Source organism: Nonomuraea fuscirosea, from assembly GCF_035917475.1.
In the GTDB taxonomy this organism is placed as follows: Bacteria; Actinomycetota; Actinomycetes; order Streptosporangiales; family Streptosporangiaceae; genus Nonomuraea; species Nonomuraea fuscirosea.
The window spans coordinates 8,831,863-9,059,726 of the sequence record NZ_CP109074.1 but is presented as its reverse complement, the minus strand read 5'-3'; the positions used below and the strand labels follow the sequence as shown (position 1 = coordinate 9,059,726).

General features: G+C 71.4%; 209 protein-coding genes and 2 pseudogenes (2 of these 211 only partly in view). 128 read left to right on the top strand and 83 right to left on the bottom strand.

The features are described 5' to 3' along the window. Positions 1-938 carry the beginning of an AAA family ATPase gene (locus tag OIE67_RS41170; protein WP_326630696.1) on the bottom strand. It extends 1,936 nt beyond the left edge of the window, so the window shows 938 of its 2,874 coding nt (coding positions 1-938); its start codon is at positions 936-938; the stop codon falls past the left edge of the window. 315 nt (positions 939-1,253) lie between these two features. On the opposite strand from OIE67_RS41170, the gene OIE67_RS41165 reads away from it, so the two are divergent. The 6 genes from OIE67_RS41165 (at position 1,254) to OIE67_RS41140 (ending at position 11,442) form a co-directional block, all read left to right on the top strand. Next, positions 1,254-3,551 carry a TOMM precursor leader peptide-binding protein gene (locus tag OIE67_RS41165; protein WP_326630694.1) on the top strand — a complete coding sequence of 766 codons (2,298 nt, stop codon included), beginning with the start codon at positions 1,254-1,256 and terminating at the stop codon, positions 3,549-3,551. Between the two features lie 41 nt (positions 3,552-3,592). After that, complete coding sequence (locus OIE67_RS41160) at positions 3,593-4,918, top strand: SagB/ThcOx family dehydrogenase (RefSeq protein WP_326630692.1); 1,326 nt, start codon at positions 3,593-3,595, stop codon at positions 4,916-4,918. A gap of 4 nt (positions 4,919-4,922) precedes the next feature. Further along, positions 4,923-5,735: an HlyD family efflux transporter periplasmic adaptor subunit gene (locus tag OIE67_RS41155; protein WP_106236392.1), complete on the top strand. Its 813-nt coding sequence runs from the start codon at positions 4,923-4,925 to the stop codon at positions 5,733-5,735. A gap of 10 nt (positions 5,736-5,745) precedes the next feature. Then, the gene (locus OIE67_RS41150) at positions 5,746-8,001 is read left to right on the top strand and encodes an NHLP family bacteriocin export ABC transporter peptidase/permease/ATPase subunit (RefSeq protein WP_326630689.1); all 2,256 of its coding nucleotides are present in this window, start codon (positions 5,746-5,748) and stop codon (positions 7,999-8,001) included. Beyond that, positions 7,998-10,931, top strand: a complete 2,934-nt coding sequence (locus OIE67_RS41145) for an NHLP bacteriocin export ABC transporter permease/ATPase subunit (protein WP_326630687.1) — start codon at positions 7,998-8,000, stop codon at positions 10,929-10,931. Before OIE67_RS41150 ends, OIE67_RS41145 begins: the two co-directional genes overlap by 4 nt. Before the next feature lie 166 nt (positions 10,932-11,097). After that, positions 11,098-11,442 (top strand): YciI family protein, encoded by a 345-nt coding sequence (locus OIE67_RS41140; RefSeq protein ID WP_326630686.1) that lies wholly within the window; start codon positions 11,098-11,100, stop codon positions 11,440-11,442. Between the two features lie 133 nt (positions 11,443-11,575). Here OIE67_RS41140 and OIE67_RS41135 read toward each other — a convergent pair whose 3' ends face one another. From OIE67_RS41135 to OIE67_RS41125, 3 genes are read right to left on the bottom strand one after another with little or no spacing between them, the layout of a single operon-like run. After that, on the bottom strand, positions 11,576-11,761 hold the full coding sequence (locus OIE67_RS41135; protein ID WP_106236399.1) for a hypothetical protein: 186 nt from the start codon (positions 11,759-11,761) through the stop codon (positions 11,576-11,578). Continuing rightward, the gene (locus OIE67_RS41130; RefSeq protein ID WP_106236401.1) at positions 11,758-12,639 is read right to left on the bottom strand and encodes a class I SAM-dependent methyltransferase; all 882 of its coding nucleotides are present in this window, start codon (positions 12,637-12,639) and stop codon (positions 11,758-11,760) included. Before OIE67_RS41130 ends, OIE67_RS41135 begins: the two co-directional genes overlap by 4 nt. Then, positions 12,636-13,964 carry a cytochrome P450 gene (locus OIE67_RS41125; RefSeq protein WP_326630683.1) on the bottom strand — a complete coding sequence of 443 codons (1,329 nt, stop codon included), beginning with the start codon at positions 13,962-13,964 and terminating at the stop codon, positions 12,636-12,638. The genes OIE67_RS41130 and OIE67_RS41125 overlap by 4 nt, the downstream gene beginning before the upstream one ends. Positions 13,965-14,269: 305 nt before the next feature. Here OIE67_RS41125 and OIE67_RS41120 point away from each other — a divergent pair, with 305 nt between their 5' ends. The 3 genes from OIE67_RS41120 to OIE67_RS41110 are packed head-to-tail and all read left to right on the top strand — an operon-like array spanning position 14,270 to position 16,485. Then, the gene (locus OIE67_RS41120) at positions 14,270-14,644 is read left to right on the top strand and encodes a hypothetical protein (RefSeq protein WP_106236403.1); all 375 of its coding nucleotides are present in this window, start codon (positions 14,270-14,272) and stop codon (positions 14,642-14,644) included. A 48-nt stretch (positions 14,645-14,692) separates the two neighbouring features. Beyond that, positions 14,693-15,634 (top strand): ABC transporter ATP-binding protein, encoded by a 942-nt coding sequence (locus OIE67_RS41115; protein WP_326630680.1) that lies wholly within the window; start codon positions 14,693-14,695, stop codon positions 15,632-15,634. Beyond that, complete coding sequence (locus tag OIE67_RS41110; RefSeq protein WP_106236406.1) at positions 15,631-16,485, top strand: ABC transporter permease; 855 nt, start codon at positions 15,631-15,633, stop codon at positions 16,483-16,485. Before OIE67_RS41115 ends, OIE67_RS41110 begins: the two co-directional genes overlap by 4 nt. On the opposite strand, the gene OIE67_RS41105 is transcribed toward OIE67_RS41110, so the two are convergent. Beyond that, a complete protein-coding gene (locus OIE67_RS41105; protein WP_326630676.1) occupies positions 16,478-17,665 on the bottom strand; it encodes a cytochrome P450 in 1,188 nt (395 codons plus the stop codon). The genes OIE67_RS41110 and OIE67_RS41105 overlap by 8 nt on opposite strands. A gap of 51 nt (positions 17,666-17,716) precedes the next feature. Between OIE67_RS41105 and OIE67_RS41100 the strand changes: the two genes are divergently transcribed. The 4 genes from OIE67_RS41100 to OIE67_RS41085 are packed head-to-tail and all read left to right on the top strand — an operon-like array spanning position 17,717 to position 21,318. After that, positions 17,717-18,970, top strand: a complete 1,254-nt coding sequence (locus tag OIE67_RS41100) for a flavin monoamine oxidase family protein (protein ID WP_326630674.1) — start codon at positions 17,717-17,719, stop codon at positions 18,968-18,970. Further along, positions 18,967-19,902: a Rieske 2Fe-2S domain-containing protein gene (locus tag OIE67_RS41095; protein ID WP_326630671.1), complete on the top strand. Its 936-nt coding sequence runs from the start codon at positions 18,967-18,969 to the stop codon at positions 19,900-19,902. Before OIE67_RS41100 ends, OIE67_RS41095 begins: the two co-directional genes overlap by 4 nt. After that, entirely contained in the window at positions 19,899-20,699 is an 801-nt protein-coding gene (locus OIE67_RS41090; protein ID WP_326630669.1) for an alpha/beta fold hydrolase, read from the top strand. Before OIE67_RS41095 ends, OIE67_RS41090 begins: the two co-directional genes overlap by 4 nt. Next, positions 20,686-21,318 (top strand): VOC family protein, encoded by a 633-nt coding sequence (locus tag OIE67_RS41085; protein WP_326630667.1) that lies wholly within the window; start codon positions 20,686-20,688, stop codon positions 21,316-21,318. Before OIE67_RS41090 ends, OIE67_RS41085 begins: the two co-directional genes overlap by 14 nt. On the opposite strand, the gene OIE67_RS41080 is transcribed toward OIE67_RS41085, so the two are convergent. Next, entirely contained in the window at positions 21,301-21,462 is a 162-nt protein-coding gene (locus OIE67_RS41080) for a hypothetical protein (RefSeq protein WP_181307158.1), read from the bottom strand. The genes OIE67_RS41085 and OIE67_RS41080 overlap by 18 nt on opposite strands. 291 nt (positions 21,463-21,753) lie before the next feature. Here OIE67_RS41080 and OIE67_RS41075 point away from each other — a divergent pair, with 291 nt between their 5' ends. Both OIE67_RS41075 and OIE67_RS41070 read left to right on the top strand, forming a co-directional pair. Next, complete coding sequence (locus tag OIE67_RS41075) at positions 21,754-22,296, top strand: hypothetical protein (protein WP_326630664.1); 543 nt, start codon at positions 21,754-21,756, stop codon at positions 22,294-22,296. A 568-nt stretch (positions 22,297-22,864) separates the two neighbouring features. Beyond that, positions 22,865-23,251: a hypothetical protein gene (locus OIE67_RS41070; protein ID WP_326630662.1), complete on the top strand. Its 387-nt coding sequence runs from the start codon at positions 22,865-22,867 to the stop codon at positions 23,249-23,251. A gap of 44 nt (positions 23,252-23,295) precedes the next feature. Here OIE67_RS41070 and OIE67_RS41065 read toward each other — a convergent pair whose 3' ends face one another. Further along, positions 23,296-23,754, bottom strand: coding sequence for a MarR family winged helix-turn-helix transcriptional regulator (locus OIE67_RS41065; RefSeq protein ID WP_326630660.1), 459 nt, complete (start codon positions 23,752-23,754; stop codon positions 23,296-23,298). Between the two features lie 102 nt (positions 23,755-23,856). Here OIE67_RS41065 and OIE67_RS41060 point away from each other — a divergent pair, with 102 nt between their 5' ends. Continuing rightward, complete coding sequence (locus OIE67_RS41060; RefSeq protein ID WP_326630659.1) at positions 23,857-24,036, top strand: hypothetical protein; 180 nt, start codon at positions 23,857-23,859, stop codon at positions 24,034-24,036. A gap of 182 nt (positions 24,037-24,218) precedes the next feature. Here the strand turns inward: OIE67_RS41060 and OIE67_RS41055 are convergent, their stop codons facing one another. From OIE67_RS41055 to OIE67_RS41045, 3 genes are read right to left on the bottom strand one after another with little or no spacing between them, the layout of a single operon-like run. Then, complete coding sequence (locus OIE67_RS41055) at positions 24,219-25,142, bottom strand: carbohydrate ABC transporter permease (RefSeq protein WP_326630657.1); 924 nt, start codon at positions 25,140-25,142, stop codon at positions 24,219-24,221. After that, positions 25,139-26,173 (bottom strand): ABC transporter permease, encoded by a 1,035-nt coding sequence (locus OIE67_RS41050; protein ID WP_407674775.1) that lies wholly within the window; start codon positions 26,171-26,173, stop codon positions 25,139-25,141. Before OIE67_RS41050 ends, OIE67_RS41055 begins: the two co-directional genes overlap by 4 nt. Next, positions 26,170-27,810, bottom strand: a complete 1,641-nt coding sequence (locus OIE67_RS41045) for an extracellular solute-binding protein (RefSeq protein WP_326630655.1) — start codon at positions 27,808-27,810, stop codon at positions 26,170-26,172. Before OIE67_RS41045 ends, OIE67_RS41050 begins: the two co-directional genes overlap by 4 nt. Before the next feature lie 171 nt (positions 27,811-27,981). Here OIE67_RS41045 and OIE67_RS41040 point away from each other — a divergent pair, with 171 nt between their 5' ends. The 15 genes from OIE67_RS41040 (at position 27,982) to OIE67_RS40970 (ending at position 40,763) form a co-directional block, all read left to right on the top strand. Further along, positions 27,982-29,193: an ROK family transcriptional regulator gene (locus tag OIE67_RS41040; RefSeq protein WP_326630653.1), complete on the top strand. Its 1,212-nt coding sequence runs from the start codon at positions 27,982-27,984 to the stop codon at positions 29,191-29,193. Between the two features lie 98 nt (positions 29,194-29,291). Continuing rightward, entirely contained in the window at positions 29,292-32,078 is a 2,787-nt protein-coding gene (locus OIE67_RS41035) for a glycoside hydrolase family 3 C-terminal domain-containing protein (RefSeq protein WP_326630651.1), read from the top strand. Then, on the top strand, positions 32,075-33,079 hold the full coding sequence (locus OIE67_RS41030; protein ID WP_326630650.1) for a LacI family DNA-binding transcriptional regulator: 1,005 nt from the start codon (positions 32,075-32,077) through the stop codon (positions 33,077-33,079). Before OIE67_RS41035 ends, OIE67_RS41030 begins: the two co-directional genes overlap by 4 nt. 150 nt (positions 33,080-33,229) lie before the next feature. After that, the gene (gvpJ, locus tag OIE67_RS41025; RefSeq protein WP_106236439.1) at positions 33,230-33,697 is read left to right on the top strand and encodes a gas vesicle protein GvpJ; all 468 of its coding nucleotides are present in this window, start codon (positions 33,230-33,232) and stop codon (positions 33,695-33,697) included. A gap of 5 nt (positions 33,698-33,702) precedes the next feature. Further along, positions 33,703-34,506: a GvpL/GvpF family gas vesicle protein gene (locus OIE67_RS41020; protein ID WP_326630646.1), complete on the top strand. Its 804-nt coding sequence runs from the start codon at positions 33,703-33,705 to the stop codon at positions 34,504-34,506. Between the two features lie 12 nt (positions 34,507-34,518). Continuing rightward, complete coding sequence (locus OIE67_RS41015) at positions 34,519-34,746, top strand: gas vesicle protein GvpG (RefSeq protein WP_326630644.1); 228 nt, start codon at positions 34,519-34,521, stop codon at positions 34,744-34,746. A gap of 4 nt (positions 34,747-34,750) precedes the next feature. Then, the gene (locus tag OIE67_RS41010) at positions 34,751-35,218 is read left to right on the top strand and encodes a gas vesicle protein GvpO (protein WP_326630642.1); all 468 of its coding nucleotides are present in this window, start codon (positions 34,751-34,753) and stop codon (positions 35,216-35,218) included. 1 nt (position 35,219) lies between these two features. Beyond that, positions 35,220-35,564 carry a gas vesicle protein GvpJ gene (gene gvpJ / locus OIE67_RS41005; protein ID WP_326630640.1) on the top strand — a complete coding sequence of 115 codons (345 nt, stop codon included), beginning with the start codon at positions 35,220-35,222 and terminating at the stop codon, positions 35,562-35,564. Continuing rightward, a complete protein-coding gene (locus OIE67_RS41000; protein ID WP_326630638.1) occupies positions 35,557-36,420 on the top strand; it encodes a GvpL/GvpF family gas vesicle protein in 864 nt (287 codons plus the stop codon). Before gvpJ (OIE67_RS41005) ends, OIE67_RS41000 begins: the two co-directional genes overlap by 8 nt. A gap of 83 nt (positions 36,421-36,503) precedes the next feature. After that, positions 36,504-36,698, top strand: a complete 195-nt coding sequence (locus OIE67_RS40995; RefSeq protein WP_326630635.1) for a gas vesicle protein — start codon at positions 36,504-36,506, stop codon at positions 36,696-36,698. Positions 36,699-36,704: 6 nt separating this feature from the next. Further along, complete coding sequence (locus OIE67_RS40990; protein WP_326630633.1) at positions 36,705-36,989, top strand: gas vesicle protein K; 285 nt, start codon at positions 36,705-36,707, stop codon at positions 36,987-36,989. A gap of 74 nt (positions 36,990-37,063) precedes the next feature. Continuing rightward, a complete protein-coding gene (locus tag OIE67_RS40985; RefSeq protein WP_326630631.1) occupies positions 37,064-37,663 on the top strand; it encodes an RNA polymerase sigma factor in 600 nt (199 codons plus the stop codon). Next, positions 37,653-38,642, top strand: coding sequence for a CU044_5270 family protein (locus tag OIE67_RS40980; protein ID WP_326630629.1), 990 nt, complete (start codon positions 37,653-37,655; stop codon positions 38,640-38,642). The genes OIE67_RS40985 and OIE67_RS40980 overlap by 11 nt, the downstream gene beginning before the upstream one ends. A 44-nt stretch (positions 38,643-38,686) precedes the next feature. Next, positions 38,687-39,601, top strand: coding sequence for an RNA polymerase sigma factor SigJ (gene sigJ, locus OIE67_RS40975; RefSeq protein WP_326630627.1), 915 nt, complete (start codon positions 38,687-38,689; stop codon positions 39,599-39,601). Between the two features lie 76 nt (positions 39,602-39,677). Then, positions 39,678-40,763, top strand: coding sequence for an NAD(P)/FAD-dependent oxidoreductase (locus OIE67_RS40970; protein ID WP_326630625.1), 1,086 nt, complete (start codon positions 39,678-39,680; stop codon positions 40,761-40,763). Between the two features lie 158 nt (positions 40,764-40,921). Here the strand turns inward: OIE67_RS40970 and OIE67_RS40965 are convergent, their stop codons facing one another. The 3 genes from OIE67_RS40965 to OIE67_RS40955 all read right to left on the bottom strand — a co-directional run bounded on the left by OIE67_RS40965 (position 40,922) and on the right by OIE67_RS40955 (position 42,404). Continuing rightward, on the bottom strand, positions 40,922-41,446 hold the full coding sequence (locus OIE67_RS40965; protein ID WP_326630623.1) for an NUDIX hydrolase: 525 nt from the start codon (positions 41,444-41,446) through the stop codon (positions 40,922-40,924). Between the two features lie 107 nt (positions 41,447-41,553). Beyond that, a complete protein-coding gene (locus tag OIE67_RS40960; protein WP_326630621.1) occupies positions 41,554-42,105 on the bottom strand; it encodes a GNAT family N-acetyltransferase in 552 nt (183 codons plus the stop codon). A 5-nt stretch (positions 42,106-42,110) separates the two neighbouring features. Then, positions 42,111-42,404 carry a hypothetical protein gene (locus OIE67_RS40955; RefSeq protein ID WP_326630619.1) on the bottom strand — a complete coding sequence of 98 codons (294 nt, stop codon included), beginning with the start codon at positions 42,402-42,404 and terminating at the stop codon, positions 42,111-42,113. Between the two features lie 131 nt (positions 42,405-42,535). On the opposite strand from OIE67_RS40955, the gene OIE67_RS40950 reads away from it, so the two are divergent. Both OIE67_RS40950 and OIE67_RS40945 read left to right on the top strand, forming a co-directional pair. Further along, positions 42,536-42,844, top strand: a complete 309-nt coding sequence (locus OIE67_RS40950; RefSeq protein ID WP_326630617.1) for a hypothetical protein — start codon at positions 42,536-42,538, stop codon at positions 42,842-42,844. After that, complete coding sequence (locus tag OIE67_RS40945; RefSeq protein WP_326630615.1) at positions 42,844-43,950, top strand: bifunctional WXG100 family type VII secretion target/C40 family peptidase; 1,107 nt, start codon at positions 42,844-42,846, stop codon at positions 43,948-43,950. Before OIE67_RS40950 ends, OIE67_RS40945 begins: the two co-directional genes overlap by 1 nt. A 152-nt stretch (positions 43,951-44,102) precedes the next feature. On the opposite strand, the gene OIE67_RS40940 is transcribed toward OIE67_RS40945, so the two are convergent. From OIE67_RS40940 to OIE67_RS40930, 3 genes are all read right to left on the bottom strand, one after another. Beyond that, the gene (locus OIE67_RS40940; protein WP_326630613.1) at positions 44,103-45,473 is read right to left on the bottom strand and encodes a hypothetical protein; all 1,371 of its coding nucleotides are present in this window, start codon (positions 45,471-45,473) and stop codon (positions 44,103-44,105) included. A 169-nt stretch (positions 45,474-45,642) separates the two neighbouring features. Next, positions 45,643-47,388, bottom strand: a complete 1,746-nt coding sequence (locus tag OIE67_RS40935; RefSeq protein ID WP_326630610.1) for an acetyl/propionyl/methylcrotonyl-CoA carboxylase subunit alpha — start codon at positions 47,386-47,388, stop codon at positions 45,643-45,645. 23 nt (positions 47,389-47,411) lie between these two features. After that, positions 47,412-48,131, bottom strand: a complete 720-nt coding sequence (locus OIE67_RS40930) for an SDR family NAD(P)-dependent oxidoreductase (protein WP_326630608.1) — start codon at positions 48,129-48,131, stop codon at positions 47,412-47,414. Between the two features lie 130 nt (positions 48,132-48,261). Between OIE67_RS40930 and OIE67_RS40925 the strand changes: the two genes are divergently transcribed. The 4 genes from OIE67_RS40925 (at position 48,262) to OIE67_RS40910 (ending at position 54,775) form a co-directional block, all read left to right on the top strand. After that, positions 48,262-48,534 (top strand): WXG100 family type VII secretion target, encoded by a 273-nt coding sequence (locus tag OIE67_RS40925; RefSeq protein ID WP_165960088.1) that lies wholly within the window; start codon positions 48,262-48,264, stop codon positions 48,532-48,534. 234 nt (positions 48,535-48,768) lie between these two features. Beyond that, a complete protein-coding gene (locus OIE67_RS40920; RefSeq protein ID WP_326630603.1) occupies positions 48,769-51,165 on the top strand; it encodes a serine/threonine protein kinase in 2,397 nt (798 codons plus the stop codon). 32 nt (positions 51,166-51,197) lie between these two features. Beyond that, positions 51,198-52,346 carry a S8 family serine peptidase gene (locus OIE67_RS40915; RefSeq protein WP_326630601.1) on the top strand — a complete coding sequence of 383 codons (1,149 nt, stop codon included), beginning with the start codon at positions 51,198-51,200 and terminating at the stop codon, positions 52,344-52,346. A 110-nt stretch (positions 52,347-52,456) separates the two neighbouring features. Continuing rightward, on the top strand, positions 52,457-54,775 hold the full coding sequence (locus OIE67_RS40910; protein WP_326630599.1) for a serine/threonine protein kinase: 2,319 nt from the start codon (positions 52,457-52,459) through the stop codon (positions 54,773-54,775). A 133-nt stretch (positions 54,776-54,908) separates the two neighbouring features. Here OIE67_RS40910 and OIE67_RS40905 read toward each other — a convergent pair whose 3' ends face one another. From OIE67_RS40905 to OIE67_RS40890, 4 genes are read right to left on the bottom strand one after another with little or no spacing between them, the layout of a single operon-like run. Further along, positions 54,909-55,295: a YbaB/EbfC family nucleoid-associated protein gene (locus OIE67_RS40905; RefSeq protein ID WP_326630597.1), complete on the bottom strand. Its 387-nt coding sequence runs from the start codon at positions 55,293-55,295 to the stop codon at positions 54,909-54,911. Between the two features lie 3 nt (positions 55,296-55,298). After that, positions 55,299-55,685, bottom strand: coding sequence for a YbaB/EbfC family nucleoid-associated protein (locus tag OIE67_RS40900; protein WP_326630596.1), 387 nt, complete (start codon positions 55,683-55,685; stop codon positions 55,299-55,301). Further along, positions 55,682-56,524, bottom strand: coding sequence for a hypothetical protein (locus OIE67_RS40895; protein WP_326630593.1), 843 nt, complete (start codon positions 56,522-56,524; stop codon positions 55,682-55,684). The genes OIE67_RS40900 and OIE67_RS40895 overlap by 4 nt, the downstream gene beginning before the upstream one ends. Beyond that, a complete protein-coding gene (locus tag OIE67_RS40890) occupies positions 56,524-56,967 on the bottom strand; it encodes a hypothetical protein (RefSeq protein ID WP_326630591.1) in 444 nt (147 codons plus the stop codon). The genes OIE67_RS40895 and OIE67_RS40890 overlap by 1 nt, the downstream gene beginning before the upstream one ends. Before the next feature lie 43 nt (positions 56,968-57,010). On the opposite strand from OIE67_RS40890, the gene OIE67_RS40885 reads away from it, so the two are divergent. Beyond that, complete coding sequence (locus OIE67_RS40885) at positions 57,011-57,208, top strand: hypothetical protein (RefSeq protein WP_326630589.1); 198 nt, start codon at positions 57,011-57,013, stop codon at positions 57,206-57,208. Positions 57,209-57,308: 100 nt separating this feature from the next. Here OIE67_RS40885 and OIE67_RS40880 read toward each other — a convergent pair whose 3' ends face one another. From OIE67_RS40880 to eccCa, 3 genes are read right to left on the bottom strand one after another with little or no spacing between them, the layout of a single operon-like run. Further along, positions 57,309-58,433, bottom strand: a complete 1,125-nt coding sequence (locus OIE67_RS40880) for a transglycosylase SLT domain-containing protein (protein WP_326630587.1) — start codon at positions 58,431-58,433, stop codon at positions 57,309-57,311. Next, a complete protein-coding gene (locus OIE67_RS40875; RefSeq protein WP_146178083.1) occupies positions 58,430-58,738 on the bottom strand; it encodes a hypothetical protein in 309 nt (102 codons plus the stop codon). Before OIE67_RS40875 ends, OIE67_RS40880 begins: the two co-directional genes overlap by 4 nt. A 52-nt stretch (positions 58,739-58,790) precedes the next feature. After that, positions 58,791-62,771 (bottom strand): type VII secretion protein EccCa, encoded by a 3,981-nt coding sequence (gene eccCa / locus OIE67_RS40870; protein ID WP_326630584.1) that lies wholly within the window; start codon positions 62,769-62,771, stop codon positions 58,791-58,793. A gap of 148 nt (positions 62,772-62,919) precedes the next feature. Between eccCa and eccD the strand changes: the two genes are divergently transcribed. From eccD to OIE67_RS40830, 8 genes are all read left to right on the top strand, one after another. Continuing rightward, positions 62,920-64,380, top strand: coding sequence for a type VII secretion integral membrane protein EccD (gene eccD / locus OIE67_RS40865; RefSeq protein WP_326630582.1), 1,461 nt, complete (start codon positions 62,920-62,922; stop codon positions 64,378-64,380). Between the two features lie 9 nt (positions 64,381-64,389). Further along, the gene (locus OIE67_RS40860; protein WP_106236486.1) at positions 64,390-64,833 is read left to right on the top strand and encodes a hypothetical protein; all 444 of its coding nucleotides are present in this window, start codon (positions 64,390-64,392) and stop codon (positions 64,831-64,833) included. Between the two features lie 230 nt (positions 64,834-65,063). Further along, positions 65,064-65,402, top strand: coding sequence for a WXG100 family type VII secretion target (locus tag OIE67_RS40855; protein WP_326630579.1), 339 nt, complete (start codon positions 65,064-65,066; stop codon positions 65,400-65,402). A gap of 20 nt (positions 65,403-65,422) precedes the next feature. Continuing rightward, positions 65,423-65,731, top strand: a complete 309-nt coding sequence (locus tag OIE67_RS40850; protein ID WP_146178084.1) for a WXG100 family type VII secretion target — start codon at positions 65,423-65,425, stop codon at positions 65,729-65,731. Between the two features lie 69 nt (positions 65,732-65,800). Beyond that, positions 65,801-66,169: a hypothetical protein gene (locus OIE67_RS40845; protein ID WP_326630575.1), complete on the top strand. Its 369-nt coding sequence runs from the start codon at positions 65,801-65,803 to the stop codon at positions 66,167-66,169. Beyond that, the gene (locus OIE67_RS40840; protein WP_326630573.1) at positions 66,169-67,488 is read left to right on the top strand and encodes a WXG100 family type VII secretion target; all 1,320 of its coding nucleotides are present in this window, start codon (positions 66,169-66,171) and stop codon (positions 67,486-67,488) included. The genes OIE67_RS40845 and OIE67_RS40840 overlap by 1 nt, the downstream gene beginning before the upstream one ends. Beyond that, a complete protein-coding gene (locus tag OIE67_RS40835; protein ID WP_326630572.1) occupies positions 67,485-68,552 on the top strand; it encodes a hypothetical protein in 1,068 nt (355 codons plus the stop codon). The genes OIE67_RS40840 and OIE67_RS40835 overlap by 4 nt, the downstream gene beginning before the upstream one ends. Next, positions 68,549-69,310: a WXG100 family type VII secretion target gene (locus OIE67_RS40830; RefSeq protein ID WP_326630570.1), complete on the top strand. Its 762-nt coding sequence runs from the start codon at positions 68,549-68,551 to the stop codon at positions 69,308-69,310. Before OIE67_RS40835 ends, OIE67_RS40830 begins: the two co-directional genes overlap by 4 nt. A gap of 76 nt (positions 69,311-69,386) precedes the next feature. Here OIE67_RS40830 and eccB read toward each other — a convergent pair whose 3' ends face one another. Next, entirely contained in the window at positions 69,387-70,820 is a 1,434-nt protein-coding gene (gene eccB, locus OIE67_RS40825) for a type VII secretion protein EccB (protein ID WP_326630568.1), read from the bottom strand. 93 nt (positions 70,821-70,913) lie between these two features. Between eccB and OIE67_RS40820 the strand changes: the two genes are divergently transcribed. Both OIE67_RS40820 and OIE67_RS40815 read left to right on the top strand, forming a co-directional pair. Then, positions 70,914-71,297, top strand: a complete 384-nt coding sequence (locus OIE67_RS40820; protein ID WP_106236498.1) for a hypothetical protein — start codon at positions 70,914-70,916, stop codon at positions 71,295-71,297. Between the two features lie 5 nt (positions 71,298-71,302). Beyond that, positions 71,303-72,697 carry a hypothetical protein gene (locus OIE67_RS40815; protein WP_326630565.1) on the top strand — a complete coding sequence of 465 codons (1,395 nt, stop codon included), beginning with the start codon at positions 71,303-71,305 and terminating at the stop codon, positions 72,695-72,697. A 98-nt stretch (positions 72,698-72,795) separates the two neighbouring features. Here OIE67_RS40815 and OIE67_RS40810 read toward each other — a convergent pair whose 3' ends face one another. Next, entirely contained in the window at positions 72,796-74,361 is a 1,566-nt protein-coding gene (locus OIE67_RS40810) for an alpha/beta hydrolase family protein (RefSeq protein WP_326630564.1), read from the bottom strand. Between the two features lie 79 nt (positions 74,362-74,440). Here OIE67_RS40810 and OIE67_RS40805 point away from each other — a divergent pair, with 79 nt between their 5' ends. Then, positions 74,441-75,004, top strand: coding sequence for an ArsR/SmtB family transcription factor (locus OIE67_RS40805; protein ID WP_326630562.1), 564 nt, complete (start codon positions 74,441-74,443; stop codon positions 75,002-75,004). Positions 75,005-75,006: 2 nt separating this feature from the next. On the opposite strand, the gene OIE67_RS40800 is transcribed toward OIE67_RS40805, so the two are convergent. Continuing rightward, positions 75,007-79,836, bottom strand: coding sequence for an FtsK/SpoIIIE domain-containing protein (locus tag OIE67_RS40800; protein ID WP_326630559.1), 4,830 nt, complete (start codon positions 79,834-79,836; stop codon positions 75,007-75,009). Positions 79,837-80,186: 350 nt separating this feature from the next. On the opposite strand from OIE67_RS40800, the gene OIE67_RS40795 reads away from it, so the two are divergent. The 12 genes from OIE67_RS40795 to OIE67_RS40740 all read left to right on the top strand — a co-directional run bounded on the left by OIE67_RS40795 (position 80,187) and on the right by OIE67_RS40740 (position 90,555). Beyond that, positions 80,187-80,852, top strand: coding sequence for a hypothetical protein (locus OIE67_RS40795; protein WP_106236508.1), 666 nt, complete (start codon positions 80,187-80,189; stop codon positions 80,850-80,852). 1 nt (position 80,853) lies between these two features. After that, positions 80,854-81,570: a hypothetical protein gene (locus OIE67_RS40790; RefSeq protein WP_326630556.1), complete on the top strand. Its 717-nt coding sequence runs from the start codon at positions 80,854-80,856 to the stop codon at positions 81,568-81,570. Then, positions 81,567-82,862 (top strand): CpaF family protein, encoded by a 1,296-nt coding sequence (locus tag OIE67_RS40785; protein ID WP_245955676.1) that lies wholly within the window; start codon positions 81,567-81,569, stop codon positions 82,860-82,862. The genes OIE67_RS40790 and OIE67_RS40785 overlap by 4 nt, the downstream gene beginning before the upstream one ends. Before the next feature lie 45 nt (positions 82,863-82,907). Next, entirely contained in the window at positions 82,908-83,759 is an 852-nt protein-coding gene (locus OIE67_RS40780) for a type II secretion system F family protein (protein ID WP_326630553.1), read from the top strand. Then, positions 83,752-84,672, top strand: a complete 921-nt coding sequence (locus OIE67_RS40775; protein WP_326645637.1) for a type II secretion system protein — start codon at positions 83,752-83,754, stop codon at positions 84,670-84,672. The genes OIE67_RS40780 and OIE67_RS40775 overlap by 8 nt, the downstream gene beginning before the upstream one ends. Continuing rightward, entirely contained in the window at positions 84,672-84,908 is a 237-nt protein-coding gene (locus OIE67_RS40770; protein WP_106236513.1) for a hypothetical protein, read from the top strand. Before OIE67_RS40775 ends, OIE67_RS40770 begins: the two co-directional genes overlap by 1 nt. After that, positions 84,905-85,366: a TadE/TadG family type IV pilus assembly protein gene (locus OIE67_RS40765; RefSeq protein ID WP_326630551.1), complete on the top strand. Its 462-nt coding sequence runs from the start codon at positions 84,905-84,907 to the stop codon at positions 85,364-85,366. The genes OIE67_RS40770 and OIE67_RS40765 overlap by 4 nt, the downstream gene beginning before the upstream one ends. Then, positions 85,363-85,749 carry a TadE/TadG family type IV pilus assembly protein gene (locus OIE67_RS40760; protein ID WP_106236515.1) on the top strand — a complete coding sequence of 129 codons (387 nt, stop codon included), beginning with the start codon at positions 85,363-85,365 and terminating at the stop codon, positions 85,747-85,749. The genes OIE67_RS40765 and OIE67_RS40760 overlap by 4 nt, the downstream gene beginning before the upstream one ends. Then, on the top strand, positions 85,746-86,162 hold the full coding sequence (locus OIE67_RS40755; protein WP_245955678.1) for a TadE/TadG family type IV pilus assembly protein: 417 nt from the start codon (positions 85,746-85,748) through the stop codon (positions 86,160-86,162). Before OIE67_RS40760 ends, OIE67_RS40755 begins: the two co-directional genes overlap by 4 nt. Before the next feature lie 69 nt (positions 86,163-86,231). Continuing rightward, complete coding sequence (locus OIE67_RS40750) at positions 86,232-88,976, top strand: BTAD domain-containing putative transcriptional regulator (protein ID WP_326630548.1); 2,745 nt, start codon at positions 86,232-86,234, stop codon at positions 88,974-88,976. Further along, positions 88,973-89,620, top strand: coding sequence for a hypothetical protein (locus tag OIE67_RS40745; RefSeq protein WP_326630547.1), 648 nt, complete (start codon positions 88,973-88,975; stop codon positions 89,618-89,620). The genes OIE67_RS40750 and OIE67_RS40745 overlap by 4 nt, the downstream gene beginning before the upstream one ends. Next, a complete protein-coding gene (locus tag OIE67_RS40740; RefSeq protein WP_245955680.1) occupies positions 89,617-90,555 on the top strand; it encodes a hypothetical protein in 939 nt (312 codons plus the stop codon). The genes OIE67_RS40745 and OIE67_RS40740 overlap by 4 nt, the downstream gene beginning before the upstream one ends. Here the strand turns inward: OIE67_RS40740 and OIE67_RS40735 are convergent. From OIE67_RS40735 to OIE67_RS40705, 7 genes are all read right to left on the bottom strand, one after another. Then, positions 90,552-90,983, bottom strand: coding sequence for a MarR family winged helix-turn-helix transcriptional regulator (locus OIE67_RS40735; RefSeq protein WP_106236519.1), 432 nt, complete (start codon positions 90,981-90,983; stop codon positions 90,552-90,554). The genes OIE67_RS40740 and OIE67_RS40735 overlap by 4 nt on opposite strands. 212 nt (positions 90,984-91,195) lie before the next feature. After that, entirely contained in the window at positions 91,196-92,125 is a 930-nt protein-coding gene (locus OIE67_RS40730) for an RpnC/YadD family protein (protein WP_326630543.1), read from the bottom strand. A gap of 31 nt (positions 92,126-92,156) precedes the next feature. After that, positions 92,157-92,669, bottom strand: coding sequence for a methylated-DNA--[protein]-cysteine S-methyltransferase (locus OIE67_RS40725; protein WP_326630541.1), 513 nt, complete (start codon positions 92,667-92,669; stop codon positions 92,157-92,159). Continuing rightward, complete coding sequence (locus OIE67_RS40720) at positions 92,666-94,186, bottom strand: AlkA N-terminal domain-containing protein (protein WP_326630538.1); 1,521 nt, start codon at positions 94,184-94,186, stop codon at positions 92,666-92,668. The genes OIE67_RS40725 and OIE67_RS40720 overlap by 4 nt, the downstream gene beginning before the upstream one ends. Before the next feature lie 180 nt (positions 94,187-94,366). After that, positions 94,367-95,308 carry an NYN domain-containing protein gene (locus OIE67_RS40715; protein WP_043620860.1) on the bottom strand — a complete coding sequence of 314 codons (942 nt, stop codon included), beginning with the start codon at positions 95,306-95,308 and terminating at the stop codon, positions 94,367-94,369. 107 nt (positions 95,309-95,415) lie between these two features. Beyond that, positions 95,416-95,616 (bottom strand): acyl-CoA carboxylase subunit epsilon, encoded by a 201-nt coding sequence (locus OIE67_RS40710; protein WP_106236528.1) that lies wholly within the window; start codon positions 95,614-95,616, stop codon positions 95,416-95,418. Continuing rightward, positions 95,613-97,199, bottom strand: coding sequence for an acyl-CoA carboxylase subunit beta (locus OIE67_RS40705; RefSeq protein ID WP_106236529.1), 1,587 nt, complete (start codon positions 97,197-97,199; stop codon positions 95,613-95,615). Before OIE67_RS40705 ends, OIE67_RS40710 begins: the two co-directional genes overlap by 4 nt. A gap of 36 nt (positions 97,200-97,235) precedes the next feature. Here OIE67_RS40705 and OIE67_RS40700 point away from each other — a divergent pair, with 36 nt between their 5' ends. The 3 genes from OIE67_RS40700 (at position 97,236) to OIE67_RS40690 (ending at position 102,278) form a co-directional block, all read left to right on the top strand. Then, the gene (locus OIE67_RS40700; protein ID WP_326630531.1) at positions 97,236-98,006 is read left to right on the top strand and encodes an ABC transporter ATP-binding protein; all 771 of its coding nucleotides are present in this window, start codon (positions 97,236-97,238) and stop codon (positions 98,004-98,006) included. A gap of 25 nt (positions 98,007-98,031) precedes the next feature. Further along, complete coding sequence (locus tag OIE67_RS40695; RefSeq protein ID WP_326630530.1) at positions 98,032-99,588, top strand: hypothetical protein; 1,557 nt, start codon at positions 98,032-98,034, stop codon at positions 99,586-99,588. Between the two features lie 68 nt (positions 99,589-99,656). Beyond that, on the top strand, positions 99,657-102,278 hold the full coding sequence (locus OIE67_RS40690) for a phosphoenolpyruvate carboxylase (protein WP_106236534.1): 2,622 nt from the start codon (positions 99,657-99,659) through the stop codon (positions 102,276-102,278). 46 nt (positions 102,279-102,324) lie between these two features. Here the strand turns inward: OIE67_RS40690 and OIE67_RS40685 are convergent, their stop codons facing one another. Next, positions 102,325-103,407 carry an epoxide hydrolase family protein gene (locus OIE67_RS40685; RefSeq protein ID WP_326630527.1) on the bottom strand — a complete coding sequence of 361 codons (1,083 nt, stop codon included), beginning with the start codon at positions 103,405-103,407 and terminating at the stop codon, positions 102,325-102,327. A gap of 83 nt (positions 103,408-103,490) precedes the next feature. After that, positions 103,491-104,360, bottom strand: coding sequence for a formate dehydrogenase accessory sulfurtransferase FdhD (gene fdhD, locus OIE67_RS40680; protein ID WP_326630525.1), 870 nt, complete (start codon positions 104,358-104,360; stop codon positions 103,491-103,493). Positions 104,361-104,421: 61 nt separating this feature from the next. Between fdhD and OIE67_RS40675 the strand changes: the two genes are divergently transcribed. The 7 genes from OIE67_RS40675 to bfr all read left to right on the top strand — a co-directional run bounded on the left by OIE67_RS40675 (position 104,422) and on the right by bfr (position 109,504). Next, positions 104,422-105,246, top strand: a complete 825-nt coding sequence (locus tag OIE67_RS40675; RefSeq protein WP_326630522.1) for a biotin--[acetyl-CoA-carboxylase] ligase — start codon at positions 104,422-104,424, stop codon at positions 105,244-105,246. Between the two features lie 127 nt (positions 105,247-105,373). Next, a complete protein-coding gene (locus tag OIE67_RS40670) occupies positions 105,374-105,886 on the top strand; it encodes a PH domain-containing protein (RefSeq protein WP_106236540.1) in 513 nt (170 codons plus the stop codon). An 81-nt stretch (positions 105,887-105,967) separates the two neighbouring features. After that, positions 105,968-106,978, top strand: a complete 1,011-nt coding sequence (locus OIE67_RS40665) for an adenylate/guanylate cyclase domain-containing protein (RefSeq protein WP_326630519.1) — start codon at positions 105,968-105,970, stop codon at positions 106,976-106,978. 15 nt (positions 106,979-106,993) lie between these two features. Beyond that, complete coding sequence (locus OIE67_RS40660) at positions 106,994-108,079, top strand: S-(hydroxymethyl)mycothiol dehydrogenase (RefSeq protein ID WP_106236541.1); 1,086 nt, start codon at positions 106,994-106,996, stop codon at positions 108,077-108,079. Next, a complete protein-coding gene (locus OIE67_RS40655) occupies positions 108,079-108,699 on the top strand; it encodes an MBL fold metallo-hydrolase (RefSeq protein WP_326630516.1) in 621 nt (206 codons plus the stop codon). Before OIE67_RS40660 ends, OIE67_RS40655 begins: the two co-directional genes overlap by 1 nt. A gap of 115 nt (positions 108,700-108,814) precedes the next feature. Continuing rightward, positions 108,815-108,991 (top strand): (2Fe-2S)-binding protein, encoded by a 177-nt coding sequence (locus tag OIE67_RS40650; protein ID WP_103960892.1) that lies wholly within the window; start codon positions 108,815-108,817, stop codon positions 108,989-108,991. Positions 108,992-109,018: 27 nt separating this feature from the next. Beyond that, positions 109,019-109,504, top strand: a complete 486-nt coding sequence (gene bfr / locus OIE67_RS40645) for a bacterioferritin (RefSeq protein ID WP_106236544.1) — start codon at positions 109,019-109,021, stop codon at positions 109,502-109,504. Between the two features lie 81 nt (positions 109,505-109,585). Here the strand turns inward: bfr and OIE67_RS40640 are convergent, their stop codons facing one another. After that, the gene (locus tag OIE67_RS40640; RefSeq protein WP_326630511.1) at positions 109,586-110,314 is read right to left on the bottom strand and encodes a GNAT family N-acetyltransferase; all 729 of its coding nucleotides are present in this window, start codon (positions 110,312-110,314) and stop codon (positions 109,586-109,588) included. Between the two features lie 228 nt (positions 110,315-110,542). On the opposite strand from OIE67_RS40640, the gene OIE67_RS40635 reads away from it, so the two are divergent. Both OIE67_RS40635 and OIE67_RS40630 read left to right on the top strand, forming a co-directional pair. Continuing rightward, complete coding sequence (locus OIE67_RS40635) at positions 110,543-111,211, top strand: response regulator transcription factor (protein WP_043620820.1); 669 nt, start codon at positions 110,543-110,545, stop codon at positions 111,209-111,211. Continuing rightward, on the top strand, positions 111,212-112,489 hold the full coding sequence (locus tag OIE67_RS40630) for an ATP-binding protein (RefSeq protein WP_106236548.1): 1,278 nt from the start codon (positions 111,212-111,214) through the stop codon (positions 112,487-112,489). Between the two features lie 10 nt (positions 112,490-112,499). On the opposite strand, the gene OIE67_RS40625 is transcribed toward OIE67_RS40630, so the two are convergent. After that, positions 112,500-112,982 carry a GtrA family protein gene (locus OIE67_RS40625; protein WP_326630495.1) on the bottom strand — a complete coding sequence of 161 codons (483 nt, stop codon included), beginning with the start codon at positions 112,980-112,982 and terminating at the stop codon, positions 112,500-112,502. A 292-nt stretch (positions 112,983-113,274) separates the two neighbouring features. Here OIE67_RS40625 and OIE67_RS40620 point away from each other — a divergent pair, with 292 nt between their 5' ends. The 3 genes from OIE67_RS40620 to OIE67_RS40610 all read left to right on the top strand — a co-directional run bounded on the left by OIE67_RS40620 (position 113,275) and on the right by OIE67_RS40610 (position 115,956). After that, on the top strand, positions 113,275-114,423 hold the full coding sequence (locus OIE67_RS40620; RefSeq protein WP_326630493.1) for a 5-(carboxyamino)imidazole ribonucleotide synthase: 1,149 nt from the start codon (positions 113,275-113,277) through the stop codon (positions 114,421-114,423). A gap of 82 nt (positions 114,424-114,505) precedes the next feature. Continuing rightward, the gene (purE, locus tag OIE67_RS40615) at positions 114,506-114,982 is read left to right on the top strand and encodes a 5-(carboxyamino)imidazole ribonucleotide mutase (RefSeq protein WP_326645635.1); all 477 of its coding nucleotides are present in this window, start codon (positions 114,506-114,508) and stop codon (positions 114,980-114,982) included. A gap of 86 nt (positions 114,983-115,068) precedes the next feature. Continuing rightward, entirely contained in the window at positions 115,069-115,956 is an 888-nt protein-coding gene (locus OIE67_RS40610) for a GNAT family N-acetyltransferase (protein WP_326630491.1), read from the top strand. A 19-nt stretch (positions 115,957-115,975) separates the two neighbouring features. Here the strand turns inward: OIE67_RS40610 and OIE67_RS40605 are convergent, their stop codons facing one another. Beyond that, the gene (locus tag OIE67_RS40605) at positions 115,976-117,289 is read right to left on the bottom strand and encodes a UDP-glucose dehydrogenase family protein (RefSeq protein WP_106236555.1); all 1,314 of its coding nucleotides are present in this window, start codon (positions 117,287-117,289) and stop codon (positions 115,976-115,978) included. Positions 117,290-117,421: 132 nt separating this feature from the next. Between OIE67_RS40605 and OIE67_RS40600 the strand changes: the two genes are divergently transcribed. Next, on the top strand, positions 117,422-118,585 hold the full coding sequence (locus tag OIE67_RS40600; RefSeq protein WP_326630488.1) for an acyl-CoA dehydrogenase family protein: 1,164 nt from the start codon (positions 117,422-117,424) through the stop codon (positions 118,583-118,585). A 193-nt stretch (positions 118,586-118,778) separates the two neighbouring features. Here OIE67_RS40600 and OIE67_RS40595 read toward each other — a convergent pair whose 3' ends face one another. Beyond that, the gene (locus tag OIE67_RS40595; protein ID WP_326630487.1) at positions 118,779-119,432 is read right to left on the bottom strand and encodes a helix-turn-helix transcriptional regulator; all 654 of its coding nucleotides are present in this window, start codon (positions 119,430-119,432) and stop codon (positions 118,779-118,781) included. A gap of 312 nt (positions 119,433-119,744) precedes the next feature. Between OIE67_RS40595 and OIE67_RS40590 the strand changes: the two genes are divergently transcribed. Continuing rightward, complete coding sequence (locus OIE67_RS40590) at positions 119,745-120,872, top strand: peptidoglycan-binding domain-containing protein (protein WP_326630485.1); 1,128 nt, start codon at positions 119,745-119,747, stop codon at positions 120,870-120,872. 126 nt (positions 120,873-120,998) lie between these two features. Here the strand turns inward: OIE67_RS40590 and OIE67_RS40585 are convergent, their stop codons facing one another. The 3 genes from OIE67_RS40585 to OIE67_RS40575 all read right to left on the bottom strand — a co-directional run bounded on the left by OIE67_RS40585 (position 120,999) and on the right by OIE67_RS40575 (position 125,111). Beyond that, complete coding sequence (locus tag OIE67_RS40585; protein ID WP_326630483.1) at positions 120,999-121,658, bottom strand: hypothetical protein; 660 nt, start codon at positions 121,656-121,658, stop codon at positions 120,999-121,001. A 78-nt stretch (positions 121,659-121,736) separates the two neighbouring features. After that, the gene (locus OIE67_RS40580; protein WP_326630481.1) at positions 121,737-123,908 is read right to left on the bottom strand and encodes a tetratricopeptide repeat protein; all 2,172 of its coding nucleotides are present in this window, start codon (positions 123,906-123,908) and stop codon (positions 121,737-121,739) included. Between the two features lie 123 nt (positions 123,909-124,031). Next, the gene (locus OIE67_RS40575) at positions 124,032-125,111 is read right to left on the bottom strand and encodes a hypothetical protein (RefSeq protein WP_326630479.1); all 1,080 of its coding nucleotides are present in this window, start codon (positions 125,109-125,111) and stop codon (positions 124,032-124,034) included. 232 nt (positions 125,112-125,343) lie between these two features. Between OIE67_RS40575 and OIE67_RS55660 the strand changes: the two are divergent. After that, positions 125,344-125,463 (top strand): annotated as a pseudogene (locus tag OIE67_RS55660) (IS5/IS1182 family transposase); the annotation flags it as partial. Here the strand turns inward: OIE67_RS55660 and OIE67_RS40570 are convergent. The 5 genes from OIE67_RS40570 to OIE67_RS40550 form a co-directional block, all read right to left on the bottom strand. Further along, positions 125,444-126,172: an endonuclease/exonuclease/phosphatase family protein gene (locus OIE67_RS40570; RefSeq protein ID WP_407674925.1), complete on the bottom strand. Its 729-nt coding sequence runs from the start codon at positions 126,170-126,172 to the stop codon at positions 125,444-125,446. The pseudogene OIE67_RS55660 and the gene OIE67_RS40570 sit on opposite strands and share 20 nt — an antisense overlap. 212 nt (positions 126,173-126,384) lie before the next feature. Continuing rightward, positions 126,385-127,179 (bottom strand): DUF4240 domain-containing protein, encoded by a 795-nt coding sequence (locus tag OIE67_RS40565; RefSeq protein WP_326630474.1) that lies wholly within the window; start codon positions 127,177-127,179, stop codon positions 126,385-126,387. An 83-nt stretch (positions 127,180-127,262) separates the two neighbouring features. Then, positions 127,263-127,925 (bottom strand): hypothetical protein, encoded by a 663-nt coding sequence (locus OIE67_RS40560; protein ID WP_326630472.1) that lies wholly within the window; start codon positions 127,923-127,925, stop codon positions 127,263-127,265. Between the two features lie 156 nt (positions 127,926-128,081). Further along, on the bottom strand, positions 128,082-128,804 hold the full coding sequence (locus OIE67_RS40555) for a MerR family transcriptional regulator (protein ID WP_326630471.1): 723 nt from the start codon (positions 128,802-128,804) through the stop codon (positions 128,082-128,084). Positions 128,805-128,853: 49 nt separating this feature from the next. Beyond that, the gene (locus OIE67_RS40550; RefSeq protein WP_326630468.1) at positions 128,854-130,278 is read right to left on the bottom strand and encodes a serine hydrolase domain-containing protein; all 1,425 of its coding nucleotides are present in this window, start codon (positions 130,276-130,278) and stop codon (positions 128,854-128,856) included. A 107-nt stretch (positions 130,279-130,385) separates the two neighbouring features. Between OIE67_RS40550 and OIE67_RS40545 the strand changes: the two genes are divergently transcribed. Further along, on the top strand, positions 130,386-130,754 hold the full coding sequence (locus tag OIE67_RS40545; protein ID WP_146178089.1) for a hypothetical protein: 369 nt from the start codon (positions 130,386-130,388) through the stop codon (positions 130,752-130,754). An 86-nt stretch (positions 130,755-130,840) separates the two neighbouring features. Here OIE67_RS40545 and OIE67_RS40540 read toward each other — a convergent pair whose 3' ends face one another. Next, a complete protein-coding gene (locus OIE67_RS40540) occupies positions 130,841-131,647 on the bottom strand; it encodes an NmrA family NAD(P)-binding protein (protein WP_326630466.1) in 807 nt (268 codons plus the stop codon). Between the two features lie 93 nt (positions 131,648-131,740). Here OIE67_RS40540 and OIE67_RS40535 point away from each other — a divergent pair, with 93 nt between their 5' ends. Both OIE67_RS40535 and OIE67_RS40530 read left to right on the top strand, forming a co-directional pair. Further along, entirely contained in the window at positions 131,741-132,160 is a 420-nt protein-coding gene (locus tag OIE67_RS40535; protein WP_326630464.1) for a VOC family protein, read from the top strand. Between the two features lie 89 nt (positions 132,161-132,249). Further along, on the top strand, positions 132,250-135,561 hold the full coding sequence (locus tag OIE67_RS40530) for a hypothetical protein (RefSeq protein ID WP_326630461.1): 3,312 nt from the start codon (positions 132,250-132,252) through the stop codon (positions 135,559-135,561). Positions 135,562-135,618: 57 nt separating this feature from the next. Here OIE67_RS40530 and OIE67_RS40525 read toward each other — a convergent pair whose 3' ends face one another. After that, complete coding sequence (locus OIE67_RS40525) at positions 135,619-135,807, bottom strand: hypothetical protein (protein WP_326630459.1); 189 nt, start codon at positions 135,805-135,807, stop codon at positions 135,619-135,621. Between the two features lie 188 nt (positions 135,808-135,995). On the opposite strand from OIE67_RS40525, the gene OIE67_RS40520 reads away from it, so the two are divergent. Next, positions 135,996-136,820, top strand: a complete 825-nt coding sequence (locus OIE67_RS40520; RefSeq protein ID WP_326630457.1) for a hypothetical protein — start codon at positions 135,996-135,998, stop codon at positions 136,818-136,820. 91 nt (positions 136,821-136,911) lie between these two features. Here the strand turns inward: OIE67_RS40520 and OIE67_RS40515 are convergent, their stop codons facing one another. Continuing rightward, the gene (locus OIE67_RS40515) at positions 136,912-138,063 is read right to left on the bottom strand and encodes an RNA-guided endonuclease InsQ/TnpB family protein (RefSeq protein WP_326645634.1); all 1,152 of its coding nucleotides are present in this window, start codon (positions 138,061-138,063) and stop codon (positions 136,912-136,914) included. A 37-nt stretch (positions 138,064-138,100) separates the two neighbouring features. On the opposite strand from OIE67_RS40515, the gene OIE67_RS40510 reads away from it, so the two are divergent. Further along, positions 138,101-138,250 (top strand): Arc family DNA-binding protein, encoded by a 150-nt coding sequence (locus OIE67_RS40510; protein WP_326630455.1) that lies wholly within the window; start codon positions 138,101-138,103, stop codon positions 138,248-138,250. A 115-nt stretch (positions 138,251-138,365) separates the two neighbouring features. Here OIE67_RS40510 and OIE67_RS40505 read toward each other — a convergent pair whose 3' ends face one another. From OIE67_RS40505 to OIE67_RS40490, 4 genes are all read right to left on the bottom strand, one after another. Beyond that, positions 138,366-139,094 carry a DUF4097 family beta strand repeat-containing protein gene (locus OIE67_RS40505; RefSeq protein WP_326630453.1) on the bottom strand — a complete coding sequence of 243 codons (729 nt, stop codon included), beginning with the start codon at positions 139,092-139,094 and terminating at the stop codon, positions 138,366-138,368. Between the two features lie 176 nt (positions 139,095-139,270). Continuing rightward, a complete protein-coding gene (locus tag OIE67_RS40500; RefSeq protein ID WP_326630452.1) occupies positions 139,271-140,110 on the bottom strand; it encodes an LLM class flavin-dependent oxidoreductase in 840 nt (279 codons plus the stop codon). A 211-nt stretch (positions 140,111-140,321) separates the two neighbouring features. Continuing rightward, entirely contained in the window at positions 140,322-140,663 is a 342-nt protein-coding gene (locus OIE67_RS40495; RefSeq protein ID WP_326630450.1) for an STAS domain-containing protein, read from the bottom strand. 34 nt (positions 140,664-140,697) lie between these two features. After that, positions 140,698-142,137 carry an LCP family protein gene (locus OIE67_RS40490; protein ID WP_326630448.1) on the bottom strand — a complete coding sequence of 480 codons (1,440 nt, stop codon included), beginning with the start codon at positions 142,135-142,137 and terminating at the stop codon, positions 140,698-140,700. 82 nt (positions 142,138-142,219) lie between these two features. On the opposite strand from OIE67_RS40490, the gene OIE67_RS40485 reads away from it, so the two are divergent. Beyond that, positions 142,220-143,278 (top strand): glycosyltransferase family 2 protein, encoded by a 1,059-nt coding sequence (locus OIE67_RS40485; protein WP_106236590.1) that lies wholly within the window; start codon positions 142,220-142,222, stop codon positions 143,276-143,278. Positions 143,279-143,309: 31 nt separating this feature from the next. Here OIE67_RS40485 and OIE67_RS40480 read toward each other — a convergent pair whose 3' ends face one another. Both OIE67_RS40480 and OIE67_RS40475 read right to left on the bottom strand, forming a co-directional pair. Continuing rightward, the gene (locus tag OIE67_RS40480) at positions 143,310-145,049 is read right to left on the bottom strand and encodes a CDP-glycerol glycerophosphotransferase family protein (protein WP_326630446.1); all 1,740 of its coding nucleotides are present in this window, start codon (positions 145,047-145,049) and stop codon (positions 143,310-143,312) included. Positions 145,050-145,075: 26 nt separating this feature from the next. Continuing rightward, entirely contained in the window at positions 145,076-146,380 is a 1,305-nt protein-coding gene (locus tag OIE67_RS40475) for an IspD/TarI family cytidylyltransferase (protein WP_326630444.1), read from the bottom strand. A gap of 112 nt (positions 146,381-146,492) precedes the next feature. Here OIE67_RS40475 and OIE67_RS40470 point away from each other — a divergent pair, with 112 nt between their 5' ends. From OIE67_RS40470 to OIE67_RS40445, 6 genes are all read left to right on the top strand, one after another. Further along, on the top strand, positions 146,493-147,911 hold the full coding sequence (locus OIE67_RS40470) for a CDP-alcohol phosphatidyltransferase family protein (protein ID WP_326630443.1): 1,419 nt from the start codon (positions 146,493-146,495) through the stop codon (positions 147,909-147,911). Positions 147,912-147,922: 11 nt separating this feature from the next. Then, positions 147,923-148,531 (top strand): DUF5941 domain-containing protein, encoded by a 609-nt coding sequence (locus tag OIE67_RS40465; RefSeq protein ID WP_326630442.1) that lies wholly within the window; start codon positions 147,923-147,925, stop codon positions 148,529-148,531. 101 nt (positions 148,532-148,632) lie between these two features. Beyond that, positions 148,633-149,367: a phosphocholine cytidylyltransferase family protein gene (locus tag OIE67_RS40460; RefSeq protein ID WP_326630440.1), complete on the top strand. Its 735-nt coding sequence runs from the start codon at positions 148,633-148,635 to the stop codon at positions 149,365-149,367. 28 nt (positions 149,368-149,395) lie between these two features. Next, a complete protein-coding gene (locus tag OIE67_RS40455; protein WP_326645630.1) occupies positions 149,396-150,436 on the top strand; it encodes an iron-containing alcohol dehydrogenase family protein in 1,041 nt (346 codons plus the stop codon). Next, complete coding sequence (locus OIE67_RS40450) at positions 150,414-151,181, top strand: CDP-alcohol phosphatidyltransferase family protein (protein ID WP_106237049.1); 768 nt, start codon at positions 150,414-150,416, stop codon at positions 151,179-151,181. The genes OIE67_RS40455 and OIE67_RS40450 overlap by 23 nt, the downstream gene beginning before the upstream one ends. A 183-nt stretch (positions 151,182-151,364) precedes the next feature. After that, on the top strand, positions 151,365-152,249 hold the full coding sequence (locus tag OIE67_RS40445; RefSeq protein ID WP_106236604.1) for a glycosyltransferase family 2 protein: 885 nt from the start codon (positions 151,365-151,367) through the stop codon (positions 152,247-152,249). A 58-nt stretch (positions 152,250-152,307) separates the two neighbouring features. Here the strand turns inward: OIE67_RS40445 and OIE67_RS40440 are convergent, their stop codons facing one another. From OIE67_RS40440 to OIE67_RS40420, 5 genes are all read right to left on the bottom strand, one after another. Then, positions 152,308-153,021 (bottom strand): acetoacetate decarboxylase family protein, encoded by a 714-nt coding sequence (locus OIE67_RS40440; RefSeq protein WP_326630439.1) that lies wholly within the window; start codon positions 153,019-153,021, stop codon positions 152,308-152,310. A gap of 96 nt (positions 153,022-153,117) precedes the next feature. Further along, positions 153,118-154,080 (bottom strand): glycosyltransferase, encoded by a 963-nt coding sequence (locus OIE67_RS40435; protein WP_326630438.1) that lies wholly within the window; start codon positions 154,078-154,080, stop codon positions 153,118-153,120. A gap of 56 nt (positions 154,081-154,136) precedes the next feature. Then, positions 154,137-155,300 (bottom strand): acyltransferase family protein, encoded by a 1,164-nt coding sequence (locus tag OIE67_RS40430; protein ID WP_326630437.1) that lies wholly within the window; start codon positions 155,298-155,300, stop codon positions 154,137-154,139. Between the two features lie 328 nt (positions 155,301-155,628). Continuing rightward, complete coding sequence (locus tag OIE67_RS40425; protein ID WP_326630435.1) at positions 155,629-157,281, bottom strand: LCP family protein; 1,653 nt, start codon at positions 157,279-157,281, stop codon at positions 155,629-155,631. Positions 157,282-157,492: 211 nt separating this feature from the next. Continuing rightward, entirely contained in the window at positions 157,493-158,923 is a 1,431-nt protein-coding gene (locus tag OIE67_RS40420; RefSeq protein ID WP_326630433.1) for a hypothetical protein, read from the bottom strand. Positions 158,924-159,125: 202 nt separating this feature from the next. On the opposite strand from OIE67_RS40420, the gene OIE67_RS40415 reads away from it, so the two are divergent. The 3 genes from OIE67_RS40415 to OIE67_RS40405 all read left to right on the top strand — a co-directional run bounded on the left by OIE67_RS40415 (position 159,126) and on the right by OIE67_RS40405 (position 163,287). Further along, complete coding sequence (locus tag OIE67_RS40415; RefSeq protein WP_326630431.1) at positions 159,126-161,198, top strand: hypothetical protein; 2,073 nt, start codon at positions 159,126-159,128, stop codon at positions 161,196-161,198. 95 nt (positions 161,199-161,293) lie between these two features. After that, on the top strand, positions 161,294-162,223 hold the full coding sequence (locus OIE67_RS40410) for a glycosyltransferase family 2 protein (protein WP_326630429.1): 930 nt from the start codon (positions 161,294-161,296) through the stop codon (positions 162,221-162,223). Between the two features lie 2 nt (positions 162,224-162,225). Then, on the top strand, positions 162,226-163,287 hold the full coding sequence (locus tag OIE67_RS40405; protein WP_326630427.1) for a glycosyltransferase family 4 protein: 1,062 nt from the start codon (positions 162,226-162,228) through the stop codon (positions 163,285-163,287). Here OIE67_RS40405 and OIE67_RS40400 read toward each other — a convergent pair. The 3 genes from OIE67_RS40400 to OIE67_RS40390 form a co-directional block, all read right to left on the bottom strand. After that, positions 163,188-164,147: a lysylphosphatidylglycerol synthase transmembrane domain-containing protein gene (locus OIE67_RS40400; RefSeq protein WP_326630425.1), complete on the bottom strand. Its 960-nt coding sequence runs from the start codon at positions 164,145-164,147 to the stop codon at positions 163,188-163,190. The genes OIE67_RS40405 and OIE67_RS40400 overlap by 100 nt on opposite strands. Positions 164,148-164,156: 9 nt before the next feature. After that, positions 164,157-165,233: a hypothetical protein gene (locus OIE67_RS40395; RefSeq protein WP_326630423.1), complete on the bottom strand. Its 1,077-nt coding sequence runs from the start codon at positions 165,231-165,233 to the stop codon at positions 164,157-164,159. 167 nt (positions 165,234-165,400) lie between these two features. Next, a complete protein-coding gene (locus OIE67_RS40390; RefSeq protein WP_326630422.1) occupies positions 165,401-166,480 on the bottom strand; it encodes an SPFH domain-containing protein in 1,080 nt (359 codons plus the stop codon). Positions 166,481-166,573: 93 nt separating this feature from the next. Between OIE67_RS40390 and OIE67_RS40385 the strand changes: the two genes are divergently transcribed. The 7 genes from OIE67_RS40385 to OIE67_RS40355 all read left to right on the top strand — a co-directional run bounded on the left by OIE67_RS40385 (position 166,574) and on the right by OIE67_RS40355 (position 176,298). Continuing rightward, a complete protein-coding gene (locus OIE67_RS40385; RefSeq protein WP_106236625.1) occupies positions 166,574-167,401 on the top strand; it encodes a class I SAM-dependent methyltransferase in 828 nt (275 codons plus the stop codon). Continuing rightward, a complete protein-coding gene (locus tag OIE67_RS40380) occupies positions 167,398-168,309 on the top strand; it encodes a lysylphosphatidylglycerol synthase transmembrane domain-containing protein (protein ID WP_326630418.1) in 912 nt (303 codons plus the stop codon). The genes OIE67_RS40385 and OIE67_RS40380 overlap by 4 nt, the downstream gene beginning before the upstream one ends. Positions 168,310-168,402: 93 nt before the next feature. Continuing rightward, positions 168,403-169,518 (top strand): glycosyltransferase family 4 protein, encoded by a 1,116-nt coding sequence (locus OIE67_RS40375; RefSeq protein ID WP_326630416.1) that lies wholly within the window; start codon positions 168,403-168,405, stop codon positions 169,516-169,518. 32 nt (positions 169,519-169,550) lie between these two features. Next, on the top strand, positions 169,551-170,630 hold the full coding sequence (manB, locus tag OIE67_RS40370) for a mannose-1-phosphate guanylyltransferase (protein ID WP_435876009.1): 1,080 nt from the start codon (positions 169,551-169,553) through the stop codon (positions 170,628-170,630). A 126-nt stretch (positions 170,631-170,756) separates the two neighbouring features. Then, positions 170,757-171,653: a DNA-3-methyladenine glycosylase family protein gene (locus OIE67_RS40365; protein WP_326630414.1), complete on the top strand. Its 897-nt coding sequence runs from the start codon at positions 170,757-170,759 to the stop codon at positions 171,651-171,653. Positions 171,654-171,788: 135 nt separating this feature from the next. Further along, positions 171,789-174,467, top strand: a complete 2,679-nt coding sequence (locus OIE67_RS40360) for a bifunctional FO biosynthesis protein CofGH (RefSeq protein WP_326630413.1) — start codon at positions 171,789-171,791, stop codon at positions 174,465-174,467. Positions 174,468-174,549: 82 nt separating this feature from the next. Beyond that, the gene (locus tag OIE67_RS40355; protein WP_326630411.1) at positions 174,550-176,298 is read left to right on the top strand and encodes a substrate-binding and VWA domain-containing protein; all 1,749 of its coding nucleotides are present in this window, start codon (positions 174,550-174,552) and stop codon (positions 176,296-176,298) included. Positions 176,299-176,374: 76 nt separating this feature from the next. On the opposite strand, the gene OIE67_RS40350 is transcribed toward OIE67_RS40355, so the two are convergent. From OIE67_RS40350 to cofD, 3 genes are all read right to left on the bottom strand, one after another. Continuing rightward, a complete protein-coding gene (locus OIE67_RS40350; protein WP_326630409.1) occupies positions 176,375-177,112 on the bottom strand; it encodes a lytic polysaccharide monooxygenase in 738 nt (245 codons plus the stop codon). 91 nt (positions 177,113-177,203) lie between these two features. After that, positions 177,204-178,589, bottom strand: a complete 1,386-nt coding sequence (locus tag OIE67_RS40345) for a coenzyme F420-0:L-glutamate ligase (RefSeq protein ID WP_326630407.1) — start codon at positions 178,587-178,589, stop codon at positions 177,204-177,206. Then, positions 178,586-179,524, bottom strand: a complete 939-nt coding sequence (cofD, locus tag OIE67_RS40340; protein WP_326630405.1) for a 2-phospho-L-lactate transferase — start codon at positions 179,522-179,524, stop codon at positions 178,586-178,588. Before cofD ends, OIE67_RS40345 begins: the two co-directional genes overlap by 4 nt. A 181-nt stretch (positions 179,525-179,705) precedes the next feature. Here cofD and OIE67_RS40335 point away from each other — a divergent pair, with 181 nt between their 5' ends. From OIE67_RS40335 to OIE67_RS40315, 5 genes and pseudogenes are all read left to right on the top strand, one after another. Beyond that, positions 179,706-181,781, top strand: coding sequence for a hypothetical protein (locus OIE67_RS40335; protein WP_326630403.1), 2,076 nt, complete (start codon positions 179,706-179,708; stop codon positions 181,779-181,781). A gap of 318 nt (positions 181,782-182,099) precedes the next feature. Further along, on the top strand, positions 182,100-182,360 hold the full coding sequence (locus OIE67_RS40330) for a WhiB family transcriptional regulator (RefSeq protein ID WP_020546325.1): 261 nt from the start codon (positions 182,100-182,102) through the stop codon (positions 182,358-182,360). A gap of 150 nt (positions 182,361-182,510) precedes the next feature. Then, a pseudogene (locus OIE67_RS40325) lies at positions 182,511-183,326 on the top strand (glycosyltransferase); the annotation flags it as partial. 198 nt (positions 183,327-183,524) lie between these two features. Then, positions 183,525-185,492 carry a hypothetical protein gene (locus tag OIE67_RS40320; protein ID WP_326645829.1) on the top strand — a complete coding sequence of 656 codons (1,968 nt, stop codon included), beginning with the start codon at positions 183,525-183,527 and terminating at the stop codon, positions 185,490-185,492. 53 nt (positions 185,493-185,545) lie between these two features. After that, a complete protein-coding gene (locus tag OIE67_RS40315) occupies positions 185,546-186,850 on the top strand; it encodes a DUF5719 family protein (protein WP_326630396.1) in 1,305 nt (434 codons plus the stop codon). Positions 186,851-186,951: 101 nt separating this feature from the next. On the opposite strand, the gene OIE67_RS40310 is transcribed toward OIE67_RS40315, so the two are convergent. Then, on the bottom strand, positions 186,952-187,392 hold the full coding sequence (locus OIE67_RS40310) for a metallopeptidase family protein (protein ID WP_326630394.1): 441 nt from the start codon (positions 187,390-187,392) through the stop codon (positions 186,952-186,954). A 275-nt stretch (positions 187,393-187,667) separates the two neighbouring features. Here OIE67_RS40310 and OIE67_RS40305 point away from each other — a divergent pair, with 275 nt between their 5' ends. The 5 genes from OIE67_RS40305 to OIE67_RS40285 are packed head-to-tail and all read left to right on the top strand — an operon-like array spanning position 187,668 to position 191,686. Further along, complete coding sequence (locus tag OIE67_RS40305; protein ID WP_106236645.1) at positions 187,668-188,036, top strand: DUF3499 domain-containing protein; 369 nt, start codon at positions 187,668-187,670, stop codon at positions 188,034-188,036. Between the two features lie 43 nt (positions 188,037-188,079). Further along, on the top strand, positions 188,080-189,429 hold the full coding sequence (locus OIE67_RS40300) for a phosphomannomutase/phosphoglucomutase (protein WP_326630390.1): 1,350 nt from the start codon (positions 188,080-188,082) through the stop codon (positions 189,427-189,429). Then, positions 189,426-189,593, top strand: coding sequence for a Trm112 family protein (locus OIE67_RS40295; protein WP_106236648.1), 168 nt, complete (start codon positions 189,426-189,428; stop codon positions 189,591-189,593). The genes OIE67_RS40300 and OIE67_RS40295 overlap by 4 nt, the downstream gene beginning before the upstream one ends. Next, entirely contained in the window at positions 189,590-190,696 is a 1,107-nt protein-coding gene (locus OIE67_RS40290; protein ID WP_326630385.1) for an SIS domain-containing protein, read from the top strand. The genes OIE67_RS40295 and OIE67_RS40290 overlap by 4 nt, the downstream gene beginning before the upstream one ends. A gap of 51 nt (positions 190,697-190,747) precedes the next feature. After that, positions 190,748-191,686: a cation diffusion facilitator family transporter gene (locus OIE67_RS40285; RefSeq protein WP_326630383.1), complete on the top strand. Its 939-nt coding sequence runs from the start codon at positions 190,748-190,750 to the stop codon at positions 191,684-191,686. A 115-nt stretch (positions 191,687-191,801) separates the two neighbouring features. Here the strand turns inward: OIE67_RS40285 and OIE67_RS40280 are convergent, their stop codons facing one another. Beyond that, positions 191,802-192,134, bottom strand: coding sequence for a MerR family DNA-binding transcriptional regulator (locus OIE67_RS40280; RefSeq protein ID WP_106236653.1), 333 nt, complete (start codon positions 192,132-192,134; stop codon positions 191,802-191,804). Between the two features lie 101 nt (positions 192,135-192,235). Here OIE67_RS40280 and ahcY point away from each other — a divergent pair, with 101 nt between their 5' ends. Together ahcY and OIE67_RS40270 are read left to right on the top strand one after the other, a co-directional pair. Further along, a complete protein-coding gene (ahcY, locus tag OIE67_RS40275; protein WP_326630380.1) occupies positions 192,236-193,663 on the top strand; it encodes an adenosylhomocysteinase in 1,428 nt (475 codons plus the stop codon). A 186-nt stretch (positions 193,664-193,849) separates the two neighbouring features. Next, positions 193,850-195,085 carry an adenosylhomocysteinase gene (locus OIE67_RS40270; protein ID WP_326630378.1) on the top strand — a complete coding sequence of 412 codons (1,236 nt, stop codon included), beginning with the start codon at positions 193,850-193,852 and terminating at the stop codon, positions 195,083-195,085. A 115-nt stretch (positions 195,086-195,200) separates the two neighbouring features. On the opposite strand, the gene OIE67_RS40265 is transcribed toward OIE67_RS40270, so the two are convergent. Both OIE67_RS40265 and OIE67_RS40260 read right to left on the bottom strand, forming a co-directional pair. Next, positions 195,201-195,626 carry a peptidase inhibitor family I36 protein gene (locus tag OIE67_RS40265; RefSeq protein ID WP_326630375.1) on the bottom strand — a complete coding sequence of 142 codons (426 nt, stop codon included), beginning with the start codon at positions 195,624-195,626 and terminating at the stop codon, positions 195,201-195,203. A gap of 153 nt (positions 195,627-195,779) precedes the next feature. Further along, positions 195,780-196,415, bottom strand: coding sequence for a DUF305 domain-containing protein (locus OIE67_RS40260; protein ID WP_326630373.1), 636 nt, complete (start codon positions 196,413-196,415; stop codon positions 195,780-195,782). A gap of 165 nt (positions 196,416-196,580) precedes the next feature. On the opposite strand from OIE67_RS40260, the gene OIE67_RS40255 reads away from it, so the two are divergent. Together OIE67_RS40255 and OIE67_RS40250 are read left to right on the top strand one after the other, a co-directional pair. Beyond that, positions 196,581-197,978, top strand: coding sequence for an LVIVD repeat-containing protein (locus OIE67_RS40255; RefSeq protein ID WP_326630371.1), 1,398 nt, complete (start codon positions 196,581-196,583; stop codon positions 197,976-197,978). A gap of 108 nt (positions 197,979-198,086) precedes the next feature. After that, positions 198,087-199,487 carry an LVIVD repeat-containing protein gene (locus OIE67_RS40250; RefSeq protein ID WP_326630369.1) on the top strand — a complete coding sequence of 467 codons (1,401 nt, stop codon included), beginning with the start codon at positions 198,087-198,089 and terminating at the stop codon, positions 199,485-199,487. Positions 199,488-199,517: 30 nt separating this feature from the next. Here OIE67_RS40250 and OIE67_RS40245 read toward each other — a convergent pair whose 3' ends face one another. Continuing rightward, entirely contained in the window at positions 199,518-200,489 is a 972-nt protein-coding gene (locus tag OIE67_RS40245; protein ID WP_326630367.1) for an RDD family protein, read from the bottom strand. A 51-nt stretch (positions 200,490-200,540) separates the two neighbouring features. On the opposite strand from OIE67_RS40245, the gene OIE67_RS40240 reads away from it, so the two are divergent. Further along, positions 200,541-201,533, top strand: coding sequence for a stage II sporulation protein M (locus tag OIE67_RS40240; protein WP_106236668.1), 993 nt, complete (start codon positions 200,541-200,543; stop codon positions 201,531-201,533). Between the two features lie 108 nt (positions 201,534-201,641). On the opposite strand, the gene OIE67_RS40235 is transcribed toward OIE67_RS40240, so the two are convergent. The 5 genes from OIE67_RS40235 to OIE67_RS40215 all read right to left on the bottom strand — a co-directional run bounded on the left by OIE67_RS40235 (position 201,642) and on the right by OIE67_RS40215 (position 207,443). After that, positions 201,642-203,012: a DUF58 domain-containing protein gene (locus OIE67_RS40235; protein WP_326630364.1), complete on the bottom strand. Its 1,371-nt coding sequence runs from the start codon at positions 203,010-203,012 to the stop codon at positions 201,642-201,644. A 142-nt stretch (positions 203,013-203,154) separates the two neighbouring features. Then, the gene (locus OIE67_RS40230; protein WP_106236671.1) at positions 203,155-204,135 is read right to left on the bottom strand and encodes an AAA family ATPase; all 981 of its coding nucleotides are present in this window, start codon (positions 204,133-204,135) and stop codon (positions 203,155-203,157) included. Then, positions 204,125-205,360, bottom strand: coding sequence for a DUF4350 domain-containing protein (locus OIE67_RS40225; protein WP_326630361.1), 1,236 nt, complete (start codon positions 205,358-205,360; stop codon positions 204,125-204,127). Before OIE67_RS40225 ends, OIE67_RS40230 begins: the two co-directional genes overlap by 11 nt. Next, the gene (locus tag OIE67_RS40220; RefSeq protein WP_326630359.1) at positions 205,357-206,124 is read right to left on the bottom strand and encodes a DUF4129 domain-containing protein; all 768 of its coding nucleotides are present in this window, start codon (positions 206,122-206,124) and stop codon (positions 205,357-205,359) included. The genes OIE67_RS40225 and OIE67_RS40220 overlap by 4 nt, the downstream gene beginning before the upstream one ends. Further along, complete coding sequence (locus OIE67_RS40215; protein WP_326630357.1) at positions 206,121-207,443, bottom strand: glycerophosphoryl diester phosphodiesterase membrane domain-containing protein; 1,323 nt, start codon at positions 207,441-207,443, stop codon at positions 206,121-206,123. The genes OIE67_RS40220 and OIE67_RS40215 overlap by 4 nt, the downstream gene beginning before the upstream one ends. Before the next feature lie 269 nt (positions 207,444-207,712). On the opposite strand from OIE67_RS40215, the gene mtrA reads away from it, so the two are divergent. The 6 genes from mtrA to OIE67_RS40185 all read left to right on the top strand — a co-directional run bounded on the left by mtrA (position 207,713) and on the right by OIE67_RS40185 (position 215,000). After that, positions 207,713-208,390, top strand: a complete 678-nt coding sequence (gene mtrA, locus OIE67_RS40210; RefSeq protein ID WP_106236674.1) for an MtrAB system response regulator MtrA — start codon at positions 207,713-207,715, stop codon at positions 208,388-208,390. An 18-nt stretch (positions 208,391-208,408) separates the two neighbouring features. Continuing rightward, positions 208,409-210,187, top strand: coding sequence for an MtrAB system histidine kinase MtrB (gene mtrB / locus OIE67_RS40205; protein WP_326630354.1), 1,779 nt, complete (start codon positions 208,409-208,411; stop codon positions 210,185-210,187). Continuing rightward, positions 210,174-211,907 (top strand): LpqB family beta-propeller domain-containing protein, encoded by a 1,734-nt coding sequence (locus tag OIE67_RS40200; RefSeq protein WP_326630352.1) that lies wholly within the window; start codon positions 210,174-210,176, stop codon positions 211,905-211,907. The genes mtrB and OIE67_RS40200 overlap by 14 nt, the downstream gene beginning before the upstream one ends. Positions 211,908-212,026: 119 nt before the next feature. Then, on the top strand, positions 212,027-212,824 hold the full coding sequence (locus OIE67_RS40195) for a ComF family protein (RefSeq protein ID WP_326630350.1): 798 nt from the start codon (positions 212,027-212,029) through the stop codon (positions 212,822-212,824). A gap of 604 nt (positions 212,825-213,428) precedes the next feature. Further along, the gene (hpf, locus tag OIE67_RS40190; RefSeq protein WP_326630348.1) at positions 213,429-214,097 is read left to right on the top strand and encodes a ribosome hibernation-promoting factor, HPF/YfiA family; all 669 of its coding nucleotides are present in this window, start codon (positions 213,429-213,431) and stop codon (positions 214,095-214,097) included. Positions 214,098-214,301: 204 nt separating this feature from the next. After that, positions 214,302-215,000 carry a response regulator transcription factor gene (locus OIE67_RS40185; protein ID WP_326630345.1) on the top strand — a complete coding sequence of 233 codons (699 nt, stop codon included), beginning with the start codon at positions 214,302-214,304 and terminating at the stop codon, positions 214,998-215,000. A gap of 535 nt (positions 215,001-215,535) precedes the next feature. Here the strand turns inward: OIE67_RS40185 and OIE67_RS40180 are convergent. Next, a complete protein-coding gene (locus OIE67_RS40180; RefSeq protein ID WP_326630344.1) occupies positions 215,536-216,786 on the bottom strand; it encodes a winged helix-turn-helix domain-containing protein in 1,251 nt (416 codons plus the stop codon). Positions 216,787-217,629: 843 nt separating this feature from the next. After that, the gene (locus tag OIE67_RS40175) at positions 217,630-217,890 is read right to left on the bottom strand and encodes an HGxxPAAW family protein (RefSeq protein ID WP_106236683.1); all 261 of its coding nucleotides are present in this window, start codon (positions 217,888-217,890) and stop codon (positions 217,630-217,632) included. A 223-nt stretch (positions 217,891-218,113) separates the two neighbouring features. Between OIE67_RS40175 and secA the strand changes: the two genes are divergently transcribed. Continuing rightward, the gene (gene secA / locus OIE67_RS40170) at positions 218,114-220,903 is read left to right on the top strand and encodes a preprotein translocase subunit SecA (RefSeq protein WP_326630341.1); all 2,790 of its coding nucleotides are present in this window, start codon (positions 218,114-218,116) and stop codon (positions 220,901-220,903) included. 71 nt (positions 220,904-220,974) lie between these two features. On the opposite strand, the gene OIE67_RS40165 is transcribed toward secA, so the two are convergent. From OIE67_RS40165 to OIE67_RS40150, 4 genes are all read right to left on the bottom strand, one after another. After that, positions 220,975-221,403: an Rv3235 family protein gene (locus OIE67_RS40165; protein ID WP_326630340.1), complete on the bottom strand. Its 429-nt coding sequence runs from the start codon at positions 221,401-221,403 to the stop codon at positions 220,975-220,977. A gap of 222 nt (positions 221,404-221,625) precedes the next feature. Then, positions 221,626-222,933 (bottom strand): PTS transporter subunit EIIC, encoded by a 1,308-nt coding sequence (locus OIE67_RS40160; protein ID WP_326630338.1) that lies wholly within the window; start codon positions 222,931-222,933, stop codon positions 221,626-221,628. A 142-nt stretch (positions 222,934-223,075) separates the two neighbouring features. Beyond that, positions 223,076-224,389 carry a PTS transporter subunit EIIC gene (locus tag OIE67_RS40155; protein ID WP_326630336.1) on the bottom strand — a complete coding sequence of 438 codons (1,314 nt, stop codon included), beginning with the start codon at positions 224,387-224,389 and terminating at the stop codon, positions 223,076-223,078. Between the two features lie 135 nt (positions 224,390-224,524). Then, positions 224,525-225,265: a GntR family transcriptional regulator gene (locus OIE67_RS40150; RefSeq protein ID WP_106236687.1), complete on the bottom strand. Its 741-nt coding sequence runs from the start codon at positions 225,263-225,265 to the stop codon at positions 224,525-224,527. A 123-nt stretch (positions 225,266-225,388) separates the two neighbouring features. Here OIE67_RS40150 and OIE67_RS40145 point away from each other — a divergent pair, with 123 nt between their 5' ends. The 5 genes from OIE67_RS40145 to ptsP form a co-directional block, all read left to right on the top strand. After that, positions 225,389-226,423, top strand: a complete 1,035-nt coding sequence (locus tag OIE67_RS40145) for an SIS domain-containing protein (RefSeq protein ID WP_106236689.1) — start codon at positions 225,389-225,391, stop codon at positions 226,421-226,423. Positions 226,424-226,461: 38 nt separating this feature from the next. Further along, positions 226,462-226,698: a PTS glucose/sucrose transporter subunit IIB gene (locus OIE67_RS40140; protein ID WP_326630334.1), complete on the top strand. Its 237-nt coding sequence runs from the start codon at positions 226,462-226,464 to the stop codon at positions 226,696-226,698. Positions 226,699-226,708: 10 nt separating this feature from the next. Beyond that, on the top strand, positions 226,709-227,155 hold the full coding sequence (locus OIE67_RS40135; RefSeq protein ID WP_326630332.1) for a PTS sugar transporter subunit IIA: 447 nt from the start codon (positions 226,709-226,711) through the stop codon (positions 227,153-227,155). Positions 227,156-227,313: 158 nt separating this feature from the next. Continuing rightward, positions 227,314-227,574, top strand: a complete 261-nt coding sequence (locus OIE67_RS40130) for an HPr family phosphocarrier protein (protein WP_106236693.1) — start codon at positions 227,314-227,316, stop codon at positions 227,572-227,574. Continuing rightward, on the top strand, positions 227,571-227,864 hold the 5' end (the start) of the coding sequence (gene ptsP, locus OIE67_RS40125; protein WP_326630329.1) for a phosphoenolpyruvate--protein phosphotransferase. Its footprint extends 1,386 nt past the window's final position; the window shows 294 of its 1,680 coding nt (coding positions 1-294); it begins with the start codon at positions 227,571-227,573; the stop codon falls past the right edge of the window. Before OIE67_RS40130 ends, ptsP begins: the two co-directional genes overlap by 4 nt.

Here is a 227,864-nt window from a genome sequence, read left to right as displayed (position 1 = left end):
GCGGCCACCCGCGCCGCGTCCTGACCGTGCCCGGCGAGCATGGCGGCCAGCTCCAGGCCGTCGTCGGGCGCCACCACGGCCAGGGCGCGGAGCAGGTCCACGCCGGCCGCGTCGGCGCCGGAGTCGCTGTCGGTCAGCCAGCCGAGCGCGGTCTCCGTCATCGCCGCCGCGCCCGCCTCCAGCACCCGGGGCAGCTCGTCGCGGGTCGCGCTCACGCCGGTCCTGGCCAGCCGGGTGGCCAACTCGTGCAGCAGCGCGGGGTTGCCCCGGGTGAGCTGGTGGCAGGCGAGCGCCACCTCGGCGTCGACCTGCTGCTCGGCGGTGCCGAGCTGGCAGGCGAGCAGCCGCCGCGCGGCCAGGTGGGGCAGCGGCGCGGGCCGCAGCAGCCGCATGTACGGCAGCGCCGCCAGGTCCCTGGCGAGGTCGTTCCCCCCGGACTCGCCGGGGTCGGCACTGGTGAGGATCATCGCGATGGGCAGGCCGTCGAGCCGCCTGGCGATGTAGGAGCACCATTCTGAGGACTGCTGATCGGCATGGTGCACGTCGTCGACGGCGATGATCAGCGGCTGGTCGCCGGTGAAGCTGCGGGTGGCGCGGTAGAGCCCGTGCAGCACGTCGGGGGTGACGGCGTCCTTCCGCTCCTCGTCCAGCGTCAGGCCGGTGGGCGGCGCGCGGCCGGCCGCCATGAGCGGCTCGAACAGCTGCCGGATGACGCCGAAGGGGTGCTCGCGCTCGGCGGGGTGGCCGCGGGCCATGAGCAGCACCGCGCCCGTCTCGGCCAGGGTCGACAGCGCCGCGTTGAGCAGCGTGGTGCGGCCCATCCCGCGCGCGCCCTGGATCAGCAGCACGGACGGACTCGACCCGCGAATCCTGGACAGCACTTCCCGTACAGCGGCTAGTTCTACGTCACGGTGTAGCAGCGTCTGCCCGGAAGACATCGCTACTCCAAAAGCTTGGCCCCCTGGACTGTCACAAGGATCATCCCGCCATGGACAGGTCGCCTGTCAATAGCTGACGGACAAATCGGACAATTATGACGACACGATGTCAGATCTCACATCGGCCCCGCGACCGGGTGAATGCGCATTCCCGGCCCCTCGTATACGTATTCCACCGCCCCCGTACGGCTGAATGCGTACGCCGGAATTACGTCTTTACACGGCAGCGGGCCCGATGCAACTCTGCGATCAAAGAAAGCACGAATGACAGCGGCAATGACAGCAGCAAGATGAGGACCCAATACGGGGAGCGCCATGGACCGCCCACGTCTCAAGGCACACTTCACCGCTCAGGTGATCGACGGGTCGAAAGTTTTCCTGCTGGCCGACGGCCAGCACTATCGAGTGCAGGCCGCGGGGGCCGGCAGGCTCCTGCCCTATTTGGACGGGCGGCACACGGTCGCCGAGATCGCCGCGACGCTCAGCGGCGAGCTGCCACTCACCCAGACGCTCACCGCTCTGCGCAAGTTCGCCGCGTTCGGGGTGCTCGCCGAGGGGCGGCCGGACTGGCCGGAGGGCACGCTGGCCTTCTGGGACGCGCAGGGGATCGATCCCGTCCGGGCGCACGCCGCGCTGGAACGCGCCGAATTCACCGTGGTCGCCTGCGGGGACGCCGACGCCGGGCCGGTCGAGGCCGTGCTGCGCGAGCACGGGCTGCGCATCCGTACGAGGACCGTCGAGGACGAGGCCGCGGGTCCGGGGGGCGAGCTGTCGGTCGTCGTCACCGGCGACTACCTCGATCCCGCGCTGGAGCGGCTCAACACCGCCTACCTGGCCGCCGAGCACCCGTGGGCGCTGGTGAAGCCGTCCGGGATCACGCTGTGGGTGGGCCCGGTGCTGCGGCCTGGCCGTACCGGCTGCTGGGCCTGCCTGGCGCAGCGGCTGGCCGGGAACCGGCAGGTCGAGCGGTATCTGGCGGGCAAGCGCGGAGGCGGCATGCCCTACCATCCGGCCCGCGAGTCCGTGCCCGCCGGCCCCTCGGTCGCGGGCGGGCTGCTGGCGGTGGAGCTGGCCAGGATCGCGGTCGCCCGCGACGGCGGCACGAACCCGCCCGCCCGCCTCGAAGGCAGCATGACCACGGTCGACCTGCGCTCGCTGGCCACCATGGAGCACACCGTCATCCGGCTGCCGCAGTGCCGGGCCTGCGGGGATCCGGCGCTGATCAGCGAGCGCAGCCCCAAGGTGATGCTGTCGGCGCGCGACGCCAGGCACGTCACCGACGGCGGCTACCGGATCGAGCCGCCCGCGCGCACGTACGCGAGGTTGGAGAAGCACATCAGCCCGCTCATCGGCGCGGTGACCAGGCTGCACACGTTCGCAGAAGAGGACAACGGCGTCACCTACAGCTTCACCGCCGGACACAACTTCGCCATGATCGGCGACAACATGGACCTGCTGCGGCGCAACCTGCGCGGGCAGAGCGGCGGCAAGGGCCGCACCGAGGTCCAGGCCAGGGTGAGCGCCCTGTGCGAGGCCATCGAGCGCTACTCCGGCGTGTGGCGCGGCGAGGAGCCGGTGACCGAGGCCGCCTACGCCGACCTCGACCCGGCCGTGGCCGTGCATCCGGAGAGCCTGCTGCACTTCTCCGACGGTCAGTACGCCGGCCGCGAGGAGTGGAACAAGGACCCGGCGCACCGCCTGCACCTGGTGCCCGAGCGCTTCCGCACCGACCTGCCCGTCGACTGGTCGCCGGCCTGGTCGCTGACCGAGGGGCGCGAGCGGCTGGTGCCCTCGGGCTACGCCTGGTACGGCCACCCCGACCTGGAGCGGCACTTCTACTGCGTGGGCGACTCCAACGGCAACGCCTCGGGCAACTCCGTCGAGGAGGCCGTGCTGCAGGGCTTCTGCGAGCTGGTGGAGCGGGACGCGGTGGCGCTGTGGTGGTACAACCGGGCCAGGCGGCCGGCCTTCGACCTCGACTCGCTGCGCGACCCGTACGTGGACACCGTGCGCGAGTTCTACCAGGGCATGGACCGCGACATCTGGCTGCTCGACATCACCACCGACCTCGGCATCCCGGCGTTCGTGGGGGTGTCGCACCGCAAGGGACATCCGGTCGAGGACGTCATCGTCGGCTTCGGCGCGCACCTGGACCCGCGCATCGCCGCCATCAGGACGCTGACCGAGGTCAACCAGTTCCTGCCCTCGGTGGAACGGCGGGACGAGCAGGGCAACACCCTCTACCTGGACGACGACGTGGCCACGCTCGCCTGGTGGAAGGAGACCAGGCTGGCCGAGCAGCCGTGGCTGGTGCCCGACCCCGCGCAGAGCCCGCGAACGCTCGGCGACTACGCGCTCTCGGGCGGCGAGGACCTGGCCGCGGACGTCGAGACGTGCGTGAACAGGGCCGCCGCGGCCGGGGTCGAGGTCGTGGTGCTCGACCAGAGCCGGCCCGACCTGGAACTGAGCGTCGTCCGGGTGATCGCGCCCGGCATGCGCCACTTCTGGCGGCGGCTCGGCCCCGGCCGGCTCTACGACGTGCCGGTCTCGCTCGGCTGGATCCCGCGGCCGAAGGCGGAGGACGAGCTCAACCCCGTCAGCGTCTTCTTCTGACGGTCCCGGGGGCCGTGCGGTGAACGAGAGAGGAACCCGGCGTGAGTGAGACGAAACGGCGGCTGCGGCGTGAGGCGAGTCTGACCGAGGCGGACGGCGAGGTGCGCATCTCCTCGCCCGCCGGTTCGCTGGGGCTGCGCAACCCGCCGGAACAGCTGGTGGCCGCCCTGCGCGTGCTGGCGGCCGGCGATGTGACGGAGACGGCGCTGGCGGCCACGGTGGGCGAGGCCGGGCTGCTGCGCTGGAACCTGCTGCTGCGCCGCCTGGCCAAAGGCGGCCTGCTGGAGTACGGCACGCCCCTGGCCCGGCTGCGCCCGATCGGCGCCGGCCCGGTCGAGCCGGGCCCGCTGCCCGCCGCCGGCGCGCGGATCAGGTTGTCCAGGTTCGCCGTGGTGACGGCGGAGGACGGCGTGCTGAGCGTGCGCGGCCCGCGCAGCCCCGCCGTGGTGGAGCTGGCGCCGGAGGCGGCCGGTCTGCTGGGCCGGATGGCCGATTGGACCACCCCGGCCGAGCTGGGCGCCGACGAGGTGCTGCGCTTCCTGGCCGCCGCCGGGGCGCTGGCCACCGACACCGAGGACGGTGACCTGACGCTGGCTCAGTGGCAGCCCCGTGACCTGTGGCTGCACGCGCACAGCAGGGGGTCACGGATCGCCGGCCGTTACGGCGGGACGTACCCGTTCAAGGAACGTTTCGAGCCCCTGCCCGAGACCCCCGCCCCCTTCGGCGGCAAGCGGATCGAGCTGACCGCCCCAGATCTGGAGACGCCGGGGCCGGGCCTGACCGAGACGCTGGAGCGCCGCCGCTCCGTACGCGAGCACGACCAGGACGCCCCGATCACCCTCGACCAGCTCGGCGAGCTGCTCTACCGGTCGATGCGGCAGCGGGCGGCCTTCGACTCGCCGGACGGCCAGCGGCTGGCCGACCGGCCCTATCCCTCGGGCGGGTCGGTGCACGAGCTGGAGGTCTACCCCCTGGTCGTCTCCTGCCAGGGCCTCGATCCCGGGCTGTGGCACTACGACACCGCCGGGCACGCGCTGGAGCTGGTGTCGGAGCCGTCCCCGGCGGTGCAGGCGCTGGTGCAGCGGGCCAGGGCGGCGGCGCTGCTCGCGCAGGATCCGCAGGTGCTGCTGATCGTCACCGCCCGCTTCGGCCGGGTGATGTGGAAGTACGAGACGATCGCGTACTCGCTGGTGCTCAAGCACGTCGGCGTGCTCTACCAGACGATCTACCTGGTCGGCACCGCGATGAACCTGGCCGTGTGCGGGCTCGGCGGCGGCGACGCCGACGACTTCGCGCTCGCCAGCGGCCTCGACTACCTGAGCGAGGGCAGCGTGGGCGAGCTGGTCCTCGGCAGCAGGCGGGGATAGGGCGATGAAGTTCCGGTTCAAGGCGCTGCAGCGGATGCGCGAGCCAGACGAGCTCGACTCGCCGACGCTGCTGGCCTCGCCGCGCGGCTGGATCGCCACGTTCGTGGTGCTGATCATCGTGGCGGCGGCGTCCGTCTGGTTCTTCGCGGGGCGGCTGCCGGTGACGGTGCCCGCGGCGGGGCTGCTCACCCATCCCGCGGGCACCGCCAGGCTGCAGAGCCCGTACGGCGGCACGGTCCGCTCGATGCTGGTCCGCCCCGACGAGGCCGTGCAGAGGGGCCAGGAGGTGGCCGTGATCACCGTGGACAGCGGGCGGGACCGGACGGTGCACAGCCCGTTCACCGGCCGGGTGGTCGCCTTCTCCGCGGTGGACGGGCACGTGGTCGGCCAGGGGGAGGAACTGCTGCTCATCGAGCGCACGGACACCCCCGACGACCGGCTGGTGGCGATGCTGTTCGTGCCGGTGGACCGGGCGATGGGCGTGGTGCCGGGCAAACCCGTGGACCTGTCGGTCTCCTCGGCCCCGCCCGGCGCGTTCGGGCTGCTGCGCGGCCGGGTGCACTCCGTCAGCTCCTATCCGGTCATGCTGGAGCACGCGGCCGACCTGGTGGGCGGCCTGGAGGCGGCCCGCGGTTACCTCAAGGGCGTCCCGGCCAGGCTCGTCATCGTCGACCTCGAACGCGACCCCGCCACGCCGTCCGGCTACGCCTGGTCCACCCAGAACGGGCCGCCGGCCCGCCTGCAGTCGCAGGTGTCGGTGGCCGGCGCGATCGGCCTGGGCAGCCAGACTCTGTTCGACCTGCTGCTCGGGCGCTGAAGGGGGAGATGTGACGACCACGAGCGCTCCCGCGCAGGCGAGCCCGCCGGCCCCGCCACCGTCACCGCCACGACCTGCCAGGCGGTGGCGGTGGCGGCGGCGCACGCCGACGGTGATCCAGATGGAGGCGGTGGAGTGCGGGGCCGCCTCGCTGGCGATGATCCTCGCGTACTACGGCAAGTTCGTCCCCCTGGAGGAGCTCCGCTCGGCCTGCGGCGTCTCCCGTGACGGCGCCAAGGCCTCCAGCGTGATCGCCGCCGCCCGCCGCTACGGGCTGATCGCCAGGGGCTTCCAGATGGAGGCGGAGGACCTGCGCTCCCTGACCGGGCCGGCCATCGTGTTCTGGGCGTTCCAGCACTTCATGGTCCTCGAAGGGGTGCGCAGCCGGTTCGGCAGGAAGGCCGTGGCGGTCAACGACCCGGCCGGCGGCCCGCGCATGATCGACTGGGACGACTTCGACTCGGGCTTCACCGGCGTGGTGCTGACCTTCGAGCCGGGGCCCGGCTTCCGGCCAGGCGGGCGGCCCACCCGGGTCGGGCAGGCGCTGCTGACCCGCCGCATGCCGTCGGGGCGGGCGCTGCCGCTGGTGCTGCTGGCCAGCCTGCTGCTGGTCGTCCCCGGCATCATCGGGCCCGCGTTCAGCCGGGTGTTCATCGACCGGGTGCTGACCGGGCGCGATCCCGGTTACCTGCTGCCGCTGCTGTTCGGCGTCGGCTTCACGGCTCTCGCGGTGTTCGTGCTGACCTCGGTGCAGCGGCACTACCTGCTGCGCATGGAGATCAGGCTCGGGCTGGTCAGCTCGGCCCGCTTCTTCCGGCACCTGCTGCGACTACCCGTGGAGTTCTACCTCCAGCGCCGGCCCGCCGAGGTGGCCAAGCGGGTGCAGGCCAACGACACCGTCGCCGAGATCCTCTCCCGCGACCTGGCCATCACCCTGGTCAACCTGGTCCTGGTGCTGTTCTACGGCATCGTCCTGATCCGCTACGACCTGCTGCTCGGCCTGGTCGGGGTGGGAATGGCGCTGGTCAACATCCTGGTGCTGCGGCAGGTGTCCAGGGCGCGCACGGACGCCGTGGCCGCGCTCCGCGCCGACCTGGGCAACCTCACCTCGACCACGTTCAACACGCTGCAGCTCATCGAGACCGTCAAGGCCACCGGCGCGGAGCCCGCCGCGTTCCAGCGCTGGTCGGGCTTCCTGGCCAAGGCGGTCACCGCCAAGCAGCGGCTGGGCGTGGCCACGGCCACGCTGACCGTCGTGCCGCCGCTGCTGGCCGGGGTCAACAGCGGGCTCATCCTGCTGATCGGCGGCCTGCGGGTGGTGGACGGCGTGATCAGCGTGGGCATGCTGGTGGCCTTCCAGACCCTGCTCACCTCGCTGTCCAGGCCGGTCACCCAGCTCACGAACCTGGGCGGGCAGCTCCAGGACATCTCCGCCGACGTCTGCCGCCTGTACGACGTCGAGAAGTACCCCGTGGCCACCACCTTCGAGCGGCGCGAGCCCGTACGGGAGCGGGAGGAGGGCCGCCTGGACGGGCGGCTGGAGTTCGACCGGGTGACGTTCGGCTACAACGCGCTGGCCACGCCCGTGATCAAGGACCTGTCGTTCACGCTGGTGCCGGGACGCAGGGTGGCGATCGTCGGCAACTCCGGCAGCGGCAAGTCGACCGCGGGCAAGCTGGCCGCGGGCCTCTACGTGCCGACCTCCGGCCGGGTGCTGCTCGACGGCCTGCCCAGGGAGGACCTGCCCAGGGAGGTGGTGGCCGCGTCGGTCGCGTACGTGGACCAGGACATCACCCTGTTCGAGGGCACCGTGCGCGACAACCTCACCCTGTGGAGCGACGACGTGCCGGACGAGGTGGTCGTCTCCGCGCTGCGTGACGCCGCCCTGTTCGACCTGATCGCCACCAGGCCGGGCGGTCTCAACAGCGGCGTGCTGGAGGGCGGGCGCAACTTCAGCGGCGGCCAGCGGCAGCGGCTGGAGCTGGCCAGGGCCCTGTCGCTGCGGCCGACCCTGCTGATCCTGGACGAGGCGACCAGCGCGCTGGACCCGGAAACGGAGCGGACCATCGCCGACCACCTGCGCAGACGCGGCTGCGGCTGCCTCATCATCGCCCACCGGCTGTCCACCGTGCGCGACGCCGACGAGATCATCGTCCTCGACCGGGGCGAGGTGGTCGAGCGCGGCCGGCACGCCGAGCTGCTGGCGCTGGACGGGCACTACGCGGAGCTGCTCAGGAGCTCGCGCAGGAACGGGGAGGCGGGATGACGACGCCGCTGCTCTCGTCGTTCTCGCCGTTCTTCACCGACGCGGCCACCCCGGTGGACTACTCCGCCGACAACCTGTTCGTCCTGTCGGGCGTGCGCGAGGTGCTGCTGGTCGAGCGGGGCGAGGTCGACCTGTTCGCCGTGCGCCTGGAGAACGGGCGTCCCGTGGGCCGCTGGAACTACCTGTGCCGGGTCCGCGAAGGCACCCTGCTGCCCGGCGCGCCGCGCGGCCCGCGGCACGGCATCGTGGGCCGTCCCGTGCCCGGCTCGGTCGTCTCGCGCGTCCCGCTGGCCAGGCTGCGCGAGCTGGCCGGCACCGGGCGCTCGGCCACCATGTCCACCGCCGACTACGGGCTGGCCGTCAAGCAGCTCGTCCGCGGCCTGGAAGCGGGCATGGTGTCGCTGGCCACGGCGCTGCGCGACGGGCTGCCCCCGCGCGAGTTCGTTCCCCTGGCCTCCGACACGGTCACCGTGCTCGGTCAGCACCGCGCGGCCAGGTCGGTGGACGGCGTGCGCTGGCTCAGCGTCGAGGAGGGCGCGGTCGAGATGCCCGACGGCGTGGCCGGCGTGCTGACCGCGGGCGCCGAGCTGTCGGTGACTGAACGGGACTGGGTGGTCGCCACCACCCCCACCCGGCTGCGCTCCAAGTCCACCTGGCAGCTGCTGGCGGACGAGACGCTCTGGAGCCGCTGGGTCGAGCACGCCATCCGCTTCCTCTACACCGTGGACCGCCGGGTCGAACGGCAGCGGGCCCGCGAGCTGCGCTCGCTGGAGCGCAGGAAGGAGCAGGAGTCGGCCACCACCGTAGCGGCCCGGCGCAGCTTCGACACGCTCGTGCGCGACACCGAGGCCAAAGTGCGCCTGGCCGACGTCACCGCCGACCCGCCGGCCCTGGCCGCGGCCCGGCTGGTGGCCTCGCATGGCGGCTTCACCGTCACCGCGCCGCCGCCGGGGAGCAACAGGGAGGTCGATCCGCTGCAGGCGATCGCCCTGGCCTCGGGGGTGCGGACCAGGTCCGTCCGGCTCGACGACGGCTGGTGGAAACGGGACATCGGCCCCATGGTGGGCTACCTGCGCGACGACGAGACCCCCGTGGCGCTGCTGCCGATCGGCTCGCGGTACGTGCTCGCCCAGCCGGGCCAGAGCCGGGTCACCCCCGTCACCAGGGCGGTGGCGGCCACGCTGTCCAACAAGGCCGAGGTGCTCTACGAGCCGCTGCCGCGCGAGGTGCGCACGGTGGCCGGGCTGCTGCGCTTCGGGCTGGCGCGCAACGGCCACGACCTGTGGGTGCTCGCCTCGCTCGGCACGATCGTGGCCGTCATCGGCCTGCTCGTGCCCGCGATGACCGGGCTGGTGCTGGGCACGTTCGTGGCGCGGGCCGAGCGCGACCTCATCGTGCAGGGCGCCGCGCTGGTGATCGGCGGCGCCTTCGTGGCCGGCGCGCTGTCGATCGTCCAGAACGTGGCGGCGCTGCGCATCGAGGGCCGCGCGTCCGCGCGGGTGCAGGCCGGCGCGTGGACCCGGCTGCTGTCGTTACCCGTCACCTTCTTCGGCCGATACTCCACCGGCGAGCTGGGCACGACCGTGCTGGGCGTGAGCGCGGCCCAGGAACTGCTCTCCGGCGTGATGACCACGGCCACGCTCGGCCTGTTCGGCGGCCTGGCCAACCTCGCCCTCGTCTACGTCTACGACGTCCGCCTCGCGCTGCTCGCGACCCTGCTGGTGCTGGCCGGCGTGCTGGTGTGCGCGGTCGCCGGCTTCTTCGAGGTACGCCTCCAGCGCCGCCTGTACGAGCAGGAGCAGCGGCTGTCGTCCCGGGTCTTCCAGCTCCTGTCGGCGGTGCCCAAGCTGCGCGTGGCCGCCGCCGAGGACCAGGCGTTCGCCGTGTGGACCCGCGACTTCACCAGGACCAGGGCCACCTCGGCCAAGGCCAGGCGGCTGCAGAACCTGGTCACCACGTTCAACGCGGGCTTCCCGCTCGTCTGCTCGTGCGTGATCTTCGCCGTGGCGGCCGGGCCGATGCGCGGGGAGCTGCCGATCGCCGCGTTCCTCGCCTTCTTCACCGCCTTCAGCCTGCTCATCGCCTCGGTGCTGCAGTTCACCGGCGCGGCCATCACCGCCATGAGCATCGTGCCGATGCTGGAGAAGCTGGCGCCCGTCCTGGAGGTCGAGCCGGAGGACGACGCGGGCAAGGCCGACCCCGGCGACCTGTCGGGCCGCATCACGTTGTCCAAGGTCTCCTTCCGCTACGGCGCGGACGGCCCCAGGGCGCTGAGCGAGATCGACCTGTCGATCGAGCCGGGCGAGTTCGTCGCGATCGTGGGGCCGACCGGCAGCGGCAAGTCCACGGTCCTGCGCCTGCTGCTCGGCTTCGAGCAGCCCGACTCGGGCAGCGTCATGTACGACGGCCAGGACCTGGGCGAGCTCGACCTCGGCGCGGTGCGCCGGCAGTGCGGGGTGGTGCTGCAGAACGGCGCCCTGCTGGCCGGCGACATCAGGCAGAACATCGTCGGCAGCACCAGCCACACCATCGACGACGCCTGGGAGGCCGCCGCGATGGCCGGCATCGACGGCGACATCACCGCCATGCCGATGGGCATGCACACCGTCCTGTCCGAGGGCACCCACACGCTCTCCGGCGGGCAGCGGCAGCGCATCATGATCGCCAGAGCGCTGGTCTCACGCCCGCGCATCGTCTTCTTCGACGAGGCCACCAGCGCCCTGGACAACCCGGCGCAGAACGTCATCGCCGAGAGCACCCGCAGGCTGAACGCCACCCGCGTCGTCATCGCCCACCGGCTGTCCACCATCAGGGACGCCGACAAGATCCTCGTGCTCGACGGCGGGCGCGTCGTCCAGCAGGGCACCTATGACGAGCTGCTGGGCGACGAGCAGGGCCTGTTCGCGCGCCTGGCCCGGCGGCAGATCTGACGGCCCGCGTGAACGGCGAGATGGACGGCCGGTCGCCGTTCCTGCGAGGTGATGAGGCCGAGTTGCGGCGCTGCGACGTGGAAGGATGTCACGATAGTGCCGACCGGAGCTCTGCCCGCTCCCCGACGATCCCGAGGGCAGGGTCTCCCAGGAAGGTAGGCGACTGATGGACTTCGTGCTGCTGATCCACGGCGACGAGATGCTCTGGGACGCCTTCAGCGAGAGCGAACGCACGCGCATGGCCGAGGCGCACCGCCAGTTCGGCACGGCGATGGTGATGGCGGGCGTCAAGGTCAAATACGGCGCGGGGCTGACCAGGTCCCGCGAGGGCAAGCTGGTCAGGCCGGACGGGCCGGCCGTGGCCGGGCCCTACGCGGTCGGGCGCGAGCAGATCGGCGGCATCTGGATCATCGAGGTCAAGTCGGCGGAGGAGGCCGAGGCGTGGGCGCGCAAGATGCCGTACGCGCCCGGCGACATCGTCGAGGTCCGCCCCTGCGACCCGACCGCCTGACGAGCCTGGGGCCGTCCTGAGCGTCGTTCCGAGTGGTGGTGCCGGGTTGTGCTGAGCGGGGCCGTCCTGAGCGGCCTGGGGCCGTCCGGAGCCCTCTCGGTGCTCCGGACGGCGCCTCCCTGCCGATGGCCGCTCAGTAGCTGGGCCGGCGGCTGAGCACGATGCCCACGGCCAGGAAGAGCAGGCCGGCCACGCCGTACACGATGGCCAGGGACGTCGCGGGCGGCTGCTGGCTGGCGTTGACCACCGCCAGGCCGAGTCCGACGATCCCGCTGATGTAGCAGAAGATCGCCACGAAGATCTTCCAGAACGGACTCATTGCGCATTCCTCCAGAACCTTGCGGGTTTCTCCGGAACTGTCTCCGGTACTGAGGGGGCCGGGCCGCCGTGCGGCGCGGTCCCTGCGGCGGCGAAGCCGAGGAGCATGACCCAGGCGTCCGGGTCGGCCAGGAAGCGCCGCCAGCGGTCGGCCGCCAGGGCCAGCTCGCCCATCGAGAGCGCCCCCGAGGCCACCAGCGGCACCAGGCGCTCAGGCCCCAGGTGCGGGGCGAAGGCGGCCGTGGGATGGGTGTCGTTCGTGGCGGCGAACGGGCGCAGCACCACGTCGGTGAAGCCCTCCCGCCGCAGCAGCCGGGTGAGCTTCCTGCCGATCTGACGGTCCCCGCCGGCGCCGCGCTGCGCCTGGGCCATCGTGGCGTGCACGGAGGCCAGCTCGGGGTACATCGGATCGGCCAGGCCCCACAGCATGCTGTCGACCTCGACGGCGACGAGGGTGCCGCCGGGCCGAAGCACTCGCATCGCCTCGGCCAGCATCGGGGCGGGGTCGGTGAGGTGCTGCAGTACGTACCGCAGCAGTACGCCGCCGACGCTTCCCGTACGTAGCGGCAGCCGGGCGCCGTCGGCGGCCACGAGCGGCGCGCCGCAGCCGCCCGCGTGGCGGAGCAGCCCCGCGTCCACGTCCAGCGCGATGACGTCCAGGCCCGGCTCGGCGGCGCGCAGCCTGCGGGTGACCGCGCCCGAGCCGGCGCCCAGCTCCAGCAGCGGCCCGGCGCGGGTCAGGCCGAGGTCGCGCATGATGCGCAGCTCCTCCTCGAAGGAGAGCGCCGCCTGCGCTTCGAGGCGGGCCAGCTCGCCGTCCACGCCGCCCCAGGTGGTGTTGGCGACGTCGTACGAGCCCGCCGCGGCCGCCGCGCTCACCGGGGCCTCGGAACCATCATCAGGCCGTGCCTGGGCCGCAGCGTGACCAGGGCCTCCGGCTCGACGGGGAATTCGGGGACCAGCTCCATGCGCAGGTCACGCAGCAGGACGGCGAGCACGAGCGTGGCCTCGACCAGGGCGAAGTGCCGTCCCAGGCAGATGCGCGGGCCGCCGCCGAAGGGCAGGTACTGGTGACTGAGGTGCCGCGCCGCCGCCTCGGGGTCGAACCGCTCCGGCCGGTAGGCGGCGGGGTCGTCCCAGTAGCGCGGGTCGCGGTGCAGCACCCACGGGCTGACGCAGACCAGCGATCCGGCCGGGATGTCGTAGCCGTCGATCACGTCGGCCGCCACGCTGCGCCGCGAGATGAGCCAGACCGGCGGGTAGAGCCGCATCGCCTCCTGCACGGCCTGCCTGCACCTGCGCAGCGCCGGCAGGTCGGCGGCGGTCGGCGCCCGCCCGCCCAGCACCTCGTCGATCTCCGCGCGGACCGCGGCGGCCGCCTCGGGGTGGCGGTCGAGCAGGTAGAGCGTCCAGGTCAGGGATTTGGCGGTGGTCTCGTGCCCGGCCATGACGATGGTCAGCACCTGATCCCGCAACTCGACGTCGGCGATGCCGCCCGGCCCGGTGACCGGACAGGTCCCGGGCGGGACATCGGGTTCGGCGGCGGGTGCGGTCTCGGGGTGGGGGTGGCCTTCGGCGAGCAGGGCGCTGAGCAGGTCGTCGCCCGCGCCGCCCGCGCGGCGGGCCGCGATGATCAGATGGGTCACCTGGTCGAGGAACGTCCGCGCCCGCTGGAAGCCCAGGTAGCGCGCGGCCGTGTCGGCCGGGTCGGGGTCGTCGCTGGGTACGTAGTGCCCGATGAACCGGTTGACCGCGTCCACCGCCCGGCCGAACCCCTCGCCCGCGCCGCCGATGTCGGTGCCGAGCATGGCCTTCACGATCACGGTCAGGGTGAGCGAGGTCAGGTCGTGGTCTACCCGTACCGACGCGGCGCCCCGCCACTGCGCCGCCAGGTGCTCCGCGGCCGCCACGATGACCTGGTCGAACCGGTCGACCTCGGCGGGCCTGAAGGCCGGCGCGCACCTGCGCCGCTGCGCCGCCCACTCGGCGCCGTTGCTGGTCAGCAGGCCGTTGCCGAGCAGCGGGCGCAGCATGTCGTCGTCCGGCGTGCGGTCCTTGGTGTAGTTGGAGCCGTTCTCCTTGAGTACGTACCTGGCCAGATCCGGCCGGTTGAGCATGTAGACCGGCTCCCCGTCGGCGTCGTGGCGGGTGACGTCCCCGTGGGCCGCCATCGCGGTGACGAACTCCAGCGGCGCGTCCCGCATGGCTCTCAAGCTCTGGGTCCCCGCCGGTCCAGGCGGCACCCGGGGGGATACGTACGTCCCGGACATGAGCACTCCCGATGGCTTACGTAAACGAATATTCGGATACGCATTTCCGGCCGCTGAATACGTATATGTAATTCGTACGGTTCCGGTCCGCGCATTTGCAGCGTACCTTTTGAACTGGGGCCTCTCAATACTTAATCAATGGCTCCCGAAATTAAGTCTGGGCACCCGGAAATAGGCGTGCAAGACTCCGTTCGAGACGGCGCACCGGCGCCGATGGGGAAAAGCTCCAGGAGGACGCAATGGCCCTGAATCCCAGAGAGCGGACTGAATTCGTCAACGCCTACACGCGAGTACTGATCACCGCGTGGTCGAGCGAGGAGTTCTCGGCCAAGCTCGACAGCAACCCGCGTGAGGCGCTGGCGGAATCCGGCCTCGAGGTTCCCGCGGGCGCCCAGATCAACGTCGTGCGCAACGTTCCCGACAACGCCCACGACTCCAACCTCGACGTCCAGGTCTCCCTGTGGGAGCGCGGGCTGGAGACGGGGACGTACGAGTTCCACATCCCCGAGACGCCGCAGATCGACATGGCCGAGCTGAGCGAGGGCGACCTCGACTCGATCGCGGCCGGCGTCGACATCAACTGCTGCTGCTGCCCGTGCTGCTGCTGCACCTGACCTGAGCCGCCACAGAGGTCTTCGCACGCCCGAGAGGAAGAGGAGATCATGTCCGACGATCAGGCGAACCCGATCCGGGTACGGGGGCTGCGCAAGCAGTACGGCTCCAGTCACACCCTGCGAGGTGTGGACCTGGACGTCCGGCCAGGAGAGGTGTTCGCCTTACTCGGCCCCAACGGCGCCGGCAAGACGACGACGGTCGAGATCCTCGAGGGCGTGCGCAGGCGTACAGGTGGAGAGGTCCAGGTCCTCGGCCGTGACCCGGCCGAGGACTCACCCCGGTGGCGCGCCAGGCTCGGCATCGTGCCGCAGACCACCGGCGCGTACACCGACCTGACCGTACGCGAGGTGGTCGAGCACTTCGCCTCCTTCTACCCGGCGCCGCTGCCCGCCGACCAGGTGATCGGCATGGTGGGGCTGGGCAAGCAGGAACGCAAGCAGGCCCAGACGCTGTCGGGCGGCCAGCTGCGCCGCCTCGACGTGGCCGTGGGCGTCGTCGGCGACCCCGACCTGATCTTCCTGGACGAGCCCACCACCGGGCTCGACCCGGAGGCGCGGGCGGAGGCGTGGGACCTGGTGCGCTACTTCGCCGACCAGGGCAAGACGACCGTGCTGACCACCCACTACCTCGACGAGGTGGAGGCGCTGGCGCAGCGGGCCGCCGTCATCGTCGCGGGCGCCATCGTGGAGACCGGCGCCGTCAGTGAGCTCGGCGGACGGCGCGAGGTGCCCGCCACGGTCAGCTTCACCGCGACCGGCGGCCTGAGCGCGGCCGGCCTGCCGGAGCTGCCTCCGGACACGACCGTGGACGTGCGCACGGACGACGTCATCACGCTGCGCACCCACGGGCCCACGCGGGCCCTGGCCGCGCTGCTGCCGTGGGCGGCCGAGGCCGGCGTCGGCGAGCTGCGGGACCTGCGGGTCCACCGGCCCACGCTGGAGGACGTCTATCTCAAGCTGATCCGCGAGAACCAGGGGGAACTGTCATGACCAGCTCGGACGCGGTGGTCGCGGGACAGAGCCGCGCGGTCGCGTACGGCGGGGGCTCGGGACTGTGGCGGGCGTCGGTCGCGCGCTCGTCGGTGGAGCTGAAGTCGTTCTTCCGCAACCGGCAGTCGCTGTTCTTCACGCTGCTGCTGCCGATCGTGCTGCTGCTGGTGCTCGGCTCGATCTTCTCCGGTACGGTCCCCGGCACCCACACCGACTTCAAGCAGATGTTCGTGGCCGGGATCATCGCCTGCGGCATCATGAGCGTCAGCTTCAACGGCCTGGCGATCAACATCGCGATCGAGCGGGACAACGGCATGATCCGCCGCCTGGCCTCCTCGCCGATGCCGAAGACCGCGTACTTCGTCGGCAAGATCGTCCGGGTGGTCGTGACCGGCGTCCTGGAGGCCGCGATCCTGCTGGTCGTCGGGGTGGCGCTGTTCCACCTGCCGATGCCGTCGGACCCCGGCCACTGGATCACGTTCTCGTGGGTGCTGCTGCTCGGCGCCGCGTCCTGCTCGCTGCTGGCGGTGGCGTTCAGCGCGGTCATCCCGAACGCCAGGTCGGCGGCGGCGATCGTGACGCTGCCGTTCCTGGTGCTGCAGTTCATCTCGGGGGTGTTCTTCCCCTACAGCGAGCTGCCCGCCTGGATGCAGACGATCGCGGCGTTCTTTCCGCTGAAGTGGATGACGCAGGGGCTGCGCTCGGTGTTCCTGCCCGCGGACTTCGCCGTGGTGGAGCCCGCGCACGCGTGGGAGCTGGGCAGGACCGCGGTCGTGCTGGGCTCGTGGTGCGCCGCGGCGCTGCTGCTGAGTCTGCTGACCTTCCGCTGGCGCGGCGCGAACGTCAGGTAGTGAGGGTGAAGCCGGTCAGCCGCCTCGGCACCATGCTCGGCGCCCACACGGGCGGGTCGCCGTCGGGACGCAGCTCCGGATACCTGGTCAGCAGGCCGCCGAGCAGCACCGCGCCGGCGTGCCTGACCAGCGGGGCGCCGAGGCAGAGATGGGTGCCCGCGCCGAAGGCGAGGTGCGGGTTGGGCGAGCGCAGCACCATCAGCTCGTCGGGTTCGGCGAACACCGCCGGGTCGCGGTTGGCCGCTCCGACCAGGGCCAGCACCCTGGCCCCCGCCGGGATCACCCCGCCGTCCAGCCGCACTTCCTCGGTGGTCACCCTGGCCGTGAACGGGATCGGCGACTCCAGGCGCAGCAGCTCGTCCACGGCCGACATGGCCGCCTCGTGGCTCTCGCGTACCTGCTCGGCGGTGTCCTTCCTGGGCAGCAGCCAGTGCAGCGCGTTGCCCACCATCTCGGCCAGCGGCTTCCATCCGCCGACGACGGTGAGCGCGGCGATCCCGAGCATCTCCGTCCTGGTCAGCCGCTCGTCGGCGGCCAGCCTCCCGAACGGCGACCCACCCGCCGCTGTTCGGACGGCTTCGGCCGCCGCGTCGGCGCGGTCGCCGAGGAAGCGGGTCAGCTCGCCCATCGCGGCCCGGCCCGCCGCGGCGGCCTGCGGCCCAGCCAGCGGGTCGAGGTTGACCGACACCCGCGCGGACAGCTCGGCGAAGGCGGCGCGGTCGGCGGCCGGCAGCCCGAACAGCTCGGCCAGCACGCCGGTGGCCAGCGGCTCGCCGATGTCGGCCGTGGCCTCTATCCGCTCGCGCCCGGCTAGGGCGTCCAGCACGTGCTCGATCTCGGCGGCGATGCCGCCGGAGATCCCGCGGATCGCGGCCGGCCCCATCAGCAGCGCCCCGGGCGACCGTAAACGCTGGTGCTCGGGCGGATCGGTGGTGAGCATCGACGGCGGCAGCTCGTCGTCCCTGACCCGCTCGCGCTGCCCCAGCGCCGCCGAGAAGCGCGGGTCGCGCAGCGCCAGCGCGCAGTCGGCGTGCGTGGTCAGCAGCCACATGCGCGAGGTGACGTCGAAGTGGACCGGATCGTGCTCGCGCAGCCACCGGTACGCCGGATACGGATCCAGCCGCCCGCGAGGAGAGAACGGGTGGGCCAGGTGGGCGGGCAACGTACGGGGTGCCGTCATCGCATCTCCTCGTGATCAAGCCGACGACAACCTACTACAGAGGAGCGGCCGGTGGCAGAGCTCGATGTGGTCGTGATCGGTGCGGGCGTCAGCGGCCTGGCCGCCGCCGCGAAGCTGGCGGGCGCCGGCCTCGCGGTCGAGGTGATGGAGGCCAGGCAGCGGATCGGCGGCCGGATCCACACCGACGAGGAGTCCGGGCTGGAGCTCGGCGCGCAGGTCGTGCACGGCGACCGGAACCCGATCGGCGCGCTGCCAGGCATGCCCGCCCTGGTGCCGCTGCCCCGCTACGCCGCCAGAGTGCTGCTGGACGGCGCGCCGCACCCGCTGTCCGCACTGCGCCCGCCCCCGCCGCTGCTGGAGGAGCGGCTGGTGGCGGGTGCCACGTCGCGGCCTTCCGCAGGTGCGGCGGGGCGGCATTCCGCGGGTGTGAGCGGGGACGTGCCGGTGGCGCAGTGGCTGAAGGAGCAGACGGCGGGCTCTCCCGCCGCGCTGGAGCCGGCCGCCGAGTGGTTCAGGCAGAACTGGGCCGCCGGCCCCGAGGCGCTGAGCGCGCTCGGCGTGGCCGTGGCCCGCCGCGCCGACGCCGTGGGACGAGGCGAGTTCGCCCTGCCCGGCGGCTTCGGCACGCTGCCCGAGCGGCTGGCGGACGGCCTGCGGGTACGCCTCGGCGACCCGGTCGTCCGCCTGACCTGGTCGCCCGGCCGGGTACGCGCGGTCACCGCCGCCGGCCACGTCGCGGACGCGGTCGCGGCCGTGGTCACGGTGCCGCCGCCGGTCGTCGCCGACGGCAGGCTCGCGATCAACGACCTGCCGGTACGCAAGCAGGCGGCGGCCCACGAGCTGCGTCCTGGCGACGCCTGGTGCGCCCTGATCACCTACCCGGAGCCCGCACCCGAGTCCGTCGTGGTCTTCGACCCGGAAGGACGGCTCGGTTTCGTCACCGCCACGGCCGGACGCCGCGAGGTGGTGGTCATGGCGAAGGCCGAGGCGGCCGGCCGGGCCAGAGCCGCCTGGCGGGACAACGCTCTGCTGCGGCAGTTGGCCGGGGCGCTGCCCTGGACCAGGGGAGTGGAGCCGGAGTCGGCGCGGGTGGCCGACTGGGGGGCCGATCCGTGGGCGGGCGGCGCGTACACGTACCCGGGGGTGGGGGCGCTGTGGGCGCCCGCGGCCTGGGCCGAGCCGATGGGCGGGACGTTGTTCTTCGCCGGCGAGGCCACGACCGGCCTGGCCGGGCCGCCCATGGCGCACATGGCGATGGCCGGCGGGGAACGCGCGGCCACTGAGCTGATCGGAGCACTGAGGTGATCGGACAGACCACGACAGAAGGCCCGCCGGGCGACGGAGACCCGCACGGCGGCTGGTTCCTGCTCGCGCTCGACGACGAACTCGCTCCCGGCCTCACGCCGCTCAGGCTGGGCGGCGTGAACCTGATCGCGGTGCGCGACGACGACGGCGTCCGCGTGTTCGAGGCCACCTGCCCGCACCGGGGCGCCCATCTCGGCTACGGCGGCAAGCTGGACGGGCAGTGCGTCGTCTGCCCCTTCCACGGCAAGCGGATCGCGCTCGGCGACCGGTCCCGCCGCTGGTCGGTGGGCGAGGTGCGGACGCTGCACGCCGGGGCGGCGCTGTTCGCCCGGCTGTCCGGCGACCCGGGCGACGACCGGGGCTTCGAGCAGGCGATCAAACAGGCGGCGGAGGAGCTGACGTTCGTCGCGGCGGTGAACCAGCGGGTCGCGGTCCCGGCCGAGTACGTGGTCGAGAACGCCTTCGACGCCGAGCACTTCAGCACCGTCCACCTGGTGCCGGCGGTGCGGGGCATGCGGGTCAGCATGGGGGAGCACGACGAGCTGGTCATCGAGGGGGAGTTCAGGACCAAGGCGCCGCCGTGGGAGAAGGAGCGGCGGCTGAACTTCGCCTCCCGGTTCGTGGCCCGCGCCTACAGCCCGCACCTGGTGCTGACCGAGCTGGGCACGGCGGCGGCGCCGTACACGATCATCACGGGAGCAGTGCCGGACGGGACGGGCAGCGTGGGGCGGGTGGTCATCGGCGTCCGGCCGGATCAGAAGGAGTCGCTGCCCGCGCTCGTGCACGGCGCCCGCTACGCCTTCGACCAGGACCGGGTGGTCTGGGACCACCTGGACGTGCGCGCGCCGCAGCGCTACGACGCGGCCGACACGTCCGTGATCGCCTTCCGCCGCTTCTGCGCCGGTTTCGCCCCGGCGGGGGTGACGTCGTGAGCCTGCATGTGCGGACGCACGGGGACGGCCCCGCGGTGCTGTGGATCCACGGCTACACGATGGACTCCTCGGTCTGGGAGCCGCTGTGGGGGCTGCTGCCCGGCTGGCGGCACGTCGGCGTGGACCTGCCGGGCCACGGCCGGTCGCGGCCGCTGCGGCCGGGCACGTCGCTGCCCGCGCTGGCGGCGGAGCTGGCGGAGCTGGCCCGCGCCGAGCGGGCCACGCTGGTGGTGGCCGAGTCGATCGGCTCCATGATCGCCCTGCAACTGGTCATCGACCATCCCGGCGACGTGCGCGGGCTGGTCGTCGGCTCGCCGACCATCGCCGGCGCCCCCGCCGAGCCGGGCACCGCGGGGCGTTACCGCACGCTGGCCGGGCTGGCCAGGATGGGCGTGGACGGCGAGCGGCTGGCCGACGTGTGGATGGCGGCCCCGCCGGACATCTTCCGCGGCACCGAGCGCCATCCCGAGCTGCGCGCCAGGCTGCGCGCGATCGTGGCCAGGCACTCGTGGCGCGAGCTGCGTGACGGCTCCATGTACGGCCTGAGCAAGCACGTCCACACGGTGGACGATCTGCGTGGCATCCGGGCGCGCACCCTGGTCGTGGTGGGCGAGGAGGACATGCCGGGCTTCCGGGCGAGCGCGGAGCTGCTGCGCGGCTCCGTTCCCGGTTGCGGCGTGATCACCGTGCCCGACGCCGGGCACCTGTGCATGATCGAACGCCCCGCCGTCGTGGCGCCCGTCATCGGCGGCCACCTGCGGGCGGCGACGAGGGAGGTGCAGCATGCCGATTCATGAGCACTACCGGCCGGGCACGCCGTGCTGGGTGGACTACGGGGCGCTGGATCCGGTGGGCGCGCGGGCGTTCTACGGGGAGCTGTTCGGCTGGACGTTCCGCGAGGAGGGCGGTTACGCCTTCATCGAGCTCGGCGGCCGGGTGGTGGGCGGCTTCGGGCGGGTGCCCCCCGGGCTGCCGGCCTCGTGGAACACCTACCTGGCGACGCCGGACGCGCAGGCGGCGGCCGCGGAGGTCAAGGAGAGAGGCGGGAGCGTGCTCCTCGGCCCGGTCCCCGCCGGCCGGGACGGGCGGCTGCTGTTCGCGCTGGACGCCTGCGGGGCGCCCTTCGGCCTGTGGGAGGGGCACAGGCCGGCCGGGATCGTGCTGGTGGGCGAGCCGGGCACCTGGTGCGGCCACGAGCTGTGGACGTACGACGCGGCCTTCTACCCCGAGCTGCACGAGGCCGAGGTCATGCCGCCGCCGGAGGGGATGAGCCCGTGCTGGCTGACGTTCTTCGCCACCGCCGACCGCGTGGCGACGGCCGCGCGGGCCGTCGAACTGGGCGCCACGATCGCCTCGGGTCGCGACCACGCGACGATCGTGCACGACCCCTGGGGCGCGCTACTGGCGCTGACGTGAACGAGCGGTGATGACGAAGAACGCTGCCACGAGGATGGCCCCGACGATGGCGACCACCGAGCCCACCGTTTGCCCGATCAGGAAGGCCACGACGACCGCGGCCGCGTAGACCAGGGGGACGACCAGCCGGAGGTTCAATCCCATGAGCGCTCCTTAGAAGAGAGAACGGACCTCGATTCCAGCATCGGCTCGCCCAGCGCCCGAGGTCCAGCGGGACGGCCGTAATTACGCATCGGATCGCCGCGAATTACGCATCGCGGCATCTGGCCATACGCATCGGACCCCGCCACTACGTCGTCGGCGACAATCGCGGATGAGCGTCCGCGGCGACGTCCACGACAGCGCCGCTTGCAGCCGCCCGCCCGAAGCGTCCACCGAAGCCCTCCGCCCGAAATGTCCGCCCGAAGCCGTCCGCCCGACCATGGAGACGTCCTGATGAAGTCACGCCTGTTGATCCCGCTGGCCTGCCTCCTGCTGCTGCTCGCCTCGGCCCCCGCCTCGGCCGCCTCCTCCGCCGGTGAGCCCTTATCCCAGGCCGAGGCGATGCGCAGGCTCTCCTTCATGATCGGCGCCTGGGCCGGAACCGGCTGGACCATCCTGCCCTCGGGCGCCCGCCAGGAGTTCCTGCAGACGGAGTGGATCCGCTACCAGGCGGGTGACCTGGTCATCTCCGTCGAGGGACAGGGGCGGGACAAGGCCGATCCGCGCACGATCGTGGACAGCGCGCTCGCCGTGATCAACTACAACGACGTCACGGGGAAGTACCGCTGGGAGGCGTTCTCCCGGGGCTTCGTCACCACCGTCGAGCCGGTCGTCGGCGACCACCGGTTCGAGTGGAGCCTCCAGACGCCCACGTTCACCACCCGCTACACGCTGACGTTCACCGACACGGCCTGGCACGAGATCGGCGAGACCTCGGTCGACGGCGGGCAGAGCTGGCGGCAGAACTTCCAGATGGACCTGCGCCGCCTCTACTGATTCCGAAAAGCGGTCATCTACCTACCAAGGCGGAGAAAAGTTCAACTCTGAGTAGTTGAACGATCTCAATCGGTAATCTGTTCGGCATGTCGCCGACATTAGAACATGAGTACCTCATCGAACTCGTCCGTAACCGCCCGTCCCTGGTCACAACCTTGCTGGCCGAAGTGGGCGTTGCGGTGCCGGCCTTCGACCGGGCCCGGCTGGGCACCTCCGACTTCACCAACTGCCGGCCCACCGAATACCGGGCGGACTCCGTTGTCCTCCTGGATCGAGAGGACAAACCGGTGCGAGCGGTGGTGCTGGAAGTCCAACGACGATACGACAAAAGGAAAACCTGGTCCTGGCCCGTCTATCTGAGCACCTTGCGGGCGATCGAGGAGTGCCCGGTGGTGCTTCTGGTCTTCTGTCAGGACGACAAGACCGCGGAGGACTGCGCCGAGCCGATCGACATGGGGCATCCGGACTGGGTGTTGCGGCCGATCGTCGCGGGGCCTCGCCATATCCTAGAGTCACCGACATCGAACAGGCCTGCGACGACGCCGAGCTCACCGCGCTGTCCACCATCATGTACGGCGACCCCGAGACCCCGGAGGGCATCGAGGTCCTCCGTACCTTCTTCGAGGCCGCGGCTCTGCGGCCGAAGGGCCGGCCGAGTTATGCTCAACTCGTATTCGCGCTGCTACCCAAGTTCGACCTCGCTCAATTCGGCAAGGAGATCGGCATGGACGTGACCATCGAAGACGCCATGGTCCACCCTTTCGTCCGCGAGCTTGTCGAATACGGCGAGGCGAAGGGTGAGGCCAAGGCTGTCCTCATGATCCTGGACGGGCGGAACATCCAGGCCCCGTTCGAAGCGCGGCGTCGGATCCTCGCCTGCACGGACCAGGAAACTCTGAAGACCTGGATCGAAAGGGCGCTCGTCGCCACCAGTGGCGACGAACTGTTCGACTGACCCGCGGGCATAGGGCGGGTATGGCGACGTCTCGCCGTACCCGCTCACCTGTCGTCGGGGCTGTGGGCCGCCTTGATCAGGCGGGTCAGCGCGGCGTGCAGGTCCTGCAGTTCTTCGAGGTCCATGCCGAGGCGGGAGACGATGGCCGGCGGGATCTTCTCGGCCTGCGCCCGCAGCTCGCGCCCGGCCGGGGTGAGGGACACGACGAGCGAGCGCTCGTCGTGGCTGTTGCGCTCGCGGTTGACGTAGCCGAGCGCCTGGAGGCGTTTGAGCAGCGGGGACATGGTGCCGGGGTCGAGCTGGAGCAGCTCGCCCAGCTCTTTGACCGAGAGCGGCTCGTGCTGCCAGAGCGCGAGCATCGCCAGGTATTGCGGGTGGGTCAGGCCCATGGGCTGCAGCAGCGGCCGGTAGAGCGCGATCACGCTGCGGGAGGCGATGCTGAGGGCGAAGCACACCTGCCGGTCCAGCGCGAGGAGATCTGTCGTCTCCGTCACAGGCTCCATGCGATGGCACCTCCGGGGGCATCTGGTAAATTACTTTGTGTACTAACTAATAGTCCACAAACATTCTGTACGCAAACCTTCGGCCCCTGAAGGGACGTCCCCGTGTTTCACCGCAAGCCGATCGAGGAACGCATCGCCGAACGCCAGGCCAAGCTCCCTCCGCTGAAGGAGGGCAAGCACTTCGAGCACGGTCCGGCCAAGTTCGTGTTCGTCTCGTTGCTGGTGATCGTGGTGCTGGTCCACTTCGGCGGCCTGGCGCTCGTGATGCACTTCTACTCCTGAGCGCGGCCGATCCCGGACGGCGGGAGCGGTCAGTGCCCTTGGACGTGGCCACGGTCCGGGCGGTGAACGAGCTCATCGGGTAACAGCTCTCGGACGTACTCGGCGAAGTCCCGCATCCAGTCATCCATGCGCTCATCCTGTCCAGATCCGCTCTCGTACGGAACAGCCGGCGGACGCGGCGCTCACCCCTTGACGGCGCCCACGATCACGCCCTTGGTGAAGTGACGCTGCACGAACGGATAGATGATCAGGGCCGGGATGACCGCCACCACCACGATGGCCATCTTGATCGCCAGGGTCGGCGGGGCGTCGCCGGTCACGCCGGCCGTGGCCGCGGGCAGCGGGTTGGAGTCGACCACGTACTGCCGCAGGATCAGGGCGAGCGGCCACTTCCTGGTGTCGTCGATGTAGAGCATCGCGTTGAACCACGCGTTCCAGTACCCGACCGCGTAGAACATCGCCACCACGGCCGTCACCGCCTTCGACATGGGCAGCACGATCCGGAACAGGATCCGGAACTCCCCGGCCCCGTCGATGCGCGCGCTGTCCAGGATCTCCCCGGGGATGCTCATGAAGAACGAGCGCAGCACCACCACGTTGAACGCCGACACGGCCGTCGGCAGGATCAGCGACCAGTAGCTGTCCTTCAGCCCCAGCCCGCTCACCATCAGGTACACGGGGATGATGCCGGGGATGAAGACGAACATCAGCAGCACGCAGAACAGCAGCGGCCGGTGCAGGAACGAGCCGGGCCGCGACAGCGAGTACGCGCCCAGGATGCTCACCCCGGCGCTGACCAGCGTCCCGGCCACGGTCACGCCGGTGCTGACCATGACCGCGTGGCTGACCACCGTGTCGGAGAAGATCTGCCGGTACGCCTCGAACGTGATCCCGTCGGGCACCAGCACGAGCCCGCCCGCCCTGGTCACCGTGGCGGTGGAGCTCAGGCTGGTCAGCACGATCGTGTAGAGCGGGCCCAGCACGGCCACGACGATGATGGTCACCAGCGTGCCCTTGCCGACTTGGCCGACCGGCGACGGACGCTCCTCCCAGGGCGCCAGCCCGGCCGGCCGGCGGGTGCGGGGCCTGCTCGTCAGTGCCGTCATGATTTCGAATACACCCCTCGCTCGCCGAACGCGTGCGCCACCCGGTTGGCCGCCACGATGAGCAGCAGCCCCACCAGACCCTTGAACAGGCCGGCCGCGGCCCCGTAGCCGAGGTCGCCGGTCCGGATCCCCGACCAGTACACGAACGTGTCGAACACCTCGGACGCCTCGCTGCCCACGGCGCTGCGCTGCAGCATGAACTGCTCGAACCCGACGTTCAGCGCGTCGCCCAGCCGCAGGATCAGCAGCAGCACGATCACCGGGCGCAGGCCGGGCAGCGTGATGTGCCACATGCGCCGCCAGCGGCGGGCCCCGTCCACGGCGGCGGCCTCGTACAGGTTGGGGTCGATGGTGCTGAGCGCGGCCAGGAAGATGATCGCGCCCCAGCCGGCGTCCTTCCAGATGGTCTGGGAGGTGATCAGCAGGATGAACGTGTCGGAGTTCGTCATCCAGTCCACGGCCTCGCGGCCGTTCTCCCGCAGGATCTGCGCCAGCAGGCCCGCCCCGCCGAACATCTGCTGGAAGATGGCCACGACCAGCACCCAGGAGAAGAAGAACGGCATGTAGACCACGCCCTGCACGAACGCCCGCAGCTTCGCCGAGGCGAGGCTGTTGAGCAGCAGCGCCAGCATGATCGGCAGCGGGAAGTAGAAGACGAGCTGGAAGGCGGTGATCGACAGGGTGTTGGTGATCGCGCGCAGGAACTGCGGGTCCTCGAAGAGCAGCGCGAAGTTCGTGAAGCCGATGACCGGGCTGCCGAGGATGCCGTCGGTGTACGGGTTGTAGTCCTGGAAGGCGATCACGTTGCCGAGCGCGGGGACCCACCAGAAGGCGAGCACCACGAGCAGCATCGGCAGGTTCATCACCAGCAGCGGCCAGTCCCTGCGCAGCTTGACCCGCCACGTGGGCCTGGGCGGCGGGGGAGCGGGGCGCGTGCCGCTTCTGGCGGGCGGCCGGGTCGTCACCGTGCCCATGGCGGCGCCGTCCTGGAGACGTGCTGCGGCGTCGTCGCGTACGTCACGGGGGCTCACAGCCGCCCGTTGTCGCGGGCGACCTTCATGTAGAACTCGCGCGCCTCGTTGCCGCCGCCGTCCTGCCACTCCTTGAGGATCTTGGGCCACTCGGAGACGGGCCGCTTGCCGCGGTAGATCTCCTGCAGCTTGTCCTCGGTCGGGACCGTCAGCCCGGCCATCTTGGACGGGCGTTCCACCCGGATGCCGACGAACGGGTCGTCCTCCAGGATCGCCGCCGCCTTGGTCGACCAGTCCCACAGGCCCTGGACCAGGCCCTCGTACTGGCTCATCGCGTTGGCGTTGGGGCGGCCCGACAGGAACAGGTACGTGGGCGCGACCTCCTTGCGCCCGAGCGCGGTCTGCTTCACCTTGCCGCCCTCGACCGTGTAGTGCTTGCCCTCGACGCCGTTGGTGACCAGCTCGTACTCCTGGGTGCCGAACGGCCCCGACGCCCAGTTCGACAGGGCGAGCAGCTCGCGGGTGCGGGCGTCGCCGAGCCCCTTCTTGATGAAGACGAACATGCTGGCGGGCTCGTTGCGCCACATGATCGGCTTGCCGCCCGCGTGCGCCGGATAGGGATCGACGATCATCTGCCTGAAGCCGGGGTTGTCGGCCCCGAAGCGGCCCATGTTCTCGTGCCAGGAGCCGAGGCCGTCCCGGTAGACGATCATCTCGCCGTTGCCGAAGATGGCCTTGTTGTCGGCGTCCTTGTTGGCCACCACGTCCGGATGGATGTAGCCGGCCTCGAAGAGCTTGGTCGCGAACTCGATGGCGGCGGCCCACTCGGGGGTCTCGTACTTGTACTCGAGCGTGCCGTCGCTCTTCTTGCGCCACTCGCGCGGCGCGCCGAAGGCCCGCTGGAGCTCCTGGTCCATGCCGCCGCCGTAGGCCCAGCGCTTCTTCCTGGGGTCGGTGAGCTCCTTGCCGAGCGTGACGAGGTCGTCCGCGCTCTTGGGGTGCTCCAGGCCGAGCTCGCGCAGGATGTCGTCGCGGACGAACGTGGCGAAGGGGAACGGGTCGTTCTGCCACGGGATGCCCTGGAGCACGCCGCCGAAGACGCCGTACTGCCAGGCGGCGGTGTCGTAGTTGGCCAGCAGCGGGAACTCCTTGGCCTTGTCCCCGGCCAGATAGGGGGACAGGTCGGCGAAGAGCTTGTTGGCGGCCTCGGTGAAGTGGCCGATCTTGATCAGCTCCCACTCGGGGATCATCACCATCTCCGGCACGTCGCCGCTGGCCAGGACGGTGCTGAGCTTCTGCCCGTAGGTGTTGCCGTCGGAGATGTTGAAGCGGACCGTGCCGCCGAGCCGCTCGTTGACGGTGTCGTAGTAGGAGTTGTTGCCGAGTCCCGGCGGCACCGTGCCCCACAGCGGCGTCATCGCGGTCACCTCCTTGCCGCTGGTGAGCGGCTTGGTGGTGACGGCCCGCACCATCTCGGCGGGGCGGGTCAGGAAGCCGGGCTGGACGAACTCGCTGCCCGGCAGGTCCGGCTTGAGCCCGGGGATCTCGAACGGCGTCCTCGTGGGCACCAGGCTCTTGAGCTTGTCGGCCGCCACGGCCGTGCCCTTCGACACTTCCTTCTTCTCGGCGCAGCCCGCCACGAGGACGCTCGCGCCTACCAGGCCGAGAAAGCCCCGTCGGGTTGTTGAGTTCTGCATGGCTCTGCCCCTGTCCCTGTCGGGATGGCCGCTCTAAATTAGTTGGTATTCCGACCAAACAAATTAGTAGACTGGGACCGCACCCACAAGTGAGCACGATGGTCACAGGTTGGTGAAGGGAGCCGGCGATGCGGCATGCTGGGGTCACCTCCTGGCGGGAACGGGGCTGATTTGATCACTTCTACGACCGGGCCTCAGCCGGCCGACTTCGCCGACGTACGGGCCACCAACCTCGCGGTCGTGCTGCGCTTCGTCCGCGAGCACGCGCCCTGCTCGCGCGCCGACATCGCGGCCTCCACCGGGCTGAACAAGGCGACGGTGTCGAGCCTGGTCGCGGACCTCATCGATCGCCGGCTCGTCCGCGAGACCGGCCTGACGGAGAACCGCGTCGGCCGGCCGGCCACGATGCTCGTCCTCGACGGCTCGCCCTACGCGGCCATCGGCGTCGAGATCAACGTCGACACCGTGTCGGCCGTGGCCGTCGACCTGGCCGGCGAGCGGCTGCTGACCTGGCGGCGCTCGTTCTCGGCCGGCGACTCGGTCAACCAGGGCGTGGCGGCCGTCGGGGCGGTCGTCAGGCGCGTGGTCGGGCGCATGGCCAAGGAGGAGCGCCAGGTGCTCGGCCTGGCCGTGGCCGTTCCCGGGCTGGTCGACGTGCAGGGCACCGTACGCATCGCGCCCGGCCTCGGCTGGCGCGACGCCGACCTCGGCGGCGACCTGGCCAAGGCGCTGCGCGACCCCGGCTTCCCCATCCAGGTCGACAACGACGCCAACCTCGCGGCCCTGGCCGAGCAGCGCTTCGGCGCCCACGCCGGCGCCTCCGACCTGGTCTACCTCACCGGCGAGCTCGGCGTCGGCGCGGGCGTCATCCTCGACGGGCGGCTGCGCAAGGGCGGGCGCGGCTTCAGCGGCGAGATCGGCCACGTCCAGCTCGACCCCGAAGGCCCCCGCTGCCACTGCGGCCGGCGCGGCTGCCTGGAGGCCATGGCCGGGATCGCCGCCGTGCTGCGCAGGGACCTGTCGCCGGCCGAGACCCAGGTCGAGATCGAGGAGGTCGTGCGCCTGGCCCGCGCGGGCGACGCCGGCACCCTGGCCACGCTCGACTCCGTCGGCCGCCATCTGGGCCAGGGCGTGTCTCTGCTGGCCAGCCTGCTCAACCCCGAGGTGGTGATTCTCGGCGGCTACTACGTGCCGCTGGCGCCGTGGCTGCTGCCCGCCGTCCGCGACGAGCTGGCCGGCCGGGTCATCGCCGAGGAGGCCGGCGGGTGCCAGGTCGTGGCCTCGACGCTGGGGCACGACGCGGCGGCGCTCGGGGGCGCGGCCCGCGTGCTCGACTCCGTCGATTCGGGAAGATTGCCCGGGGGATTGTCGCGAATCCCTTGACCTTGGTCACGGCTGCGTGCACCCTTCAGTCAACCCACCGAAATGCCCGCGTAACTTCCCCAGGCCGGTCGTCGAAGCGCTTCGACACTCTCAGAGGGATGATCATGCAACAACCCCCCTTCCGTGACCCGGCGGTACCCCTTTCCGACCGGATCGACGACGTCCTGCGCAGGCTGACCCTTGAGGAGAAGGTGGGCCTGCTGCACCAGTACCAGGCGCCGGTGGAGCGGCTGGGCATCGGCGCGTTCCGCACGGGCACCGAGGCGCTGCACGGCCTGGCCTGGCTGGGCCCCGCCACCGTGTTCCCGCAGGCCGTCGGCCTGGCCTCCACCTGGGACCGCGACCTGGTCCGCCGGGTCGGCGAGGCGACGGGGGACGAGGTGCTCGCCTTCCACCACAAGGACCCCGCGGGCGCCGGGCTCAACGTGTGGGCGCCCGTGGTCAACCCGCTGCGCGACCCCCGGTGGGGGCGGAACGAGGAGGGCTACTCCGAGGATCCGTGGCTGACCTCCGTGCTGGCCGCCGCGTACGCCCGCGGGCTCTGCGGGCTCGACAGGCATCGTGGGAGCGCTCCCGGAATCCTCAGGACGGCCCCCACGCTCAAGCACTTCCTCGGCTACAACAACGAGACCGACCGGTGCACGACCTCCAGCAACCTGCCGCCGCGGGTGCTGCACGAGTACGAGCTGCCCGCCTTCCGCGCGCCCATCGAGGAGGGTGTGGCGGTGGCCGTGATGCCGTCGTACAACCTGGTCAACGGGCGGCCCGCGCACCTCAGCCCGCTGATCCGGCAGGTGCTGCGAGCCTGGGCGCCGGACGACCTGCTGGTGGTCAGCGACGCGTACGCGCCGGGCAACCTCATCGCGCCGCAGGCTTACCACGACACGCTGCCCGAGGCGTACGCGCACGCGGTCAAGGCCGGGCTCGACAGCTTCACCCAGGACGACGACCGCGCCGAGGCCACGCTCGGCCACCTGCGCGCGGCCCTGGCCCAGGGGCTGCTGGCCGAGGCGGACGTGGACGCCGCCGTGCGGCACGCGCTGTCGATCCGGTTCCGGCTGGGCGAGTTCGACCCGGCGACGCCGTACGACGACGTCAACGACAACGTGGTCAACTGCCCCGAGCACCAGGCGCTGGCCAGGGAGGCGGCGCGGCGCTCGTTCGTGCTGCTGGCGAACGACGGGCTGCTGCCGCTGCGCGACGTGACCAGGATCGCCGTGATCGGCCAGCTCGGCGACGCGCTCATGGAGGACTGGTACAGCGGCACCCTGCCCTACGCCGTCACCGCTCGCGCCGGGCTGGCCGAGCGGTGCGAGACCGTGTTCTGCGAGGCCGTGGACCGGGTGACGCTGACCGCCGAGTCCGGCCCCATCGCCGCCGACCCGGCCGGCGGGCCGCTCGGCGTGGGCGAGCGGGCCGGGCTGTTCGACCTGTTCGACTGGGGCGGGGGCGCGTACGCGCTGCGCTCGGTCACCACCGGCCGGTTCGTGTCCGTGGACGGCGTGACGCTGGTGAACGACCAGCCGGGCCCGAACGGGTGGGAGGTGCGCCAGACGTTCCGGATGGAGGAGCGCCCGCGCGGCACGCTCGCCCTGCGCCACATCTCGACCGGCTGTTACGTCGGCGCCGCGGACGACGGCGTGCTGTGCCTGGTGGACGACGCCGACCAGGCCGTCTGGCTGGCCATGGACGTGGTCAGGAGCGGCACGGAAGAGGCCGCCGGGCTGGCCGGTCAGGCGGACGTCGCGGTCGTGGTGGCCGGCGATCATCCGCTGGTCAACGGGCGCGAGACCGAGGACCGCATGACGCTGGCCCTGGCGCCCGCCCAGGACGCCGTGGTGCGGGCCGTGCGCGCGGCGAACCCGCGTACCGTGCTGGTCCTCACCAGCGGCTACCCGCTCACCTGGACCGCGCGCGACCTGCCCGCGGTGCTGTGGTCGGCGCACGGCGGCCAGGAGTACGGCCACGCCCTGGCCGAGGTGCTGTTCGGCGACGCCGACCCGGAGGGCCGCCTGACCCAGACCTGGTACCGCTCGGAGCGGGAGCTGCCCGACCTGCTCGACTACGACATCATCGCCTCCGACGCCACCTACCAGTACTTCCGCGGCGTTCCCCTGCACCCGTTCGGCCACGGCCTGAGCTACACCACCTTCGACTACGCCGGCCTGCGCGTCCGCCTGGCGGAGGACGTCCTGGAGGCCGAGGCCACGGTGACGAACACGGGCCCGCGCGCCGGCGTCGAGGTCGTGCAGTTCTACACCCACCAGCAGCGCTCCCGCGTCAAGCAGCCGCTGCGCCGCCTGCGCGGGTTCGAGAAGGTGCGCCTTGAGCCGGGCGAGAGCCGTACGGTGACGCTCCGGCTGCCCGTCGCCGAGCTGGCCTTCTGGGACGTCACCAGGAGCAGGTTCGTCGTGGAGCACGCGCCGCACCAGCTCATGGTCGGCCGCAGCGCCACCGACCTGCGCCTGAGCGCCCGCTTCGAGGTCGCGGGCGAGAGCGTCCCGCCGCAGCGGGGGCCGCTGCGCGCGTCCTGCCACGACGAGTACGACGCGATCACCTTCGTGGACGAGACCAGGGTGGACGGCGACGCCGTGCGCTCGGACGCCGAGGGCGCCTGGATCCTGTTCCGGCAGGTGGACCTGACCGGCCGGACGCGCTGCGTGGCGCGGGCGGGCAGCACCGAGGGCGGCGTGATCACCCTGCGCCGCGGCGATCCCCTCTACGGGCCGCCGCTGGCCACGTTCCCGGTGCCCAGGACCGCCCGGTACGGTTACCACTCCGTCGAGGCCTGGCTCGAAGACGCCGGCGGGGTGCAGGATCTCTACGTGGTCTTCGAGAACGAGGGCGTGACGCTGGCCGGGATCGACTTCGGAGCCGGGGCTTGAGCGGCCGCACGGTGACGATCGCGCAGGTCGCCAAGCACGCGGGGGTGGCCGTCAGCACGGTGTCGTACGTGCTCAGCGGCAAGCGGACGATCTCGGCCGACACCAGGCGGCGGGTGCTCGACAGCATCAGCACGCTCGGCTACCACCCCAACGCCGGCGCCCGCGCGCTGGCCAGCAAGCGCTCCAACGTGATCGCGCTGGTGCTGCCGCTGCGCGCGGGCATGCACGTGCCCGTGCTGATGCGCTTCGCCAGCGCCGTCGTGACGGCCGCGCGCCGGTTCGACCACGACGTGCTGCTGCTGACCGCCGACGAGGGGCCGGAGGGCATCCGGCGGGTGGCGGCCAGCGCGCTGGTGGACGCCCTGGTGCTCATGGACGTGGAGCTGGACGACCGTCGGGTGCCGCTGCTGCGCGAGCTGACCGAGCCGAGCGTGCTCATCGGCTTCCCCGCCGAGCCGGCCGGGCTCACCTGCGTGGACCTCGACTTCGCCGCGGCGGGGGCGCGCTGCGTGGAGCACCTGGCCGAGCGCGGGCACGAGGAGATCGCGCTGCTCGGGGCGCCGTCGGTGGTCTACGACCGGGGCACCGGCTTCGCCACCCGGACGCGCGAGGGCTTCGCGCGGGCGCTGGACGCCCACGGGCTCAAGGGCGTGACGCTGCCCTGCGAGGAGACGTTCGACGAGGTGTACGAGACCGTCCGCGACCTGCTCCTCGACCGTCCCGGCCTGTCCGGTCTCGTCGTGCACAACGAGGCGGCGGTGAGCCACGTGCTGGCGGCGCTGCGCCAGCTCGACCGGCGGGTGCCGCACGACGTGGCCGTGGTGGCGATCTGTCCCGACGACGTCGCCGAACGGGCCGGTCCGCCGCTCACCTCGGTGCTGATCCCGGCGGAGGAGGTGGGCAGGGAGGCGGTCCGCCTGGTCATGGACAAGCTGGAGGGCCGTGCGGTGCCCGAGTCGACCCTGCTGACGCCGCTGCTCGCCGTCCGCGCCAGCACCTGACCCGTCCAGGGCCCGCTGCGGCAAACACCCCTTCGCCTCAAAAGTACGGAAGGTAATCGTCTGTACGCGCAGCGTACGTCAAATCTGCCTGGTTTGTGGTTCCCTGTCGTATTTCACGGGCAGGCTGGCGGAGGCGAGGGGGAGATTCCTATGAGTACGTCTGTGCAACCGGCGTCAGCCGGCGCGGGGGGCGGCGGCGGACCGTCAGGCCTCGCCGACGTGATCGACACGATCCTCGACAAGGGCCTCGTGATCGACGCCTACGTCAGGGTGTCGCTCGTCGGCATCGAGATCCTGACCATCGACGCCCGCGTCGTCGTGGCCAGCGTCGACACCTACCTGCGCTTCGCCGAGGCCGCCAACCGGCTCGACATGACCAAGAGCGAGAAGGGCCTGCCCGACGTCATCGCGGACGCCAAGGGCGTGCCGAGCCAGGACAAGGCCAAGGACATGATCCAGGGCGTCGTGGAGGAGGCCGGCGACTCGCTCGGCGAGCTCACCGGCAAGCAGCGCGATCCCGCGGCCGAGGCGGCCGAGTCCGAGACCGAGGTCGAGGTGGACCGCGCACACCAGGGCCCGCCGAAGAGGAAGTTCCGGCCCAAGCGAGAGGAAGGCTGAGCGCCATGGGACGTCCGACGAAGGTCTCCGGAGCCTCCGCGCCCGACCAGGCCGCCGCCCAGAGCCAGACCCTCGGCTCGTACGTGTACGGCATCGTCCGCGCGAACGCGAAACTGCCCTCCGGCCAGCGCGGACTGGGCGACCCCGCGGGCGAGGTCAGGCTGATCCAGCACGGCGAGATCGCGGCTTTGGTCAGCGACGTCCGGCTGGACGAGCCGCTCGGCCGGCCCGACGACTTCTACGCGCACGAGAGGCTGCTGGACGCGCTGGCCGCCAAGGGCCCCGTGTTGCCGTTCCGCTTCGGCGCCGTCCTGGCCAGCGTCGACGCCGTCGAGGAGGAGCTGCTCGGGCCGCACCACGACGACTTCCTCGGCGCGCTCAACGAGGTCGAGGGTCACGCCGAGTACGTCGTCAAGGGCCGCTACGACGAGGGGACCGTGCTGACCGAGATCCTCGCCGAGAGCCCGGAGGCGCAGGCGCTGCGCGAGGCCATCCGCGGCAAGCCGGAGGACGCGACCAGGAACGAGCGGATCAGGCTCGGCGAGATCATCAACGCCTCGATCGAGGCCAAGCGCGAGATGGACACCAACCTGCTCGCCGACGCCCTGACCGGCCTGTTCACCCAGGCGGTCATCCGCGACCCCTCGCACGAACAGGACGCCGTGCACCTGGCCCTGCTGAGCAGGACCGACGAGCAGGAACGACTGGAGCAGGCGCTGCGGGAATTCGGCCAGCGCTGGGAGGGCCGGGTCACCCTGCGGCTGCTCGGCCCGATGGCGCCCTACGACTTCGTCGTCGCGCAGGCGTGAGGAGCATGAGCGATGGGCCTGATAAGCGGCATCTTCACCTGGCCGCTGACACTGCCGGTCCGGGGGCTGATCCGGCTCGCGGAGCTCATTCAGGAGCAGGTCGAACGGGAGACGCGCAACCCCGCGACCGTGCGCAGGAAGCTGGAGGAGATCGAGGCGATGCGCGCCGCCGGCGAGATCTCCGAGGAGGACGAGCGCCAGGCGGTCGAGCAGGTGCTGCGCATGGCGACCCGGAGGTGAAGCGATGACGATCAGGCGTCCCGCCGCGGAGCAGCCGCGCGTACGCCGCCGGTTCCGCACCGACGCCCCGTCCCGGTCGCAGGACCAGCCGTCCGAGCAGCCACCCGGTCGGCCGTCCGAGCAGTCACCTGGCCGGCCGTCTGGGCGACCGCCTGAGCAGCCGTCCGAACGATCGCCGGAGCCGGAACGGGGGCGGTCCGGGGGTGAGCTGACCGCCGTGACGGCGGGCGGCGTCGGCCAGCGCCAGATCGCCGAGCTGACCACGAAACACGTCGAGGGCGTCACCTCGGTCGCGCCCGCCGACGGCGGCTGGGTGATCGACGTCGAGGTGGTCGAGGATCGCCGGATCCCCTCATCGGGCGACATCCTCGCCCTCTACCAGGTGCAGATCGACAAGGAGGGCAGCCTGTTGTCCTATCGCAGGATCCGGAGATACAAGCGGTCCAACGCCGAGTACAGCGAGGCGTACTGACATGGACAGAGCATCGTCGTCCGGCGCCGTGGCCCGGCCCGCGTACGGCTCGTTGGGGTCAGGCGGCGGCCGTGAGCCCGCCAACCTCGGCGACATCCTGGAGCGGGTGCTCGACCGGGGAGTCGTGATCGCCGGGGACATCCGGGTGAACCTGCTCGACATCGAGCTGCTCACGATCAAGCTGCGGCTGCTGATCGCCTCCGTGGACACCGCCAAGGAGCTGGGCATCGACTGGTGGAAGCACGACCCGTTCCTGTCGGGGCGGGACCGTCAGCTGGTGGAGGAGAACCGCCGCCTGCGCCGCCGCGTGGCCGCACTCGAACGCCCGGGAGACCTCGATGACTGACGCGGGCTCGGGCTCGGGCGCGGGCGCGGGCGCGGGCGGGGGCGGGGGCGAGGGCTTCGCGGTAGGCGGGGGCTTCGCGGAGGGAGAGGGCTTCGCGGCAGGTGAGGGCGAGGGGACCTATCTCTACGCGGTGGCCCGCGACCCGCTGCCCGCTCCGGCCGGCGTGGCGGGCGCCCCCGTGCGCACGATCGCCCACGCCGGCCTGGTGGCCTACGTGAGCACGGTGCCGCTGGAGCGGTTCGGGGAGGAGCCGCTGCGCCGGTCGCTGGAGGACATGGACTGGCTGGCGGAGACCGCCCGGGCCCACCACCTCGTGGTCGACACCGTGGCGGCGCTCACGACGACCGCGCCGGTCCGGCTCGTCACCGTGTACGCGGACGACGCCCAGGTCGCCGACCTGCTGGAACGGCGCGAGAACGACTTCCTGCGCCTGCTGGAGCACGTCACCGGCCGCAGGGAGTGGGGCGTCAAGGCGTACGCCGTCCAGCCCGCCGAGCAGGAGCACCCGCAGCAGAGCGCCGAGGCGCACGCGGGTCGGCCCGGCACCGCGTACCTGCAGCGCCGCCGGACCAGCCTGCGCGGGCGGGAGCAGGCGCGCAGGCAGGCGCTCCAGCGGGCCGACCACATCCACCGCGCGCTGGCCGCCGTCGCCGCCGCCGGGCTGCGCCACCGCGCCCAGGACCCGCGCCTGTCCGGCCGGGACGACCCGATGCTGCTGAACGGCGCGTACCTGGTGGACGAGGAGCGCGACGCCGAGTTCGCCGACCTGGTCGCCACATCTGGCGGGGACGGCGTGGAGCTCAGGATGACCGGACCGTGGGCGCCGTACTCGTTCACGGTCATGGAGGCGACATGAGACGGGCCAGGACCGGGACGTGAGACGGGTAAGGGTGCGGACGTGAGACGGGCGGTCATGACGGCGGCGTGCGGGGAGGCGACGTGAGACGGGACGTGGTGGCGGAGGAGCGGCTGCCGCCGGAGCGCGTGGCGCTCGTGGACCTGCTGGACCGGCTGCTGGCCGGCGGCGTCGTGGTGACCGGCGACCTGGTGCTGTCCATCGCCGACATCGACCTCGTCCACATCTCGCTGCGCGCCCTGATCGCGTCCGTGGACGAGCTCGAAGGGAGCTGGTGAGCGGCCGTGGAGACGCCCCGCTGGCGCGTCGCCGCCGACCCTGAGACGGTCGAGCGCGACCTGAGCCGCCTCGTCCTCACCCTGGTCGAGCTGATACGCCAGCTCGTGGAGCGCCAGTGCGTCCGCCGCATGGAGCAGGGCAGCCTGACGGACGAGCAGATCGAGGTGCTCGGCGTCACCCTGATGCGCCTGGAAGAGGCGATGACCGACCTCTGCGCCCGCTTCGAGCTCACCCCGCAGGACCTCAACCTCGACCTCGGCCCCCTCGGTACGCTCCTGCCCGCGGACTGATCCCGTCCCGCGTGAACCCTGTCGCCCGCTCCGGGTGAAGGAAGGTGACAGGAACCGAGGAACGGAGTTCGAGCTTGACGCCGGACACAGAGCTGAGCGACGCGGAGGTGATCAGGCGTGCCAGGAGCGATCCCGGGTTCTTCTCGACGTTGTTCGACCGGCACGCCCCCGCCCTGCACCAGTACGTGACGCGGCGGCTGGGCGACTCCTTGGCCGACGACGTGGTGGCGGAGACGTTCCTGGCCGCGTTCCGCCGGCTCGCGCACTACGACACCGCCCACCGCGACGCCCGCCCCTGGCTGTACGGCATCGCCGCCAACATCGTCGGCAAGCACCGGCGGGCCGAGGTCAGGGCGTACCGCGCGCTGGCCAGGACCGGTGTGGACGAGGTCGCCGAGAGCTACGCCGACCGGGTGGAGGCGCGGGTGTCGGCGGGTGCCGCGCAGCGGGAGCTGGCGAGCGCGCTGGCCGCGCTGTCGCCGCGGGACCGCGAGGTGCTGCTGATGGTCGCCTGGGCCGACTTCAGCTACGAGGAGGTGGCCGGCGCGCTGGGGATCCCGGTCGGCACCGTACGTTCACGCCTGCACCGAGCCAGGAAGAAGACCAGGGCGGCGCTGGGCGGCGTCGACCCGAGCGCCGTCGTGACGGAGGAGGAGCCCGGCCGTGGACGATGACCTGAAGCTGCTGAAGAGACTGCGCGCCGACGCCCCTGAGCCGGCCGGCGAGCGCCTGGACGCGCTGCGCGCCCGATCCCTCGATCGGCGCCGCGCCCCCAGGAGAGCGCGCGGGTCGTGGCTGGCGCCGTCCGCGCTGGTGCTCGCCACGGCCGCCGCCGCGGGGATCGTGGTGCTCAACCGGGTCGACCAGCCGCCCGCGCCGCGGATCGCCACCACACAGGTGACGACGACGCCGATCGGCGAGCCGCGCGTCGTGCTGCTGCGGGCCGCCTCGGTGGCCGAGCGGCGCGAGCCGGCCGCCACGCCGAGGGACGACCAGTGGCTGTACCGGCAGGCCGTGGTCAGGCAGCCCGGCGCCACCGAGCGCGACACGCAGGAGTACTGGACCCGCTACGACGGCGGGCAGCAGGCCACCCGGCACAACCACGGCCCGCTCGACCTGCGCACGGTCGAGCCGGATCCGGACGACGACGACCTGTCGCCCAAGCAGTACGCGGCGAAGCTGGCGGCCCTGCCCACCGATCCGGTCAAGCTGCTGGCCCACGTCAAGGGCGACGCCCACTGGCGGACCAAGCCCGTGCGGGAGGCCGGGCAGGAGCCGCCGGACGCGCGGGCGTTCCGGGTGCTCACGCTCTACCTCGGGCAGCCGGCCGCCGTGACTCCCGAGCTGGCCGCGGCCATCTTCCGGGCGCTGGCCAGGATCCCCGGCGTGCGGATCGACCAGGGCGTGCCGGACGCGATGGGGCGCCCGGGCCTCGGCCTGGCCTACGACCCCGGTCAGCGCCGCGCCGACGGCCGGCTCGTCGAACGGTCGTACACCGTGCTCGACCCCGAGACCTTCCAGTACCTCGGCCTGCGGGTGGAGAACCTGGAGGACGACGTCATCCACGGCTCTCTGGTCGCCGCCAAGGGCACGTTCTACGCGACCGCCGAACTCACCACCGGAGTCGTCGACAAACCGGGCCAACTCCCCTGAACCCGGAGGGCTGCCCCGGCAGACCCCCGCCTAGCATCGGACGGATGGAGGCGGACGGGCAGGCCGGGGCGCGGGGGTTCGAGGCGCGGGAGGGCGAGGTCCGGGAGTTCGAGGCGCAGCGGGCGCGGCTCTTCGCGCTGGCCTACCGGCTGCTCGGGTCGGCCGCCGAGGCCGAGGACATGGTTCAGGAGACCTACCTGCGCTGGCGGAACGCGGGGCCGGTCGAGGTGCCGGCCGCCTGGCTGGCCAGGGTCGTCACCAACCTCTGTCTCACCCGGCTCGCCTCGGCCCGCGTACGGCGCGAGAGCTACGCGGGCCCCTGGCTGCCCGAGCCCGTCTACACCGGCGACGGCGCCCTCGGCCCGCTGGAGACGGTCGAGCAGCGCGAGTCCGTGTCCATGGGCCTGCTCGTCCTGCTGGAACGGCTCAACCCGATGGAACGGGCGGTGTTCGTGCTGCGGGAGGCGTTCGGGTACGGGCACGCGGAGGTCGCCGGGATCCTCGGCATCGAGGAGGCGCACTCACGCCAGCTGCACCGGCGCGCCCGCGCGCACGTCGGGCAGCCGCGCAAACGCTTCGACGGCGACCGCGAGCAGCATCTGCGGATCGTCAGGAGCTTCTTCGCCGCGACCGTGAACGGCGACGTCGAGGCCCTGGAACGGATGCTCGCCGACGACGTGGTGGCCTGGGCGGACGGAGGCGGCGACACCGCCGCGCGCCGGCCCGTGCGCGGCCGGGCGAGGGTGGCCCGTTACCTGAGCGGGCTCAGCAGGCGCCCGGAGGCCGGCTACGTGACGTCCGCCTTCGCGGAGATCAACGGCGAGCCGGCGGTGCTCATCCGCGAGCCCGGCGGGCTGCTCGCGATCGTGGCCGTGGAGATCGCGGACGGCCGCGTCACCGCCGTCCGCACGATCGTGAACCCGGCCAAGCTCGCCTACGCCGCCGCCCAGCTCATGTGACCCACGTCATGGGCTGGGGCTGTCACGGACGGCCCGCGTGCTCGGTTCAAGTGGGGACTTCGACACGGGAGGAACCATGAAGGACCGCATCGTGGTGCTGGGCGCCGGCTACGCGGGGCTGGCGGCGGCCAAGCGCGCCGCCCGCCGGCTGCGCCGCACCGGAGCGCGGGTGACGCTGGTCAACGCGACGGACCGGTTCGTCGAGCGGGTACGCCTGCACCAGCTCGCGGCCGGGCAGCGGCTGCCCGATCTGCCGCTGGCCGGGCTGCTTTCGGGCACCGGGATCGAGCTGGTGGTGGCCAGGGTCGTCGGGATCGATCCGGTGGCCAGGACGGTCGGCCTGGACGCGCCGCCGTACACGGTGGGCTACGACCTGCTGGTCTACGCCCTCGGCAGCGGCTCGGACGTGGCAGCCGTGCCGGGGGCGCGTGAGCACGCGTACCCGCTGGCCACCGGCGACGAGGCGGCGCTGCTGCGGGCCCGCCTCGCCTCGGAGAAGGGTCCGGTGACCGTGGTCGGCGGCGGCCTGACCGGCATCGAGGCGGCGGCGGAGTTCGCCGCCGCGGGCCTGCGCGCCGAGCTGCTGTCCGCCGGCCTGGTCGGGCCCGGGCTGTCCGCCCGGGGTCGCCGCCACGTGCACCGGGCCCTGGCCCGCATGGGCGTCTCCGTACGCGAGCACACGCGGGTCACCGGCGTCGGGCCCGCAAGCGTGCTGCTGGCGGACGGGGACGAACTACGCGCGGGGACCGTGGTGTGGGCGGCCGGCTTCCGAGTCCCCGGCCTGGCCTCCGCCGCCGGCCTGACCACGGACGAGCACGGCCGCATGCTGGTGGACCGCACCCTGCGGTCGGTCTCGCACCCGGACGTCTTCGGCATCGGCGACGCGGCCGCCGCCGGGTACGCGACCAGGATGGCCTGCCAGACGGGACTGCCCATGGGCGTCTGCACGGGCCGGGCGGTCGCCGACCTGCTGACCGGCCGCGAACCACGCCCGGCCAGATTCCGCTACGTCTGGCAGAACATCAGCCTGGGCCGCCACGACGGCGTCACCCAGTTCACCCGAGCGGACGACAGCCCGGTGGACGCCATCATGACGGGCGCCACCTCCGCCGCCTTCAAGGAAACCATCACCCGAGGCACCGTCTGGACCATCCGCCACTGACTCCGCCCTCACCCGGCCCAGCCGGTCGCGGCCGGGCCTAGCCGTCCTTCAGCAGGTGCCATGGCCGGATGGCCGTCGTGGCGGGCGGGTCGCCGCCGGGCCTGGGTGCGTCCTGAGGTATGCGTCGTCCGGCCTGGCCACGTGCTGGCCATGCACTGTCAGGCGTGATCGTCGTTCAGGAGGTGCCACGGCAGGGTGATCGGTGTGGTGGGCGGGTCGCCGGCGACGATGCGGCGTACCAGCGGGCCCAGACCCGCCGGCACGACCTGCTCGCCGCCGGGAGCCGGCCCGGACAGGTCGCCCAGGGTCCACCAGTGGAAGCGGTCGGTCGACTCCCGTTCCTCCTGGTCCATGCCCGAGGTGTCCACCTGCAGCCCGTCCACGCGGAGGGCGAAGAAGGAGTCGCGGGAGAAGAACCGCCGGCCGCCGGTGGTCCACGGGCCCTCGCTGGTCGCCACCATCGGCCCGAGCGCGTCGGGGGAGACGACGTGTCCCAGTTCCTCCCGCAGCTCCCTGGCGGCGGCCTGCCGCGCGCTCTCCCCGGGATCGAGGCCCCCGCCCGGCGTGAACCACGCGTACGGCGGATCCTCCACCTGCAACAGCCGGCCCCGGTAGAGCAGCAGCCGATCGGCGCCGTCGATCAGCAGCACGCGCGCCGACTCCCGGAGGATCACCTCTCTCATCTGGTCACCCCGCACCTGATCGCCCCGCACCTGATCGCCCCGCGCCTGATGGCCCCGCGCCTGATCGCCCCGCGCCTGGTCACCTCGCTCAACGTCGTCGCCTCGGCTCACGTGGCCATATTCGTCATTTCCGTCATCTCCGTCGTGATGGCCCAGCGCTCGTGGTCCCGCCACGCCCCGTCGATGAACTGGAACCTGGGCGAGTAGCCCTCCCGCTTGAAGCCGACCCGCTCGATCAGGCTCAGGCTGGCCGTGTTCGACGGCTGGATGTTGGCCTCCAGCCGGTGCAGCTCCATCTCGCCGAAGGCGTACCCGACGAGCAGCCGCAGCCCCTCGGTCAGGTAGCCGCGGCCGGTCGTGGAGGCGTAGGCGGAGTAGCCGATGGTGGCGCTCTGGTGGGTGCCGCGGATGATGTTGTTCACGTTGACCCGGCCGACGATCGCGCCGGTGTCGCCCCGGCAGATGAGGAAACCCTCGTGCAGCGGGCCGTCGAACCTGGACAGGTACCCCTCGAAGTCCTCGTACGTGACGATCGGCGGGCCCGGCATCCACCTCGCCAGCATCTCGGCACTCTCCTGGTGCAGCACCGACAGCTCGTCGAAGTCCGCCAGGCAGATGTACCGGATCGCCACCCGGCCCCCTTGCGCAAGATAGATCACGTCAGTCATTCTCCCGGCCAGTCGGGGCACCGCCAGGCCGGCCCCGGACCTGCGCCGTACTCGACGAGGAACGGCACCGCGTGCGGCAGCGGCGCCCCCCAGACCCGCCCGCCCAGCCCGCAGAGCACGCCGAGCCCGGTGGTCAGGCTGGCGACGTGCCCGACCACGGCGATCGTCCCGCCGGGATGCGCCGCGACCAGCGACGTCAGTGCGGCGCTGGGTTGCGCGCCCGCGGTGCCGGTGACGACGTTCTCGGACTCGGCGTGGCGCAGGCAGTGGAGCCGAACGTGATCGTTCACCGCGATTCCCCTCCGATCCCCCGTACCAGCAAACGTCATTATCTTCTGTGACAGGTGCGACAGTAGGGGTGTTCGGGGCAAGATGGTCAGCGCAGGCGATGTCCCGACGATCTTCAGGGGGTAGGGGTCGGATGACAGCCCTCGACATCCATTTCCAGGCACTCGAAGACTGCGCGAAGACCGCGCGTGAGGTGGCGGGCCAGCTCCAGTACACGGCGACCAAGGTCGAGTCGGCGGGTTCCGGGCTCCTGGGCGGCGCGTCCATCTTCGGCAAGCTCGCCGGAGCCGCCGGCCTGGCCTCCGCGGTCAACGACGTCGAGACGATGGTCGGCGACGAGTTCGAAGCCGCCCGCGACAAGATCGGCGCCGTCGCGAAGGCGCTCGGCGCGGTGGAAGGGAACGTCCGCGCCGCCAACAAGGCCAACGGGGCGGCGGCGTAGTGGGCGCCGGCCTGGCCGAGAAGATCGCCGCCTTACCGATGAGCTGGCAGCTCGTCCCGATCGTGCAGACCATCGAGGGCACCAGCCCCGCGGACATCCGCGACATCGCCAAGCGCTGGCGCAAGGCCGCGGGCAAGGCGAGCGACCAGTCCGGCCGGCTGAACCGGGCGGTCGGCGACGTCGACAACGCCTGGAAGGGGCAGTCCGCCGACGCGTTCGTGGGATACATGGGCAAGTACCGCAAGGCGGGCATGGCGCTGCACGACGCGGTCGACAGCGCCGCCGCCTCCCTCGACCAGGCGGCCCAGGCCCTGGAGACGGCCAAGACCAAGGTGACCACGCTCTGCAACGAGCTGCTCACGTTCAAGGCGGGACAGGCCGACCCCGACAGCGACGCCGCGCAACAGGCGCTCGTGAAGAAGGTCCTGGAGGCCGTGCCCAAGGCCACGGAGTTGGAGAACACGGCGAGCAAGGCCCTGTCCACCGCCATGACGGAGATCAGCAATCAGCTGAAGGAACGGACGCCGACGTTCCGCTCCATCGACAGCCCTGGCGACGAGCCGTGGCGGCCGTCGAACGGCAACATCATCGACTGGAAGCCGGTCCCCATCCCGAAGACGACACCGACGTCCTTCCAGGGCGGGAACGGCGGCAACGGCGTCACCCCGGCCGCGTACACACCCGGCGGCGGGTCCGGCGGCACCGGCTCGGGTGGAGCAGGGGGCGTGCCGGAGCCCCTGACGTTCGCGCCGGGGACCGGGACGGGCGCGCGCATCATCCAGGCCGCGCGGCAGCACATCGGCAAGCCGTACGTGTGGGGCGCCAACGGCCCGAACGCCTTCGACTGCAGCGGGCTCGTCTACTACACGCTCAACCAGGCCGGCATCAAGATCGACGACACCACGGCCGCCGGATACCAGGCGAGCGGCAAGCCGGTGTCGTCGCCGCAGCCGGGCGACATCGTCTTCTTCGGCCATCCGGCCAGCCACGTGGGCGTCTACATCGGCGACGGTCAGATGATCCACGCGCCGCGTCCGGGGGCCGACGTCACGGTGGCTCCGGTGTCGGCCATCGGCCGCTCCATCAGTTACCGCCGCTTCACCTGACCGCTCCTTCGGACGCGGACGCCGCCGGCGGTGTGGCCGGCTGACCGTGTCCCTCCGCGAGCGAGCCCGGGAAAACGGAAGCCCCGGACCGTGATCACGGTCCGGGGCCTCTCGTCGTCCGTCGGGGTGCGGCCCCGCGGTGTCGTCAGGGTTTACCAGTCGCCGCCGCCGAAGTCGCCACCGCCGAAGTCGCCGCCGCCGCCGAAGTCGCCCCAGCCGCCGCCGCCGTCGCCGCCGCCGAAGTCGCCGCCGCCGCCGTCGGAGTAACCCTCGGCGTAGCCGGCGCCGTAGCCGCCGAAGCCGAAGCCGCCGCCGAGCATGCTGCCCATCATGGTGCCGATGAACATGCCGGTCATGATGTCGCCGAAGCCGCCGTAGTAGCCGTAGGCGTACGGCTGGTAGGCGGGGCCGGCGTCGTAGTAGGGCCGGCGCTGGCCGTCGACCATGACCTCGCGCATCTGCGGGTCGAAGCCGCGCTCCACGGCCTCGGCGTCCATCTTGCAGGCGGGCACGTCGCGGACGGCGCCACCGGGCGGGGCCCAGCGGATGTCGCGGACGGACGGGCCGTGCTGCGGGTTGAAGAAGCAGGGGGCGCGGCGCTCGGGCACCGGCTCCTTGTTGACCTTGGCCTTCACCACGGCGAGCGCGTAGCGGCCGTCCTCAAGGGTCTGCGTGACCTCGCGGACCTGGTCGGCCCGCTCGACGGCGGCCAGTTGCGTCTTGGCCTTCTCGTAGGAGTCGAGCGCCGTCTGCCACTCGTCGATGTGGCCGCCGCCCTGACCGGTGAGCGTCACGTCGGTGTCGAGAGCGGTGATCTCCTCGCCGAGCTTGGTGACGTCCTCCTCCACGGTCTGCTTGACCGCGGCCAGGTCCTTGGCGTCCTGGATGGCCTTTTTCTTCTTCTTGTTGCTGGAGTAGAGGAAGTAACCGCCACCGCCGACCACGATCAGCCCGCCCAGAACGGCGAGCGCGGCGGTGCCGCCGGCCCCCGGGTCGGCCTGGCTGCCGGAGTCGAGGGCGGAGCGGTCGCCCTTGACGGCCATGTCCACGCGGTTGGCGAAGTCCTTCATGCCGGCGGTCAGGTCACCCGCGTTGGCGGTGGTGGACAGCCGGGCCAGCTGGCCCGCGAGGCCCTGCCGGCGGATGGAGCTGGACGCGGCGTAGAGCGTCGTGCCGTCGAGGACCGCGTAGGTCGAGGACGGCGCGCTCTCCGCCTTCATGGCGGAGTTGAGGCCGGTCATGAAGCCGGCGATGCTGGAGTCGTCGACCGTGCCGTCGGGCAGCGCCACAGCGTAGATCTTGCTGCTCGCCCCCTCGAGCGCGTCACGGATCTCACTCTGCTGGTCGGACGTCAGTGACGAGCCGGACTCCACGTAGAGCGGGTCCTTCTTCCAATGGGAGACCACCGTTCCAGGATCCGGTGGCGCCGCCGCGTTGGCGGCAGGGGACAGCGCAAGAACGACGATCAGACCGGCGATCAGAGCCGCGATCGCGGCCCCTGCTCGGCGCAGCGAATGGGTCATTGGCAGCAAGCCTCCTTCGCCCTTGAGGACGAACGGGCGGTCGGCAAAGTTCCTCAATGCGCACGCTACCTGTCCGGAGACTCGCAGGTGCGCATCGTGACCGAAGCGCAGTCACCGGTTCGGCTGCGTTCCGGTCGGGCGCGGGTCAAGGACACTTCGCTGGAGCCGCTCACGTGTCCTTGATCTCGCAGATGGTGGCGCCGGCGGTGACCGTCTGGCCCGCCGCCGCCGTCAGCCCGGTGATCGTGCCCGACTTGTGCGCCGTCAGCGGCTGCTCCATCTTCATGGCCTCCAGGACGACGACCGTGTCGCCCTCGCTCACCGCGTCGCCGTCGGAGGCGACGACCTTCACGATGGTGCCCTGCATGGGGCTGACGAGCGTGTCGCCGCCGGCGGCGGCCTTCTTCGCCGTGCCGCTCCCGCGCCTGGGCGCCTTGTTCGGGGCGGGCGCGGGGGCGGCGCCGCCCAGACCCGCGGGCAGGACGACCTCCAGGCGCTTGCCGCCGACCTCGACCGTCACCGTCTCACGGGGGGCGGTCTCCGCCGAGGCGATCTCCCCTTCGTACGGCGGCACCGGGTTGTCCCACTCCGTCTCGATCCACCGCGTGTGCACCGAGAACGGCGACGACGTGAACGCGGGGTCGGACACGACGGCCCGGTGGAACGGCAGCACGGTCGGCATCCCTGCGATCTCGAACTCCGCCAGCGCCCGCCGCGAGCGCTCCAGCGCCTCCTGCCGGGTCCGCCCGGTCACGACGAGCTTGGCCACCAGCGAGTCGAACGTCCCCGGCACCGTCATCCCGGCCTCGTAGCCGGAGTCGAGCCTGACCCCGGGTCCGGACGGCGGGCGCAGCGTCGTCAGCGTGCCGGGGGCGGGCAGGAAGTTCCGTCCGGCGTCCTCGGCGTTGATCCGGAACTCGATCGAGTGCCCGCGCACCACCGGGTCGTCGTAGCCGAGCGGCTCGCCATCGGCGATCCTGAACATCTCGCGGACGAGGTCGATGCCCGAGACCTCCTCGGTGACCGGGTGCTCGACCTGCAGCCTGGTGTTGACCTCCAGGAACGAGATCGTCCCGTCCTGACCGACGAGGAACTCGCACGTGCCGGCCCCGACGTAGCCGGCCTCCTTGAGGATGGCCTTGGAGCTGGAGCGCAGGATCTCGACCTGCTCCTCGCTGAGGAACGGCGCCGGGGCCTCCTCCACCAGCTTCTGGTGGCGGCGCTGCAGCGAGCAGTCGCGGGTGCTGACGACGACCACGTGGCCGTCGCGGTCGGCCAGGCACTGGGTCTCGACGTGGCGGGGCCGGTCGAGGTAGCGCTCGACGAAGCACTCGCCGCGCCCGAACGCGGCGACCGCCTCGCGCACGGCCGACTCGTACAGCTCGGCGACCTCCTCCAGCCGGCGCGCCACCTTGATGCCGCGCCCGCCGCCGCCGTACGCCGCCTTGATCGCGATCGGCAGCCCGTGCTCCTCCGCGAACGCCACCACCTCGGCCACGTCCGCCACCGGGTCCTTGGTGCCCGCGACCAGCGGCGCGCCGACCTTCTGCGCGATGTGCCTGGCCCGCACCTTGTCGCCGAGCGCCGCGATGGCGGCGGGCGGCGGACCTATCCAGATCAGGCCCGCGTCGATGACGGCCGCGGCGAAGGAGGCGTTCTCGGCCAGGAAGCCATATCCGGGGTGCACGGCGTCCGCCCCCGAGCGGCGGGCGACGTCGAGCAGCTTGCCGATGTCGAGGTAGGTCTCAGCGGGCGACTGGCCGCCCAGCGCGTACGCCTCGTCGGCGACCTTGGCGTGCAGGGCGTCGAGGTCCTGGTCGGCGTAGACCGCCACGCTGCCGATCCCGGCGTCCTTGCACGCACGGGCCACCCGCACCGCGATCTCGCCGCGGTTGGCGATCAGAACCTTCCGCACCGGCCTTCCTTCCTGTCATGGGTTCAGCGGCCCAGATAGGCGCCGCCGTTGACGTGCAACACCTGCCCGGTGACGTGCCTGGCTCCCGCGGAGGCCAGGAACAGAACGGTATCGGCCACGTCAGCGGGACTGCCAGGGCGGCCGTTGCGCGTGTTCTCGACGCGGGTCCTGATGCCCTCCTCGGTGAGGCGGCCGCGGAAGAACTCGGTGTCGAGGACGAGCCCGGGGGAGACGACGTTGGCGGTGATGCCCCTGGGGCCGAATTCGGCGGCCAGGTCGGCGGTCCAGGACTCCAGGGCGGCCTTGGCGGCGCCGTACGAGCCGGAGCCCGTGCCCCTGGCGGCGATCGAGCCGAGCGAGACGATCCGGCCGCCGTCGTTCAGGCGCGGGGACAGGGCGGTCGTCACCAGGACGGCGGACATGAGGTTGGCGTTGAGGTTGGCCCACCAGCTCTCGGCCACGTCGATCAGCTCTTCCGGCTGCGTGCGGCCCAGGTTGGTGTTGCCGCCGGCGTTGTTGACCAGCACGTCCACCCGTTCGGGCAGGTGGGGCAGCGCCTCGCGCACCTCGGCGGCGCTCGCGGCGTCGAACGCGACGAACTCGGCCCGCAGCTTGCGGGCGGCCTCGGCCAGCACGGCCTCGCGGCGGCCGGTGATCGTGACGCGGTCGCCGAGCGCGACGAACGCCTCGGCTATCGCGTATCCGATGCCGGTTCCGCCGCCGGTCACCACAACCTCGCGCATGAAACCGACAGCTCCCGAATGCGATCCGAACATTCCTCGGGTAGACCATAGCCGCTCGGCATATCTCCGGCGACGGCCGGTGCCCCTTCCTTAGGGTGAGTGCGCTTTCACAGGTTCCCAGGAGGTATGCATGAGCCAGAGCATGCTCGGCGGCGACCCCGCGGAAATGCAGCAGATGTCGACCCAGTTCACGCAGCAGTCGGAGGCGGTCCGCACCACGATGACCGCGCTCGACCGCGAGGCCGCCAAGGTGGGCACGGCGTGGACGGGGCCGGGAGCGCAGCGCTTCCAGCAGGCGTGGCAGAACTACCGGACGGCGTTCCAGCGGATGACCGAGGAGCTGCAGGAGGCTTCGCGGGTCATCGGGACCTACCGGCAGAACATCGAGTCCGCCACGAAATGATCACCGAGAGGGGCCCTGGCGAGGGAGCTGGGGCTTCTTTCCGTTGTGGGCGGGTTTCCGTGGTGAGCGCGGCCTTCCCGTACGGGGAGGAGGGGCGCGGGGCCGTTCCGGCCGATGACAGCCTCGGGGCGCATTGACGGTGGCTGTCAGAGAGGCCGACCGAAACCTCTGATGCGTATGTGACGTATTTGGTTAAATGTCTCTGTTCATGACGCCCATCCGGAGAGGACTGTCATGGCGGAGAAGGACTCCTCCACGCCCGAGCGCATAGGTGGCCGCACGATCGTCGGCCACCTGGGCGAGGGGCCGCGAGGCCCGGTCCATCTGGCACGTGAGTCCGAGGGCGCTCCCCAGGTCGTGATCAAGACGATGGCCGCCGATCCCGGGTTCGTGGACCGGCTGAAGGCCGTCACCCGGGTGTCCGGCCCGCAGATGGCCCGCACACTGGACGCCGGCGTCGAGGGCGGCGTCGCGTACGTGGTCAGGGAGCACGTCGAAGGCCGTTCACTGACCGCCGCCGTCGCGGCCGACGGCCCGCTGACCGGCGACGTGCTGGAGCGGGTGGCCATCGGCACGCTGACCGCGCTGACCACCGTCCACGCGGCCGGGTTCGCGCACCGGGGGCTGACCCCGTCGAACGTGATCCTCACCGGCGACGGGCTCCGCGTCACCGACCCCGAACTCGGCGATCCGGCCGGCGAACTCGGCTACCGGGCGCCGGAGCAGTTCGGCGGGCAGCAGTACGGGCCGTACGCCGACGTCTTCGCCTGGGCCGCGACCGTGGTCTTCGCCGCCACGGGATCCGCGCCGTTCCGGGCCGACGCGGCCGCCGTGCTGAACGAGGAACCGCGGGTCGGCGCGTTGCCTGAGCCGCTGCGTCAGGTGGTGCTCGCCGCGCTCGCCAAGGACCCGGCGGGGCGGCCCACGGCGTACACGGCGCTGGAGCGACTCCGCGCCGCCGCCGGCGCCCCCACCCCCGGCCCGGCCGAGACCCCCGCCGCCCCCGCCGCCCTCGGAGCTCCCGGAGTCGCAGGTGGCACGGTGGCCGGAGGCGCCGCAGGTGGTGCGGTGGCCGGAGCCGCCGCACAGCCGGCGGCCGCGGTGGTGCCGACCCTGCTGCCGATCCAGCTGAACATCGCGGGCCTCCAGACACCCCAGATGCCCCCTCCCCAGACCGCCCACCCCGCACCGCCACCCCATCCCGCACCGCCACCCCAGGCCGGGCCGCCACCCCAGGCCGGCCCGCCACCCCAGGCCGGGCCGCCGACCCAGGCAGTGCCCACGCCATCCGAGGCCGGGCCGCTGCCCCAGTCCGTCCCGATGCCGCCCCCGCCCGCTCCGCCCGGCCCGATGGGTCCGCCCCAGATGGGCCCGCCTCCGATGGGCGCGGGTCCGGCGGGCCCTGGCCCGCTGAACCCGATGGGACAGGACTCGGGTCCGATGGGTCCGGGGCCGGTCGGGCAGGGGCCGGTTGGTTCTGGGCCGGTGGGGCAATCCCCGATGGGGCCTGGGGAGGCTGGTTGGGCTGGGCCTGGGCCGGTCGGCGGGTCTGGGCCGGTGCCAAGTGGGGCCGGGGAGCCGGTGCCCACGTTGATGTATCAGACCTGGGGACCCCCGCCGGGACCCGGGCGGCCGGAGCCGGCCAACGGGTGGACGCCTCCGAGCGCGCCCCCACAGGACGACGGCCGGCAGCAGAAGCCGTTCCCCATCGGGCTGGTGGCGGGCGTGACCGCCGTCGTGCTCATGGCGGGTCTCGGGTTGTGGGGCGCGAGCCAGTACTCGGGCAAGGTGACGTTCGCGCCGATCGCCGCCACCGGCGGCGGGACGGCCACGGGTGAGTCGTCGGCGGAGGCGGTCCCGAATGCCGTGACGACCGTGCCCACGCAGCCCCAAGGCGAGGTGACCGCCCCCTGGGCGACCACGCCCGGCCAGGGGGACGACGAGGTCGGCCCGATGGTGCTGCCGACCGAGGGCCCCACGGGCACGGCGAGCGTCCCGGTGCTGACGACGGTGCCGACCCCCGCCCCGCTCCCGACCAGTTCGGTGGCGATCCCCACGAGCAGGCCCACGGTGACGAAGACGGCCAAGGCGCCGGCGACGCCCACCAGGAGGCCGGTCAAGAAGACGCCGACCAGGCAGGCCAGGCCGACGGCCACGGTGACGAAGACGGCGCGTCCGACGGCCAAGCCGACGCCGACCGCCACGCCCAAGCCGACCAGGACCACCCAGGCGCCCAAGCCGACCCCGACGAAGACCACCAAGCCGCCGGAGCCGAAGCCGACCAAGACGACCGCGGCCCCGGTGAAGAACCCGTACACCGCGGCCCAGGTCTGCGGCGGCGGTTTCGTGGTCCAGCGGTCGAGCCCGTTCTCGGGCGGCACGACGTACCAGCTGTGGAACAACAGCACGTCGCAGAACTGCGTGGTCACCATCAAGTCGGGCGCGAACGTCGGCAAGGAGACCCCGGTCAGCGCGACGCTTGAGGTGCAGGGCGGCGGCAGCAAGACCGATTCCGGGTCCTTCAAGTGGTACGCGGGCCCGGTGAAGCTGTCGGCGGCGGGGAAGTGCGTGCGGTATTCGGGCAGCGCCGGTTCCGGCAGCACGAGCGCGGGATGGGCTAATTGCGGGTGATTCCCAACCCCGGCAGAGGCCGCCTGAGGCGCGTGATCGTCCGCGCCCTCCTGGCGACCGTTCTCGCCCTGCACGCCCTCGCGGCCCCGGCCGCGGCGGCGGCGCCCGAGGAGTGCAATCCGAAGAAGGGCACGCTGAAGCTGCCTGCCGCCGAGCCGTGGGCGCAGAAGCGGCTGGACATCAAGAACGCCTGGCGGCTGACCAGAGGAGCGGGGGTGCGGATCGCGGTCGTCGACAGCGGTGTCGACTACCGCCATCCCCAGCTGCCGATCGCCAAGATCATCGATGAGACGCACACCGGGCACACCGACTGCGTGGGCCACGGCACGGCCGTCTCGGGCATCATCGGCGCCCGCTACGTGGCCGGCGTCTCCTTCCACGGTGTCGCGCCGGAGGCCACGATCGTGGTGGTCAAGCAGAGCAACAAGAGCGAAGGCGACATCAACAAGCTCATCAGCGCCATCGACGACGCGGTCTCGGCCAAGCCCAAGGTGATCAACATCTCCGTGAAGGCCGCCGACCATCCCCGGCTCAAGGCCGCCGTCCAGCGGGCGCTGGCGGCGGACGTCGTCGTGGTCGCCGCCGCGGGCAACGTCGACGGCCCGGAGGACGAGGACGTGCCCGCCTATCCGGCGGCGTACGAGGGTGTGCTCGCCGTGGGCGCGGCCACCCCGGACGGCCGCAGGGCCGACTCCTCCAACGCCGCCACCCCGGTCGGCGTGCTCGGCCCCGGCACCGACATCACCGCGCCCTGGCCGGGCGGGACCTTCATGCGCGGTCTGGAGGGCACGAGCTTCGCGGCGCCGTACGTGGCGGGCACCGCCGCCCTGGTGCGGGCCCGCTTCCCCCAGCTCGACCAGGAGCAGGTACGGCGGCGCATCATCGCCACCGCCGACGGCGCGGCCGGGGCGGGCACCGGGGCGGGCATGGTCAACCCGCTGCTCGCGCTGACCGCCGTGCTGCCGTACGAGCGGGGCGGCATGCCCGTGGTGGCCGAGCCGCCGGCGAGCGCGCTGCCGGCCGACGCCGTGGCCAAGATCCCGCCGCGGGACGAGAACGCCGTCGGCATCGCCATGGCCGTGGGCGCCGGCGTGATGCTGGCGATCATGCTCACCGCCGCGTTCGCGCTGCTCATTCCGCAGGCGCGGCGCAGAAGGTGGCGTCCCGGCCGCATGGCTTAAAAGTTGCAATTGGGTGAAATGTCAATCTGCACGTCAAATCCCCTGATGCGGAAGTGACGGATGCGATTGAATGTCGCGTTGAAGATCGTGGATTGACTGGAGGGACGGAAATGCACCCCTTGCGGCCGGGCGATCCCGAGAAGCTGGGCGCGTACGACCTCTTAGGACGCCTGGCCGACGGCCCGCGTGGCGTGGCCTTCCTCGGCAAGGAGTCCGACGGCGAGGAGGCCGGCACCGCGCCGCTCCGGGTGATCAAACTGCTGCCGCCCGCCCCGAGCCTCGGCGGCGGCGACGACATCGCCCGGCTCTCGGGAACGCAGCGCGTGTCGAGCTCGTACGTCGCCAGAGTCCTGGACGCGGGCAGGCACGGCGAGCAGCTCTACGTGGTACGCGAGCACATCCAGGGCCACAGCCTCGCCGAGGTCGTGACCCACGACGGCCCACTCGACGCCGACGCCCTCGAACGCGTGTCCGTGGGCGTGCTGACCGCCCTCACGGCGGTGCACCTGGCCGGCATCACGCATCGCGGGCTGACCCCGCACAACGTCATCATGGGCCCCGACGGGCCCCGCGTGACCGACATCGACCTCGGTGAGCCGGTCGGCGAGGTGAGCTACCGCGCCCCCGAGCAGATCAACGGCCTGGGTTACGGCCCGTACGCCGACGTGTTCTCCTGGGCCGCCATCATGGTGTTCGCCGCGACGGGGAAGCCGCCGTTCGGCCCCGACGAGGAGTCGGTGCTGACCGGCGAGCCCGACGTGGGCGAGGTCGGCGTCCTCGCCGAGCCGCTGCGCCAGGTGGCGCTGTCGGCCCTGGGCAAGGACGTGGGCTCGCGCCCCACCACGTACGTGGCGCTCCTGCGCGTGCTCGGCGACAAGCGCGGCGTCACCGGCGGCCCCAAGGCCCCGCCGCTGCAGCCCGGCATCGCCGCCGCTCCCGGGACGCCGGTCGGCGCGGCTTCCGGTCCGCAGGGCCCCTTCAACGCTCCCAACGCCTTCAACGCGCCCGGCGCTCCCGGCACGCCGGCGCCCGGCGCCTTCGGCGCACCAGGCGCGCCCGGCGTTCCAGGGGCGTTCAACGGCCCCGGTGCTCCCGGCGCCGCAGACGCGCCGATCGAGGGTGTGCCCGTGCCGAGCCTGCCCCCCATGACCGGGCAGCCCATGCCGGGCCAGCCGCCGATGGGCGGGCCGTCGGGGCCGCCGCAGCAGCCGTGGGGGCCGCCGTCCCTGCCGCAGGGCCAGCTGGACGGCCCGGGCCCGATGGCCGGCGTGCCGATCGCGCCCGCGGGCCCCGGCGCTGAGCCGCCGCCCGAGCAGCAGCGCCCGACGGCGGTCCTCGGCCAGACGGTGCCCTCCCGCCCGCCGCGCAGGTTCCCGCTGGGCCTGGCCGCCGCGGTCGGCGCGCTCGCGCTGCTGTCCGGATTGGGACTGTGGGGCGCGGGCCAGTACGCCTCGACGCACCGCTTCGAGGTCGTGGCGGCGGCGAACCCGTCGCCCGTGGGCACCGTGGAGGCCGGCGGCAAGGGCGGCGAGGCCCCGTCGTCGGACCAGGGTGAGGGTCAGGGCCCGGGTCAGCCGCAGGGACAGACGCAGACCCAGCCCGACCCCGGGCAGACCCAGGCCGAGGTGACCGTGCCGTGGGGCGTGACACAGAGCGCCGACCCCGGCAACGACGTCGGCCCGATGGTGCTGCCGAACGACTGGACCTCCCAGTCGCCCGCGACGCCCGAGCTCAGCACGGTGCCGACGCCGCTGCCCATCACCACCCAGCCCGTCGCGCCGCCCAGGGTGACCGTGCAGCCGCCCTTGGCCCAGCCCACGGTGACCGTGACGGCGAGCACCCCGTCCACGCCGACGCCCTCGAACGAGATCCCGCCCCAGACGACCGAGACTCCGACGCCCACCCCGTCCGAGTCCGGGACTCCGGTGCCGACCGTCACCGTGACGATCACGCCCACCCCGACGGTGACCGAGACCGCGATCCCGGTCCCGACCTCCACCGCCACCGCGGCGCCGACCCTCACGTGGCTCCCCACGACGGCTCCCACGAGCAAGCCCAAGCCGACGGCGACGCGGACCGCGCCGCGCCCCTCGCTCACCGCCAGGCCGGCTCGCAACCCGCACTCGCCGGCCGGGGTCTGCGGGTCGGGGTTCGTGGTGAAGGGCGCGAAGGAGTTCCAGGGCGGCCAGGTCGTCCTGCTCGTCCACCAGGCGAGCGGTGAGGGCTGCGTGGTCACGATGAAGCGCGAGGACGTGGGCCGGAAGGCCAACATGAGCGCCGCGATCTCGGTGCAGAACGGCGGCAACAAGAGGGACAACGGTTCGTACGAGTACTACGCGGGACCGGTCAAGCTGCCCGCCAAGGGCAAGTGCGTCCGGTACTCCGGCAGCGTCGGCAACGCCGGCACCGCCGGCTCGGCCTGCCTCTGACCCCTCCGGAGCACTCCGGCACGTGAAAAACCCCCTCCGGGCAGGTCCCGGAGGGGGTTTCGCGTCAGAGGGCTCCGACCGGTGTCACATAGCGCGAGCCGTCCCTGACCGCGCTCAGGGACGGAGACCGTTCTCAGGGACGCGGAGCGTTCATCAGCTCGTCCCTGGCGTCCGTGGCGGCCCGCTCGGCCATGACGACGGCCGCGGTGATCTCGTCGGCCAGGCGGCGCGCGTCCAGGCGCTTGCGGCTCAGCGGGTGGATCTCCAGCGCGACCAGGGTGCCGAGCGCGTCGGTCCTGGCCACGATGCGGCCCTCGTCGGCCCGCCCGACGAACTGCCGCGCGCTCCACTCGGCCGCCCGCTCCTCGGCCCGCCGGGCGGAGGCCACGACGGCGTCCAGCCGTTCCATCAACTCCCGCATCTCGCGCGACCCGGGCGTCTCCGACGTTCCGGGCGTCCCGGTCGTTCCGGCAGTCTCGCGATTCCCCCGCGGCCCGGGCATCTCAGGCATGAAGGGCATGGCTCATCCTTCCCGCAGCACGCGTTCGATGTGGGGCGCGAGCGGATCGCCGCCCGGCAGGGACGGGTCCCGTCCGGACAGCCCCTCGGTCAGCTCCGTCAGCCGCTCGCCCATCGCCCCCTTGGCCGCGCCGATGGCCTGCTTGACGGCCTCGGCCAGCTCGACGTGGTCGAGGTCGCGCAGCCGGCGCGCGTCGATGCTCAGGCCGAGCAGCCCGCCGGTTCCCGAGACGCGGGCGCGGACGACCTCGCGGGCGTCGGCGCCTTCCATGCGTTCGCGGGCCAGCTCGTCCAGCGCGCCGCCGAGCGCGGCGGTCCAGGCGGTGACCTCGCGGACGAGGCCGGCCAGATCGCCCTCCCTGCCCTGCAGGAACGCGTCGATCTCGGTCACGACTGCTCCTCCATCGGCACCCAGCGGTCCTGGTGCTGGATCTGCGGCGAGATGTTGAGCTCGCGCGGGCCCTGCTCGGGCTTGCCGGAGTTGTAGAAGGCGCCCAGCAGGTCGTTGAGCCGCAGCTCCAGCTTGTTCAGCTCGCCTTCGTTGGTGACGTAGATGTCGGCGAACTGCTTGAGCAGGTTGCCGAGCGCGCCGGCCCAGATGCCGAGGTAGCTCAGCAGGGCCGCCCGGCCGACGGGGTGCGCGCTCATGCCGGCCAACGCCTTGAAGACGGGCGCTGAGCCGGCGTACAGGCCGAGCACGGACAGGTCGTACTCGGCGACCTCCTTGAACTGCGTCTGCATCGCGCCGCTCATGTCGTCGCTGACCTTGCCGAGCTGGCTGAACAGGCCGTTGACGTTGAACCTGACGTACTGCTGGAGGATCTCCGCCGCGTCGCCCTTCCAGTTGGGGGCGATGTCGTCGAAGTAACCGCGCCACAGGTTCGACCGGTCGCCCTCCAGCGAGCCGCTCATCTCCTTCCAGGTGTCGCGCCTGCTGGAGAAGAGGAACGGGTTGCCCACGTTGAGCGTGGCGGCCACGTCCAGGGCGAGCGCGGCCACGCCGAGCCCGGACAGCAGCATCGCCTGGCGGGTGGGCTGGCGGGCGACGTTCAGCTGACTGATCAGGCGGCGGTAGAAGCCCGGGTCGGGGCGGGCGCCGGCCGGCGTCACCTGGACGGTCCGCGCGACGTTGCCGCTGCGGTCGGCGATGTGGAGCTGCTGCGTGCCCGCGGGAGGGGTGTTCTGGCCGGGTACGACGAGCTGCGGCGGCTGGTTGGAGGGGGTCGACATCAGGAGCCTCCACCCGGCCGCTCGGCGTTGCGGTAGTTGTTGGCCGCCATGGCGATCTTGCCGCTGTCGGTCTGGAGGAGGTTGTGCAGGATGCCCGCGCTGTCCTTCCAGGAGTCGGAGATGCGGTTGAAGCGGTTGACGAACATCAGCCCGACCAGGGGAACGCCGGCCAGGGGAGCCAGGTCCATGCCTTCGAAGCGAGGCGTGTACTCCTTGACCTGGTTCACGCCCTGGGCGGCGCCGCTGATGGAGCCGGCGAACTTGTCGATGGACCCGGCGACGGCCTCGTAACCGCCCTTCGTGCCGTCGCCCTTCTGGCTGGGGGCCGGCTTGGACGGGGCGGGCCGGGACGGGGAGGGGGAGGCGCTGGGCCGCAGTGCCGGCGGCAGGCACGCCGGTGGCGGGCACTTCGGCACGTGCGGGCACGGGCTGACGACGGTCACGGTCGGCGCGGGTACGGGCGACTGCGACGGCCCAGGCGACTGCGTGGGAGCCGGAGTGGGCGTCGGGCCCGGTGTGTGGCTGGGCGTCGGGCTCGTCGTCGGGCTGGACGTCGGCGTCGGGCTGGACGAAGGCGCGGGCGAGGAGGGCCCTCCGGTCGGAGTGGAACCGGGGGTGGGCGTCGGCGTGTTCGGCGAGACGCCGGCCGTCGGAGAGGCGCTGGGGGACGGGGTCGACACGTGATCAACGTAGCACCGGAAATAACCCGAAAAATGGCTATAAGGCCAGGTTAGAGCCCCATTAAGCTACGTTTCACGCACTTGTCATGCGCTGTTTTCCTGGGTCAGTACGGCTTGTATCCGCCGCCGCTCTCCATCGACTTGATGCCCGGATGGCCGTCCAGGTTCCCGTACCGGCTGTAGGTGTAGAGCACGCCGGCGATGATGTTGTCCACCGGCTCCCGGATCTTGTCGTACCCGGGCAGATGGTGCCGGTCGAACGTCGGCGGGATGGTCTGCATCAGACCCTGGGACGGCACGCCGTTCCGGGCGTTGATGTCCGTGAGGTTGATGGCGTTGGGCTTGCCGCCCGACTCGTGGAAGATGATCGTCCAGATGCGCTCGATGTCCTTGGGGTCGTTCGGGTCGAGGTCGCTCACGTCCAGGCCGCGCTTCTTCATGATCGCGGCCATGTCGGGTGAGCGGATGACGGTGAGCGCCTGCTTGATCCACTCGACGACCTGGGGCTTGGGCGCGGGGGTGTTGCCGTACGACGAGGGCGCGCCGGCGCCGCCGCCCGCCGCGCCTCCGCCGCCACCGTCGAGGCCGCCACCGGGGCCGCCGGGGTTGCCCGACGAGGCGAGCGTGGTCTTGGGGTCGTAACTCCCGATCTTGCGCCAGTCGACCTTCTTCTCACCCGGCTCGAAGTCCGCGCCACCGGCCGCGCGGATGCCCTTGAAGAAGCCGAACCCGTCGCCGAGCTGCCCGTCGAGGGCGTTCTTGGCCGTGGTGAGCGCCTTCTGGGCCCTGGTCACCTGGTTGCCGGCCTCGGTGACGGGATCGGCGTCGAACTGACCGCGTACGTGCGCGTCGATCTGCTCCTGCGTGGCGTCGGAGTGCTTGCCCTTGAAGGCGCTCTCGGCCGTCTGCGCGGCCTGGTGCATCCCGTTGATGGTGTTGTATGCGCTTTCGAGGGTGGACGCGGCCGTGTCGAGCGCCTTGGCGCAGGAGTCGAGGGCGCCGTCCAGCTGGCTGCCCGCCTTGGGGTAGGCCGCCATGTAGCCGGCGAAGGCCCGCGCCGAGTCGCCCTGCCAGGCCTTGCCCACCTCGGTGACGTACTTGGGCAGCCGGTTCGTCGAGATGGAGGCGTGGTCGCCGGCCGCCCGCAGACTTGCCGCGATGGCGCGGATGGCCGCCGGGTCGCCGTGGACCTTCTCCCTGAGCGCGGCGAGCTGCGAGGCGACGCTCATGCGCCGGAGGCTCCCGCGGCGCCGCGGAAGTTCGCGGCCACCTGGCCGAGCGCCTCCTCGACGCCCTGCATCCGGTTGCGCCCCCAGCCGTACTCGTCCTTGACCGAGCCCCAGACGTCGTCGATCTTCTTGGCCAGGGCGCTCGCGCCTTCGAGCTTGCCGAAGATCTCGGCGCTGGTGGCGCCCTTCGGCGCCTTGCTCTTACCGTCCGTGAACGCGTCCTCGAAGTCGAGCATGTTCCTGACCTTGTACGCCTCCTGGCGGCACTCCTCGATCGCCTGGACGTGCACATCGACAAAGCTCATGGAACTCCCTGACCGGCCGAGAAAACGAGTGCGACGGAGCATAGTGGACGGCTCACGCCGACTCCAGGTAAGCGGTCTGGATCAGCCGGGCGCCGAAGCGGCGGTCGGCGTAGAAGCCGCGGCCGACCGGCAGCGGCTGCGGCCGCACGTTGCCGAAGAGCTGGCCCTCTTCCCGGTTGCCCGACATGATCAGCGCCGGGCTGGCCATCTCCTTCATCCGCTGCACGGCCTGGTCGTACATGGCGCGGCTGGCGCCGCCGCTCTGCCGGGCCAGGATGAGGTGCAGGCCGATGTCGCGGGCCTGCGGCACCAGGTCGGCCAGCGGCGCCAGCGGGTTGTTGGAGGTCGCCACCAGGTCGTAGTCGTCCACGACGATGTACAGGTCGGCGCCCTGCCACCAGCTGCGCGCCCGCAACTGCTCCGGCGTCAGGTCGGCCGGCGGCAGGCGCTTCAGCAGCGCCGAGCGGGCGTCCTGGATCAGCTCGGTGGCCGCGGTGCTGGAGGCCGCGTAGCCGATGCGGTGGTCGGTCACCGCCGTGTCGAGCAGGGAGCGCCGGTAGTCGATCACGATCATCATGGCCTCGCGGGCCGTGTTCCTGGCGACCACGCCCTCCATGATCAGCTTGATCACGTTGGACTTGCCGCACTCGGTGTCGCCGAACACGATGAAGTGCGGGTCGGTGTCGAAGTCGAGCGCCACCGGCGACAGCGTGTCCTCGTCGATGCCGATCGCGATCTTGCCCCGGCCCGTCTGCTCCGGCCCCGGCAGCGCGGAGACGGGCAGCAGCGCCGGCAGCAGCCGCACGGGCGGGGCCGCGGGGCCCTGCCACGACTGCCTGACGTGCTCCACCAGGGAGCGGGTCGCGTCCGCCACGTCGTCGGCGCCCGTCTTGCCGTCCACGCGCGGCAGCGCGGCGAGGAAGTGGAAGCCGTCCCTGGTCAGGCCGCGCCCCGGCACGCCCTCCGGCACGGCCAGCTGCGCCTTCCTGTTGACCTCGGACTCGTAGGAGTCGCCCAGCTTGAACTCGATCCTGGTGCCGAACAGGTCCCTGATTCCGGACCGGAACTCCGACCACTTGTTGGTCGAGGCCACCACGTGGATGCCGTAACCGAGGCCGCGCGCCGCCAGGTCGGTGATCACCGTCTCCAGGCTCTCGAACTCCTGCCTGATCGTCAGCCACCCGTCCACGACCAGGAACACGTCACCCCAGCCGTCGCTCTGGAAGGTGCCGTCGGCGGCCATACGCCGGTAGGTGGCGATCGAGTCGATGCCGTGCGCCGCGAAGCTCTGCTCCCGCTGCCGCAGCAGCGCGCTCACCTCGGCCACGGTCCTGCGCACCCGGTCGGTGTCGAGCCGGGTGGCCACGCCGCCCACGTGCGGCAGCCCGTCCAGCGCCGCCAGGCCGCCGCCGCCGAAGTCGAGGCAGTAGAACTGCACCTCACGCGGCGTGTGGGTGAGCGCCATGCTGGTGACGATCGTGCGCAGCGCGTTGCTCTTGCCGCTCTGCGGCCCGCCCGCCACGCCGATGTGGCCCGCCGCTCCGGACAGATCCAGCCAGTACGGATCCCGCCGCTGCTCGAACGGCTTGTCGATGATCCCGATGACCGCGTGCAGCCGCCCGCGCCCGTCCCAGCCCGGCGTGGACAGGCCCAGCTCGGGAGTGGCCGACAGCGGCGGCAGCAGGTGCGCCAGCGTGGGCGGATCGCCGAGCGGGGGCAGCCAGATGCGGTGCGCGGAGGGGCCGTGGCCGGCCAGCCGGCGGACCACGATGTCGAGCAGGCTGTCCTGCGAACCGCGCTCGTCCACCTCGGCGGCGCGGCTCTCCTTGGGCTGCTGCTTGGCCACGGGGACGGGGATGTAGGTGGAGCCGTACTCGACGACCTGGCGCATGATGGTGCCGCCGTCGTCGATGCTGGGGCGGCGGGACTCGGACTGGTAGGTGCCCGACACGTACGCGGCCTTGAACCGCGTCATGCCGGTGGTCTCGAACTTGAGGTAGCCGTTGCCCGGCGCGGACGGCAGCTCGTACGCGTCCGCCACCCCCAGCACCACCCGGCTCTCCATGGCCGAGAACGTGCGCAGGCCGATCCGGTAGGACAGGTGGGTGTCCAGGCCGCGCAGCCGCCCCTCCTCCAGGCGCTGGGAGGCCAGCAGCAGGTGGACGCCGAGCGAGCGGCCGAGCCGGCCGATCATCACGAACAGGTCGATGAACTCCGGCTTGGCCGACAGCAGCTCGCTGAACTCGTCCAGCACCACGAAGAGCGTCGGCATCGGCGCCAGCTCGGCCCCCTGCTCCCTGGCCCGCTCGTAGTCGCGCAGCGAGGCGTAGTTGCCCGCGGCGCGCAGCTGCTCCTGCCGGCGCACCATCTCGCCGTGCAGGGCGTCGTACATGCGGTCGACCAGCGGGAGCTCGTCCTCCAGGTTGGTGATGACGGCCGAGACGTGGGAGAGCGAGTCGAGGCCGAGGAAGGTCGCGCCACCCTTGAAGTCGACCAGGACGAAGTTCAGGATCTCCGAGGAGTGCGTCAGGGCCAGACCGAGCACGAGCGTGCGCAGCAGCTCGCTCTTGCCGGAGCCGGTGGCTCCGATCACCAGCCCGTGCGGACCCATGCCGCCCTGCGCGGACTCCTTGATGTCGAGCTCCACGAGACGCCCGTCGGCGCCGATCCCGATCGGCACCCGCAGCCGGTTGCGCCCGGCGCGGGGCCGCCAGACGACTGAGGGGTCGAGGTGGGCGGGGTCGCCGACGCCGAGCAGGTCGGTCAGCGTGGTGTTGACCGCCAGCACGTCCTCGGCCTCGCCGCCGGTGGCGGCGGAGGCGCGCAGCGGGGCGAGCTGCCTGGCCATGCCCTCCGCGCGCATGTAGTCGAGCCCGTCGGGGTCGCCGAAGCGGGTCTTGTGCTCCTTGCCCGTGTGGTCGATCTTCACCATGTGGAAGCCGTCCGGCCAGACGTCCAGCCGCAGCGTGCTGTTCTCCTCCACGTCGGGGGTCGAGCCGGACAGGTCGATCACGGTCACGCCCTGGATGGCGTCCGCGCCGAGCTGGGAGTCCTGCGACACGTAGCCGCCGTCCACGATCAGCACGTGGTACGGCAGCGAGTCGGCGGCCGCCCCCGGGCGGAAGCGGGCGCGTTCCTTGAGCTCGTCGCCGACCAGCCGGTCCAGCTCGCTCAGGTTGTCGGTCATCAGCCGCACCTGGCCGGCCGCGTCGGTCTCCTCGGGGTGCAGCGCGTGCGGGAGCCACTTGATCCACTCCCAGTGCGGCATCCACTCGGCGTTGGCGCACACCATGATCCGCATGTCGTCCGGCGAGTGGAACGCGGTCAGCTGGGCGACCATGGCCCGCACCAGGTCCCGCATCGCCGTCGGGTCGCCGGACAGCCTGATCCGCGCGAACGAGCCGAGCGCCACCGCCACGGGCAGCTTGGCCACCGTCGAGTGCGCCCTGATGAACCGGCGCAGCGCTCCCGCCGACAGCGCGTCCAGGTCCTCCACGGGCTTGGAGTCCGGCGGGATGATCTGGACGGCCAGCTTCTGCACGCCGGTGCCGAGCCGTACGGTGGCGAAGTCCTCGTCGCGGGGGCGGCGCTCCCACAGGCGCGGGCTCATCGCCACCCACCACAGCCCGTCCGGCTCGGGGTTGCTCCACTCCAGTGCCTCGCGCTGCTGCTTGGCCGCGCGCCTGGCCCGCTTGCGCACCTGGTCCAGGTAGCGGAAGTAGTCGCGGCGAGCGCCGTTGAGCTTGTACTTGCGCTCGCCGGACTGGCGGCCGACCTGGCCCAGCGTCATGCCGACCATGGACAGCGCGAACAGGCCGCTGGACACGTACATGATCGGGTTGGAGTTGCCGAACGAGGTGAACATCAGGGCCATCGCGGCCGCGCCCGCCAGCATCGGCAGGTAGGTCAGCACGAGGACGAAGCCCTGCCCCTGGACCTCGGGGATCTCAGGAGGGGATTCGAGCAGGATCTCGCCCCGCGGCGGCTTGGGGCCGGGGCGGCGCTCGGGGCGGCGGACGACGACGATGCTCATCGAGACGTTCTTACCAGAAGAGACCAGATATGTTCTGTGTTGTCCGTGAGCGTTGCTGTGGACGGAGAGTTAAGAGTTGGGTCACATCGTTCAGGGACCTCCGCCCGGTCGGCCCCCGATGCCGGGACCTCCCCACGGTCCGCCTCCCGTGCAGGGACCACCGCAGATCTACAACGGGCGGATGGGTCCGCCGCCGCCGCAGGGGCCCTTCCAGCAGGGCGCCCTGCCGCAGGTGCCCATGCCGCTGCCGACGCAGTGCCATGTGACCGTGGTCGGTCCGCGGCGCAAGGCCGACCTGGCGCTGCCCGCCGACATCCCCCTCCCGAACGTGCTGCCCAGCCTGCTGCGCGCGCTGGGCGAGGTGGGCGGCGACGCCGCCTCGGCTCCCGGATGGACGCTGCAGCGGCTCGGCGGGGCCCCGATGGACCTGGGGCAGAGCCTCAGCACGCTGGGCGTGCTGGACGGCGAGATCCTCTACCTCAGGCCGCGTGAGGCCGTCCTGCCGCCCGCCCTGTACGACGACGTGGCCGACGTGGTCGCCACCGGCGTGCGCGGCGGACGCGGCGTGTGGTCGCCCAAGCACACCAGGATCGTCGGCGCGAGCGGCGCCATGGGCCTGCTGATGCTGGGCTCGATCGGGCTGGCGGTGTCGGGCATGCCCGGCTTGACCGTCACGATCGTGGCCGGGCTGCTGGCGCTGCTGCTCATCGTCACCGGCACGCTGCTGTCGCGCGCGGTCGGCGACTCGATGGCCGGGGCGCTGATCGGGCACGCGGCGCTGCCGTACGGGTTCGTGGCGGGCCTGTTCGCGCCCGGCGCGGCGGCCGGGTTCGGGGCGCCGCACCTGCTGGCCGCACTGGCCTGCACGGCGCTGGTGGCGGCCGTCAGCGGGGCGCTGATCTCCGACGGCGTGCCCGGCTTCCTCGGCACGGCCGGCGTCGCCACGGTCGGTGGCATCTGCGCCGCGGTGGTCATGATCTGGGCGGTGCCCCCCGCCGGGGTCGCGGCGCTGGCCATGGCGCTGCTGCTGGCCTTCAGTCCGCTGGTGCCGACGCTGTCGTTCAAGCTGGCCAAGGTGCCGCTGCCGGCGATGCCGACCACGGCCGAGGAACTGCGCGGCGACAACCAGCGGCTCGACGCTCCCGTGATCCAGGAGCGCACCAGGGTCGCGCAGGGCTACGCCACGGGCATGATCGCCACCCTCGCGCTCTCGGCCCTGGCCACGCAGGCGCTGCTGGTGCTCGACGACGACTGGGTGTCGGACGTCATGACGGTGTCGCTGTCGCTCACGCTGATCATGCGGGCCCGCGTCTTCCGCGGGCTGGGGCAGCGGCTCTGGCTCCTCGGCACGGGCCTGGCCGGGTTCGCCATGCTGGCGCTGTCGCTGGGGGGCGAGGGCGGGATCGTGGGGTCGCTGGCCGTGGCGATCGGGGTGCTGTGGTTGTCGCTGATGACCGTGGGGGTGGGCGTCTGGCTGGCGACGGGCAAGCCCTCGCCGTTCTGGGGCCGCGCCGGCGACATCCTGGACGTGGCGTTGATCGTCCAGCTCTTCCCGCTCGCCCTGGGAGTGCTGGAGCTGTACACCTGGGTGCGCGGACTGTCGGGATAGGGGAGTGACATGCAGGAGTTCGGAGATTTCGGCAACATCGACGTCGACAAGCTGCTCAGGGAGATGGACCGCGAGGTCGGCCGCCTGGACGACTTCCAGCGCGACATCGGCAAGTGCGTCGGCCGGGCCGAGGACGAGAACGGCTTCGTCACCGTCGAGTACGGCACCGACGGCGTACGGGAGCTGGAGCTGCACCCGAAGGCGATGCGGCTGTCCTCGGGCGAACTGGCCGAGCTGATCAAGGACGTGCTCCGCGAGGCGACCCAGGACTTCCAGGACCGGATGTACACCCTGGCGAACGACGCCTTCGGCGAGGCGGACAACCCGCTGAAGCAGATGAAGGACCCCGACGCCGCGCTGGCCAGGATCAAGCAGGCCGAGGCGGTCTACGACCGCGCGTTCGAGGACGTGATGAAGGACTTCGACAAGATCCGCCGCCGGATGGATCTCTAACGCGGCCCGGCAACTGTTCTGGCGGCCGCGATGTCAGAGCACATTGAGCCGCTGACCTGGTGATTTGTCCGGAAGTCACCATGTCGCGATGGATCCGTAATGTGAGTTTGCTGGGAAAAATGGGGTCAATGGTGACTACGATGCCATTTGATGTTGTTCGCGGGGGGTAGTCGGTTTCCTTGCGGGACCGCCCGCCCTAGCAGACGAAGCCATCTCGACTTGGAGGTCCAGTGGCACTGTACGGGGCAAGCCCGACTCAGCTGACGAACGCGGCAGGCTACTGCGAGGAGACCGCGCAGTACATCGAGGGCATGCGGCAGCGGGTGCAGGCGATCAAGACCCAGCTGACGACGCAGGGGTGGAAGGGCGGGGCTTCCCAGAAGTTCAGCGGCGCGCTCGACCAGTGGGACCTGGAGTTCAAGGCCGTCATCAAGAGCCTTGAGGACATCTACGACCGCCTGAACATCGGCGCCGGGGTCTACAAGAACGCCGCCGACGAGAACATGGACCTGGCCGGCCGGGCCACCAGCGCCGGCGCCGGTCGCGTCGACTCCCTCATCAACCGCTGACCTGGACGGAGCACAACGCCATGGGTATGCCCGCAGAGGACTACACGTTCGTCCGGTTCGGCTCGATGGACGAGGCCTACGAGGACCTCAAGAAAGTCATCACCGAGCTCGACCGGGTCACCGACCAGCTGTACGCCGACATCAAGAAGGAGCTCGGGCCGAGCTGGCAGGGTGACGCCCAGCAGTACTTCGACAAGAAGCGCGAAGAGTGGAACACCCACGAGAAGGCCATGGGTGAGCAGCTCTTCCAGGCGGCCTCCTCGGTCAACATCGCCAACGGCAATTACCAGGCCGCTGAGCGCCGCAACATCAGCATCTGGTCTGACTGACCCAACACCTTCACCCTCTCGGCCATCGCCGCCGCGCGATGGCCGAGAGCACTGTTGCCGGGGAAAGACATGAGCGAAAACGCGCCGGAGATGAAAGTCGACCCCAACCTGTTCGACGCGCGGGAGAACTCGCCGTCGAGCATGCGGGTGATCGCGCAGGAGCTGAAGAGCACCTACAACGCCCTGAACGGGAAGAGTGAGCGCCCGAACGGCAACGTCCACCAGATCCACCGAGGCGGCGAGGTGTCCACCGCCCAGTTCGGCCAGTGGAACGACGCCACCCGCCTGGCCGCCGTCCTCGGCTCGGACAACGCGGGCAGGAAGTTCGTCGAGGTGTACGAGAAGTTCATCAAGGCGTTCGAAGAGGTGGCCGACGCGGTCGATGCCAGCGCGCAGAACCACGACGCGGCACGCCGGACGAACGAGGGTGAGGCCTGATGGGTGATCACGGGTCGGTCTGGCTGGCCCAGGGCGGTGCCGCCCCGTCGGGGGAGTACCCCACGCAGGACAAGAGCCAGATCAAGCAGTGGCTCGACGGCGCCGACCCGTTCCTCCTCGACAGCGAGGGGCAGACGTACCTCAACGCCAGCAGCAAGGTCCAGCAGGCGTACACGGCTCTGGAGACGCACGCCCCGAAGATCGCCGCGATCTGGAAGGGCCCCGACGCCAACAAGGCCAAGGAGGCGCTGGAGCTGCTGCACGCCACCGGCAAGGAGCTGTCGGACGCGCTGCAGAAGATGGGCTCGCAGCTGTCCACGTACGCCCAGCACCTCACGCTCGCGCAGGCCAAGGTCAACGAGGAGCAGAAGGTCCCGGCGGGCACGGAGGACGCGGACACCGTCAAGAAGATCATGGAGGACATCCATGCTCGGCGGACGATGCACGAGCTCAACGAGAAGATCGTCGAGGTCTACAACGCGGCTCCGAAGTACCTGAACTACAACCTGCCGACGGTCAGCATCCCCGGCGGCCCGCCGACCACGACGAACCCGAATTATCCGAGCGGCTCGCCGTACACGACCACCGGCTCCGGCTACGACGGATCGGGCGGCGGCAACTACGGCGGCTCGGGCGGATCCGGCGGATCAGGCGGTTCCGGATCCGGCGGCTCCGGATCGGGCGGCGGCTCCAACCCGGGCGGCTCCGACCCCGGTGGGACGAACCCGGGCGGCACCAACCCCGGCGGGACGAACCCCGGTGGCTCCGACCCCGGCGGGTCCGACCCGGGCAACTCCGACCCCGGCGGGCCCGGCCAGGGCACGCCGGCGGACCCCGGCCAGACGCAGCCCCCCACCACCACGAACCCCGGCGACGGCACGGTGCCCGCGGTCATCGGTGACCGGGACACCACCACGACCACCGGCGGCCCCACTTCCACCGACCCGCGCCAGACGGACATGGCGAGCTACCGGCCCCCGGTGGTCCCGACCACTCCGACCCTGCCGACGACCATGACGCCGCCGCCCACCACGCTGACCCCGACGCCCGGCTACGGCATGCCGGCGCCCGTGGGCGGCACTCCGGGCATCCCGTCGGTCATCGGCTCTCCCGGGGTCGGCGGCGCCCACCCCGCCCTGGCCGGGCCGGGCTCCGTCCGCGCCGGCGGCGTCGGGCCGGGCGGCATGCCGATGATGCCGTTCATGGGCGGCGCCGGAGGCGGCGGGGAGTACAGCGACCTGGAGCGCAACACGTACATGCCGGAGGACTCCAGCAACTGGACCTCCGGCCATGAGACGACGGATCCGGTGATCGGATGACGAACAACGGCGCCAGCCCCTACGGCGACCTCGGCAACCTCGGGATGCCCGGCATGGGGCAGGGCGTCTCGTTCCAGAAGGGCGAGCTCGACCGGGCCGGCGGGAAGATCGACGGCCACGTCGAGTACTTCAGCAGCCTGAGCGAGAAGGCCGACGCCCTGCGCGTGCCTTCGCCGCACTTCAGCGTGCTCGGCATGGGCGTGCAGAGCGCCCACGAGAAGGCGATCCAGAACCAGCGCGACGTGCTGAAGCGGGCCCACGACTCGCTGGCCTCCTGGAAGTCGGCGCTCAAGGCGGCCGACGAGAACTACAAGGCCGCGGACGACGGGAGCGGCAACCAGTACCCGCCCGGCGGGCCCGGCGGCAAGTTCCCCGGGGGCATCAACCCGGCCGGGCTGAACCCGGGCGGCCTCAACCCGGGCGACCTGCCCAACGGGGGCGGCCTCGACCTGCCCAAGCCACCGGGCAGCGACCTTCCCGGCGGCGACCTCCCCGGCCCTCCCGGCGGCGATCTTCCCGGCGGGAACCTGCCCGGCGGCGACCTGCCGGGGTCCGACCTGCCCGGTGGGAACACCCCGGGCGGGCCGGGCTCGAACCTGCCCGGCACCGACATCCCCCAGCCCGAGGTGCCGAAGACCGACCCGGCGGACATGAAGGTCCCCGACATCGGCGCGGCGCTCAACGACCCGTCGAAGACCGACCTGTCGCAGTTCCAGCCGCAGAACCCGTCGCTCACCGGCAACCTGCCGCCGGGCACGGACCCCTCGGCACTGGGCAACCGCACGGCCGTGCCGAACACGTACGGCGGGCCGGGCGGCGGCGTCAGCGCCGGAACCGGCGGAGGGCTCGGCGCGAACGGCCTGCCGGGCGGCGGCGCTGCGGGACTGCGCGGCGCCGGCCCCGCTGGCGGCGCGCCGATGATGCCCATGATGCCGATGAGCGGCGGCGCGGGCGGCCAGGAGGGCCGCGACCGCGAGAAGACCATCGGCCTGTCGGAGGACGAGGGTCTCTGGATGGGCGATGAGGACATCGCGCCGCAGGTGATCGGCCAGGAGGAAGTGTGAGCGCCGGCAAGGAGATGTTCGACGCGGCGACGACGATGTCGGCCGGCGCCGCCCTCATGATCCTGCGGCCCTGGGCGTTCTACGTCGCGGCCACCATCGCCACCCTGCGCAGCCATCCCGAGGGCATGCGCGACTCGGCCACCAACTGGCGCTCCGCCGACAAGAACGGCGTGACCACCGAGCTCGACAACCTCGTGGGCGAGCTGAACAAGCTCAAGAAGGAGCTGAAGGACCAGGGCAAGTGGGAAGGGGGCGCCTTCGAGACGTTCGAGGAGGTCCACGGCAACTTCCTCAAGTCGGTCGAGCAGCTCAAGAACGCGCGCAACGACGCCGGTGACGCCGTCGACTCGAACGCGAACTTCCACTCGCAGGTCGCGGTGGTCGCTCTCGCCATCGCCATCGCCATGGCGGCCTGGGGCCTGTTCGTCTTCGCCGCACGATGGCTGCCCGCCTACAACGCGGTCGTGCTCGGCATCGACGCCGCGCTGGGCAAGGCCATGCTCCAGGGCGCCAAGAAGATCCTGACGAACAACATCAAGGCGGCCCTGATCCTCACCGGCGTCATCTTCGGCGTCATCACCCTCAGCGAGATGACGGCCAAGTCGTTCCCCACGGTCAAGGCCATGCCGAACGAGATGTCGGCGCTGACCGGCAAGGGGAAGACCCCGGACGACATGCGCCAGCCGTTCACCAACGACGGGCTGGAATACGACAAGAAGACCGGGCAGCTCATGCCCAAGACCAACCTGGAGATCTGACCGGTCCCGCTGATCCCGGCCCCGCTACGCCCGGCCCCGCCGGCGTGCCACCGCGCGCCGGCTTCGCGGCCGGGCGTCACTGTGACTGCTGCTGCTGGAGCGGCATGGTGTCCGGCACCGGCGTCCCGGCCGCTGCCGGGTCCAGCGAGGGACCGTCGGGGATCAGCCGCAGCAGGTGGGCGGGCACCGGCGCCACGTCCGTGGCTTCGTAGCCCAGCTTGCCGAGGACGTCGGCGGAGGCCAGCCGGAACCTCCTGCCCTGATCCGTGATCAGCGAGTACTGGTGCACCGCCGACAGCTGCCCGTCGCCCGGCAGGGTCCCGGCCAGCACGGCGGTGCCGGGCGGCAGCAGGACCTGGTCGACCTTGTCGGGGCCGGCGCTGGCCGGCGGCGTCGGGATGCGGATCTTGCTGCCGGTGGACAGGACCGCGCTGGTCGAGCCCTTGAGGGTGTTGCCGTAGACGGCGCAGAGCGGGGCCGTCACGCCGGGCGCGCGGAAGCGCGGCATCGTCTTGGGCAGGCCCGGGTTCTGCAGGGTGCGCGCCGACGCCTTGGTCGCGTTGGCGCTCGCGGCGTCGATGGCCGTCTCGCGGACCGGGCTCTTGCCGTACGCGGTCTTGCTGGCCGGGTCCTGGAGCAGCAGTATCGCCTGCGTGTGGCTGATCGGGGCCAGGCCGTCGGGCAGCAGCACGTACCAGCGGTCGGGCGCGCCCGCCATGGAGGCCACCTTGTAGACGTGCCCGGCCCTGGCCGCCGCGCCGCCGGGTCCGCGGGTCTTCTTGCCGCGCTGCGGGATCACCGGAGGGGCGAAGTCGGTGCCGACGGGGATGGCGTTGACCCAGGAGGCGGGCACGCGGCGCGGCGTCTGGTCGGTGAGGCGGTCCACGTTCCGCACGCGCATGCGCTGGTTGGCCCAGAGCACCCAGTTCTGCTGCCCGTCGCTGACGACCAGGGCCTCGCCGCCCACGGGCGTCCCGCCGACGTCGATCCCGGCCACGAGCGTGACGTACGCCTTGCGCACGTTGGCGGCGTCGGCGCCCTCGACCACGCACGCCGACCACGGCGCCTTGACCAGCCGGGCCGGCTTGGGCAGCGAGTCGGGCGCGCCCATGATGCCGACCTTGTGCCCCCGGGTGTAGCCGGCCAGCGACTCGGCCGACACCGTCCTGACCTTGATGTCCTGGCTGTCGAGCAGCAGCCGGGCCGAGACGTAGTTCGCGACCGGCTGCAGCGTGCCGCTCTTCTGGTTGTAGACGTAGGAGGCGCCGGTCTCCTCCTCCAGCAGCAACTGGCCGGGGTCCGTCAGCTTGGTGGCGTTGCCGGGCTTGAGCAGGCCCCAGATCCCGAACGCGGCCATGATCAGCACCGCGATGATGATCCCCGCGAATGTGGCGACGTTGTGCCGCCGCATCGGGGACTCGGGCAGATCCGGCTCACCCTGCAGCAGGGCGAGTCCCAGGCGCTGCGTCATGAAGCGATGCGCCTGATAAAGATCCTTTTGGTTCTGCATATTTGCATATGTTACGCATGTTGACTATGGGTCTTCTGTACGGCAAAGAAACGATCCACTAAGCTCCTTGATCGAGTGCCAAGGGGGAGTCTCATGGGAACGGAACCACCTAAGGACTGGCCGGGGCTCGTCGCCGACCGGGACGGTGTCACGTACGACGCGAAGAAGATCGAGAACATCGCCGGAGCGCTGCGCGAGGCCTTGAAGCCCATCGACATGATGGGCGTCGGCACCCGGCCGGGCTCTCTCCAGGACCTCAGCATGGTGAGCTACACGCTGACGGCGCTGCGTGAGCAGCTGCAGACCGTCAAGGGTTGGGCCGGCGGCGAGTTCGGCTCCCAGCTGGAGAACAGCCACACCGAGATACAGAAGATGTATCAAGAGGTGCTGACCAGCCTCAACACCGCGATAGCCCTCGTGGAGGCGGGAGCAGGCACCTACAAGGTGACGAACGCCGCCAACCAGGGCGGGAGCTGATCGGCGTGGGCAAGACCAAGCACCAGGTGCACATGCTGAAGAGCATGTGCCTCGACTGGAGCGTCAAGACGGACGCCTACAACGTCGAGCAGGTCGTGACCCTCATCAGGGGCCTCGACCCCACCAAGGGCATCCCCAAGGCGGCGACCGCCTACGAGAACGCGCACAAGGCCATCGGCACCGCCAGGGAGGCCGTCAAGGACCAGGCCGTCGAGCTGGCCAAGGTCTGGGAGGGCAAGTCCTCGGTCGAGGCGCAGACGGCGCTCGGCATCCTGTACGTCACCATGGGCAAGCTGGCCGAGGCGATGTCCCCCCTCAAGAACTCCCTGGACGGTCTCGGAAAGGTGGTGCAGGCGCACCAGGCCTTCATCGACGACGGCCACAAGGGCATCCTGGACACCTGGCACAACCAGAGCATCGGCACCTGGAACGACAGCATCCCCGACGTGTGGAGCACCTACAAGGGCTACTACCGCAACCCCAGCGGCGGCGTCGGTGACGACAACGTCGAGAACGAGGCCGACCACAGCTGGGGGTCGCAGAACGACCTGGCGGGCGAACACCTGCAGACGCTCAGCACGGACCTCCAGGCGGTCTTCGACGTGATGCCGAACTCGGTGGAGTCCACGCTTCCCGACATCAAGCCCCCGGACCCGTGGAACGGCCAGCCGCCGCCGGTGAAGTACCCCAACGGCACGCCAACGCCGCTCAACACCGCCTCCAACCTGCCCCCGTACGGGCCCCCGTACGGACCGGGCCAGAACGTGCCCGGCCCCGGCGACTTCCCCGGCGGTCCCGGCGGCACGCCGAACCTGCCCGGCACCGGTGACCCGTCGCTGCCCGGCGGTCCCGGCGGTTCCGGCGGCGGTCCCGGCGCCGACGACCCGTCGCGTCCCGGCCTGCCCGGCACCCCCGGCGTCCCCGGCGCGCCGGACGGGAACGTGCCGCCGGGGCAGACGCCCACCACCACCGACCCGAACGGCGCCGTGAACCCCCCGGGCACCGTGCCGAACCCCAAGACCAACCTCCAGGACTTCCAGCCCACCGCCAACACGAACCAGCCCTTCGGCACGAACCCGCCCTACGGCCAGCACGTCCCCACCACGACGACCCCCGGCTACAACAGCCCCGGCACGCCGTCGTACGGGCCGGGCACGACCGGCGGCACCTTCGGCGGGGTGGGCGGCGTCGGCGGTGCGATGGGCCCTGGCGCGGCGGGAGCCGCCCGCGGGGCCTCGGGCTCGGGCGCCGGCATGCCGTTCATGCCGATGGGCGGGATGGGCGCCGGCGCGGGCGGGGGCGGCGAGTCCCAGGACCGCGAGTCCAGCACCTGGCTGCACGAGGATGACGACGTCTGGGGCGGCGACGCCGACTCGGTGGTCAACGGCCGCATCGGCTGACCCGCGCCGTGACGGGCGCCGTTCACGGGAGGAGACGCCCGTCGGCACGGCGCCCACGGCGGGGACAGCGCCGTTGACAGCCCTCAGTACAGCGCCGTTCACGGGAGCAACAGCCCCCAGTACAGCGCCCAGGGCACGAAGAGCGCGCCGCCCGCGACGACCAGTCCCAGCCGGACCCGCTCGCCGCGGGTCGCGGCGCGCCGCCACCGTGCGGTGGTGAGCGCGGTCGCCACCACGGTCGCGACCGCGACCGCCTGCAGCGCCAGCCAGACGACGGGCCGGCCGGCCAGCAGGGGCCCCGGCTCGGACAGCTTGCCGCCGGTCATGATCACGTAGAACAGGTACGAGAACCCGCCGATCACCGCCGTCAGCCCGCCCGCGCTGACCAGCCGTGCCGCCTTGACCGGCGGCACCCCGTGCCGCCCCCTGATCCGCCGGACCAGCGCCACCAGGGGATAGCCGCAGAAGGCCACCAGGAAGATCACCAGCGCCACGAGCTGCGCGCCCGCCGACTCCCACCACGCGGTGGGCGGCACCGCCACGGTCCGGCTCGCCTGCTCGGGCGCGGGCCCGGACACCTGCGCCTCGGGCGCGCGTCCTGAGACGGCCTGCCCCACCCAGGTCCCGACCAGCTCGGGATAGCCGGGCGCGAGCTCGGGCAGCCGGGTGACGCCGCCGTCGGGGGTCAGGTGCGCGGCGTGATCGGCGCCGGGGAAGAACCGGAACGTGTACCGGCGGTTCCCGCCCGCCTCAAGGGCCTCGGCGAAGATGGGCGGAGTCTCCTCAGGGGGCGTGAGCAGGTCGTGCACGCCCCAAATGGCCAGCACGGGCTGGCGCAGCCGCCCGATGACCGGCGCCGGGTCGAAGTAGGGCTGGGGGAACATCCCGCCGTCCGCGATCACCCGGTACAGGTTGTGCTCGGCCCGGTCCACCAGCGACCCGCTCACGCCCGCCTTGCGCAGCCCGGCCGCCACGGCCCAGGTCTGCTGGCGCAGCGGGCTGAGGCCGTTGGCGCCGACGAGGATGACGAACGCGACGTCACGGGAACGGGCGGCGGCGATCGGGACCACCCATCCGCCCTCACTGAGCCCCCACAGGCCGACCTTGCCCGGATCCACGCCGGGCTGACGCCGCAGCATCTCCATCGCGCCCAGCGCGTCGTCGGCGAGTTGCTGGTACGAACGCTCGAACAGCGAATAACCCTCCGAACGCTTGTCGTAGACGAGCACGGACATGCCCTGCCGCGCGAAGGCCACCGCCTCACCGAGCAGCTTCTCCCGTGGGGTTCCGGTCCCGGCACCGTGCACCAGCACCACCCCCGGCCGTCCCTTCGCGGCGCCGGCCCGGCTGATCACGCTCCCGTGCAGCTTCAGGCCCGCGCCGCCGCGAAAGCTCACCTCGGTCGAGGTCAGATCCGCCGGTACGGCCGGCGGCTCGGCGACGGCGGCCCGGGTCGCGCCGGGCCAGGCGGCCGCCGTTTCGGCAGTGCCGGCCTGTGTAGCGCCTGGCCAGGCGGCGAGTGTCTCGGCGGAGGTGGCCCGGGTCGCGCCGGGCCAGGCGGCCGAGGTCTCGGCGGCGGCGCGGGTCGCGCCTGGCCAGGCGGACGTGGCGAAGACGGTCGATGCGGTTAACACGGCGCTCAGGGCCGCGACGGTTCTTCTCATACCGCCGAGACTAGTCTGCAGAGAGTTGTCGGCAAAGGAAGGTCTGCAGATATCGTTCGTGAGGACTAGCCTGATCCTCATGAAGGATGAGGAGCCGTACCTGCTCGACGACCCCGAGCGGCTCAAGGCGCTGGCCCACCCGATGCGCCGCCGCATGCTGACCCACCTCAACGTGCACGGCCCCGCCACCTCCACCACCCTCGGCGAGCTGCTCGGCGCGAAGACCGGGACCACCAGCTACCACCTGCGCCAGCTGGAGAAGTACGGCTTCATCGAGGAGATCCCCGAGCGCTCCACGGGCCGCGAACGCTGGTGGCGCCGGGCCCAGACCCCCAGGGACATGCGCCTGCCCACCCCCGACCAGGTGGCGCCCGAGGACCAGGCCGTGCTGGAGGAGTTCCACCGGGTCGGCTACGAGGAGGACCGCGTCCTGTTCGACCGCTTCCCCGCCGCCTACCGGGCCGACCCCGCCTGGGCGCGCGGCTCGCGCGGGCTGGCCCGCCTGACGAAACGGGAGCTCGACGCGTTCTACGAGGAGTACATCGCGCTGCTCATGCGTTACCACCGCCCGGCCGAGGAGGCCCCGCCGGACGCCCGCCCCGTCTACGTCCGATTCTTCACCCTGCCCGCGGACGACGACTGAGGTCAGGCGGTGTCCGGCAGTGCGGCCTGGATCGGCGTGAGGTTGCCCGTCGTCACCAGGAACCCGCGCCCGGCCGGCCCGCCGGTCGTGCCGCGTGGCAGCCGGATGTTGAACAGGTCGCCGTCGGTCTGTCCCTGCACCGCCAGGAGCACTCCCGTACGCGCCTTGCGCGCCTCCGCCACGAACCCCCGGTAGGCCACGGCCAGGTCGCCCGTCGTGCCCGCGACGAGCAGGCCGTGGTCGCCGTCGCGGCCGGTCCTGAGCACCTCCTCCAGGGCGGTGCCGAGCGGGCCGTCGGCGTTGACCAGCTCGGCGTCGTCCACCAGCACGACGTAGTGGCGCTGCTCGGCCAGGATCTCCAGCAGGTCGGTGGCCTCGCCGTTCAGCACGGCCAGCGCTCCTTCGAGGTCGCGCAGCGGGCTGCGCCTGGGGGCGACGGCGACGACCGGCGTGCCCTGCGAGATCAGCCGGCGGGCGGCCGTCATGAGCACCGACGAGCGGCCGGAGCGCGACGGCCCGGCGATCACGGCGGCGGGCCCCTGGGCCATCAGGTCGATCCCGAGCGGCGCGAGCGCGTCGCCGCCCGCGCCGAGCAGCGCCCACAGCGGCGAGGGCGCGCTGAACCCCGGCTCCAGCGCCAGCGCCTGCGCCGCGGTGATCCGCATCGGCAACGCGTCCACCCGCAACGGCGGCTCCCCGCCCCACCGCCACGCACTCCTCCCGGGCACCACGGCGTGCGCCGGACCACCGGCCCGGCCGGACAGGCCCGCGGCGGGGTCGGCGGGGCCGGACGCGGCGACGGTGCCGGATGCGGCGACGGTGCCGGTCGGGGTGGTGGTGCCGGACGAGGCGGGGTCGACGAAGCCGGACGAAGCGGCGCCGGACGGGTCGGCGGCGGCCCGGGCCAGAGCCTGCAGGGCGGCGACCTGGGCCGGGCCGGCCGGATCGGCGGCCAGCAGGGCGATCTGGTGCTCCACGATGCCGTGCTCGCCCATCGACAGCGCCCGCCCCGTCGGCATGACCGAGGGCAGCCCCTTGAGCGGGAAGCCGGCCAAGCCGTAGTCGGCGTTGTCCGACAGCCGCAGCAGCAGCCGGTCGTCGAACACCGTGGACACCTGCCCGAGCAGCCCCGACCGGTCGGCGCTGACCACCGCCCTGAACCCGACCGCCGGCCCCTCACGCAGCAGCTGGAGCAGCGCCTCGATCAGCCGTCCGTAGTCGTAGCCCTCGAAGGCGGCCACGAAGCCCTCCCACCGGTCGAGCATGAACACCAGCCACGGCAGCCGGTGCCCCGCCTGCCGGTACTCGGCCAGCGAGGCGTGCCCGGCCTCGGCCAGGAGTTGCTGGCGGCGGCCCACCTCGACCCGCAGCCGCGTCAGCAGCCGTTCCACCCGGTCGAGCTGGTCGCGCGTCACGACCGCGCCGCAGTGGGGCATGGCGACCAGGGGCAGCAGCGCGCCGGAGCCGCAGTCCACGGCGTGCAGGTGCACGTCCTCGGGCGAGGCGTGCCGGGCGATGGAGCCGGCGATCGTACGCAGCGCCGTGGACCTGCCGCTGCGCGCGGCGCCGGCGATGAGCAGGTGCCCGCCGTGGGCCACGTCGAGCGCCAGCCGCTGCCGGTCCTGCGCCCACGGCCGGTCGGTGCTGCCGAACGGGATCGGCGCCACCTCCTCGCCCCCCGGCCGGCCGCCCGGCCGACCGGCGGCCTGACCGGCCGCCCAGCCTGCGCCCAGGTCAGCGGTCCGGTCGGCGGGCTGGTCGTGAGGCAGGTCCGCGGGCAGGTCGAGGACGAGGTGGGTGGGCAGCGGGTCCAGCCACGGACTCGGCTGAGCGGGCACGCCGGCCAGGCTCGCGGCCTCGATGAGGGCGTCGGCGACGAGCGTGAGGTCGGTGGTGGTCGACTCCTCCTCGACCGGCCGCGGTGGCGGCGGCAACGGCTTCCCGAGGGCGCGCCACTCCACGTCCAGCACCCGTAGGCTCCCGCCCCCCGGCCGGGGATCGCCGGGCCCGGCAGGCGGCGCGGGGGAGCGCCCGCCGACCCGCGCCGTCTGCACGGCCACCGCCGCGCCCACCCCTGAGCGCACGTAGCAGCGCCCGGGGGTGTTCTTGGAGATGTGCGCGGCGTCCGGCGTGTCGATGACGTCGGCCGACTCGGCCGGCTCGGTCACCCGCAACGCGATCCGCAGCGAGGTGTTGGCCTGGATGTCGGCCGTCACCACGCCGGCGGGCCGCTGGGTGGCCAGGATGAGGTGGATGCCCAGCGACCGCCCCCTGCGCGCGATGTCCACGAGCCCGGTCACGAAGTCCGGCAGCTCGGCCACCAGCGCGGCGAACTCGTCGATGATCAGCACCAGCCGGGGCATCCCTGGCCCCTCGTAGTCGTCGATGTCCTTGGCGCCGGCCGACAGCAGCAGCCGCTCCCTGCGCCGCAGCTCGGCCGCCAGCGAGTCGAGGGCCCGCTGCGTCAGGTGCCCGTCCAGGTCGCTCACCATGCCGACCGTGTGCGGCAGGCGTACGCACTCCTTGAAGGCCGCGCCGCCCTTGTAGTCGATCAGCACGAACGTGAGCTGGTCGGGCCGGTTGGCCACCGCCAGCGAGCAGATCAGCGTCTGCAGCAGCTCCGACTTGCCCGCACCGGTGGTGCCGGCGATCAGACCGTGCGGGCCGTCGAGCTTGAGGTCCACGGTGAAGGGCCCGTCGGGGCCGACCCCGATCAGCGCCTCGGTGCTGCCGTGCTTCCGCCACTGGGCGGCCAGCTCCTTGCCGGACGGGACGGGCATGCCCATGAGGTCGAGCAAGCGGGCCGCGTCGGGCAGGTTGCCGCCGGGGTCGTCGCGGCTCACGTCGCGGATCGGGGCCAGCGCCCTGGCCAGGCGGTCGCACCAGGTGACGGAGACGAGATCGGCGAGCAGCGGGCCGATCACGTCGAGGCCGCCGCCGCGCAGCCGGACGAGGCCGTCGGCGCCGCAGGCGGCCACCGTCTGGCACTCCTCGGGCAGCAGGCGCTGGTCGTCGTCGATGGCGAGGGTGTAGACGCCCGAGCGCGGGCCCTGGCGCAGCACCTGCGGCATGCTGGGCAGCCCGCGCAGCACCTGGGCGCCGTCGAGGACCACCAGCACGTCGTACGGGCGCACGTCGTAGGAGGAGAACGTGGGCTTCTCAGGACCGCCGAGGTCGTCCCAGCCGGTGGGGATCTTGCCCAGCTCGGGGATGGCGGTGTTCTGGCGCTCGTCGATGAGCGCGGCCAGCTCGGCGACCCGGCGCGCGGCCGAGTCCGGGTCGGCGCCCACGAGCACCACGCACTCCTCGCCCGCGCGCGGCGCGCAGTGCGGCAGCCAGCGCAGCCAGCCCCAGCGGCGTTCGGCGTCGGGGTGCGCGGAGACCACCACGATGGCCAGGTCGCGCGGGCTGTGCAGGGTCGCGGCCTGGGCGATGAGCCAGCTCGCCAGGCTGGTCGCGGCGGAGCGCGGCCCGGTCACGCCGGCCACCCCCAGCCGCCGCATGGGCAGCGCGACGGGCACCGACCGGCAGCTCGGCGGGTCGATGGGCCCGCCCTGTTCCTCCGACAGCTGCAGGTCGGCCGGCAGGTCGGCCAGCCCGACCCGCAGCCTGAGCGCGTCGGGGTCGTGGATCCTGCGCTCCCACAGCCGCCGGCGCGGCCCGGTGGCGGTCAGCAGCACCTGGGCGGGGTCGGGCGCGTCGGCCCTGCGGGTGGCCTCGTCGGCCACCCTGGCCCGCTCGACCGCCGCGTCGTACGCCTCGACCTGCTCCCGCCACTCCTTGACGGCCTTCTTGTGCTGCTTCTTGCCGTGGCGGCGGTCGCTCCACCACTGGCCGATCATGATCACGGGCGTCATGAGGGCGACGAGCAGGTAGTACCACTGCTTGAGCGCGAACGCCAGGGTCAGCCCGAGCACGGCCGGCAGGCACGCCGCCAGCAGTTGCAGGCGCATGCCCTCGTTCCTCGACGGCTCCTTGGGCCGGACGAACGCGCGCTCGGGCTCGGGCCTGCGCAGCCGGGGCGGGCGGTTGTAGGCGACGCCGCCCTCGCCGCGCGGGGCCAGGTGCGCGTCCTTCGGCTCGATCGAGGTCAGCACGAACACCGAGGAGCCGCAGGTCAGCACGGCCTGGTCGGGCCACTCGACCGGCTCGGTGAGCGGGCGGCCGTCGAGCTCGGGCGTCTCTCCGTAGCCGGCCGCGAACTCGGCCGCCGCGCGTTCGGCCGTCCGCGCGGTGAGCTCGGCGACCTCGTCGGCCCAGCGTCCCTTGAGCTTGAGCCTGGGGGCCTCGCCCGGCGGCAGCCAGGCCCGCTCGACGGTGATCGCGTCGGGCGTCACCCGTACGGTGACCGCCTCGGGGGCCAGCGCGGGGTCACCGGCGGCGATGGCGCACATCGGGTCGGAGCCGATCACGTGCACGCCGAGCCCGAGCCGGTGCACGGCCCCGGCGGCGGGCCCGCCGACGACCCGTACCTCGGCCACCCCGCCGGGCTCCGCGACGAGGGTCGCGCGGGCGAGGTGAGGGTCGAGCGTGACCTTGTCGCCGTCGCGCAGCACGGCGGCGACCGGCGCTCCCGGGTCGAGCGGGCGGCCGTCGCGCCACAGGGCGGGCGGCCCCATGTCGGAGCGCTCGGGCCGGCGCGGCGGGGGCACGTAGGCCCCGCCCTGCGCCATCCCGTACGGCGCCCGGTTCTTGGGCAGGCGGACCACCGTCGCCAGCGGTGCCTGATCGCCCAGCGCCGCACTCAGCTCCGCCACCGTGGCGCCGTCGTCGCCGTCGATGACGACGTCACGGTCGCCCTGCCCGCCGATGACGGTGAGCATGATCCGCATGGGGCCGTCTCCTCGGTCGACTTCGGGCGCCAAATTAGCGTCCGGAACGTGGTCTGGCGCGCCGGTTGACGGCAATGGCATGGGGAATCGCCGCCGGAGCGGATTTATCGCTCGATGTCGGCACTTGAGGCGAAATTTGTGTGAACGGAGTGACCTATGTGGTTGATGGGGTGACTAGCCGGATAAAACGGTATTCGTCAACTCGATAGAAACAATAGGCATCGATGAATTCGGCTTGACATCATGTCACCTGCGAAACGAGCATGGGTCCGCGAATTCCGCCTACACCGCCGTGGTGATCCCCACATAATGGCGTGAATTCCGCAATTCACCCCGGGAGCCCCCCACCCATGAGGACCAGTGAAAAGCCTGCCGCCAACGCGGCGGGGTTGTCCGGCCCGGCCTCGCGCAAGCTCCCCGTTCCACCCAGGGAACGCAAGCCGGCGCTGGCCGCGCTGGCCGTCCTGCTCATCCTCGGCGGCGCGCTGGCCACGACCCTGCTCGTCCTGCGCAGCGGCGACCGCGTCTCCGCCATCCGCGTCACGCAGCAGATCGGCGCCGGCCAGAAGTTCACCCCGCAGGCGATCGAGGAAGTGAAGATCGCCGACACGGGCGTCGCCTTCGTCTCGTGGACGCAGCGCGACAAGGTGCTCGACAGCTTCGCGGCCGTCACCCTCCTGCCCGGCACTCTGCTGACCAACCAGATGGGCGTGCGCGCCAGCAGCGAACTCGGACAGGGAAAAGCCACCGTCGGGCTGGCCCTGAAACCCGGGCAAATGCCGGCCGGAGTGCAGGCGGGCGACCGCGTACAGGTGATATTCGTACCGGCTCGGTCGAGTCAGGGAGAAAGCCGCGTGCTCGCCGCGAGCGCACTCGTCTTCAGCGTCGGCGACAGGTCGAGAACGGGAAATTCCGGCCAGATCACCGTGGTCGTGGAAGCGCCCGCCGCGCCCGAGATCGTGGCCGCCGCCTCCGCCGGCGAGGTCGCCGTGGCCGAGCTTCCGGGGGCACGCTGACGTGGCGCTGATCGTACTGGCGGCCGACAAGGGCGCGCCGGGGGTGACCACCGCCGCCACGGCCCTGGCGGCGGTGTGGCCGCGGCCCGTGCTGCTGGCCGAATGCGACCCCGCCGGCGGCGATCTGGCCTACCGGCTGCCCGCCGCCGACGGAGGCGTGCTCAACCCCGGCAAGGGGCTGCTCACGCTGGGCGCGACCGCCCGCCGCGGGCTTGAGGCGGCGCAGATCCACCAGCACACCCAGAAGATCATCGGTGGCCTCGACGTGCTCGTCGGGCTCACCCACGGCGAGCAGGCGGCCGGGCTCGCCTGGATGTGGGGCGCGCTCGGCCGGGCGCTGGCCGCCGTCCCCGACGCCGACGTGATCGCCGACTGCGGCCGGCTCGGCGCGCATCCGCAGCTCGGCGACCTGATGGCCGAGTCCGAGCAGGTCGTGCTGCTCACCAGGGCCACCCTCGACCACGTGGCCCACCTGCGCGAGCGGCTGCAGGTCAGCAAGGCGCACGGCGTCGTCGTGATCGCCGACCCGCGCAACTACCGGGGCTCGATCGAGGACGTACGCAGGATCGTCGGCCACAGCGTGCAGTTCGTGCACGGCCTGGCCTACGACCCCAAGGGCGCCGAGCTGCTGCGCGGCCAGTGGGGCGGCCGCCTGGACCGCTCGCTGCTCATCCGTACGGCACGAGACCTGGCGGGCAGGCTGGTGAGCCACCGATGATCGACCACTCCCTCGTCAAGCGCTTCCGCCAGGAGGTCGGCGACCGGCTGGCCCACCAGCGCCGGCTCGACCAGGCCAACGGCCTGCCCCCGATGAGCGGCGAGGACGAGCGCCAGTTCGCCCGCGCGCTGATCTCCCAGGTGCTGGAGGAGCACGCCCGCGGCGAGATCGGCCTCGGCCGCACCCCGCCCACCGTCGAGGAGGAGGAGGCGCTCGCGGCCGGCATCCACGCGGCGCTGTTCGGCGTGGGGCGGCTGCAGCCGCTGCTCGACGACACCCAGGTCGAGAACATCGACATCAACGGCTGCGACAAGGTGTTCGTCAGCTATGCCGACGGCCAGGAGCTGACCCACGACCCGGTCGCCGACTCCGACGACGAGCTGATCGAGCTGATCCAGATCCTGGCGGCCTACTCCGGGCTGTCGAGCAGGCCGTTCGACACCGCCAACCCCCAGCTCGACCTGCGCCTGCCCGACGGCTCCCGGCTGAGCGCGGTCATGGACGTGACGGTCAGGCCGGCCGTGTCGATCCGGCGGGCCCGCCTGGGCAAGGTCTTCATGTCCGACCTCGTGGGCAACGGCACGATCGGCCCCGACGTGGGGCGCTTCCTGTCGGCCGCCGTCGCCGCCCGCAAGAACCTCATGATCGCCGGGTCCACCAACGCCGGCAAGACCACCCTGCTGCGCGCCCTGGCCAACGAGATCCAGCCCGGCGAACGCCTCATCACCGTCGAACGCGCCCTCGAACTGGGCCTCGACCAGTTCCCCGAGCTCCATCCCAACGTGGTCGCCTTCGAGCAGCGCCTGCCCAACTCCGAGGGCCAGGGCGAGATCTCCATGGCCGAGCTCGTCCGGCGCTCGCTGCGGATGAACCCCAGCCGGGTCATCGTCGGCGAGGTGCTCGGCGACGAGATCGTCACCATGCTCAACGCGATGACCCAGGGCAACGACGGCTCCCTGTCGACCATCCACGCCAACTCCAGCATGGAGGTCTTCAACCGCATCTCCACCTACGCGCTGCAGGCCCGCGAGCGGCTGCCCATCGACGCCACCCACATGCTCATCGCCGGCGCCATCGACTTCGTCGTCTTCATCGAGAAGCGCAACGACTACCACCTCGGCGGCAAGCTGCGCCGCTACGTCTCCAGCATCCGCGAGGTCAACGGCTGCGACGGCCGCGTGCTGTCCAGCGAGGTCTTCGCGCCGGGCCCCGACGGCTGCGCCGTCCCGCACGCCCCGCTCTCCTGCCTGGAAGAGCTCGCCGCCCACGGCTACAACCCCGGGGGCTGGTGAGCCATGTCCACCGCCACGGGCCTTCCTCCTGGAGGTCGATGACGTATGCCGTTCACGTTCGACCCGCTCGCGCTGCTGGCGGGGGCGGCCGCCGGCGGCGGCCTGTTCCTGTTCTGCCTCGCCCTGTACGGCCTGCGCCCTCGCCCGTCCAGACCCAAGCGCCACCTGGTCAAGGTGCTGACCACCCGCGCCGCCGTGGCGGCGGTGGCCGCCACCCTGGTCCTGGTCGTCACCGGCTGGCCGGTCGTCGCGGTGGGCACGGTGCTGCTCGTGTTCGCCTGGCGCGGCCTGGCCGGCGGCGCGGCGGAGGAGCGTATCGCCATGCAGCGCCTGGAGGGCCTGGCCGCCTGGACGGAGTCGCTGCGCGACACGATCGCCGGCGCGGCCGGCCTCGAACAGGCCATCCCGTCGTCCATCAGGGCCGCCGCCCCCACGTTGCGGCCCCACCTGCGCGCCATGATCGACCGGCTGCACACCAGGATGGCGCTGCCCGAGGCGCTCGGCCGCTTCGCCGACGAGCTCGACGACCCCTCGGCCGACCTCGTGGTGGCCGCGCTCATCCTCAACTCCAGGCTGCGCGGCCCCGGCCTGCGCGACGTGCTGGGCGCGCTGGCCGTCTCGGCCCGCGAGGAGCTCGACATGCGCCGCCGCGTCGAGGCCGAGCGCCGAGCCACCCGGCGCAGCGTGCAGATCGTGGTGATCACCGCGCTGGCCTTCGCCGGGATCCTCGTCGTGTTCAACCCCTCCTACGTCGCCGAGTACGAGGGCGTGCTGGGCCAGGCGGTCCTGGTCGTCGTGGCCGGGCTGTTCGGCGCGGGGTTCGCCTGGATGCGGCGGCTGGCCAGGTTCGACAAGCCCACGCGGCTGCTCATGGGAGGAGGTGGTGGCGATGGTTGAGGGCGCGCTGGCCGGAGCGGTGGCCGGGCTCGGCCTGTTCGTGCTGCTCCGGGCGCTCTTCCCGGCCCGTCCCGGGCTGGTGGCGCGGCTGCTCGCGCTCGACGCCGTACGCGAGGACTCGGGCGCGCCGCGCATCCAGCTCGTGCTGCCCGACGAGGAGGTCAGCGCGTTCCGCCGCGGCCTCGGCACCCGCCTGGCCCGCCTGTACGGCGCCCGCGGCTGGGAGGTCAGTTCGGCCAAGGCGGACCTGGCCCTGCTCGGCCGCTCGTTCGAGGCGTTCCTGGCGACCAAGGTGCTGCTGGCGGCCGGCGGCCTGCTCGTCTTCCCGCTGCTGCTCGCCTGGCTGCTGCTCATGGAGTGGGGCGCCTCCCCGACCATCCCGTTCTGGGCCGCGATCGTGGCCGCGGCCGTCTTCTTCTTCCTGCCCGACCTGCAGATCAAGCGGGACGCGGCGGCCAAGCGGCGCGACTTCCGCCACGTCGTCGGGGCCTTCCTCGACCTCGTCTCCATGAACCTGGCCGGCGGGCGCGGCGTCCCCGAGGCGCTGATGATGGCCGTCTCGGTCAGCGGCGAGCAGCCCAACTGGGCGATGGGCCGCATCCGTGACGCGCTCGGCGGCGCCAGGATCGTCGGCATCACCCCGTGGCAGGCGCTCGGCCAGCTCGGCGAGGAGATCAACGTCGACGAGCTGCGCGACCTGTCCGCCGCGCTCGGCCTGGTCGCGGACGACGGCGCGAAAGTACGCGCCTCGCTGACCGCCAGGGCCGCCACGCTGCGCCGGCGCGAGCTGGCGGAGATCGAGGGCCGGGCCGGCGAGCGTTCCCAGTCGATGCTCGTCGCCCAGCTCCTGCTGTGCGCCGGCTTCGTGATCTTTCTCAGTTATCCCGCCGCTATGAAGATGTTGGGGGTCTGATGAACCATCCCTGGATCGTGTATTTCACCGCGTTCATGGGCGACCGTCTCCACCGCGCCAGGACCGCGCCCACCCGGGGCGCCTCCGCCGTCGAATGGGTGATCATCACCGCGATCATCGCCGGGGTCGCGCTCGGCCTGGCCACGTTGATCGCCAACCTGGTCAAGGATCAGCAGGCGCAGATCCAGGAGAACTTCGGCGAAGGCGGTGGCGGCGGCGGTGGCGGCGAGCCGTGATCGTCCGGCCTCGGGACGGGCGCGGCGTGCGGGCCCGGCCGGCACGGGACGAGCGCGGCGTGACGGTGATCGAGCTGGCCCTGCTCATGCCGGTCATCCTCGCGACCGCGCTGCTCATCGTGCAGGTCGCGCTCTGGTTCCACGCCCGCGAGGTCGCCGAGGCGGCGGCCCAGGAGGGCGCCAGGGTGGCCAGGTCGGCCCCGTTCGACTCCGGCGCGTGGGAGGGCGCGGCCACCGGGAAGGCCACCGAGATCGTCCGGACGATCGGTCCCCGGCTGCTGCGCGACGCCACGGCGACGACCTCGGAGAAGGAGCCGGACGAGCGCTTCGTCACGGTGACCGGCAGCGCCGTCCAGGTGATCCCGCTGCTGCCCGACCTCGCGTTCACGATCACCGCCACCGCGGGCGGCCCCGTCGAGTGCTTTCGGCCCGACGACGGCGGACAGGACTGCGGATGAACGAGCGCGGCTCGATGGCGGTGGAGACGGTCATGCTGGCCCCGGTCTTCCTGCTCTTCCTCATGTTCCTGGCCGGCGCCGGCGTGGTGGTGGAGTCGCAGGGCCGGGTCAACGGCGCCGCCCGCGACGCCGCCCGCGCCGCCTCCGTGCAGCGCACCCAGGACGAGGCCGAGGGCGCCGCCGAGACCATCACCACCGACGTGCTCAAGGGCCGCTGCCAGTCCTCGGACGTCTCTCTCGACGAGTCCGAGTGGGAGCAGGGCGGCCAGGTGCACGCCGAGGTGACGTGCGAGCTGGACCTGGGCTTCCTCGGCTTCGGCGGCACCCAGCGGCTGACGGGGACGGCCGTGGTGCCGCTGGAGCAGTTCAGGAGGATCGAGTGAGGTCCGGCGAACGCGGCTCCATGTCGGTGTTCACCGTGCTGTTCTCCGTCGTGGTGTTCCTGCTGGCCGGGCTGCTGGTGGACGGCGGCTCGGCGATCAACGCCCGGCTGCGCGCCGCCGACGTGGCCGAGCAGGCCGCGCGGGCCGGCGCCGACGAGCTCGACGTCGACCACCTCCGGCAGACCGGGCAGACCCGGCTGCTCGGCGAGGACCAGGTGTGCGCCAGGGCCGACGAGATCGTCGCGGCCGTGGGCGGCGACGACGTGAGCCAGGGCGAGTGCTCCGTCGGCCAGGGCCAGGCGCAGGTGACGGTCACCGTCAAGGTCCGGTGGGAGGCGTTCTTCCTCAGCGCCGTCGGCCTGTCCGGCTCCGAGATGACCGGCGAGGCCACGGCCGCGCCGGAAGCGAGATAGACCGAATCCCGCCACTCGATGGATGCGGGACACATGAGCCACGACGCTTGACCGGAGAAGGGAGAGGCGATGCCGACGCGAGAGCCCGCGCGTTCCCACGGACGTCACGTCCCCGTGCGCGTCCCGGCCCGGCGCCGTGCCGGTGACGTGCTCGCCGGCCTCGGGGCGCTGGTCGTGCTGGTGGCGCTCGTGGGCGGCGTCCCGTACGCGCTGCTGACCTTCGTCGGGCCGCCGATCGCGCCTGAGCTGCTCGACATCGACGTGCTGAGCAGCAACGTCGGCCCGAGCACGATCATCGCCGTCCTGGTGCTGCTGGTGTGGCTGGCCTGGTTCCAGCTGTTCGTGTGCGTGCTGGTCGAGGTGTACGCGGGCGTCCGCCGGGTCGGCATGCCCGCCCGCGTGCCGCTGTCCGGCGGCACGCAGTTCCTCGCCAACAAGCTCGTGTCGGCCGTGCTGCTGCTGTTCACGGCGGGGGCCATGGTGGTGCCGCTGGCCAAGCTGGCGCCCACGCCCGCGGCTCCGCCGGTGACGGCGGTCGCGTACTCGGCGCCGCTGGTCGAGCAGACGCTGGAGACGCACAAGACCAAGAAGGTGTACGTGGTGCAGCCGCCGCACGGCCGGCACCACGAGAGCCTGTGGGAGATCGCGGAGAAGTGCCTGGGAGACGGCCGCCGCTATCCCGAGATCTACCGGCTCAATCAGGCGAAGGAGCAGCCGGACGGGAGCCGCCTGCGCATGGCGGACCTGATCAGGCCCGGCTGGGTGCTCGACATGCCGGACGACGCGAGAAACGTGCACATCGTCCCCTCCGGCCAGCCACGCGACCAGACCCTGCGCGAGCACCCCGGCAAGGCGCAGGCCGAGTCCAGGCCCGACACGACCGAGCGCGAGACCCAGGACCGGGCCGAGGGCAAGCATCGCCAGCAGGACCAGCGGGAGGACCGCAAGGAGACCGGCCGCCAGGGGAGCACGCAGACCGAGCGCCAGGACGATCACGGCCCGCAGACCGTCATGAGGGAGAGCCAGAACGGCGACCTGACCGACTACCTGGCCGCCGCCTCGCTGGCCGCCGCCGGGCTCCTGCTCGTGCTGGCCAGGCGGCGGCGCGAGCAGCTCTGGCGGCGCGTGTTCGGCCGCAGGATCGTCCGCCCCCGCGACGACGCCGCGCAGGCCGAGGTCGCGCTGCGGCTCGGCGGCGACGCGCCGGGCGCCCGCGTCCTCGACGTCGGGCTGCGCGTGCTCGGCGCCGAGCTGGCCGCCCAGCGCCGCACCCCGCCCACCGTGTACGGGGCCCACCTGTCGGCCCGCACGCTCGACCTGTGGATCCATCCGGCCGACGACGACCCGCCGGCCCCGTGGACGGCGGCCGACGGCGGCCAGGTCTGGCGGCTGCCCGCGCACGAGGGCCGCCTGCTGCCGGAGGGCAGGCCGGGACAGGGCGGCGCGCCGTACCCCGGGCTGGTCTCCATCGGCACCGACGACGGCGGCCGGGTGCTGATCGACCTGGAGGCCGCGCAGGGCCTGATCAACGTGCGCGGCGCGCACACCACCGCGGCGCTGGCCGCACTCGCCGTCGAGCTGGCCACCAACCGCTGGTCCGACCGCATGCGCATCACGCTCGTCGGCTTCGGCGAAGAGCTGACCGCCATCGCGCCCGGCCGGATCAGGGTCGTCGGCAGCCTGGCCGAGGTGCTGCCCGAGCTGGAGGCGAGCGCCGCCCCGCGGATGGAGGTGCTGACCGGCCGCATCACCGGCAGCCCGCGCGGCGCCCACTACCTGCTGTCCGCGGTCGCCCCCACCCATGAGGAGGCCCGCCGCCTGGCGCTGCTGGCCCGCAGGGACACCGCTGGCTACGTGCTGGCGGGCGAGGTCCCGCACGCCACCTGGACCCTGGAGATAGACGAGGACGGCAAGGCCAGGCTGGCCGAGCTGGGCTTCGAGGTGGAGGCCCAGCTCCTGCCCCGCCGCCACTACCGCGCGCTGATCGACCTGTTCCGCACGGCCGACCGCCTCGACGGCGAGGTCATGCCCGACCCGGAGCCGCTGGAAGGGCTGCACCCGCCCGCCGTCGAGATCAGGATCCTTGGCCCCGTAGAGATCACCGGCCTGCCGCCGCTGGAGGAGGGCCGGATGGCGCTGGCGACCGAGCTGCTGGTGTACCTGGCGACCCACGTCGGCGGCGTGCATCCCGTGGTGCTCGGCGGCGTGCTGTGGCCGCGCGGCGTCCAGGACATGGTCAGGGACGCCACCATCGCCAGGGTCGCCCAATGGCTGGGCCCGGAACACCTGCTCACCGACGAGGCGGGCCGGCTGCGGCTGGGGCCCGACGTACGGACGGACTGGATGTTGTTCCGCGAGCTCGTCCGCCGCTCCCACGGCGACCCCACGGCCAGGGCCGTGCTGCTGGAGAAGGCGCTCGGCCTCGTCCGCGGCCCGCTGCTGGCCGGTCGCAGGTCCGGCGGATACACCTGGCTGGCGGCCGACGACCTGGAGTACGACGTGAGCGCCGCCGTGGCCGACGCCGCGCACCAGCTCTGCGAGATCCGGATCGCGGCCGGCCAGCCGGACGCCGCGGTCGCGGCCGTGCGCGCGGCGCTGCTGCTGGCGGCCGACGACGAGGGCCTCTGGCGCGACCTGCTGCGGGCCACCCACGCCACCGAGGACGTCGTCCGGCTGCGGGCCGTCGTCGAGGGGCTGACCAGGCGGGCGGCCTCGCATCTCTACGGGGGCGGGATGGCCCCCGAGACCGAGGCGTTGATCGAGGAACTGCTGCCTTCGTGGCGCGTCCATGTGGTGAGGGAGTCGTCGGCATGAGACGTACGGCGATCGTGCCGGTCCTGGCACTGAACCTGCTGCTGGTGGCCGGCTGCGGGCCGGCCGAGCGGCCGTACCAGCCGGGGGAGGGCGCCGCGCCCCCATCCCCGCCCCCATCCGCGCCCGCCTCCGCGCCCGCCACCGGCGCGCCGGAACCCGCGGCGAGCGAGACCCCGGGAGCGGGCACGGTCTCGATCGGCGGCGGCAAGCTCAAGGTCACCATCGACTGGCCCGCCAAGCGGGATCCGCTGATCCAGCTCATGGCCGACTACCACCTCGCCACCAGGAAGGCGATCGTCTCCGGAAACGATCGATACCTACAGGATCTGGATCTCGAACTCACCGGGGCCCGCGAGGCGTACGACTGGGTGACTCAGTACACCGAACAGGACAAGAGCATGAAAGGCACGTCCCGCCTCTACAACCTGCGTGTCGCCGTGAAGCTGGACAAGGGCGCACAGGTCAACGCCTGTGTGGACGATCGGGGCGCGCGCATGATCCACACGCGTACCGGCAAGGCGGTCGTGCCCCAGCCCGACTGGATCCGCCGGCCCCACCTCCATGCCATCCTCGTCCACCGCGGCGACGACGGTGTCTGGCGGATCAGGACATTTCGCTACAGCTATAAGGGGTGCCCCGTATGAAGGTCCTGATCGCGATGGTCGCCGCGGGCACGATGATGCTCAGCGCGCCCCCGGAACAGCCGAGCGGTGAGACCTTCATCGACAAGGACAAGACGAAGGGGATCGTGCTCGTCCACTCCAAGGTCATCGTCTCCGGCAACGGGGCGCGGGGCGGCAAGTCCGACGGTTACGTGCTCAAACGCCCCTGCTGGTACGAGCCCGGCGCGGACGCGAGCGACATGCTCAAGACGCAGGAGAGCCTGCGGGCGTACTGGTTCCGGTTCACCAAGAACCCGACCGAGGAGAAGTTCCAGGCGTTCCTCAAGCAGTTCCAGGACAAGATCGGCAAGGAGGGGCGCTGGTGGGGGCCGGCGTACGACGCCTCCGACCCCAAGGGTCAGGCCTGCTTCTCCGCCCTCGACCCCTTCGTCTTCGTGCCGCCAGGCACCACGCCGCCGTCCGGCATCACCCTCCAGGAACTGGCCGAGATCGCCAGAGCCGCGCTGACCGTCCCCGAGCCCACCGTCAAGCTCAACCCCGACGCCAAGAGCTACGTGAACCTGCCGACCTGGGTCTGGCTCGACGGCATCGGCGAGACCCGCCGGTCGGTGACCGCGGCCATCCCCGGCATCATGAGCGTGACCGTGACGGCCACGCTGGAGGACGTCAAGATCGACCCCGGCACCACGAAGGACCGGGCCGAGGTGCACGAGGAGGGCTGCGGGGCGGCGGGCAAGCCGTACGTCAAGGGCGGCACGTTCGCGTGCGGGGTGCGTTACCTGCGCTCCTCCATCGACCAGCCGCGCGAGCAGTACACGCTGACCGTCACGACGGTGTGGCCGGTGACGGTCGAGGGCAACGTGGTCCCGTTCCAGTTCGCCCCGGTGCAGCTGGACACGACCAGGGACGTCCCGGTAGGCGAGATCCAGAGCAACGTCACCCCACCGGCCGGCTAGGTGAGGACGGAGGCGAGCGGGGCCAGCTCCGGCTGCTCCGCCGCCTCGGCCAGCACCTCTTTCAGCACGGCGTCGTGCGTCGGCCCGGCCAGCGCCAGCAGCTCCCGCCCGGCCGGCGTGACCTCCGAGTAGATCCCCCGCCGATCGTCCCGGCACAGGTAACGGCGCAGCAGCCCCCGGTTCTCCAGCCGCGTCACCAGCCGCGTGGTGGCGCTCTGGCTCAGCACCACGGCCCGGGCGAGCTGCTGCATGCGCATGTGCCACCCGTCCTGCCGGGCCAGCACGTCGAGCACGGTGTACTCGCTCACGCTCAGCTCGTGCTCCCGCTGCAGCGCCTTCTCCAGCCGCTCCTCGATCTTCCCGTGCAGCGCCGCGAGAGTGCGCCAGCCCTGGGCGCGCGCTTCGACGGCATCATCGGCAATGGCCATGTCGCAGACTCCGTCCCCTCGTGGTTCTGCCCTCGCCTAGTGGGCGTCCGCAAATAATGCCCACGCCCACTAACGTCGTCTGCCGCTCAGTCTATGCCTCCCACCCGCCCCGCCCCCGCGCCCATCGACCTTCGGCATGGGGCAGGACTCTCATGCACCCACGACAAGGCCGGCACGACAGAACGTCGCACCGGCCGTCTATGGCAGAGAGGTCAGCCGAGCACCTCGTCGATGTTGGTGGCGGTGAGTGCCCTGTCGAGCCAGGTGTCCAGGGTTGTCGTGTCGGTGCAGGCGAGGATGCGTTCGCGGCCTTCGTCGGTGACGGGGATGCCTCGCCTGTCGAGGATCTTGAGAATCGACGCCGCCTCTCCTTCCGCTCGGCCTTCCGCTCGGCCCACCGCTCGGCCTTCCGCTCGGCCCACCGCCTCGCCCTTTTCCTGGCCGCGCTCTACCCACTCGCGGACGAACGGGAGGTGCATGAGGTCGTCGGCGGTTACGGCCATTTTCAGCTCCTTGCATAGGTTTATGGCAACTGACCTGGGGAGCAGCATGAGTACAAGCTCAGAATAGCTTGGCCGCCCGTTCGGGTGCTGAGCGATGGCCTCGGCGAACGTCCGGAGGACCTTGACCTGCTCCGGAGAGTCGCCGTTGCCGTGCACGATGGCCGACAGGGCCGTGAGTTCGGGTTCGGCGATGGCTTGCGTGATGTCGGTGACGGCGGGCACATCGCCGGGCCCGATGACGAGCGGCGTGAGTACCCAGCCCGGATGCCCCAGGTCGATCGGCTTCGCGCAAATGCGCGCGGTGTTCGCATTCGGGCTGAACACCAGGAGCAGCACCGGGCACTTCTCCCGTGCTCGAAGCGTCGCCAGGTAGACCGGCCAGGACCAGCTCTTGTCCGGATCGGGCTTTCGCTGGACCTCGAGGACGACCGCCCGCACCGCCTTTCCGCTCTTCCTCAGGGTGACGACCGAGTCGCTTTGGTATTCGGTGGGCACGCATTGGGTGAAGTCGGTGTTGCCCAGCAGTGCCTCGTCGAAGGGCGGAACGCCGACATTGAGTTCGGTCAGTAAGGTTGTAACGAAGGATGGCTTATTGCGAACGAGTTCGATGAGGTACTCGTGTTCGAGCTTTGGTGACATGCCGAACACATTACCGAACGCTGTCGTGCGATTACTTTGAGTTGACCATTCCTCCGGATTCGTGGGTAAGGAGCCACTCTTTTACCGGTACGCCGTAGTAATAGCCGCCGTAGCCCCCGCCGCTGGGCAGGACGCGGTGGCACGGGACGAAGGGGGCGATCAGGTTCTGGGAGCAGGCTGAGCCCGCCGCTCTGGCGGCCGTTCTCGGCAGGCCGGCTCGTTCGGCCAGTTCGCCGTACGAGACCGTCGTGCCCGGCTTGACCTCGCGCAACGCCGTGTGGAGCCGCCGGCGGGTCGGCGTGCCGGGCTGCGAGACCGGGACGGCGTCCAGGGCGGTCAGGTCTCCGGCCAGGTACGCGCGGACGGCCTCCGAGGCGGGCCCGAGGTCGTCCACGACCTCCAGCCCCTCCGCTCGGAGGTCCGGGGTGAGGCGGATGAACAACTGCGAGGGGTCGGCGGTGAAGCCGGCCGCGACCAGCACACCCTCGCGGGACAGCAGCGCCAGCGGCCCCACCGGCGTCGGTACGAGCTGGGCATCGATCATGAGGAGCTCCAGAGGTGCAGGGCGGCGTACGCCCGCCACGGGCGCCACCGTTCGATGTGGTCGTGCGGGATGCCCAGGGCGGCCATGCGCTTGATCAGCACCAGGTCGCCCGTGGGCCACGCGTCGGGGTCGCGCAGCGCGCGGAGCGCGATGTAGCCGGCCGTCCACGGGCCGATGCCGTGGACCTCCAGCAGCCCGGCCACCGTCTCCGCCGGGTCCTGGCCGCCGTCGAGGTCGATCCGGCCCTCGGTCAGGTGGGTGGCCAGCTCCTTGAGCGTGGCGATCCTGCGGTTGGTCAGGCCGAGCCCGGTCAGGTCGGTCTCCGCGAGGTGGGCGGGGGCGGGGAAGAGCCCGCCGGGTGCGGCGGCGCGGGCGACGATGCGGCCGAGCAGCGTACGGGCTCCGGCCACCGAGATCTGCTGGCCGACGACCGCGCGCACGGCCAGTTCGAACCCGTCGAACGCCCCCGGCACCCGCAGCCCCGGCCGCGCCGCGACCAGCGGGGCGAGCGAGGTCTGGCCGAGCACCTCCGAGATCGCCTCGGGGTCGGCGTCCAGGTCGAGCAGCCGGCGGCAGCGGGCCACGACGCGGGCGAGCTGCCTGGTGTCCTCGACGGCCACGTCCAGGGCGATGTGGTCCGGTCGTGGGCTGAGGGTGATCGTCCCGCCTGGTACGGCTCTGGTGTACGACGTCGGCTCCGCCACCTCCAGCCCGGGAATCGCCCGGGAGGCCAGGAATCCGAACACCTCGTCCACGTCGTACGGTTCCCGCCGGTTCAGCCGCAGCCGGAGGGTGACGGGCGACCCCGCCGGCAGGGCTTGATCCGGGGTGCCGAGCTGCTCCGTGGCGGTCCCAGGAAGGCCCTCGGAGGTGCGGGTGGGCGAGGGAAGGCGCTCACCCGCCGCGGCGTTGACGCGTGGTGCGGGGATGCTTCTGGTCGAGCGGGGGCCGGCCGTGGCGCGCAGTTCGCTGGGCGTGAAGCCGTACGTCTCCCGCATCGTCGCGTTGAACTGCCGTACGCTGCCGAACCCCGCCGCGAACGCCACCTCCGTCACCGGCAGCGCCGTCTCGGTCAGGAGCTGCTTGGCCAGCAGCAGCCGCTTCGTGCGCGCCACCGCCAGGGGCCCGACGCCCAGCTCGGCCACGAACAGCCGGTGCAGGTGGCGTTCGGTGATGTGCAGCCGCCTGGCCAGCCCGGCGATGCCCTGCTCGTCGGCGTCGCCGTCGTCGATGAGGCGCAGCGCCCGCCCGATGAGGTCGCCGCGCAGGTCCCAGCCGGGGTCGCCGGGCGACAGCTCGGGGCGGCAGCGCTTGCACGGGCGGAACCCGGCCGCCTCGGCGGAGGCCGCGTGCCGGTAGAAGCGCACGTTACGGGAGGCCGGCGTACGGGCGGGGCAGATCGGGCGGCAGTAGATACGGGTCGTCGTCACCGCGGTGTAGAAACGACCGTCGAACCGGGAGTCCCTGGCGGAGACGGCCCGGTAACAGGAGTCGAAGTCGAGCTCTGTGGGCGGCATGTCTCCGACAGTATGCGCTTCCCGGAGGGACCGACTGGCGGAAATCGGACGTCACCGCCCAGGGCTTCCAGGCCCCCTGAACGACAGCCGGCTCAGGGCCGGTCGGGCCCTGGCCGTGCGCCGCGGGTCACGACTGTGGTCCGTGCGTCGCGGGTCAGGACCCGGGTCGTGCGCCGGGGGTCACTTCGACGAGACCCCCACCCCCAGGTCGAACTCCCGGTAGACCCGCGCCCAGAACCCGTCCCGCAGCCACACCCGAGCCTCAGGGTAGGGCCGCAGCGAATGCCCCAGCTCCTTCTCGGCCTCGATCAGCAGCTCGGTGTCGATGACGGTCGGCAGGATCGGGCCGGGCAGCAGGTCGCGGATGTTGTCGCGGCCGCGGGTGAGGATCCACTTCTGCGCCACGTGCTCGCCCACGTCTTCGACACGGGGCCGGCTGGGCCCGAGCTTGGCGACCTGGCCGGGCTTGGCGTGCGGTTTGACGGGCGCGCGGCCGGCGAAGACCTGCGCGGGCGACGGGGCGGCGGCGGGTGGGGTGACGGGGACGGGTTGCGGAGCACGGCTGAAAAAGGGCCTTAGGAAATCAGCGGTGATCACTTCGACGGTGTCGGACTCCCACACGAGGCGTTCCGCCTGGTTCGTGCCGTAAGGAGGTTCGACGCCCCAAAGGTGGATGCGCACACCGTACGCCTGCGCCGCCTCGACCGCCGGGACCATGTCCTCATCGCCCGCCAGCAGGATCGTGTCGGTCACCGCGTGGTGCCTGGCCAGCGCCTCCAGGTCGCTCCGGATCTGCGCGTCCACGCCTTTCTGCTGGCCGCGGGCGTTCAGGTTGCCGAGGCGCACCTTGACCCAGGGAAGCTGGGCGATCACCCGCTGGTCGACGGTCGGCACACGGTCACGGGCGGCGTCATACCAATAGATCCGCAGAAGTTCGCCAGATATACGTTCCTCTGCATGTTTCTGTAGACTCTGGATGAGCTCATCGGCGGCCACCCGATATTCCTTGCGTTCCTTCGCACCGAGCAGCACTTCACCCGCCGCCGCGTAGAGATAACCGACATCCACTAGGACGGCGTACTTGGCTGCCACAGGATGCGGCATGAGGTCTGGGATGGCCATGTCGTCCTCCAGGCCGCGGTGTTAGTTGATCGGCTGACTATATACGCCTACTTTCTCTAGATAGTCCCAACTCCCGGGGAACTTGACACCCGATTCGCAGGATCTATCTAGGGTAGAGCGCTCATCCGCCATGCCGACTTCCCTGGCACGACAGGCTTACGCATACCTCTAGCCGGGTTTCGCCACGTATGTCTTCGGGGGGCGGGAGGGGGTTCGGGCGCGGCGGGCCTCGTCGCCAGCACGGCGGTCAGCGCGGCGATCTCCTCGGGCGTGGCGTCGCCGCGGACAATACGCAGATGTGCCGTCACAGCGGGATGTTCCCATGCTTCTTGGGGGGCAGCGTGGCCCGCTTGTTCCGCAGCGCGCGCAGCGCCCTGACCACCTGGGGCCGGGTCTCGGACGGCCGGATCACCGCGTCCACGTAGCCGCGCTCCGCCGCGATGTACGGATTCGCCAGCGTGTCCTCGTACTCGGTCACGAGCCTGGCCCGCTCGGCGTCGGGTTCCTCGGAGGCGGCCAGTTCGCGCCGGTAGAGGATGTTGACCGCGCCCTGCGCGCCCATGACCGCGATCTGCGCGGTGGGCCAGGCCAGGTTGACGTCCGCGCCGAGGTGCTTGGAGCCCATGACGTCGTACGCGCCCCCGTACGCCTTACGGGTGATCACAGTGATCAACGGGACGGTGGCCTCGGCGTACGCGTAAAGGATCTTGGCCCCGCGGCGGATGATTCCGTTCCATTCCTGATCGGTGCCCGGCAGGAAACCCGGAACATCGACAAAAGTCAGGATCGGAATATTAAACGCATCACATGTTCGAATAAATCTGGCAGCCTTCTCGGATGCGTTGATATCCAGACATCCGGCGAAATGCATGGGCTGGTTGGCCACGACCCCCACCGGCTGGCCGTCCACCCGGCCGTACCCGACCACGATGTTCGGCGCGAACAGGGCGTGGACCTCCAGGAACTCCCCGTCGTCCAGCACGTGCTCGATCACCTGGTGCATGTCGTACGGCTGGTTGGCCGAGTCGGGGATCACCTCGTCGAGCTCGGGATCCGGCTCCAGGTCGGCGGCGGCCTCGAAGACCGGCGCCTCGTCCAGGTTGTTCGACGGCAGGTACGACAGCAGCGCCTTGACGTACTCCAGCGCGTCCGACTCGTCGGAAGCCTGGTAGTGGGCCACGCCCGACTTGGTGTTGTGCGCGTGCGCGCCGCCGAGCTCCTCGAACGTGACCTCCTCGCCGGTCACCGTCTTGATCACGTCGGGGCCCGTGATGAACATGTGGGACGTCTGGTCCACCATCACCACGAAGTCGGTCAGTGCGGGAGAGTAGACGTGGCCGCCGGCCGCGGCGCCCATGATGAGCGAGATCTGCGGGATGACGCCCGAGGCGTGCACGTTGCGCTTGAAGATCTCCGCGTACAGGCCGAGCGCGACCACGCCCTCCTGGATGCGGGCGCCGCCGCCCTCGTTGATGCCGATGATCGGGCAGCCGGTCTTGATCGCCAGGTCGAGCACTTTGACGATCTTCTCGCCGTACACCTCGCCGAGCGAGCCGCCGAACACCGTGACGTCCTGGGAGAAGACGCACACCTGCCGGCCGTCGATCGTGCCGTGCCCGGTGATGACGCCGTCGCCGTACGGCCGCCGCCGTTCGAGCCCGAACATCGTCGATCGGTGCCTGGCGAACGCGTCGAACTCCACGAACGAGCCTTCGTCCAGCAGCGCCAGCACCCGTTCCCTGGCCGTCATCTTGCCCCGGGCGTGCTGCTTGTCCACCGCGGCCGCCGAGCCCGCGTGCACGGCCTCGTCGACTCTCCGTTCGAGGTCGGCGATCTTCCCCGCGGTGGTGTGGATATCCGGTTCTTCTGGCATCGCCTCGGCAGCGCTCATGCGCGCAAGGCTAGTCCCTCCTCCTAGAGTGGATCCATGACGGATGCCGTTCGCACCCATGGGCTGTTCAAGCGCTACGGGCAGCAGATCGCCGTCGCGGAGGTGGACCTCGTCGTCCCCGCGGGAAGTTTCGCCGGTCTGGTCGGCCCCAACGGCGCGGGGAAGACGACCACGCTCAGCATGATCACCGGCCTGCTCCGGCCCGACGGAGGCACGGCCGAGGTCGACGGCCTGCACGTGTGGCGCGACCAGGTCGAGGTCAAGGCGCGCATCGGCGTGCTGCCCGAGGGGCTGCGGCTGTTCGAGCGGCTGTCGGGCCGCGAGTTACTGCTCTACAACGGCAGGCTGCGCGGCATCCCCAAGGCCGAGGTCGAGCAGCGCGCGGGCGAACTGCTGGCCGTGATGGACCTGACCGCCGCCGCCGACAAGCTCGTCATCGACTACTCCACCGGCATGCGCAAGAAGATCGGCCTGGCCGCCGCGCTGCTGCACAACCCGTCCGTGCTCTTCCTCGACGAGCCGTTCGAGGGCGTCGACCCCGTCAGCGCCAACACGCTGACGGAGGTGCTGCGGCGCTTCACCGCCTCCGGCTCCACCGTCATCTTCTCCAGCCACATCATGGACCTGGTCGAGCGGCTGTGCGACTGGGTGTCGGTGATGAGCGCCGGACAGATCGTGGCGCAGGGCCCGTTAGCGGACGTACGCGGCGGGCGCACCCTCAACCAGGCGTTCCTTGAGCTGGTCGGCGGCTCGTCCCAGGACGGTGAGACGGGCCTGACCTGGCTCGGCGCCAAGCCGCGGGCATGAGCGGCCGGCGAAGGGAGGCGGTCCGATGAACACGGTGGCGCTCTTCGCGCGGCTCAAGCTGCGCCTGCTGGCCGGCAACCTGCGCGGAGACCTCCAGCGCAAGCTCGGCTTCATCTTCACCCTCGTGGCCGCGACCTGCCTGGCCGCGGTCGGCTTCTTCCTCATGAGCCTGCTGCGCTTCGCGCCGCCCGACGTCGCCTCCGAACTGGCCGTCCTCGCCTTCTCCGTCTTCCTCATCGGCTGGATGACCGTGCCGCTGCTGGTGTTCGGCCTGGACGACACGCTCGACCCGGCGAAGCTGGCGCTGTTCCCGCTGCGCACGGGCCGGCTGGCCGTCGGCATGTTCACCGCGTCCGTCACCGGCGTGTGGCCGGCGGCCATGTTGATCGTCACGTTCGGCGCCCTGGTCGGGCTGGCGTCGAGCGCCGGGGGATGGCTGCTCGGGGTGCCGGCCGTGCTCGTGCAGTTCGCGCTCTGCGTGGTGGCTTCGCGGCTGATCACCACCTCGCTGTCCAGCGCGCTGCGCACCCGGCGCGGCCGTGACGTGCTGGCCGTGGCCGCGCTGCTCGTCGTGGTGCTCACCCAGCTGCCCAACCTGGTGCTGAACTCCGGCTTCGGCGATCCGGCGGCCCTGCTGCACCGGATGACGGACGTGCTGCGGTGGACCCCGCCGGGCATGCTGGCCCACGCCATAGCCGACGGCGGCCCGGCGGGGCTGGCCGAGATCGTGTTCGTGGCGCTGCTCGTGGCCGTGCTCGCCTGGCTGTGGATCAAGGCGCTGAACCGGGCGCTGGTCACGCCCGACGTCTCGACCCAGGCCGCCTCCGTGCGCAGGGAGCGGGGCCTGGCCGACCGGTTCCTGCCAGACGGGCCGCTGGCGGCGGTGGTGACCAAGGAGCTGAAGTACATCAGGCGCGAACCCCGTTCCCGCGTGGGCTGGTTCAGCGCCGCCGTGGTCACGCTCGTGCTGGCGTTCTCGATGCGGAACCTGGGCGTCGGAGCCGGCCTGCCCATCCTGCTGACGTCCGCGGGTGCGCTCATGATCGCGTTGCAGTCGGGCAACGCGTTCGGCATCGACGGCCGCTCCCTGTGGATGAACGCCGTCGCCTTCGGCAGCGAGCGCGGCCTGATCACCGACCTGGCCGGCCGTCACCTGGCCAACGCGATGATCGCCGTGCCGCTGCTGACCGTGGTCGGCGTGGCGGCCGGGCTGCTCACCGGCAGCCCCGGTTCGATCTTGCCGGCCGTGCTGGCCGGATGGGGCGCGCTCGGGATCGGGCTCGGGGTCGGCTCCGTGACGAGCGTGGTGCTCCCGTACACCGTGCCCGAGCGGATGAACGCCTTCACCGGCGCCGCGCCCGGCCAGGGCGGCGTGGCCGCCGCCTCCTCGCTGGGCGCCACGGCGGGCATCGCGCTGCTGATCCTGCCGTTCGTGGTGCCGCTGCTGTTCGGGTTGTACTGGGTGTGCGTGGCGGCGCCGTTCTACGGTCTGCTGGTCGAGACGCTGGGCCGCCGCCTGGCCGCCAAGATCGGCTTTCCCCGTACGCCCGAGCTGCTCATGGCCATCTCCAAGCCCACCTGACCAGTGGTCTAGTCCAATACCTGAGACCGGTCTACGGCGTCCCGAACCGACTGGATACCCTTCGAAACATGATTGACCAGGGGCTCGAGCGTCGCAGTGTCGCCGTAACCGAGATGCCGGACGAGCTACGCCACGATGTGCGGCTGCTCGGCAAACTGCTCGGCCAGGTGCTGGCCGAGCAGGGCGGAGACGACCTGCTGGCCGACGTCGAACGACTGCGCAAGGCCGTCATCGCCGCGCGCAGGGGTGAGATCTCGGCCGACGTGATCACCGAAATGGTCGCCGGATGGGAGATCGAGCGGGCCGTGGCCGTGGCCCGCGCGTTCACGTGCTACTTCCACCTGGCCAACCTCGCCGAGGAGCACTACCGCATCCGCACGCTGCGCGAGCGGGACGCCGAGGGCAGGGTGCAGCGCGAGTCGCTCGCGCACGCCGTGCACGAGCTGGGCCACGAGCGCGTCGGCGAGTTGCTGGCGGGCCTGGAGCTGCATCCGGTGCTCACGGCGCATCCCACGGAGGCGCGCAGGCGCGCCGTCGTCACCGCCATCCAGCGGATCAGCGGCCAGCTGACCGAGTACAACACCCCCGGCCGCGGGGCCTCCGAACGCGCCGAGAACAAGCGGCGCATGCTGGAGGAGATCGACCTGCTGTGGCGCACGGCCCAGCTCCGCTCGACCAAGCTGGACCCGCTCGACGAGGTTCGCACGGCGATGGCCGCCTTCGACGAGACGCTGTTCCGCATGGTGCCGCAGGTCTACCGCGCGCTGGACGCCGCACTCGACGAGGGCACCGGCACCCGGCCGCCGCTGGCCAGGCCCTTCATCCGCTACGGGAGCTGGATCGGCGGCGACCGCGACGGCAACCCCAACGTCACCTCCAAGGTCACCCGCGAGACGATCCAGATCCAGTCCGAGCATGTGCTGACCGCCCTGGAGACGGCCTGCACCCGCATCGCCCGCACGCTCACCGCCTCCGCCCAGTTCGCGCCCTGCTCGCCCGAGCTGACCGCGGCGCTGGCGGCGGCCGTCGACGCCCATCCCGACGTGGTCTCCGAGCTGGCCACCCGCTCGCCGCGCGAGCCGCACCGGCAGTGGCTGCTGTTCGTGGCCGCGCGCATCGCCGCCACCCGCCGCCGCGATCTCGACCTGGCCTACCGCTCGCCGGCCGAGCTGCTGGCCGAGCTGCGGCTGGCCCAGGAGTCGCTGTCCGCGTCCGCGCCGCGGCAGGCGTACGGGGAGCTGCAGCACCTCATGTGGCAGGTGGAGACGTTCGGCTTCCACCTGGCCGAGCTGGAGGTGCGCCAGCACTCTCAGGTGCACGCGGCCGCCCTGGAGGAGCTGCGGGCCGGCGGCGAGCTGTCCGAGCGCACCGAGGAGGTCCTGGCCACGATCCGGGTGATCGGCTGGATCCAGGAGCGCTTCGGCGTCACGGCCTGCTCCCGCTACGTGGTCTCCTTCACCCGCTCAGCCGACGACATCGCGGCCGTCTACGAGCTGGCTCGCCGCGCCCTCGGCGAGCGGGCCCCGACACTCGACGTGGTGCCACTCTTCGAGTCGGGTCAGGACCTGGCCAATTCGCCGGACGTGCTGACCGGCATGCTCGACATCCCGGAGATCCAGCGGCGCCTGGCCGACACCGACCGGCGCATGGAGATCATGCTCGGCTACTCCGACTCGGCCAAGGAACTCGGCCCGGCGGCGGCCACGCTGCGGCTGTACGAGGCGCAGGAGGCGCTGACCGCCTGGGCCGCCGAGCACGACGTCAAGCTGCGTATGTTCCACGGCAGGGGCGGCGCCCTGGGGCGGGGCGGCGGCCCGGCCAACCGCGCGGTGCTGGCCCAGGCCCCCGGCTCGGTCGCCGGCCGGTTCAAGGTGACCGAGCAGGGCGAGGTCATCTTCGCCCGCTACGGTCACATCGCCATCGCCCGCAGGCACCTGGAGCAGGTGGCCAACGCCGTCCTGCTGGCCTCCTCGCCCACGGTCGGCGCCCGCACCGCGACGGCGGCGGAGCGCTTCCGCGGCCTGGCCGAGCGGGTGGCCGGGGCCTCGGAGGAGGCGTACCGGGCGCTGACCGAGGCGCCGGGCTTTCCCGAGTGGTTCGGCCTGGTCAGCCCGCTGGAGGAGATCGGCACGCTGCGGCTCGGCTCCCGCCCGGCCCGGCGCGGCCTGGGCGCGCCCCGCTCCCTCGACGACCTGCGGGCCATCCCCTGGGTCTTCGCCTGGGCCCAGACCCGGGTCAACCTGCCCGGCTGGTACGGCCTCGGCACCGGCCTGGCCTCGGTCGGCTCGCTGGAGGAGCTGCGGGCGGCGTACGCGGAGTGGCCGCTGTTCAACGTGATGCTGGACAACGCGGAGATGTCGCTGGCCAAGACCGACCGCTCGATCGCCAAGCGCTATCTGGCCCTCGGGGGCAGGGAGGACTTCGCCCGCCAGGTGCTGGAGGAGTACGACCGCACCCGTGACCTGGTGCTCAGGGTCACCGGCCACACGCGGCTGCTGGAGAACCGCAAGGTCCTGTCGCGGGCCGTCCAGCTCCGCGACCCGTACGTGGACGCGCTCTCCCACCTCCAGCTGCGGGCCCTGCGCGCGCTGCGTACCGAGGACCTGTCGGAGCGGGAGCGCGACCGCATGTCCACGCTCCTGCTCCTGTCGGTCAACGGGGTGGCGGCGGGGTTGCAGAACACCGGCTGACCCCGCCGGGCGGGCGGCCCATGGCGCCCGCCGCCATGGGCCGCGATCAGCGCACACCGGCGAAGAAGGCGATGACGTTCGAGGTCAGCGCCTCGGTGGCGGTGTGCGCGGTGTAGTGGCCGTGGGCCGGGGCCGGCAGGGTCGTCCAGGAGACGATGTTCGCGTGGTCGCGCTCGGCGAAGCGGCGGATCGACTTGAAGTCGCCTTCGCCCATGGCCAGCGCGGTCGGCACCGTCGTGGGCTCCTTCGGCTGCTCGGCCTTGGCGTTCTCCCAGTACAGCCGCAGCGCCGAGCCGGCCGTGCCGGTGAACCAGTGGATGGCCGCGTTGAGCAGCACGAAGTCGTCGTCGAGGTCCTCGTCGAACAGCTGGGCCAGCCAGCCCACGAGCCCGGCGGGCGAGTCGGCGATGGCGTGCGCGAGCGTCTGCGGCTGCTGCGACTGAAGCACGTTGAAGCCGCCCTTCTCCTTCCAGAACCAGTCGAGCACGGCCAGCCCCGCCTGGTCCTCCTCGCTCAGGTCCGCGAACTCGGCCGGGTCGCCCGACGGGAACGAGAACAGCTGGGTGACGTGCACGCCGACGACGTGCTCCGCGTCGATCCTGCCCAGCTCGGGGGAGATCATCGAGCCGGCGTCGTTGCCTGCCGCGCCGTAGCGCTCGTAGCCGAGCCGCGCCATCAGCTCGGCCCACGCCCTGGCGATGCGCTGGTTGTTCCAGCCCAGCTCCCGCGTCGGCCCGGAGAAGCCGTAGCCGGGCAGCGACGGGATGACCAGGTGGAAGTGGCGGGACAGCGGCTCGACGGCGTTGAGGTATTCGGCGATCGAGCCGGGCCAGCCGTGGGTGAGGATCAGCGGGAGCGCGTCGGGGTTGTCGGAGCGGACGTGGATGAAGTGGATGTTCTGCCCGTCGACCTCGGTGGTGAACTGCGGGAAGGCGTTGAGCCTGGCCTCCTGCGCCCGCCAGTCGAACCCGTCGCGCCAGTGGCCGACCAGGCGCCTGACCCGCTCGACGGCCACGCCCTGGTCGGCGCCGGGGATCTCGTCGGTGAAGCGGGTGAGCGCGAGGCGGGCCTGGAGGTCGTCCAGCTCGGACTGCGGGATGTCGACGCGGAAGGGGGTGATGGCGCTCATGCGGAGCCTCCGGAAGTTGTGGATCGGAACGCTTTGTTCTGTTTCCAGAATAGCAGAACGGAATGCTTTATTCCACATTTTTCTCAGACGGAGACGCGCTCGGCGCCCGCGTACACGTTGCAGCGCTCGCCCCGCAGGAAGCCCACCAGCGTGACCCCGAACTCCCTGGCCAACTCCACCGCCAGCGACGACGGCGCCGACACCGCGCACACCACCGGCAGCCCCGCCGCCAGCGCCTTCTGCATGATCTCGTAGCTGGTCCGCCCGCTCACCATGAGCACGTGCTCGGCCAGCGGCAGCCGCCCGTCCAGCGCCGCCCAGCCGGCCAGCTTGTCGACCGCGTTGTGCCGGCCCACGTCCTCGCGCACCGCCACCAGCGTCCCCGAGGGGGAGAACAGCCCCGCCGCGTGCAGCCCGCCCGTCTTGCCGAACACCCCCTGGGCCGCGCGCAACGCCGGCGGCAGCCCGTACAGCAGGTCGGGGGAGAGCTTGAGCAGCCCTCTCGGCACGGGGGCGCACCGCTCGCGCAAGGAGTCCAGGCTCGCCGAGCCGCAGACGCCGCACGCGCTGGAGGTGAGGAAGTGACGGTCGAGCGCGGGCAGGTCGGGCACGGGCACGTGCAGGCGTACCGTCACCACGTTGTAGCGCGACTCCGGCGGCAGATCCGCGTCGGCGCAGTAGCCGATCGCGGCGATGTCGCCGGCCCGCACCAGGCCCTCGCCGTGCAGGAACCCCGCCGCCAGCTCGAAGTCGTGCCCCGGCGTGCGCATGGTGATCGCCACGGTCCTGCCCGCGCCGCCGGGCCCGGTCAGCCGGATCTCCAGCGGCTCCTCCGTGGCCAGGTCGTCGCGGCGGTCCCGGGCGGACAGGCCGGACAGCTGTCTCACCCGGACCCGGCTGGTCGGCCCCGGCCGCGCCGCCGCCCCGCCCCCGGGGACGTCACGCTCGCTCATCCGTCCATCTTGCCTGGTCGGCGTCGTCATGAGGGGTCACGCCATCCGCGAAGATGGGAGGATGCCCGACTCGCGATACTCCGACCTCGACCGTCCGCCGCTCTCACAGGCGTCGCTCAACCGGGCCCTGGTCCGGCCCGGCTCGTTGTGGACCGGCGTCACCGTGGTCGAGAGCACCGGCTCCACCAACGCCGACCTGGCCCAGGCCGCCAGGAGCGGAGCGCCCGCCGGCACGGTGCTGGTGGCGGAGGCGCAGCGGTCGGGCCGGGGCCGCCTGGGCCGCGCCTGGTCGGCGCCGCCCCGCTCGGGCCTGACCTTCTCCGTGCTGCTCAGACCGCAGGTGCCGGTCGCCGCGCAGAGCTGGCTCTCCCTCCTGTACGGCGTCTCCGCGGCCTCGGCGATCCGCCGCCTGGCCGAGGTGGACGTCGGCCTCAAGTGGCCCAACGACCTGCTGATCGGCGAGCGCAAGCTGGCCGGCATCCTGGCCGAGCGGGCCGACGACGCCGTCGTCATCGGCATGGGGCTCAACGTGACGCTCAAGACGAGTGAGCTCCCGGTCGCGACCGCCACGTCACTGGGCATCGAGCAGGCGGCCTGCCTCGACCGCGACCCGCTGCTGCGGGCGGTGCTGAGAGAGCTGGAGAGCCACTACCGCGAGTGGACGGAGGCCGGCGGCGACGCGGACGCGTCCGGGCTCCGCCCCGCCTACCTGGCCTCCAGCGCCACGATCGGGCGGCTGATCAGGGTGGAGCTGCCGGGGGACCGGTCGCTGACCGGGCTCGCGACCGGGATCGACGGCTCCGGGCACCTCCAGGTCGAGGTGGACGGCGAGCGCCACACGCTGAGCGCCGGCGACGTGGTCCACGTCCGTCCGGCCGACCTGTAGCCGTCCACGCCGACGACCTGAAGCTGTCCACGCCGACGACCTGAAGCTGTCCATGCCGGACGCCGGGAGTCGTCCGGTTGTGTCGTCGGCATAGCAGGCGGGCCGGGTTGGTGGCACGATTTGGGCCATGACCATTCCCGACCACCATCTGACGCAGGGTGAGCGGCGCGTCCGATCCTTCCACCCCCACTGGAAGCGACTGATCGTCCCCTTCATCGCGCTGGTCCTCATCGCCCTCGCCTCCGGTGCGGCGCTCTACTTCATCCCCGGCGACTTCGAGTACGCCTTCTACGCCAGGATCGCCGTCGTCGTCGTCGGGCTCATCCTGCTCACGATCTGGTCGTTCGTCCCCTACCTGAGGTGGAAGAACACCGGCTACGTGCTCACCACCCACCGCTTCACGATCAGCACGGGCGTGCTCAACAAGTCGACCGACGAGATCCCGATCACCAAGGTCAACACGGTGAGCTCCGACCAGACCTTCGCCGAGCGGCTGCTGGGCTGCGGCACGCTGACCGTCGAGTCGGCCGGCGACCGGGGCGAGATCGTGCTGCGCGACATCCCGCGCATCCAGGACGTCAGGACCGACCTGTTCCGGCTCGTGGAGGACGCCTCGGACGGCGAGCTCGATGGACGCTGACCTGACCGGCGGCAGGCGCTCGATGGGCGCCGACTCCTCGGGCCGCAGGTGCTCGACGGGCGCCGACTCGTCCGGCCGCAGGTGAACGAAGCGCGTCCCGGCCGTCCGAGCGCCGAGGAGATCGAGCGGCTGCTGCTCGGCCTGCCGCCGCGCTACACGCGGGCGGAGGTGGCCGCGGCGAGCGGCGTGCCGCAGCCGCTGGCCGAGCGCATCTGGCGCGCCCTCGGCTTCGCACAGCGGGCGGACGACGCGGTCGCGTTCACCGAGGGCGACGCCGACGCGCTGCGCCGGGTGCGCGGCATGCTCGACGCCGGCCTGCTCGACGAGCCGACGCTCATCCGGATGGCCCGCGCGCTCGGCCAGACCACGGCCAGGCTGGCACAGTGGCAGGCCGAGATCATGATGGGCACGCTGGCGCCCGAGCCGGAGCCGCAGCCCGGGCCGGAGCCGGAGGCTGAGCCGCCCGCGGACGCCGACCTGGACCGGGTGCTCGACACCGCGCGGAAACTGATGCCCGACTTCGAGCACGTGCTCGTGCACGTCTGGCGGGCCCAGCTGGCCGCCGCCGGCACCCGGCTGCTGGCCATCGCCGACGTGAGCGACGAGCCGGCCCCGGCCAGGGTGCCGATGGCGGTGGGCTTCGCCGACCTGGTGTCGTTCACCAGGCGCAGCCGCGAGCTGGACGAGAAGGCGCTGGCCGAGCTGGTCGAGGGGTTCGAGTCGCGGGCCTCCGACGTGGTGGCCACGCACGGCGCCAGGCTGGTCAAGACGCTGGGCGACGAGGTGCTGTTCACCGCGCCGGACCCGGCGCACGCGGCGGCCGTCGCGCTCGACCTGGCCGTCACCGACGACCTGCGCATCGGCCTGGCCTACGGCCCGGTGGTGCCGCTGATGGGCGACGTCTTCGGCACGACTGTCAACCTGGCGGCCAGGCTCACCGCCATCGCCAGGCCGGGCACCATCCTCGTGGACGCGGCCCTGGCCGAGGCCCTGACCGGCCACGGCGGTTACGAGCTGCGCAAGATCCGGCACCGTCCGGCCAGAGGACTCGGCGTGGTCCAGCCGTATGTCTTGCGGAGATCATCCCTCTGACACAAGATGGCTGGCATGCCGTACGAAGTGCAGGGCGTGGTCGCCCGGGGCAAGGGCCAGGAAGTTTCGCTCGAGACGGTCATCGTGCCGGATCCGGGTCCGGGCGAGGCGGTGGTCGACGTGCAGGCCTGCGGGGTCTGCCACACCGACCTCCACTACCGCGAGGGCGGGATCAGCGACGACTATCCGTTCCTGCTGGGCCATGAGGCGGCGGGCGTGGTCGAGGCGGTCGGCCCCGGCGTCACCGAGGTCGAGCCCGGCGACTTCGTCATCCTCAACTGGCGCGCGGTGTGCGGCCAGTGCCGGGCCTGCCTGCGCGGCCGCCCGTGGTACTGCTTCGCCACCCACAACGCCAAGCAGAAGATGACGCTCAAGGACGGCACCGAGCTGTCGCCCGCGCTCGGCATCGGCGCGTTCCTGGACAAGACGATCGTGGCGGCCGGCCAGTGCACGAAGGTCTCGGCCGAGGCGCCGGCCCAGGTGGCGGGGCTGCTCGGCTGCGGCGTGATGGCGGGTCTCGGCGCGGCGATCAACACCGGCGGGGTGACCCGCGGCGACAGCGTGGCGGTCATCGGCTGCGGCGGCGTCGGCGACGCGGCCATCCTCGGCTCCTCGCTGGCCGGCGCGGCCCGGATCATCGCGGTCGACGTCGACGATCGCAAGCTGGAGTGGGCCAAGGAGTTCGGCGCCACCCACACGGTCAACTCGCGCGAGAACGACCCGGTCGAGGCCATCCGCGACCTGACCGGCGGCAACGGCGCCGACGTGGTCGTCGAGGCGGTGGGCCGGCCGGAGACGTACGAGCAGGCGTTCTACGCCCGTGACCTGGCCGGTACGGTCGTGCTGGTCGGCGTGCCGACCCCGGAGATGCGCATCGACCTGCCGCTGCTCGACGTGTTCGGCCGCGGCGGCGCGCTCAAGTCCTCCTGGTACGGCGACTGCCTGCCCAGCCGCGACTTCCCCATGCTCATCGACCTGTTCCTGCAGAACCGGCTGCCGCTGGACAAGTTCGTCTCCGAGACGATCGCGCTCGACGGGGTCGAGGAGGCGTTCGCCAAGATGCACCGCGGCGAGGTGCTGCGCTCGGTGGTGGTCTTCTGATGATCGACCGGGTCATCACCAAGGGCACGTTCTCGCTGGACGGCGGCACGTGGGAGGTCGACAACAACGTCTGGGTGGTCGGCGACGCGCGTGAGGTGGTCGTCATCGACGCCGCCCACGACGCCGCCCCGATCGCCGAGCGGGTGGGCGGCCGCGCGGTCAGGGCCATCCTGTGCACCCACGCGCACAACGACCACGTCAACGCCGCCGCCGACCTGGCCCGGCTGACCGGGGCGCCGATCCGGCTGCACCCGGACGACCAGGTGCTGTGGGAGCAGGTGTACGGCCCCGAGGTGTCGTACGAGCCGCTGGCCGACGGCGAGAAGCTGGTGGCCGGCGGGAACGCGCTGGAGATCCTGCACACGCCGGGCCACTCGCCGGGCGCGGTCTGCGTGTCCGCGCCCGAGCTCGGGGTCCTGTTCAGCGGCGACACGCTGTTCAAGGGCGGGCCCGGGGCGACCGGGCGTTCCTACAGCTCGTTCGAGACCATCATCGACTCGATCAGGCAGCGGCTGCTGACCCTGCCGGCCGAGACGGTCGTGCACACCGGTCACGGCGACTCGACCTCGATCGGCGCCGAGGCTCCTCACCTGGAGGAATGGATCGCCAGGGGGCACTGACAGCCGGGGAAGGCGACTGTGACACAGTCAACATAGGCAAGCCTAACCAAAGTGAGGTACCTTAGGCGTGCCTAACCTAACGGCACCTTCCCCTGCTTGAAAGGCCTGTCCCCGGATGTACGTCTGCGTTTGTCGTGCTGTGACCGAGAATGAGGTGCACGACTGCATCGCCTCCGGGGCGACGAGCGCGAAGCAGATTCGCGACACTACAGGTGCTGGTGGTGACTGTGCCCGTTGTGTACGGAAGATCTGTGCGATCCTGAAACGGTCGGAAGAACTGACGACCGCATAGCCGGATAGCGATGAGGAGCCCGTTTCCATGCAGGGCGACAAGCAGATCATCGAATTGCTCAACGAGCAGCTGACCGCGGAGCTCACCGCGATCAACCAATATTTCCTGCACGCCAAGATGCAGGAGAACTGGGGCTACACTAAGCTGGCCGAGCACACCCGCGACGAGTCCATCGAGGAGATGCGGCACGCGGAACGCCTCACCGACCGCATCCTCTTCCTTGAGGGCCTGCCCAACTACCAGCGGCTGGGCACGCTGCACATCGGCCAGACCGTCGAGGAGCAGTTGCGGGCCGACCTCGAAGTGGAGATGTCGGTGGTGGAGCGGCTGCGGCCGGCGATCCAGCTGATGCGCGAGAAGGGTGACATCACCTCCGCGAACATCTTCGAGGACATCCTGCGGGACGAGGAAGAGCACATCGACTACCTGGAGACGGAGCTGGGGCTGATCCGCAGCCTCGGCGAGCAGCTCTACCTGGCCCGCTACGCCGAGCCCCGCTCCAGCGGCGACTGACACCCGCTCCCGCCCCGGCCGTCGCCGGCCACCGTCTCATCGGCCCTGGCGGCGGGTCGTTCCGGCTCGCGTGCCCCGGCCTCAGACCAGGGCGGCGGCAAGGTCGCGGACACTGAGCTGCTCGCCGTGCCGGCGGAAACCGAGCGCCGCGGCGACCCGGCGCGACGCGGCCGGCCGGGCCCGCCACTGCGGCAGCAGCCCGTCCGCCAGCGCGTCCGCCACCGCCGCCGAGGCCACCGCGCGGGCCAGCCCGCGCCCCCGGTGCGGGTCCGCCGTCAGGACGCAGAGGTGCGCCGCCGTCTCCACCCACGTCCGGTACGCCGACGCCGCCACGACCCGCGACCCGTCGCGGAGCACGTACACCGGCGACTCGGTCCGCTCCAGCCCGGACTCCACCGCGTCCGCCTCGGGGACCGACGCCAGCAACGCTTCGACGTCGCCGTGCCCGGACGGCAGGCGCTCCACCTCCACGCCGGCCGGCCGGAAGTCCGTCTCGTCCAGGTAGGCGAGCTCCGCGGGGCCCAGCACCTCACCCACCGCCAGCCGGGAGAGCCCGGCCCCGGCCCTGGCCCCGTCGCCGTCGCCGAGCAGGGCGAGCAGCCGTTCGCGTACCCCGTTCACCAGATCGGGGCGCGGCACGACGGCCAGGATCGCGCCGTCGAGCTCGACCATCCCGCTCCAGCCCGGCGGGCACAGCGACGACTCGGGCGAGACCACCACGCCGGCGTCACCGGGCCCGGGGAAGCCGGCCGGTGAGCCGGCGAGGCGGGACCACATCTCACGCGCGCGATCGGCGGCGGGCAAGGACATTTCCCCATGATCGCACCATGCCGCGACGGCGACGCGCCGAGGGGGTGGATTGAGTCATTTCATCGGTGGGCATGATCACCCGATGAATTCCGCCCCCAAAGCAGCGGTGCTTTAATCACGACCTACTGTATTTTAGCTGTGTTTGCCCAGGTCAATGGATAGGTCAACGACGAGTCAAACCGCGCGCTGCGCCCGGGAAACGATCGCCTAAGGTCCTACGATCGCTTTATGACCTGCGTACTTCTCGCCGAGGATGACACCTCGATATCCGAGCCACTCGCGCGTGCGCTGCGCCGCGAGGGCTATCAGGTTGAGGTGAGTCCCGATGGCCCGCAGGCCCTGGAAAGGGCACTGTCGGGCGGCATCGACCTCATCGTTCTCGACCTAGGCCTGCCGGAGATGGACGGGCTGGAGGTCGCGCGCCGGATCCGCGCCGAAGGGCACGGCACTCCGGTGCTCATCCTCACCGCCCGCGTCGACGAGGTGGACACCGTCGTCGGCCTCGACGCCGGCGCCGACGACTACGTGACCAAACCGTTCCGGCTGGCCGAACTGCTCGCCCGGGTACGCGCGCTGCTGCGCCGCGGCACGTCCGAGACCCCGGTCGTCCAGGGAGTGCGCATCGACGCGGACTCCCGGCGCGCCTGGATGGGGGAGAAGGAGCTGCACCTGACCACCAAGGAGTTCGACCTGCTGCGCGTCCTCGTCCGAGACGCGGGCAAGGTCGTCACCCGCGAGCAGATCATGCGCGAGGTGTGGGACACCAACTGGTGGGGTTCCACCAAGACCCTCGACATGCACATCTCCTGGCTACGCCGCAAGCTCGGCGACGACGCGGCCAAGCCGCGCTACATCACGACCGTCCGGGGGGTCGGCTTCCGGTTCGAGCGCGAGTAGATGCGCCGCCGACTGCTCTCCTCCACCCTGGTCGTCGCGGTCATCGCGGTCCTGCTGCTGGGGGTCCCCCTGGGCGTCGTCGTCAGCCGCCTGATCGTCGATGAGGCGGCTCAGGAGCTCGGGGCGGAAGCCAAGCGTCTCGTGGGAGAGGTGGAGTACGCCCGCGTCCAGGAGACGCCGCTCGATCCCCAGCAACTGGAGCAGAAGTACCCGGGCAGATTCATCCAGATCTGGGAACGCGGAACCCCCCTGAGGGTGACCGTCGTCGGCGACCCCCCGCCGTCCGGTCACCTGATGACCGAGGACGCCCAGACCAACACCGGGGTCTACGTACGGATCAGCCGCGACCAGGATCAGGTCGAGCAGGACGTACGGGCCCGGCTGCTGCTCATCGTGGCCCTGGCCGTCGCCGCCCTGGCGGTGGCCGTGAGCCTGGCCGTCGTGCAGTCACGCCGGCTGACCCTTCCTCTCCAGGACCTGGCCAAGATCGCCGATCGGCTGGGCTCTGGGGACGCGCGGCCGAGCAAACACCGCTACGGCATCCCCGAGCTGGACCGCGTGGCCCAGGTGCTCGACCGCAGCGCCACCCGCATCTCCGACCTGCTCACGCGTGAGAGGGAGTTCGCCACCGACGCCTCCCACCAGCTCCGTACCCCCTTGACCGGGCTCACCATGCGGCTGGAGGAGATCGTCGCCGCCTCCGACGAGCCCGAGGTCGTACGCGAGGAGGGCGAGGCGGCGATCGTCCAGGCGGAGCGGCTGACGGCCGTGATCGACGAGCTGCTGGCCGCGGCCCGCCGCCAGCGCCACGCCCAGGCCGAACCGGTCGCCATCGACGAGGTGCTCGACCAGCAGATCACCGAATGGGCGCCGGTCTTCCGCGACGCGGGCCGCGGGCTCCACCTCGAAGGCGCCCGCGACCTGAAGGCGATGGCCACCACGGGCGGCTTCGGCCAGGTGATCGCCTCGCTGCTGGAGAACTCCCTGCGGCACGGCGGCGGCGACGTCACCGTCACGAGCAGCTGCGGCGACAACTACGTGGTGATCGAGGTGGCGGACCAGGGGCCCGGCATCTCCGACGAGATCGCCCCGAAGATCTTCGAGCGCAACGTCAGCGGTGGTGGAGGCACCGGACTGGGGTTGACGCTGGCCCGCGCGCTGGCCGCCGCCGACGGCGGCCGGCTGGAGCTCGTACGCCGCCGCCCGGCGACGTTCGCCATCTTCCTGCGACCGGCGGAGGACGACAACAGGAACCGGGTGGTCAGCGGCCCGGCGTGAGGGGGCGGGGTCAGCGTTCCTGCTTGACGCCGCCCTCGGGCAGCTCGACCGGGATCGGCTCGGTGGCCTCCAGGAACACCCACTTCTTGTACGACCAGTAACGGAAGAGGGTGCCGAGGCCCACGCCGACGATGTTGGCGATGTTGAAGCTGAGCGTGTCGTGCAGGCCGAGCGTGTAGGTGGTGAAGCCGATCGTCAGCATGCCGAACAGCAGTGCGATGCCGTTCAGCAGGAAGAACAGGAAGTATTCGCGGCCGAGCCCGCTCTGCTCGCGGTGGCGGAACGTCCAGTAGCGGTTGCCCAGGTAGGCGAAGGTGGTGGAGATCGTCGTCGCCACGACCTTCGAGGTCAGGGGTCCGAGGTCGAGCACGCTGTTGCACAGGTTGAGCAGGCTCAGGTCGATGACGAACGCCACCGCCCCGATGCTGCCGAACTTGGCCAGCTCGTGCACGAGGGACGAGAACCGCTGGTAGAGCCGTCTGGCGAAATCCACGTCTCTGCTCGGTCCCTTCCTCGTCGCGCCTGTTCGCCCCAGCGTACCGGCCGGGATGTCGCGCGAGTGTCAGACCGCCGAACATACCGCGCAAAGAACATCTAGCGAAATATCGGCTTATGAAGGGCATAACGGCGGGAGGAGGATTACGCTGCGGGACAGTTCGAGGGCACGCGAACGCTGGGCGGCCGTGCCTTCAAGGCGACCCGGAACGGCCGCCCAGCCCCGGCCCGTCACGGAATGCTCCGGGCGGGTCGGGGAAAGCCCATCCGTCCAGGTAAGCTCACCTGGCGTGAGTTCATACAGCCCCATCGGGCCGGTCGTCGGCGTCATCGGCGCGGGCCAGCTGGCCAGAATGTCACAGCCGCCCGCGATCGCGCTCGGCGTCGAGCTGCGGGTGCTGGCCAACAACTCCGAGGAGAGCGCGGCCAGGGTCGTCGTCGACACGCGCATCGGAGACTACCGTGATCTTGGTGATCTGCGCGAGTTCGCCAGGGGCTGCGATGTGATCACGTTCGACCACGAGCACGTGCCCACCGAGCACATCAGGGCCCTGACCGCCAACGGCTACGTCGTGCACCCGAGCGCGGACGCGCTCGTGCACGCCCAGGACAAGGCCGTCATGCGCGAGCGGCTGACCGCGATCGGCGCGCCCTGCCCCGCCTGGGCGCGGGTCCGGTCCGTCGACGACGCCACCGCCTTCGCCGGCGAGCACGGCTGGCCCGTGGTGCTCAAGGCGGTGCGCGGCGGCTACGACGGGCGCGGCGTGTGGGTGTGCCGGTCCCCAGCCGACGTCGTGGAGGCGTTCGCGTCCGGGATCGAGCTCATGGCCGAGGCTTTCGTACCGTTCGAGCGCGAACTGGCCGTCCTGGTCGCCCGCTCGCCGCACGGACAGGGCGTGAGTTACCCGGTCGTCGAGACCGTGCAGCAGGACGGCATCTGCGTCGAGGTCATCGCGCCGGCCCCCGGCCTCGACCAGGAGCAGTCGGCCCAGGCCCAGCGCATCGCCCTGACGATCGCCGACCAGCTCGGGGTGACCGGGCTGCTGGCGGTCGAGATGTTCCAGACCTCCGGCGGGCTGCTGGTCAACGAGCTGGCCATGCGCCCCCACAACAGCGGCCACTGGACCATCGAGGGCTCGACGACGTCGCAGTTCGAGCAGCACCTGCGGGCCGTGCTGGACCTGCCGCTCGGCACGCCCAAGATGACCGCCCAGCACGTCGTCATGGCCAACCTGCTCGGCGGCGACGACCCTGACGTGTTCAAGCGTTACGAGCACGTGCTGGCCCACGATCCGGGCATCAAGCTGCACTTCTACGGCAAGGAGGTGCGTCCGGGCCGCAAGATCGGCCACGTGACCGCCCTCGGCTCCAACCTGGACGAAGTACGCGCCCGCGCCCGCCACGCCGCCGTCCACCTGATGACGGGGGAGTACGTGTGAGCGAGCGCGGCAGCTCAGTAGCAGGGCACGGTGCCGCGAGGGTCGCGGGGCCGGTGAAGGAGGCAGCGTGATCGGCATCGTCATGGGCAGCGACTCCGACTGGCCGGTGATGAAGGCGGCGGCCGAAGCGGTGGCCGAGTTCGGGGTGCCGTTCGAGGCCGACGTGGTCTCGGCCCACCGCATGCCCGTCGAGATGATCGACTACGGCCGGCAGGCCGCTTCCCGGGGCGTCCAGGTCATCATCGCGGGCGCGGGCGGTGCCGCCCACCTGCCCGGCATGCTGGCCTCGGTCACGCCGCTGCCGGTCATCGGGGTGCCGGTGCCGCTGAAATACCTGGACGGCATGGACTCCCTGCTGTCGATCGTCCAGATGCCGGCCGGGGTGCCGGTCGCCACCGTGGCGGTCGGCGGAGCCCGTAACGCCGGGCTGCTCGCCGTACGCATCCTGGCGGCCTCCGACGAGGGGCTGCGGGCGCGGATGGAGGAGTTCCAGGAGCGGCTGAAGGAGCAGGCGTACGCCAAGGGCGAGAAACTGCGCGCGGAGGCCGCCGGCCTCTGAGCGCTTGAGCGCCGACTTCCGAGGCGGTGGCGTCCAGCGCGTAAGGCCCCTTTATTCCCGGCCTCCGAGGCGGTTAGGGTGCCGGGATGGACGACCTGATCAAGGGCCACGCGGCTCGCGTACGCGCTGCGGACCCGCTCGTCGCCGGCCAGGACGAGCTCCACGGCAAGGGCGAGTGGCTGGAAGTACGCGACGCCGTCGGGCTCGCCTCGACGGACCGGCTCGACCCCGACAGCCTGCAGGCCGCCTGGTCCCCGCTGGTCGTCCACCGTCTCCAGGCCCGCGTCGCCGGCCCCGACCCCGAGGCCGCGCTCGGAGCCGTGCTCGACCGCTGGCTCGCCCGCCGCCGCCCCGACGGCCCCGAGCAGGCGCTGAGCGTGTCATGGCCCAGCCGAGACACCGCCCCCGTCAAGGCACTGGTCCTGCGCGGCTTCATGCCCGTCGCCGCCGTGGCGGCCCGCCGCATCCTGCCGCACACGCCGGCCGCTCCCGTGCCCGATGTCGCCGTACGCCGGGCGAACCAGGACGACCTGGACGTCGTGACCGGCATGTACCGGCGGCTGATCGACTACGACGCCCAGTTCGGCTGGGTCACGGCGCGGGCGTCCACCACGGAGCGGCTGCGGGAGTCGGTGGCCAAGGAGGTGCTGCCGCTGGAGTGGTGCTGGCTCGCCGAGGTGGCCGGCCGGGTGGCGGGCTGCGTCATCGTCCAGCCGCCCACCAGGACCCGCTGGATCTCGTCCTCGGTGAACGCCGCGCCGGTGGCGTACCTGGGCACCATGTACGTCGAACCGGCGGCCCGCGGGCACGGCGTGGGGGTGGCGCTCACCGACGCCGCCCACGATCACGCGGCGGCCGAGGGCGTGACGTCCATGGTGCTGCACCACGCGCTGCCGAATCCGCTCTCGACGCCGTTCTGGGCGCGACGCGGCTATCGTCCCCTCTTCACCCAGTGGATCCGGCACCTGCCGTAGCCACGGAAGCCGGAGGGGGTCAGGGTCGGCCGAGGGCGCGATAGTGCCAGCCCGCCGACCGCCACATCTCGGAGTTGAGCGCGTTGCGCCCGTCCACGATGCGCCGGGTCGCGACCACGGCCCCCAGCTCCACCGGATCGAGCTGGACGAACTCCTGCCACTCCGTGAGCAGCAGCACCACGTGCGCCCCGCGAACCGCCTCCACGGCCGATTCGCCGTAGTTGAGCTCGGGATGCGCCTTACGAGCGTTGTCGAGGGCGATCGGGTCGTACACGGTGACCTGTCCGCCCTGATGCCCGATCGTCACGGCGACGTCGAGGGCGGGCGAGTCGCGGATGTCGTCGGAGTTCGGCTTGAACGCCGCGCCCAGCACGCCCACCGTGCACCCGTGGAAGGAGCCGCCGGCCAGCTCTCTGGCCAGGTCCACCATGCGGGCCCGGCGCCGCATGTTGATGGCGTCCACCTCGCGCAGGAACGTCAGCGCCTGGTCCGCGCCCAGCTCGCCGGCGCGGGCCATGAAGGCCCTGATGTCCTTGGGCAGGCAGCCGCCGCCGAAGCCGAGGCCGGCGTTGAGGTAGCGGCCGCCGATGCGGTCGTCGTACGACAGCGCCTCCGACAGCAGCTCGACGTCGGCGTGCGCGGCCTCGCAGACCTCGGCCATGGCGTTGATGAAGGAGATCTTGGTGGCCAGGAACGCGTTGGCGGCCGTCTTGACCAGCTCGGCCGTGGCGAAGTCGGTGACCACGATCGGCACCTCGCCCAGCGGCTCGTAGATCTCGCGCAACATCTTCTCGGCCCGCTCGCTGCGTACGCCGAACACGATGCGGTCGGGGTGGAGCGTGTCCTGGACGGCGAAGCCCTCGCGCAGAAACTCGGGGTTCCAGGCCAGCTCGGCCTGCCCGCCCGCCGGGGCGAGCCGGGTCAGCTTGTCGGCCATCCGCTCGGCCGTACCCACGGGAACGGTGGACTTGCCGACCACCAGGCACTCGCGATCGAGGAACGGGGCGAGGGACTCGATGGCGTTGTCCATGTAAGTCACGTCTGCGGCATACTCGCCGCGTTTCTGCGGTGTGCCCACGCAGACGAAGTGCACGTCGCCGAAGGCGGCGACCTCCTCGTAAGAGGTGGTGAAGCGGAGCCGGCCCGATTCGAGGCCACGGCGCAGGACGGATTCGAGGCCCGGTTCGTGGATGGGAAGCTCGCCCGCGTTCAGACGGCGGATCTTGTCGGCGTCGATATCGAGGCCCAGGACGTCGAATCCGAGATCAGCCATGCACGCCGCATGAGTGATGCCCAGGTATCCGGTCCCGATCACCGTGAGGCGATATGGCACGAGGAGGCTCCTTTCGATCGCGCAGGCATGTTACCGGCTACCGGCCCTCGCTATCTGCTACGTGCCACCTGCAATTCTCCGCAAACCGTACCCGCTGGTAACGAAATGCTCGGACGTCCTAGTATCTGTGCCATGAGCTTCCCTCTCTATGCGCCCGCCGAAGAGCACGACATGCTCAGGGAGACCGTGCGCGCCCTGGCCGACGAGAAGATCGCGCCGCACGCCGCCGAGATCGACGAGACCGAGGAGTTCTCCTGGGACGTCTACAAGGCGCTCGTGGCGGCGGACATGCACGCCGTACACGTGCCTGAGCAGTACGGGGGCGCCGGGGCGGACGCGCTGGCCACGGTCATCGTCATCGAGGAGGTGGCCCGCGCCTGCGCGTCGTCCTCCCTCATCCCCGCCGTGAACAAACTCGGCACGGTCCCCCTCCTGCTCTCGGCGTCGGAGGAGCTCAAGTCCCGCTACCTCGCGCCGGTGGCACGCGGGGAGGCGATGTTCTCGTACGCGCTGTCGGAGCCGGAGGCGGGCTCGGACGCCGCCGCCATGAAGACGAGAGCGGTGGCCGACGGCGACCACTACGTCCTCAACGGCGTGAAGATGTGGATCACGAACGCGGGCGTCTCCGAGTACTACACCCTGATGGCGGTGACGGACCCGGAGGCCGGCGCGCGCGGCATCTCCGCGTTCGTGGTGGAGAAGTCCGACGAAGGCGTCTCGTTCGGCCCCAAGGAGAAGAAGCTCGGCATCAAGGGCTCACCCACCCGCCAGGTCATCCTCGACAACGTCCGCATCCCGGCCGACCGCATGATCGGCGCGCCCGGCAGCGGCTTCAAGACGGCCCTCGCCACCCTCGACCACACCCGCATCACGATCGCCGCCCAGGCCCTCGGCATCGCCCAGGGCGCCCTCGACTTCGCGATCGGCTACGTCAAGGAACGCAAGCAGTTCGGCCGCCCGGTAGCCGACTTCCAGGGCCTCCAGTTCATGATCGCCGACATGTCCATGAAGCTCGAAGCGGCCCGCCAGCTCACCTACCACGCGGCGGCGAAGTCGGACCGCGCCATGCACGGAGAGCCCCAGAAGGACCTCACCTTCCTGTCCAGCGCCGCGAAGTGCGCCGCTTCGGACGCCGCCATGGAAATCACCACGGACGCGGTGCAGTTGCTGGGCGGCTACGGCTACACCAAGGACTTCCCGGTGGAACGCATGATGCGCGACGCCAAAATCACCCAGATCTACGAGGGCACCAACCAGATCCAGCGCATGGTCATGGCCCGCCAACTCCTCAAGTAACAACTCAGCAAGGGGCTTCGGGGCCAGAGGCACGGTTATCGCGAGAGAGGGCGCTTCGCGCTCAAGAGCTCAGGCCATGTCTCTTGGGGGCGCGGCCCCCAAATCCCGGCTCAACCCCCGCTGCGTCCCACTGTCGGCTGATATTGCTGCTTCGTCTCGCGCGCGACCTGGTGGGCGGCCCGCCCGGTGGGGATCAGCGGACCGCTGTTTGCGGAAGTTCGGGTGGCGGGACAGGGCGAGCGCTCACGTAGGCGATGGGGCCGCCGGAGTTGGATTCGAGGTGCTTGCCGAGAAGGACCTCGGAGATTCGCCGGTCGTCGGCTGTGCCGGTGGTGATCAGGTTGACGGGCGTGTCGAGGTCGCTGATGTAGCCGGCCAGGTTCGCGTCGAAACGATGGCGGATCACGCCGGTGTCGGTGCGTTTGGATTCCCAGTCGCCCAGTCCCGTCAGTACGGCGACGACGAATCCGCCAAGGGTGACCGGCAGAATGCCTGTCTGCGAGATTTTCTCCGGCTTGCCCGTCCACCAGCCACGCAGCGCCTCCAGCAGGTCTTCAGGCGACAGGTCGGCATGAAAACCGATGAAAGGGCGATCCTCCTCGTGGACGGGTTTCGCCACGTCGACGCGTAACACCGGCATCGTGTCGATGCCCGCCGCTGTGGGCAGGAGGTGATGCAGTGCCGCGGCGGGGCGAGCCTTGAGTTGTTGCGCCACGTCCGTGGGGATGAGCCGGGTCCGGCCGTGTCGCACGACCATGGGCAGCAGGCCCGCTTTCATGATCGTGCTCAGGGCGGAGCGGGAGAGGCCGGTGTGGGCGGCGGCTTGCGGCAGGGTGATGAGATTCATGGGGTGGTGAGGTCGTCTCTCGGCTCGTTGCGCTTGGACTTTTCTGGAAGGAGATCATGGAGTGCGAGAGTTGTCCAAAGGAAGGTGAAAGCTCGAACCACATCGCATTGTCCGTCAGCGCCGTACCTGGCCTGGTGCCCGAACTCCCGCGGCGCTTCGACCAAGGCCAGGCAGACGGTACGGTCAGTGGCCCCACTATTGCGTTGATGTAGTCACGCGAAGTTCTAACGCTTCAAGCTCGCCGAACGATTTCCCTGTGTTTCTTCTGCTGCTGCGGCGGAGGCCGGCGAACGTGCCTGGAGGGTGACGGCGGTGGGCGATCAGCTGGTTCTGCTCGGGCTCGGCTTCGTGCTGACGACTGTGCTGGGTGGGATGCTCGGTTACCTCTTCCAGCGGCGTGCCTGGGCGCACCAGTACAAGACCCAGCAGCATGAACGGGAACGCGAGCAGGCGAGCAAGATCTTCGAGGAGGTCAGCAGTCTGCTCGACAGGCGGCTTTACCGCATGCGGCTGGTGTTCTGGGCGGCCAAGCGGCGGGCGGTGGGTGGGGCGGGCGATGGGCTGGCCGAGGCGCGTGAACGTTATCGGGAAGTGTTGCTGATCTGGAACGACAATTTGAATCGCAGTTCGGCGCTCACGCAGGCGTATTTCGGTTCTGGCGCGCGGCAGCGACTTGAGGAGCTTTATGAGGATTACGCGGCCATCGGGCGGGCGCTGGATCAGTTCATGCGTGACCTCGGTGGTGAAGCGGCGCAAGAGAAGGACGCGGCCGTACGGGAATCAAGCGCGGGGTCCCGGCGTGCTGTGCGGATTCCGCCGATCGGACAGCGGCTTGATCAGCTCAGCCATCAGGTTTATCTCCTGAATCTTCATATGCTGCGGCTCTTGCAGAGCGGGCAGCTGGGTCAGGCGGCCCCTGCCGAGCCGATCTCCTCGCCCCGGCGGCGGCTGCTGCAGTTCGGTGATCAGGGGGCGGCCGTGCGACGGCTGCAGTCGGCTCTCGGCCGGAGCGGCGAATCGCCGATCGCCGTCGATGGGCTTTTCGGACGTGCGACCGAACGTGCGTTGCGTGCTTTCCAGGAAGCTCATGGGCTGGAGGCCGATGGCCGGTATGGATTCGCGACCCGTAAGGCGCTGCCCATCGGAGCGGACCTGCCTCTGCTACGCGAGGGCGCAAAAGGCGACATCGTCGGCCGTCTGCAAACCGTGCTGACGGAGTATGCGCCGAACCGCTGGGAGAGCACGCCGGGGAGTGCGGACGGCATCTTCGGCCGTGCCACGACCAGGGCGGTCGAGGCTTTTCAGGAATGGCGGGGCCTGCTGATCGATGGTGTCGTGGGGCCCAACACTTGGGTTGCTCGCCTGAGCGATGACGGCCCTACCCTGGAGTCGGCGGTGGGCACATCACGCGTCAGTGGTCAGGCGACCCGTACCGAATGAGGCGCATCGATGGCGGCCTTTCGCTGTGGGGCGGCTATTTCGGTGCGCTTACGCCCTGGTCTCACGCCGGTCGCGTCCTGGGCTCATCGCTTGTCCCCCTCGCCTGTTGGTTCGGGACTTTTTCGATCAGACGAAACCCTCGGCGACAAGCCGTGCGCCGTGTTCGTCGATGACGTGTCGCCGGCCTGAACCTCCGACGACGCGGCTCCAGCTTTCCACGGTCAGTTCGGCCCCGGTCAGCCGATAACTGAAACCGCCGTACATGCCGGGGACGGCGAACCAGCAGGCCGGGTTCTGTTGCTCGGTGAGCGTCTCCAGCTCGGGAAGGCGCAACTGCTGATCGGTGATCAGATCGGCGGCACGTTCGTGAATCAGCGTGTGAAAGTGGCGTTGAATCGAGCTGAGGGTCTCCGCCGGCAGATGGTGGTGGATGACCGGCGTGAGCGGTGCCAGGAGATGACGGTGTCCTCGGCGGTCGGCGATGTCGACCGCCCGGTCTCCTTGAGCCGTGCGCAGCGTACGCCAGGCGCCGTACGCGACCAGCCGGTGAGCGATGTCGGCGTCGGCACCGCGCCAGGCGACCTGGTGCAACGGGGCGTACCCGCTACCGCCGCCGACTCTGCCGCTGTTGATCCAGGCAGGGTGCGCTTCGAGGAGATCCAGGACCATGGACCAGTCCCCGTCACGCGCCGCGTCGGCCAGTTTGTCGCGTCCCTCGATCACCTTGTCGCTGTAAGTCGACCGCAGCGTGACGCCGTCCCATGTGGAAACCTCGTCTTTCCCCATGTGACAGCATTCTGCTCGGTCTCCGGAAGTCCATCGAGTTCTGGGGGCCGGGCAGTGGGCTGCGGGGGAACTGGTCGGTCAAGGTAGTCGCAGGCTGCGGCGGACACGCTCCAGGTCGGCTTTCGCGGTCTTGGTCAGCGTCTGCTCAGGGCCCATGACGGCCTCGAACCGGGCGGCCACTCGTTCGTAACCGGTGAGGGCGTCGCCGGAGCGTCCCGCGGCCTCGTACGCGGCGGCCAGGCCGTGCAGCGTGATCAGCGTGTCGGGGTGGTCGGCGCCGATCACCCGTTCCTGGGCGGCCGCGACCACTTCGTACAGGCGGGCGGCCTCGTCCGCGTGGCCGGCTGCCGCGTGTGCCCAGGCCACCCGGCCGCGGATGACCAGAGTGTCAGGACTGTCGGCGCCGAAGAGCCGCTCCTGATCGGCCGCCAGTTGCTCGAACAGGGCGACCGCCCGGTCCGGCTGCCCGGCGTCGACATTCACGTATGCCTGGGAGAAGCGGGCCTGCAGGAGGGTCGGATGGCCGGGGTCGAGCACGCGGGTCTGGTCGGCGACGACCTGGTCCAGGAGCGCCAGCGCCTCGGCGGGCCGGCCGGCCGTGTTGTGGGTGAACGCCAGCCAGGAGCGGGACAGCAGGGTGTCCGGGTGGTCATCGCCCAGGACCCGCGCACGTTCGGACGCGACGTGCTGGAAGAGCTCACATGCCTGCGGGGCCTGATCCGCTGTGTGGGACCGCGCCAGGATGAAGAGGGCGGTGAGTGTGTCCGGATGGTCGGCTCGCAGGAACTTCTCGCGCCCTGAGACGAGACTTTGAGCGATGGGAAAGGCTCGGATGTCGTCATTGAGGTAGATGAGGTGGTAGGCCGCCACCTCCCGTACGCGAAGCACGATCTCGGCAGCCGGCCGGATGTGCGCGGACTCGTCGCCGCCGAACTGCTCCACGGCCTCCCACAGGGCCGTCGCGTGGTCGGCGACGGCCATGATCGTGGGCGACTTCCGCCAGGTGTCCTTCTCGGTGATCTCCTCGACGGCCACGCGCATCCGCTCGGCGGCCGTCTCGATCAACCGGGCAAGCGTCCGGTCACGCGTGGCCTGTTCGCGTACGGCGCGCCGGATCAGACGGTGGACGGACACGGTGGTGTCGTCGCGGCTGAAGGTCACCAGCGACCGAGCGGCCAACTCGCCCAGTGCCGTCTGTGCCTCCATGCCGAGGAGGTCCAGGCCGACGCCGGAGGTCGACAGCACCGACAGTTCGCCGAGCAGGTGCGCGGACGCCGGATCGATCTCGCCCACCGACCGCATGATCGCCTGCGCGACTCCTCTGGGGTACGGCTCGCCACGAGGCCGCGCCAGGAGCGTCTCGACCGGGGTGGTGCGCAGCCGTACAAGATAGGACGCACAGGACAGGCGGGGAGGGCCGACCAGCGCGGCGGCGGCGATGGCCAGGGCGAGCGGCAACCGATCCAGCTCCTGGGCGAGCGGCAGGAACGCGTCGGCCTCGCTGCCGCCCACCCGCATGCTGAGGTAGCCGACCGCCTCCTCCTCGGAGAACTGCTCCACCGTGATCAGCGTGGCGAGCCGTTCGAAGGACTGGTCATTGGTGGTGATCAGTACGCGTGCTCGGCCGTGGGACGGGAGCAGCGACGCGAGCAGGTCGGGGTCCGTCGCGTTGTCGATCACCACGAGGTACGGTTCGCGCCGCTCCTGGAGCCAGGCTCTGACCTTGCGTGTCACGGTCGCCGCATCGTCGCCGTCGCCGCGGATCCGGAGTTCGGCGGCCAGCCGATCCACGGACCCCTGCAGTTGCCCGACGGTCTCCGCGTGCAGCCATGCCACCGGAATGCCCTGGTCGATGCAGGAGCGGGCGTAGGTCGCGGCCAGGTGTGTCTTGCCGACCCCGCGTCCGCCGGCCAGCGCGCACACCGCTGCCGCATGACGCGCGGAGAACACCTCGTCGATGCGCTCGCTCAGGTCCGGACGCGGCTGGAAGGCCTTCGGCTCGCGGGGAACCTCACCGATCACCGCAGGGGCTGAGCGTCGGTCATCATCAGGAACGGGCGCCGGGCCGGTGCCCGGCTTCGACTGCCCGGCCCAGATGGCGAGCGGAGTTCCCGGGAGAAGGACGACCAGCCCCACGACGATGCTCGTGGTGTCCAAGGCGAGCCCGCGCGCCACGCAGATCCACCAGGCCAGCACTCCCGCCGTGGACGGGACCACCGCCGCGATCGCGACTCTGAGCCAATGCGGCATCTCCGCCCTTCCTGCACACGAACGGTTTCGGGTGGTGAGTCGGAACGCCGTACTCGATGAGTGTGGCATGCGGTCGGTGATCTTTACATGGTGGTTTTCAGCGGGGCATCGGCGCTTCTCTTTTCAGCGGGTTGAGGTGAAGGAGGAGACGATCAGCCATAAGGCGCCGGCCGCGATCAGCAAGGCGATGAGCGCGTTTCTTGTTCGGGTGGGGATCACGTTTTCGAGCTGTCCGCGCAGCAGGCTTCTGGTCACGTGGACGGTGCCGGTCCAGGAGAAGCGTGGTTGCGGGTGCCAGGCGGCCGATGCGACCAGTGCGGCGGCGAGGAACAGGCGCCAGGACGTTGAACGCGTGAGGAGCAGTTCGAGGACGTCCGCGTCGCGGCCGGCGTACGACGCGATGCCGACGAGGACGAACAGGAGAAGGGCCGCGGCGGACGTGATGCCGGCGGTGCGGCTCCAGCGTGTGGGGGCGGTGGCCGTGGCGGCGGCGGCGAGGGCGACGAGGACGAGGGGGAGGCCGATCTTGTACGCGTCGCCGAACCACGACGCGAGGCCGTCCCAGGGGGACGCCTCGGCCAGGTAGACGAAGGTGCTGATGCGCGTCCCGTACATGAACGGAGGGCGGTCGAACATCGCCGCCCACCCCGCTGCGAGGGCGGCGACCGCCCACAGGATCAGGCCGTACCTCCCGTGGGGGCGAGGTGATCGGGCGGTCAGGAGCAGGGCTGCGGCGGACAGCGGGTAGCAGGTGATCAGGAGCCAGGGCGGGGTGACGGCATGCGGGCGGCTGGTCCACGGGTCGGGGCCCGGTGAGAGGAAGGCGATGACGAGCCCGTACGCGAGCAGCGTCGCGATGGTGGCGACGGCTGTGCGGGTGGCTCGGCGGGAGCCGTTCATGACCAGGCCGGCCACGATGATCGGCAGCAGGAGAACGCCCCAGAACAGGAGTTCGGTCGGCAGGTCGTCCGGCGCGTACAAACCGAGCCCGTAGAGGCCCGCCAGTGAGTGCGGATCCTCGAACTCATCCGCCGGGGGAGAGGGAGCGGGGGGCAGGGGAGCGCAGAACCAGGCGAAGGTCTGCCTGCCGATGCCGAAAGCGGTCAGGATCACCGGCCCGGACGCCGTCAGAACGGCGCTGAAACGCAGCAGCGCCGCTTTCGGGGATGACGTGTGGGCTTCGGGCTTCTGCTCCTGGGTCATGCCGTCTTCTCCCGGAGAAGATCCATCGGAGAAGTGTAGTGATGATGATCGACTGGTGGCTGCCCCCGGCGGCGAAGCGCCGACGGGGGCCATTGTCCGGTTCAGAAGTTCAGAGGTTCAGAAGTACGGTGTCCAGCCCGGGTCGAGTGCCTTCCGGCTCTCGAACCTGTTGCCGCCCTTGCCGTTCCAGAGGTGCATCGTGTCGTTGGAGACGGCGGCTATGTCGGTGTGGCCGTCCGGCCGGCCGTACTACTCGGCCAAGCACCGGATGCATGGGATGAACATCCAGGTCATCGCCTCTCCAGACGGACAAGGCAGGACAGCTGGCCGGCTCAACGTGGTGCGGGCGGCGTTGAGCCTGCTTTCACCCAGGCGTGCAGCGGGACGTGATCAGACCACGTGCTCCGGGCGTAATCGACGAAGCATTTCCGTACGCGGCCCTCGCCGGCGAACACGTAATCAATCTTCCGCTTGCGGGTCACGTAGGTCCAGCGCCGCCGCGGGTCACATTCGTCGCGGCCCTTGTAGGCCGCGGCGGCGTCGCGCGGCACAAGGTTGAGGTCGCCGCCGATCACACCCCGGCCGAGCTTGAACAGCTCGCGCAACTGGATGTGCCGGTAGGGCCTGCCCTTCTGCCTGTCGTCGTAGCTCGATCCCGAGGAGAAGTGCGCGGTGCAGAACGCCCGGTCGGCCGTGCAGACGGCGTACCTGCGGGCTCCCCACGGCGGCGAGGTCAGCGCGTGCACGACGAGGCCGGTGTCCGCTCCGGCCACGGCCAGGGTGACGCTCAGCACCCCCCGCGGCCTGCCGTTTCTGTCGGGCAGGCACTGGTACGGGGAACCGTCCGAGTACATCAGCCCGGCTGACCGGACGCTCCAATTCCGGCCGGAACGGCGTTCGAGCTCATGTTCCAGGTCGGCGTCGGCGCCCGTGCAGAACTCCTGAAGGAAGACCACGTCCGCCCTGGTCGCCAGCACTGCCACGTGCCAGGCCAGCTCGGCGTTCGAGCGGCGAAAGAGCGCGCACCCGGCGTTGGTGCCCGCACAGACGTTCCACGTCATCACGTGGAGCAGAGGCGGCTGTGCCTGTACGGACGGGTGCGGGAACAACAGCCCGGCGATCACGAGCTGGCTGATCATCATCACCGAGATCCCTCCACACATGATCCGAACCGTCAAAGACCGTTCAACCGGCACATCTGGCCACCAGGAGCCTATTGGTCCTCGTGGGGTCAGACCCCGGCGGAATGCGGCTGATCAGGGGAGGCCGGTGGTCACGGGAGTGCGGGGGGAGGTGTCATCTGGAATTCGGTGGCTATGGCGGCGGTGATGCGGGTGATTTCCTCCGAGACGAGGTCGCTCAGTGCGTTCGGAGTGCGGTCGGTGAGGTGTGATCGGTCCATGGTGAACTGCGCTCTGGCGATGTTCCGCCCGCGTTCGATCAGATGATGATCGTTGTCGGCGTTGACGGTGATGCCGACCTTGATCTTGCGGAGTGACGTCTGCCGCCACCACGCGAGCCATTCCGCGGAACGGTTGAGTTTCTGGTCGAGTTCGCGGGCTGCGCTGAGGTAGGCCGCCGGGATGGATTTCCAAGCCGATCCCCGAAAGGTCTCCCACCAGCCCTCGTCGTGCGGAGAAGGCGCTCTCAGCGGGTCGATCTCGTCGTACCAGTCCAGGCCGGCGGACTCCCACAGGGTCGTGGCCGCCAGATCGATGAGGAGTTCGGCTTCGCCCGCGTCCCATTCCGATTCTTCGACCGCCGAGGGAGTGGCGATGACGTTGTCGTAGCGCGTTCTGCCCGCGGCGACGATCGCGTAGAGCAGGTTCTCGTGGGCGTCGCCCGACAGGGGCGGGGGTGCCTGGCCGGCGTCGGTGACGTCGGGGACGGCGGAGCCGGCCAGAGGCAGTTCGGCGAGTGCGTGCACTTTGGCGGCGAGCCAGACGGAGAAGGACTCCACGTCTTGCGGGGAGAGCGATGACAGCCGCTCGCCGAGGGAATCGACGCCGTCGTCGTCGATCACTCCGTCGAGCTCGTCGATCAGCTTCCAGAAGGTCTCTTCGGTCATCGGCGGAGCCTTCCATGCGAGTGCGGAGGAGGAGGTGAGACGCCGGTCGCAGCGTCTCACCTCCTTGTCGGCGAGGGACCCTGCTATTTACAGCTTTTCAGCTGTCCGGGAGGGCAGTGGCCGTGCATGATGAAATAGGCGGTGATCCTGCCGTGCTCCCACCAGCGTGCATTGAGATAGCCCACTTTACGGGTGATGATCTTATAGGTGCAGCCACCCAGGACGCCGAAGTAGAAATTGCACGCTCTCAGCTGTTCCTGCGGGCGGACCACGCCCCGGGAGGCGAGGCTGATGCCGTACTTGTAGGTCTTACGGCCGTAGAAGATCTCGTATCCGATGTACAGATTGCGATCCTTCCTGGCCTTGTTGGAATTGGAGTCGGGGCGCTGGACCGCGGTCCTGGCCTTGGTCAGGTTGACGCTGCAGCCGTGTCTCTTGCAGTAGTTGATCGCCTGTTGCGTCGTTGTGACGGTCACCACCGTGGCGACGCTGAAGATCAGGGCGGTCATCAGCTCCGCCCCGCCGATCGCCAGCAGGGGGACGGCGAAGATGAGGACGCTCTGGCGCCGGTCGCCGGCGGAGGTGATCCCGCTGTAGGCGGTGGCGGTCGTGTGCGCGACGGTGGTGGCTCTGACGTTCGAGCCCGCCGCCGACATGGGTGGGGGCGCGGTCGTGGTGAGGAGGCCGGCCAGGATGAGTCCCAGGCACACCCGCAGGCCTGCCCGACGTAACCGTGGTCGTCGCATGGTGGTCCTCTCGTACCAGGGAGGGGGTGACACTCGCGGTACGAGGAGGGAGGGCCCGTGCGTTCAGGTCGGCGAGCGCGCGAGATCCCGTCATAGCGAAGCGGTCTGGGACGTGAAGGAAGAACGAACGTGCGCCCCTGGATCCCGACCGGCCGCCTACTCCTTCCCCACGAGCTGGGCCAGGCGGTCCCAGGCCGGGGAGGAGGCTTCGGGCTGCGATTGCTGGGCGAGCCGGGCGACGGCCGGGTTCTGCACGGGGCGGGTCTCGGAGCGGCTGTGGTGGCGGGCGAACCACTCGCGGGTACGGTCCGCGAGCCCAGGGAGCCGGGGGTCGTCCGGGGACCAGTGGTAGGCGGTGTCGTGGTCGAGGTAGAGGGCGCGGAACTCGGGGTCGGCGATGAGCTCGTGCTTCTCGGCGAGCCACACGGCGGCGTCCTCGGGTGAGGCCGTCTGCATGAGGATCCAGCCGTCGCGTTCGAGCTGGATCTGGCGCTCGCTGACGCCGATGTCGCGCAGGGCGTCGAGGTGGTCGGCGACCTCGGGGGAGACGTAGAGCCGGTCGCCGCCCTGGAGCTGGGCGAGCTGGTCGCGCAGGCGCTCCAGTTGGGCGATGCGGTCCTGGAGGGTCAGGTCGATCTCGGTGACGGCCGCGGCGAGCGCGTCCGGGTCGGCGTCGAGGAGGTTCTTGATGCGGGCCAGCGGCACGCCCGCGTGGGCCAGGGTTCTGATCTTGACGAGGTCGATGGCGTCCTTGGCGGTGTAGCGCCGGTAGCCGGAGGAGTCGCGGCCGGGCTCGATGAGCAGGCCGCGCTCGTGATAGTGACGGATGGCCTTGGTGGTCACCCCGGCGTAGTTCGCCAACTGGCCGATCGTGAACATGCCGGGCATCCTTCCATTCATCAGGCCGGCTCTGAACGAGGCGGGTGGGTCAGGTGCGGCGGGTGAGGCGGCCGCCGGCGTTGCGGAAGCGGGCCCGGCCGTCGTTGATGTCGTGGTACGAGACGAGCAGCAGCCTCAGGTAGCCGTCGAACACCTCGATCGGGTACCCCTCCGGTGCGAACAGGCCGGGACGGATCGGGACGTAGCGCTGCGGCGGTGCGGAGGTCGTGCCGCCGGCGAACGCGGTGAAGATCCGCTCCTGCGACTCGTCCGCCGGTTCGTAGGTCGTCCGCTCCTCCAGTCGGCCGTCCACGATGCTGACGTCGATGCGGAGCTGGTCGGAGCGGTACGTGCCCACGTACGGAGTCAGGTCGACGTCCTCGCGCACGCCGGTGATCAGCGGGGGCAGCGCGACGCCGAGATGGTCGGTCAGCAGCCACCGCAGCAGCCGGTCCTGCACCATGAGCGCTCCCGGGGTGTTGCCGAAGGCGGTGAAGACGAGGTCGTGCTCGGGCACGACGCACAGGAGGGACACCCCGCCGGGTGACGCGCCGGACATGGCCAGCACCGTCGTGTCGCCGAAGGGGTAGAGCACCCAGCCCATTCCTATCGGCGGCACGTTCGGGCTGTCCATGTCGTACGAGACCCGCTGCATCAGCGCGGCCGACTCGGCGGACAGGACGCGCGCACCCGATGGGGAGACGCCGCCCGCGAGGTGGGTGCGGCCGAAGGCGAGCAGGTCGGCGACGGTGCCGATCGGGGTGCCGCCGGCCGGACCCCAGGTCTCGGGCAGCGTGAACATGGTCGTCGGCCGCAGCAGCATGGTCTCGGGGTCGGGGAAGTGGCCGACGGCCGTGCTGCGCAGGATGGTTTGCTCGGCCGACGTGCTGGAGTCCGTCATGCCCACGGGCGTGTAGACGTCGCGTGCGAGCAGGTCGGCGAAGGGCAGGCCGGTCACCACCTCCAGCAGGCGGCCGGCGAGGATCATGCCGCCGTTGGAGTAGCTGAGCTGCTCGCCCGGCTCGAACAGAGTGCCGCAACCGCCGGCCAGGCCGTCCACGTACGTCTTCAGCGCGTCGCGGCCCTTGGCGTCGGGGAAGTACAGGTCCGCGTCGATGCCGTTGGTGTGCGAGAGCAGGTGCCGGACCAGGATCTTGTCCGCCGCGCCCGGCACGGTCAGGGAGAACTCGGGCAGATAGGCGACCACCGGCGTGTCGAGGTTCAGCCGCCCGCGCTCGACCTGCTGCAGGACCAGTGTGGTGGTGAGGACCTTGGTGACCGAGCCGAAGAGGAAGCCGGTGTGCTCCAGCATGGGTGCGCCGGTGGTGAGGTTGGCGGTGCCGTGGGCGACGATGATCTGTTCGCCGGCGTGGTGGACGCCGGCCACGAAGCCGGGCACCTCGCCGGACTCGCAGGCGGTGGCGATCTGCTCGCGGAAGTGGGTCTCGACGGTGTGGAGCGCGTTGGTGTTCATGTGGAGCATCGTCGAGGCTTGCCCCAGGGGCAAGGTCAAGGGTCCGATCGGGAACGGATCCGCCGTCGTACCGGTGCCGTCGCCGGGTCCCCGATACGGTGGGATTCGTGTCATGGACCCTCGAAACGCCCGACGGCAGGTCGCTGAGGGTCAACGCCTGGAACTGGCGGCCGACCCTGGAGCTGCTGGAACAGGCCCGCGTACTGGACGAGGAGACGCTGGAGCTGCTCGGCTACAACATCCTGGTGGAGCTGAGCGGGGCGGACGCCCGGCGGATCGCCGTCTTTCTGGACGGCTACCTGCCGGCCGTGCCCGGTGAGGGGCGGGTGCTGCTCGACGGAACGGTCACCACGGAACCCGACACCTTCGAATTCCACCGCGACGACCTCGGCCGCAACTACTCGGCCACGGCCCAATGGCTGACCCGGTTCAGGGATTTCTGCCGGGACGCGCCGGACGGCTTCTCCTGCTCCTGACCAGCCCTCGCGCCCTTTCACGCTGGTGAAGCGGGTGGGTCCGGACCAGAGCCGGGGCGCACCCGCGACGACGTCCAGCAAGGTCGCTACGCGGTGAAACGTGCGGCGTGTTCGGCGGCCCACTGGGTGAACGTGCGTGCCGGCCGGCCGGTCACCCGCTCGACGGTGTCCACGACGGTCTTGGACTCCTCGCTCGCGGCGGCGTGCCAGCCGATCACGTACTCGGCGTCCGCCCGCGACACGCCGCCGGCCACCAGCCGGTTCACCGCCCGCTCGGGCGTGATGGGCACGAACGCCAGGTCGCGGCCGATGGCCCGCCCCAGGATCGCGACCCGTTCGCTCGTGCTCAACGCCTCGGGGCCGGTGAGGTTGTAGGCGCGGCCCGCGTGGCCGTCGTCGAGCAGCGCGACGGCCGCCACCGCGCCGATGTCGGCCTCGTGGACGAGCGCGCCGGGATGGTCGTACGGCTCGCGGACGACTCCCTCGGCGCGGATCGAGTCGGCCCAGGTCAGGGCGTTCGACATGAACTCCTGCGGTTCGAGGCGGGTCCATCGCACGCCCGACTCGGCCACGGCCTGCTCGGCGGGGCCCACGTAACCGCCCCACACCACGGTGATCCGGTCCACGCCGGCGTCGACCGCCCGCCGGATCAGCTCGGGCGCGGCCTCGGCGAGGCCCGCCGTCACCGTGACGTGCAACCGGCTGACGCCGTCGAGGGCGGCGCCCAGCTCCGCCGGCGCGGTGTGCGTGCCGGCGATCACCTCCACCCCGTCGGGGAAGCTCGCCCTGGCCGGATCGCGGGTCAGCGCCCGTACGTGCTCTCCCCGGCGGACCAGCTCCGCCACGACGTGCCTGCCGGTGTTCCCCGTGGCACCCGTCACCAGTGTCGTCATCGTCCTGCTCCTTTCGTCACCAGCGACGTTAGGAACTCAACTGAACTTGAGGTCAAGCACGGGGGGTTCCCAGGGCGCGGGACAATCGGGGGCATGACCGGAGATACCGCTGTCGGTGCGCTGCACCATGTCGAGATCTGGGTGCCCGACCTGCCCCGGGCCGTCGCCGCCTGGGGGTGGCTGCTGGAGGAGCTCGGCTATGAGCCGTACCAGGAGTGGGAGGCCGGTCGCAGCTGGCGGCTCGGGGCGACGTACCTGGTGTTCGAGCAGTCGCCCGCGCTCAGCGCCGGGGGGCACGACCGCCTCCGCCCTGGGCTGAACCATCTCGCCTTCCACGCCGGCGACCGCGCGCGGGTGGACGCGCTGGCGGAGCGCGCGACGGCGTACGGCTGGACGCTGCTGTTCCCCGACCGCCACCCGCACGCCGGCGGGACGGAACACTATGCCGCCTACCTGGAGAACACGGACGGCTTCGAGATGGAGCTGGTCGCCGGAGCGGTCACGACGACGTGAAGTGAGCGTGGGCGGCCGTTTGCAGGTCCGGGCAGGGCGGCGGAAAAGCACGCGCTTGTTCGATGGTAGAGGACCATAATGAGGCAGTTATGCGGCCCGATTACCTCTCCCCGGACGAACTGCTCAACGAGGTGGAACCCCTGTCCCACGGACAGCGGTGCCACCGCCTGGCCGAGCGCGGCAGGGAGCTGGCGGGCCGGCCGGACGCGCTCCAGGCCCTGCTCACGGCCCTGTCGGAGCGCGGCCCGTACGAACGGCTGCTCGCGGCGCAGCTGGCCGTCATGACCGGGCATCTTCCGCACCTCACCCGCGCCACCGCCGACCCGGATGCTGACATATCCCGGTACGCGATCGGCCACGCCATCAGGCTGGGCATCCCCGACGACGCCGTCATGGAGATCGTCCGCGACGCCCCCGCAGCCCATCGCGCGGCCGTCTACCGGGCCGTCCGGCGCGACCGCAGGAGCGACCTGGCCGAGCGGCTGGTCGACGAGGTACGCGGGCGCTGGGGCGACCGCGAGGCCGCGGCCCTGCTGGTGGTCTGCTCCGCCGAGGCGGTCGCGGCCAGGCTTCGCGACCTGGCGCACGCGGTGCCCAACTGGGGTGCCCTGGCCAGGCGGCATCCGCACGCGGTGCTCGACCACGCCGAGTCGGTGCTGGCCGAGCTGCCCCGCCCCCTGCGCGAGGCGTGGTGGACGGCGACGGCCTCGGGCATCGAGGTGGCCGCCACGCACGCACCCGAGCGGGTGATCGACCTGCTGGAGCGCTATCCGGCCAACCGGAGCTGGCACTGCGCGGGCCGGCTGCTGGACGCCGACCCCGTCCGTACGCTGGCCCTCTACCTGGGCGCCGGGCAGCGCCACCAGCTCACCCGGCTGCTGCGGCGCAGGGCCGTGCGCCGGCGGCTGGCCGAGCTTCCCGACGACCGGCTGGCCGAGGTGGGGCGGGCGGTGCGCGACGTCGAGGAGTCGCTGGTCGACCTGCTGCGCTCGGTGCCGCCCGCGCGCAGGGACGCGCTGTTCACCGAGGTGATGGCGGACGTCGACCAGTCCCAGGCGACCTACTCGCCGTACCTGCTGAGCGTCCTGCCGCTGCGCCGCCGGGTCGCGGAGGCGCGACGCATGCTGGCGCTGCGCTCCGTCGCCGAGGACCCGCGGCAGGCCCGGTGGATCACCGCCTTCCTCCCGTACGACGAGGCCGAGCCCGTGCTGCGGGCCGCCACCCGCCGCTCCGACGCGCTCGACCGCGCCGACGGCTACCGGAGCCTGATCGCCTGCGCGGGGCGCGCCCGCGACCCCGAGGTCGTCAGCCGGATGCTGGCCGCGCTCGGACGGCTGCGCAACGAGCAGGACCCGGTACGCCAGGCCGCCGTCCAGGCGCTGACCGGCATCCCGCCGCGGCTGTGGACGGCCGGGCACGTGCCCGTGCTGGACCGGTTCGTGGAGGACGCGGTCAACGCCCGCGACTGCTCCTACCAGACCCGGCGCGACCTCTCCCGCCTGGCGGCCGCGATCTTCGAGGAGGGCGCGCGGCAGGACGAGCCCGCCATGCTGGAGTACGGGCTGCGGGTCCTCGAACGGCTGGCCGGCTCCGTGGGCACGGTCTCGGTGCACCGGCTGTCGCGGGTGCTCAGGCGGGGCCAGGAGGCCGAACTGGTACGCCGGCTCGCCCCCTACCTGGAGGCGGAGGCCCGCCACGACCGGCACCAGCTGGCCTTCCTGCTCGCCGAGGCCCTCGACCGGCGCGGCCACGACCTGCCCGAGCTGCAGCGGGCGCTGGAACGCGCGCTGACGGCCACCGGCGAGTCCGACGCGATCAGGGCCGTCGACTTCTGGCTGGCGCCGCCGCGCACCAGGGGTGAGCGGGTCGAGGCGCTGCTGGCGGCCGATCCCTCCGTGGTGATGCTCGGCTCCGTGTTCAACGAGCTGGCGGCGCGGCGTACGGACCTGCTGGAGTACTTCCTGGGCCGGCGGGCCCGCAAGGGGCGCTTCGCCCAGAGCGGCGTGCGGCGGGTCCGGTACGTTCCGCGCCAGCTCGTCCGGCGGTGGACGGGGCGGCAGCGGGAGGCGTACGCGGAACTGCTGGAACGGGTCGTGTGGAACACGTCGCTGCCCCTGCACGAACGGGCGCAGGCGGTGCGGATGCTGGGCGAGGTCCCGGCGATCGAGGCCGGCCGGCTGCGGCACCTGGAGTCGGAGGTGCTGCTGCGGCGGGCGATGCTGACGACGCTGCCCTGGACGGCGCGCCCGCAGGAGGTGCTGGCCGAGCTGCTGTCGTTCGCGGGCTCGGACGACGCCCACGTGGCCGTGTCGGCGGCGGCGCGGGCGGCGCGGTTCGTCCGGCCGGCCGAGCTGCCGGCGGCGCTGGAGCCGGTCCTGGCCGAGGGCAAGATCACCGCCCGCAAGGAGGCGGTACGGCTGCTGGCCGGGCACCACGCGCCCGGGGCGATGGCGCGGCTGCGGGGCCTGTGGGAGGCCGAGGGGCAGCACAAGGACGTGCGGGTGGCGATCGTCTCTGCGGTCCTCGGCCTGCTCGACGAACCGGGCGCATGGGACCTCCTCACGGAGGCGGTCGCCATGGCGCGGGGCGATGGGGCCGGGGATGCGGTGGCTGACCTGGTTGCTCCCGTGCTCGGTGCGCAGCCGCTGGACGTGCCGAGCCGGTGGCGGGCCGCGCTCGGGGAGCTGATCATCGCCGCCACGCTCGCGGAGGAGCGCACGGTCCGGCTGCCCGCCGTCGCGGCGCTGCCGCGCTGGATCGCCCACGCGCCGGGGGCCATGGAGCGGCTGGCCGAGGTCGCCCGCGATCTCGACGACGGCGCGAGCTGGCGGGCCGCCGTACGCGGGCTGGTCACGGGCGCGTGCTCGGGGTACGAGCCCGAGGTGCTGCGGCGGACGGTACGCGCGCTCGCCGCCGCCCCGGCCGAACCCGACGCGGGGGCCGCCCGCGACCGCCCGGCCGCCCAGCGGCTGGCTGACGTCGTCGAGGTCCTGCGCCGGTGGCATCAGGCGGAGGGTGAGCCGATCGTGCCCGGCCTGCCCGACGACCTCCCTCCGGGCCTGGCGGCCGAGCTCCTGGCCGGCACGGTCGACTGGGACGCCCCGCGACCGGCGCTGGAGCGGCTGGTGGCGACGGTTCCCGGGGTGCTGTCCGCCGTCGGGACCGGCGAATTCCTGGCCGGGTCGGCCGAGGACGTGCCGATGGAGCGGGTGCTGCCGCAGGCGGAGTGGCTGGCCGGGCAGGGGGAGAAGGGCGCGCTGCTGGCCACGGCGCTGGCCGCGTCGTGCGGGCCCCGTTCGGGCTGGGCGGCGCCGTGGCGGGAGCTGGTGCGACGGGTACGCGCGTCCGGCCACCCCGAAGCCGCCCACCAGGCCCTCCGCGTCACGACGGCCGACGAGTGATCGCCCTGCTGTCCTTCACGCCCCGCTCGTCAGGGTGACCGCCCGCAGAGGGGCCGGTCAGACGTCGGTGTGGGCGTAGTCGCACTCGGCGAACTGCGGCGTCCGCACGACCGTGGAGTCCGTCTCCGTGCCGCCGCCCACCTGCTCGGCCTGGGCGGCCGGCGCGGAGGTCAGGACGAGGGTGGCCAGGATGACCGCGGTGGACGCGGCCACGCGGCGGACAGGGCCGCGCTGGTGAGCCTTCATGGGTCCTCCATGAGGAACGCTCGACTGGCCCCATCGTGGGCGCTGCGGCGACGGATGTCCAGGCCGAACCTCGTTCCCGTCGCCGGACGCGGCCTGGGCGGCGTGGAGCGGGTCTGCGGGGGGTTGACGATGGCTGTTAGGGTCGGTCCTCATCACTGACCGGGTCAAGAATTCGTCATGGGAGGGTCATGAGGACCTCTAAAAAGATCGCGATCATCACCTCCGTGCTCGCCGGAGCGGCGGCGACCGCCGGGACGGCGGCGCCGGCCGCCGTCGCGCAGGCCGCGCCGGCCTGGGCCGCCTACCACGGGCTCAGCGCCGGTCAGAGCGTGAGCCGGGTGACGCAGCTCAAGAACCAGGGCTACCGGCCGATCACGGTAAACGTTTCGGACGGGGAGCGGTACGCCGCCGTCTGGCTCAAGGGCGGGGCGCCCAACGACTGGGGCATCTGGCAGGGCATGTCGGCCAGTGGGTTCAAGAAGCGCTTCGCCGCCGCGGTCAAGGAGGACGCGCAGCCGACCAGCGTCTCGGCCACCGGGCCGGCCGACTCGCCGGTGTTCGCCGCCATCTTCGAGCGGAAGAAGGGCGCGTTCGTCTCCAAGTTCGGGCTGACGCCCGCCCAGTTCGGCGCCGAGAACAAGCGGGCCGCCGCCAACGGCCTGGCGCTCAGCTCGGTGGACGCCTACGGCACCCCCGGCGACATCCGCTACGTCGGAGTCTGGAGCGCCGACTCGGGCGGCGCCTGGTACTACACGTACGGCAAAAGCAGGCAGCAGCACCAGGCCGAGTACAACGCCAAGCGGCAGAAGGGCTTCCGGCCGGTCAAGGTGGCCGTGGCGCCCGACGGCACCTACAGCGCGGTGTGGCGCAAGGACGGGCTGAGGTCCTGGGCTCACTTCGTGGACATGAACGCCGCCGGCTACCAGAAGCGGGTCGACGACCTCAAGGCCAAGGGCCTTCACCCCGTGCAGGTCAACGCCGAGAACGGCAAGTACACCGCCGTCTGGCATTGACGCGCTCCCCAGCCTGGAGGCTGGGGATTCAGCCTGCGCCGCGTGTGCGGCACTTCTGATGGCTTCCTGTTTCTCTGGGTCCTGCCCTCCGCTAGGCGGCGGGTCTCACGGTCCCTCCGCAGGCGTTCAGCCTCTCCGCCCGTCCGGCGGCGAGGATGTTGATCGCCGCGTTGACGTCCCTGTCGTGGACCGCCCCGCATGGGCAGGTCCACGACCGGATGTTCAACGGCATCTCGTCTTGCAAGGCTCCGCACGTCGAGCACAGCTTGCTCGACGGGAAGAACCGGTCGATCCTGGCGAAGGTGCGGCCGTACCGCTTCGCCTTGTACTCCAGCATGTTCACGAACCGGGACCAGCCCGCATCGTGCACCGACGTGGCCAGCTTCGTGCGCGCCATACCCTTCACGGCAAGGTCCTCCACATACACCGCTTGGTTGTCGCGGATGATCTGGGTGGAGAGCTTGTGCGCGAAGTCCCGGCGCGTGTCGGCCACCCGGGCGTGAGCCTTGGCGACCTTGGCCTTGGCCTTGGCCCGGTTCACAGAGCCCTTCTCTTTTCTGCTCAGCGCTCGCTGCGCCTTGCGAAGCTTCTTCGCCGCGCGCCGCAGGATGCGCGGGTTGGCGATCTTGCGGCCGTCCGACAAGACCGCGAAATGCGTGAGACCCAGGTCGATGCCCACCTCGGGCGCCACTTCGGGCAGCGACCTGTCGGCCGTCTCCACCACGAATGAGGCGAAGTACCGCCCGGCCGCGTCCTTGATCACCGTCACTGATGACGGCTCGGCGGGCAGGTCCCGGGACCGGCGAACCGGCACGTCGCCGATCTTCGGCAGGCGCAGCTTTCCGCCAGGGGTGATCGCGAACCGGGCATTCTTGGTGAACCGGACCGCTTGCCGGTTGTCCTTGCGCGACCGGAACCGGGGCGGCGCGATCTTCGGGCCCTTCCGCTTCCCGGCGATCGAGGCGAAGAAGTGGCGATAGGCGAGGTTCAGGTCGGCGAGCGCCTGCTGCAGCACCACGGCGGACACCTCGCCCAGCCATGCCCGTTCCGGCGTCTTCTTCGCCTGCGTGATCACCTGCTTGGACAGGTCCCCATCCGAGATGTACGGCTGCCCGTTCTCGCGAGCCTCCCGCCGCATGCGCAGCCCGTCGTTGAACACCGTCCGCGCGCACCCGAACGCCCTGGCCAGCGCTTGACGCTGACCGGCGGTCGGGTAGAGGCGAACGTTGTATCGGAGCTGCACCATCCGATCTTACCGCCGATGACACTACAGTGGTGTCATGATCCGGATTACCCTCAGACTCCCCGACGACGTACACGCCCGGCTGCTCACCCAGGCCGAAACCGATCGCCGATCCCTCAACTCCGAGATCGTGCACCTGATCGAGGTGGCACTCAACGCCGAAAGCGGAGACGACGAATCGCCTTGACGGCGATTCGTCTACCCCTGCTCCGCTGCGCGGGAGAGTCGGCTCCACCCCCGCGCTGAAGGGCGGAGCACTGCCGACGCCTTGGTAGCGGGCCGGAGGACGCGCGGCCGCCGGGTCAGTTCCGCAGGATCCGGACGTCGCCCGACGAGCTGCGCGCCACGATCTTGCCGTCGCTCTTGCCGTCGTGCTTCACCTCGGAACGTTCGCTGCCCTCCTTGCTGTCCGCCGTGACCGCGTAGGCCCCCGAGGGCACTCTCGCCGTCACCCTCCCGTCCGTGGACTCCAGGTCGAGCGTGGCGGGCCGGACGGTGAACGCCACGTCGATGGCTCCGTCGAAGGTACGGGCCCGTACATAGGTGGACTTGAGGCCCTCGGCCGTGAGCGGGCCCTCGCTGCGCAGCCGCAGCCGCCCGGAGGCGCCCGTCACCTGGATGCGGTCCCTGCTGACCACGTCCACGTCCTGGGTGAGATCCTTCAGGATGACGCCGTCCGCGGCGTCCACCGCCAGCTTCACGCCGGGCGGGACCTTGACGTGATAGCGGGCGCCGCAGTCGCCGAAGACCATGTTGCAGTCCGCGCTGAGGCGCAGGTCGCCGTCGCGCAGGGACCAGGCGGGGTCGGCCGTGGCCGCCTTGCCGCGCAGCCAGCGCTCCACCTGGACGGTGCCGCTCGTGCCCGGGAGCACGCGTACCCCGCCGAGGGAAGCGTCGATCTTCAGGTCGGTTCCGGTGAACGGGAACGACTGGGTGGCGTGGACCTCGTCCGCTTCGAGTTCCACGCCGCAAGCGCCGGTCGCCGCGACGAGTAACGCCGCGCACGCCGCATATGCCACGATCTGCCTCATGGTCACGATCGTGGCCGAGCGCCGCTCCCGCCCCCATCGGCCATCCGGCCGAACCGGCTCCGGCTCCCTCGTCCGTTCGGCCGGTCGAAAGAAGGCCCCGGCTCCCTCGTCCGTGTTCGGCCGGTCCGAACAAGACCCGGCCGGTGGCCGCCGGCCGGGCCCGGCCTCTCAGCCGCCTACAGGGCGGCCAGGATGGTTCGCACCTGGCCGAGAGGGTCGGCGCCGACCGGGCGGAGGACCACCGTGTCGGCACCGGCCGCTCCCAGGCTCTTGACCCACTCCGCGGCCTCCTCCGGCGCCCCGGAGGCCATCGCCACGTCCTCGGGCGCCACCCCCAGGAACCCCGCCTGCCCGTCGAGCAGGGACCGCGCGGCCTCGTCCAGCTCGGCGGTCCCGCGCAGGTAGGCGAAGACGACCAGTTCGTGCTCCTCGGTCGCGCCGATCCGTTCGAGGACCCCGGGCAGCTGGTCGGGGCCGACGCCCTCGGGCAGGATCGTGCCCTGGGCCACCCGGCCGGACAGCGCCAGCGAGCGCGGCCCCTTGACCCCGGCCAGCACGGGCGGCGGCACGGCGGGCGGGTGCACCAGCGTGACGCCGTCCAGGTGGACCGACTTCCCGTCGAGGGTGACGCGCTCGCCGCGCAGGAGCGCGCGTACGGACGTGATCGTCTCCTCCAGGAGGGCCAGCGGCGACGGGACGGCGGCGCCCACCTGCTCCATCCAGGCGCCCACGCCGTGCCCGATGCCGGCGGCCAGCCGGCCGGGGTGCAGGCGGGCCAGGTTGGCCAGCTCCATCGCCAGCAGCATGGGGTTGCGCAGCGGCGCGGGGGTGATGCCGATGCCCACCCGCAGCCGGGAGGTGACGGCGAGCGCCGTCGCGGCTGACGAGACGCCGCCGGTCCAGCCCAGGTCCTCGACCACCCAGAGATCGTCCACGGACGTCTCGTCGAGTGTCTTGGCGAACGGGACGAGCTGCTCGGGCGGCAGGTCGCGGTCGAACATGACTCCGAGTCTCACGGTGCCCTCCAGTGGTAGCGGTAGAGACGGCCGGTCTCCGAGTATCCGGCACACAGGAAGGCGTTGGCAGTCGGGACGTTGACGGGGACCTCGCCCAGGTGGCGGTCCCGAGCCGGGACGTTGACGGGGACCTCGCCCACATGGCGGTCCCGAGCTGGGAGCGCGCGGGCTCGGGGGACGACGTGACAGCTCCAGGCCGCGGCGGCCGGCGTCAGGCCGCGGTGCCGAGCGCCGTTCGGGCCTCGTCGAGCGATCCGCTGGTCGCGAAATGCCGGTCGAGGTTCGTGATCGTCAGCAGATGCCGGATCATGCCCGGCCCGACCACCAGCACCATCCGTCCCCGCAGGTGCTGCACCTGGTTGAGCGTCTCCACGAGCACGCCCAGCCCGACCGAGTCGCAGAACGGCACCTCGGTCAGGTCCACGATCAGGTTGACCGGAGCGGCGAGCGCCTGTTCCAGCTCGGCCCGGAGCCGGGGCGCACCCGCGACGTCCAGGTCGCCCACGACACGGACCACCGTGCAGGGGCCCTCCCGCCAACACCTGACCACCATGGGCCTCACCTGCCCCGAGCCCAGAAAGATATGCCTATTTCTTACATATGTTCTGCATTGCCGTTTTGGTGGTTGGTGTAACACCGGGTTTCGCGGTGGGGGTGGCATTCGCCTTCGGTTGCTTGACCTTGAGCTGGTCGCTGCCCAGGATCACCTCGATGCCGGCGGTGTCGGTCTTGCGCAGCTCGGCCCCCGGGATGGCGGCCGCCACGACCTTCGCCGCGGCCTCCTGGCCCTCGCCGTGGCGGACGACGGTCTTCTTGTAGTCCTTCTTGGTGGTGTTGCCCGGATCGCCGGGGACCTTGAACCCGTACGCGACCAGCGCCGTCTTGGCCCGAGCCGCCAGGCCCGTGATGAGCGTGCCGTTCTTGATCTTGAGCGTGATCTCGCCGGGCGGGACCGCGGACGGCTTGACCGACGGCGTCGCGGCGGCGCTCGGCGTGGGCTCGGCCGGGTCCCGGTCGGCGTCGATCGCGGCGAACATGTCGCGCGCCGCCTGCTTGTCCCACAGCACCGCCGACTCGCCGGTGGGCGTCTTGAAGTCGACGTCGGACAGCGGCACCTCGGCGAACTTCACGTCGTCGAGCGAGACGTCGCGCATCTGCGTGGCCAGCCCGAGCAGCCCGTCGTCCGGGTCGACCCGGACCGTGCTGAGCGTCGAGTTGACGAACGAGGCCAGCTTGGCCGGGTTGGCCAGCGTGTCGGCGCTGAGCGCCCGGTTGAGCAGGGCCGAGATGACCTGCTGCTGCCGGTCGATGCGGTCGAGGTCGGAGCGGGCGGTGGCGCGGGTGCGCGCGTAGCCGAGCGCCCGCACCCCGTCGAGCTGGTGGGTGCCGGCCGGCAGGTTGAGCGCGATCTTGGTGTCGTCGATCGGCACGGGCGTGCAGACGGTGACCCCGCCGAGCGAGTCGACCACGTCGATGAAGCCCAGGATGTTGACCTCGATGTAGCGGTTGATCTGCAGCCCGGTGACCGCCTCGACGGTCTGCTTGGCCAGCTTGGGCCCGCCGAACTGGTACGCCGAGTTGATCTTGTGATCGCCCTTGCCGGGAACCGTGGTCCAGGTGTCGCGCGGCAGGCTGACCACGGTCACCTTCTTGTGGTCCTCCGACAGGTGGATGACCATCATGGTGTCGGTGCGCTGGCCGGACTCGCGGCCCAGCTTGAGCCGGTTCTGCTGCTGGCGGGTGAGGTCGTCGCGCTTGTCGACGCCGACCATCAGGATGTTCTCGGCGCCCGAGGACGAGGGCGCGGTCACCCCGGCGTCCACCGTGCCGATCTGGCGCGGGGTCGCCCACACCACACCCGTGGTGACCAGCACGCCCGTGGACAGCAGCCCGGCCAGCACGACGTTGCGGCGGCGGGCCTTCGCGCTCCTGCGCGGCCTCCGGGTGCGGACGGGTGTCAGCTTGACGCCTCCGTAGGCGTCGCCGCCCACGAGCACACCGCCGTCCTCCTCGCCCGGGTCGCGCATGCCGTCCCCCTTTTGTCACCCCGGTGGATCGGGGCCTTCGATTGCCCTCCTCCCCTGGTCGTACAGTAGCGTGAGCCCCGCCATGAAGCAGTTCCCCGACTCGCCGCACGCGCCCGCGGAGACGCGCGGCTGGCCCCCCATCTCCGTCATCATGCCGGTCCTCAACGAGGAGCGGCACCTCCGCGAGGCCGTCGGCCAGGTCCTCGCCCAGCAATACCCAGGCGAGATCGAGCTCGTCCTCGCCGTGGGTCCGTCCCAGGACCGCACCCAGGAGGTCGCCGACGCCATCGCGGCGGCCGACCGCCGGGTGACGGTGGTGCCCAACCCGACGGGCCGCACCCCCAACGCCCTCAACGCGGCCATCGCCGCCTCGCGTAACGACATCGTCGCCAGGGTCGACGGGCACGCCATGCTGCCCTCCGACTACCTGCGCGTCGCCGTCGAGACGCTGGCGGAGACCGGCGCCGACAACGTCGGCGGCGTCATGGCGGCGGAGGGGATCACCCCCTTCGAGCAGGCCGTCGCCTGCGCCATGACGTCCAAGATCGGCGTGGGCGCCGCCGCCTTCCACGTGGGCGGCACGGCGGGCCCCGCCGACACCGTCTACCTCGGCGTCTTCCGCCGCTCGGCCCTGGCCAGGGTCGGCGGCTACGACGAGCACTTCCAGCGGGCCCAGGACTGGGAGATGAACCACCGCATCCGCCAGACCGGCGGCCTGGTGTGGTTCCAGCCGCGCATGCGGGTCTCCTACCGGCCACGGCCCAACGTGAAGGCGCTGGCCAAGCAGTACTTCCACTACGGCCGCTGGCGCCGCGTGGTCTCGCGCACGCACGAGGGCACGATCAACCTGCGCTACCTGGCGCCGCCGGTCGCGGTGCTGGCGATGCTGCTCGGGCTGCTCGTCTCGCCGTTCTTCCCGCTCGCGCTGATCGTCCCCGGCGGCTACGCGCTGGCCATCGCGGCCGGCTCGGCGGTGACCGGCAGCGGGCTGCCCACGGCGGCGAAGCTGCGGCTGCCGCTCGTGTACGCGACCATGCACTGCTCCTGGGGCTGGGGCTTCCTGACCAGCCCGAGAAAGCTGGCCCGCCCGCCGGGACAGACAGTGAGGAGAGAGGAGCCCGCGCCGCGCTTCGGCGAGTAGCGAGCCCGCACCGGGCCCTCGGCGAGTGCGCTCAGGAGCCGGCGAAGACCCGCTCGACGGCGGCGTTGAAGCGGGCCAGCGCGTCCGGGTACTCCGGGCCGAAGAGCTGGCTCCTGAGCTTGACCCTGGCTCCGGCCAGGGTGTCATCCCCGTCCAAGAACTCGGCGAGGTTCGACAGGTCCTCGCCGAGCAACACCCCCGCCTCGGCGCTGGGATAACGCTCGTGGAAGGCGGCCTCGGGCAGCCCGGCCACGTTCGTCACCGCGTACGGCTTCTCGCTGGCCAGGAAGTCGGCCACGACGCTGGAGATGTCGCTGATCAGCAGGTCGCACTCGTTGAAGCAGTCGTACAGGTGCGGCTCGGGACCGTCGACGATCAGGTGCCTGATCCGCTGCGCCTCCTCCCCGGCCCCGTGCGAGGGATGCCTGGCCTTCGACTTGGCCAGCTCGGCCGCCTCGATCATGGCCACGATCTTCCGGTGCGCCCGGGTGGCGCTCTTGTCGCGGTGGCCGGTCAGCGGGTGGGGCTTGTAGATCACCCGCAGCGGCGGCCGGTGGTCGAGCAGCGCCCGCACGAGGCGCGGGCCCATGGTGATCAGCGAGGTGTGGAACAGGTCGTCGTTCCAGCCCTCCCAGGTGGGGGCGTACAGGACGGTCCGGTACGGCAGCCCTGGCCCCTCCGTCGAGATGCCCTCCAGCTGCGGCCGGCCGACCTCGTGGATGTTCTCGTCCCTGACGCCCACCTTGGCCCGGCGGTAGCGGTCGCGGCCCGCGGGCCCGGCCACCCACACCTCGTCGTACACCCGGGAGAACGGGTTGAACGAGGCCTCCTTGTCGCTGTCGCCGTGGTTGAGGAACGCGCTGCGCAGGGTCGGGATGCGCAGCATGTGCACGTTCCTGCCGACGTTGGCGACGTACAGGCAGAGCCGGGCCCCGGCCAGCGCGCGGAAGCTCATCAGGTCGGCCGACGACGGGATGCACACCATCGGCAGGCTGGTGCCTTCGAGGTGCGCGGCCATGCCGCGCTCGCGCAGCACGACGATGGCCCGCCGGTCGAGCCGCTCCAGAGTGGGCAGCCACATCCTGGCCTGGTAGGCGGCGGCGGTGGCGCCGGAGAAGTACAGGATGATCTCGGGGGCGTACCGCTCGACCTGCTCGCCGACCACGCGCAGCACGTTGGCGCGGTCGGTGAGGGGCAGGGCGCGGCGCACGTACGGGATGAGCGCGAGCGCCGCCACGAGCCCGGCCACGAGCGCCACCCCGGCCCCCAGAGTGGCGAGCACGGCCCCGTGGACCGCGCCCAGCACCGGAAGGGCGTCCAGATAGAGGAACGGCACGCTGCGCGCGTCACGCAGCCGCCTGGGCGGCATCTTGGGGATGCGCAGCGCGGAGACGTCGAGGTTGCGGGTGGTCACCGGCATGTGGCTGAGCGTCTGACGCAACCGCATCGCGAGGCCCGTGTGCAGCGCCCGTACGGCGTGCAGGGCGAGCACGCCGGCCGCGAGCGCCACGAACCACGGCGACTCGGCCCCGGCCGTCCGCGCCACCAGCAGCAGCGCCAGCGTCTCGCGCACCATGAAGCGCAGCGTGATCCCGAGGTGCACCTTGCCGAGCAGGTCGGGCAGCGGGCGGGCGGCGCGCGGGGCGACGAGCTCGACGGCGTAGGAGGCCACGGCGACCGCTCCGAACACCAGCGGCGCCGGCCACAGTGCCGAGACCAGCAGCGCGGGGTAGCAGCCGAGCAGAGCCGCGATCACGATGAGTCTCCTCATGTGATCGCACGGTAACAATGCTCAGGTCAAGCGCCGTCCACGAGCACGTCTATGACTTGCCCTGATAGGTCGGAGATGAGGATGTCCAGCGAGGTCTGCGAGACGAGGAGGGGAGACGCGCCGGTATTGACGCAGTTGACCCCGACGCCGTCGGCGGCCCACTCGCGGGCCAGCGCCCTGGTCAGCGCGGCCACCGCGGCGGCCCCCGAGGCGTGCAGGGCGCCGGAGCCCGGCGGCACCTGCAGCAGCAGGCTCCCGCGCCGGCCGGCCTGGCGTGACCGCCCCGCCGCCGCCCGCAGGTGGGGGTGGGCGGCGCGGGCCACGTTGAGCGCGCCGAGCTGGCCGGCCCCGACCACGTCGGCGACGCCGTCGCCGGTGGCCGCGAGCAGGTCGCCGGAGGAGCCCGCGCCCGCCGCCAGCACTACGTGATCGGCCTGGCCCACGTCGTCGAGCGCCTTGGCCACCGTGTCGAAGTCCTCGGGGCGCACGCCGTCCGCCCTGGTCAGCACGCGTACGTCGGCGCCACGGACGGGCCCGGCCGGCGCGGACTCGCCCACCACGACCACGACCTGCCCCGCCAGCGCGTCGGGGGCGCCGGCCGGCACGGCGGCGGGCAGCCCGAAGAGCAGCTCCGCGATGCGCAGGTCGGCCGGATGCGTCACCTTGATGTTGTGCTCGCTGCCCGGCACCAGATGGATCGGCACCTCGGGCAGGTAACGCAGCACCACGCCGCAGTCGTCGGTGGCGGGCAGGTCGCCGAAGGTGGGATCGGCCATCGCCCGCTCGTAGGCTTCGCGGATCACCGAGAGCCGGAAGCACTGCGGGGTCTGGCTGCGCCGCAGCCGCGCCCGGTCCAGCACCTCGCCGATCACCTCGCCGCCCGGCCCTGGGACCGCCGTGAAGACGGTGTCCGAGCTCGGGATCGCCACGTTGACGGCCTCGTGGGTCTCCAGCGCCCTGACACACTCCGTGATGATCCGGGGCTCCAGGAGCGGGCGTACGGCGTCGTGCAGCAGCACGTTGCACTCCCGCTCGCCCAGCGCGGCCAGCGCCCGCCACGTGCTCTCCGTCCGGCTCGCACCGCCGTCCACGACCTTGCCGACCTTGCGGTATCCGCCCGCGGCGACGATCTCCCGCACCCGGCCCGCGTATCCGGGCGTCATCAGCACCACGACCTCGTCGATCTCCGGCGCGCCCTCGAAGACGGCCAGCGAATGCTCGATGATCGTCCGGCCCGCGACCTCGATGAGCTGCTTGGGCGTGCTGAGCCCGACCCGCTGCCCCACGCCGCCCGCGAGGAGCACTCCAACCGACCGCAGCGGTGAATCCATACCCGGCAGCGTAGTGCCGCCGGTCCGTGATATTGCGGTGACCTGTCGCTACGCTGTGTCTACGCACCCCCAAGTGACCGCACTCCACCCCGGCCGGGAGGAGACCTGCGCTTTGCCCGACTCACTGATCCGCGGGGGCACGACCACGTCGGCCGTGCTGCTCGCCACGACGCCCGCGTGCAGGCTCTCCAGCGGTGACGGCACCCTGCTCGACCGCCTCCACGACCAGCTCTCCGTGCTGCCCGTCCGCGACGTCCTGGTGGTCAGCGCGGGCGGCGGCCTCGGGGCCGACCTGCGCGGCGTCGCCAAGATCGCGCGGACCACCACCGGCACGGTGGCCGTGCTCCCCGCCGACCTGGTGGCCCACACCGAGGCGCTGGCGCTGCTGCTCGAACACCCCGCCCACGACACCGCCGCGCTCATCGCCCACGACGCGGCCACCTCGCCGCTGCGGCCTCCCGTACGCGTCGAGGGCGGCAAGGTCGTCGCGGCGGGCAGCTCGTTCCACCTCGTGCCGGAGGCCAACGCCACGTTCAGGGGCGTGCTGCAGACCGGCGAGTCCGACCTGCCCGCGCTCGCCGACATCGCGGAGGAACTGGCCGAGCTGTCCGAGGCGGGCAAGCTCGGCCCCGTCACCGCGGTCGAGGCCGTCGACCTGCTGCTGGTCGGCCTGGTCAGGTCCGGCGTGAGCGTGCGCGCCGCGGCGATCGGGCCGCTGCACGCCGACCGGGTGAGCGGCCAGAACGCGGCCGACGCCGCCGTCGTCAGGCTGTCGGAGGTGGACGAGGAGCAGGTCAGGCTCGACACCTCCGTCAAGGACGACGACGGCTTCCTGGCCACGTTCCTCGTCTCGTCCTGGACCCGCCACCTGATCAGACCGGCCGTGCTGCTCAAGCTCGCGCCCAACACCGTCACCGGCTTCTCGGCCGGGCTGGCCCTGCTCGCCGCCGTCTGGTTCTCCGCCGGCACGCAAGGAGGGCGGCTGGCCGGCGCGGTGCTGCTCTACCTGTCCTTCGCGCTCGACTGCCTCGACGGGCAGCTCGCCCGCTACACCCGCACGTTCTCCCCGCTCGGCGCGTGGGCCGACGGCATGTCCGACCGGCTCAAGGAATACGTCGTCTACGTCGGCCTGGCCTTCGGCTTCGCCGGGCCCGGCATCTGGCCGCTGGCCGTGGGCGCCATGATCCTCCAGGTCGTCAGGCACGCCATCGACGCCACGTACGCGGGAGCCGTCGCCGACGCGGCCAAGGTCGGCGCCATGTGGGGCCGGCCCGCGCGCTCCCTGATGGAGTCGCACGACGCCCGGCGCGACCACGCGGGCGTGCTGAGGATCGCCCAGAGACTCGAACGCGGCACGGTCGCGCGCTGGCTGAAGAAGATCGTCGTCCTGCCCATCGGGGAGCGCATGGCGCTGATCGCCGTCACCGCGGCCGGCTGGAACGCCCGCGTCACGTTCCTGTCCCTGCTCTGCTGGGGCGGCGTCGCGGCCCTCTATCAGCTCGCCGGACGGATCGCGAGGTCGGCACGATGATGTCGGTGCACATGACCCCCGTACCCAACAGCACCGTCGTCGCCTACCGCGACGACGGGCCGCTCTCGCGCGCCATGGGCCTGCTCGTGGCCGGGCAGCTCCCGCCGCTGCCCCCGGTGCTCGCCGGCACGTTCGTCACGGGCGTGCTGCTGCTGATCGGCGTGGCCGGCGCCGACGGGCTGGCGGTCTTCGCGCCCGCCGTCACGCTGCTGCTGGCCGGGCCGGGCAGCACCCACCCGCACGACGGCCGGTTCGACTGGCTCGTGCCGCCGATCCTGCGCCTCATCGAGTACGCCTTCATCGCCGCGGTCGGCTTCGCCCACCGGCTGAACCCCGTACTGATCTTCCTCGTGCTCGGCGCGCTCGCCTTCCACCATTACGATCTGGTCTACCGGCTGCGCCAGCGCGTCTACCCGCCGCCGTGGCTGGCCACCTTCGGGCTCGGCTGGGACGGGCGGATGATGGTGGTCGCGCTGACCGCCCTGTCGGGGTGGCTGACCGGCGGCTATGTCGTGCTCGCGGTCTATCTGTGGGCCCTGTTCGGCTGGGAGAGCCTGACCTGCTGGCTCGCCGCCCCGCTGTCCGGGGCCGAAACGGCCGATACGGGAACGCAAGACTAACGCCGGATTACCCGCACGGGGTCCAAAGACGAATACTCTTTGGGCCTATGGTGGGACGCCCCCACGTACTCGAAGAGACCTGCTCGACTGAGGAGTGCACGTTGCTGGGAATGGTTCTGGCCGCTGGAGCCGGACGACGTCTGCGGCCGTACACCGACACGCTGCCCAAGGCGCTCGTGCCGGTCGACGGCGAAACCACGATCATGGACATCTCGCTGCGCAATCTCGCCGAGGTGGGCCTGCGGGAGGTCGTGGTCGTCGTCGGTTACGCGGCCCAGGCCGTACACGAGCGCAAGGACGCCCTGGAGGAGCGGCACGGCGTCAAGCTCACCCTCGTGCACAACGACAAGGCCGAGGAGTGGAACAACGCCTACTCCCTGTGGTGCGCCCGCGACTACTTCGCCCAGGGCGTGCTCCTGGTCAACGGCGACACCGTGCACCCCGTCTCGATCGAGAAGACGCTGCTGTCGGCCCCCGAGACCAGCGACGTGCTGCTCGCCGTTGACGACGTCAAGAAGCTGGCCGACGAGGAGATGAAGGTGACGCTCTCGCCCGAGGGCTCGCTGCGCCGCATCACCAAGCTGATGGACCCGGCCGAGGCCTACGGCGAGTACATCGGGGCCACCCTCATCAGGCCCGGTGCCGCCGACCGGCTGGCCGACGCGCTGAAGACCACGTTCGAGCGCGACCCCCAGCTCTACTACGAGGACGGCTACCAGGAGATGGTCGACCGCGGCGAGATCATCAACGCCGCGCCCATCGGCGAGGTCGACTGGGTCGAGGTGGACAACCACGACGACCTGGCCAAGGCCCGCACCATAGCCGTCCGCTACTGAGGGAGCGCGCATGCCGCTTCTCGCGAGGATGTTGCCGGCGCCCCTGACCATGGACGTCAGGCGGGGCGCGGTGGCTGAGCTCGGCGCGCTGCTGGCCGACAGCCGCGTGGCCACCTCCGGCCGGGTGGCCGTGGCCGTCGGCCGCGGCCAGGGCGACCACATCGAGAGCCTGATCGCGCCCACGCTGGGCGAGGCCGAGGTTTTCCGGGTGGCCGACGGGTCGGTCGACGCGGCCGTCTCGCTCGGCGCCGACCTGCGCAAGGGCGCCTACGAGGTGGTGGTGGGCGTCGGCGGTGGCAAGACGATCGACGCCACCAAATACGCCGCGTCGCTGGCCGGCATCCCGATGGTCGCCGTGGCCACCAACCTGTCCCACGACGGCATCTGCTCGCCCACCGCCTCCCTGATCTACGAGGGCGGCAAGGGCACGTTCGGCGTGCCGATGCCGCTGGCCATCCTGGTCGACCTCGACTTCGTGCACAACGCGCCCCAGGCGCTGGTGCGCGCGGGTGTGGGCGACGTGGTCAGCAACCTGTCGGCCATCGAGGACTGGCAGCTGGGCAACGTCGAGCGCGGCGAGCCCATCGACGGGCTGGCCTGCTCGATGTCCCGCACCGCCGCCGAGGCGCTCATCGGGCGTACGGACTCCATCGAGTCCGACGCGTTCCTGACCGTTCTGGCCGAATCGCTGATTCTGTCGGGCATGTCGATGGTCGTGGCCGGCTCGTCCCGGCCCGCGAGTGGCGGAGACCATGAGATCCTTCATGCCGTGGATCAGCTCTTTCCCGGCACCTCCAACCACGGCGAGCTCGCCGGGATCGGTGCCGCCTTCTGCTTCTTCCTCAGGGAGGACGACGCCCGCGTCAAGCAGGTCGTCGACTGCCTGCGCCGGCACGAGCTGCCCGTCGTCCCCGGCGACATCGGGCTGAGCGCCGAGCAGTTCGCCGAGGTCGTGGCGCTGGCCCCGGCCACCCGTCCCGGCCGTTACACGATCCTGGAGCACCTGCGCATGCAGGACTCCGAGATCCGCGATCGGGTGGGGGACTATGTCCGGGCCTTCGGTAGCTGAGCTCCGCCAGGTGGCCCAGCCTCCGGGCCACCTGGAGCGCAGGAACGGCGAGCACTGGGCGGGCGTCCTCTACATGCGCCGCCTGTCCATCTACGTCACGTGGCTGATGACCAAGACCCCGGTCACGCCCAACCAGCTCACCTGGATCATGACGGTCGCGGGCGTCGCGGCCGGGTTCGTGCTGGCGCTGCCGGGGCTGTGGGCGGCCGTGCTCGCCGCCCTGCTGATCCAGGTCTACCTGCTGCTCGACTGCTCGGACGGCGAGCTGGCCCGCTGGACGGGCAAGACCTCGCTGTCCGGCGTCTACCTCGACCGCGTCGGCGCCTACTTCGCCGAGGCGGCCGTGCTGGCGGGGCTGGGCTGGCGCGCCTCGGAGGTGCTGCCCGACTGGTACACCGTGTTCGGCTTCGCCGCCGCGCTCGGCGCCATCCTGATCAAGGCGGAGAGCGACCTGGTGGAGGTGGCCAGGGCCAAGGGCGGGCTGAGCGCCGCGACCGAGGCGGCGGCGGTGCAGTTCAGGTCGGGGCTGCTGGGGCTGGGCCGGCGGGTGCTGGCGGCGACGCGGTTCCACCGGATCATGCAGCCCATCGAGCTGTCCCTGCTCGCGCTGGCGACCGCGGTGATCGACGTGTTCGCCGGAAACCTGACCGCCACCCGCGTGCTCGTGGTGGCCTGCCTGCTGGCCGCGGCGGTGCAGACGGTGCTGCATCTGATCAGCATCATGGCATCGAGAAGACTTGCTTGATCTCTGTCGGAACCGGAGGCGCCGCTCGTCCGTCGTATTGATCGGACGTCCGCCGTTCGGTGGGGGTTCACTGCCGGTTCCGATACGCTTAGCTTCACCATCCAGACCATGCAAACCCAGCAGACTCGGTGATCATGAAAGAATGCTCCGCTCGTGCTCTCAACGCGTCAGGACGATGATTCGTTGAAGATCTCGTGCGTCATCCTCACCATGGGCAACCGGGTCGCGGAGCTGAACCGGGCGGTCGAGTCCGCGCTCAACCAGGTCGACGGCGACGTCGAAGTGGTGATCGTGGGCAACGGCGCCGACGTGCCCGCGGTGTCGGCGACGCCACCCGAGGGGTCGGCCGCGGTCGTGAAAACGATCCGGCTCGACCAGAACACGGGCATTCCCGCCGGCCGTAATCGCGGTGTGGAGGAGTGCTCGGGAGACGTCGTGCTCTTTCTCGACGACGACGGCTGGTATGCCAGCCAGAAGGTCGTCGCGCACGTGCGCGACCGTTTCGCCACCGAGCCCGACCTGGCGGTGATCTCCTTCCGGATCATGGATCCCGACGGTGGCATCGGCCAGCGCCGCCACGTCCCGCGGCTGCGTTCGGGCGACCCGCAGCGCTCCTCGCCGGTGACCACCTTCCTGGGCGGCGCGTCGGCGATCAGACGTTCGGCCTTCCTCCAGGTGGGCGGTCTTCCCGAGCGGTTCTTCTACGCTCACGAGGAGACCGACCTGGCCTGGCGGCTGCTGGGCGAGGGCTACCGGATCGAGTACGACGCCGAGACGGTGATGTACCACCCCCAGGTGCCCCCGACCCGCCACGCCGAGTTCCACCGGCTCAACGCGCGCAACCGGGTCTGGCTGGCCCGGCGCAACCTGCCGTGGCCGCTGGCGCTGCTCTACCTGACCAACTGGGTCGTGCTCACCGTGATCCGCGAGCGCGGCGCCTCCGCGGCGCTCAAGGCGTGGTTCTCCGGCTTCTTCGAGGGCCTGCGCACCCCCGCCGGCGAACGCCGCCCGATGGCGTGGCGGACCGCGTGGCGGATGGTCAAGCTCGGCCGCCCGCCGATCGTCTGAGCCGGCCGGGGCGCGTCGCCGCGGCACAGCCCCGTGGCGCGCGACCGGGCCACGGGGGTCAGGCCGTCGTGGCGGCTCCGAAGGTCATCGCCGCGTGCGCGACCGTGGTGCTGAAGAGGGCCCGCTTGGGCAGCCCCAGCTCGCTCAGCTCCTTGGCGATGGGGTGGTTGCCCAGGCGGATCAGCGCCCCGCCGGGGCGGATCTTCGCGCCGCGGGCGCGGACGGACCAGGGGACCCGCCGGGTGAGGCCGTCGCGGTGCGTGTAGGCGTCGAGCGGCGCCATCGCGCCGCCGGCCGGCACCGGCACACCCGGCTTGACCAGCAGGTCGAGCACGAGCCGGCCGTCCTTGCGCAGAATGCACCTCTTGTACGGCGAAGCCAGCCGCAACTCGATGTCGGCCAGTTCCTTGGGAAACCCCCACAACGTCCGCCCGGCCTCCAGCGTGAACCGCTGGTCCACCGGCAGCCAGTGCACGAAGATCCCGGCCTGGCGCAGATCGCCGAGCCCCGTGGAGCCCGGCTGACCGGGCGGGCGGACCAGGAAGGCCATGCCGAACTCGTGGTAGGCGTCGAGATCACCGTCGCGGTAGTCCACGAACACGAGCACGCAGACGGCCTTGCCCGGCAGGACCTCGGCCACGTCTAGGCCGGAGTACGCGATCACCGCCCTGGCGGCGTCGGCACGCACCGGGTAGAAGGCGCTGCACACCTCGGCGTCCCTCACCCGCACAGGCATGCCCACCGTCCGGCCTTGGATCAGATGCGATGCCATGCACCCAGTACATCAACCGGCGGCCCGCACCGCCATTCCCGGCCCGGTGTCGTCCAGGTGCGATGTACGTGGTCCTCGGGGATCCCCTGGGGACGATCACACGGCGAGGGCGTGGGTCGTGATCCCGGCCCAGGACTCGGCGCGGCGGACGAACGCGGCGGCGTGGTCCGGCCAGTGGTGGCGCAGCCGTGCCCGCGCGTGCCCCGAGGCGCCCAGCTCGGCCCGGCGCGCCGGGTCCTCCTTCAGGTCCAGTACGGCGTTCAGCACCGCGTCCACGTCCAGCGGCACCACCAGCCCGCAGCCGGCCTCCTCGACCAGCGCGGCGCCCTGCGGGGTGGTGATCACGGGCAGGCCCCGGCCCATGTAGTCCATGATCGTGGTCGGCGGGGCCTGCAACGAGCCGTCGGCCAGGGACAGGCCGGCCAGCGCGCCCTCGGCCATGCGCAGGGCGTGGCGGTGGGGCACGTACCCGAACCAGTCGAGCAGCCCGACCCGCTGCGCGTCCCGCAGCAGTGGCCGCGCCTCGGGCGTCGCGCCGCCGATGAGGTCCAGCCTGATGCCGTGCGGGATCAGCCGCTCGGCCAGCCCGATCAGCTCCGTCACGCCGCGCTCCGCGGACAGACGGCCGAGGTGGACGACCCGGGAGCCGCCCGGCGGCGGGGGGCTCGCGGCCACCAGGGTCGCCTCGGGCACCTCGGCGGGTGTGACCACCCGGTGCCGCCGCCCGGCGCGGGCCAGCTGCCTGGGGGTGACCGGCTCGCGTACGTCCCAGACGACCGGAGGACGGTGGTGGGGCAGCGCGCGCAGCAGCCGGTGATCGTGCACGAGCAGCAGGTCCGCGCCCCGCACGCCGCGTCTGAGCGCGTGACGGGCCCGGCCGCGGGAGGCCAGGCGCGGCACGTCCACGGCGGTCAGCCCCATGGCGGGGGTCACGTTGAAATAGCTGAAGGGAGCGACGTAGGTCACCTCGTGGCCCGCGTCGAGCAGTGCCCTGATCTGCCGGTGCATGATCCGGGCGTCCTCGGGATGATGGACGGTGGTGGCGACACATGCGCGCATGCGTCGATGCTCCGCGCCTCCCAGGTCAACGGCGTGAATGCGGAAGGAACGGGCGCTTAACTTCGGGAGGGACGGCGATAGAGCCAGACCAGCCGGGGCTCCAGCACCCACTTGAAGACCGTACGGGTCTCCGGCAGGCACAGGATGATGGCCAGCGCGAAGCAGCTCGTGCTGATCGCCAGCACGCCCAGGGGCCCGTGCAGCCACGGGAGCTCCAGCCAGCCCATCTCCTTGGCGATCAGCACCGGGATGCCGTGCAGCAGGTAGCAGTAGAGCGTGCGGGTGCCGAGGTCGGTGTACCAGGTCTCGCGCCTGGGCACCAGCGCCAGCACGGCGAAGCACATGGCCAGGGCGCAGATGAGCAGCCCGACGCGCAGCCCGAGGCCCATGTACCAGGACAGGTTGAGGTCCTGGTAGCTGTTCTTGTAGTAGAACGGGCCGAGCTTGGCCATCGGCGCGATGTAGATCGCCACCGCCGCCGCGCAGAGCACGGTGACGATCGAGACGATCTTGATCCAGCGGCGGTTGAGCAGCTCGAAGTGCTCGGGCTGCAGGACCAGGCCGATGACGAAGAACGGCAGCAGGCCGAAGAAGCGGTCCATGCTGAAGTCACCGGAGATCTGGGAGAACCCGGCGAACAGGTAGATCGCGATGGCCACCGGCACCGGGTACTTCATCCGCTTCCACACCGGGGTGGACAGCCGCCAGAACAGCAGCGCCAGCAGATACCAGTTGAGCCAGGCCGGGTCGATGATGGTCAGGCTCCACTTCTGCCCGAGGGAGAAGCGCAGGGCCGCGTAGCCGACCTCGACGATCACGTAGGGGACGAGGAACGTGTCGACCAGTTTGTTGGTCTTCGCGTTGGAGTTCCAGAAGTTGCGCGACAGGTAGCCGCTGATCACCACGAACAGCGGCATGTGGAAGACGTAGATGAAGATGTAGAGGGCTCTGGCCGAGTCGGCGGCCAGGGTCGGCACCAGCGAGTGGCCGATCGGCACCAGCGCGATCAGGATGAACTTGACGTTGTCCAGGAACGGATCGCGCTTGCGCGGCTTCGGCTGCTCGGGCTGCGGACGCGGCTCCGGCCGCTCCTGACGCTTGGCGCCGGACTCCACGGCCTGGACCTGCCCCGCGGCCTGGACCTGCGCCGGAGTCTGGACCTGCGCCGGGGTATGGACCGGTGCGGGGCGTGGGGCGGGGGCCACCGCGGCCTGTGGCATGGTGCGCTCACCCGGGGCGACTCCGTGCGGGTCGGTGGCCTCGCTCCAGAAGGTCTCCTCCGGAAGCGGCCACCTGGCCCCCGTGTCGGCGGGGCCCTCCTCTTCGGGGCTCCGCGGGGGCGTGACCGGTCGGGAGGATCTACTCTCAGACACTAGGGGAGTCGCTCAGCTTCGCTCGGGTCCGGGGAACACGACGGCAACACGACCAGGAAACCCCTTGCGGCTCCGTGTCGCGCTGCGTCGCCGACCCGAAACACACTATCCCGCACTCGCCGGTCCTGTCTCACGCAGCGGCCCAGATCGGCCCGTTACACAGCGAACTTTGAGCTCAGGTGCAGACGTTCTTCTGCTCGGAGGCGGTGATGGTGCTGTTGTTGACGCTGTCGGGCAGCTTGGTCACCTTGACCGACTCGAAGTCTTCGCCGACCACCAGCTGGATCACCGGTGTGCCCTTCTTCGCGCCGGCTCCCGCCGTGGTGCCGGGGTTGGTGGCGAGGTACGACTGCGCGTTCGTCGCCGTCACCTTGCCCGACGCGGCCTGCGGCTTGGGCAGCACCGCGGCGCCCAGCGCGACGGCGTGGTCGGCCGCCGTCTCGATCGTCTTGGCGTAGTGGATCTCGCTCTTCTTCAGGCTCACGCCGCCCGGGGCCTCGAAGTTGCCCAGCCCGACGACGTTGAAGCCCTGCTTGGCCAGCTCGTCGGCGACCTCGCGGGCCTTGCCGAAGGTCTTGGTGCCGTTGAGCACCTGGACCTTCACCTGCTCGGGCTTGATCGCGACCTTGGGCTTGGCGCTCGCGGTGGCACTGGGCCCGGGCACGGGCTCGGTGTCGGTCTTGATCGAGGTGAACAGCTCGGTCGCGTCCGGTTCCTTCCAGACCACCCGGTTCGGGTCGTCGGGGGCGGGCCCCCAGGGCACGGTGGTGAACTTGACGCCGCCGGCGGTCATCTCCTTGGCGCTCATCGCGATCTGGATGAGCTGCTCGGTGTCGTTGGCCAGCTCGGGATCCATGGTGACCGAGCCGGCCGCCGCCGCGATGAAGCCCCTCAGCCGGCCCACGTCGGTGAGCAGGTCGCTGCTGGTCGCCTTGGCCACGACCTTGCTCAGGAAGATCTGCTGCCGCTTGATGCGCTGGATGTCGCTGCCGTCGCTGTATTTGCGCAGGCGTACGTAGCCCAGCGCCTTCTCGCCGTCGAGCACGCTCTTGCCGGCGGGCAGCACCAGTTTGGAGGCCCTGTCGTTGACGCCCGACTTCAGGCAGATCTCGATGCCGCCGAGCGCGTCCACGATGTTCTTGAAACCGCTGAAGTCGACCTCGACGAAGTGGTTGACCCGGATGCCGGTCAGCGTCTCGACGGTGGAGATCGTGCAGGCGATGCCGCCGGAGTTGTACGCCGAGTTGATCATGTCCCGGCGCGGGGCCATCTCCTGCTTGGTGGCCTCGTTCTTGCACTTGGGGATCTGCACCAGGGAGTCGCGCGGGAAGCTGATCAGCCGCGCCTTGTCCCGGCCGGGGGAGATGTGCATGAGGATGATCGTGTCGGTGCGCTTGCCGCCGGCGTCGGCCTCGCGGGCCAGTTGCTGGCCGTAGCGCGCGTTGCCCTTGCCCGCCCGGGTGTCGGAGCCGACGAGCAGCACGTTGAGCGCGCCCGTGTCGGGAGGGCGGGGGTTGATGATGTCTTCTTTGACGCTCTTCTCGTTGATGTTGCCGAAGGCGTCGCGGTAGAGGGTGTAGGCCGTCAGCGTGCCCGCGACCATCACCGAGGTCAGGCCGATGCTGACCCAGGCCAGCACGCGCATCTTCTTCTGGCCGCTGCCCGGGCCGCCCGAGCGGTGCCCGTGCGAGGGCCGCTCCTGCGGTGGCGGGGGTGGCGGCGCGGCCGCGGCCGCCCGGCGGGCCATCCGGCTGCCCGGCTGCGTCGGGGCACCTCGGCGGTCGTGCACGGGATCGACTACCGGCGGCACGCCTCTGTAGTCACTCATACGCCCCCTAGCCTCACTCCTTGCGCCGCCGGCTTGGTCGCTCCGCGCCACGAGACTAGGTCACGTACGGCGTGCCACGTGCCCGATCGTGCGGAACGGCCCGTGACCCGGGTGTGATGTTTCCGCGGCACAGCATACTCAGAGCCGGACATTGGGTGGAATATCATCGCCAAACTCTTTCCTGCCACCGATCTGTCCTCGATCGTCAGGGTCAGGCCCGATGCGTCGGCCGGATGCTCAGGGCGGCCGCCAGGCAGGCCAGGGGTACGGCCGGCAGCACGTACCGGTAGTCGAACTCGGCGGCCGCGGCCGGGGTGACCAGCAGCACCACGGCCACCGACCAGGGCACCAGCCAGGCCGGCGCCCCCGCCGGCCGCGTGCCGGGACGCCTGCCCCGGCGCCGGCGGGCGATCGCCGCCACCGGCGGCACCAGCAGGACTCCCAGCAGCACCGGGCCGGGCAGCCGGGCCAGATTCTGGTAGGCGCGCAGCCATCCGGCGTAGGGCTCGACGATCCGCGTACCGATCGCACCCTGCTCGTAGAGCTTGGCATACTCGGCGCCGACCTGCGCGGGATAGCGCCCAGGCGGTCCGGGGGGCGTCACCGGGAACTGGTAGTAGGCGTAGATCTCGGGATCGGGATAGACCGGGCGACCCCAGGTGAACGTGCGGCCCAGCTCGGTCAGCACCGAGGCGGCGTAGTCGAGCGGCTGGCTGGTGATCGCCAGCGTCGCGAACCTGGCCGCCAGGTCGTCGTTCTCCTTCGTGAACGTGATGCCCGGCCGCAGGACGAGCGGGGAGTCCTTGGCCCAGATGTACTCCTGCGACGGGGGCCGCCGCTCCGGCGGGCGCGGGTCGCACAGGACCGCCAGGTCGGGCGGCGGGTCCATCTTGGCGCAGTCGGCGAAGGACATCGTGCGCGCGTACATGAAGACGCCGTTCGCGCCGATCAGGCCGGTCCGCTGGTAGGTGGCGTGGAACCAGGCGCCGTACGCGAGGATCGGCACCAGCGCGGCGGCCAGCAGCACGACGGCCGGTTTGAACCGCCGGCGCAGCACGAACCAGGCGGCCACCACCACGATGAGCGGCTGCCCGACGGTCCTGGTCAGCGTGGCGGCGGCCAGCAGCAGCCCGATCGCCGCCACCGTCGCCGGCCGCCGGGTGGCGCACAGCGCCACGGCGGCCACGACCAGGAACATGAAGAGCGTGTCGGAGACGAGCAGGTGCTCCAGCTCGATCTGGTACGCGTCCAGCAGCACCGGCACCGTGGCCAGCGTCGCCGCCCAGCGCGGGGCCCTTCGCGCCGCCCGGTAGATCAGCACGCCGGTGGCCAGGCCGAGCAGGTGCTGCACCACCGTGACGGCGGCGAAGGCGTGCAGCGGCTCCAGCAGCTTGAGGAACATCGAGTAGCCGGCCGGGCGCACCAGGTCGGGGCGGGGCCTGAAGACCGTGACGACGTAGGTGTAGGTGTCGGGGAACCACAGGGCGGGCCGGTAGCCCAGCATGGCCAGCGCGCGCAGGGCGGCGCCTAGGACGAGCACCGCCAGGAACCAGCCGTGCCGTCTCGCCCAGGGCCTGGGGTCGCGCGGCAGCCGGTGGCCGCGTCCGGTCTTCGCGGGCTCGGCGTCACGAGCCTCCGACATCACCCGCACGTTCCTCCCGCTCCTCCGGCGCGTCGCACAGCCAAGTGGTCCGTACGCTACCTGTGATCGGAGTGGTCCCGAGCCGCATGAGGCGCTCACCCGGCGGACGCGGGCGGTTCCACCTGCGCGTTCCCGGGGCGGGGGCAAGATCGACGGGTGCCGTGCGCACGCGGTGTGCCGGGTTGGATACGCTCGCTCAGCCATGGAAGTCGATCGACCCGGCCGGGTGCTCGCCGCGCTGTCCGTACTGCCCGCTCTGGCCGTGGCGGGATGGCTGCTCGCGGGCCTGCCGCTGCTGCTGCTCGGCCGGTTCACGCCGCCGCTCGCCACGCTGCTCGGCGTGCCCGCGGCGGCGCTGCTCTGCTGGGCGGGCACCCGGGGCCTCGGCCGCCGCGCAGAAGCGCCGAGCCCGGGTGGTTCGAAGGACGGGCATGCGGACGCGCCGGTTCCCGCCGGGCAGGCCGGCTCGGCGGCCACCCGGTGGCAGGTGGGCGGGGTCGCGGCGGTGGCCGTGGCGTCCGGGGTGTTCAACGCGATCACGCACAGCGAGCAGCTCGCCGTCAGGCGCGACCCGGCCACCTACGCCCAGTACGCCGCCTGGATCGCCGGCCACGGCTCCCTGCCCATTCCCACCCAGGTGGAGGCGTTCGGCGGCCCCGACCCGCAGCTGATCTTCGAGAGCGTCGGTTTCTACGCCGAGAACGGCGTGGTGGTGCCGCAGTTCATGCCGGGCCCGCCGCTGCTGTTCGCGATCGGCAACTGGCTCGGGGCGCCGTTCCTGATCCCGGCGGTGCTGGGCGCGCTGGCCGTGCTGACGCTGGCCGGGGTGGTGGCGCGGCTGTCGGGCGCGCGGTGGGCGGTGCCGGCGGCGCTCGCGTTCGCCGTGAGCCTGCCGATCCTCTACACCTCGCGCACCACGTTCAGCGAGATCCCGTCGCTGATCCTGCTCTTCGGCGGGCTGGCGCTGACCTACGACGCGCTCGCCCGCCCGGCCTGGTGGCGGGGGCTGCCGGCCGGGCTGGTGTTCGGGCTGGCCGTGCTGGTCAGGGTGGACGGGCTGCGCGACGTGCTGCCGGTGCTGGCGTTCGCGGGGCTGCTGATCGCGATGCGGCGGCGCGGTCGGCCGCAGGGTGTGGTGGGGGTGCCGCTGCTGGCGGGGGTGCTCGCCGGGGCCGGGATCGGGATGCTGGCGGCGTACGTACTGGCTCGTCCTTATCTTTCCTATCTGTCCGGTTCGGTGCGGCCGCTGCTGCTCATCTGCGCGGGCGTGCTCGTGCTGATCGTGGCCGGCACGGCCGCCGCGCCGGTGCTGGCCAGGATCCGGCTGCCGAAGTGGGCGCCCCCGGCGGGGGCCGGGCTGGTGCTGCTGCTGATGGCGCTCCTGTACGCCCGCCCCTGGTTCCAGAGCGTGACCCGGGTGCCGGCCAACCCGGACGACGTGCGCACGTTCGAGATGATCAGGCAGATCCAGCGCGCGAACGGCATGCCGCTCGACGGCACCCGGCTCTACTTCGAGAACTCCCTGCACTGGGCCGCCTGGTACGTCGGCGTCCCCGTCGTGCTGCTGGCCACGCTCGGCGCCGCCCTCCTGGTCCGCAAGCTGCTGCGCGACGGCGAGCCGTTCGCGTGGCTGCTGCCGCTCGCGGTCGTGGGCTGGACCACGGTCACGACGCTGCTGCGCCCGGAGATCACCCCCGACCATCCGTGGGCGGCCCGCCGCCTGGTCCCGATCGTCATCCCGGGGCTGATCCTGCTGGCCACGTACGGGCTGGCCCGGCTGCACGTCCTGGCGGACCGGCACGGCCCGCTGGTGCGGAAGTGGGGAGCGGCGCTGACCGTCGTGCTCGTGCTCGTGCCGCCGGCCGTGACCTCGATCGGCACCGCGTTCACCCCGGTCGAGCGGGGCGAGGCGGCGGCGGTCGAGGCGATGTGCGCGCGGATCCCGCGCGACGCCTCCGTGCTGATCGTGGAGCGGGTCACCGCCGACCGGTTCACCCAGGTGGTGCGCGGCATGTGCGGCCTCCCGGCGGCGCAGGTGTCCAGGCCCGACCAGGGCCAGACCGCGCCGCCCGATCAGGTGCGGCGGCTGGCCGAGCGGGTGCGGGCGGCGGGGCGAGTGCCGGTCGTGCTCGGGGCCGAACAGGGCCAGGTCTCCCCTTACGGAACCCCGGCGCAGATCCTCGGCCTGGTCACCCGCCAGGACGAACGCTCACTCGTCGAGGCCCCGAACGCCACCTGGTCCCTGCGGATGAACGTGTGGATGGCCGTCGCCTGATCGCATGGTCCAGACTGGAAGATGTCCCGAATCGGGAGCTCCCGGTAGGCCGATGTGGACTCGCCTTTCGGCTGGGCAGAGTAACCTCGACCCCCGTGAGCACGCTTGAGACCCCCAAGAGTGGAACTGCCGTGGAAGAAGCGCCGTACGTCACGATCGTCCTGCCCTGCTACAACGAGCAGGATCACGTCATCGACGAGGTGGAGCGCATCACCAAGGCGATGGACTCGAGCGGCTACACCTACGAGCTGGTCGCCGTGGACGACTGCTCGACCGACGACACGCTGGCCAAGCTGAAGCAGGCCGCGCCCGACTACCCTCACCTGCGCATCCGCGCCTTCCACCGCAACGGCGGCGCCGGCACCGTGCGGCGCATCGGCTCGCAGGAGGCCAAGGGCGAGATCGTCGTCTGGACCGACGCCGACATGTCCTACGCCAACGAGCGCATCCCCGAGCTGGTGCAGATCCTGGAGAAGGACGCGACCGTCGACATGGTCGTCGGGGCGCGCACCAGCGAGGAGGGCTCGCACAAGCTGCTGCGCGTGCCCGCCAAGTTCGTGATCCGCAAGGTGGCGGAGATGCTGGCCGGGCAGAAGATCCCCGACCTCAACTCCGGGCTGCGCGCCTTCCGCAAGGCGGTGGCCCGGCCCTACCTGCGGCTGCTGCCGCCCGGATTCTCCTGCGTCACCACGATCACGCTGTCGTTCCTGTCGAACCAGCACGACGTCTACTACCTGCCGACCGAGTACGCCAAGCGGGCCGGCAAGTCGAAGTTCAGCTTCGTCTCCGACGCCTACCGCTACATCCTCCAGGTGTTGCGGATGATCATGTACTTCAACCCGCTCAAGGTGCTCATGCCGCCGGCGTTGTGGCTGGTGGGCATCGGGTTCGTGAAGGGCGTCTGGGACATGATCGAGCACCCCTTCTACTTCCCGGCCAACACCGTGATGATCTTCCTGTCCGGGATGCTCATCGGGTCCGTGGCGCTGCTGGCCGACCTGATCGTGCGCTCGCGGGGAGAGTGACCTTGCGGATCGCGATCGTCGGCCCGACGTATCCGTACAAGGGGGGTGGGGCGCAGCACACGACCGAGCTGGCGCACCGCCTCGCCGCGCTGGGCCACGACGTGGTGATCGAGTCGTGGCGGGCGCAATACCCGTCCTTCCTCTATCCGGGACAGCAGACGATCTCCGCGCCCGAGGGCACGCCCTACCCGAGGACCGCGCGCCGGCTCGACTGGCGGCGGCCCGACGGCTGGGTGGCGGCCGGGCGGCGGCTGCGCTCGGCCGACCTGGTCGTGCTGGCGGTGCTGAGCCCGGTGCAGGTCCCGGCTTACTTGGGCATCCTGCTCGGGATCGGGCGCAAGACCCGTACGGTCGCGCTCTGCCACAACGTGCTGCCGCACGAGCGCAAGCCGTACGACCGGCCGCTGATGACGGCCCTGCTCAAGCGGGTCGACGCCGTGCTGACCCACTCCGAGCAGCAGGCGGCGCTGGCCAGAGGGCTCACGGGCCGGCCTGTCGAGGTGGCCGCGCTGCCGCCGCACCTGCCCTCCACGACCGGGGAGCGGTCGGCCGAGGTGCACCGGCGGTTGCTCTTCTTCGGCATCGTGCGGCCGTACAAGGGGCTCGACCTGCTGCTCCGCGCGCTGCCCGAGGGGGTCGGGCTGACCGTCGCGGGCGAATTCTGGGGCGGGCTCGACGAGACGAAGGCGCTGATCGCCGAGCTGGGCCTGGGCGAGCGGGTGGAGCTGCGGCCCGGATACGTGGCGGCCGGCGACGTGCCGGAGCTGTTCGGCGCGGCCGACGCGCTCGTGCTGCCCTACCGCAACGCCACGGCCAGCCAGAACGTCTGGCTCGCGCACGAGCACGGCGTGCCGGTGATCGCCACCCGGGTGGGCGCGCTGGCCGACCACGTCACCGACGGCGTGGACGGGCTGCTGGTCGAGCCGGGCGACGCCGGGGCGCTGCGCGAGGCCATCGAGCGGTTCTACGCCTCCGGCGAACCCGAGAGGTTGCGGTCGGGGGTCAAGGCGGTCGATCCCGAGCCGTTCTGGTCGGCGTACGCGGGGGCGCTGCTCGGCGCCTGACGGCCCAGCAGGAACGCGATGCCCGCGGCCGCCACGTCGGCCAGCGTGAACGCCAGCCGCGACACGATCGCCACCGCCAGCGCCGCCGGCGTGCCGATGACCGGGCCGAGCACGAGCACCAGCGCGCCCTCCCTGACCCCGACGCCGGCCGGGACCACGACCGTGAGGATGCCGGTCGCCCAGGCGAACGCGTACGCGCCGGTCGCGATCAGATAGAGGTCGGAGCTGCCCGCGACCAGCCAGATGTGCACGCCGTACACGAGCCAGCCGAGCGCCGTCCACGCCACCGCGACGACCACCGTGCGGCCCGGCAGCACGCTCTCCAGCGGCTCCTTCCGCGCGAGGCGCAACGCCAGGTTGAGGCCCCAGGTGAGCACCTTCGGATGCAGGCAGACGATGATCGCCGGCACCAGCAGCACCAGGTACCAGGCCTCGCGCACCGCCTCCAGCGAGCTCAGCGTGGCCGCGGCGATCGAGATCGCCACCCCCAGGTTGATCACCAGGCCGAGCGAGATCGTGGCGAACGTGCGCCGCGGCGGGCTGCCGTGGTCGCGGCCGAGGTCCATCATCGCCGCGTACGCCCACACCGCCCCCGGGATGTACTTCCCGAGCTGCCCCACGAACATGATCCGCCCGGCGATCCGCACCGGCACCCGCGTGCCGAGCCCCGCGAGGATCTCCCGCCAGGCCAGCAGCATGAGGAACTGGCCGAGCAGCACCGCCGCGAACGCGCCGAGCACCGCCCACGGCGACATCGCGGCCAGGGCCGTGGTCGTCTCGTCCCAGTTGGCGGCCAGCCCGTAGCCGAGGAAACCCAGCGCGACCAGGGCCAGCAGGATGCGTAGCAGGCGGCGGAGCATTGGCTCAGGTTACGCGTGGTTCACCAGGTATAGCCAGACGGCCACGGCGACGATCAGCACGACGGCGGCCACGGCCAGCGAGATCTTGACCGCGCTGTACGGCCGGTCGCCCTGCACCTCCCCGTTCGCCCCGTTGATCAGCACCTGGTACGTCCTGCCGGCGAACAGGTAGTTGCCCGCCCACACCGGCAGCAGCACCAGCTTGAACGTGACGCCGGAGTAGTTCGTCCGCACCGACGACACCCGCTGCACGTCCCCGCCGATGTCGCGGCGGCAGTCGCCGTGGATGACCTCGGCCATGATCTGCTTGGCCTGCTCGAAGCCCGCCTGCGGCTCGTGGTCGTAGCGCAGGCTGTGGTGCCCGGCGAGGTAGGCCGGGTCATACGGGAGCGCGTGCGCCAGCGGCCAGGGCTGGAGCGCGGTCAGCCGCTCGGCCGGGACCCGGCCCGTCGCCGGGGTCAGCACGTCGTCGAACCCGCGCGCCACCCGGCCCGAGGCCGGGTACCAGCGGGTCCGCCGCTCCCGGCGGGTGCGCCGGTTGCCGTTCGCGTCGGTGTGGCTGGTGGTGACGTAATAGTGCTCGCCGCGCCGGCCGGTGTAGTCGGAGACCGTCTGGGCGTCGAACGTCCAGTGCGGCAGGTACGTGCTCTTCATCGTCTCCGCCTCGCTGACCTTCTTGAGGCGGTTGGGGGCGAACCAGCGGCTCTTCACCCACGTGCGCAGCGCCTCCCGCGCGCCGCCCCGGTCCAGGGCGAACGGGAGCACCGCCTCGGGGGCGATCTGGTCGTCCCGCGCCGCGTCGGCCACCAGGTGGGTGCCGCAGAACTGGCAGGCCCGCGACAGCGCGTCGCTGTCCGTACGGGCGCCGCAGCCCGGGCAGCTGAGCTGGTGCCTGGCCAGGGCCCTGACGCGCGGCTTGGCCGTGAAGGCGTCGTAGGCGAACTCGCGGACCTGCCGGGCGGGCGCGGCGATGCGCTCCTCCGCACCGCAGTACGGGCAGCGCAGGACGGCGGTGCCAGGAGCGAACGCCACGCTCGCGCCGCAGCCCTGGCAGGGACGGGCAGGGGTCTGGGCGGGTGAGGTCATCCTGGGTCATGCTCCTGGTCGGAACGGGTCAGGCGGTGCGAGCGGGGACAGGAGTCGGTCGAGCGGGAGGTCGGATTGGCCGGGAGGCGGGGTCGGACGGACGGGGAGGCGGGGTCGGACGGACGGGGAGGCGAGGTCAGGCGGGCGGGGAGGCGAGGTCAGGCGGGTCAGGCGGGCGGGAGCGGAGGCGGGGTGTCGCGCAGGTGGGCGGCGAGTTCGGGCACGTCCCGGGCGGGGAGCCACTGGGACATGCCGGTCTTCCACACCAGGCTCTCCGGCGTGAGCCCGTTGCCGGGCAGATCCGCCGCGCCGAACGGCCCCCGCTGCTCACCGTTCACCCCGATGAACCAGCGCTCGTTCCCGGGCAGCGGCGGCGGCCCTTCTGAAGCCGGGGACGGCAGGGGGTTCTGGGCCAGGGACTCGGCCATCTGCCGGCCGGCGGCGATGCCCATGCCCAGCCCCATGCCCTCGGCGGCCCCGCCCGCGTGCTCCAGCGCGTTCGCCGCCTGGAACCTGGCGTAGTCGCCCAGATCGCCCACGATCCCCATCTGCGACCGCTTGTCCAGCGCCCGCTCCACCTCTTCGGGCAGCGAGACGTTCTCGATGGTGAAGGCCGGGATCGCCAGCCCCACAGAGGCCAGGTCGGCGGTCAGCGTCACGGCCAGCCGCCGGCCCATCTCGTGCTGGCCGGCGGCCAGGTCGAGCAGGGGCACGCCGGCACTGGCGAGGGCGTGCGGGAGCCGGCCCATGACCAGCTGGCGCAGGTAACCCTCCACCTCCTCGGTACGGAACCGCGGGTCGGTCCCCGCCAGCTCGCGCAGCAGCGCCGGGGCGTCGGTCACCCTGGCCGCGTACGAGCCGAACGCCCGCAGCCGCACCGGCCCGAACTCGGGGTCGCGCACGATGACCGGGTTCTGCGTCCCCCACTTGAAGTCGGCGAACTGCCGGGTGCTGACGAAGTACACCTCGGCCTTGAACGGCGAGTGGAAGCCGTGCTTCCAGCCCTTGAGCGTGGACAGGACCGGCAGGTTCCGCGTCTCCAGCGGGTACGTCCCGGGCGGGAAGGCGTCCGCGATCCGGCCCTCGTTGACGAAGACGGCGGTCTGCGACTCGCGCACGACCAGCTGGGCGCCCATCTTGATCTCGTTGTCGTGGCGCGGGAAACGCCAGACGAGAGTGTCGCGGCTGTCGTCGAGCCACTCCACGATGTCGATGAATTCGCCGCGGATCTTGTCGAACAGCGCCACTACGCCCCCGTTCGTGCTGGTTTCGCCAGGTCGGCCACCGTACCAAAGGCGTTTGACGTCGGAGTGGCGCGGAGGTCGGTACGGTGGGGAACCGTGGTGAAGCAACGGGTCGCGCAGCTCGAATACTCAGAGTTCCAGTCCGCCATGCTCGACGAGGAGAAGCGCAGGCGGAAGGCGGCGAAGATCATCGCGGTGCTGGAGCACTTCCACGGGCCGCTCGGCGGGCTGACCGTGGGCGACGTGGGCTGCTCCGCCGGGTTCATCGCCGACGAACTGGCGGGCGCGGGGGCCGGTCACACGCTGGGCATCGACATCGACGTGCCGGGGCTGCGCAAGGCGGCCGACCGGTTCGGCGAGCGGGTGGCGTTCGTCTGCGGCGACGGCACGGCGCTGCCGTTCCCCGACGGCTCGATCGACGTGCTGGTGTTCAACCACATCTACGAGCACGTGGTCGACCCCGACGCCGTGGTGGCCGAGATGCGCCGGGTGCTGTCCGACGACGGCGTGCTCTACCTGGGGCTGGGCAACCGGCTCGGGATCATGGAGCCGCACTACAAGCTGCCGTTCCTGTCCTACCTGCCGCCCGCGCTGGCCGACCGCTACGTGCGCGCGTCCGGGCGGGCCGACCACTACTACGAGCGGTTCAGGACGCGGCGCGGGCTGCGGAAGATGTTGCGCGCCTTCCACGTGTGGGACTACACGTTCCCGGTGCTCGCCACGCCCACCCGGTTCGCCGGGGGAGAGCTGTTTCCCGGGATGCCGGGGAAGGTGGTCAAGGCGGTGCTGTCGCGGGCGCCGCGCGGGGTGCTCAGGCTGCTGCTGCCGGTGGTGCCGACGTACCTGTGGGTGGCGACCAAGACGCCGCGCCGGCCGGTGGGCGCGGCGCTGCCGCAGCCGCCCGAGCTGGTCCGCCCGCTGTGAGCACCGAAGAAGACGTCACGGTGGAGCCTGTGCCGCGCCGCCGGCCCATGGGTCGCCGGCTGGTCAGATACGGCTTTCTGGCCGTCGCGCTCGGCTTCGGCGCCTGGGCGGTGGGCCGGCAGTGGGACGACGTGGTGGCCGGGTTCTCCCGGCTGACCCCGGCGGCGCTGGCGGGCTCGCTGGTGGCCGTGGTCGCCGCGCTGCTCGGGGCCATGCTGACCTGGCGCACACTGCTGGCCGACCTGGGCTCGCCGCTGCCCGCGCGGCCCGCGGCCAAGGTGTTCTTCGTGGGCCAGCTCGGCAAATACATCCCGGGCACCATCTGGCCCGTGCTGGCCCAGATGGAGATGGGCCGCGACCTCGGCGTGCCCCGCGCGCGCAGCGCGGCGGCGTTCTTCCTGATGATGCCGATCCAGCTGGCCACCGGCCTGCTGGTCACGCTCGTCACGCTCGGCTGGGACCGCTACGGCTGGCTGCTGCTGTTCATCCCGCTGCTGCTGGTCCTGCTCGAACCCAAGGTGATCAACGCCGTCATCGGGTACGCCCTGCGCCGGCTCAAGCGCGAGCCCCTCGAACGCCCCCTGACCAGGCGCGGCATGCTGACGGCGCTCGGCTGGGCGCTGACCGGCTGGATCGCCTACGGCGTGCACCTCTACTTCGTCGCCCCCCAGGGCGGCCTCGTCTTCGCCGTGGGGGCCTTCGCCCTGTCGTGGTGCCTGGGCATCCTGACCTTCGTGATCCCGGCGGGCGCGGGGGTCAGGGAGCTGGCCATGGTGACGATCCTGGCGCCCCATCTCGATCAGGGCGCCGCCATCGCGGTGGCGCTTTCGTCCAGGATCGTCATCATCGTGGGGGATCTGATCTGTGCCGGCCTGGCGGGAATCGCAGCGCGTCGCGACTCGGTGTGATTTGGCCCACGATTTAGGGGAGGCTGGTCATAAGGTGAACATCAGAGGGGGACGACCAGTCCCACGTTGATCTTGAGGGGAGAAGATCTTCGTATGCCTCGAGTGCTCGTCGACGCGGTAGCGGTCCCCGCGGACCGCGGCGCGTTGATCAGATACGTTGACGGGCTCGTGGCCGCGCTCGACCGGGCCGGCGCCGACATCGCCGTGGCCTGCCAGCGGGCCGAAGCGGAACGCTACAGACGCCTCGCACCTTCGGCCCAGGTGATCCCCGGGCCGGTCTCGATCACCAACAGGGCCGCCAGGCTGGCCTGGGAGCAGAGCGGGCTGCCCCTTCTCGCCCGCCAGGCCGGCGCCGACGTGATCCACGCCCCCTACTACTCCATCCCGCTCAGCGCGGGCCTGCCGACCGTCGTGACGGTGCACGACGCGACATGGTTCACCGAGCCCGACCAGCTCGGCCCGCGCGCCTCGTTCTTCCGCTCGGCCACCCGCACCGCCGTCCGCCACGCCAGGCGGGTGATCGTGCCGTCCAAGGCGACGAGGGACGAGCTCATCCGGGTGCTGTCCGCCGATCCCACCCGCATCGACGTCGCCTACCACGGCGTCGACCTGGCCCAGTTCCACCCGCCGACCGGCGAGGAGATCCGCAGGTCCGCCATGAGGTGCGGGCTGCACGACCAGCCGTACGTGGCCTTCCTCGGCGCGCTCGACCCCCGCAAGAACGTGCCCAATCTGATCAGGGGCTTCGCCACCGCCGTCAAGCGGCTCGACGAGCCGCCGGCGCTGGTGCTGGGCGGAGGCGTGCACGAGGACGACGTGGACGCCGCCTGCCGGGAGGTGGAGGCCACCGTCAGGGTGATCAGGCCGGGCTACCTGCGCGCGCCCGACCTGCCCGGGTTTCTCGGCGGGGCGCTCGTGGTCGCCTTCCCCTCGCGCGGCGAGGGGTTCGGGCTGCCGGTGCTGGAGGCCATGGCCTGCGGCGCGCCGGTCCTGACGACCCACCGCAGCTCGCTGCCCGAGGTGGGCGGTGACGCGGTCGCCTACACCGAGCCGGACGCCGACAGCATCGCCACGGCGCTCGGCGAGTTGCTGGCCTCTCCCCAGCGCAGACACCAGTTGCGGGAGGCGGGCCTGGCCCGGGCCCGCGAATTCACCTGGGAGGCCTGCGCCGAGGCGCATCTCAGCTCGTACCAACGCGCGATCGAATAGTTCGGTAACCTCACGGAGTGATGGAGAGCTCTTTGCCAGACCTCGAGGCGATCCTCCTGGTCGGGGGGCAGGGCACCCGCCTGCGTCCGCTGACACTGGGCACGCCCAAGCCACTGCTGCCGACCGCCGGGGTGCCGTTCCTGGCCCACCAGCTGGCCCGTGCGCGATCTTTCGGCGTACGCCGGATCGTGTTCGCGACCTCGTACAAGGCGGCGATGTTCGAGCCCGCCTTCGGCGACGGGTCGGCGTTCGGGCTCTCGCTGGAGTACATGACGGAGGAGACGCCGCTGGGCACGGGCGGAGCCATCCGTAACGCCGGCGAGGCGCTCGACGCGGGTCCCGACGACCCCGTCCTCATCCTCAACGGCGACATCCTCTCCGGTCACGACATCGGCGCGCAGGTGCGCCTGCACCGTGACAGGCAGGCCGCTGTAACGCTCCATTTGACAGAGGTCGACGATCCCTCCCGGTTCGGCTGCGTGCCGACCGACGAGGCGGGGCGGGTGACGGCGTTCCTGGAGAAGACGCCCAACCCGGTGACCAACCGGATCAACGCCGGCTGCTACGTCTTCACCCGCTCGGTGATCGACTCGATCCCGCGCGACGAGGTCGTGTCGGTCGAGCGGGAGACGTTCCCCGGGCTGATCGAGTCGGGGCAGCTCGTCATGGGCTACGCCGACCGCACCTACTGGCTCGACGTCGGCACGCCGAGCGCGTACGTGCAGGGCTCGCGTGACCTGGTGCTGGGCCGGCTGGCCTCACCCGCGCTGCCCGGCCCGACGGGCGAATACCTGGTGCTCGAAGGCGCCAGGGTCTCGCCCGAGGCCAAGATCCAGGACGGCACGGTGGTCGGCGCCCGCGTGGTCGTCGAGGCCGGGGCGACGGTGGCCGGGTCCGTGCTCAGCGACGACTGCGTCGTGGAGGCCGGGGCCCGGGTGAGCGACTCCGTCGTGGGGCAGCGGGCGCGCATCTGCGCGGGCACGGTGGTGCGCGACGCGGTGATCGGTGACGACGCGGTCGTGGGGCCGGGCAACGAGCTGCAGCACGGCGTACGCGTCTGGCCGGGCGTCGAGCTGCCCGAACGCGCCCTGCGCTACTCCAGCGACGTCTGACCCGCCGGCCTGGACGGGCGCCGTGTCGCCGCGGCGGCGTTCCGGGCGCGGACGGTGGGAGTGCCGGCTGTTCGCCTCGCGCTGAGTCCGGTCCGAGCAGGTGAGGGGCAGGGGCAGACTGGTGGGGTGAAGGAGCGCAGGTGGGTGCCCGCGGGGCCGCTGGACGTGGGGCTGGCGCTGATGCCCCACCGGCGCGGCGGCGGCGATCCCACCTGGCGCCGCGAGGGCGACGGCTCCGTGTGGCGCACGTCCAGGACCCCCGACGGCCCCTGCACGCTCAGGGTGAGCGTGCAGGCCGGCGGTGTGCACGGGCAGGCGTGGGGGCCCGGCGCGGCCTGGGCCCTGGAGAGCCTGCCGGCGCTGCTCGGAGCCGATGACGACGTCGCCGGGTTCAGCGTCGAGCACGACGTGCTGGCCGAGGCCGTCAGGAGGCATCCGGGGCTGCGGATCGGGCGGACCGGCCGGGTCATGGAGGCGCTCGTGCCGGCGGTGCTGGAGCAGAAGGTGGTCGGCCGGGAGGCGTGGCGGGCCTGGCAGTGGCTGCTCCGCCGCTACGGCGAGCCGGCCCCAGGGCCCGCGCCCGAGGGGATGCGGGTGGTGCCGGAGAGCGACGTGTGGCGGCGGATCCCGAGCTGGCACTGGCACCAGGCGGGCGCCGAGGCCGTGCGTGCCAGGACCATCGCCAATGCCGCCTGGCACGCCGCCAAGCTGGAGGCCGCCGGCACCACCGAGGAGCTCGACCGGCTGCTGCGCGCGCTGCCCGGCATCGGGGTGTGGACCTCCGCCGAGGTGCGCCAGCGCGTCTTCGGCGACGCCGACGCCGTCAGCGTCGGTGACTTCCATCTGGCCAAGCTGGTCGGTTACGCCTTCACCGGGGAGAAGACGGACGACCCCGGGATGATGCGGCTGCTGGAGCCCTATGCCGGGCATCGTCACCGCGCCACGGTCCTGGTCTGGCTCAGCGGCGTCCGTCCACCGGCCAGGGGGCCCCGCATGCCGGTCCGCGACTACCGCGCGTTCTGAGCGCGGCGCCGGACGGCGGCTCGCGTAGTGGATCGGCGGCCGCCGGTCGTTCCGCGCCCGCCACCGGGGCTGCCGGTCGTTCTGAGCGCGACCCTGAGTGCGTACGGCGAACCCAGGCCGACGTACTGTGCCTCTATGAGTTCTGACTCCGCGCTCCGCCGCGCCCTCGCCCGAGCCAGGGACGGCAAGACCCTCGACGTCACCGAGGCGACCGTCCTCCTGCACGCCCGGGACGAGCACCTCGACACGCTCCTCGACCACGCCTCCCGTGTACGCGACGCCGGGCTGCGTGCCGCCGGGCGCGAAGGGATCATCACCTACAGCAGGAAGGTGTTCATCCCGTTGACCCGGCTCTGCCGGGACCGTTGTGGTTACTGCACTTTTGCCACCGCTCCGCACAAGCTTCCCGCGCCGTTCCTGAGCCCGGACGAGGTGCTGGAGATCGCCCGCCAGGGGGCGGCGATGGGGTGCAAGGAGGCGCTGTTCACGCTGGGGGACCGGCCGGAGGACCGCTGGCACCAGGCGAGGGAGTGGCTCGACGCGCACGGCTATGACGACACGCTGTCCTATGTGCGCGCGATGGCGATCAGGGTGCTGGAGGAGACCGGGCTGCTGCCGCACCTCAACCCGGGGGTGCTGAGCTGGCGCGACCTGCAGCGGCTCAAGCCGGTCGCGCCGTCGATGGGGATGATGCTGGAGACGACGTCGCGGCGGCTGTTCGAGGAGAAGGGGCAGGCCCACTACGGCTCGCCGGACAAGGACCCCGCCGTACGGCTGCGTGTGCTGGAGGACGCCGGACGCACGAACGTGCCGTTCACCACCGGGATCCTGATCGGCATCGGCGAGACCGTCCAGGACCGGGCCGAGGCGATCTTCGCGATCCGGCGGGTGGCCAGGGAGTACGGCGGCATCCAGGAAGTCATCGTGCAGAACTTCCGCGCCAAGCCCGACACCGCCATGCGCGGCCTGCCGGACGCCGACCTCCAGGAGCTGGCCGCCACGATCGCCGTCGCGCGGCTGATCCTCGGCCCGCGCGTACGGCTGCAGGCGCCGCCCAACCTGGTGGACGCCGAGTACGAGCTCATGATCAGGGCCGGGATCGACGACTGGGGCGGCGTGTCCCCGCTCACCCCCGACCACGTCAATCCGGAGCGGCCGTGGCCGCAGATCGACGACCTCGCGGCCCGTACGGGCGAGGCTGGCTTCCAGCTCCGCGAGCGTTTGACGATATATCCGGAATACGTGCAGGCGGGGGAGCCGTGGCTCGACCCCCGCCTGTTCGCCCACGTCGCCGCGCTCGCCGATCCGGCCACCGGCCTGGCGCGCGAGGACGCCGTGCTCGAAGGCCGTCCCTGGCAGGAGCCCGACGGCGGATTCGCCGCGTCCGGCCGGGTCGACCTGCACGTCGAGGTCGACACCACCGGCCGCACCGCCGACCGCCGGGACGACTTCGACCACGTCTACGGCGACTGGGACGCCCTTCGCGACCGCCTCCCCGCGTCGGCCGAGCCCGTCGCCGCGCCTTCGACCGGTCCCTCGGCCGAGTCCGTCGCCGGGGCCTCGACCGGGCCCTCCGCTGGGCCCTCTGCCGGGCCCTCTGCCGGGCCCTCCGCTGGGGCCGCCGCCGCGTTCTCGGGCGGGGTGCTCGCCGGCGACGTGCGGCGGGCGCTGGCCAGGGCCGCGGCCGATCCGGCCGGGCTGACGGACGCGGAGGCCGTGGCGTTGCTGAGCGCCGACGGCGCGGAGCTTGAGGAACTGGCCGCGATCGCCGACGCCCTGCGCGCCGAGGCGGCCGGCGACGCGGTCACCTACGTCGTCAACAGGAACATCAACTTCACCAACGTCTGCTACACCGGCTGCCGCTTCTGCGCCTTCGCCCAGCGCAGGACCGACGCCGACGCCTACACCCTCAGCCTCGACCAGGTCGCCGACCGGGCGGAGGAGGCGTGGGCGGCCGGCGCCACCGAGGTGTGCATGCAGGGCGGCATCCACCCCGACCTGCCCGGCACCGCGTACTTCGAGATCGCCAAGGCGGTCAAGGCCAGGACGCCCGGCATGCACGTGCACGCGTTCTCCCCGATGGAGGTGATCAACGGGGCGAGCCGGACGAACCTGTCGATCCGCGACTGGCTGGAGGCCGCCAAGGAGGCCGGCGTGGACTCGCTGCCGGGGACGGCGGCCGAGATCCTCGACGACGACGTGCGCTGGGTGCTGACCAAGGGCAAGCTGCCCGCCAAGGAGTGGGTCGAGGTGATCACCACCGCGCACAAGGTCGGCCTGCCCACCACCGCCACCATGATGTACGGGCACGTCGACAACCACCTGCACTGGGTCAGGCACATCAAGCTCATCCGGCGGCTGCAGGAGGAGACCGGCGGGTTCTCGGAGTTCGTGCTGCTGCCGTTCGTGCACACCAGCGCACCCATCTATCTGGCGGGCGTGGCCAGGCCGGGCCCGACCGTGCGGGAGAACCGGGCCGTGCACGCGCTGGCCAGGATCCTGCTGCACGGCGCTATCGGGAACATCCAGTGCTCCTGGGTCAAGCTCCAGGACGACCTGTGCCGCCAGGTGCTCCAGGGCGGCGTCAACGACCTCGGCGGCACCCTGATGGAGGAGACGATCAGCCGGATGGCTGGGTCGGAGAACGGCTCGTACAAGACGATCAGCGAGCTGCGCGAGATGGTCGGGGTCACCGGCAGGCCGGCCAGGCAGCGCACCACCGAGTACGGCGTCCCGAGCGAGGAGCGGCTGGCGGCCTCGGCGGCCAGCGACGGCGTCTGCCAGAGCGTCAGAAGGGTGCTCCCGCTGGCCTAGTTGTAACATGTTCTAACAAGCACTTGCGTCCGCCCAGTGAGTCGCTGGGAGAATCGTCACTCCCCTGGGAGAGAGGTTCACCGTGCGGTTGGGTCGACACCGCGCCGCGCTGCTCCCCGAGCAGCGGCGGAGGAAGGCGCTCCGACGCGGCATCCTGGCCGGGCTGTCCGCCGTGGCCATCGTCGCGGCCGGCCTGGTCGTGATCTTCGGCAGCGGTGGCGTGCTGTGCACCACACGAGAGCCTGTTCTGGTCGACGTGGCGGCGGCGGTGGACGTGGCTCCCGCCGTCATGGAGGCGGCGAGCCGGTTCAACGGGACGAAGACGGCCGTGGGTGGCCGGTGCGTGCTGGTCCAGGTGACCGAGCAGCCGCCGGCCACCGTCCTGCGCACGCTGATCGGCGATCGGGCCGGAGTGCTGAGCGAGCGGCCCGACGGGTGGATCGCCGACTCCTCCGCCTGGATCAGGCTGGCCCGCCAGCAGGGCGCGAGCGCGCTGCCCGCGGGGGAGAGCGTGGTGGCCACCTCGCCGCTGGTGTTCGCCACCCGGGCGTCGCTGGCCCAGCGCTTCTCCGTGGGGCGGACCGAGATGAACTGGCGGATGGTCTTCCCCTCGACCGTGCGCGGGCGGCTGACGCCCAACGCGGACGAACCCGACGTCGTCCGCGTGCCGGACCCGTCGCTGGCCGGGGCCGGCATCGCGACCGTGGCCGCCGCCCGGGACGTCGTCGGGAAGGGGCCCGAGGCGGACAAGGCGCTGACCGCGTTCGTCCGGTGGGCGCAGGCGGGCTCCGCGCCCGACTACCGCAGCATGCTGGCCGCCGTGGACGACCGTACGTTCTGGCAGCGTCCCGTCGTGATCGTGCCCGAGCAGTCGGTATGGAACCACAACCTGCGGCCCTCCTCCGATCCCGTCGTGGCGCTGCACCCGCGCGAGGGCACGATCAACCTCGACTACCCGTACGTCGTCACCGCCACCGATCCCTCCGTCGCCGAGGCGTCGAGCGTCTTCGCGGGCTGGCTGAAGGGCGCGCAGGCGCAGGAGATCGTGCGCAGGGCGGGGTTCAGGTCGGGCGACGGCGCCCAGGGGCCGATCTCGCCCGGCCCCCAGATCCCCACAGGGGCGCCCAGGACCAGGGCCTCGGTGTCGCCGCAGGACATCGACGACGCGCTGCGCGCCTGGAGCAGGCTGGCCCCGCCGACCAACATCCTCGTGCTGGCCGACACCTCCAAGCACATGGCCGAGCCGCTGAACGGCACCACCCGGGTCAGCGTGGCGCTGGCGGCGGCCAAGATCGGCCTGCAGCTCTTCCCGGCCTCCACGCACATGGGCCTGTGGGAGTTCGCCGACAAGGTCGGACGCATCAAGGGTTACCAGGAACGCGTCGGCCTCGGCCCGATCAGCGAGCCGGACAGCGGGCAGGTCATCCGCAAGAGCCGCCTGGACGAGCTGACCAGCACGATCACCGCCCATCCCAAGCTCGCCAGCTCCCTGTACGACGCCATCCACAGCGGCTTCCGCGAGGTCAGCGAGGAGTACCGGGAGGAGATGAACAACGCGCTCCTGGTGATCACGGCCGGCCGGGACGACGGCAAAGGCGCGGACCTGCGGCAGTTGCTCGACCAGCTACGCCGTGAGTGGAATCCGGACAAGCCCGTACAGATCATCGTCATCGCGTTCGGCAAGGGCGTGGATCGCGCGGCGCTGTCGCAGATCACGGCCGCCACGAACGGCTCCCTGCACGAGGCCCAGGAGCCCGGCGAGATCATCGACGTGTTCCTCGCCGCCCTGGCCCGCCGCCTCTGCCACCCGACCTGCAAACCCACCACCTGACCGGCGCTTTCTCCAGGGAGAACGGGAACCGGCCGCCCAGGGAGCTCTGGGCGGCCGGTCTCAACGAGGGGCGCGGCTACACGCGCTGCCAGAGCGCCGGCACGTTCGGCGGCTCCCATCCGGTGAGGGCGGTGTGCGACTGGAGGCATCGGTACGTGGCGCCGTTGTAGGTCACGGTGTTGCCGGTGCTGTACGCGGTCCCCGCCCGCCAGGTGCCGGAGGGCGTCGTCGGGGGCACGGTCGGCGTCGGGGTGGGCGTCGGTGTGACGGTCGGCGGAGGCGTCGGGGTGGGGTTGCCGCCACCGCCGCCGAAGTTCAGGTCGACGCAGGAGTAGAAGGCGTTGGTGGTGTCGGAGATGTTCCAGATGGCGAGGACCTTCTGCCGGCCCGAGTAGCCGGAGAAGTTGACCGGGTGCGAGACCGTCGCCGGCGGCTGCTGGCCGTTGCCGGCGAAGCTGGCCACCCTGGTGTTGCCGATGTAGTACTCGAAGTTCGAGGTGGCGTGCCTGACGGTGAACGTCCAGGTGAAGGTCACGGTGCTGCCCACCGACGCGGCGGGCCACGGCTTGCTCTCGTCGCTGAGCTGGGCGAACTGGCCGAGGTTGGCGTGGCAGTTGCGCAGGCCCTTGGGGCCTTCGACGCTCTGCGGCTCGTAGACGATGTTGCCGCAGCCGGAGACCTTGCCCTGGTGGCAGTTGGCCTGACGGCTCGGCGGTGTAAGCACGTAGCCGTGGGCGAACGCGGGTGTGGTGTTGAACACCGTGGTGGCGACCGCGATCACCACCACGGCGACGAGCGTGAGAGTCCTTCGCATGAAGTGGCTCCTTTACATGGGGGGTGGCCCCAATGTAAAGGAAACTTTCCTAACGGTAAATGGCGGACTTGACCGCTGTCCGGACCGCCGGTCAACGCGTGAGGATGAAGTCGCCGGGATCGCGCGGCGCCCGGTCACGCGGCGGCGCGGCGGCGTGCCCGACGGCCACGCAGCCCATCGGGTCCCACGACTCGGGCAGGTCGAGCACCTCGCGCACCACGGGCCGGCAGAACATCGTGGACGACACCCACGCCGAGCCCAGCCCCTCGACGGCGAGCTGAACCAGAAAGTTCTCCACCCCGGCGCCGGTGGCCACGATGAACATCTCCCGCTCGGAGGTGTTGCGCCGCTCGTCGCGGTACGTGTGCGACCCCTCCATCACCAGGCAGGGCACGACCAGATAGGGAGCGTTGCGCAACACCTCACCCCGCTTGACCCGCTTGGCGATCGACTGCTCGGTGAACCCGTCGCCGCGCAGGTCGGCGATCCACGCCTCGCGCATCGCGTCGAGCAGCTTCGTCCGCGTCTGCGGCGACTCCAGCAGCACGAACCGCCACGGCGTCGTGTGGTGCGGCGCCGGCGCCGCGATGCCGGCCGCGACCGCCCGGCGCACCGCCTCGGGATCGACAGGACGGTCGGAGAACTCCCTGATCGTCCGGCGGGCGAACACCACGTCGCGCGACCCGAACCGGAACAGGTCGTCGTCGGCCGGCCGCACCAGCGGCCTGACCCCGGGGCCGTCGTCCTCGGTCACCAGGTGGGACAGCCCGCGCACGATCGCCACCGGGACCCCGGCGAGCTTGCCCTTGACCAGCTCGGCCGCGCTCGCGATCTCGTCGGCCAGCGCCGTGACCGTGGCGTTGAGCTGGTTGCCGTAGGTGTCGGAGGTGCCGCGATAGTCGTCCAGCGGACGGAGACCGGCCACCCCGATGGCGACGTCGGTGAGCCCGTTGCGCCAGGGCCGCCCGAACGTGTCGGACACGATCACGCCCACCCTGGCGTGCCCGGCGAGCCCCGCCCTGATGCGCCTGGCCGAGGCGTCGGAGTCTTCCGGCAGGAGCAGCACCGTGCCGGGCTCGGTGTTGGAGGCGTCGACGCCGGCGGCGGCCATGACGAACCCGTGGCGGGTCTGGGAGATCACGGTGTCGCCGCGCCTGGCGACCACCCGCTCGGTCTCGTCCTCGATCGCCTGGGTGCGGTCCGGCGCGTGACGCACCCGGCCCTCGGCCTTGCTCACGATCTTGGAGGTGACCACCACGATGTCGCCGTCACGCAGCCCGGCGCCGGCCAGCAGCGCCGCCACGTCGTCTCCCGGCCGCACCTCGCCGATCCCGGTCACCGCGACCACCTCGACCCGCTCGGGCGCCGCCGAGCCGTCGCGCGGCAGGGTCGCGGCATGAGCGTCGTGCGGCGGGCTGACTGCGGGGTCGTCGTGCGGGGTGGCGGGCGCCGGGCCCCCGTGCGGAGGAGTGGTCATCGGGCGAGCTCCTGGGCCAGGTCGAGGGCGGTGCGGGCGATGGCGGCGGTGGCCTCGGCGTCGTGCATGAGGAGCGGTCTGGCGACCACGCGCACGCCGTCGAGCGCGACCCCGGCGTCCTCCTCGGCCACCAGCCAGCCGTCGATCAGCTCGGAGCCGTACAGATCGAGCACCGCCTGCGCGGTCGTCTCCACCCCGATGGCGGTCAGGCAGGCGTCGGCCATGCCCCTGACCGGCGCGCCGCCGATGATCGGCGAGACGCCGACGACGGTCTTGGGCAGCAGCGCCTCGCGGATGCCGGGAACCTGGAGGATCGTGCCGATGCTCACCACCGGGTTGGACGGCGGCAGGATGACCACGTCGGCCTGCTCGACGGCCTCAAGCACTCCGGGGGCCGGCTTCGCGGTGTCGGCCCCCACCAGCGCGAACGACTGCGCGGGGACGGAGGCGCGCAGCCGTACCCACCACTCCTGGAAGTGGATCGCCCGCTTGCCGCGCTCGTCCTCGATCACGACGTGGGTCTCGCAGCGGTCGTCGCTCATCGGCAGCAGCCGTACGCCCGGCTGCCAGCGCGCGCAGAGCGCCTGCGTGATCTGCGAGAGCGGGTAGCCCGCCTCCAGCATCTGCGAGCGCACGATGTGGGTGGCGAAGTCGCGGTCGCCGAGCCCGAACCACTGCGGCTCGACGCCGTACGCGGCCAGCTCCTCCTTGACGACGTGGGACTCCTTGGCCCGGCCCCAGCCCTGCTCCTCGTCGATGCCGTTGCCCAGGGTGTACATCACGGTGTCGAGGTCGGGGCAGACCCGCAGGCCGAACAGGGTGATGTCGTCACCCGTGTTGCCGATGACGGTGATCGCGGAGTCGGGTGCGGCGGCGCGCAGGCCGCGCAGGAAGCGGGCGCCGCCGATGCCGCCGGCGAGTGACACGATGTGCATGCGGCCCAGTCTTTCACCGGGCTCTGACAAGCCGGTCGGGGGACCGGTTTTCGCCTTTTTGTCGGCGGTGTACGTCCTGGTACTGCATGAATTGAGATGGAAGAGGTTCCTGGGACTCCCGGCAGGGGGGTCGGTGATGTGGCAAACTCCCTTCGGGCTAATGGGTCCGATGGGGGTAGTTGTGAGCAAACTTGACGTCGCCCGGCTGAAGGAGCCGGCCGCCTGGATCATGCTCGTCACCGGATTGATGCAGGTCGTGCTGGCGATCGGCCACATCCTGATCGGGTCGACCGCGTCGTCGTCGTTCATGGACCGCGCGGCGGGGAACTTCTCGAGCGTGACCAGCCCGGTCGTGACGGCACTGCTGCTCGGCGCCGTGCTGCTGGTGACGAAGGTGGGCGAGCCGTCGGCCAAGGCCAAGCCGATCACGTACGGCGCCGCCGCCGGACTGCTGCTGGCCTCGGTGTTCGGCATGCTCGCGCTGCTGCTCGGCCTCTTCTCCGGCCTCGGCGCCCGTTCGACCATCGAGTACGTGCTCCTCGGCGTGCCCACGCTCGCCCTGACCGCCATCGCGCTGGTCTACCTGCTCCCGCAGGTGATGCCCGAGCGGCAGGCGGCCCAGGTGTACCACGGCCAGTTCGGCGCCCAGCCCGGCTTCTTCGGCGGCCAGCCCCAGCAGTTCGGCCAGGGCGAGCAGCCCCAGCCCGGTTACGGCCAGCCCGGCTACCCCCAGCAGCCCCCCTCGGGCCAGCAGCCCTTCGGCCAGGACCAGGCCGCAGGCGGCTTCGCCCAGCAGCCCGGCCAGCCGGGGTTCGGCCAGGAGCAGGGCCCCGGAGGCCCCGGCCAGCAGGGCCCCGGCGGTCCCGGTCAGGGTCCCGGCGGTCAGCCCGGTTTCGGCGGCCCGCAGGACCAGCAGCAGTACGGCCAGCAGCCCATGTCGGGCCAGCAGCCCGGCCAGCCTGGGTTCGGCCAGGAGCAGGCCCCTGGCGGTCCCGGCCAGCAGGGCCCCGGAGGCCCCGGCCAGCAGGGTCCTGGTGGTCCCGGTCAGGGTCCCGGCGGTCAGCCCGGTTTCGGCGGCCCGCAGGATCAGCAGCAGTACGGCCAGCAGCCGATGTCGGGCCGGCAGCCCGGCTACGGCCAGCAGCCGCCCTCCACGCCCGGCTACGCGCAGCAGCCCCACTCAACCCCCGGTTACGCGCCACAGCCGCTCTCGGCCCCCGCGTACGACCAGCAGCCGCCGTCCGCCCCCGGGTACGACCAGGCGGCCGCCGGATACGGCCAGCAGCCCCCCTCGACGCCCGGATACGGCCAGCAGCCGCCCAGCTTCGGCGGGCAGCCCGAGCCCCAGGCGACCAACCCGCAGCAGCCGTACCCGCAGATCAGGGGCGCGCTGCCGGCCGCGCCCGCGGACCAGCAGCAGCCCGAGCCGTCCTTCCCGCCGCAGGGGTTCGGCCAGGGCTACAGCTCCGTGGACACGGCCCCGGCGGCCCAGGACTACAGCACGCCGCCGGCCGGCGAGTACACCCCGGCCCCGTACGTCCCGGCCGACAGCCAGCCGAACGTCTACGGCCAGTCGAGCCCGAACCCGTACGCGCCCCCGGCGAACGACCAGGCCGCCTCCTTCGCGCCGCCGGCCGAGCAGCAGCAGGCGAACCCGTTCGCGCCCCCGGCCGACGCCGCGTACACGCCGAGCGAGACCGCCCCCAACGCCCCGTTCCCGCCGGCTGAGCCGCAGCAGCAGTCGTACTTCGGCCAGAGCGCGTTCGACCAGCAGCAGCAACAGCAGGGCGGCCAGCCGTTCACCGGCTACTCCGGCGCCGAGTTCGCCACCCCGCCCGCCTACCAGGAGCCCGACCCGCCGGTCGACCCGCGCTCGCAGCAGCTCATGGACGCCTACCACCAGGCGGAGACGTACCAGTCCAACGCCGGCCAGCCGAACGCGGGCACCCAGCCGGAGCTGCGCGTGCCCGACTACGGCGGCGGGCAGGGCGGCGACCCGTTCGGCCACCCGCGGCAGGAGCTCGAGCGGCAGGTCCAGGAGCAGTACGGCGGCTACGAGCCGCAGCAGGGCCAGTACCGGCCCACCCACCAGGCTCCGCAGGCCGCCGCCCAGCCGGGATGGCCGGACCAGGCCGAGTCCACGATGCGGCTCGACCCGACGTCGTTCGGCAACGCCTTCGGCGGCGACCAGCGCCGTCCCGGGGACGACCCGATCGACCCGACGGCCATATACACCCCCAATGAGCCCCGAAGGTAACGGACCGGCAATGGACTGCTAGAGAGAAGGTGGGCCATGGGCGGGCGTGTTTCCCGCCCTGGTACGGTTCCGACCGCAGACAGCGTTGAACGAGCCAGGCCGACGCCATGCGTGCAAGGCGCCGGCCCGGTGCGAACATCACATGCCGAGCACACCGGGGCGAGATCTGGTCTTTCCCCGGATAGCTGCATGCCGCTTGACGTCACGCACGGCACACGCGTGTAATTACAACCATGTTGTTACGCCTTCCTGTGGGTGGGTAATAAGGAAGGCGTCCATGGGGGGCTCCATTGCGGGCGGGCGGCAGGGAGGTGTGCAGTGACCGATCCGGTCATCGCACAGGATCAGCTTGACGCTGAAGAACTCGGCTGGCAGGAGCGCGCGTTGTGCGCGCAGACTGATCCGGAGGCGTTCTTCCCGGAGAAAGGCGGCTCCACCCGAGAGGCCAAGAAGGTCTGCCGATCGTGCGAGGTCCGTGCCGAGTGCCTGGAATACGCACTCGAGCACGATGAGCGGTTCGGCATCTGGGGTGGGCTGTCCGAGCGGGAGCGCAGACGGATCAAGCGTCAGGCCGTTTAGGTCGAATGAGAGATCCGGTGCGGGCCGCCGCTGCGGCGTGGGTCGCGGACGGCAGTCCGACCTGCGGTTTCTTATCGTTATATAGGGGGGAAGGGGTCACGCGGTCCGCCGTGTGACCCTTTTCGCATCTCCTGACGGCGTCGCACCTGTATGGTGGGGCCGCCTGATCATCCCCCCAGGAGTCACCCACCCATGGCACGTCCCTACGTCACCGTGATCGTCGTCGCCCATGACGGCGCGCGCTGGCTCGGGGAGACGATGCGCGCCCTGATCAACCAGAGCCGCCGACCGGACCGCGTGGCGGGCGTCGACAACGGCAGCAAGGACGGCTCGGCCGACCTGCTGGCCCAGACGCTCGGACGCGGCAGCGTGATCTCCCTGCCCCGCTCCACCGGTTTCGGCGAGTCGGTCACCGCGGTGCTGGACAAGCTCCCGTCCGCCGGGCGGGACGAATGGATCTGGCTGCTGCACGACGACTGCGCCCCCGACAGGCGGGCGCTGGAGCTGCTGCTGAGCGCGGCCGAGCAGGATCCCAAGGCGGCCGTCCTCGGCCCGAAGTTACGCGACTGGCTCGACCGCAGGCGGCTGCTGGAGATCGGCGTCACCGTGGGCCGTACGGGACGCAGGGACACGGGGCTGGAGCCGCGCGAGTTCGACCAGGGGCAGCACGACGGCACCCGCGAGGTGCTGTCGGTGTCCACGGCGGGGATGCTGATCAGGCGCGACGTGTGGGAGCAGGCCGGCGGCCTCGACCCGTTCTTCCCGATCTTCCGTGACGACCTCGACCTGTGCTGGCGGGTGCGCAACGCCGGGCACAGGGTGCTGATCGTGACGTCCGCGGTGGCCTGGCACGCCGAGGCGGCGGCCCGCAGGCGGCGGCGGATCACGGTCAGCGGTGACCATCCGCGCCGTCTCGACCGGCGCAACGCGATCTTCGTGGTCATGGCGAACCTGCCGTTCCGCGCGATGCTGTGGGCGCTGCTGCGGAACGTGATCAGCTCGATCGTGCGCACGCTGCTGTTCATCGTGAGCAAACAGCCGGCGAACGCGCTGGACGAGGTCGTGGCGATCTGCTCGATCCTGGTGCATCCGTTCCGGCTGCTGCGGGCGCGCCGGGCCCGCCGTCACGGCCGCAAGAGGGGATATATACGCATAAAGCGGCTTATGACCCCTCGGGGTGCGGCCTACCGGCGCCTCACCGACATGGTGCAGAGCTTCCTGGCCGGCGAGGCGCCCGTCGACTCCGCCGGGCGGCACCACCACTCCACGACCGCTCCCGGCTCCCCCGGCGAGGAGCCGGACGTGGTCCCGCCGCCCGGCGCCGGCGCCTTCCAGCGCTTCATCGGCCGCCCCGGCGTCATCCTCATGTTCGCGCTGACCGTCGTCTCGCTGATCGCCGAACGCTCGCTCCTCGGCGGCGACCGGCTCGGCGGCGGCGCCCTGGTGCCGGTGACCGGCGGCGCGAGCGACCTGTGGGCCTTCTACACCGAGGGGTACCACGACGTCGGGCTCGGCTCCGCCGCCTGGGCGCCGCCGTACGTGGCCGTGCTGGCCGCCCTGTCCACGCTCGCGCTCGGCAAGACCTGGGTGGCGGTGTCGGTGCTGCTGCTGGGCTCGGTGCCGTTGGCGGGGGCCACGGCGTACCTGGCCACGCGGCACATCGTCCCGGCCGTGCCGGCCAGGGCCTGGGCGGCGGGGACGTACGCGCTGCTGCCCGTCGGCACCGGGGCCATCGCGGCGGGGCGGGTGGGGACGGCGGTGGTGTTCGTCCTCGTGCCCGTGTACGCCTGGCTCTGCGCCCGGCTGCTGTCCGGCGAGCCCCGGCCGTCCAGGAGGGCCGCGTGGGGGCTCGGCCTGCTGCTGGCCGTCGGGACGGCGTTCGTGCCGCTCGTCTACCCGCTCTTCGCGGTCCTCGGCGTGCTCGCCTCCGGCGGCGCCCGCCACCGGCCGCGATCCGCCGGCCGAAGTGACATGCGGGACGGTGTGCGCGGCGCGGGCAGGGGTGGCGTGCGCGATGGTGTGCGCGGCGGGGCGGACAGGGATGGCGTGCGCGGCGGGGCGGACAAGGGTGGCGTGCGCGGCGGGGTCGCCGGGTCGATGGGCATCGCGCTCGCGGTGCCGCCGCTGCTCCTGCTGCCCTGGCTGGTGGACCTGCTGGGCGACCCAGGACGGCTGCTCCTTGAGGCCGGCCTGCACGATCCGGCCCTGGTGGACCCGTCGTTGTCCGCCGAGGCCCTGCTGGCGATCAGCCCGGGAGGGCCGGGACTGCCGCCGTTCTGGGTGAGCGCGGGGCTGGTGGCGGCGGCGCTGGCCGCGCTGCTCATGCGCCGCCAGCGCACGATCGTCGCCGTCGGCTGGGGCGTCGCGCTCTACGGCGTGCTGGCGGGCGTCCTGGTCAGCCGGATCACCGTCGACGGCGCGCGGGCCTGGCCCGGGGTGCCGCTGGCGATCGCGGGCGCGGGGCTGGTGGTGCTGGTCGGGCTGACCGCCCACCGCCTGACCGAGCTGCGCGCGGGCGGCGGGCTGCGGCGGCTGGGGGCGACGGCGGTGGTGGCGGTGGCGTTCAGCACGCCGCTGCTGGCCGCCGGCTACTGGATGGTGGAAGGGGTACGCGGGCCGCTGCGCGGCGACACGCCCGACGTGATGCCGGCCCTCGCCACCGCCCGTACCACGCAGGGGGAACGGACCCTGGTGATCAAGGGCTCCGGGTTCACGGTGCTGCACGGGCGCATCCCGCTGATCGGCGAGGCGGAGCTGCCGGCCGATCAGAGGACTCGCGCCCGGGTGGGCGCGGCGGCGGAGGGGCTGGTCGGCGGCCGCGGCGGCGACGCGGCCACGCTGGCCCAGCAGGGCATCGGGATGGTGGCGCTGGCGCCGCCGGTCTCCTTCGAGCTGGCCAGGACGCTCGACTCGCAGCCGTCGCTGCAGCGCCTGAGCCTGTCGGAGTCGGGCGGCCTGTGGCGGCTGGCCGAGCCGGTCACCCGCGTGCCCGCCCAGCCGGTGAGCGTCCTGCACGTGCCGCTGCTGTGGGCGCAGGGGGCGTTCCTGCTGGTGGTGGTGCTGCTGGCGTCCCCAGGACGGCAGCGGCAGGAGGCGGCGGAGCCCGCGGGCATGGCGCTGGCGGGCGCGTGATGTCCCGGGACGCCGGCGGGCGCGCAAGGGCCCGGAGAGCCGGAGGCGGCGCGATGAGAGCCTTCGTCGAGCACCGGTCAGGGCTGCTGGTGCTGGTCGTCGTTTTCCTGACCGCTCTGTACGGCGTCGCGTACGTCACCACGCCCGCCCCGCTCCCGCCCCGGCCCTCGGCCCCGAGGAAGGTGCCCGTGGAGTCGGTCACCGCGGTCTGCCCGGGGGCGAAGGGCCAGCGGGTCGGCGTCTACCTGCCCGGAACGGTCAACGGCGAGACCATGGAGGACGCGAAGCCGTTCGTGACCAAGGGACCCGCCGGCCTGGAGGCCGGCTACCTCACCCGCGTCACCAAGGGCGCGGGGCGCGGCCTGGCGGGCGTCCGCTGCACGGAGCCGTCCGCCGCCACCTGGCTGGTCGGCCCCGGTCCCGCGAACGCCGACGTCCGCCTGCACCTCACGAACGCCGACAAGACGCCCGCGCTGGCGGACGTGCAGGTCTACGCGGCGGAGGGCCCGATCTCGGGTGACGCGGGCACCGGGCTGGAGATCGCGCCGGGGGAGCACAGGGAGATCGACCTCAGGACGCTGGCCCCGTCCGCCGACATCATGGCCCTGAGCGTCACCACCGTCTTCGGCCGCGTGGCCGTCGCCGCGAGGGCCATGCTGGAGACGGGCGGCGTGGACTGGCTCCCGCCGGCCGCGCCGCCGGCCACGCGCGTGGTCGTGCCCGGCATCCCCGGCGGCGGCGGCCCGCGCCGCCTGCTCGTCGCCGCGCCCGGCGAAGGCGACGCTACGGTGCAGATCAGGGCGGTGAGCGAGGACGCCGAGTTCGCGATGCGCGGCAAGGAGTCGCTGGACGTGCCGGCCGGCGGCGTGGTCGCCCTCGACGTCACCACCGGCATCGCCGGCTCCGCCTCCGCCCTCCTGCTGACCTCGTCCGCGCCGGTCGTGGCCGGGCTGGTGATCACCGGCACCGGCGGCCGCTCGGACGTCGCCTTCACGGCCGGGACGCCGTCCCTGGACCTGGGCAGCGCCGTGGCCCGCAACGCCGCCGGCTCGGAACTCCTGCTCACCGCCGTCGGCGGGCCCGGCGCGGTGCGGGTGCAGGTGGTGGCGGGCGAGGGGGCGGAGCAGGAGCCGTTCGACGTGGAGGTGGCGGCGGGGCGGACGCGGGCGGTGCGGCTCAAGGCCAAGGGCGACTTCGCGGTCGTGGTCACGCCGGTGTCGGGAGAGGTCTACGGCGGGCGGGTGGTGCGCGAACGCCTGAGGACAGGCCTGCTGCTCACGGCGCAGCCGCTGGCTCCCGCGCGGATGTGGACCATGCTCCCGCCCCTGACGGACACACCCCGCGTGGTGCTCCCCTGAGCGCCCGGGCTCCGGCCGGTCACGTGGCGCTCCTTGAGTATCAGCCGGTCACGCGGCGCTCTTTGAGCATCAGCCGTTCAGCGGCGGTGAGCGCCGGACGTTCAGCGGCGGTCGTCGTAGCCCGGGTCGACCGTCTCGGGGGACAGGCCCAGCAGCGTGGCGACCTGCTCCACCACCGTGTCGTGCACCATCGCCCCCAGCGTGTCGCGGTCGCGCGCCCTGGCCTCCAGCGGCCGCCGGTAGATGACCACGGACGCGGGCGACTGCCCGGCGGCGGCGTCGGCCCGGCCGAACGGGATCGGATCGGAGCCCAGCCGGGGCCCGTCGCCCAGCTCGCTCAGCGGCGGCACCTCCTCCACCGCGAACTCCACCGCCGACAGCTGTTTCTCCCAGCGCGGCCGGAGCCGGTCGACCGCGTCGAGCACCAGGTCGTCGAAGCGTTCGCTGCGCGACTTCGCGATGGGGACATGGGAGGGAGCGAGCGGGCCGCGCAGGCCGCGACCATGGCGATCGCGCCGTCTGGGCCCGCGCTTCTGTGTCACGCCAGCCAGTGTACGGGGCGCGTCCCCCGCGCACCCGGAGCGCGTACGGGTTCCGCTCGCGGCGGACCCAGGCACTTTTGGTGAAGGAAGGGGAGGCAGGAGGGGTTGGCCATGAGGGCAGGTGGGGAAGCCGGGGAGGGAAGTGCGGGGGAAGGGGCGATTTCTGCGGGGCATGTGGGTGGAAAACCTGCGACAGGTGTCCGAATTGTGGCGACACGCTCGTTAAGAGCGCTCAGGTAGTGGCGCCTCGCACTCTTACCAGATACGGTCCCTCCGTGAGCCCCGTCCGCCGCTGTTCCCGCACCGCCTGCAGCCAGCCTGCCGTCTTCACGCTCACGTACGTGTACGCCGACTCGACCGCTGTTCTGGGCCCCCTGGCGACGTACGCGGAGCCACATTGTTATGACCTGTGCGCCGAACATGCCGAGCGGCTGACCGCTCCCCGCGGCTGGGAGGTGGTTCGGCTGCCGACGGACGGCGCCTCGCCCAGCTCCGACGATCTAGAGGCGCTGGCCAACGCGGTCAGAGAGGCCGCGCGGCCGACGCCGTCCGGCGGTGGTGAGCCGGTCGGTCAGGGCGTCGAGGTCGGCCGTCGCGGGCATCTGCGCGTTCTGAGATCGGCCCAGCAGCACCGCGACCGGTAGGCTCCCTGTGTAAGGCGGAACCGACCTAGGGCGGAGCTGGAGAGTGGGCGACCTCGCCAAGATCTTCAAAGCGTACGACGTTCGCGGAGTGGTGCCCGACGAGCTGGACGAGCCGGCCGCCGAGGCCGTGGGCGCGGCGTTCGTCGAGGTGACCGGCGCCGGATCGGTCGTGGTCGCGCACGACATGCGCGAGTCGTCACCCCCGCTGGCCGAGGCGTTCATCCGCGGGGCCCGTTCGCGCGGCGCCGACGTCGTGCACGCCGGGCTGGGCTCGACCGACCTGCTCTACTACGCCAGCGGCAGCCTCGGGCTGCCCGGCGTGATGTTCACCGCCAGCCACAACCCGGCCCGCTACAACGGCATGAAGATGTGCCGTTCGGGCGCGGTGCCGATCGGCGGCGACACGGGGCTGACCGAGATCCGCGACCGGGCGGCCGAGCTGCTCGGGGCCACGTTCGCGCCGGGCGGCTCGGTGATCGGCAAAGACCTGCTGACCGGCTACGCCGACCATCTGCGCACGCTGGTCGACCTGCGGGGCATCCGGCCGCTGAAGGTCGTCGTCGACGCGGGCAACGGGATGGGCGGCCACACCGTGCCGGCCGTGTTCGACGGGCTGCCGATCGAGCTGACCCCGCTCTACTTCGAGCTCGACGGGAACTTCCCCAACCACGAGGCCAACCCGCTGGAGCCGCAGAACCTGGTGGATCTGCAGCGCGCGGTGGTCGAGCGCGGCGCCGACCTGGGGCTCGCCTTCGACGGCGACGCCGACCGGTGCTGGGTGATCGACGAGCGCGGCGAGTCGGTCTCGCCCTCGGCGGTCACGGCGCTGGTGGCGGCGCGCGAGCTGGCCAAGCATCCCGGGGCGACGATCATTCACAATCTGATCACGTCGCTTGGCGTGCCGGAGATCGTCCGCGAGCACGGCGGCGTCCCGGTGCGCACGCGGGTCGGGCACTCGTTCATCAAGGCCGAGATGGCGCGCGCCGGCGCCGTCTTCGGCGGCGAGCACTCCGCCCACTACTACTTCAGGGACTTCTGGTTCGCCGACTCCGGCCTGCTGGCCGCGATGCACGTGCTGGCCGCGCTGGGCGAGCAGGACAGCCCGCTGTCGCAGGTGGTCGGGGCCTACTCGCGCTACCACGCCTCGGGCGAGGTCAACAGCGCGGTGTCCGACCAGGCCGAGGCGCTGCGGCGGGTGCGCGAGGAGTTCGCCGGGCGCGGGGAGTTCGACGAGCTCGACGGGCTGACCGTGACCGGGTCCGGCTGGTGGTTCAACCTGCGTGCCTCCAACACCGAGCCGCTGCTCAGGCTGAACGCCGAGGCGGCCGACGAGACGAAGATGACGGCGATCAGGGACGAGGTCCTCGCCATTGTGGGAAAGGTGTCAGAGTGAAGATCGACGACTGGCTGCTGGAGATCCTGGCCTGTCCGGCGTGCAAGGCTCCGCTGCGTGCCGAGACCGAGGCGGAAGAGCTGGCCTGCACCGGATGCGGGCTGATCTATCCGGTCAGGGATGACATCCCGGTTCTGCTCGTCGACGAGGCCAGGAAGCCGTGACCTGGGAGCCGGAGCGGCTCGACGACCAGCGTCATCTCAGTGAGGGCGATCCCTCGGGCATGCTGCCGGCGGTGGCCGGCGCGGCGGCCCACGTACGCACCGGCTATCGCAACGCGATCGAGGCCCGGGTGGACCGCCTGGCCGGCCAGGGGCGTCCCCGCGCCATCGTGGTCGCCGGCATGGGCGGCTCGGGCATCGCCGGCGACATGCTGGCGGCGGTGGCCGGCAACGGCGCCCCGCTGCCGATCGTGACCGTGCGCTCCTACCAGCTCCCCGGCTGGGTGGGCGCCACCGACCTGGTCATCGCCGTCTCCGGCTCGGGCGACACCGAGGAGACGCTGTCCGTCGCCACCCAGGCTGTGCGGCGCGGCTGCACGCTGCTCGGCGTGGGCGCCCCCGGATCGCCGCTGGAGGCCGTCGCCACCCAGGCGTCGGCCGTCTACGTCCCGGTGCCGGTCAGCGGGCAGTCCAGGGCCAACCTGTGGCTGCTGGCGATTCCGCTGATCGTGGCCGCCGCCGAGCTGCGGCTGGTGACGGCGGAGCCGGATCTGTTCGAGCGGGTGGCCGCGACGCTGGAGGACATGGCGAACCGGTGCCGGCCGGCCAGCGAGTCGTTCATCAACCCGGGCAAGTCGCTGGCGATGGACCTGGCCGAGTCCCTACCGATGATCTGGGGCTCCTCGCCGTCCACGGCCGTCGCGGCGCACCGGCTGGCCGGCCAGCTGCACGCTAACGCGAAATATCCCGCCATGCACGGCGAGCTGCCCGAGGCCGGTCACCTCCAGGTCGCGGCCCTCGACGGGCCGGTGGCCGAGCGCGACATCTTCGCCGACGTCTCAGGACGCTCGCTGCGGCTCGTGATCCTGCGTGACGTCGAGGAGCACCCCCAGGTGACGCGGCGGCGCGAGGCGTCGCTCAGGCTGGCCCGCGAGCGCGGGGTGCCGGTCAGCGAGCTCATGGCCGAGGGCGTGCATCCGCTGGAGCGGATGGCCACGCTCATCGGGCTCGGCGACTACGCCAGCACCTATCTGGCACTGGGTTATGCCATCGATCCCACCTCTGTGTCGGCGATCACTGAACTGAAGGCCAGAATTTCGCAATAGGATCCCCTTCCACAGGCCTTTGCAGTTGATCTTTATGAGTGGAGCAGATCGGTGAGCGCGAGCGGCGGAACCAAAGCGATCATTGCGGCATTGTCCGCGAACTTGGCCATTGCCGTGGCCAAGTTCGTGGCCGCGGCCTTCACCGGATCGTCCTCGATGCTGGCGGAGGGCATTCACTCGGTCGCCGACTCGGGCAACCAGGTGTTGCTGCTGGTGGGCGGCAAGAGAGCGGCCAGGGCCAGCACCAAGGAGCATCCGTTCGGATATGGGCGCGAGCGTTACTTCTACGCCTTCGTGGTGGCCGTCGTGCTGTTCACGATCGGCGCCGCGTTCTCGATTTACGAGGGCGTGCACAAGCTCTCCGATCCGCATCCGGTGGAGGCGCCGGCCTGGGCGTTCGGCGTGCTGACCTTCGCGATCATCGCCGAGGGATTCTCGTTCCGTACGGCGATCAAGGAATCGAACACCGTGCGCGGCAAGCAGTCCTGGGTCTCGTTCATCCGCCGCTCCAAGTCGCCCGAACTGCCCGTCATCGTGCTGGAGGACCTCGGCGCGCTGCTCGGTCTGGTCTTCGCGCTGTTCGGCGTGGCGATGGCGGTCATCACCGGCGACGGCCGCTGGGACGGCGTCGGCACCCTGATGATCGGCGTGCTGCTGGCCGTGATCGCGATCGTGCTGGCCGTCGAGATGAAGTCGCTGCTCGTCGGCGAGGGCGCCGCGCCGGAGATGGAGAGCCGCATCAGGACCGCCCTGGAGGGCGCGCCCGAGGTGGCGCGGGTCATCCACATGCGCACGCTGCACCTGGGGCCCGACGAGCTGCTGGTGGCGGCCAAGATCGCGGTCGAGCACAACGACACGGCGGCGGAGGTCGCCCACGGCATCGACGAGGCGGAGCGCCGCATCAGGGACGCCGTGCCGATCGCCCGGGTGATCTACCTGGAGCCCGACCTCGACCGCCTGCGCTCCGGCAACGCCTCCACCTCCGCCTGACCACCTCGCCGCCGCCTGACCACCTCGCGCTGAGCAGATCTCCGCGCGGCGCGAGGTCTGCTCAGCGGTGCCGGGGCTCTGCTCGGGCGGCGGCCGGCCAGGCGCAGGGCTCTGCTCAGCGGTGGCGGAGCAGGCGCAGGGCCTTCTCCTTCTCGAAGTCGAGCGCCCTGCGGGGCACCTGGATGCGCCCGATGCGCACCCCCAGGTCGCGTACGGCCGCCGCCACCGCCGGGTCGCTCAGCACCCGCAGCGCGAACGCCAGCTCGGCCGGCGAGACGTCGAACCGTTTCTCCAGCTCCACGCCCTGGGCCACCGCGGACAGCTCGTCCGGCCCGAACCGGCGATGAGCCCCCTGCTCCCGCACAGGAGGCAGCAGGCCGAGAGCCTCCCGGTATCGGAGCATTCGCGGGGACATGCCGAGTCGCTTGGCCGCTTCCGTGATGCGCATTCTTACATTCTTACGTCAGATTCCAGCCACCTGGGGTGCGACCGCGTACGAGGGCCGCCTAAACTCGTCGCGACAACATCAGTGACGCGAGGGGAAACCCGATGGACTTCAAGGTCGCCGACCTTTCACTTGCCGACTTCGGCCGCAAGGAGATCCGGCTCGCCGAGCACGAGATGCCCGGCCTCATGGCGGTCCGCAAGGAATTCGCGGCCTCCCAGCCCCTCCGCGGCGCGAAGATCATGGGCTCCCTGCACATGACCATCCAGACCGCCGTCCTCATCGAGACGCTGGTGGCGCTCGGCGCCGAGGTGCGCTGGGTGAGCTGCAACATCTTCTCCACCCAGGACCACGCCGCCGCCGCCGTGGTGGTCGGCCCCGACGGCACCGTGGACGACCCGCGCGGCGTGCCGGTCTTCGCCTGGAAGGGCGAGACGCTGGAGGAGTACTGGTGGTGCACCGAGCAGGCGCTGACCTGGCCTGACGGCGACGCCCCCAACATGATCCTCGACGACGGCGGCGACGCCACGCTGCTGGTGCACAAGGGCGCCGAGTACGAGAAGGCCGGCGCCGTGCCGCCCGCCACCGCCGACGACCCGGAGGAGTGGCACGTCATCATCGACCTGCTCACCCGCACGGTCGGCGCCGACAAGCGGTGGACCCGGATCGCCGAGAGCATCAAGGGCGTCACCGAGGAGACCACGACCGGCGTGCACCGTCTCTACGAGATGCACAAGAACGGCCAGCTCCTCTTCCCGGCGATCAACGTCAACGACTCGGTCACCAAGTCGAAGTTCGACAACAAGTACGGCTGCCGCCACTCCGTCATCGACGGCCTCAACCGCGCCACCGACGTGCTGATCGGCGGCAAGGTCGCGGTGATCTGCGGCTACGGCGACGTCGGCAAGGGCTGTGCCGACGCGCTGCGCGGCCAGGGCGCCCGGGTCATCGTCACCGAGATCGACCCCATCTGCGCGCTCCAGGCGGCCATGGACGGCTTCCAGGTGACCACGCTGGAGGAGGTCGTCGGCATCGCCGACATCTTCGTCACCTGCACCGGCAACTTCAACATCATCACCGCCGCGCACATGGCGCAGATGAAGCACCAGGCGATCGTCTCCAACATCGGCCACTTCGACAACGAGATCGACATGGCCGGCCTGGCCAAGCTGCCCGGCATCGTCAGGAACACGATCAAGCCGCAGGTCGACGAGTGGGTCTTCGCCGACGGCCACTCGATCATCGTGCTGGCCGAGGGCCGCCTGATGAACCTGGGCTGCGCGACCGGCCACCCCAGCTTCGTCATGTCCAACTCGTTCACCAACCAGGTGATCGCGCAGATCGAGCTGTTCACGAAGACGGCCGAATACCCGATCGGCGTCTACACGCTGCCCAAGCACCTGGACGAGAAGGTGGCCCGGCTGCACCTCGACGCGCTGGGCGTGAAGCTCACCGAGCTGACCAAGGAGCAGGCCTCCTACATCGGCGTCCATATCGAGGGCCCGTACAAGTCCGACCACTACCGGTACTAGATCTTCCTCAGAGTGGCTCCGGGAGCTCGTCTCTCGGAGCCATCCGTTTTTTCATCTTTTACGGCGGGCCAGGTTACCCGCACGCGCCGACGCCACCTCCGTCCGTCATGGCCGGTCGTGAAGGCTCACGGGCCGGGCGCCGTGACGACGCGTAATCTTGGCCGTGTTCTTCGGTGGGGGCTGGCCATGGATCTCAGTGCGAGCGGTGAACGGCAGATCTCCTGGGCTGCCCGGTCGATGCCGGTGTTGACCGCGATCGGTGAGCGGTTCTCCCTCGAACGCCCGCTGGACGGGCTGAAGATCGCTGCCTGCCTGCACGTCACCGCCGAGACGGCCGTGCTGATGGGGGCGCTGAAGGCGGGCGGCGCGCAGATCGCGCTGGCCGCGTCCAACCCGCTGTCCACGCAGGACGACGTCGCCGAGGCGTTGCGCGGCTACGGGATCGCGGTGCACGCGCGGGCCGGGGTGGATCGGGCCGCCTACTACCGGCACATCCACCAGGCGCTCGATCTCGCGCCCGACCTCGTGCTGGACGACGGCTGTGACCTGGTCAACATCCTGCACACCGAGCGGACCGACCTGCTCGACGGCGTGAGCGGCGGCTGCGAGGAGACCACCACCGGGATCATCCGGCTGCGGCAGATGGCGGCCGAGGACGCGCTGCGGTTCCCCGTGGTGGCCGTGAACGACACCCGAACCAAGCGCATGTTCGACAACCGGTACGGCACCGGCCAGTCCACGCTGGACGGCATCATGCGGGCCACCAACACCATGCTGGCGGGCCGGACCGTGGTGGTGGCCGGGTTCGGGTTCTGCGGGCGCGGGGTGGCCGAGCGGGCGAAGGGCTTCGGCGCCCGGGTGATCGTGACCGAGATCGACGCGGTCAAGGCGCTCGACGCCACCCTGCAGGGCTACGAGGTGCGGCCGATGGCGCAGGCCGTGCTGCTCGGCGACCTGTTCGTCACCGTGACGGGCAACCGCGACGTGATCAGGGCCGAGCACCTGGCGGCGATGAAGGACGGCGCGATCCTGGCCAACGCGGGGCACTTCGACGTGGAGATCGACGTGCGGGCGCTGGACGAGCTGGCCTCCGAGGTGCACCGCGGGGTCCGGCCCAACACCGACGAGTACGTCATGCCCGACGGCCGCCGCCTGCTGCTGCTCGCCGAGGGCCGCCTGGTCAACCTCACCGCCGCCGAGGGGCATCCGGCGGCCGTCATGGACATGTCGTTCTCCGCCCAGGCGCTGGCCGTGGCCTGGCTGGCCGGTGAGCGGGCCGGCCTGGCGCCGGGGGTGTACGACGTTCCTGAAGAGATCGACCACGAGGTGGCCAGGCTCAAGCTGGCCGCGGCCGGCATCGGCATCGACGTGCTCAACCCCGAGCAGGAAGACTACCTGCACTCCTGGCGCGTCGGATCGTGAACGCGATCGTCCGCGCCGGCCTTCTCCCGCGCAGGTGAGGGCGACCTGTTCTGAGCGCGGGCGCCCGCGGCAGGGGGCTGCCGCGGACGCCTCGCGGGCTTCTCCCGGGCGACCTCTACCAGACGACCCGGTCGACGGTGTCGTTCAGCGGAAGCGGCTCCTCCAGGTGCTGGCCGGGGAAGAGCGGGCGGGAGCGGCCGCCCTGCTCGTCGACCAGCAGGGCGACGCCCGCCGTGCGGTTGGCCCAGGACGAGACGTTGTCGGCGGCGGTGGGGCCGCCGGACCCGTACATGGGCAGCCAGTGCAGGTCGACGACGTAGCCCGCGCCGATGCCGTACGCCGGGCCGGAGAAGCCGTAGTCGCGGTAGAGGCACAGCGTGCCGGGCGGGCACGGCTCGCCGTCGCCGAGCTGGATCACGCCCGGCGGGAGCTGGGCGGCGACGGCGGGCGGCGCGGCGGGCAGGGCGGTGACGCCGGCCAGGGCCGCGGCGGCGGCGGTGACGATCAGGGCGCGGGCGAGTGCGGTGCTCAGGGATGGCACGATGCCTCCTCGGGGGCGGTTCGGTACTGACGCCCCACACTCTCGTGCACGCAGCGCGATCGTATAACTACTCAGAGTGATGTATTGCCATAGCGGGCGGGTGACGCACGACCAACCGCTATGACCTGCGAAAACGTTGTAGGCTCACGGGCTTCACGGCGCCCGCTGCAGCTCCTGCATGCGCCGGATCTCCGCCGCCTGGGTCACGCTGACGTCGCTCGCCAGCTCCTCGATCCGGATGTGGATCCCGCCGCCCAGCACCTGCTCGGACATCTTGATCGCCCCGAGGTGGTGATTGATCATGAGCTGCAGGAACAGCTGGTCGAAGTCCTTGCCCGTGGCCGCCTTCAGCGCCTCCATCTGCTCCGGCGTGGCCATCCCTGGCATGCCTTCGTGCGCCGCGTGATGGTCGGGTACCTTCTGCTCCTGCTCCCGCAGCCACGAAGTCATGAACTGGATCTCCGGGCCCTGCGCGGCCTTGATCCGGTCGGCCAGGCTCTTGAGCTTCGCGGACTCGGCGCGGTTGGGGGCGAGCAGGGCCATGTCCATGGCCTGCCGGTGGTGCACGATCATGTCCTGGACGTACTTCACGTCCGCCGCGTTGGGCGTCTCGGAGGGTACGGCGGTGGCGGCCTCGCCCGGTGACAGCGTCCTGGCCTGCTCGCCCGGACGCCCCGGCGCGATCACGGGGGCGGTCGAGTCGGCCCGTGGAGCCTGGGGCGCCGTACTGGAGGTGCAGCCGGTGAGGACGACGACCAGGCTCGTGATCACGATGAGCGCAGCGCGCACTCAACCTCCTGACTGACTCGGTTCAGAATGCGCACTCTAGGTGATAAGGCCGCGGAAGAAAAGAGGGCGAAGCGTGACAAAAATTGACACGTTGGACGGTGGTCACGGAAGCAAAGAAAGGTGAGGATTACCTAGATTTATGCCCCCTTTATCGGAGGTTCCCGCGTGTTCACCCCCCGCAGGGCTCTCATCCTGCTCGCGGCGCTCGCCGCGATGTCCGGCGTCATCGCGCCGGCGCAGGCTGCGGACATCCCGGCTCCCGGCGAGATCGTCATGAGCCCGAACATCAAGCACGTCACCAATGTGCCGAAGCCAGAGGCCTTGGCCGACATCCACACGGACATGGCCTTCCAGGGCGACTACGCCTATGTCGGCAACTACTACGGCTTCTCGATCTACGACATCAAGAACCCCAAGCGCACCTCCCTGGTCAGCTCCGTGGTCTGCCCCGGCGGCCAGATGGACGTGTCGGTGTACGGCGATCTGCTGTTCGGGTCCGTCGACTCCTCGCGCAACAACGACTCGTGCAGCAGCACCGGGCAGAGCGCCACGATCAAGGAATCGTGGGAGGGCATCCGCATTTTCGACGTCTCCGACAAGGCCAATCCGCGGTATGTCAAGGCGGTCGAGACGAACTGCGGCTCGCACACGCACACGCTGGTGCCGGACCGCAGGCGGGAGAACGTCTACCTCTACATCTCCTCCTACAGCCCGAGCGACACGTACCCGGACTGCCAGCCGCCGCACGACCTGATCACCATCGTGAAGGTCCCGCTGCGCGACCCAGCCGCGGCCTCGGTCATCGCCACGCCGAACCTCTTCCCCGACGGCGGCTTCCCCGGCGTGCCGGGCCAGTACCCCGACGGCAAGTCGGCCACCACGGGCTGCCACGACATCACGGCCTACCCGGAGAAGGGCATCGCCGCGGGCGCCTGCATGGGTGAGGGCGTCCTGCTCGACATCCGCGACCCGGCGCGGCCCAGGGTCACCGCCACCGTGCGCGACGAGACGAACTTCGCCTTCTGGCACTCGGCCACGTTCAACAACGAAGGCACGAAGGTCATCTTCACCGACGAGCTCGGCGGCGGCACCAGGGCCACCTGCAACGAGGCCATCGGGCCCGTCAAGGGCGCGAACGCCTACTACGACCTCGTCCGCGGGCAGTTCGTGTTCAGGGGCTACTTCAAGATCCCGCGGCACCAGGACGACACCGAGAACTGCGTGGCGCACAACGGCTCGCTGATCCCGGTCAAGGGCCGCGACATCATGGTGCAGGCCTGGTATCAGGGCGGCATCTCGGTGGTCGACTTCACCGACTCCGCCCACCCGCGGGAGATCGCCTACTTCGAGCGCGGCCCCGACAACACCGCGCCGGCGCTCAGCGGCGGCTTCTGGTCCGCGTACTACTACAACGGCTACATCTACGGCTCCGACTTCAACCTGGGCCTCGATGTGCTGAAGATCGACGACTGGCGGACGAACAAGGCCAACGGCGTCAAGATGCGCTCGCTCAACGCGCAGACGCAGGAGTCGTACCCCGAACGGGGCCACGGCCACCACTGACGGACCCCGGCGGCGGGGGCGCCCGCGAGGAGCCCCCGCCGCTCAGGCGTTCCCCCGGACATCCCCGGTTCCCGAGTTCCCGAGGAATGTGATCAAGGAGGCTCCCGAGTGATCTCATTGCGCCGCTCCATCGTCGTGGCGGCGGCGGCCACAGCCTTAGCGCTGGCGGGCATGCCCGCGCTGGCCGCCGACATCCCGCCCCCCGACGCCGTGGTCACCAGCCCGAACGTGACCCACGTGCTGAACATCCCCAAGCCCGCCCCGATCGCCGCCACCATCAACACCGACATCGCCTTCCAGGGCGACTACGCCTACGTCGGCAACTACGGCGGCTTCTCGATCTACGACATCAGGAACCCCAAGCGGGCCAGGGCCGTCAGCTCGGTCGTCTGCCCCGGCTCCCAGATGGACGTCAGCGTCTACGGCGACCTGCTGTTCGCCGCCGTCGACTCCTCGCGCAACAACGACTCGTGCAGCAGCACCGGGCAGAGCGCCACGGTCAAGGAGTCGTGGGAGGGCGTCCGCATCTTCGACGTCTCCGACAAGGCCAACCCGCGCTACATCAAGTCCGTCGAGACCAACTGCGGCTCCCACACCCTGACCTTGGTGCCGGGCAAGGGCCGCGACCAGAACAAGAACGTCTACGTCTACGTCTCGTCGTACCTGCCGCAGGCGGACTTCCCCGACTGCCAGCCGCCGCACGACAAGATCTCGATCATCAAGGTGCCGCTCAGGAACCCGACCGCGGCCGCGGTGGCCTCCACCCCGGTCGTCTTCCCCGACGGCGGCAACGAGACCCAGCCGGGCCTGCTGGTGCCGACCACCGGCTGCCACGACATCACCGTCTACGCCGAGAAGGACATCGCGGCGGGCGCGTGCATGGGTGACGGCGTGCTGTTCGACATCCGCGACCGGCTGAACCCGAGGGTCACGGCCAGGACCACGGACCCGAACTTCGCGTTCTGGCACTCGGCCACGTTCACGAACGACGCCAGGAAGGTCGTCTTCACCGACGAGCTCGGCGGCGGCGGAGCGGCCACCTGCAACGAGGCGACGGGGCCGAACCGCGGCGCGGACGCGATCTACGAGATCGTCCGCGGCAAGCTGGTGTTCAAGAGCTACTTCAAGATCCCGCGGTACCAGGCCGACAGCGAGAACTGCGTCGCGCACAACGGCTCGCTGATCCCGGTCAAGGGCCGCGACATCATGGTGCAGGCCTGGTACATGGGCGGGCTGTCGATCTGGGACTTCACCGACGCCTCGCGGCCCAGGGAGATCGGCTACTTCGAGCGCGGTCCGCGCTCGGACGGCAGCGGCGGTGGCATCTGGTCCGCCTACTACTACAACGGTTACATCTACGGCGCCGACTTCAACGAGGGGCTCGACGTCATCAAGATCGACGACCGGCTCACCGACAGCGCCAGGCACGTTCGTACCGACAGGTTGAACGTCCAGACGCAGGAGTCGTTCCCCGGCGGCGGTCACGGTGGTGGCCACGGCGGCTGGTGAGGTGACGGCTCGTCCGCCCTCTGACCGCGCTCACTGAGGCGGTGCGAACCCGCCCGGAGTCGCCTGCGGCGGCTCCGGTGCGGGTGCGGGCGACGCCTGCGGCGGCGGGGGATACCCGGCGGGCGGCCCCTGCGGCGAAGGCATCGGAGGTGCGTACGGACCGGGCGGCGGGTACGCCCCCGGCCCGGATGGCGCGGCAGGCCCGTACGGCCCCGGAGGAGGCCCGGCAAGGCTCTGGGGCGGCGGGACGGTCCCCATCCGCTGCGCGAAGCGCACCTGCTCCCTGCGCCGGCGCTCGGCGAGCACGGCGCTCAGGTACGCGTGCGGCGGCACCCCGGCCGGCGCGGCGGGCGAGACGAACGCCGCCACCTGGGTCGCGATCCGCACCCCCATGTCGTGCTGGACCCGCGGCGAGAGCTGATGCCATCGCGCCAGGTACTGCCTGGCGGCCTGCGCGGCCTCGTCCGGCAACTGGGAGAGCTCCAGCGTGGTGGCCCAGCCGGCCAGTGGCGGCGGCATCGCGATGACCTGGCCCGATTCGCGTGGCGCCCGGTCGGAGATCACGATGGTGCCCGCGAACACGTCGCCGAGCCGCTTGCCCCGCTGCGAGACCAGCGACGCGATCAGCGCGGGCGCCCCGGCCAGCACCCAGAATTCCAGCACCCCCGCCAGCCCGCGGAACAACGCCTGGCGGAAGCGCACGGGGCTGCCGTCGTCGCCGACCACCCGCAGCCCGAGCGCCAGCTTGCCGAGGCTGCGCCCCCTGGACAGGCTCTCGAAGATCACCGGATAGCCGATCAGGACCAGCACCGTCAGCAGGATCATGACGGCGGCGTACATGGCGAAGTCGGTGACCCCCGCGAACGCGCCTAAGAGCGCGTTGATCGCGACCAGGATGACGAACTGCGTGGCCAGATCGATGATGATCGCCAGCGCGCGGGAGGGCATCTGGGCGACCCGCACCTCGACGACGACCGCGTCGCCGGTCACAACCTCTGACATATGTGGAGCCTAACGGCTCTGCCCTGGTGATTGAGCGGCCAGAATGTTCGGGTGGACATCGATGCGTTCGTCACAGCACACCGCCCCGTGTGGGATCGGCTCGACCACCTGGTCAAGAACCGGTCGTCGCTGACCGGCGACGAGGTGGACGAGCTGGTCGAGCTCTACCAGCGGGTGTCCACGCATCTGTCCATCGTCCGCTCCGCCGCCGAGGACCCGATGGTGGTCGGGCGGCTGTCCGCGCTGGTGGCCAGGGCCAGGTCCGCGGTCACCGGGGCGCACACTCCGGCCTGGCGGGAGCTGACGCGCTTCTTCACGGTGTCGTTCCCCGTGGTGGCCTACCGGGCGCGGTGGTGGTGGCTGGGCAGCGCGCTGGCCTTCCTCGCGGTCGCGTGGGCGATGGGCGCGTGGGTGGCGGCCAACCCCGACGTCCAGGCGACGATCGCCAGCCCCGACGAGATCACCCGGCTGGTCAACGAGGACTTCGCCGACTACTACTCCGAGCATCCGGCCGCCTCGTTCGCCAACCGCGTCTGGATCAACAACGCCTGGGTCTCGGCGCAGATGATCATGTACGCGGTGGTGCTCGGGCTGCCGATCCCGTTCGCGCTGTACTCCAACGCGGCGAACGTGGCCGTCTCCGGCGGGCTGATGGCCTCCAGGGACAAGCTGGACATCTTCTTCGGCCTGATCCTGCCGCACGGGCTCCTGGAGCTGACCGCCGTGTTCCTGGCCGCGGCCGTGGGCCTGCGCCTCGGCTGGACGGTCATCGACCCCGGCCCGCGCAGACGCGTCGAGGCGCTGGCGGAGAACGGCCGGGCGGTGATGAGCGTGGCGCTGGGCCTCGTCGTGGTGCTGTTCGTGTCGGGGCTGATCGAGGCGTTCGTGACCCCGTCGGGGCTGCCCACGTGGGCGCGCGTGGGCATCGGAGTGCTCGCCGAGGTGGTCTTCCTCACGTACGTGATCGTCTTCGGGCGGCGGGCGATGCGGCAGCACGAGACCGGCGACATCGAACGCGCCCCCGACGTCGCCCCCTCAGCCTGAAACCCCAGAAACGGACAGCGGCCGCCAAGGCTCGGCGCCGGCACACAGGACGCGGACGCCGGCTCAGCGGACGCCGGCTCAGCGGACGCCGGCTCAGCGGACGCCGGCTCAGAGGCGGCCGGCCGCCTTCAGCGCCAGGTACGCGTCCGCCAGCGCCGGCGCGATCTCCTCCGGGGGCGCGTCCACGACCTCCACGCCGTGCCGCCGCAGCCTGGCCGTGATCCGCCTGCGCCCGAGCTGCGCCTGCTCGGCCGCCGCCGCGTCGTACACCTCCTCGACCGACCCCCTGCGGCCCGCCATGGCCGCCACCCGCGGATCGGACACGCCGGCCACCAGCACCAGGTGCCGCGAGGACAGCTGCGCCAGCACCGGCATGAGCCCCTCGTCCATGGCCGCCGAGTTGAGGTCGGTGAGCAGCACGACCAGGCAGCGCCGCTTGGCCCGCGACAGGATCGAGGCCACCATGCCCTGGGCGTCCGCCTCGATCAGCTCCGCCTCGATCGGCGCCATCGCGTTGACCAGCATCGACAGCAGCTCGGTGCGGGACGCGCCGCTCACCCAGGCGCGCACGGCGCGGTCGTAGGCGAGGAAGTCGACCTGGTCGCCGGCCCTGGCGGCCAGCGCGGCCAGCAGCAGCGCCGCGTCCATCGACCAGTCCAGGCGCGGCCAGCCGGGCGCGGGCCGGGAAGCAGGGGGTGCGAGCAGGCCGGTGTTCGCCTCCGTCCCGGCCATGGGGACGGGTGCGTCGCCCACCCGGCCCGCCGAGGTGCGGCCGGTGTCCAGCACGATCAGCACGCGGCGGTCGCGTTCCGGCCGCCAGGTGCGGACGACGACGTCGTGGCGGCGCGCGGTGGCCCGCCAGTCGATGGAACGCACGTCGTCGCCCACGACGTATTCGCGCAGCGAGTCGAACTCGGTGCCCTGCCCGCGTACCAGCGCCGGATGTTGCCCGTCGAGCTCGCGCAGCCTGGCCAGCCTCGACGGCAGGTGCTTGCGCGACAGGAACGGCGGCAGCACCCGTACCGTCCACGGGGCCTGGTGGCTTCCCTGGCGCGCGGCCAGGCCCAGCGGCCCGACGGAGCGCACGGTCACCGCCACGGAGGAGCGGTCGCCCCGCCGGGTCGGGGTGAGCGTCACGACGATCCTGCGGCGCTCGCCGCCCAGCACGTCCAGCTCGGCCTCCCGGGGAGCGGCGCCCGCCGACGGCGGCCACGCGTCCCTGAGCAGGCCGCGTACGCGCCGCTTGCCCGGGTTCTCGACCACCAGCTCCACCGTCGCCTGCCCGCCCAGCCGGACCAGGGTCTCGCCGGAACGGTGCAGCCGCAGCGGGCGCACGGCCCCGGCGAACGCCAGATCGACCACGATCCCCGAGGCCAGCAGCAGGCACACCCCGGCCAGCGCGGCACCGGGGCGCGGCGCGAACAGCACCACGACGATCCCGGCCAGCGCGATCAGCCCGGTACGTCCGGTCAGCGCCATCGGTTCCACCCGCCCTGTCGGCTTGCCCGCTCTGTCAGCTCGTTCGCGAGCATCGGCTCGTTCACGGGCATCGGCTCGTTCACGGGCATCAGCTTGTTCGCGGGCATCGGCTCGCTCACGGGCATCGGCTTGTTCGCGGGCATCAGCGCGGGACCGGGACCGAGGCGAGGATGCCGTCGAGCAGGCCGTCGGCGGTCGCCCCCTCCAGCTCCGCCTCGGGCCGCAGCTGCACCCGGTGCCGCAGCGCCGGCCTGGCCAGCGCCTTCACGTCGTCGGGGGTCACGTAAGGACGCCCGGACAGCCACGCCCACGCCCGCGCCGCGGCCAGCAGCGCCGTGGCGCCACGCGGCGAGACGCCGAGCTGCAGCGAAGGGGAGCTCCTGGTCGCGCGGGCCACGTCCACGACGTAGCCGAGCACCTCGGGGGCCACCCGCACCTGCGCCACCGCCTCCCGCCCCGCCGCCAGGTCGGCGGCCGTGGCCACGGCCTTGACCTCCGACAGGTCACGCGGGTCGAAGCCGAGCGCGTGCCGCTCCAGCACCGAGATCTCCTGCTCGCGCGGCGGCAGCGGCACCGTCAGCTTGACCAGGAAGCGGTCCAGCTGGGCCTCGGGCAGCTGGTAGGTGCCCTCGTACTCGACCGGGTTCTGCGTCGCGCACACCATGAACGGGTCGGGCAGACGCCTGGCCGCGCCCTCCACGCTGACCTGGCGCTCCTCCATCGCCTCCAGGAGTGCCGCCTGCGTCTTCGGCGGGGTGCGGTTGATCTCGTCGGCGAGCAGCAGGTTCGTGAACACCGGCCCCTCGCGGAACTCGAACTCCGCCGTACGCGTGTCGTAGATCAGCGATCCCGTCACGTCACCCGGCATCAGGTCGGGCGTGAACTGCACCCGCTTGAAGTCCAGGGACAGCGCCGCCGACAGCGTCCGCACCATCAGCGTCTTGGCCACGCCGGGCACGCCTTCGAGCAGCACGTGCCCTCCGCACAGCAGCCCGATGACCAGCCCCGTCACCACCGCGTCCTGGCCGACCACGGCCTTGGACACCTCGGCACGCAGCGCGCCCAGCGCCTCCCTGGCCGAGTCGCCCGAGGCCGTCACCCGGTATGCATCCTCAGAGTTCACTCAACTGCCTTTCGATGAAGTCCAGATATCCGGCCAGCGCGACGAGCCCCGCGTCGTCGGTCGGAGGCGGGCCGTAGAGCGCGGTGCCGACCTGGTGGGCGTCCTGTCCCGTACGGGCGGCGATGGCCGCGACGACCTCGTGCTGCCCGGCGCCCGACCCGAGCCCGAGCCTGGGCGCGAGCCGGTCTATCGTGCCCGCCCGCAGCGACGCGGCCGCCCGGCCCCTGGCCCGCCTGGCCCGGTAGAGCCGGCCGCGGCCCTCGACGGTCTCGGCCGCCCTGACGACGACGGGCAGCTTCTCCGTCACCACGGGCCCGAGCCGCCGGCCCCGCCAGAACGCGGCGACGGCCACGGCGATGATCGCCATGTAGATGGCCCAGCGGATGCTCTCCGGCATCAGGTCGTAGATCGACTTGCCGCCCTCGCCCGGCAGGTCCACGGCGGGCGGGTCGGCCGGGCGGGCCAGCCACACGACGCTCTTCCCGGTCTGGAGCAGGTTGATCGCCAGCGCCGCGTTGCCGTCCTCGGCCAGGCGCTGGTTGGTCATGAAGCTCCCGTCGCCGACCACGGTGGTGACGCCGCCGTCGGCTTGGAAGCGGACGAGCAGATGCCCGTCCTCGACCGGGAAGCAGCCGACCGTGCCGGCGGGACCGCGCATCGCGAGGCCGCCGATGTGCACGCTACCGGCCGCCGCGGCCGCGGGCAGGCCGCATTCGGGCTCGCGGGAACGCGAGCGGTTGTCGCCCGGCTCGATCCGCACCCCCGGGGCCACGCGCTCCATGTACGGCAGGGGGCCGACGACGAGTTGGTCACCCGGGAGCCTGGCCAGTTCCTCCTCGTCGTAGTACGTGAGGTCGGTGATGACCAGCAGCTTGTCGCCGGCGGCGGCCTTCTCCGCCGCCGCCTGCGCCGAGTCGACCCGCTCGACGGTGACGCCCCGCCCGCGCAGGATCTCGGCCAGGGCCTTGGACCCGGCGAGTGAGGTGTCGTCGGGGTCGAGCGGACGGGACTCGCCACGGCCGGGGGCGAGCAGGACGCCCATCACTGCGATGAGCACGACCAGCACGCCCAGCAGCACGATCAGGCGGCTGGAGCGCCAGGCGGAGCGGGCGGTGGGGGAGGTCGAGTAGGAGCCCCGGCCGTTCGCGCCCTGCGGGGCGGGAGAGGTCGCGGGGCCGGCCTGCGGCGGGGCTCCGGTGTCGGCCGGACGCGCGAAGATGCTCATCCCGCCGCGCTCCCCGTCCCACCGGCCGCGGGACCGCCCATGGGGCCTGTGCCGGGACCGCCCGCGGGACCGCCCATGGGGTCTGTGCCGGGACTGCTCGCGGAGCCTGCGCCGGCGGGGTCTCCGCCGCCGGGGCCTCCGAGTGCGGCGCCGGCGGTCGCGAGCGGGGCCGGGCGGGCCTGGCGCAGGCGGTCGTCGAGGCTCGCCATCCGCTCGTACGCCTCCCGCGTCCCCATGATCCCGCCATACGTCACGTCGTCGAACGACCGGGCGGCCGTCGCCAGTTCCCCGGCGAAGCCGGGCAGTGACCACGACGCCTCGGTGGCGAGTTCGTGGGCCGTCCGCCCCGGCATGCCGTCCACGATCGCCCGCTCCTCCAGGTCGCGGGCGATGGCCCGCAGCCGCTCCTGGACCGCCTCCGTCCACGCGCTCTCGGCGGCCAGCCGCTCGGCCTCGCGCCGGTGGTCGGCCGCGTTCATCGTCCGGCCGCCGAACAGCCCGCTCACGCCCGGCGGGCGGCGCCGGCTCGTCCTGCGCAGCCGCCAGGTGATCAGCGTCATCACCCCGATCAGGATCAGCACGATCAGCGCCGCGGCGATGATCCCGCCCGTCGAGCCGCCGCCGCCGACCGCGTCGACGAGGTCGCCGAGGAACTGCGACACCCGCCGGTGGATCAGGTCGATCAGCGCTTCCTTCTCGTAGGCGGGGTCGAGGAGTTCGCGCGCGGCCCTGCCCGCGGCCTCGCCCCTGTCGACCGGGTTCACGACCCGGCGGAGTTGGACGGGTGCCAGAGCTCGTCGGCCGAGGCGTGCACCCATCCCTGGCGCTGCTGCTCGACGGCGGCCGTCTGCAGCACGAGGTCGAACGCCTCGCTGCGCATGCGCCGGTCGGCGTACAGCAGGCCGGCGACGCCGGCCTCGAACGGGTAGGTGAACATCGACCCGAGCGTGGCGCCGATCGTGATCAGCACGGCGGAGACGACGGTGGTGGTCGCCGAGCCGGCGCCGAACATGCCGAACATGGTGCCGGCCAGCGTGAACGGCACCGTCAGGATGCTCGCCACGAGGCCCACGAGCAGGGACGTGAGCAGCAGGATGCCGAAGCAGCGCCAGAAGTCGCCGCTGACCAGGTGCCACGAGCGGCGCATGGCGTCGAGCGGACCCCTGCCCTCCAGCACCACGGCGGGGGAGGCGAGGGCGAAACGGGTCCTGAAGTACAGGTAGTAGGCGAGGTAGACGATGACGAACAGGATCGAGACCAGGGCGATCCAGCCGGCGTCGGAGCTGGAGGCGCCGGCCGCGAGCGCCACGATGAGCCCGACGAAGACGATCAGCGGCACCAGCATGATGACGGCCATCAGGCCCACCACGCCGAACAGCGCGGGCACCCGGCCCTTGACCAGCCGCCACGATTCGCCGGCGCTGATGTTGCCGCCGAACACGGCCCGGCCGAGTATGCGGGTCAGCACGCCGGTCAGCAGCGTCACCACGACGAACTGGATGGCGTAGGAGATGATCGAGCCCACGTACTGACCGGCGACGCCGTAGATGGTGGTGAGCTCGCTCTCGGCGCTGGAGACGCTGCCGGGGTCGGACAGGATGCCGCTCATGGAGTTGAGCACGAACACCTGGCCGATGGCCAGCGGCACGGCGGCGAGCAGGGCGGCCACGGCCGACAGCCCGAGCACGGCCTTGGGGTTGGACCGGATCAGCTTGATCGTGCCGTCGAGGATGTCGCCGAGGCCGAGCGGGCGCAGCGGGATGATCCCCGGCCGCAGCGCCGGCGCGTGGGGGCCGTAGCCGGGGGCCGGATGCGGCCCCCAGCCCTGGGCGGGCGGCTGGTGCGGCGCGTGTTGCTGATGTTGCGAATGGTGCGGATGGGGCGGATAGGGTGGCTGGGGTCCGAGCGGCTCGGGCTGCTGCTGCGGCGGGGCGTCCCTGTACGGCTGTCCGTAGGGCACCTGCTGCTGTGGCTGCGCGCCAGGCGCGGTCCACGGCGAGGCCGGCGGGGCGCTGTAGGGCGGGGGCTGTTCGGCCGACCAGCCTGATGGCGTCTCGGGCGTGGGACCGTGACCGTCTGACATATCCCAATCCTGGCACGCTGGGCGGGGCATTGGTGTCGCGGAGAGGATTCGCGATGTCATCTTGACGGCATTCATGGAGGAATCCGGGCAAGGTTCGCGTCCGGGGATGGCCGAAAGTCGCTGTGTTACCGCAGACTGAGATTGCGGTCGCGGGGGCGGACCTAAAATTCGCCTTTTGCAGGGCTCAGGTCACACTCATGGGCCGACCAAGGGTAACCTTCAGCGATCGTGCGGGTATGTCCCACAATGCGTAGAACGAATGAGGGGCCATGAAAGGTCGCGTGCTGGTCGTCGACGACGACGCCGCTCTCGCCGAGATGCTGGGGATCGTGCTGCGAGGGGAAGGCTTCGAGCCGTCATTTGTGTCCGACGGCGACAAGGCCCTCGACGCGTTCCGGGATACACGCCCGGATCTGGTGTTGCTCGATTTGATGCTGCCGGGGGCCGACGGCATCGACGTCGCGCGCAGGATCAGGGCGGAGTCGGGGGTTCCGATCGTCATGCTCACGGCCAAGAGCGACACGATCGACATCGTGCTCGGTCTTGAATCGGGCGCCGACGACTACATCGTCAAGCCGTTCAAGCCGAAGGAACTGGTGGCCAGGGTGCGGGCGCGGCTGCGCCGTACCGACGAGCCGACCCCGGAGATCCTGCAGATCGGCGACATCACCATCGACGTGGCCGGTCACTCGGTCAAGCGCGGTGAGGAGACCATCAACCTCACGCCCCTGGAGTTCGACCTGCTGGTGGCGCTGGCCCGCAAGCCGCGCCAGGTGTTCACCCGCGAGGTCCTGCTCGAACAGGTGTGGGGCTACCGGCACGCGGCCGACACGCGGCTGGTCAACGTGCACGTGCAGCGGCTCAGGGCCAAGATCGAGAAGGACCCCGAGCACCCCGAGATCGTGGTGACGGTACGCGGCGTCGGCTACAAAGCCGGCCCCGCCTAACCCTCGCAGCGCCCTGCCATGCCCCCGACCAGGAAGAAGAGATCCCGCCGACGGACGCTCCGCCAGATTCTCGGAGGCGTTCGCCGGCGGATCCGCCGTGCGGCGGGCAGGACGCGCAGCATCTGGCGGCGCTCGCTGCACCTCCAGGTGGTCACCAGCACGCTGGTGATCTCGGTGATCGTGGTCGTGGTGCTCGGGACGTTCCTGTTCCAGCAGATCAACAACTCGGTCGTGCAGAGCAGCCAGCAGTCCTCCTCCGGCGAGGCGACCGCCGACCGGCTGCGGATCGCCGACGCGCTCGCTCCCGAGACCGACGATCCGGCCAAGGCCGCCGACGGCGGCGACAAGGGGGCGGCCGACCCGCTCGACGACGTCATGGACACCATCACCGGCTCCCGCGACGACGCCTCGGAGAAGCGCTACGAGGTGCTGGTCCTCAATCTGACCAATCCCGGCAAGTCGCGCGCGTCCAACAGCGTCGAGCCCGCCAACGTGCCGGTGGGGCTCCGGCTGAGCCTGCAGCGCAACATCCGCGAGTACAAGTACGACAAGACCGTCGGCTTCATCCAGTCGATCAGGCTCGCCGGCGAGAGCCAGCCGCAGCTGCGCTTCGTCGTCGGCGGCATCGTCCACGTGCTGCCGACCGGCGAGAACTACGAGGTCTACCACTTCTTCCCGTTCAACGAGGAAGAGGAGTTGCTGACCAACGTCAGGCTCGCCATCGTCGTGGTCGGCCTGGGGCTCGTGCTGCTGCTGGCCGCCATCGCCTACCTCGTCGCCCGCCAGGTCGTCAGCCCCGTGCGCCTGGCGCGCGAGGCCGCCGAGCGGCTGGCCGCCGGCAAGCTGGACGAACGCCTCAAAGTGCGCGGCGAGGACGACCTGGCCCGGCTGGCGAACTCGTTCAACGAGATGGCCGCCAACCTGGCGCTCAAGATCCACCAGCTTGAGGAGCTCTCGCAGGTCCAGCGGCAGTTCGTCTCCGACGTCTCCCATGAGCTGCGCACGCCGCTCACGACCGTGCGGATGGCCGCCGACCTGCTGTACGACGCCCGCGAGGACTTCGACCCCATGGCCGCCCGCTCCGCCGAGCTCATGCAGGCGCAGCTGGAGCGGTTCGAGTCCATGCTGACCGACCTGCTGGAGATCAGCCGCTACGACGCGGGCGCGGCTACGCTCGACCTCGACTCCGTGGACGTCCGCGACGTGGTGCTGCGGGCGATCGGCGACTCCGAGGCGCTGGCCGAACGCCACACCACCCGCTTCGAGCTGCGGCTGCCCAACGAGCCGTGCATGGCCGAGATCGACAGCCGGCGGGTCGAGCGGATCCTGCGCAACCTGCTGTTCAACGCCATCGAGCACGGCGAGGGCAGGGACGTCGTGGTCACCGTGGGGGCCGACAGGGATGCGGTGGCCGTGGCCGTACGCGACCACGGGATCGGGCTGAAGGCCGGTGAGGACACGATGGTGTTCGACCGGTTCTGGCGGGCCGATCCGTCGCGGGCCAGGACCATCGGCGGCACCGGGCTCGGGCTGGCGATCTCCCGCGAGGACGCCACGCTGCACGGCGGCTGGCTGCAGGCGTGGGGGCAGCCCGGCGAGGGCTCCCAGTTCCGGCTGACCCTGCCCAGGGTCGCCGGGTCCGACCTGAAGGGCTCGCCGCTGTCGCTGGTGCCGCCCGAGATCGAGATGCGCCGCACCTGGCGCACCGCCATGACGCCCGTGCTGCTGCCCGCGTCCGGAGACGCTGCCGGCTTCGACGGCACCGCGTACGACAGGGCCGGATATGACGAGGATTAGGCGGCTCGGCGCGGCGGTCGCGCTAGCGGTCGCGGTGGTCTGGGCGGGCTCCGGCTGCACCGTGATCCCGGTGAGCGGCCCGTACACCGTGAACGACCAGGGCGCGGGCGATCCGCTCAGCAAGCCGTTCCACCGCATGATCGCCATCAAGCCGCAGCCCAACTGGGGCGTCGACGAGACCATGAGAGGCCTCCAGGCCGCCATGGCCGCCTACGCGGACGACCCGTCGATCCTGCTCAGCTACCTCACCCCCGAGGCGCGCGCCAAGTGGAGCGCCGCCGGGCCCGTGACGGTGGTCGAGGACGCGATCGACGTCGTCCCGCCGCCGCCGCGCGAGGCCACGGACCCGGTGCTCAAGGTCTGGCTCAAGGGCAAGTACGTCGCCCGCATCGACGAGGACGACACCTACACGCCCACCGGCGGGTCGTGGGGGCAGCCGTTCGACCTGGTCAAGGCGCCCCAGGGCGGTTTCCTGGTCAAGAGCCTGCCCCCGGGGCTGGTGCTCACCAGGGCCGACGTGCGGCGCGCGTACCGGCCGACCAACCTCTACTACCTCAACCGCAGCCTCCAGGACCGGCTGGTCGTCGACCGGGTCCGGCTGCGGCTGAAGACGACGGAGAGCTTCGCGCAGACCGTGCTCGAACGGCTGCTCAAGCCGCCGACCGCGACCCTGAAGGACGCGGTGACCTCCAGCCTGCCCGAGGGCACCACGATCGAGTCGATCAGGTCGGGCGAGGGCGGCGAGCGCGTCGTGGTCAACCTGTCGGGTCCGCTCGACCTCAGCGCCAGAGACGCGCTCAGGGCCCAGATCAAGTACAGCCTGAACATGAACGACGTCGCCAAGGGCCGCACGATCGAGATCCAGGCGAACGGCGAGCCGTACACCACCGCCCTGGCCAACACCGACGAGACCTGGCTGGACGACAGCGGCAAGACCGCCTACTACGTCACCAAGGGCGCGATCCACTACCTCAGCAAGGACGGCCCAGGCGGCGTCGTGGCCGGCGCGGCGGGGGAGCAGCGCGACGGCTACAGCGACTTCGCCGTCTCCAAGGAGGAGAACGGCAACTCCCTGGTCGCCGCCAAGACCTCCACCGGCATCTCGGTGGCCGCCATGGTGCCGCAGGGGCGCTGGCAGGAGGTCATCAACGGCAAGGGCGCCGACTTCACCGCGCCCACCTGGCACCGCGACGGCTCCCTGTGGACCTACGACCGCAAGAACTCCGTGCTGCTGCGCTACGACCCCTCCAGCGGGCGCGGGGCCGAGCCGGTCGAGGCGCCCAACCTGGCCGGGCTCGACGTCACCCGGCTGCGGATCGCCAGGGACGGCGTCCGGGTCATGGTGATGACCGGGCGCAACACCGTCCAGATCAGCGCGCTGACCGGGGAGGGGCCGCAGATGAAGCTGGGCAACCTGCGGGCGCTGACCACGACGAACGAGGCCGACAAGATCATCGACGTGAAGTGGGGGGACGAGGAGCACCTGCTCGTGCTCGTGCAGAGCCAGGCCGGGCACATCCTCACCGAGATCAACGTGGGGGACGGGGAGAGCACCGGGGTGCCGCTGACCGAGCGGCTCCAGTCGGTGGCGGCGCTGGGGGACCGGGTGCTGGCGGAGACCGACAAGGGGGCCAAGCTGCTCGAACTCAACCAGGACCGGCAGACCTGGACCCCCAAGATCGACTCCGACGGGGGCGCTCCCCTGTTCCCTCTCGGCTGACCCCCGCTCCTCCGTCGGCCCTGGGCTTCGCGGTGGTCCTGCGTCGGCCCTGTCCCCGTCTCCGCGGTGGCCCTGCGTCGGCCCTGCCCCCGTTTCCGCGATGGCCGCGGACCAAGCTCATGGGGCCGGAACCGGGTGGCCGCGGGGCAACCGCGCTGGACGAGACGCATGGGCCGGAACTGTCGGTGGCGGCGGGCATGCTGGGCCGCGTGCTCAGCGCCGTACTGGACCTGGTCCTGCCCTCCTCCTGCGCCGGCTGCGGCGGCCAAGGGGCGTCGTGCTGCCCGCGCTGCTTCGGCGCACTGACCGCCGCGCCCGCCGCACGCCCGCCCGACCCGGTGCCGCCCGGTCTGCCCGACTGCTGGTCGGCGGCCCGTTACGAGGGGGCGGTGCGCCGGCTGCTCGTGGCGTACAAGGAGCGGGGGCTTGTGGTGCTGGCGGGCGTTCTCGCGGAGGCGCTGACCCAGACGGTCGTGGCGGCCTCGCGCGAGGGCGGGCATCGGCTGCCGGACCGGGGGCTCGCCGTGGTGCCGGTGCCCAGCGCGTGGCGGAGCCGCAGGGGCAGGGGGCACGACCACGTGGGCCGGCTGGCCGGGCTCGTCGCCGGGCGGCTACGGCAGGCCGGGCTGGCGGCCGAGGTGTGGCGAGGGCTGCGGCACACCGGGCGGGTGGCCGACCAGGCGGGCCTGAGCGGCCCTGAGAGGGTCGCCAACCTCGCCGGGTCACTCCAGGTCACTGCGGCCGCGAACGGCCCTCCAGGAGCCTTTGCGCTGCTCGTGGACGACATCGTCACGACCGGCGCCACCCTGGCCGAGGCGGCGCGGGCGCTGCGGTCGTCCGGCCTGCACGTGCCGCTGGCGGTGACCGTCGGCGCGACACGCCGAATATCTCAAAAGAGTTACGGTGACGGTCGGTAAAGAAAGATCCAATTCATGTCTCTAGCCGGAGGGTGACATGTCGCTACCCCACGTGCCGTGGTATGGCAGCTCAGCGGATGGGAGGCCCGTGCCGATAAGGGGTGCCGATCGGTTGAACAGGGCGCAGGAAGGCGCTCTCCGGCCCGCCGGATCTCACCCAACGTGATCTATCCTCCGATCCCCCCGGCTGACATTCGTGCTGGATACGGATAGCGTTCTGACATGGCACCCGTTCGGGTCCGTGGTTGCGCAGGGTCGGGGTTCCCGGCTCTGCTAGCCGATGCCAGCCGCAGGCAAAACGGTCCACGTAAGGCGACTCTTTGTCGACCGATCACGGTGCGGCTTAGGGGTAAGTCCTGCCTTCCCGGGGGTCCAGATGTCCCCCGCCAGAAGAGAAGGGCAGTAGTGGCAACAGAGCTGCGAGACCCTCAGCAGGCGAATGTGGGGTCGAAGACCAGGTCGGCCGGACGGGTGCCCTCCGAGTTCCCGGTGAAGCCTAGTCGGAAGAGGGTAACGGTGACAGGAAGGCAGACAGAAGACCTCGTCCGGCACGCACGTCGTCGGGCGCTCTCGCTCAGTCGTTAGACCGAAGGGGGGCTGTTGCATGGACATCATCGTCAAGGGCCGGCACACAGGAGTGAGTGACCGGTTCCGAGACCACGTGACGACCAAGCTGGCCAGGATCGAACGTCTGGACAACAAACTCATCCGAGTCGATGTGGAGGTGTCGAAGGAACGCAACCCGCGCCTCGCCGGACAGCGAGAGCGCGTCGAGCTCACCATTCACTCGAAAGGACCGGCCATCCGCGCCGAAGCCTCGGCCGACGACCGGTTCGCAGCCCTCGATCTGGCACTCGACAAGCTGGAAGGCCGCCTCAGGCGACTGGCCGACCGGCGCAAGGTTCACCACGGCAACCACTGCCCGCCCTCGGTGGCGGAGATCACCGCGACCATCCCCGACACCGGCGACCTGGCCCAGGCCAAGCGGACGGCCGTCCCCAAGCAGGCCGACGCCGAGGACGACGAGCTGCGGGAGAAGCGCGACAAGCTCTACGACGACATCGTCCCCATCGAGATGGACGGCGACGGGCCGCTCGTCGTACGGGAGAAGTACCACCGGGCCGAGCCCATGACCATCGACCAGGCCCTCCTCGAGATGGAACTGGTCGGACACGACTTCTATCTGTTCCGTGACAAGGAGAGCGGCCAGCCGTGCGTCGTCTACAACAGACGCGGGTACAACTACGGCGTGTTGCGGCTCGTAGAGCCCTGATCGCGCGCTAAAAGATCTTCTCGACCACCCGAGAACCGCGGGTACGTGCCATCATGGCGGTTCAACGGCTCTGGCCCCCCGACGAGGAGGAGACGTGAGCGAGCTCAGTCAGGCGCAGATGAGCGAGCGAAGCGAGGGAAAGGCAGGCGCGAGGCGGATCGTCGCCAGGCTGACCGAGGTCGCGAGGCGGAGCAGGGAGGCCTTGTGACCGAGTCCGGCGAGGTCCGTACGCCGGCGAGCGAGCCGATCCGCGTGCTGATCGTCGACGATCACGAGCTGATCAGGCGCAGCCTGGCGCTGGCGCTGGCCGCGGAGCCAGACATCGAGGTGGTCGGTGAGGCGAGCGACGGGCAGGAGGCGGTCGAACTGGCCGATCGCCTCATGCCTGACGTCGCCCTCATGGACGTCCGCATGCCCCGGCAGGACGGGATCGAGGCGACGAAGGGCATCAAGGCCTCGATCCCCAGCACCCGCATCATCATGCTGACGGTCAGCGACGAGGAAGAAGACCTCTTCGAGGCCATCAAGGCGGGCGCCACCGGCTATCTGCTCAAGGACGTCCAGATCAACGACGTACCGGCCGCGGTGCGGGGCGTGCACGAAGGACAGTCGTTAATCAACCCGGCGATGGCGGCCAAGCTCATCAGCGAGTTCGCCAACATGAGCCGCAAGGAAGCCGAGCGCCCACCCCAGCTCCCCGTCCCCCGCCTGACCGACCGGGAGATGGAGGTGCTGCGGCTGGTGGCCAAGGGCATGAACAACCGCGAGATCGCCAAGCAGCTGTTCATCTCGGAGAACACGGTGAAGAACCACGTCCGCAACATCCTCGACAAACTGCAACTGCATTCGAGGATGGAGGCCGTGGTGTACGCGGTCCGAGAACGCATGCTCGAAATCACCTGACCCGGCCGACCTGCAAAGCGCCCCACAGCCCACCCCCACAGCCAGCCCCCGATGCGAACCCGAACACGTCCCGCTCCAGGCGGGCGCGAACCCCCACAGCCTCCGACGCCGCCTGAAAGCGGACACGAACGGGCTTCGACGTCGGTTGCAGCGGACACGAGTGGGCTTCGACGCTGACCGAAGCGGACGCATTCCGGCTCCGACGTCGGCGAGCCGAGACGTGACCCGGCCCCGACACCGCCCGAAACGGAGTCAAGGGGCTCCGTCGCCGGCCGGAAGGGCTCGAACAGCCCCCGCTCTCGTGCCGCTCGCCCTGCGCGGTGGTGCCCTGCATCGCCGTCCTGGGCCGTGTGACCCGGTCTGCCTTGCGGTCTGTACCCCGGCCTTCGCCTTGCGCCGTGTTGCCCCGTCAGCGTCGGAGCGTAGAACTGCGGTCCAGTGCGTTCGGGTGTTCGCGTCTCAGGCCGCCATTGAACGTCTGCCCCCTTCGGACGTCCGCGAACCCGGAGCGTGCAGGGGGAAGGCGGGGCTGGGGTCAGAGGGTGGCGGGTGAGTTGAGGGCGGGCAGGAGTTGTGGGGGGTCGGTGCGTTCGACGCGGACGGCGTCGCAGCCCACCCAGTCGGCGGCCGACCACAACGCTTCTCGTAAGGCGTCGGTCCACTTGGCGGGGGAGAGGCCGGGTTCGAGGCTGAGCTGTCTGGCCACCAGGGTTGAGCCTTCGCGGGCCGGGTCGACGCGGCCGATCAGGCGGCCGCCGGCCAGCACCGGCATCGTGAAGTAGCCGTGGACGCGCTTGTGCTTCGGGACGTAGAGCTCCAGCGTGTAGGTGAAGCCGAACACCCGCTCCGTGCGGCCCCGGTGCCAGATGAGCGAGTCGAAAGGCGACACGAGCGTCGTACGGTGGCGCCCGCGCGGCTCCGACTCCAGGGCGGCCGGGTCGGCCCACGCGTTGCCCTGGCCCTTCTTGCCCGGCCAGCCGGTCACGGTCACCGGCACCAGGCCGGCCGCGCCGCTGAGCAGGACCTCGTCGAGGATCGCGGCGTAGCGGCCCTTGAGGCGCAGGAAGTCGATGAGGTCGGTGCGGTTGGCCACGCCCAGCGAACGGCCCGCGATCGCGGCCAGGCGGACGACGCACTCCTCGTCGGACAGGTCTTCAGCCAGCAGCTCCGCCGGAACGACGCGCTCGGCAAGGTCATAGACGCGGCGCCAGCCGACGCGGCGGGTGCAGACCAGCTCGCCGATGTCGAGCAGCCACTCCAGGCCGATCTTCGAGTCGGACCAGTCCCACCACGGGCCGCCGTTCTTCGCGCCGCCCACGTCGGAGGTCGTCAGCGGGCCCGACTCGCGCACCTGGTCGAGCAGCTTCTCGACGCCCTCGGGGACCTGGTGCCAGCGCTGGCGCTTGTCGCGGAACGCCCGGCGGCGGAACGCGTAGAGCGGCCAGTGCTCGATGGGCAGGATGCAGGCGGCATGGCACCAGTACTCGAAGCTCTGGGCCGGATCGTGCCAGTAGGCGCGCTCGATCTTGGGACGGCCGACCGCGCCCAGCCGGGCATAGGCGACCAACTCGTGCGAACGGGCCAGGACCGAGATCGTGTCGAGCTGCACGGCGCCCAGCCTGCGCAGCATGCCGTGCACCCCGCCCTTGCGGGCGTCGGCGCCGATGAAGCCCTGCGACCGGAGGATGATCCGGCGCGCCTCGTCGGCGGTCAGATCCGTGAGCCCGCTCGCGGTGGTCAGGCCGGTCTCGCCGATCGAACTGGTCTCGCCAGTTGCGTTGGTCACGCCGGTCACATCGCTCATGGCTGGCCGTCCGTACGGAAGTGCATGCGTGAAATCTAGCGGTGGGCACCGACAGAATCGGACCGGGTGGGTGTGGCCGAGGGGCCGCAGAGTGCAGAGTGGTGCGGTTGCTCTGCCCGCCCGGCTCGGTTCGCCCAGGCTGGCGATGTGTGACGGGGCCCGTGATCTGTGACAGGACTCGTGATCTATGACAGGGCCCGCGATCTGTGACAGGACTCGTGATGTGTGACGGGGCTCGTGACTCGCGAGGAGATTGGCGATGTGCGACCAGGTCGTCGGTCCAGCACTCACGGGGCTCGTTGATCGTTCAGTGCGCGAGGCCAACCCGATGGTCAAGGGTTCGCTCAGTGCGCGGAGATGGTCTGACGCGCGGGGGCTTGTCCCGTGTTCAGGGGCCGGTGTGTGCGAAGGCTCGCTGCATGCCGGGGGCTGGCGCGGTGTGTGGGACTCGTCCAATGCGCGGAGACGGGCGCGGAGGCGACGCGCCGGCGGTATCTGTGCGTGGAGCTGGCCCGATGTGCACCGGTGGCCTGATGTGCGCGGGGGCGGCCAGATATGCCGGAAATGCGCCTCATGCGAAGTCGGCCCGATGTGCGGCGTCCCACCGCGGGGAGGCTGGCCCGATGTGCGGAGCTGATCCCCATGCGCGGGCAAATCCCCTTGGGTGTGGGGCTGGGTCCGAAGTGTGGAGTGCTCGTTCCGTGCGTAGGGGTGTCTGGACCGTGAGGGCTCCTGGGGCGTCATCGGCCCTGGGGTGGGTGGTGGCGGGCGGCCCCTAGGTAGGGCGCCCGCCGTAACCGGGTGTTCGGAGCGGGGTCCTGGTGGTCAGCGGTGGTCTTCGGCGCGCATGCCCACCCGGGGCGCGTCGATCACGACATCGGTGAAGATGTCGAAGACCAGGGCGAGGATTCCGCCGACGACGAACACCCCGGCGCCGATCCAGACGAGTGTCCAGTTGGCCGCCGTCAGCCCGAAGCCGGCGACGACGGTTCCCACCAGCATCACCGTCACCGCGAGCCACGAGGAGGCCCGCCCGCCGTGGCTGCCGAGATTCTCCGTCTGCTCCGACTTCTTCCCCTCAACCATGACTAATCCTTCCTTTGCCGGTAATCCCGCTATTGGTGCGAGCCGGCTCTCAACCGGCATACCCTCTGCCTTGAGTCATTCTCCCAGACCCGTTCCGCGCCCTCGCCGTCACGGTGGCTGTGTCTGGTTGCAGAACCGCCTACGATGGCAAGCGGGGAAGTTTGTCTCGGCCTCTCCTCCTGGCGGCGCCGCCGGGGTAGACCTGCGAGGAGCTTTACATAAAGTGGCAGCCATTCTCGACAAGATCCTACGTGCCGGCGAAGGCAAGATCCTGCGCAAGCTCAAGCGGATCGCAGACCAGGTCAACTCCATCGAGGACGACTTCACGAGCCTGTCCGACGCGGAGTTGCGTGCGCTGACGGACGAATTCAAACAGCGCCATGCTGACGGCGAATCTCTCGACGATCTGCTTCCCGAAGCGTTCGCGACCGTGCGCGAGGCGGCCCGCCGCGTGCTCGGCCAGCGGCCTTACGACGTGCAGATCATGGGTGGCGCCAACCTGCACATGGGCAACATCTCCGAGATGAAGACGGGTGAGGGCAAGACCCTCACGTGTACGCTCCCGTCCTATCTCAACGCGATCTCCGGCAAGGGCGTCCACGTCATCACGGTCAACGACTACCTGGCCAAGCGTGACGCCGAGACCATGGGCCGCATCCACCGCTTCCTCGGCCTGGAGGTCGGCTGCATCATCTCCGGCCAGCAGCCGGAGGAGCGGCGCAAGCAGTATCAGGCCGACATCACCTACGGCACCAACAACGAGTTCGGCTTCGACTACCTGCGCGACAACATGGCCTGGTCGCTCGACGAGTGCGTGCAGCGGGGCCACAACTACGCGATCGTCGACGAGGTCGACTCGATCCTGATCGACGAGGCCCGCACCCCGCTGATCATCTCCGGCCCCGGCGAGCAGTCGGGCAAGTGGTACACCGAGTTCGCCAAGATCGTCCCCCGTCTGCGCAGGGGCGTCGAGGCGAAGAACCCGGGCGAGGAGAGCACCGGCGACTACATCGTCGACGAGAAGAAGCGCACGGTCGGCATCCTCGAGTCCGGGGTGGAGAAGGTCGAGGACTGGCTCGGCATCGACAACCTCTACAAGCCCGAGCACACCCACCTCGTGGGCTTCCTGAACAACGCGCTCAAGGCCAAGGAGTTGTTCAAGAAGGACAAGGACTACATCGTCGCCGACGGCGAGGTCCTGATCGTCGACGAGTTCACCGGCCGCATCCTGCACGGCCGGCGCTACAACGAGGGCATGCACCAGGCCATCGAGGCCAAGGAGAGCGTGAAGATCAAGGACGAGAACCAGACTCTCGCCACGGTCACCCTGCAGAACTACTTCCGCCTCTACGGGAAGCTGGCCGGCATGACCGGCACCGCGGCCACGGAGGCCAACGAGTTCCACCAGACCTACAAGCTCGGCGTGGTGCCCATCCCGACCAACCGGCCGATGGTCCGCAAGGACCAGGCCGACGTGGTCTACAAGACCGAGGACGCCAAGTTCAACGCCGTCGTCGAGGACATCAAGGAGCGCTACGAGGCCGGCCAGCCGGTGCTCGTCGGCACCACCTCCGTCGAGAAGTCCGAGCGGCTGTCCAAGGCGCTCAAGCGGCGCGGCGTGCAGCACGAGGTGCTCAACGCGAAGAACCACGCGCGTGAGGCGTCGATCATCGCCGAGGCGGGCCGCAAGGGCGCCGTCACCGTGGCCACCAACATGGCCGGTCGAGGCACCGACATCATGCTGGGCGGCAACTCCGAGTTCCGCGCCGACCTGGAGCTGCGCCAGCGCGGGCTCGACCCGGTCGAGACGCCGGAGGAGTACGAGAAGGCCTACCCCGAGGCGCTGGAGAAGGCCAGGGCGGCCGTCAAGGCCGAGCACGACGAGGTCACCAAGCTCGGCGGCCTCTACGTCCTCGGCACCGAGCGGCACGAGTCGCGCCGCATCGACAACCAGCTGCGCGGACGTTCCGGCCGTCAGGGCGACCCCGGCGAGTCGCGCTTCTACCTCTCACTCGGCGACGACCTGATGCGCCTGTTCAACTCGGCCAGGGTCGAGATGATCATGACCAGGCTGCAGATCCCCGACGACCAGCCGATCGAGTCCGGCATCGTCTCCAAGGCCATCGCCTCCGCCCAGCACCAGGTCGAGCAGCAGAACTTCGAGATCCGCAAGGACGTTCTGAAGTACGACGAGGTCATGGACCGCCAGCGCAAGGTCATCTACGCCGAGCGCCACCGCGTGCTCGAAGGCGCCGACCTGCACGAGCAGGTGCGCGGCTTCGTCGGTGAGGTGATCGAGGGCTACGTCGACGGCGCCACGGCCGAGGGCTTCGCCGAGGAGTGGGACCTCGAGAAGCTGTGGAAGGCGTTCGGCGAGCTCTACCCGGTCTCCATCAGGATCGACGACGTCATCGAGGAGGCCGGCAGCCGCGAGGAGCTCACCGCCGAGCTGCTGACCGAGAAGATCAAGGCCGACGCTCTGGCCGCCTACGACCGGCGCGAGGAGGAGTTCGGCGCGGAGACCATGCGCGACCTGGAGCGCCGGGTGATCCTCTCCGTGCTCGACCGCAAGTGGCGCGAGCACCTCTACGAGATGGACTACCTGCGCGAGGGCATCGGCATGCGGGCCTACGCGCAGAAGGACCCGAAGATCGAGTACGCCCGTGAGGGCTTCGAGATGTTCGCCGCGATGCTCGAGGGCATCAAGGAGGACTCCGTCGGGTTCCTGTTCAACCTCGAGGTCGAGGTGCAGGAGAACCCGATCGTCGAGGAAGAGGACGCGGTGCTGGCGGAGACCCGCTCGATCATCGCGCGCGGCCTGCGCGGGCCGGACCGGCCCGCCGAGCTCGAATACTCGGCGCCCGGTGAGCAGGGCGACGTCGAGCACGTCAAGGTCCGCACCACTCAGGCGGAGCGGGCGGCGTACGGCAACGTGGAGCGCAACGCGCCCTGCCCGTGCGGTTCGGGCAAGAAGTACAAGCGCTGCCACGGCGACCCGAAGAACGCGGCCTGAGGTTAGAGTTTTCGGAGACCCTCGCTTTCCGTGCGGAAAGCGAGGGTCTTCGCGTTTGTTCGCCGCTGAGGTCAGGCTGTTTCGAAGTCGGTGCACAGCCATTGCAGTCCTCTTCGTTCCAGGCGTATGGCGAGTACGTGGTTGCGGTCGCCGCAATGGACGAGGGCGCACATTTCAATGGCGCCCTCGCGGGGCTCCTTCATGTGCACGCCACCGACGAAAGGCGGGCGGCCGGCCCTGAGCATCCGGCCCGCTCGGGTCAGTTCCCGGTACGCGCGGTCGGTGAGCCGGTCGGCGACGGTCTCCGGCGCGCGGCGGCCGGTGAGGACCTCGGCCAGGGCCTGGGCCAGGTGGCGCAGCTTGCGTTCGTCGGGCAGGGCGCCCGGCGGGCCCCACACCATGGGGTGGGTGGAAAGGGCCAGCGCGCCGTGGGTGAACGCGCGGTTGCGCTCTTCGTCGTGGGGCGGCTCGGGGGCGGGGGTGACGCCGATGCCGGGCATGGGAACCTCCGAATGCTCGATAGGGATGGAAGAAAGAATCGTTATAAGGAGTTTTCGGCCCGGCTCAGGAATACAGACCGCACCAACTTCCGCATTCGGCGCCCGTGTTCGTCCCTATTCGGTGGGGCTGATTTCGCGGAGTTGGAGTCCTGGTGGTGAGGGGTGCAGGAGAGTTCCGGGCGTGAACGGGCGCTTTTCGGGCGGTCCTGAAACCGGTAGGGCCTAGGCCTTCCGGGTGTCGGTCTCCGGGACGTCGTCCTGGGGTTCGCGGCCGGGGGTGGGCAGGTTGAGCAGGCGGATCAGGAGGGTGAAGAGGGCGTAGTAGACCACCAGGTACGCCAGCCCGAACCCGATGATCACCCCGAGGCCGTGTGTGTTGGACTTGCCGGCGTTCAGCAGCAGGTCGATGGCGCCGCCCGAGAACGTGAACCCGAGCCGCGCGCCCAGCTCGGCCATCAGCGCCATGGACAGGCCGGTCAGCAGGGCGTGGACAGCGAAGAGCGCCGGAGCGACGAAGATGAACGCGAACTCCAGCGGCTCGGTGATGCCCGTGACGAAGGCGGTCAGGCCGGCCGAGAGCATGATGCCCCCGACGGCGCGGCGGCGCGGAGGCGGGGCGGCCCGCCAGATCGCCAGCGCGGCTCCCAGGAGGCCGAACATCATCACGGGGAAGAAACCGGTCATGAAGACGCCCGCGCCCTGCTCACCGGCGAAATAGCAGTTGAGGTCGCCCGCCGCGTCCCGCGTCGCGCCGTTCACGCCGGCGTGGCAGACCGGGAGGGTGAACCAGACGATGGTGTTGAGCACGTGGTGCAGGCCGACCGGGATGAGCAGGCGGTTGGCCACGCCGTAGATGCCCGTTCCCGCCGTGCCGTGGGCCGAGAGCCAGTCGCCGACGCGCGTCAGCCAGTCGCCGATCGGCGGCCAGAGCAGGCCGAAGGCGACGCCCAGCAGCAGGGCGGCGACGGCGGTGATGATGGGGACCGAGCGGCGTCCGCCGAAGAAGGCCAGCCAGGAGGGCGTCTTGAGTCGGTGGAAGCGCTGCCAGAGCAGGGCGGCCATGAGGCCGATGAGAATGCCGCCGAGGACGCCGGTGGGGTTCTGGGCGCCCAGGTCGAGGGCGGGGGCGCCGTTCCTGAGCAGCACGGTGACCTTGTCGTGGACCGCGCCCGGCCCGGACTCGAAGAACATGGTCCTGGTCACGCGGTCGAAGACGAGGTAGCCGACCAGGGCGGCGAGCGCGGTGGAGCCGTCGGCCTTACGGGCGAAGCCGATCGCCACGCCGACGGCGAACAGCAGCGCGAGATGGTCGAAGAGGGCGCCACCGGCGGCGGCCATGACCTCGGCCACGGGCAGCAGCCAGGGCAGGGTGCCGCCCAGGCCGTCCCGGCCGAGCAGGTCGTCCTGGCCGAAGCGGAAGAGCAGGCCGGCGGCGGGGAGCACCGCGATGGGCATCATCAGGGAGCGACCGATCCGCTGCAGCACCGCGAGCGCCGAGGACGTCCAGGACGGGAGCTTGATCGTGCTCATCTGCCACGCCACAACGTGAGAGCGGGCGAGGTCACGGGCGGGAGCATGGTCGTGCTCACCCCCACGCGCGTGCGTCGATCCGTTCGGGTCGTGGGGGATGAGGGGTTACTACCCGGGAGTGGATCTCCAGGAACGCGCCGCGTCAGGTTTCGCCGGAGTCGAGGTCGGGCTCCGGTTCGCGGCCCGGGGTCATGATGTTCAGCCGGCGGATCAGGAATGTGAACACGACGTAGTACACGACGCCGTAGATCACGCCAAGGATCAGGATGCCGGGCAGGTTCTCGGTGTTCGACTTGCCGGCGTTCAGGAGCAGGTCCAGCAGCCCGGCGGAGAAGCCGAAGCCGAGCTGGCCGCCGATGAGCGTGGTCAGGGCCATCGCCAGGCCGGTCAAGATGGCGTGGACGACCAGCAGCAGCGGCGCGACGAAGATGAAGGCGAACTCGATCGGCTCGGTGATCCCCGTGACGAACGACGCCAGCGCCGCCGACAGCATGATGCCGCCCACCGTGGCCCGCCGGTGCCTGGGCGCCGCCCGCCACATGGCCAGGGCGGCGGCCGGCAACGCGAACATCATCACGGGGAAGAACCCGGCCATGAAGTGACCGGAGGTCGGGTCGCCGCCGAAGTAGCAGTTCCAGTCGCCGCCCAGCACCCGGCCGTTCACCTCGCACTGCGGCACCACGTACCAGACCACGGAGTTGACGAAGTGGTGCAGGCCGAGGGGGATGAGCAGGCGGTTGACCAGGCCGTAGATGCCGGTGCCGATCGGGCCGATGGCCGCCAGGGCCTCGCCGGCGTGCCGGATCCACTCGCCGATCACCGGCCAGAGCCAGCCGAAGCCCACGCCGATGAGCAGCGCCACGATGGAGGTGATGATGGGCACGAAGCGCCGCCCGCCGAAGAACGCCAGCCAGGACGGCAGCTTGATGCGGTGGAAGCGCTGCCACAGGAGCGCGGCGACCAGGCCGATGACGATGCCGCCGAGGACCTTGGTGGGGTTCTGCAGGCCGTAGTTGATGATCTCGACGACGCCCTGGGGCTGGGCCTCCCTGAGCAGGACGGTGTCCCTGATGTCGGAGCCGAAGAACATCACCTTCGTCACCCGGTCGAAGACCAGGTAACCGACAACGGCGGCCAGCGCGGTGGAGCCGTCGGCCTTGCGGGCGAAGCCGATCGCCACGCCGACGGCGAACAGCAGCGGCAGGTTCTCGAACAGGGCCGCCCCCGCCGCCTCCAGCACCTCGGCCACCTGGTTCATCCAGGACAGCCCCGCCACGTCCGCGAGCCCGCCCGGCGCCGCCCCGTTGGAGCCGAGCATGTCGGGCTGGCCGAAGCGCTGCAGCAGGGCGGAGGCGGGCAGGGCGGCGATGGGCAGCATGAGGGAGCGGCCCAGCCGCTGGAGCACGGACATCACGCGAGCGAGCGGCGAAGGCCGGGCGGCGGTGGTCTCGTTCACCGGGCGTTCCTCCGAGGCGTGTTGGAGCCGGTCTCGGGGCCGGAGCTCAAGGGGGAGGGAAGGCTGACTCCAGGCGGTGCCCGGAGGCCGGCTCCAGGAGGCGGCGGGGGTGGGGTCGCTCGGGAGCCGGTGCGGTCAGCCTCGTCGTGAAGGCATCTCCAGCATCGTACGCAGCTGGTACCGGTCCGCGCGGTACGTGGACACCCCCAGCTCCGCACACATGCCGCCGGAGAACGACCGGCGCTGCAGCAGCAGCACGGCCCCGCCGCGGGGAAGTTTGAGCAGGTCGGCGTCGCTCGGGTCGGCGATGCCGCCGTCTATGGTGAGCTCGCCCGCGTCCATGACGAGCCCGTACCGGCTCTCCAGCAGCTCGTACAGCGACCGGTCGGAGAGGTTGTGCTCGGCCAGGTCGGGGGCGAGCTTGACCGGGATGTGGGCCCGTTCGATGGACAGCGGCTCGCCGTCGGCGGTGCGCAGCCGTTCGATGAAGTGGACCTCCTCGCCCGGCTGGATCCCCAGCTCCTTGGCCAGGTGGGCGCTGGCGCGCACGACGCGGCGGTCGAGGTCGCGCGAGCCCGGGATCATGCCTCTGGCCCGCATGTCGTCGGTGAACGACGTGAGCTGCAGGGCCAGCTCGATCTTCGGCCGGGCGACGAACGTCCCCTTGCCGGGTACGCGGTGCAGGCGTCCCTCGGACACGAGGTGGTCGACGGCCTGGCGTACGGTCATCCTGGACAGGCCGAAGCGCTGGCACAGCTCGCGCTCGGACGGGATGGCCGCGCCGATGCTGAGCTCGTCACTGTCGATGAGGTCCAGCAGGATCTCGCGAAGCTGGAAGTACTTGGGCACCGGGCTGTCCGGATCGATGTGCGCCACGGATCCTCCCCTCGTCACTACCTGGGCAATGGGCTATGGTTCGTACTGGTCTAGTCCGGACTAGACCACATGTCGCGAAAGACGGTCAAGTCAGATCCGTAATGAGTTGAGGGATAGCCCGAGATGACCACGAAGATGCGCAGCGAGATCGCCGAGCAGCCGACCGCGCTGCGGGCCACACTGGATTCCCTGCTTCCCAAGATCGACGAGATCAGGAGCATCGGCGAGCGTACCCGTCAGCTGCTGTTCATCGCCCGCGGCACCTCGGACAACGCCGCCGTGTACGGGCGTTACCTGGTGGAATCGCACGCCGGCCGCCTGTCGGCGCTGGCCGCGCCGTCGATCGCGACCACGTACAAGCGCAAGCTCGACCTGGACGGGGTGCTGGCGGTCGCGATCTCGCAGTCGGGACGGACCGAGGAGATCGTCGAGACGCTGGCCTGGGCCAAGGACTGCGGGGCCGGCACCGTCGCGGTGACCAACGGGGGCGAGGACAGCCCGCTGGCCCTCGCGGCCGACGTCGCGCTGTGCACGGTGGCGGGCGAGGAGAAGGCCGTTCCGGCGACGAAGACGTACACGACGGGGCTGGCGGCGCTGGCCGTGCTGGCGATCGGCCTGGGCGCGGACGTGGACGTGGACGAGCTGCGGCGGGTGCCCGAGGCGGTGGAGAAGCTGATCGCCGAGCCCGGCGACCTGGAGGCCGTGGTCCAGGGGCTGCTCGACAAGCCGGGCGTGGTCGTCTCGGGGCGCGGGCTGGCCTTCTCGACCGCGCTGGAGACCGCGCTGAAGCTCAAGGAGGCCTGCTACCTGCACGCCATGGGCCTGTCGTACGCCGACCTGCTGCACGGCCCGATCGCCGTCGTGGACGCCGACACGCCCGCGCTGCTGGTGGCGGCCGAGAACAGCCCGACGCTGCAGGGCACGGTCGCGCTGGCCGAGCGGGTGGTGGCGGCCGGCGCGGCGGCGTACACGATCGGCGGCGGCACCGCGCTCGCCCAGGCGGGCACGGCCGCGCTGAACGGCCCCGACCTGCCCGAGTGGCTGGCCCCCATGGGCCTGATCGTGCCCGGCCAGCTGCTCACCGAGGCCCTGGCGCGCCGGCTCGGCATCGACCCCGACGCGCCGCGCGGTTTGAACAAGGTCACCCAGACCGACTGATCTAGCCTGGTCAGAGTGTCGATCCGAGGGAGGGCCTGATGGCGGCCGACGCGAACGCGATCATCGCCGCACTGGGCGGCGCCGACAACATCATCGAGATAGAGCCCTGCATCACCCGGCTGCGCACGGAGGTGCACGACGCGTCCAAGATCGATCAGGCGGCGCTGCGGGCGGCCGGCGTGCATGGCGTGATGGCCACGGGGAACGTGGTTCAAGTCGTCGTCGGACCGGAGGCGGACACGATCGCCAGCGACATCGAGGACATCATCGGCTAAGGGCGAGACCATGACGACTGTTCTCGCCCCGGTTGAGGGGGCAGCTGTGGGGTTGGCCGCCGTGCCCGATCCGGTTTTCTCGGCGGGCATGGTCGGTCCGGGAACGGCGATCGACCCGTTGCGGGGGCCTGGCCAGGCCGTGGCCCCCATAGCGGGAAAAATAATGAAACTGCATCCGCACGCGTACGTCATCGTGGGGGACGACGGCCGGGGCGTGCTGGTGCACCTGGGCATCGACACGGTTCAGCTCAAGGGGGAGGGGTTCCGCCTGCTGGCCGCGGAGGGTGACCGGGTCGGCGCCGGGCAGCCGGTGGTGGCCTGGGACCCCGCCGCCATCGAGGCCGGCGGGCGTTCGCCCGTCTGCCCGATCGTCGCGCTCGACGCGCTCTCCGGAGCCCTGACCGGGTTCGCGGAGGGCGCGGTGCACGTGGGCGACGCGCTGTTCCGGTGGGAATAGCGAACGTCTCCATCGGCGTGACGGCGGCGCCGGGGCGCGAAGAGTAGCGGCGGGAACCGCCACAATAGGCAGTACCGCCGGGTTTCGATCCCGATCGGCGGCATGGGCAGACGGAGGTCCGGCTGGTCTGGACCGGTAGTGAAGGAGGAACGACGACAATGGGTGAACGCAAGGTCACCGTGGCGGCGGAAGTGGGGCTGCACGCCCGCCCCGCGGCGACGTTCGTCCAGCGGGCGAAGCTGGCCCCGATGGACATCACGGTGACGAAGTCCCATGGCGGCGACTCGGTCAACGGCAAGAGCATCCTCGCGATCATGGCCCTGGACGTCAGGCAGGGCGAGACCGTGGTGATCTCCGCCGACGGCGAGGGCTCCGAGGAGATCCTCGACGAGCTGGCCGCGATAGCCAGTACGCCATGAACCTGCGGGGGGTGGGGGTCAGCCCGGGAATCGGGCACGGCCCCTCTTATGTGCTCACCGTCTCCGTGCCCGAACCCCCCGAGGGCGCCACGTACACCGGTGAGGCGGAGCAGGAGAAGGAGCGCGCGATGGCCGCGCTCACCCAGGTGGCGGGCGAGCTGGAGGCCCGCGGCAACCAGGCGGGCGGCAAGGCCGAGGAGATCCTCAAGGCCCAGGCGCTGATGGCCGAGGATCCCGGCGTGGTCGTGAAGGTGCGATCGCTGATCGACCGCGGCCTGGCCGCCCCCAGG

Excerpts from the sequence above, each read along its gene's own strand:
- OIE67_RS41165 (WP_326630694.1), top strand. The coding sequence starts at position 1,254 with ATGGACCGCCCACGTCTCAAGGCACACTTCACCGCTCAGGTGATCGAC.
- OIE67_RS41155 (WP_106236392.1), top strand. The coding sequence starts at position 4,923 with ATGAAGTTCCGGTTCAAGGCGCTGCAGCGGATGCGCGAGCCAGACGAG.
- OIE67_RS41145 (WP_326630687.1), top strand. The coding sequence starts at position 7,998 with ATGACGACGCCGCTGCTCTCGTCGTTCTCGCCGTTCTTCACCGACGCG.
- OIE67_RS41140 (WP_326630686.1), top strand. The coding sequence starts at position 11,098 with ATGGACTTCGTGCTGCTGATCCACGGCGACGAGATGCTCTGGGACGCC.
- OIE67_RS41135 (WP_106236399.1), bottom strand. The coding sequence starts at position 11,761 with ATGAGTCCGTTCTGGAAGATCTTCGTGGCGATCTTCTGCTACATCAGC.
- OIE67_RS41125 (WP_326630683.1), bottom strand. The coding sequence starts at position 13,964 with ATGCGGGACGCGCCGCTGGAGTTCGTCACCGCGATGGCGGCCCACGGG.
- OIE67_RS41120 (WP_106236403.1), top strand. The coding sequence starts at position 14,270 with ATGGCCCTGAATCCCAGAGAGCGGACTGAATTCGTCAACGCCTACACG.
- OIE67_RS41115 (WP_326630680.1), top strand. The coding sequence starts at position 14,693 with ATGTCCGACGATCAGGCGAACCCGATCCGGGTACGGGGGCTGCGCAAG.
- OIE67_RS41110 (WP_106236406.1), top strand. The coding sequence starts at position 15,631 with ATGACCAGCTCGGACGCGGTGGTCGCGGGACAGAGCCGCGCGGTCGCG.
- OIE67_RS41105 (WP_326630676.1), bottom strand. The coding sequence starts at position 17,665 with ATGACGGCACCCCGTACGTTGCCCGCCCACCTGGCCCACCCGTTCTCT.
- OIE67_RS41085 (WP_326630667.1), top strand. The coding sequence starts at position 20,686 with ATGCCGATTCATGAGCACTACCGGCCGGGCACGCCGTGCTGGGTGGAC.
- OIE67_RS41080 (WP_181307158.1), bottom strand. The coding sequence starts at position 21,462 with ATGGGATTGAACCTCCGGCTGGTCGTCCCCCTGGTCTACGCGGCCGCG.
- OIE67_RS41075 (WP_326630664.1), top strand. The coding sequence starts at position 21,754 with ATGAAGTCACGCCTGTTGATCCCGCTGGCCTGCCTCCTGCTGCTGCTC.
- OIE67_RS41070 (WP_326630662.1), top strand. The coding sequence starts at position 22,865 with ATGTACGGCGACCCCGAGACCCCGGAGGGCATCGAGGTCCTCCGTACC.
- OIE67_RS41065 (WP_326630660.1), bottom strand. The coding sequence starts at position 23,754 with ATGGAGCCTGTGACGGAGACGACAGATCTCCTCGCGCTGGACCGGCAG.
- OIE67_RS41055 (WP_326630657.1), bottom strand. The coding sequence starts at position 25,142 with ATGACGGCACTGACGAGCAGGCCCCGCACCCGCCGGCCGGCCGGGCTG.
- OIE67_RS41045 (WP_326630655.1), bottom strand. The coding sequence starts at position 27,810 with ATGCAGAACTCAACAACCCGACGGGGCTTTCTCGGCCTGGTAGGCGCG.
- OIE67_RS41035 (WP_326630651.1), top strand. The coding sequence starts at position 29,292 with ATGATCATGCAACAACCCCCCTTCCGTGACCCGGCGGTACCCCTTTCC.
- gvpJ (WP_106236439.1), top strand. The coding sequence starts at position 33,230 with ATGAGTACGTCTGTGCAACCGGCGTCAGCCGGCGCGGGGGGCGGCGGC.
- OIE67_RS41020 (WP_326630646.1), top strand. The coding sequence starts at position 33,703 with ATGGGACGTCCGACGAAGGTCTCCGGAGCCTCCGCGCCCGACCAGGCC.
- OIE67_RS41015 (WP_326630644.1), top strand. The coding sequence starts at position 34,519 with ATGGGCCTGATAAGCGGCATCTTCACCTGGCCGCTGACACTGCCGGTC.
- OIE67_RS41010 (WP_326630642.1), top strand. The coding sequence starts at position 34,751 with ATGACGATCAGGCGTCCCGCCGCGGAGCAGCCGCGCGTACGCCGCCGG.
- gvpJ (WP_326630640.1), top strand. The coding sequence starts at position 35,220 with ATGGACAGAGCATCGTCGTCCGGCGCCGTGGCCCGGCCCGCGTACGGC.
- OIE67_RS41000 (WP_326630638.1), top strand. The coding sequence starts at position 35,557 with ATGACTGACGCGGGCTCGGGCTCGGGCGCGGGCGCGGGCGCGGGCGGG.
- sigJ (WP_326630627.1), top strand. The coding sequence starts at position 38,687 with ATGGAGGCGGACGGGCAGGCCGGGGCGCGGGGGTTCGAGGCGCGGGAG.
- OIE67_RS40970 (WP_326630625.1), top strand. The coding sequence starts at position 39,678 with ATGAAGGACCGCATCGTGGTGCTGGGCGCCGGCTACGCGGGGCTGGCG.
- OIE67_RS40965 (WP_326630623.1), bottom strand. The coding sequence starts at position 41,446 with ATGAGAGAGGTGATCCTCCGGGAGTCGGCGCGCGTGCTGCTGATCGAC.
- OIE67_RS40950 (WP_326630617.1), top strand. The coding sequence starts at position 42,536 with ATGACAGCCCTCGACATCCATTTCCAGGCACTCGAAGACTGCGCGAAG.
- OIE67_RS40940 (WP_326630613.1), bottom strand. The coding sequence starts at position 45,473 with ATGACCCATTCGCTGCGCCGAGCAGGGGCCGCGATCGCGGCTCTGATC.
- OIE67_RS40930 (WP_326630608.1), bottom strand. The coding sequence starts at position 48,131 with ATGCGCGAGGTTGTGGTGACCGGCGGCGGAACCGGCATCGGATACGCG.
- OIE67_RS40925 (WP_165960088.1), top strand. The coding sequence starts at position 48,262 with ATGAGCCAGAGCATGCTCGGCGGCGACCCCGCGGAAATGCAGCAGATG.
- OIE67_RS40920 (WP_326630603.1), top strand. The coding sequence starts at position 48,769 with ATGGCGGAGAAGGACTCCTCCACGCCCGAGCGCATAGGTGGCCGCACG.
- OIE67_RS40910 (WP_326630599.1), top strand. The coding sequence starts at position 52,457 with ATGCACCCCTTGCGGCCGGGCGATCCCGAGAAGCTGGGCGCGTACGAC.
- OIE67_RS40905 (WP_326630597.1), bottom strand. The coding sequence starts at position 55,295 with ATGCCCTTCATGCCTGAGATGCCCGGGCCGCGGGGGAATCGCGAGACT.
- OIE67_RS40895 (WP_326630593.1), bottom strand. The coding sequence starts at position 56,524 with ATGTCGACCCCCTCCAACCAGCCGCCGCAGCTCGTCGTACCCGGCCAG.
- OIE67_RS40880 (WP_326630587.1), bottom strand. The coding sequence starts at position 58,433 with ATGAGCGTCGCCTCGCAGCTCGCCGCGCTCAGGGAGAAGGTCCACGGC.
- OIE67_RS40875 (WP_146178083.1), bottom strand. The coding sequence starts at position 58,738 with ATGAGCTTTGTCGATGTGCACGTCCAGGCGATCGAGGAGTGCCGCCAG.
- eccCa (WP_326630584.1), bottom strand. The coding sequence starts at position 62,771 with ATGAGCATCGTCGTCGTCCGCCGCCCCGAGCGCCGCCCCGGCCCCAAG.
- OIE67_RS40860 (WP_106236486.1), top strand. The coding sequence starts at position 64,390 with ATGCAGGAGTTCGGAGATTTCGGCAACATCGACGTCGACAAGCTGCTC.
- OIE67_RS40850 (WP_146178084.1), top strand. The coding sequence starts at position 65,423 with ATGGGTATGCCCGCAGAGGACTACACGTTCGTCCGGTTCGGCTCGATG.
- OIE67_RS40845 (WP_326630575.1), top strand. The coding sequence starts at position 65,801 with ATGAGCGAAAACGCGCCGGAGATGAAAGTCGACCCCAACCTGTTCGAC.
- OIE67_RS40840 (WP_326630573.1), top strand. The coding sequence starts at position 66,169 with ATGGGTGATCACGGGTCGGTCTGGCTGGCCCAGGGCGGTGCCGCCCCG.
- OIE67_RS40835 (WP_326630572.1), top strand. The coding sequence starts at position 67,485 with ATGACGAACAACGGCGCCAGCCCCTACGGCGACCTCGGCAACCTCGGG.
- eccB (WP_326630568.1), bottom strand. The coding sequence starts at position 70,820 with ATGCAGAACCAAAAGGATCTTTATCAGGCGCATCGCTTCATGACGCAG.
- OIE67_RS40820 (WP_106236498.1), top strand. The coding sequence starts at position 70,914 with ATGGGAACGGAACCACCTAAGGACTGGCCGGGGCTCGTCGCCGACCGG.
- OIE67_RS40810 (WP_326630564.1), bottom strand. The coding sequence starts at position 74,361 with ATGAGAAGAACCGTCGCGGCCCTGAGCGCCGTGTTAACCGCATCGACC.
- OIE67_RS40805 (WP_326630562.1), top strand. The coding sequence starts at position 74,441 with ATGAAGGATGAGGAGCCGTACCTGCTCGACGACCCCGAGCGGCTCAAG.
- OIE67_RS40800 (WP_326630559.1), bottom strand. The coding sequence starts at position 79,836 with ATGCGGATCATGCTCACCGTCATCGGCGGGCAGGGCGACCGTGACGTC.
- OIE67_RS40795 (WP_106236508.1), top strand. The coding sequence starts at position 80,187 with ATGAGGACCAGTGAAAAGCCTGCCGCCAACGCGGCGGGGTTGTCCGGC.
- OIE67_RS40785 (WP_245955676.1), top strand. The coding sequence starts at position 81,567 with ATGATCGACCACTCCCTCGTCAAGCGCTTCCGCCAGGAGGTCGGCGAC.
- OIE67_RS40780 (WP_326630553.1), top strand. The coding sequence starts at position 82,908 with ATGCCGTTCACGTTCGACCCGCTCGCGCTGCTGGCGGGGGCGGCCGCC.
- OIE67_RS40775 (WP_326645637.1), top strand. The coding sequence starts at position 83,752 with ATGGTTGAGGGCGCGCTGGCCGGAGCGGTGGCCGGGCTCGGCCTGTTC.
- OIE67_RS40770 (WP_106236513.1), top strand. The coding sequence starts at position 84,672 with ATGAACCATCCCTGGATCGTGTATTTCACCGCGTTCATGGGCGACCGT.
- OIE67_RS40760 (WP_106236515.1), top strand. The coding sequence starts at position 85,363 with ATGAACGAGCGCGGCTCGATGGCGGTGGAGACGGTCATGCTGGCCCCG.
- OIE67_RS40750 (WP_326630548.1), top strand. The coding sequence starts at position 86,232 with ATGCCGACGCGAGAGCCCGCGCGTTCCCACGGACGTCACGTCCCCGTG.
- OIE67_RS40745 (WP_326630547.1), top strand. The coding sequence starts at position 88,973 with ATGAGACGTACGGCGATCGTGCCGGTCCTGGCACTGAACCTGCTGCTG.
- OIE67_RS40740 (WP_245955680.1), top strand. The coding sequence starts at position 89,617 with ATGAAGGTCCTGATCGCGATGGTCGCCGCGGGCACGATGATGCTCAGC.
- OIE67_RS40735 (WP_106236519.1), bottom strand. The coding sequence starts at position 90,983 with ATGGCCATTGCCGATGATGCCGTCGAAGCGCGCGCCCAGGGCTGGCGC.
- OIE67_RS40730 (WP_326630543.1), bottom strand. The coding sequence starts at position 92,125 with ATGTCACCAAAGCTCGAACACGAGTACCTCATCGAACTCGTTCGCAAT.
- OIE67_RS40725 (WP_326630541.1), bottom strand. The coding sequence starts at position 92,669 with ATGATCGATGCCCAGCTCGTACCGACGCCGGTGGGGCCGCTGGCGCTG.
- OIE67_RS40720 (WP_326630538.1), bottom strand. The coding sequence starts at position 94,186 with ATGCCGCCCACAGAGCTCGACTTCGACTCCTGTTACCGGGCCGTCTCC.
- OIE67_RS40715 (WP_043620860.1), bottom strand. The coding sequence starts at position 95,308 with ATGGCCATCCCAGACCTCATGCCGCATCCTGTGGCAGCCAAGTACGCC.
- OIE67_RS40705 (WP_106236529.1), bottom strand. The coding sequence starts at position 97,199 with ATGAGCGCTGCCGAGGCGATGCCAGAAGAACCGGATATCCACACCACC.
- OIE67_RS40700 (WP_326630531.1), top strand. The coding sequence starts at position 97,236 with ATGACGGATGCCGTTCGCACCCATGGGCTGTTCAAGCGCTACGGGCAG.
- OIE67_RS40695 (WP_326630530.1), top strand. The coding sequence starts at position 98,032 with ATGAACACGGTGGCGCTCTTCGCGCGGCTCAAGCTGCGCCTGCTGGCC.
- OIE67_RS40690 (WP_106236534.1), top strand. The coding sequence starts at position 99,657 with ATGATTGACCAGGGGCTCGAGCGTCGCAGTGTCGCCGTAACCGAGATG.
- OIE67_RS40685 (WP_326630527.1), bottom strand. The coding sequence starts at position 103,407 with ATGAGCGCCATCACCCCCTTCCGCGTCGACATCCCGCAGTCCGAGCTG.
- fdhD (WP_326630525.1), bottom strand. The coding sequence starts at position 104,360 with ATGAGCGAGCGTGACGTCCCCGGGGGCGGGGCGGCGGCGCGGCCGGGG.
- OIE67_RS40675 (WP_326630522.1), top strand. The coding sequence starts at position 104,422 with ATGCCCGACTCGCGATACTCCGACCTCGACCGTCCGCCGCTCTCACAG.
- OIE67_RS40670 (WP_106236540.1), top strand. The coding sequence starts at position 105,374 with ATGACCATTCCCGACCACCATCTGACGCAGGGTGAGCGGCGCGTCCGA.
- OIE67_RS40660 (WP_106236541.1), top strand. The coding sequence starts at position 106,994 with ATGCCGTACGAAGTGCAGGGCGTGGTCGCCCGGGGCAAGGGCCAGGAA.
- OIE67_RS40655 (WP_326630516.1), top strand. The coding sequence starts at position 108,079 with ATGATCGACCGGGTCATCACCAAGGGCACGTTCTCGCTGGACGGCGGC.
- OIE67_RS40650 (WP_103960892.1), top strand. The coding sequence starts at position 108,815 with ATGTACGTCTGCGTTTGTCGTGCTGTGACCGAGAATGAGGTGCACGAC.
- bfr (WP_106236544.1), top strand. The coding sequence starts at position 109,019 with ATGCAGGGCGACAAGCAGATCATCGAATTGCTCAACGAGCAGCTGACC.
- OIE67_RS40640 (WP_326630511.1), bottom strand. The coding sequence starts at position 110,314 with ATGTCCTTGCCCGCCGCCGATCGCGCGCGTGAGATGTGGTCCCGCCTC.
- OIE67_RS40635 (WP_043620820.1), top strand. The coding sequence starts at position 110,543 with ATGACCTGCGTACTTCTCGCCGAGGATGACACCTCGATATCCGAGCCA.
- OIE67_RS40630 (WP_106236548.1), top strand. The coding sequence starts at position 111,212 with ATGCGCCGCCGACTGCTCTCCTCCACCCTGGTCGTCGCGGTCATCGCG.
- purE (WP_326645635.1), top strand. The coding sequence starts at position 114,506 with ATGGGCAGCGACTCCGACTGGCCGGTGATGAAGGCGGCGGCCGAAGCG.
- OIE67_RS40610 (WP_326630491.1), top strand. The coding sequence starts at position 115,069 with ATGGACGACCTGATCAAGGGCCACGCGGCTCGCGTACGCGCTGCGGAC.
- OIE67_RS40600 (WP_326630488.1), top strand. The coding sequence starts at position 117,422 with ATGAGCTTCCCTCTCTATGCGCCCGCCGAAGAGCACGACATGCTCAGG.
- OIE67_RS40595 (WP_326630487.1), bottom strand. The coding sequence starts at position 119,432 with ATGAATCTCATCACCCTGCCGCAAGCCGCCGCCCACACCGGCCTCTCC.
- OIE67_RS40585 (WP_326630483.1), bottom strand. The coding sequence starts at position 121,658 with ATGGGGAAAGACGAGGTTTCCACATGGGACGGCGTCACGCTGCGGTCG.
- OIE67_RS40580 (WP_326630481.1), bottom strand. The coding sequence starts at position 123,908 with ATGCCGCATTGGCTCAGAGTCGCGATCGCGGCGGTGGTCCCGTCCACG.
- OIE67_RS40575 (WP_326630479.1), bottom strand. The coding sequence starts at position 125,111 with ATGACCCAGGAGCAGAAGCCCGAAGCCCACACGTCATCCCCGAAAGCG.
- OIE67_RS40570 (WP_407674925.1), bottom strand. The coding sequence starts at position 126,172 with ATGACGTGGAACGTCTGTGCGGGCACCAACGCCGGGTGCGCGCTCTTT.
- OIE67_RS40565 (WP_326630474.1), bottom strand. The coding sequence starts at position 127,179 with ATGACCGAAGAGACCTTCTGGAAGCTGATCGACGAGCTCGACGGAGTG.
- OIE67_RS40560 (WP_326630472.1), bottom strand. The coding sequence starts at position 127,925 with ATGCGACGACCACGGTTACGTCGGGCAGGCCTGCGGGTGTGCCTGGGA.
- OIE67_RS40555 (WP_326630471.1), bottom strand. The coding sequence starts at position 128,804 with ATGTTCACGATCGGCCAGTTGGCGAACTACGCCGGGGTGACCACCAAG.
- OIE67_RS40550 (WP_326630468.1), bottom strand. The coding sequence starts at position 130,278 with ATGAACACCAACGCGCTCCACACCGTCGAGACCCACTTCCGCGAGCAG.
- OIE67_RS40540 (WP_326630466.1), bottom strand. The coding sequence starts at position 131,647 with ATGACGACACTGGTGACGGGTGCCACGGGGAACACCGGCAGGCACGTC.
- OIE67_RS40535 (WP_326630464.1), top strand. The coding sequence starts at position 131,741 with ATGACCGGAGATACCGCTGTCGGTGCGCTGCACCATGTCGAGATCTGG.
- OIE67_RS40530 (WP_326630461.1), top strand. The coding sequence starts at position 132,250 with ATGCGGCCCGATTACCTCTCCCCGGACGAACTGCTCAACGAGGTGGAA.
- OIE67_RS40525 (WP_326630459.1), bottom strand. The coding sequence starts at position 135,807 with ATGAAGGCTCACCAGCGCGGCCCTGTCCGCCGCGTGGCCGCGTCCACC.
- OIE67_RS40520 (WP_326630457.1), top strand. The coding sequence starts at position 135,996 with ATGAGGACCTCTAAAAAGATCGCGATCATCACCTCCGTGCTCGCCGGA.
- OIE67_RS40510 (WP_326630455.1), top strand. The coding sequence starts at position 138,101 with ATGATCCGGATTACCCTCAGACTCCCCGACGACGTACACGCCCGGCTG.
- OIE67_RS40505 (WP_326630453.1), bottom strand. The coding sequence starts at position 139,094 with ATGAGGCAGATCGTGGCATATGCGGCGTGCGCGGCGTTACTCGTCGCG.
- OIE67_RS40495 (WP_326630450.1), bottom strand. The coding sequence starts at position 140,663 with ATGGTGGTCAGGTGTTGGCGGGAGGGCCCCTGCACGGTGGTCCGTGTC.
- OIE67_RS40490 (WP_326630448.1), bottom strand. The coding sequence starts at position 142,137 with ATGCGCGACCCGGGCGAGGAGGACGGCGGTGTGCTCGTGGGCGGCGAC.
- OIE67_RS40485 (WP_106236590.1), top strand. The coding sequence starts at position 142,220 with ATGAAGCAGTTCCCCGACTCGCCGCACGCGCCCGCGGAGACGCGCGGC.
- OIE67_RS40480 (WP_326630446.1), bottom strand. The coding sequence starts at position 145,049 with ATGAGGAGACTCATCGTGATCGCGGCTCTGCTCGGCTGCTACCCCGCG.
- OIE67_RS40475 (WP_326630444.1), bottom strand. The coding sequence starts at position 146,380 with ATGGATTCACCGCTGCGGTCGGTTGGAGTGCTCCTCGCGGGCGGCGTG.
- OIE67_RS40465 (WP_326630442.1), top strand. The coding sequence starts at position 147,923 with ATGACCCCCGTACCCAACAGCACCGTCGTCGCCTACCGCGACGACGGG.
- OIE67_RS40455 (WP_326645630.1), top strand. The coding sequence starts at position 149,396 with ATGTTGCCGGCGCCCCTGACCATGGACGTCAGGCGGGGCGCGGTGGCT.
- OIE67_RS40450 (WP_106237049.1), top strand. The coding sequence starts at position 150,414 with ATGTCCGGGCCTTCGGTAGCTGAGCTCCGCCAGGTGGCCCAGCCTCCG.
- OIE67_RS40440 (WP_326630439.1), bottom strand. The coding sequence starts at position 153,021 with ATGGCATCGCATCTGATCCAAGGCCGGACGGTGGGCATGCCTGTGCGG.
- OIE67_RS40435 (WP_326630438.1), bottom strand. The coding sequence starts at position 154,080 with ATGCGCGCATGTGTCGCCACCACCGTCCATCATCCCGAGGACGCCCGG.
- OIE67_RS40430 (WP_326630437.1), bottom strand. The coding sequence starts at position 155,300 with ATGCCACAGGCCGCGGTGGCCCCCGCCCCACGCCCCGCACCGGTCCAT.
- OIE67_RS40425 (WP_326630435.1), bottom strand. The coding sequence starts at position 157,281 with ATGAGTGACTACAGAGGCGTGCCGCCGGTAGTCGATCCCGTGCACGAC.
- OIE67_RS40420 (WP_326630433.1), bottom strand. The coding sequence starts at position 158,923 with ATGTCGGAGGCTCGTGACGCCGAGCCCGCGAAGACCGGACGCGGCCAC.
- OIE67_RS40415 (WP_326630431.1), top strand. The coding sequence starts at position 159,126 with ATGGAAGTCGATCGACCCGGCCGGGTGCTCGCCGCGCTGTCCGTACTG.
- OIE67_RS40400 (WP_326630425.1), bottom strand. The coding sequence starts at position 164,147 with ATGCTCCGCCGCCTGCTACGCATCCTGCTGGCCCTGGTCGCGCTGGGT.
- OIE67_RS40395 (WP_326630423.1), bottom strand. The coding sequence starts at position 165,233 with ATGACCTCACCCGCCCAGACCCCTGCCCGTCCCTGCCAGGGCTGCGGC.
- OIE67_RS40375 (WP_326630416.1), top strand. The coding sequence starts at position 168,403 with ATGCCTCGAGTGCTCGTCGACGCGGTAGCGGTCCCCGCGGACCGCGGC.
- OIE67_RS40360 (WP_326630413.1), top strand. The coding sequence starts at position 171,789 with ATGAGTTCTGACTCCGCGCTCCGCCGCGCCCTCGCCCGAGCCAGGGAC.
- OIE67_RS40350 (WP_326630409.1), bottom strand. The coding sequence starts at position 177,112 with ATGCGAAGGACTCTCACGCTCGTCGCCGTGGTGGTGATCGCGGTCGCC.
- OIE67_RS40345 (WP_326630407.1), bottom strand. The coding sequence starts at position 178,589 with ATGACCACTCCTCCGCACGGGGGCCCGGCGCCCGCCACCCCGCACGAC.
- cofD (WP_326630405.1), bottom strand. The coding sequence starts at position 179,524 with ATGCACATCGTGTCACTCGCCGGCGGCATCGGCGGCGCCCGCTTCCTG.
- OIE67_RS40320 (WP_326645829.1), top strand. The coding sequence starts at position 183,525 with ATGACCCCTCGGGGTGCGGCCTACCGGCGCCTCACCGACATGGTGCAG.
- OIE67_RS40315 (WP_326630396.1), top strand. The coding sequence starts at position 185,546 with ATGAGAGCCTTCGTCGAGCACCGGTCAGGGCTGCTGGTGCTGGTCGTC.
- OIE67_RS40280 (WP_106236653.1), bottom strand. The coding sequence starts at position 192,134 with ATGCGCATCACGGAAGCGGCCAAGCGACTCGGCATGTCCCCGCGAATG.
- ahcY (WP_326630380.1), top strand. The coding sequence starts at position 192,236 with ATGGACTTCAAGGTCGCCGACCTTTCACTTGCCGACTTCGGCCGCAAG.
- OIE67_RS40270 (WP_326630378.1), top strand. The coding sequence starts at position 193,850 with ATGGATCTCAGTGCGAGCGGTGAACGGCAGATCTCCTGGGCTGCCCGG.
- OIE67_RS40245 (WP_326630367.1), bottom strand. The coding sequence starts at position 200,489 with ATGTCAGAGGTTGTGACCGGCGACGCGGTCGTCGTCGAGGTGCGGGTC.
- OIE67_RS40235 (WP_326630364.1), bottom strand. The coding sequence starts at position 203,012 with ATGGCGCTGACCGGACGTACCGGGCTGATCGCGCTGGCCGGGATCGTC.
- OIE67_RS40225 (WP_326630361.1), bottom strand. The coding sequence starts at position 205,360 with ATGAGCATCTTCGCGCGTCCGGCCGACACCGGAGCCCCGCCGCAGGCC.
- OIE67_RS40215 (WP_326630357.1), bottom strand. The coding sequence starts at position 207,443 with ATGTCAGACGGTCACGGTCCCACGCCCGAGACGCCATCAGGCTGGTCG.
- mtrA (WP_106236674.1), top strand. The coding sequence starts at position 207,713 with ATGAAAGGTCGCGTGCTGGTCGTCGACGACGACGCCGCTCTCGCCGAG.
- mtrB (WP_326630354.1), top strand. The coding sequence starts at position 208,409 with ATGCCCCCGACCAGGAAGAAGAGATCCCGCCGACGGACGCTCCGCCAG.
- OIE67_RS40200 (WP_326630352.1), top strand. The coding sequence starts at position 210,174 with ATGACGAGGATTAGGCGGCTCGGCGCGGCGGTCGCGCTAGCGGTCGCG.
- OIE67_RS40195 (WP_326630350.1), top strand. The coding sequence starts at position 212,027 with ATGGGGCCGGAACCGGGTGGCCGCGGGGCAACCGCGCTGGACGAGACG.
- hpf (WP_326630348.1), top strand. The coding sequence starts at position 213,429 with ATGGACATCATCGTCAAGGGCCGGCACACAGGAGTGAGTGACCGGTTC.
- OIE67_RS40175 (WP_106236683.1), bottom strand. The coding sequence starts at position 217,890 with ATGGTTGAGGGGAAGAAGTCGGAGCAGACGGAGAATCTCGGCAGCCAC.
- OIE67_RS40165 (WP_326630340.1), bottom strand. The coding sequence starts at position 221,403 with ATGCCCGGCATCGGCGTCACCCCCGCCCCCGAGCCGCCCCACGACGAA.
- OIE67_RS40160 (WP_326630338.1), bottom strand. The coding sequence starts at position 222,933 with ATGAGCACGATCAAGCTCCCGTCCTGGACGTCCTCGGCGCTCGCGGTG.
- OIE67_RS40145 (WP_106236689.1), top strand. The coding sequence starts at position 225,389 with ATGACCACGAAGATGCGCAGCGAGATCGCCGAGCAGCCGACCGCGCTG.
- OIE67_RS40140 (WP_326630334.1), top strand. The coding sequence starts at position 226,462 with ATGGCGGCCGACGCGAACGCGATCATCGCCGCACTGGGCGGCGCCGAC.
- OIE67_RS40135 (WP_326630332.1), top strand. The coding sequence starts at position 226,709 with ATGACGACTGTTCTCGCCCCGGTTGAGGGGGCAGCTGTGGGGTTGGCC.
- OIE67_RS40130 (WP_106236693.1), top strand. The coding sequence starts at position 227,314 with ATGGGTGAACGCAAGGTCACCGTGGCGGCGGAAGTGGGGCTGCACGCC.